The sequence below is a fragment of the Puia sp. genome, from assembly GCF_035546395.1.
Lineage (GTDB): Bacteria > Bacteroidota > Bacteroidia > Chitinophagales > Chitinophagaceae > Puia.
This window is the reverse complement of sequence record NZ_DASZXR010000016.1, coordinates 746,659-941,518: the sequence shown is the minus strand read 5'-3', so window position 1 is coordinate 941,518 and position 194,860 is coordinate 746,659. Positions and strand designations below refer to the sequence as shown.

162 protein-coding genes, 3 tRNA genes and 1 other RNA gene (1 of these 166 cut by a window edge) are annotated in these 194,860 nt (G+C 54.5%); 85 read left to right on the top strand and 81 right to left on the bottom strand.

Translation table 11 applies throughout. From position 1 onward, the window contains the following. The 8 genes from VHE34_RS25075 to VHE34_RS25040 all read right to left on the bottom strand — a co-directional run. Nucleotides 1–1,725, bottom strand: a 1,725-nt coding sequence (locus VHE34_RS25075) for a condensation domain-containing protein (protein WP_325593071.1), incomplete at its 3' end; no start/stop codon positions are given. A gap of 58 nt (nt 1,726–1,783) precedes the next feature. Further along, nucleotides 1,784–3,520, bottom strand: coding sequence for a fatty acyl-AMP ligase (locus tag VHE34_RS25070; RefSeq protein WP_325593069.1), 1,737 nt, complete (start codon nt 3,518–3,520; stop codon nt 1,784–1,786). Between the two features lie 31 nt (nt 3,521–3,551). Beyond that, the gene (locus tag VHE34_RS25065) at nt 3,552–4,532 is read right to left on the bottom strand and encodes a 2,3-diaminopropionate biosynthesis protein SbnB (protein WP_325593067.1); all 981 of its coding nucleotides are present in this window, start codon (nt 4,530–4,532) and stop codon (nt 3,552–3,554) included. An 11-nt stretch (nt 4,533–4,543) separates the two neighbouring features. Next, nucleotides 4,544–5,542: a 2,3-diaminopropionate biosynthesis protein SbnA gene (gene sbnA, locus VHE34_RS25060; RefSeq protein WP_325593065.1), complete on the bottom strand. Its 999-nt coding sequence runs from the start codon at nt 5,540–5,542 to the stop codon at nt 4,544–4,546. 377 nt (nt 5,543–5,919) lie between these two features. After that, a complete protein-coding gene (locus VHE34_RS25055; protein ID WP_325593063.1) occupies nt 5,920–8,358 on the bottom strand; it encodes an ABC transporter permease in 2,439 nt (812 codons plus the stop codon). Between the two features lie 57 nt (nt 8,359–8,415). After that, nucleotides 8,416–8,586, bottom strand: a complete 171-nt coding sequence (locus tag VHE34_RS25050) for a hypothetical protein (RefSeq protein ID WP_325593061.1) — start codon at nt 8,584–8,586, stop codon at nt 8,416–8,418. After that, nucleotides 8,583–8,960: a hypothetical protein gene (locus VHE34_RS25045; protein WP_325593060.1), complete on the bottom strand. Its 378-nt coding sequence runs from the start codon at nt 8,958–8,960 to the stop codon at nt 8,583–8,585. Before VHE34_RS25045 ends, VHE34_RS25050 begins: the two co-directional genes overlap by 4 nt. Before the next feature lie 439 nt (nt 8,961–9,399). Continuing rightward, nucleotides 9,400–10,734, bottom strand: a complete 1,335-nt coding sequence (locus VHE34_RS25040) for an APC family permease (protein ID WP_325593058.1) — start codon at nt 10,732–10,734, stop codon at nt 9,400–9,402. Nucleotides 10,735–10,973: 239 nt separating this feature from the next. On the opposite strand from VHE34_RS25040, the gene VHE34_RS25035 reads away from it, so the two are divergent. After that, entirely contained in the window at nt 10,974–11,918 is a 945-nt protein-coding gene (locus VHE34_RS25035; protein ID WP_325593056.1) for a tyrosine-type recombinase/integrase, read from the top strand. Nucleotides 11,919–11,931: 13 nt separating this feature from the next. Further along, the gene (locus VHE34_RS25030) at nt 11,932–13,143 is read left to right on the top strand and encodes a pyridoxal phosphate-dependent aminotransferase (RefSeq protein ID WP_325593054.1); all 1,212 of its coding nucleotides are present in this window, start codon (nt 11,932–11,934) and stop codon (nt 13,141–13,143) included. Here VHE34_RS25030 and VHE34_RS25025 read toward each other — a convergent pair. Then, the gene (locus tag VHE34_RS25025; RefSeq protein WP_325593052.1) at nt 13,084–14,589 is read right to left on the bottom strand and encodes a pentapeptide repeat-containing protein; all 1,506 of its coding nucleotides are present in this window, start codon (nt 14,587–14,589) and stop codon (nt 13,084–13,086) included. The genes VHE34_RS25030 and VHE34_RS25025 overlap by 60 nt on opposite strands. A 574-nt stretch (nt 14,590–15,163) precedes the next feature. On the opposite strand from VHE34_RS25025, the gene VHE34_RS25020 reads away from it, so the two are divergent. The 5 genes from VHE34_RS25020 (at nt 15,164) to VHE34_RS25005 (ending at nt 18,967) form a co-directional block, all read left to right on the top strand. Beyond that, nucleotides 15,164–15,940, top strand: a complete 777-nt coding sequence (locus VHE34_RS25020) for a DUF6577 family protein (protein WP_325593050.1) — start codon at nt 15,164–15,166, stop codon at nt 15,938–15,940. Continuing rightward, the gene (locus VHE34_RS25015; RefSeq protein ID WP_325593049.1) at nt 15,937–16,995 is read left to right on the top strand and encodes a nucleotidyl transferase AbiEii/AbiGii toxin family protein; all 1,059 of its coding nucleotides are present in this window, start codon (nt 15,937–15,939) and stop codon (nt 16,993–16,995) included. The genes VHE34_RS25020 and VHE34_RS25015 overlap by 4 nt, the downstream gene beginning before the upstream one ends. Before the next feature lie 165 nt (nt 16,996–17,160). Beyond that, nucleotides 17,161–17,361, top strand: a complete 201-nt coding sequence (locus VHE34_RS25010) for a hypothetical protein (protein ID WP_325593047.1) — start codon at nt 17,161–17,163, stop codon at nt 17,359–17,361. Nucleotides 17,362–17,593: 232 nt separating this feature from the next. Next, nucleotides 17,594–17,911, top strand: a complete 318-nt coding sequence (locus VHE34_RS31235) for a DUF6577 family protein (protein WP_414709925.1) — start codon at nt 17,594–17,596, stop codon at nt 17,909–17,911. Between the two features lie 114 nt (nt 17,912–18,025). Next, nucleotides 18,026–18,967, top strand: coding sequence for a hypothetical protein (locus VHE34_RS25005; protein WP_325593046.1), 942 nt, complete (start codon nt 18,026–18,028; stop codon nt 18,965–18,967). Between the two features lie 24 nt (nt 18,968–18,991). Here VHE34_RS25005 and VHE34_RS25000 read toward each other — a convergent pair whose 3' ends face one another. From VHE34_RS25000 to VHE34_RS24985, 4 genes are all read right to left on the bottom strand, one after another. Beyond that, nucleotides 18,992–20,548 carry an ATP-dependent nuclease gene (locus VHE34_RS25000; protein ID WP_325593045.1) on the bottom strand — a complete coding sequence of 519 codons (1,557 nt, stop codon included), beginning with the start codon at nt 20,546–20,548 and terminating at the stop codon, nt 18,992–18,994. Nucleotides 20,549–21,254: 706 nt separating this feature from the next. Beyond that, a complete protein-coding gene (locus VHE34_RS24995; RefSeq protein ID WP_325593043.1) occupies nt 21,255–22,472 on the bottom strand; it encodes a relaxase/mobilization nuclease domain-containing protein in 1,218 nt (405 codons plus the stop codon). Further along, nucleotides 22,406–22,870, bottom strand: a complete 465-nt coding sequence (locus tag VHE34_RS24990; RefSeq protein ID WP_325593085.1) for a plasmid mobilization relaxosome protein MobC — start codon at nt 22,868–22,870, stop codon at nt 22,406–22,408. Before VHE34_RS24990 ends, VHE34_RS24995 begins: the two co-directional genes overlap by 67 nt. A gap of 696 nt (nt 22,871–23,566) precedes the next feature. After that, nucleotides 23,567–23,899 carry a hypothetical protein gene (locus VHE34_RS24985; protein ID WP_325593041.1) on the bottom strand — a complete coding sequence of 111 codons (333 nt, stop codon included), beginning with the start codon at nt 23,897–23,899 and terminating at the stop codon, nt 23,567–23,569. A gap of 422 nt (nt 23,900–24,321) precedes the next feature. On the opposite strand from VHE34_RS24985, the gene VHE34_RS24980 reads away from it, so the two are divergent. The 3 genes from VHE34_RS24980 (at nt 24,322) to VHE34_RS24970 (ending at nt 29,441) form a co-directional block, all read left to right on the top strand. After that, nucleotides 24,322–25,665: an IS110 family transposase gene (locus VHE34_RS24980; protein WP_325593039.1), complete on the top strand. Its 1,344-nt coding sequence runs from the start codon at nt 24,322–24,324 to the stop codon at nt 25,663–25,665. A gap of 302 nt (nt 25,666–25,967) precedes the next feature. Next, nucleotides 25,968–26,810, top strand: a complete 843-nt coding sequence (locus VHE34_RS24975) for a trypsin-like peptidase domain-containing protein (RefSeq protein ID WP_325593038.1) — start codon at nt 25,968–25,970, stop codon at nt 26,808–26,810. 864 nt (nt 26,811–27,674) lie between these two features. Next, on the top strand, nt 27,675–29,441 hold the full coding sequence (locus VHE34_RS24970) for an ATP-dependent nuclease (protein ID WP_325593036.1): 1,767 nt from the start codon (nt 27,675–27,677) through the stop codon (nt 29,439–29,441). Between the two features lie 233 nt (nt 29,442–29,674). On the opposite strand, the gene VHE34_RS24965 is transcribed toward VHE34_RS24970, so the two are convergent. Beyond that, nucleotides 29,675–30,523 (bottom strand): hypothetical protein, encoded by an 849-nt coding sequence (locus VHE34_RS24965; protein ID WP_325593035.1) that lies wholly within the window; start codon nt 30,521–30,523, stop codon nt 29,675–29,677. 565 nt (nt 30,524–31,088) lie between these two features. Between VHE34_RS24965 and VHE34_RS24960 the strand changes: the two genes are divergently transcribed. Both VHE34_RS24960 and VHE34_RS24955 read left to right on the top strand, forming a co-directional pair. After that, complete coding sequence (locus tag VHE34_RS24960) at nt 31,089–31,958, top strand: hypothetical protein (protein ID WP_325593033.1); 870 nt, start codon at nt 31,089–31,091, stop codon at nt 31,956–31,958. 25 nt (nt 31,959–31,983) lie between these two features. Then, nucleotides 31,984–32,142, top strand: coding sequence for a hypothetical protein (locus VHE34_RS24955; RefSeq protein ID WP_325593031.1), 159 nt, complete (start codon nt 31,984–31,986; stop codon nt 32,140–32,142). 71 nt (nt 32,143–32,213) lie between these two features. Here the strand turns inward: VHE34_RS24955 and VHE34_RS24950 are convergent, their stop codons facing one another. The 3 genes from VHE34_RS24950 to VHE34_RS24940 all read right to left on the bottom strand — a co-directional run bounded on the left by VHE34_RS24950 (nt 32,214) and on the right by VHE34_RS24940 (nt 34,959). Continuing rightward, complete coding sequence (locus VHE34_RS24950) at nt 32,214–33,323, bottom strand: site-specific integrase (protein ID WP_325593029.1); 1,110 nt, start codon at nt 33,321–33,323, stop codon at nt 32,214–32,216. Nucleotides 33,324–33,471: 148 nt separating this feature from the next. Next, nucleotides 33,472–33,553: transfer RNA gene (locus VHE34_RS24945), tRNA-Leu, on the bottom strand. A 62-nt stretch (nt 33,554–33,615) separates the two neighbouring features. Next, a complete protein-coding gene (locus VHE34_RS24940) occupies nt 33,616–34,959 on the bottom strand; it encodes a sensor histidine kinase (RefSeq protein ID WP_325593028.1) in 1,344 nt (447 codons plus the stop codon). A gap of 194 nt (nt 34,960–35,153) precedes the next feature. Here VHE34_RS24940 and VHE34_RS24935 point away from each other — a divergent pair, with 194 nt between their 5' ends. From VHE34_RS24935 to VHE34_RS24920, 4 genes are all read left to right on the top strand, one after another. Further along, nucleotides 35,154–36,188: a glycosyltransferase family 2 protein gene (locus VHE34_RS24935; protein WP_325593025.1), complete on the top strand. Its 1,035-nt coding sequence runs from the start codon at nt 35,154–35,156 to the stop codon at nt 36,186–36,188. Nucleotides 36,189–36,220: 32 nt separating this feature from the next. Further along, on the top strand, nt 36,221–36,442 hold the full coding sequence (locus VHE34_RS24930) for a hypothetical protein (protein WP_325593023.1): 222 nt from the start codon (nt 36,221–36,223) through the stop codon (nt 36,440–36,442). 125 nt (nt 36,443–36,567) lie between these two features. Next, nucleotides 36,568–36,640 (top strand) — tRNA-Gly (locus VHE34_RS24925). Nucleotides 36,641–36,753: 113 nt separating this feature from the next. Next, nucleotides 36,754–36,839 (top strand) — tRNA-Leu (locus VHE34_RS24920). Between the two features lie 326 nt (nt 36,840–37,165). On the opposite strand, the gene VHE34_RS24915 is transcribed toward VHE34_RS24920, so the two are convergent. Genes VHE34_RS24915 through VHE34_RS24900 form a run of 4 tightly spaced genes read right to left on the bottom strand, consistent with a single transcriptional unit; the run spans nt 37,166 to nt 39,381 of the window. Then, nucleotides 37,166–37,564: a hypothetical protein gene (locus VHE34_RS24915; protein WP_325593021.1), complete on the bottom strand. Its 399-nt coding sequence runs from the start codon at nt 37,562–37,564 to the stop codon at nt 37,166–37,168. Beyond that, a complete protein-coding gene (locus VHE34_RS24910) occupies nt 37,564–38,316 on the bottom strand; it encodes a class I SAM-dependent methyltransferase (RefSeq protein ID WP_325593020.1) in 753 nt (250 codons plus the stop codon). Before VHE34_RS24910 ends, VHE34_RS24915 begins: the two co-directional genes overlap by 1 nt. Continuing rightward, nucleotides 38,280–39,041: a DUF2071 domain-containing protein gene (locus tag VHE34_RS24905; protein ID WP_325593018.1), complete on the bottom strand. Its 762-nt coding sequence runs from the start codon at nt 39,039–39,041 to the stop codon at nt 38,280–38,282. The genes VHE34_RS24910 and VHE34_RS24905 overlap by 37 nt, the downstream gene beginning before the upstream one ends. Beyond that, on the bottom strand, nt 39,007–39,381 hold the full coding sequence (locus VHE34_RS24900; protein WP_325593017.1) for a DoxX-like family protein: 375 nt from the start codon (nt 39,379–39,381) through the stop codon (nt 39,007–39,009). The genes VHE34_RS24905 and VHE34_RS24900 overlap by 35 nt, the downstream gene beginning before the upstream one ends. Before the next feature lie 56 nt (nt 39,382–39,437). On the opposite strand from VHE34_RS24900, the gene VHE34_RS24895 reads away from it, so the two are divergent. Then, a complete protein-coding gene (locus VHE34_RS24895) occupies nt 39,438–40,391 on the top strand; it encodes an N-acyl homoserine lactonase family protein (protein ID WP_325593016.1) in 954 nt (317 codons plus the stop codon). Nucleotides 40,392–40,511: 120 nt separating this feature from the next. After that, complete coding sequence (locus VHE34_RS24890) at nt 40,512–41,660, top strand: hypothetical protein (RefSeq protein WP_325593014.1); 1,149 nt, start codon at nt 40,512–40,514, stop codon at nt 41,658–41,660. Between the two features lie 100 nt (nt 41,661–41,760). Here the strand turns inward: VHE34_RS24890 and VHE34_RS24885 are convergent, their stop codons facing one another. Further along, nucleotides 41,761–42,456, bottom strand: coding sequence for a LytTR family DNA-binding domain-containing protein (locus VHE34_RS24885; RefSeq protein WP_325593012.1), 696 nt, complete (start codon nt 42,454–42,456; stop codon nt 41,761–41,763). A gap of 256 nt (nt 42,457–42,712) precedes the next feature. Here VHE34_RS24885 and VHE34_RS24880 point away from each other — a divergent pair, with 256 nt between their 5' ends. From VHE34_RS24880 to VHE34_RS24865, 4 genes are all read left to right on the top strand, one after another. Continuing rightward, a complete protein-coding gene (locus VHE34_RS24880; RefSeq protein ID WP_325593010.1) occupies nt 42,713–44,932 on the top strand; it encodes a histidine kinase dimerization/phosphoacceptor domain -containing protein in 2,220 nt (739 codons plus the stop codon). Between the two features lie 4 nt (nt 44,933–44,936). Beyond that, nucleotides 44,937–46,328: a sigma-54 dependent transcriptional regulator gene (locus tag VHE34_RS24875; RefSeq protein ID WP_325593008.1), complete on the top strand. Its 1,392-nt coding sequence runs from the start codon at nt 44,937–44,939 to the stop codon at nt 46,326–46,328. 173 nt (nt 46,329–46,501) lie between these two features. Further along, nucleotides 46,502–47,536 carry an alpha/beta hydrolase gene (locus VHE34_RS24870; RefSeq protein WP_325593006.1) on the top strand — a complete coding sequence of 345 codons (1,035 nt, stop codon included), beginning with the start codon at nt 46,502–46,504 and terminating at the stop codon, nt 47,534–47,536. Between the two features lie 17 nt (nt 47,537–47,553). Continuing rightward, entirely contained in the window at nt 47,554–48,294 is a 741-nt protein-coding gene (locus VHE34_RS24865) for an SDR family oxidoreductase (RefSeq protein ID WP_325593003.1), read from the top strand. On the opposite strand, the gene VHE34_RS24860 is transcribed toward VHE34_RS24865, so the two are convergent. From VHE34_RS24860 to VHE34_RS24850, 3 genes are all read right to left on the bottom strand, one after another. Next, on the bottom strand, nt 48,291–50,483 hold the full coding sequence (locus tag VHE34_RS24860) for a hybrid sensor histidine kinase/response regulator (protein WP_325593001.1): 2,193 nt from the start codon (nt 50,481–50,483) through the stop codon (nt 48,291–48,293). The genes VHE34_RS24865 and VHE34_RS24860 overlap by 4 nt on opposite strands. Nucleotides 50,484–50,501: 18 nt before the next feature. Then, the gene (locus tag VHE34_RS24855; RefSeq protein ID WP_325592999.1) at nt 50,502–50,699 is read right to left on the bottom strand and encodes a hypothetical protein; all 198 of its coding nucleotides are present in this window, start codon (nt 50,697–50,699) and stop codon (nt 50,502–50,504) included. 123 nt (nt 50,700–50,822) lie between these two features. After that, nucleotides 50,823–51,518 (bottom strand): LytTR family DNA-binding domain-containing protein, encoded by a 696-nt coding sequence (locus tag VHE34_RS24850; protein ID WP_325592997.1) that lies wholly within the window; start codon nt 51,516–51,518, stop codon nt 50,823–50,825. Between the two features lie 113 nt (nt 51,519–51,631). Here VHE34_RS24850 and VHE34_RS24845 point away from each other — a divergent pair, with 113 nt between their 5' ends. The 8 genes from VHE34_RS24845 to VHE34_RS24810 all read left to right on the top strand — a co-directional run bounded on the left by VHE34_RS24845 (nt 51,632) and on the right by VHE34_RS24810 (nt 60,651). Beyond that, nucleotides 51,632–51,865 carry a hypothetical protein gene (locus tag VHE34_RS24845; RefSeq protein WP_325592995.1) on the top strand — a complete coding sequence of 78 codons (234 nt, stop codon included), beginning with the start codon at nt 51,632–51,634 and terminating at the stop codon, nt 51,863–51,865. 23 nt (nt 51,866–51,888) lie between these two features. Then, entirely contained in the window at nt 51,889–53,391 is a 1,503-nt protein-coding gene (mqo, locus tag VHE34_RS24840; protein WP_325592993.1) for a malate dehydrogenase (quinone), read from the top strand. After that, entirely contained in the window at nt 53,388–53,756 is a 369-nt protein-coding gene (locus VHE34_RS24835) for a hypothetical protein (protein ID WP_325592991.1), read from the top strand. Before mqo ends, VHE34_RS24835 begins: the two co-directional genes overlap by 4 nt. 98 nt (nt 53,757–53,854) lie before the next feature. Then, nucleotides 53,855–55,411, top strand: a complete 1,557-nt coding sequence (locus VHE34_RS24830) for a TolC family protein (protein ID WP_325593083.1) — start codon at nt 53,855–53,857, stop codon at nt 55,409–55,411. Between the two features lie 10 nt (nt 55,412–55,421). After that, on the top strand, nt 55,422–58,682 hold the full coding sequence (locus VHE34_RS24825) for an efflux RND transporter permease subunit (RefSeq protein ID WP_325592989.1): 3,261 nt from the start codon (nt 55,422–55,424) through the stop codon (nt 58,680–58,682). Further along, nucleotides 58,679–59,839: an efflux RND transporter periplasmic adaptor subunit gene (locus tag VHE34_RS24820; protein WP_325592987.1), complete on the top strand. Its 1,161-nt coding sequence runs from the start codon at nt 58,679–58,681 to the stop codon at nt 59,837–59,839. The genes VHE34_RS24825 and VHE34_RS24820 overlap by 4 nt, the downstream gene beginning before the upstream one ends. A 38-nt stretch (nt 59,840–59,877) precedes the next feature. Continuing rightward, nucleotides 59,878–60,408: a hypothetical protein gene (locus VHE34_RS24815; protein WP_325592985.1), complete on the top strand. Its 531-nt coding sequence runs from the start codon at nt 59,878–59,880 to the stop codon at nt 60,406–60,408. Between the two features lie 45 nt (nt 60,409–60,453). Then, entirely contained in the window at nt 60,454–60,651 is a 198-nt protein-coding gene (locus VHE34_RS24810; protein WP_325592983.1) for a hypothetical protein, read from the top strand. 87 nt (nt 60,652–60,738) lie between these two features. On the opposite strand, the gene VHE34_RS24805 is transcribed toward VHE34_RS24810, so the two are convergent. From VHE34_RS24805 to VHE34_RS24790, 4 genes are all read right to left on the bottom strand, one after another. Beyond that, complete coding sequence (locus tag VHE34_RS24805) at nt 60,739–62,253, bottom strand: c-type cytochrome domain-containing protein (RefSeq protein WP_325592981.1); 1,515 nt, start codon at nt 62,251–62,253, stop codon at nt 60,739–60,741. Further along, nucleotides 62,250–63,080 carry a sugar phosphate isomerase/epimerase gene (locus VHE34_RS24800; protein WP_325592979.1) on the bottom strand — a complete coding sequence of 277 codons (831 nt, stop codon included), beginning with the start codon at nt 63,078–63,080 and terminating at the stop codon, nt 62,250–62,252. The genes VHE34_RS24805 and VHE34_RS24800 overlap by 4 nt, the downstream gene beginning before the upstream one ends. 227 nt (nt 63,081–63,307) lie before the next feature. Then, nucleotides 63,308–64,825 (bottom strand): DUF1501 domain-containing protein, encoded by a 1,518-nt coding sequence (locus tag VHE34_RS24795; RefSeq protein WP_325592977.1) that lies wholly within the window; start codon nt 64,823–64,825, stop codon nt 63,308–63,310. 5 nt (nt 64,826–64,830) lie between these two features. After that, complete coding sequence (locus VHE34_RS24790; RefSeq protein WP_325592973.1) at nt 64,831–67,632, bottom strand: DUF1553 domain-containing protein; 2,802 nt, start codon at nt 67,630–67,632, stop codon at nt 64,831–64,833. 120 nt (nt 67,633–67,752) lie between these two features. Between VHE34_RS24790 and VHE34_RS24785 the strand changes: the two genes are divergently transcribed. Then, a complete protein-coding gene (locus VHE34_RS24785; RefSeq protein ID WP_325592971.1) occupies nt 67,753–68,871 on the top strand; it encodes a hypothetical protein in 1,119 nt (372 codons plus the stop codon). A gap of 24 nt (nt 68,872–68,895) precedes the next feature. On the opposite strand, the gene VHE34_RS24780 is transcribed toward VHE34_RS24785, so the two are convergent. After that, nucleotides 68,896–70,461 (bottom strand): MFS transporter, encoded by a 1,566-nt coding sequence (locus tag VHE34_RS24780; protein ID WP_325592969.1) that lies wholly within the window; start codon nt 70,459–70,461, stop codon nt 68,896–68,898. A 155-nt stretch (nt 70,462–70,616) separates the two neighbouring features. Between VHE34_RS24780 and VHE34_RS24775 the strand changes: the two genes are divergently transcribed. From VHE34_RS24775 to VHE34_RS24760, 4 genes are all read left to right on the top strand, one after another. Further along, complete coding sequence (locus tag VHE34_RS24775; protein WP_325592967.1) at nt 70,617–72,872, top strand: tetratricopeptide repeat-containing sensor histidine kinase; 2,256 nt, start codon at nt 70,617–70,619, stop codon at nt 72,870–72,872. Between the two features lie 166 nt (nt 72,873–73,038). Continuing rightward, complete coding sequence (locus tag VHE34_RS24770) at nt 73,039–75,042, top strand: histidine kinase dimerization/phosphoacceptor domain -containing protein (RefSeq protein WP_325592965.1); 2,004 nt, start codon at nt 73,039–73,041, stop codon at nt 75,040–75,042. Between the two features lie 610 nt (nt 75,043–75,652). Continuing rightward, the gene (locus VHE34_RS24765; RefSeq protein WP_325592963.1) at nt 75,653–76,009 is read left to right on the top strand and encodes a hypothetical protein; all 357 of its coding nucleotides are present in this window, start codon (nt 75,653–75,655) and stop codon (nt 76,007–76,009) included. Between the two features lie 13 nt (nt 76,010–76,022). Beyond that, nucleotides 76,023–77,510 (top strand): sigma-54 dependent transcriptional regulator, encoded by a 1,488-nt coding sequence (locus VHE34_RS24760; RefSeq protein WP_325592961.1) that lies wholly within the window; start codon nt 76,023–76,025, stop codon nt 77,508–77,510. Between the two features lie 28 nt (nt 77,511–77,538). On the opposite strand, the gene VHE34_RS24755 is transcribed toward VHE34_RS24760, so the two are convergent. Then, nucleotides 77,539–77,997: a DUF2267 domain-containing protein gene (locus VHE34_RS24755; protein ID WP_325592959.1), complete on the bottom strand. Its 459-nt coding sequence runs from the start codon at nt 77,995–77,997 to the stop codon at nt 77,539–77,541. Between the two features lie 352 nt (nt 77,998–78,349). After that, nucleotides 78,350–79,639, bottom strand: coding sequence for a GAF domain-containing sensor histidine kinase (locus VHE34_RS24750; RefSeq protein WP_325592956.1), 1,290 nt, complete (start codon nt 79,637–79,639; stop codon nt 78,350–78,352). Nucleotides 79,640–79,742: 103 nt separating this feature from the next. On the opposite strand from VHE34_RS24750, the gene VHE34_RS24745 reads away from it, so the two are divergent. The 3 genes from VHE34_RS24745 to VHE34_RS24735 all read left to right on the top strand — a co-directional run bounded on the left by VHE34_RS24745 (nt 79,743) and on the right by VHE34_RS24735 (nt 81,827). Further along, nucleotides 79,743–80,753 (top strand): CapA family protein, encoded by a 1,011-nt coding sequence (locus VHE34_RS24745; protein WP_325592954.1) that lies wholly within the window; start codon nt 79,743–79,745, stop codon nt 80,751–80,753. Nucleotides 80,754–80,980: 227 nt separating this feature from the next. Continuing rightward, a complete protein-coding gene (locus tag VHE34_RS24740) occupies nt 80,981–81,307 on the top strand; it encodes a hypothetical protein (protein ID WP_325592952.1) in 327 nt (108 codons plus the stop codon). A 58-nt stretch (nt 81,308–81,365) separates the two neighbouring features. Further along, a complete protein-coding gene (locus tag VHE34_RS24735) occupies nt 81,366–81,827 on the top strand; it encodes a PepSY-like domain-containing protein (RefSeq protein ID WP_325592950.1) in 462 nt (153 codons plus the stop codon). Between the two features lie 3 nt (nt 81,828–81,830). Here VHE34_RS24735 and VHE34_RS24730 read toward each other — a convergent pair whose 3' ends face one another. Together VHE34_RS24730 and VHE34_RS24725 are read right to left on the bottom strand one after the other, a co-directional pair. Beyond that, nucleotides 81,831–82,463, bottom strand: a complete 633-nt coding sequence (locus VHE34_RS24730) for a hypothetical protein (protein ID WP_325592948.1) — start codon at nt 82,461–82,463, stop codon at nt 81,831–81,833. An 8-nt stretch (nt 82,464–82,471) separates the two neighbouring features. Beyond that, the gene (locus VHE34_RS24725) at nt 82,472–83,317 is read right to left on the bottom strand and encodes a hypothetical protein (RefSeq protein WP_325592946.1); all 846 of its coding nucleotides are present in this window, start codon (nt 83,315–83,317) and stop codon (nt 82,472–82,474) included. Between the two features lie 98 nt (nt 83,318–83,415). On the opposite strand from VHE34_RS24725, the gene VHE34_RS24720 reads away from it, so the two are divergent. Genes VHE34_RS24720 through VHE34_RS24710 form a run of 3 tightly spaced genes read left to right on the top strand, consistent with a single transcriptional unit; the run spans nt 83,416 to nt 89,311 of the window. Beyond that, nucleotides 83,416–84,702 carry a DUF3667 domain-containing protein gene (locus VHE34_RS24720; RefSeq protein WP_325592941.1) on the top strand — a complete coding sequence of 429 codons (1,287 nt, stop codon included), beginning with the start codon at nt 83,416–83,418 and terminating at the stop codon, nt 84,700–84,702. Then, nucleotides 84,699–85,496, top strand: coding sequence for a nucleoside triphosphate pyrophosphohydrolase (mazG, locus tag VHE34_RS24715; RefSeq protein WP_325592939.1), 798 nt, complete (start codon nt 84,699–84,701; stop codon nt 85,494–85,496). Before VHE34_RS24720 ends, mazG begins: the two co-directional genes overlap by 4 nt. After that, nucleotides 85,493–89,311 (top strand): HAMP domain-containing sensor histidine kinase, encoded by a 3,819-nt coding sequence (locus tag VHE34_RS24710; RefSeq protein ID WP_325592937.1) that lies wholly within the window; start codon nt 85,493–85,495, stop codon nt 89,309–89,311. The genes mazG and VHE34_RS24710 overlap by 4 nt, the downstream gene beginning before the upstream one ends. 35 nt (nt 89,312–89,346) lie before the next feature. Here VHE34_RS24710 and VHE34_RS24705 read toward each other — a convergent pair whose 3' ends face one another. The 3 genes from VHE34_RS24705 to rplU all read right to left on the bottom strand — a co-directional run bounded on the left by VHE34_RS24705 (nt 89,347) and on the right by rplU (nt 91,852). Beyond that, entirely contained in the window at nt 89,347–90,939 is a 1,593-nt protein-coding gene (locus VHE34_RS24705) for a DNA polymerase/3'-5' exonuclease PolX (RefSeq protein WP_325592935.1), read from the bottom strand. Between the two features lie 310 nt (nt 90,940–91,249). Continuing rightward, nucleotides 91,250–91,522 carry a 50S ribosomal protein L27 gene (gene rpmA / locus VHE34_RS24700; protein WP_325592933.1) on the bottom strand — a complete coding sequence of 91 codons (273 nt, stop codon included), beginning with the start codon at nt 91,520–91,522 and terminating at the stop codon, nt 91,250–91,252. A 30-nt stretch (nt 91,523–91,552) separates the two neighbouring features. Further along, nucleotides 91,553–91,852 (bottom strand): 50S ribosomal protein L21, encoded by a 300-nt coding sequence (rplU, locus tag VHE34_RS24695; protein ID WP_325592931.1) that lies wholly within the window; start codon nt 91,850–91,852, stop codon nt 91,553–91,555. Nucleotides 91,853–92,125: 273 nt separating this feature from the next. Here rplU and VHE34_RS24690 point away from each other — a divergent pair, with 273 nt between their 5' ends. The 5 genes from VHE34_RS24690 to VHE34_RS24670 all read left to right on the top strand — a co-directional run bounded on the left by VHE34_RS24690 (nt 92,126) and on the right by VHE34_RS24670 (nt 97,298). Continuing rightward, entirely contained in the window at nt 92,126–93,553 is a 1,428-nt protein-coding gene (locus VHE34_RS24690; RefSeq protein WP_325592929.1) for a GH3 auxin-responsive promoter family protein, read from the top strand. 14 nt (nt 93,554–93,567) lie between these two features. Beyond that, nucleotides 93,568–94,737, top strand: a complete 1,170-nt coding sequence (locus VHE34_RS24685; protein ID WP_325592927.1) for a 1-deoxy-D-xylulose-5-phosphate reductoisomerase — start codon at nt 93,568–93,570, stop codon at nt 94,735–94,737. A 12-nt stretch (nt 94,738–94,749) separates the two neighbouring features. Then, nucleotides 94,750–96,123, top strand: a complete 1,374-nt coding sequence (gene rseP, locus VHE34_RS24680) for an RIP metalloprotease RseP (protein WP_325592925.1) — start codon at nt 94,750–94,752, stop codon at nt 96,121–96,123. Between the two features lie 99 nt (nt 96,124–96,222). Continuing rightward, nucleotides 96,223–96,595: a transfer-messenger RNA gene (gene ssrA / locus VHE34_RS24675) on the top strand. A 64-nt stretch (nt 96,596–96,659) separates the two neighbouring features. Beyond that, entirely contained in the window at nt 96,660–97,298 is a 639-nt protein-coding gene (locus tag VHE34_RS24670; RefSeq protein WP_325592923.1) for a hypothetical protein, read from the top strand. A gap of 184 nt (nt 97,299–97,482) precedes the next feature. Here VHE34_RS24670 and VHE34_RS24665 read toward each other — a convergent pair whose 3' ends face one another. Next, nucleotides 97,483–98,091, bottom strand: coding sequence for a DUF4272 domain-containing protein (locus VHE34_RS24665; protein WP_325593081.1), 609 nt, complete (start codon nt 98,089–98,091; stop codon nt 97,483–97,485). Nucleotides 98,092–98,215: 124 nt separating this feature from the next. Here VHE34_RS24665 and VHE34_RS24660 point away from each other — a divergent pair, with 124 nt between their 5' ends. The 5 genes from VHE34_RS24660 (at nt 98,216) to VHE34_RS24640 (ending at nt 103,166) form a co-directional block, all read left to right on the top strand. Then, nucleotides 98,216–98,635: a hypothetical protein gene (locus tag VHE34_RS24660; RefSeq protein WP_325592921.1), complete on the top strand. Its 420-nt coding sequence runs from the start codon at nt 98,216–98,218 to the stop codon at nt 98,633–98,635. A gap of 739 nt (nt 98,636–99,374) precedes the next feature. After that, the gene (locus VHE34_RS24655; protein WP_325592919.1) at nt 99,375–100,295 is read left to right on the top strand and encodes an NAD(P)H-binding protein; all 921 of its coding nucleotides are present in this window, start codon (nt 99,375–99,377) and stop codon (nt 100,293–100,295) included. A 119-nt stretch (nt 100,296–100,414) separates the two neighbouring features. Continuing rightward, nucleotides 100,415–101,137, top strand: a complete 723-nt coding sequence (locus tag VHE34_RS24650; RefSeq protein ID WP_325592917.1) for an SDR family oxidoreductase — start codon at nt 100,415–100,417, stop codon at nt 101,135–101,137. A gap of 60 nt (nt 101,138–101,197) precedes the next feature. Beyond that, a complete protein-coding gene (locus VHE34_RS24645; protein ID WP_325592915.1) occupies nt 101,198–102,112 on the top strand; it encodes an AraC family transcriptional regulator in 915 nt (304 codons plus the stop codon). Between the two features lie 451 nt (nt 102,113–102,563). Continuing rightward, nucleotides 102,564–103,166, top strand: coding sequence for a hypothetical protein (locus VHE34_RS24640; RefSeq protein WP_325592913.1), 603 nt, complete (start codon nt 102,564–102,566; stop codon nt 103,164–103,166). Between the two features lie 249 nt (nt 103,167–103,415). On the opposite strand, the gene VHE34_RS31230 is transcribed toward VHE34_RS24640, so the two are convergent. From VHE34_RS31230 to VHE34_RS24625, 4 genes are all read right to left on the bottom strand, one after another. Further along, a complete protein-coding gene (locus tag VHE34_RS31230; RefSeq protein ID WP_414709924.1) occupies nt 103,416–103,571 on the bottom strand; it encodes an AAA family ATPase in 156 nt (51 codons plus the stop codon). 459 nt (nt 103,572–104,030) lie between these two features. Next, nucleotides 104,031–104,354 carry a hypothetical protein gene (locus VHE34_RS24635; protein ID WP_325592911.1) on the bottom strand — a complete coding sequence of 108 codons (324 nt, stop codon included), beginning with the start codon at nt 104,352–104,354 and terminating at the stop codon, nt 104,031–104,033. 229 nt (nt 104,355–104,583) lie between these two features. Further along, the gene (locus tag VHE34_RS24630; protein ID WP_325592909.1) at nt 104,584–104,976 is read right to left on the bottom strand and encodes a DoxX family protein; all 393 of its coding nucleotides are present in this window, start codon (nt 104,974–104,976) and stop codon (nt 104,584–104,586) included. Nucleotides 104,977–105,043: 67 nt separating this feature from the next. Further along, nucleotides 105,044–105,844 (bottom strand): helix-turn-helix transcriptional regulator, encoded by an 801-nt coding sequence (locus VHE34_RS24625; protein WP_325592906.1) that lies wholly within the window; start codon nt 105,842–105,844, stop codon nt 105,044–105,046. 520 nt (nt 105,845–106,364) lie between these two features. Here VHE34_RS24625 and VHE34_RS24620 point away from each other — a divergent pair. Next, the gene (locus VHE34_RS24620; RefSeq protein ID WP_325592904.1) at nt 106,365–106,568 is read left to right on the top strand and encodes a hypothetical protein; all 204 of its coding nucleotides are present in this window, start codon (nt 106,365–106,367) and stop codon (nt 106,566–106,568) included. Nucleotides 106,569–106,798: 230 nt separating this feature from the next. Here the strand turns inward: VHE34_RS24620 and VHE34_RS24615 are convergent, their stop codons facing one another. Then, nucleotides 106,799–107,308 (bottom strand): hypothetical protein, encoded by a 510-nt coding sequence (locus VHE34_RS24615; protein WP_325592902.1) that lies wholly within the window; start codon nt 107,306–107,308, stop codon nt 106,799–106,801. Nucleotides 107,309–107,631: 323 nt separating this feature from the next. Continuing rightward, entirely contained in the window at nt 107,632–107,832 is a 201-nt protein-coding gene (locus tag VHE34_RS24610) for a hypothetical protein (RefSeq protein WP_325592900.1), read from the bottom strand. A gap of 82 nt (nt 107,833–107,914) precedes the next feature. On the opposite strand from VHE34_RS24610, the gene VHE34_RS24605 reads away from it, so the two are divergent. Both VHE34_RS24605 and VHE34_RS24600 read left to right on the top strand, forming a co-directional pair. After that, nucleotides 107,915–109,594, top strand: coding sequence for a GMC family oxidoreductase (locus VHE34_RS24605; RefSeq protein ID WP_325592899.1), 1,680 nt, complete (start codon nt 107,915–107,917; stop codon nt 109,592–109,594). A 318-nt stretch (nt 109,595–109,912) separates the two neighbouring features. Then, entirely contained in the window at nt 109,913–110,296 is a 384-nt protein-coding gene (locus VHE34_RS24600; RefSeq protein WP_325592897.1) for a YrdB family protein, read from the top strand. A 108-nt stretch (nt 110,297–110,404) separates the two neighbouring features. Here the strand turns inward: VHE34_RS24600 and VHE34_RS24595 are convergent, their stop codons facing one another. Then, nucleotides 110,405–110,776 carry a hypothetical protein gene (locus VHE34_RS24595; protein WP_325592895.1) on the bottom strand — a complete coding sequence of 124 codons (372 nt, stop codon included), beginning with the start codon at nt 110,774–110,776 and terminating at the stop codon, nt 110,405–110,407. A 131-nt stretch (nt 110,777–110,907) separates the two neighbouring features. On the opposite strand from VHE34_RS24595, the gene VHE34_RS24590 reads away from it, so the two are divergent. After that, complete coding sequence (locus VHE34_RS24590; RefSeq protein ID WP_325592893.1) at nt 110,908–111,273, top strand: SnoaL-like domain-containing protein; 366 nt, start codon at nt 110,908–110,910, stop codon at nt 111,271–111,273. Nucleotides 111,274–111,387: 114 nt separating this feature from the next. Here VHE34_RS24590 and VHE34_RS24585 read toward each other — a convergent pair whose 3' ends face one another. Next, on the bottom strand, nt 111,388–113,226 hold the full coding sequence (locus tag VHE34_RS24585) for a cytochrome c (protein ID WP_325592891.1): 1,839 nt from the start codon (nt 113,224–113,226) through the stop codon (nt 111,388–111,390). 9 nt (nt 113,227–113,235) lie between these two features. Beyond that, nucleotides 113,236–113,823 carry a sigma-70 family RNA polymerase sigma factor gene (locus VHE34_RS24580; protein WP_325592889.1) on the bottom strand — a complete coding sequence of 196 codons (588 nt, stop codon included), beginning with the start codon at nt 113,821–113,823 and terminating at the stop codon, nt 113,236–113,238. Between the two features lie 82 nt (nt 113,824–113,905). Here VHE34_RS24580 and VHE34_RS24575 point away from each other — a divergent pair, with 82 nt between their 5' ends. After that, nucleotides 113,906–114,514: a DUF1684 domain-containing protein gene (locus VHE34_RS24575; RefSeq protein WP_325592887.1), complete on the top strand. Its 609-nt coding sequence runs from the start codon at nt 113,906–113,908 to the stop codon at nt 114,512–114,514. A 59-nt stretch (nt 114,515–114,573) separates the two neighbouring features. On the opposite strand, the gene VHE34_RS24570 is transcribed toward VHE34_RS24575, so the two are convergent. Both VHE34_RS24570 and VHE34_RS24565 read right to left on the bottom strand, forming a co-directional pair. Further along, nucleotides 114,574–116,994: an ABC transporter permease gene (locus VHE34_RS24570; protein WP_325592885.1), complete on the bottom strand. Its 2,421-nt coding sequence runs from the start codon at nt 116,992–116,994 to the stop codon at nt 114,574–114,576. Between the two features lie 31 nt (nt 116,995–117,025). Further along, nucleotides 117,026–120,157: a WD40/YVTN/BNR-like repeat-containing protein gene (locus tag VHE34_RS24565; RefSeq protein WP_325592883.1), complete on the bottom strand. Its 3,132-nt coding sequence runs from the start codon at nt 120,155–120,157 to the stop codon at nt 117,026–117,028. Nucleotides 120,158–120,434: 277 nt separating this feature from the next. Between VHE34_RS24565 and VHE34_RS24560 the strand changes: the two genes are divergently transcribed. From VHE34_RS24560 to VHE34_RS24525, 8 genes are all read left to right on the top strand, one after another. Next, on the top strand, nt 120,435–120,743 hold the full coding sequence (locus tag VHE34_RS24560) for a hypothetical protein (protein WP_325592881.1): 309 nt from the start codon (nt 120,435–120,437) through the stop codon (nt 120,741–120,743). 133 nt (nt 120,744–120,876) lie between these two features. Continuing rightward, nucleotides 120,877–121,428 carry a YSC84-related protein gene (locus VHE34_RS24555; RefSeq protein WP_325592879.1) on the top strand — a complete coding sequence of 184 codons (552 nt, stop codon included), beginning with the start codon at nt 120,877–120,879 and terminating at the stop codon, nt 121,426–121,428. Nucleotides 121,429–121,541: 113 nt separating this feature from the next. Continuing rightward, the gene (locus tag VHE34_RS24550) at nt 121,542–124,013 is read left to right on the top strand and encodes an ABC transporter permease (RefSeq protein ID WP_325592877.1); all 2,472 of its coding nucleotides are present in this window, start codon (nt 121,542–121,544) and stop codon (nt 124,011–124,013) included. A gap of 138 nt (nt 124,014–124,151) precedes the next feature. Then, nucleotides 124,152–126,632: an ABC transporter permease gene (locus tag VHE34_RS24545; RefSeq protein WP_325592875.1), complete on the top strand. Its 2,481-nt coding sequence runs from the start codon at nt 124,152–124,154 to the stop codon at nt 126,630–126,632. A gap of 71 nt (nt 126,633–126,703) precedes the next feature. Continuing rightward, on the top strand, nt 126,704–129,136 hold the full coding sequence (locus tag VHE34_RS24540) for an ABC transporter permease (RefSeq protein ID WP_325592873.1): 2,433 nt from the start codon (nt 126,704–126,706) through the stop codon (nt 129,134–129,136). 36 nt (nt 129,137–129,172) lie between these two features. Then, nucleotides 129,173–130,261, top strand: coding sequence for a Gfo/Idh/MocA family oxidoreductase (locus tag VHE34_RS24535; RefSeq protein WP_325592871.1), 1,089 nt, complete (start codon nt 129,173–129,175; stop codon nt 130,259–130,261). Nucleotides 130,262–130,314: 53 nt separating this feature from the next. Beyond that, nucleotides 130,315–132,714 (top strand): ABC transporter permease, encoded by a 2,400-nt coding sequence (locus tag VHE34_RS24530; RefSeq protein ID WP_325592869.1) that lies wholly within the window; start codon nt 130,315–130,317, stop codon nt 132,712–132,714. A 42-nt stretch (nt 132,715–132,756) separates the two neighbouring features. After that, nucleotides 132,757–133,521, top strand: coding sequence for a GIN domain-containing protein (locus VHE34_RS24525; RefSeq protein WP_325592867.1), 765 nt, complete (start codon nt 132,757–132,759; stop codon nt 133,519–133,521). Between the two features lie 30 nt (nt 133,522–133,551). Here the strand turns inward: VHE34_RS24525 and VHE34_RS24520 are convergent, their stop codons facing one another. Further along, on the bottom strand, nt 133,552–134,955 hold the full coding sequence (locus VHE34_RS24520; RefSeq protein ID WP_325592865.1) for a radical SAM protein: 1,404 nt from the start codon (nt 134,953–134,955) through the stop codon (nt 133,552–133,554). Here VHE34_RS24520 and VHE34_RS31225 point away from each other — a divergent pair. Beyond that, the gene (locus VHE34_RS31225) at nt 134,905–135,150 is read left to right on the top strand and encodes a hypothetical protein (RefSeq protein ID WP_414709923.1); all 246 of its coding nucleotides are present in this window, start codon (nt 134,905–134,907) and stop codon (nt 135,148–135,150) included. The genes VHE34_RS24520 and VHE34_RS31225 overlap by 51 nt on opposite strands. A 52-nt stretch (nt 135,151–135,202) precedes the next feature. On the opposite strand, the gene VHE34_RS24515 is transcribed toward VHE34_RS31225, so the two are convergent. Then, entirely contained in the window at nt 135,203–135,604 is a 402-nt protein-coding gene (locus VHE34_RS24515; protein ID WP_325592863.1) for a VOC family protein, read from the bottom strand. A gap of 123 nt (nt 135,605–135,727) precedes the next feature. Here VHE34_RS24515 and VHE34_RS24510 point away from each other — a divergent pair, with 123 nt between their 5' ends. Further along, nucleotides 135,728–137,020: a hypothetical protein gene (locus tag VHE34_RS24510; protein ID WP_325592861.1), complete on the top strand. Its 1,293-nt coding sequence runs from the start codon at nt 135,728–135,730 to the stop codon at nt 137,018–137,020. On the opposite strand, the gene VHE34_RS24505 is transcribed toward VHE34_RS24510, so the two are convergent. Continuing rightward, nucleotides 136,968–137,654, bottom strand: a complete 687-nt coding sequence (locus tag VHE34_RS24505) for an MmcQ/YjbR family DNA-binding protein (protein WP_325592859.1) — start codon at nt 137,652–137,654, stop codon at nt 136,968–136,970. The two genes, VHE34_RS24510 and VHE34_RS24505, sit on opposite strands and share 53 nt — an antisense overlap. A 165-nt stretch (nt 137,655–137,819) precedes the next feature. On the opposite strand from VHE34_RS24505, the gene VHE34_RS24500 reads away from it, so the two are divergent. Then, nucleotides 137,820–138,299, top strand: a complete 480-nt coding sequence (locus VHE34_RS24500; RefSeq protein WP_325592858.1) for an ankyrin repeat domain-containing protein — start codon at nt 137,820–137,822, stop codon at nt 138,297–138,299. A 124-nt stretch (nt 138,300–138,423) separates the two neighbouring features. Further along, nucleotides 138,424–139,206 (top strand): carboxypeptidase-like regulatory domain-containing protein, encoded by a 783-nt coding sequence (locus VHE34_RS24495; protein ID WP_325592856.1) that lies wholly within the window; start codon nt 138,424–138,426, stop codon nt 139,204–139,206. Here VHE34_RS24495 and VHE34_RS24490 read toward each other — a convergent pair. The 5 genes from VHE34_RS24490 to VHE34_RS24470 form a co-directional block, all read right to left on the bottom strand. After that, a complete protein-coding gene (locus VHE34_RS24490; RefSeq protein ID WP_325592855.1) occupies nt 139,157–140,056 on the bottom strand; it encodes an OmpA family protein in 900 nt (299 codons plus the stop codon). The genes VHE34_RS24495 and VHE34_RS24490 overlap by 50 nt on opposite strands. A 49-nt stretch (nt 140,057–140,105) precedes the next feature. Next, nucleotides 140,106–140,663 carry a dihydrofolate reductase family protein gene (locus VHE34_RS24485; RefSeq protein ID WP_325592853.1) on the bottom strand — a complete coding sequence of 186 codons (558 nt, stop codon included), beginning with the start codon at nt 140,661–140,663 and terminating at the stop codon, nt 140,106–140,108. A 79-nt stretch (nt 140,664–140,742) separates the two neighbouring features. Continuing rightward, nucleotides 140,743–141,534, bottom strand: coding sequence for a helix-turn-helix transcriptional regulator (locus VHE34_RS24480; RefSeq protein ID WP_325592851.1), 792 nt, complete (start codon nt 141,532–141,534; stop codon nt 140,743–140,745). A gap of 23 nt (nt 141,535–141,557) precedes the next feature. Next, complete coding sequence (locus tag VHE34_RS24475) at nt 141,558–142,838, bottom strand: RNA polymerase sigma factor (protein WP_325592849.1); 1,281 nt, start codon at nt 142,836–142,838, stop codon at nt 141,558–141,560. A gap of 15 nt (nt 142,839–142,853) precedes the next feature. Beyond that, the gene (locus tag VHE34_RS24470; RefSeq protein WP_325592847.1) at nt 142,854–143,213 is read right to left on the bottom strand and encodes a YciI family protein; all 360 of its coding nucleotides are present in this window, start codon (nt 143,211–143,213) and stop codon (nt 142,854–142,856) included. Nucleotides 143,214–143,298: 85 nt separating this feature from the next. On the opposite strand from VHE34_RS24470, the gene VHE34_RS24465 reads away from it, so the two are divergent. After that, nucleotides 143,299–144,045 (top strand): START domain-containing protein, encoded by a 747-nt coding sequence (locus VHE34_RS24465; protein ID WP_325592845.1) that lies wholly within the window; start codon nt 143,299–143,301, stop codon nt 144,043–144,045. 68 nt (nt 144,046–144,113) lie between these two features. On the opposite strand, the gene VHE34_RS24460 is transcribed toward VHE34_RS24465, so the two are convergent. Both VHE34_RS24460 and VHE34_RS24455 read right to left on the bottom strand, forming a co-directional pair. Further along, nucleotides 144,114–145,169: a winged helix DNA-binding domain-containing protein gene (locus VHE34_RS24460; RefSeq protein WP_325592843.1), complete on the bottom strand. Its 1,056-nt coding sequence runs from the start codon at nt 145,167–145,169 to the stop codon at nt 144,114–144,116. Then, nucleotides 145,166–145,450, bottom strand: coding sequence for a hypothetical protein (locus VHE34_RS24455; RefSeq protein WP_325592841.1), 285 nt, complete (start codon nt 145,448–145,450; stop codon nt 145,166–145,168). Before VHE34_RS24455 ends, VHE34_RS24460 begins: the two co-directional genes overlap by 4 nt. A 26-nt stretch (nt 145,451–145,476) precedes the next feature. Between VHE34_RS24455 and VHE34_RS24450 the strand changes: the two genes are divergently transcribed. Continuing rightward, a complete protein-coding gene (locus VHE34_RS24450; RefSeq protein WP_325592839.1) occupies nt 145,477–147,423 on the top strand; it encodes a KUP/HAK/KT family potassium transporter in 1,947 nt (648 codons plus the stop codon). A gap of 10 nt (nt 147,424–147,433) precedes the next feature. Here the strand turns inward: VHE34_RS24450 and VHE34_RS24445 are convergent, their stop codons facing one another. The 7 genes from VHE34_RS24445 to VHE34_RS24415 form a co-directional block, all read right to left on the bottom strand. Further along, entirely contained in the window at nt 147,434–148,693 is a 1,260-nt protein-coding gene (locus tag VHE34_RS24445; protein WP_325592837.1) for a hypothetical protein, read from the bottom strand. Between the two features lie 7 nt (nt 148,694–148,700). Next, complete coding sequence (locus VHE34_RS24440) at nt 148,701–150,020, bottom strand: OmpA family protein (RefSeq protein ID WP_325592835.1); 1,320 nt, start codon at nt 150,018–150,020, stop codon at nt 148,701–148,703. 17 nt (nt 150,021–150,037) lie between these two features. Beyond that, nucleotides 150,038–150,628 (bottom strand): hypothetical protein, encoded by a 591-nt coding sequence (locus VHE34_RS24435; protein WP_325592833.1) that lies wholly within the window; start codon nt 150,626–150,628, stop codon nt 150,038–150,040. Continuing rightward, the gene (locus VHE34_RS24430; RefSeq protein ID WP_325592831.1) at nt 150,625–152,022 is read right to left on the bottom strand and encodes an IPT/TIG domain-containing protein; all 1,398 of its coding nucleotides are present in this window, start codon (nt 152,020–152,022) and stop codon (nt 150,625–150,627) included. The genes VHE34_RS24435 and VHE34_RS24430 overlap by 4 nt, the downstream gene beginning before the upstream one ends. Before the next feature lie 70 nt (nt 152,023–152,092). Next, nucleotides 152,093–152,743, bottom strand: a complete 651-nt coding sequence (locus VHE34_RS24425; RefSeq protein WP_325592829.1) for a response regulator transcription factor — start codon at nt 152,741–152,743, stop codon at nt 152,093–152,095. Between the two features lie 44 nt (nt 152,744–152,787). Next, nucleotides 152,788–154,779: a tetratricopeptide repeat protein gene (locus tag VHE34_RS24420; RefSeq protein ID WP_325592827.1), complete on the bottom strand. Its 1,992-nt coding sequence runs from the start codon at nt 154,777–154,779 to the stop codon at nt 152,788–152,790. Between the two features lie 109 nt (nt 154,780–154,888). After that, the gene (locus VHE34_RS24415) at nt 154,889–155,485 is read right to left on the bottom strand and encodes a short chain dehydrogenase (RefSeq protein ID WP_325592825.1); all 597 of its coding nucleotides are present in this window, start codon (nt 155,483–155,485) and stop codon (nt 154,889–154,891) included. Between the two features lie 223 nt (nt 155,486–155,708). On the opposite strand from VHE34_RS24415, the gene VHE34_RS24410 reads away from it, so the two are divergent. After that, the gene (locus VHE34_RS24410; RefSeq protein ID WP_325592823.1) at nt 155,709–156,038 is read left to right on the top strand and encodes a helix-turn-helix domain-containing protein; all 330 of its coding nucleotides are present in this window, start codon (nt 155,709–155,711) and stop codon (nt 156,036–156,038) included. A gap of 112 nt (nt 156,039–156,150) precedes the next feature. On the opposite strand, the gene VHE34_RS24405 is transcribed toward VHE34_RS24410, so the two are convergent. From VHE34_RS24405 to VHE34_RS24390, 4 genes are all read right to left on the bottom strand, one after another. Next, the gene (locus VHE34_RS24405; protein ID WP_325592821.1) at nt 156,151–159,366 is read right to left on the bottom strand and encodes a TonB-dependent receptor; all 3,216 of its coding nucleotides are present in this window, start codon (nt 159,364–159,366) and stop codon (nt 156,151–156,153) included. Between the two features lie 77 nt (nt 159,367–159,443). Beyond that, complete coding sequence (locus tag VHE34_RS24400; protein ID WP_325592819.1) at nt 159,444–159,905, bottom strand: hypothetical protein; 462 nt, start codon at nt 159,903–159,905, stop codon at nt 159,444–159,446. 214 nt (nt 159,906–160,119) lie between these two features. Further along, entirely contained in the window at nt 160,120–161,226 is a 1,107-nt protein-coding gene (locus tag VHE34_RS24395; RefSeq protein ID WP_325592817.1) for a hypothetical protein, read from the bottom strand. Nucleotides 161,227–161,235: 9 nt separating this feature from the next. Further along, complete coding sequence (locus tag VHE34_RS24390; RefSeq protein WP_325592815.1) at nt 161,236–162,342, bottom strand: SPFH domain-containing protein; 1,107 nt, start codon at nt 162,340–162,342, stop codon at nt 161,236–161,238. Between the two features lie 45 nt (nt 162,343–162,387). Between VHE34_RS24390 and VHE34_RS24385 the strand changes: the two genes are divergently transcribed. Continuing rightward, the gene (locus VHE34_RS24385) at nt 162,388–163,635 is read left to right on the top strand and encodes a metallophosphoesterase (RefSeq protein ID WP_325592813.1); all 1,248 of its coding nucleotides are present in this window, start codon (nt 162,388–162,390) and stop codon (nt 163,633–163,635) included. 42 nt (nt 163,636–163,677) lie between these two features. Here the strand turns inward: VHE34_RS24385 and xth are convergent, their stop codons facing one another. The 3 genes from xth to VHE34_RS24370 all read right to left on the bottom strand — a co-directional run bounded on the left by xth (nt 163,678) and on the right by VHE34_RS24370 (nt 166,002). Continuing rightward, entirely contained in the window at nt 163,678–164,448 is a 771-nt protein-coding gene (gene xth, locus VHE34_RS24380) for an exodeoxyribonuclease III (protein WP_325592811.1), read from the bottom strand. A gap of 41 nt (nt 164,449–164,489) precedes the next feature. Then, complete coding sequence (locus VHE34_RS24375) at nt 164,490–164,927, bottom strand: hypothetical protein (protein WP_325592809.1); 438 nt, start codon at nt 164,925–164,927, stop codon at nt 164,490–164,492. Between the two features lie 91 nt (nt 164,928–165,018). After that, nucleotides 165,019–166,002: a zinc-dependent alcohol dehydrogenase family protein gene (locus VHE34_RS24370; protein WP_325592807.1), complete on the bottom strand. Its 984-nt coding sequence runs from the start codon at nt 166,000–166,002 to the stop codon at nt 165,019–165,021. A 187-nt stretch (nt 166,003–166,189) separates the two neighbouring features. Between VHE34_RS24370 and VHE34_RS24365 the strand changes: the two genes are divergently transcribed. The 3 genes from VHE34_RS24365 to VHE34_RS24355 all read left to right on the top strand — a co-directional run bounded on the left by VHE34_RS24365 (nt 166,190) and on the right by VHE34_RS24355 (nt 171,083). After that, complete coding sequence (locus VHE34_RS24365; protein ID WP_325592805.1) at nt 166,190–166,660, top strand: hypothetical protein; 471 nt, start codon at nt 166,190–166,192, stop codon at nt 166,658–166,660. 63 nt (nt 166,661–166,723) lie between these two features. Further along, a complete protein-coding gene (locus tag VHE34_RS24360; RefSeq protein WP_325592803.1) occupies nt 166,724–169,084 on the top strand; it encodes a M28 family peptidase in 2,361 nt (786 codons plus the stop codon). 7 nt (nt 169,085–169,091) lie between these two features. Continuing rightward, entirely contained in the window at nt 169,092–171,083 is a 1,992-nt protein-coding gene (locus tag VHE34_RS24355) for a glycoside hydrolase family 97 protein (RefSeq protein ID WP_325592801.1), read from the top strand. 62 nt (nt 171,084–171,145) lie between these two features. Here the strand turns inward: VHE34_RS24355 and VHE34_RS24350 are convergent, their stop codons facing one another. After that, nucleotides 171,146–172,363 (bottom strand): DUF1343 domain-containing protein, encoded by a 1,218-nt coding sequence (locus tag VHE34_RS24350; protein ID WP_325592799.1) that lies wholly within the window; start codon nt 172,361–172,363, stop codon nt 171,146–171,148. A 125-nt stretch (nt 172,364–172,488) separates the two neighbouring features. Here VHE34_RS24350 and VHE34_RS24345 point away from each other — a divergent pair, with 125 nt between their 5' ends. The 7 genes from VHE34_RS24345 to VHE34_RS24315 all read left to right on the top strand — a co-directional run bounded on the left by VHE34_RS24345 (nt 172,489) and on the right by VHE34_RS24315 (nt 184,280). Next, the gene (locus tag VHE34_RS24345) at nt 172,489–174,036 is read left to right on the top strand and encodes a sodium:solute symporter (RefSeq protein ID WP_325592797.1); all 1,548 of its coding nucleotides are present in this window, start codon (nt 172,489–172,491) and stop codon (nt 174,034–174,036) included. Between the two features lie 22 nt (nt 174,037–174,058). Continuing rightward, entirely contained in the window at nt 174,059–174,871 is an 813-nt protein-coding gene (gene murQ, locus VHE34_RS24340; protein ID WP_325592795.1) for an N-acetylmuramic acid 6-phosphate etherase, read from the top strand. A gap of 34 nt (nt 174,872–174,905) precedes the next feature. Continuing rightward, nucleotides 174,906–176,096, top strand: a complete 1,191-nt coding sequence (locus VHE34_RS24335; RefSeq protein ID WP_325592793.1) for an anhydro-N-acetylmuramic acid kinase — start codon at nt 174,906–174,908, stop codon at nt 176,094–176,096. Between the two features lie 94 nt (nt 176,097–176,190). Then, complete coding sequence (locus VHE34_RS24330; protein ID WP_325592791.1) at nt 176,191–176,937, top strand: DeoR/GlpR family DNA-binding transcription regulator; 747 nt, start codon at nt 176,191–176,193, stop codon at nt 176,935–176,937. Between the two features lie 27 nt (nt 176,938–176,964). Continuing rightward, nucleotides 176,965–180,057, top strand: coding sequence for a SusC/RagA family TonB-linked outer membrane protein (locus tag VHE34_RS24325; RefSeq protein ID WP_325592789.1), 3,093 nt, complete (start codon nt 176,965–176,967; stop codon nt 180,055–180,057). 21 nt (nt 180,058–180,078) lie between these two features. After that, entirely contained in the window at nt 180,079–181,380 is a 1,302-nt protein-coding gene (locus VHE34_RS24320) for a RagB/SusD family protein (RefSeq protein ID WP_325592787.1), read from the top strand. 56 nt (nt 181,381–181,436) lie between these two features. Further along, the gene (locus VHE34_RS24315; RefSeq protein WP_325592785.1) at nt 181,437–184,280 is read left to right on the top strand and encodes an FAD-binding and (Fe-S)-binding domain-containing protein; all 2,844 of its coding nucleotides are present in this window, start codon (nt 181,437–181,439) and stop codon (nt 184,278–184,280) included. Here VHE34_RS24315 and VHE34_RS24310 read toward each other — a convergent pair. The 4 genes from VHE34_RS24310 to sigJ form a co-directional block, all read right to left on the bottom strand. Further along, a complete protein-coding gene (locus VHE34_RS24310; RefSeq protein WP_325592783.1) occupies nt 184,213–185,025 on the bottom strand; it encodes a lytic transglycosylase domain-containing protein in 813 nt (270 codons plus the stop codon). The two genes, VHE34_RS24315 and VHE34_RS24310, sit on opposite strands and share 68 nt — an antisense overlap. A gap of 315 nt (nt 185,026–185,340) precedes the next feature. Beyond that, nucleotides 185,341–185,988 (bottom strand): NAD(P)-dependent oxidoreductase, encoded by a 648-nt coding sequence (locus tag VHE34_RS24305; protein ID WP_325592781.1) that lies wholly within the window; start codon nt 185,986–185,988, stop codon nt 185,341–185,343. A gap of 3 nt (nt 185,989–185,991) precedes the next feature. After that, on the bottom strand, nt 185,992–186,465 hold the full coding sequence (locus VHE34_RS24300) for a DUF2269 family protein (protein ID WP_325592779.1): 474 nt from the start codon (nt 186,463–186,465) through the stop codon (nt 185,992–185,994). Further along, entirely contained in the window at nt 186,462–187,367 is a 906-nt protein-coding gene (gene sigJ, locus VHE34_RS24295; RefSeq protein ID WP_325592777.1) for an RNA polymerase sigma factor SigJ, read from the bottom strand. Before sigJ ends, VHE34_RS24300 begins: the two co-directional genes overlap by 4 nt. A 231-nt stretch (nt 187,368–187,598) precedes the next feature. On the opposite strand from sigJ, the gene pstS reads away from it, so the two are divergent. Together pstS and VHE34_RS24285 are read left to right on the top strand one after the other, a co-directional pair. Next, entirely contained in the window at nt 187,599–188,648 is a 1,050-nt protein-coding gene (gene pstS, locus VHE34_RS24290) for a phosphate ABC transporter substrate-binding protein PstS (RefSeq protein WP_325592776.1), read from the top strand. Between the two features lie 171 nt (nt 188,649–188,819). Then, on the top strand, nt 188,820–189,374 hold the full coding sequence (locus tag VHE34_RS24285) for a GNAT family N-acetyltransferase (RefSeq protein ID WP_325592774.1): 555 nt from the start codon (nt 188,820–188,822) through the stop codon (nt 189,372–189,374). Between the two features lie 7 nt (nt 189,375–189,381). Here the strand turns inward: VHE34_RS24285 and VHE34_RS24280 are convergent, their stop codons facing one another. From VHE34_RS24280 to VHE34_RS24270, 3 genes are all read right to left on the bottom strand, one after another. Then, nucleotides 189,382–189,681, bottom strand: a complete 300-nt coding sequence (locus VHE34_RS24280; RefSeq protein WP_325592772.1) for an antibiotic biosynthesis monooxygenase — start codon at nt 189,679–189,681, stop codon at nt 189,382–189,384. Nucleotides 189,682–189,808: 127 nt separating this feature from the next. Continuing rightward, on the bottom strand, nt 189,809–190,015 hold the full coding sequence (locus VHE34_RS24275; protein WP_325592770.1) for a KTSC domain-containing protein: 207 nt from the start codon (nt 190,013–190,015) through the stop codon (nt 189,809–189,811). A 136-nt stretch (nt 190,016–190,151) separates the two neighbouring features. Further along, on the bottom strand, nt 190,152–192,518 hold the full coding sequence (locus VHE34_RS24270) for an ABC transporter permease (RefSeq protein WP_325592768.1): 2,367 nt from the start codon (nt 192,516–192,518) through the stop codon (nt 190,152–190,154). Nucleotides 192,519–192,753: 235 nt separating this feature from the next. Between VHE34_RS24270 and VHE34_RS24265 the strand changes: the two genes are divergently transcribed. Further along, nucleotides 192,754–194,860, top strand: the 5' portion of a protein-coding gene (locus VHE34_RS24265; protein ID WP_325592766.1) for an ABC transporter permease. The gene runs 284 nt beyond the window's last position; the window shows 2,107 of its 2,391 coding nt (coding positions 1–2,107); its start codon is at nt 192,754–192,756; its stop codon lies off the right edge, out of view.

Here is a 194,860-nt window from a genome sequence, read left to right as displayed (position 1 = left end):
GCCGGCGTCGGAGACGAAGAACCGGAGGCGGTCGATGGGCTGGATGGGGTCGAGCGGCAGATAGATGGCGCCGGTCTTGCCGATGGCCAGCAGGGCGGCGGCCCAAAGTACCGATCGTTCCAGCAGGACGCCGACGATCTGACCAGGTTGGATCGTCCACTGTTGTTTGAGGGTGCGGGCAAGCTGATCCGAATACTGATCGAGTTGTTGATAGGTCCACTGATGGTGTTCGTCGGCGACGGCCAGGGCGTCGGGATATTGGAAGGCGGAGCGGCGGAAGGCGGCGGGGAAGCCGCCGTCGAGAAGATAATCGCGAACGGGCCCTTGGGCGAGGGTTAGCAATTCATTACGCTGTTCAGCCGATAGAAATTCCAGGTCGCTCAACAGAAGTTCCGGAGCAGTACAGGCCAAGTGCAGCAACTGCTTGAAATGCCCGGGCGCCGCCGCTACCAGATCGGCTGCTACCCGGCGAGGGTCATATTGAAAAAGGCAGGCGAAACCCGCTTTCTCTTCGATGATTTCCAAATGGATGTCGAATAACGAGTGTTGTTTGATCAGCTTTATATCGAACTCCGGCAGAAAGTTGCTGCCGAGGACTGGCGAATGTTCGTATCCCCGGCGGAAAGACAGATAAAATTGCAGGGGGATGGGCTCCCCTTCGTTGGCATGCCGATGCTCGTCATTGAGAAGGCTGAAGGGAAAGCGGCCATGACTGATGGATTGTTTTAGGTGCCGGTGAAGGTCCTGCAAATGATGGACGACGCTCATAGAAGGGTCGAGCATCTGGTATAAGGGCAGTGTATTAACACAGTACCCCACGACGGAGCGCATATCTCGGGTCGGCCGGTTGTACCAGGGAATACCGATGAACGTTTCCCAGCGGTTGCAATAACGGGCCAGCAGCAGTTGATACGCTGCCATCATAACGGTGAATGGGGTGGTATTGGTGCTCTTTGCGACGGCGAGGATCTCCCGGTAGTTGTCACCGGTGAGGTGAAACGGGATCGATTGCCGTTGGCTCGTGGAAGGGTTATGACCGGGGCTGAGATCCACCCGCGCAGGAATGGCGGCGAGGCTCTCCCGCCAGAAAGCGAGAGATTGCCGGGCATCGGACGAAAGAAGATATTCGCTTTCCCGATGAATAAAGAGCGGATAGTCGGGTTCAGACGCGATTAAGCAGGCAGGGTCCTGGTTATCCCGGTAATGCCAGGCGGCTACCAATTGGGGAAAGAGCAGGTTTAGGGACCATCCATCGCAAACGATGTGATGAACGGAAGCCAATACAAGCCATTCGTCCTCCCCGGAAAGAAAGAGTCTGACCCGGAAAAGGGGGCCGGTGGCCAGATCGAAGGGTTCGTTGAAATATTGCTGAATGGACCTGTCCAATTGATGCCTGGACAGGGGAGTATTGTTTACCAGCATCCAATCTACGGGTGCCTCAGGTTTGATCTGCCGGACAAATTGGCCATTCACCTGGCTATACGTCGACTGGAGGACGGGATATTGGTAAAGCAGCCGGGTAAACGCAGAACGGAGACGGGCAAGGTCTGTTTGAACAGGGACCCTGAACAGGACGCCTTCGTTGTATCGACTGGAATGAGGATCTTCGGCGCAAAGGAAACACATCGCTTTTTCGCCTGCCGAGATGGAAGTATAGCAATTACCGGCAGGAGTTCCCGGTTCGGATGCGGTGATGCCGATCGGCTTCTCTTTCAGGCTGATCATGACTGGGTTTGTTTTGGCTGGAATGGTCTACGTGGTCGCGGTCAGATGAGGAATTGTCTCAGGACACGGATGAATATTCGTAGAGGGGCTGAAGAAGTCCCTGATGGTATTTTTCCTGGATCTCACTTCGTTTCAGCTTACCGCTGGAGGTGACGGCAATATGCGACGGCTTAACGACGCAGATGCGAATGGAACGGATGCCGAAGGCCTGCGAAACGGATTTTGTAACGGGCTCGAATAGGTCGTTTGGAAAGCGGGTTTTTTGGGAGTTGACGCGGTTCATGGATGTGATTAGGACGAGTTGGGTTCCCTCCTTGTCATATAAGAAGGCGGTGGTCCTTCCTCGTCGAAATGCGGGCTGGGCTTTTTCCGCACACTGTTCGATCTCGTGCGGGTATTGAAACCGGCCGTTCAGCAGGAGCCGATCCTGGAGCCTACCCATGATATACAATTCTCTGTTGTAGAAAAAACCCATATCGCCCGTCCGGAGATACTGTTTTTGGTCGTTGGAATCAGCCGGCGAAGCGTTGAAGCGGTACGAGCTCGCTTCATTGTCGTTGAGGTATTCCCGGGCGACTGAAGGTCCGGAGATCCAGATCTCCCCGATCGTGGAGGGCTGGCAGGGGGCATTGCTTTCCGGATCGACGATGAGGATATTCGTGTCAATAGGCGGTTTGCCGCATCCGACGAGCAACCTTGATCCTTTCGCACGAGGAGGAGTAACGACGATCCGATGTTCAACTAATTGTTCCGCGTCTACCCAGAGGTATTCGACGGGCGAGAGCATCGAGGGGGCAGTGACTTTTAATGTGGCTTCGGCGAGCCCGTAGCAAGGTTTGATCACGTTCTTTTTCAGGTGGGCCGTTCTGAATCGTTGTTCGAACCGGAGGATGGTCTCGGGAATAACCGGCTCGCCGCAATTGGCGAGGTAGCGCAGGTGGCTTAGGTCCAGCGAGTTTTTGTTGCGGCGGCCAGCGTTTGCCAGGCAAAGCTCGAAGGCAAAGTTGGGGGCAATAGAATGGGTTATTTTGAATCGGGAGATATTATACAGCCAGCTTACCGGGTCACTAAGGAAGTTGGTGGCAGACATGAGACAGGAAGTGACGCCGTTGTAGACACTCAGGAGGATGCCGGCGATGAGGCCCATGTCATGAAAGAAGGGCAGCCAGGACATCGTGGAGCTGGTGGAATTGTGTTCGGCTACGGCCGCCATATCACTGAGGTTGTTCAATAGTTTGTCATGCATGACGAGGATGCCCTTGGGTTTGCCGGTGGTGCCCGAGGTGTACTGGATATATGCGCCTTTTTGCGACGAATCAATATGATGTGCCGTGAAGATATCGCTACTGGTGAGCACGTCTTCCCACAAGGCCAATTTCGAATGCAGATTCTGGACCAGGTTGGGATGACTGGTGGTGATGTGTCTGGCGACCTCCCTTGTCGTCATCAGGAGAGAAGGTTTGCAGTCGTTGATGATGTGGTTGAGGCGATGGGGCATGATCTCTTTGTAGGAATACTGCACGGGAACGGCGATGAGGTTGGCGTAGAGTGCGCCGAAGAACGCACTTACGAAGTCAATGGATTCGGGAAACAACAGCAGGATGCGTTGACCTGGCGTTGTGAGCTTTTGAAGATGAACGCCCGCCTTAAATGCATAAAGGTCCAGTTCGGCGTAGGAAAGGCATTCCGTGAGAACGCCTTTTTCGTTAAGGAAGCAGAAGGCATCCTTACGCGGGTCGTTGAGGGCGTTCCAGTGAAGAAAATGAAGGATGGTGCTAAAAGTATCGTTTTTCATGGCCAAGTTGGTGAGAATGAGCGATGACCTGTCAGGCGAGTTCTGGGATGGCCTGAAGTTGTCTCTGCACATGCGTCATTTCAAAGAAATGGCGGCCGACCGCTATGTCGTAAACGGCCATGCCCATTGGGTTGAACATGATGGTCTGGCGGTGGGGGATGGCGGCAAAGCGGTCGTCAAAATCGTTCTGGCCAATCGATAGGACGGTTCCGCGTTGTATCAACCCTTCCCGATGTATTTGTTCGATGTCGGTATTTTCCCGGCAAACTTCGTCCCAGTCATCCACGGCGATGATATCCATGTGTCGCATGGCTGAAATGCAATAATCCCGTAAGGATACATTGAGGTGGAGGGAACCTTTTTTGGGTGGAAGATCTATATATCGTTGGCTTGATACCGTGCAGCTGATGAAGATGTCTGCGTCTGCGTAGGCCTCCTGCCAGCTCTCGGCTATTTCCACTTTTCCGTGGAAATTGTCAAGAAAGGCCGCTTCGTCAATGTCACGGATATCGAAGACGCGAATACTGGCGATGCTGTCGCCCGCAATCGTCTCGATCATCTGGATATGTTTGATGCCGATGGGGCCTGCGCCGGTGAGTCCTATGCGGAGTGAACCGGGTGCGGGATTTATTTTGTGAAGATATTTGCGGAGGATCATGGCTGAAACTCCAGCTGTGCGTATCGCGCTAAGCCGCGTGGCGTTGATGATACAATAAGGAATTCCGGTGCGGGCGTCGTTGAGAATGGTGACGGAACTCGCGCGCGGAAGATCATGGTGAATATTGTCCGGGAAGCTGGCGATCCACTTGATACCGGCGGTATTGAACATTCCGCCGATAAATGCAGGCATGGCGATAATGCGGTTGCGGGGATCTCCAAAACGCAGATAGGGTTTTAAGGGTTGTACGTAGTCCTTGTTGCGGATACATTGACTTGCGCTTTCAATCACATCGGCAATTCCTTGCCAGGCGATGGTTTTGTCCGGGAGTCCTGATTCGTCGAGATACAACATGCCAAGTAGTTTTATTGATGGTAGGTTTTTTTGACCCATTGTTTATTGAACACGGTGTCCATATAGGCGGATCCCTTGTCAGGGCAAAGAAAGACGGCGTTTGCATTTTTTTCAACCTGGTGTGTATTGAAGTAACATTTGGCTGCGGCATACATGGCCCCGGCGGAGGCGCCACCCAGGATGGATTGCTCTTTCAGCAGGTTCCAGCAGCCTTCCACTACCTGAGATTCGGGGAGCGTGATGATCTCATCGATTCGTGCCATCCCGATGAGCGGAGGAACTTTGCTGGCGCCGAGACCGGAGAGAAATCTTTTTTTGGGGGCCGAGCCGAAAATGACCGAGCCTTCCACGTCTACGGCGACGATGCGGATATCCGGGAAGAGTTCTTTTAGCCGCAGGGACAGACCCGCGATCGTGCCTGCGGTGCTGACGCCGATGAAGGCATAGTCGAGTTTATTGAATGCTCCGGCGATCTCCATTGCCATTCCCTCATAATATGCAAGGTAGTTGTCCGGATTTTCGTATTGGTTGGTCCAATACATTTCCGGATCAAGCGTGCAAAGCTCTTTGACCTTCTTCAGGCGGGTGAGGAGATAGCCGCCGGTCTCATCTCGATCGGCCACTTTGATGACCCGGTCGGCGAGCAATTGAAGGACCTGTTCGTAGTCGGCGTTAATATTGGGATCGATGACGACGGTACAGGAAATGCCAAGGTGGCGGCACATCGATGCCAGGGAAATGGCAAAGTTGCCGGAACTGGATTCGATAAGGGAGGTCCTGCAGGTTATAGCCCCTCTTCTTATAGCGTTTGACAGGATGTTGAAGACCGCACGGTCTTTTATACTACCCGAGTAGTTATGATATTCGAGTTTTACAAAAAGATTGACGTCGGAGAAGCGCATTTTCCTCAAAGGTGTTTTGCCTATATATGTCAGTACTTCGTCCAGTTTTTGCGACAGGTGGTTTTCCCTGGACAAGATGACCGGCAGGTCGACAAGTTGTTCTTCCATGTAGATGTTTTGAACGGTAATGGAATAAGATGCAGATCGTTATGGGTCGAGAAAAAGATGGGGAGGAGGAATGGCTTCGCCAAGAAGAATCACAATTTTCTCATGTTGGCAGACACATGCGTCTGCTGATGATCTAAAGTTATTTTGTTTGCAGATAAAAAAATCAAGGCGACGATGTGGGGAGAGGGTGCGCGAGTGGGCGTACGGAAAACCACAAAGAATGGAGATGGGACCGGTTTTGCGCAGGAGACAGAAGGAAGATCGGGTGTGGAGATGGCTCGACCGGGTTGACGAAGGTCTTGATTGAAAGAAATAAATTTATGGATTCCCGTAACAGCTTTGACTTTTTTTGTAATTGCAGGGTGTATTACAATGGGTCAATCTGTCCGCAATTGACGGATGGGATTTTCGAGTGAAGTTTTGAGGGTGTGGAAGGTGATGGTAAGAAGCGTGAAACAGAGGCAGAGGAAGCCTGCCATTGCAAAAATCGGCCAGCCCGGATGGATGCGATAAGCGAACCCGTCGAGCCACTGGCGGGTTGCGATCCGGGCTACGGGGGTGGCAATTATAAATGCGATCAGCACCAGCCAGATATATTCCCTGGACATCTGGACGAAGAGGGATGGAGTGGAGGCGCCCAGCACTTTTCGGATACCCATTTCCTTTGTCCGGCGGCGGGCTGTAAAGGCGGCGAGGCCGACCAGGCCTAAGCCTGATATGACGATGACGAGTACGGAGAGGCTGAGGGCGATGACGCCGGTGCGCTGGTCATCGGCATATAGCTGGTCAAAGGTTTCCTGCAGGGGACGCCAGTTGAACGAATTGCCGGGATACAAATTCGTGTATAGGGTTTCGATAGAAGCCATTTTTTGTTTCAATCCTGAAAAGTCCGTCTTGATAGTGTAATGGCTGTTGTTATGAACGGGAATATAGATAATGGGTTCGATGGGTTCTTTTAGCGATCGGTGGTGATAGTCCCTGGCGATTCCAACGATCGTAAAAGGTTTACCCCAGCGGATGAGTTTACCGACCGCGGTCGAAGGTTCATAACCGAGGGTGCGTGCGGCAGTTTCATTTATGATCAGCCGGTCGCCTTGAAATCCTTTGTCTGCGTCGGCCTGGCTGAAATTGCTGCCAAAAAGCAAGGGTATCTGGTAAGTGGGAAAGAAGTTTTCATCCACTTCGGAGATGGAATAGGCGGTTCGGTCGTCGCCGGTACGGGGAACGGATCCGGTGATGCCGTCCGCAGAAAAATTATGACCGGAGCCGATACCTGGGACACTGCCTGAGCAGGAGAACTGATTGACAAATGGAAGGCGGGCGAGTTCTGTTCTGAAGAGGGTTGATTTTGTTTTGAATGTCGAGTCTTTTAAGACAGGGCCGTCGATGACTATCAGTCTGTCCAAATTCATGCCCAGGTCCTGGTGTTTCATAAAGCGTACTTGTTGGAAAGCCACAAGGGTAAGGGCGATGAAAAGGCAGGAAACGGCCAATTGAAAGATGACGAGCCCTTTGCGAACAAGCGAATGGCCTAGTTTGCCGGGGTTGTTGAGATGGATCGCGGTGATAGGTTTTAGCCGGGAAAGCAGCAATCCTGTATATGCGCCACAGACCAGACTGCCGGCGACGAGCGTAGCGATGGCGACGGTGATCATGCCCTGGTTGGCGATGTAGCTTAATGCGAGGGGTTTTCCGGTAACGTAGTTGAACAGGCCCTGCACGATGCCGGTAAGGATAATGGCGACGCCGATTCCTGAAAGGTTAAGGAGCGTCGATTCGGTGACGGAACGCCAGGCTATCTGGGAGGTGCTGCTGCCTGTGACCTTGTGAATGCCGATCTCTTTTGCGCGGGTGAGGGCGTCGGCGGTGGCGAAATTGATGTAGTTGATCCAGGCAATCACCAGCACGAGTATCCCGAGCAGGAGCACTGTATTTGCCAGGCCGTAGGACGCAAAGCTGGGGTTGTCGTCATTCCATCCGGCGCCGAGATGCATTTCTTTTACCGGCTGGAGAAAGATAGCGCCGCGTTTTTTGGCATATTCGGGATCGTTCTGCTGCCAGAGTCTCGTGGCGGTTGAGGCGACGGTTGTTGGGTCGGCCTGTGGATCCAGCCAAACGAAGGTGTTATAAGAGTCATTGCCCCAGGTGGTAAGGCGAGCCCAGTCAGAGCCTTCCGTATATTTTGGATCATCAAGGATGTGAATGGAGAACAGGTAGCGGAAGCGAATGTCGCTTTGCGCCGGAATATCTGCGGTTACGCCCGTTACTCTTACCGGAAGCTGACCAAATTGGTTGTGCAGTACGATGGTTTTCCCGATGGCATTTACCTCGCCGAACAGCTGCTTTTTAACGGAAGTCGTGATAACGACCGTATTGGTCTGATCGAGGCCGTTTGTGCCTTCGACCATTGGAAAATTGAAGGCGTCGAGGAAGGCGGCGTCTGCAAAGATGCAATCGTCTTCGCGGAAAACGCGTGGAGCGGTATTGGCGGAATCTGGTTGCCAGGAGATAATAGCGCCATCGTTGAAGTTCGGGGCCAGGCGTACTGCCCGGTGTACGCCCGGGATATGTTTTTGCATGAGTGGGGCAAGGGGAGGGAAAACGGCGGCCGTTTTGCCATCTGTGCCGGAGATGCCCACGCGATAGAGGTTTCCAAGGTGGTTGTGAAACCGGTTGAAACCTGTTTCGTAGCTAAAAAATTCGAGTGAGAGGAGGAAGATGGTGATGCCGACGGCGAGACCGGCGACGTTCAATATCGAGAAGAATTGTTTACGTCTGATCGATCGAACGGAGGATTTGAGATAGAACAGCCACATAAGCCGGCAATTTAGATGTAGTAGATAGCAGTATTGGCCAAACAGGATGCCAGTTTGCTATGTATTCAAATATAACGGTTTATAATGATCAACGGAAGGAAATTGTCCGGATACGGACAGTTGCTGTGCGAAAATCCCTGTAGCTGTCCGTTCTCCGGCTTTACGGCCATTTCCAATATAGAAGTAAGCCTTGTCGCCCTTACTGTTTTTCCTTTTCTCAATTTTCATATCCCTGCGTTTTGTAAGGTGAAGAATATTGTGTCAAACGCCATGCCGGTTGAAGCACAAAAGAAGGGTAGCGAGGATTTACCGGAGATGCCTAGGGCATAAGTGGCGGAAAGCGATGGGAACTGAATAGAATCCGAGTCGATAGCTGGAAATTTGTTTTCGATCGGTATGTCGGCTGCGATGATGCGTGTCAGTTCGGTGTTGGCGGTGTGGGACTGCGGCAGGTCAATATGGCGGGGTGGGCTTGGTTTCAACAATCGGCCGTGTGTCAGATCGTGTGTCAAACAGCCGATTTGAGGGCTTTTTTTGGGGAAAAAACGGGGATGTTTTTGTCGTTTTGTGCGAGTTCGAATCGCAGTTTTTTCGTGTGTCATTTCGTGAGTCAAATTTGTGTCAAGAAATAAGTTTGAAAGCGAAAAAAAGCGACACAAATTTGACTCACGGGAATTAAAAAAGCCTTGTAAATCAGTTATTTACAAGGCCTTAAAAGTGCGCGGGATGCGCACAAGACTTGGCCTGGTATTCAATAATTTATTCGCGTCGTTCGCCAATCGTTCGCCGGTTTCCGGCGAGTTGTTGGGTGTTCGGTGAAAGAACTTGTGTGTGGCAAGATAAACAATTGATGCAATTTGAGATGTTCCTTTTTGGCACATGTGTTTAGATTAAAGCCGGCCTTCAGATTGGTCACTCTAATGTTAATCAGGTCGATATGCAGACTTTATATCGGCAAATAAAAGTGCGATTTTGGTCGATTTTAAGTCGGAAAAACGTCAACATGTATAAGCGATTGGGATATCAACCTATCCACAGAATTTATTGGGCACGGCGCTTACGGCTTCTAATTCGCCATGCCAGGTCCGCTGTAAACAGAAGGAAAATTGCCCATAACAGTGTGTATTTCATTTTTGTGGACAATATCAGGGCTAAAATGACAATGAATAATATGGCCAATGGGAAGGACGCTACGACTATCAATCCGGGAATTCCCAATGGAATTTTAAACGGACGATATTCATGAGGGGATTTTTGACGCATGCGTATAAGAGCTATCATTTCAAGTACCAATTTGGCGCCGTACAATAAGACGTCCACGATGACAAGGTCGTTGAACGTCCATAATGATAGACAACTGACAAACAAGGCGCTTATAATTATGGAGACGTAGGGTGTGTGATACTTTGGATGTGGCTCGGAAAATTTTGCCGGCAATATGCCATCTTCTGCAATTGCTTTCGGCACACGAGAGATAGAAAGAAGTATTGAAGAAAATAGGCCGAGCGCACTGGCTATTCCAGCTAAAGAAATCAATATCCCGAGCCACTCTCCGGCTACCATAGACCCTAGCGCGGGGAATCCTTCGTTGCCAAATACAGATGGAGAAATATTCGAATTAATTGCGACCAATGTGGAGAGAAAGTAGATGCTGAAAATGACGCAAAATGCAATGCAGACTGAAAGTAGGTATGTGTTTGCCGGTTTTTCGACTTCGTTTGAGTAGGTCGTTATATCGTCCCATCCCATGAAATTCCAAATCACAATATACGTTGCTAACCCAAGGGAGGATAGATCCGTTCCTTTAAAAGACAATTTGGGGATTATTATAGGTGTAGCGTTATGAAAAAAGGTCGCAACAAATAATAGTAAAAATGGCGTGATCAATAGCGTACCCAGTACAATAGTGGTCTTGGCGACAGGAACAATTCCTCTTATGTTGAGTCCTGCATTTATCCAAACAATCGACAAGTATATAATTATTTTTAAATTCGTAATCGAAGGGATAATAAAGGCTGCATATTCAACCAACAGCTTAGGGTAAATTGCGAGGTCAATAAAGGCGTTCAGCCATGTCCACCATCCCATGTAAAATGCCCAGCGTAGGCCTAGCGACCGTTTAATCCACTGATAGTAGCCGCCTACCAAAGGCATCATTCCGTTTAATTCAAGTACTGACACTGCAATCGGCAAAACCCAGAAAACAGGAATAAGAAGCAGTATTAACAGCGAGCCATGTTTGCCTGCGTTTGATATTAGTGGCTCCAGGCCGAAAGGGCCTCCTGATACTGTAAAGAAAATCAGTGCTGTTAATTGAATAACCCGCAATTTAACGTTAGGGGATCTATGTGTAATCCTCATTTGATTGGCTTCCAATTCGTGGATTTCATCATAAATAGTGGCTGTCAGGCGCCTGCTATTGAACCTATAGATATATCAAATCTTAAAGGTAAGATAAGCAAATGCCGCTATGTGAGCAAACATAACGGGCCTGCGTCCCTATGGGGACATTGTAAAGGCGGCCATGTGAACCGACAATTCTTGGCGACGGTACTTGTCGGAAACCCGACGCCAACTGGTTTTTTTTTCGGTTATTGTGGGGAAAAGTTAAACTTATGATGCTTTCAGCCGCCTGTCTTCAATTTCTCCAGCATTGCCGGTTCGAGAAGGTTCTCAGCTCCAAAACAATTAAAGCGTACTCAAGTGATATGAAGCAATTTTGCTTGTTCGTAGGTCGTAGGATTTCCATAGATAAGGTTGGAAAAACTGAGATACGAGATTATGTTGCGAGTTTGTCAAGCTTTAAGCCAAAGACGATCAAACGAAAAGTCGCAACATTGAAGGCCTTGTTTAATTTTCTTGAGTTTGATGACGCAATCCTCCTGAATCCTTTCCGTAAGATGCGTATAAGAATAAAAGAGCCTAAGCGGCTTCCGTCTGTTATGGACATTCAAGAGATCACCGGTATATTTCGTGCGACCTATGGTCGAAGACATTTGCTAGATAATCCGGCAAGTTACAGATATCGGTCGGCAATCAGGAATATTGCTGTAATCGAGCTTTTGTTTGCTACAGGGGCCCGGGTCTCAGAGATAGCGAATTTGCGGGTTGAAAGCCTTCAGCTTTCCAACGGATTGGTGACAATTCGGGGAAAGGGCGATAAGGAGCGGATAATACAGGTTTGCAGCGCGGAAGCTCTTTCGGCCATTCGCGAATATTTTTCTCTATTTAGAAGCGACATCAACTCGGCTGGCGGATGGTTTTTCATCAACAGGGTTGGCCGAAAATTATCAGACCAGTCTATTCGCAACTTGGTTAAAGCAGTTGCAAGACAGGCCGGGATGACGAGAAAGGTGACACCTCACGTTTTTCGGCACTCCTTTGCGACCTTATTGTTGGAGAAGGAAGTTGATATCAAATATATTCAGGTGATGCTGGGGCATAGCTCGATTGTTACGACGCAGATATACACCCATGTGAATGCGATTAAGCAAAAAAAGATCCTCGAGACTAAGCATCCGCGTAAAGATATCACGCTTTTTCTCGGGAATGCTGGATAACTAAATATTATCCATGAAATTGAATTATGATATTGAATGGCTTTTTAAAAAGGTGTACAACCTTCAATCAAAATCACCGATGCCTAGTCTGGGCTTTCTTTCCGACTGGGATTGCTACTCCGAAAGTGATCAGGAGCTGGTAGAAATAGTTAATTCAACATTTGACGCCGCAAAGGAAAAAACGGAAAAGTATCTATTTCCCTATGAGCAACTTCAGTTAAAAGAACAAATCAGAGGATTTTTGGAAACTTCCTATCACTTGCACTATAAAGATGATGATCTTACGATTAGTCCAAGTTCCACGGTTTCGATTAGCTTAGTGACAAGCGCGCTACACCTACTTGGCTGCAAAAGGCTGCTCGTTATTACCCCGGCTTACTTCTCTCTCCTGACCAACATAAAAAAACTTCCATTTGAAATCGTGTATCACCATCTTTTCAATCGGGAAGGCTTCGATTTGCGACTGGGTCAGTTGGAAACGCTGGTAGTCGAGCAGTACATTGATGCCGTTTTCCTTACCGATCCGGTTTATAGTACCGGGGTCGATTTTATCGAATCGTCGTATGCCCGGTTGGTTGACATCTGCAACAAAAATCATTCCTGGCTTATTGTCGATCATTCTCTCGGTGGCCTAAATTGGAATGGAGGAAATAAGCTGATGCCTGCCGGGAAAATGAAAGTGCTTGCCGGCTGCGAAAAATATTGTTTCATCGACTCTTTGTCGAAGCGACTGCTTATTAATGGAATCAAGTTTTCCACTATTTTTGGCAGTGCCGCTATTATCGACGGTATCGACAGAACATCGGATTCATTATATGGAGCGCTTAACTCCGTGCAAACGGAATTCATGCGGAAGATTTTTACCTCTGAAGGGGAAAATGTGGTTGTGCAGCGCATTAACAGGTCGGTCGCGGATTTAAAATCCAATTTCGAACTTATGAAGTCCGTTGTTGCAGATTCCGACTATCTGCTACCACCCGTCAACTGTGGCTACTTTACCTATCTGTTCCATAAAGACAAACGGATAAGGCATATCGATACGGAAAAATATCTTGATTTTTTATTGGCCCAGCTGCATATCGTCGGTCTGACAAACGATAGGCTGGGCTACTTCGAAGATAACAATCTGGGTCTTAGGGTCAACCTGAGTTTACCTTGCTCCAAGCTAGCCCGTTTGCTCAGAGACGTGAGCAGGCTGCCCTTGCATAGCTTTCACAAGGGATAGCAATCGTTGGGTTGATTTATCTTCATTAAAGGCATCGGGGTCAAGGTTGCTTGCTAATTGAGCTACTTCCAGTATCTTGCGAAGCTCATCCGGATTATTCTCTTCGTGAACTTTGTCGACCATTTTTTGAAGGACGGAGGACGCTAATTCCGTTCGTAGCCCAGAAATTCTATTATTCCTTTTGTTGTTACGGAGATATTTTGTGAAACTGTTGATGAGCAAAATCCCGAGGGGCAAATAGATCAGCACTTCATAGATCGTCGACCCTTTTCTCTTGCCAATAATAAAATAAATATTATTACGCGCCACATCAACACCGGTATATTTTCTCAAAATTTCCTCCAGAATCTCTTCGAATTCCCGTTCATCACTATCTTCTACGACGACTTCTAAATAGATGAGGTCAGATGGATCGATGCCATCCAGCATATTGTCTTCGATCACGGACATTTGAACAAGGCTTTTCAGATGTTGATTTTTACCTATGATAACTAGCTGGTCATCGAGGCTCAGGCCAGATACGTCCACTTCATCGAAGAATTTAATAACTCTATAGTAGTCATAGAGCTTAATGTATCCAGTATTGAAATAGTATTCAAGAACCTTGAACATTTTCTCAATTTGGTACATGCGAACCAATTGATTGGTATCCGCTATCAATCTTAAGGCAGAATATCTTATAATTGGATAGATTGACGACTTGTTACTCTCGATAAAGTTTTTCTGAACGACAATATTAATCGCTTCGTAATATCTCTTCTTTTCCAGAAACAGCTTGAATAGATTTGCCAAAAGCTCAACTTTGTCGATCTCCAACTTCACCAACTTTCCTCTGTATTTCAATTGCAGAAGATCGATGTACTTCTCTTTAAAGAAGTAAGATCCGAGATAGTCTGCGTCAATGGTGACATTTTCGAATCGGCAATTGGAAAAATAGAGATTGATGGCCGTCATGGCTGACAGATCCACATTCTTAAAACTTACCTTGTCAAAAGTCACCTCGTCCATGGTCGTCTTCGCAAACGAGCAGTCGGCAATATATGTGTTAATGAATTTGCATTCCTGTATATTGTTCGATAAAAATTTAATGTCGCTCATTTGAGTATTTTCAAATACAAGGCGAACCAGGGACGTCGATGAGAAAGTAAGTTCTTGAATATTGACGTTAACTAAGTAGGAATTATAGAATTCAGTTGATTTAAAAATACAATCTTTAAATTCAGTGCTTTCTACGTAGCAGTCTATAAAGTCGGCATTTGAGAAATTGTTTTTGAAAAAATAATTGAATAAGAATCTCGCCCCCCTGAAATCGCTTCTATAAAAGGAAATTGGATTTTCGGTTCGGCGTTGATCTACGCGGTCGAATAGAAAATTTTGGAAATTTTCTCGCTCACGCTTTTGATCGCCGTTGTCAAAAAATTTAAGGGTTTGGACAATATCGCTCATGCCAGATAATATTTAGTTATCGATAATTCAGAAAAATAGGTAAATTTTTCCCCGTGAGCAATTTCGAGGATTCGAAGAGAGAAAATTCAGGAAAATATTTGGATTTCTGACCCGTGAAAACACCCAAAGTTCCCTATTGGGTGAGACAAGGGATAAGGGTTTACATGATCGTTCACAGAGATTGGGTGTCATTATCGCGGAACCGGATCGGATTTGGCGAACTTCGAGTCGGGCGGCAATTGCCGTTGTAACAGTCTAAGTCGGATGTTCGAGATCTAATTTTCCCAGGGCCGAGAGGGATAAGTGAATGACTTCGCTTTCAAAGAATTGCCAAATTTGAGCAAATCTGGTAATTCTTTGGTTCTGGGCAGGATTGGTTCCTGGAGCCCTTTTGTTCGTTAATGGCCTGCTTTGGGAAAAATTAATAGCGATTAAGACAAATGTTCATCCAATTGATAACCAAATATTTAGAGCAGATAGTAAAATTGTATAACTAATATAAGCCACTTCTTAATATAAATGGTGTATATTTGATATCTAATGTCGGCCACTTTTAACAAAAAATGGCTTACTTATGACAATCATGTATACAAAAAAGCACACAGAGACTAAGCTGACGAAGCATTTTTCCCGGAGGGAAGCCTTTTCCCGGGAGGAACTGTTTGCCTATTTGCGGAAGCTGGATCCAGAGTTGAAGGAAACCACTTTCACTTGGCGGATTTTTGATCTCAAAAGAAGGCAGCTAATTAAAGAAGTGGGTAAGGGCGTTTATTCCCTGGAACAAAAGCGGCGGTTCAAGCCAGAGGCGGACGAAGTGATGAGAGAGATATGTTCTATTCTGGATAATGTAGGGAACCATCAGGGTTATAACATCTGGTCGACGGCGTGGCTAAACGAATTTATAGAGTTGCAGGCCACTTCATTTCTCTATATCCTGGAGGTCGACAAGGCGTCCGTGGAACGGGTATTTTTTTCATTGAAAGATTCCAGGTTTTTTTCAAACCTTTTTATCAACCCGGACGGAAAGATCATCGAGCATTATATATCCGAATTGCCGCAATCTATTATTGTCGCCCCGATGATTAGCAGGGCGCCCATCATGGAGGTCAATGGAATGGCCTTCCCTACGCTCGAAAAAATATTGGTGGACCTGTTTTGCGATTCGAAATTGTATTTCGCCTATCAGGGCCAACAACTGGTTAAGATATTCGAAGCATCGTTATCTAAATATGAGATCAATTATTCCCGGTTGTTCAATTACGCGAAGCGACGGCACCGGGAGGACACGTTAAAAGCTTTTTTGCATGAACACCAGGATTTGTGTAAGGAAGTCCCATCTATAATAGCATGATCAGTTCAGATTCGTTTCAGAAGACATGGTTCGATACCCACCGGTCAAGGAAAGGGTATGAAAAGATCAATCCGCCATTGGTAGAAAAGATGATACATGCCCTAAGCCTGGTGGAACAACTAGCAGTTCAGGGGTTGGACTTTGTATTTAAAGGTGGGACCTCGCTTGTCTTGTTGATGGATGATGCCGGCAGATTTTCCATTGACATAGACATAATCACTCGCGCCAGCCGCGACGAAATCGAGAATGTATTGACAGCAGTATGCGCTCATTCTCCGTTTCTAAAATTTAAGCTCAGTGAACATCGAAGTTACAAAGAAGGTGTTCCCAAAGCTCACTACGAACTGTATTATATGTCCGCTTTGTCCGGCAACGAGGACCATATCTTGCTGGATATTCTCTTTGAAGAACATTCCTATCCCACGGTGCTGAAAGTGCCGGTCAAAACGTTCTGGTTGGTTACCCATCAGGACGATATTTTTGTCAACGTACCTTCGGCGGCGTCCATTGCCGGTGACAAATTGACGGCATTTGCACCTACCACGACAGGTGTTTTATACGGGAAACGTAAGGAAGTGGAAATTATCAAACAGCTCCATGATATTAATAAATTGTACCATCGGATTGAGTCGGTGGAGGTGTTCAAAAAGGCATTCAACGATACCGTAGAAAAAGAGATCCGTTACAGGGGAAACCGCTATAGCAGAAATGATGTTCTCGATGATGTTGTTAATGCAGCTGTCCTGATAGCACGAAGGGAGCGCAATACTGAAAATCCCCATAAAGGTTACTTTGCGGAGATAAAACTGGGCCTGCTGCAATTTAAAACCTATTTGACCACCGGTGCTTTTAGGATCGAGGAAGCAATTGTTGGCGGCGCCAAGGCCGCTTTACTGGCGGCAAAGCTTAAATCTGGCAACAAGGATGGCCTGCCCAAATTTGAAGCCGGAATGAAGAAAAACGAATTTTTAGTGAGTAAACCGGAGTTTATTGACCTAAACAAACTGCCGGCCGAACCGCTATTTTATTGGTTTCACGCATTAAGTCTTCTGTAGTCTTCACTTGGCTTTCCATATGCGAACAATTGCTTATTTTCGCTCTTCTTCTTTGCTAAGTTCCCACCAAATTAATTGATCACTATCTTGATGGCGCCAAGCCACCCAGAAATTCTGTATCTCATATAAATAATACGAGTGATTATGCGATCAAAAAGTGATTCTATGAACATAGCAGGCAGCCACAGGTTGCAGAAAAAGCTTTTGCTGGCGACGCGCATAATGCTAATGGATATGGAGCCAAGAAAAAAAGAAGCCATTTTGACTTTTTTGAAGGGAATGATGGAATTGGACGAAAAGGAAGAGAAACTGTTCGATGAACGGCTAGCAGAGTTGAGAGGGATATTGGAGCTGGAAGACGAGTGAAAGGGGATTGGCTTGGTCGGTTATCAATAAAGAGTTGGCCGCCAGCGGTCATGCATCGGTCGGTGATGGCATTATTGGTTATTATGCAAATCTGAGGATTTTGAAACTAATATAAGCCACTTTTAATGGAAAATGGCTTAATATCAGAACCTCATGTATGGATACAAAAAAGCACATTGAGACACAGCTAGCCAGGTATTTTTCTCAGCGCGAAGCCTTCTCCTGGGATTAATTGTTTGCCAGTTTGCGGAGACTGGATCCCGGCCTGAAGGAGGGCGCCTTCGCCCGGCGTATATTTGATCTCCGGGAAAGTAACTTATCCAAGACTTGGGGTAAAGGAATCTATACGTTGAAACAGAAGCAGTCGTTCAAACGGAAGACGGATCAAGTTGTGCATGAAATAGGCTCTTTTCTTAACAGCTTAGGGAATCATCATGATTGTAACATCTGGTCGACGGCCCGGCTGAATGAATTCAGAGGGCTGCAAGCCACTTCATTCTTCTATATTCTGGAAGTCGACAGGCGTCCATGGAGCAATACAGCGCAGTAGGAAGGATTTTATGGCTTGCACAAGAGACCGGTGGAGAATGTTTTCTCAAAGGAAAGTAGGTAGGTGTCGCAGGCAAAGATAAAACGGTTTAGTATTTTGCCATACCTTTAGTCTATGAGTACTCGACAAGATAGGGAAATCGTCGATGTGGATGATTTTCAAAAAAAATTCAATGAGACAGATGAGAAATTGGTCGCTCTTCGGCAGGGCTTTTACGCCTTAGCAATGGACTTCGGTTTTCACATCGAAAATACCTTCGGAGACCATAGAATTCAAGAGTTGCGGGACAACGTCATTTATCGATTTTTCAGCTCGATGTTTCACTGTCAACTCCTGATGCGGGAACATCATTTTATTGGCGAAAAGTTGGAGGCGTTATTGAAAAGGGACCCGCAACAGATTTTACGGGATGTTTATCCGGCAAATCCTCATTTTGAATATGCTGAGAAAATGGTTTCGTCAATTGTGGATAGCATCGTTTTTCATCTATCTTCAGTTTACGACTACATGAGCATTTTGATTCATTTCGTCAGCCATAAGGATCGAGACAAAACGCTCATGTGGTCGCAAATCTGCCGGTCGGCAAGAGATCCGAAGAATACACTATATATACGAGGGGTTGCCAAAGCAATTGATACTGTAGATCGTTCATTTGCGATCAAGTTGTACGATCATCGGTCGGAATTGCTGCATCGTTCAGCCGATATTACCCTGCAGGCCTTTCAATTGAAAATGGATACGGGAAAATTTAACATCCGTTTCATTTGCACACCACAGATAAGAAAGACGTTCAAGTCGTTTGGTGAGCCGGACAAGGATTATACGGTCTCCCACTTTTCATTTTGGTTAGTCAATAGAACGGCAGAAACGATAGGAGAACTGCTGGTTGCATTAAAACATGACATCGAACAACATTCGGAATTCCCGCATCACACCTACGCCGACGGCTCAAAGCCTTTCATCATGCTAGTAGACCCCATTACGCATAGACCTCAGTCTCCATCCAAAGAACATTGGGAGAGGTTTCACGAACATTTCCCTGGCTCCGCAGCGTGAGTGGGAAAAGGGTCATTAGCGCCATTACGTGGACCGAAGTTTCGCCACGATATCGGTAATCGTATCAATAATCTCTGCTGCAGACTCCTTTAAACTAGCCTTCCCTTCCTTCGGGTGCTGATTGATCCATTCGATGACATCATTTAACAACTCTTTTTTTTTCTCTTGCTTGTCAGGCGATTTTTTCATCAATCCGATGGCCTCAACTCGGCCCTGGAACAGAGCGGGGTAGTAGCCTTCAAACTGTGGCTTTTTCCAGGTGGTGAAGTGCGCCACATCCCAGGATTTGAAATCCTCAATGAGCGATCGGATTGCCGCAACCCCATCGGCATCTCCATCGGCAATAACCCAGGCTCTTTCTTTGTATATCGGTGCGAGGTGCAGGTGTACGAAGATTTCCTTCATATGACGAAACTTGGATTCGATCGTGCTGGCGCCTTGCGCAGCCACAAATCGGATCAATCCGGCGGCCTGCGGTACAAAAAGGGGCACGATGAAGTCCCGGATCAGTCGTTCCGCGCTGGATTCTTCCAGGATGACGTACCCCTTATAGAACTCGAAGTCAAAAGGCGAGTAGCCCAACTGCTCCAGAATGAAAAGCCGCCCCTCCGGCGAATTGTCAAGCATATTGAGCTTGGCCGTAGGGATATAGGATGTTGAGTCATCAATGATCGGGGCGTTGGCGTAAAAGATACGGGTATCTTTGAGGTCGGCCAATGCCTTAAGAACGATATTGGAATGCGTGCTGATGATAAATTGGTTTTGGGCGGACTTATCGGCGATGAGTTGCAACAACTTTTTCAGCGCCGCTGGATGAAGGTCGTTCTCCGGTTCCTCCATCAGGAACAATTTTCCATTTTCGCCGAGTAGACAGGTGAGCAACCCAACAATATTGACCACCCCGTCTCCCATGGCCTCGATGGGAATCATCGCGCCATTGAGGGAAAACGCCCCGAGAGAAAGACCACCTGTGTTAGTCGGAATAGCGGTGACCAGGAAACCGAGGATATCTTTGCAGTAGCGTTCATAAGCTGTTCTTGTCGTCGGTTGCGCATCTACCCTCTGAACCTTTAACGCTAGATTCTGAAAATTGTCAAATATGGCATTGGCGTTTTGGGTGGAGCTATTGATAGTGTAATTCGTTAATTTTCTTTTGGAAAGGAAGGGGTAGATGAAATTATGGGCGTTTTCTTCGGCAGGAAGGCCATGGAAATCTCGGGAGAGTTCATCCTTGTTCGATAGAAACTGAACAAATTGCTTTTCGGTGACTTGGTTGGCAATTTTGAATTGTACTCGGCATCGATCGCTCCCTTCTTCCATTGGATTTTTGCCAAAAAAGTATTTGATTTTATCTACGGGGGAAATCCCCTCCAGACCGATGTGAATTTGGGCGAACGCCCGACCCAATCGAACGTCCCCGTCGCTAATTGAATTGAGATTCTGTAGTTCGTACAGGGAGCGAATAACTGTAGATTTTCCTGCGTTGTTGCGCCCAGCGATGATGTTAATCCCTTGAGAAAATTCCATCTCGAGTTCGGGATAACTTCTGAGATCACTCAACTTGAGTGTTTTTACATACATAGCTGGGGTTTGCCCCAAGTTACGAAATAGCTGGCTAAGTATATGCGGAATCGATATCCGGCCTCTTTGTGAAAAAGAGTGGGCGGTAGAAAACAGCCCCCGATAATATTGTCACGACAGGCAGGCAATAACTCGGGCGGAGACCGGAAGCGGCTCGACCGGCACGACGTTGCCGGTGATCGACGACACCTTTGCCTTGGCATACAGCCCATAGCCGATCTTAATCAACTTGCCCTTCTTAATAAGCGCCAATAAGACCCGGCCCACCTGATCATATCCTCCCAGGTCATCAAAGTCCCCGCGTAGGAAAAGGGGCGGATGCTTGCGTGTTATCCGCGTCGCAATCTGTCCCTCCAGCGACTTGCTGTATCGCTCCGATTTTGTGGCTGTATTAAGATTCTTCTTTTTTTGCCTTCTTGAGAGCTCGATGGGAGGTCTTGGGAATAGGGACTCTTTTATACTTTCCCGTGGCCTTGTAAAATGCGATGGCTTCGCTGATAATGCGCCTATCCTCCGCTGTCACGACATGCGGTTCGACCACGAAGTCTATTCCTTTAGGCTCCCTAATATATCCCATCTGGCATTGGTTTTAATTAGCTCATTTTCGTTTTCCTATCTAAATATTAATACCACTTATTGGTCTTTTTAACCCGCTTGAATTCGCAAAAAATACAATCGTTAGACCGTACTCTGGCTGACGTTTCCATCAACGCTTATGGCGATAAGCCAAATGCTGATCCTGTCCGAACCGGTCCGGGCCGGCCGGATGGGTGTGAAGGGTTGCGGAAAGGACCTGGGGGACGTTGGCGCTGAAGCGGGCGTCGGAGTGTGGCGTCGCTTTTTGTTGGTGGCCCTGCTTGGCGGGCCTCCGGCGGGGGACGATGGCCGCGTCGAAGGCGGCGGTCGTGTAGTCCGGCCCCAAGTGCTTGCCGGTGACGGCGATGCGGGTTTGGTGATTGACGAAGATCTGGTCATGCGGGTTTCGGCCATTGGCTGGCGGACGGACGATCTCGATGCCGTCGCGTTGTAAGTGAGATACCAGCGAGGGTAGGGTCGGGTGCCCCTGGTCCAGCGTCCAGTCGATGCGGGATTTGACGGAGACCAGCTGCTTTTCCCGTTGGATCCAGCTTTCGGTATACTTCTTATCCAGCCGGCTTTGAGTGGGCCGGCAGGGCAGTTGGGAAGCCATGATCGGCGGACTGACCCGGTTGCCCTGGTCGTCCAGGGCGACATAATAAAGGCCGTTGTACCGATGGGTTTTGCTGCCGGGGGCGCCGGTTTCGGCCGTGACGTTGTACGCGCGAAGGATGGCGTTGTATTCGGGCAGATTGGTGAAGTGATAGTGCTTCATGACGGTGGCAACGACGCGGTTGACGGCCTCGGAGACGGGCTCGGACGAGTTGGGATCGAGCTTTTGGGTCGACTCGGGAATGGGAAGATGCTGGTTTTGCCGACGCTGCCGGGAAGGTATCAACTGGAACTCGGCTTCGATGGCTTTGCAGGTGGGTTGGGACAGATCGACACCCATGCGGTGGGTGTTGACGCGGCTGCCGTCGAGCCGGATCAGCGAGGAGACGATATGAATATGCGGGTGATTGGCGTCGTTATGACGGTAGACCAGGTAGGGTTGATTGTCCATTTTCAGACCCTGCATATAGCGGTCGACGATGGCCGCCAGTTCCTTGTCGGAGAGCATTTCTTTGGGTGAAAAGTTCAGTGTGGCGTGAAACATTTTCACCTGCGATCGGCCGTTCAGCTCGTTCAGGCGCTGGAACCGGCGGAGCTTGTCGTCGTATGTCAGGCGTTCTTTACTCTGCAAAAAATTGCCCGTATGAATACATTGGGCCTTGCCTTGTGCTACTTTTTCTTCGTTGTAGGCAAGGGGTTTGGCCGTGCTTCTGACGGTGTTGATTCGCGCAACCATAGCTCGTATGCTTTTTCGATGGTGGTAGAAATAGTGTCGATTTTCTTGAACAGGTGGGTCTTGTCGGCTTCGTTGAGGAGGATCCATTGCTGGATACCAGGCAGGTGTTTGAGGGTGCGGAGCTGACGGATGGCCTCGTCAAAGTTGTCGCTGATGGTCTTGAGTTCGGCCTTCAGGAGGAGCATACTTTTCTCGAAATCGTCCAGGGATTGGTTGCGATAGTGCCGCACGAGGGGGTTGCCGAGCACGGCCTTTCGCACATATTCGCTGGCCGTTTGGCAGGTGGATTGCCGTTGAAGGGCTTCGAAAGCCTGGCTTTCTTCTTCGTTCATGCGAACCGTTAGCCATTTGATCCGCTTCGTTTTTGTCTTATCCATACCGGTATTCTTTTTACCGATCGTTAAAAATGGCGGGTAAGGTCATCTCGCGGCGGGCAGCGCTTCCAATCCGCGTGGTACCTTCAGACACCTTGCTAAGCTTCGAGGGTAAGGACATTTTTAGGCGGTTCCAGAGGGGCGGGTTGTTAAAGGGTATTTCATGCCTGTTCGCGGCATCGCGGGCGGGTGAGGCTGCCAATCGCCAGGATAGGGCATTTTGGACGGTCAGGGTGTTAGGATCCGGTGGTTTCGAATCCGGGCATTTGGGGTGGAAAGTAAATGATGGGGAATGGGAGGGTGATGGGGCGAGAAAATGGGAGGGAGAGCGCGGGAGGGTTGTTGGATGACACTGACGGGGAAGGCGTCGGTTAGCGCCAGGTCGGACAGGCCATTTCGCCGGTGGTTACGATGTTTTGCAACAGCTCATGGGGTAGGGTGGTCCTGTCGGGCAAAGGCTCTTTGGGCGTTCGGTAACATCTCGGGGAAACCCAAATGTGGCACGTGTCGCCAGCAAAATAAAACTCGGGAGCTCGTCTTTTTCGGCGCAATGCCGATGGTATTGAGGCGGCTGGTCCACTCCATAGGATGGACCCGGCCAAGAAACAGATGTTCCATACTTCACCATTTCACGTTCACACGGTGAAGATAGAACGATACCGCGAAATTGCCAAGGGTTAGCCGTATTCTGTATAGGTGAACGACGTGAGCCGTGCCACATTACCAGATGGCTCCGGACCGGGAACCGCATTTACTCATGAGCAAATCGATGCGGTAAAGCACAATGTTCCGGAGGATCGTTGACCGGGTTTCTTTGAATAATGCGCAAGCGAGATCCAGCACACCACCTTTGCGTTTACCGTGGTCCAGCCGAAAGGTGTTTGTTTGACGGTCGACATACAGCGCGCCGGTTTCCTTGAAGGGCGAGTTGAAGATGGCGAGTCCCTCCTCCTCAACAATTCCGCCACAATACCCTAAAATCTCCATGTATGTCTTGACACAAAGGTTGTTGACCATCTCCGCCTGCTGCTTCATCGTCGGTTTCTTTTTCATAATCGTTTGTTTGAGGTGATTAAAAAATTAAACCGACTGGCCCGGCGGATGGCTGGCCGAATGCAAAGGAGGATCGGAATAAATGCTGCGGGTGTTGGGGATGACTATCTCGATGCTGCTGAAGCGGACCCCGATGACCAGGATTTGTACTGCACCGTTTTATGCCGAAGTATAGATATTGGTGCATCAATGTTTCCCGGGTAATAACTGGAGTTCATCCTCTGGCCAAGTACTGGACTGTCTTGTTCATACCTTTATAGGAGAAGCTCGTTGCAGCGAAACCTACAAGAACATTGGACTTTAAGCCCAAGCCGAAGTATGGTTCTGTTGTCCCTTTCAGTTTCAGATTGGGTGTTCGAACCCGTATAGAAGAGTAACTTTTTAGGACGACGGGCAACGGGTTTCTTTTTAAATTAAAAAATATGAAAAAGGACACCCGTAAAAAAAGCACAGTGGATATGCCGCTGGTGAATCCAAATGCCGCCGGCATCGACATTGGAGACACAATGCACGCAGTGGCAGTCCCTCAGGGCAGGGACTCTACTAATGTCAGGACGTTCGGCGCGATGACGGCGGACCTGGAGCAAATCGTCAAATGGCTAAAGAAATGCAAAATTGACACCGTTGCGATGGAGAGCACCGGGATTTACTGGAAACCACTGTTCGGTCTGCTGGTTAGGTCAAACTTCGAGGTGTACCTGGTTAACTCCAAGCAGGTCCGTAATGTAAGCGGCCGGAAAAATGATGAGGATGATGCGGTTTGGATTCAAAAATTGCATAGCTGCGGCCTTCTGAAAAGCAGCTATCTTCCAGACGACGAACAAGAGGCATTGCGGGCGTTAGTTCGATATCGGAGAACCCTTGTCAATGATTCCAACAGGTGCGTCTTGAGGATGCAAAAAGCCTTGGGAATGATGAATATTAAAATTCACAAAGTGATTCGGGATATTGCCGGCAAAACAGGGCTTGCCATTGTAGAGGCCATTATCAATGGGGAAAGGATTGCGGAAAATTTTCTTCCTTTCGTTGACAATAGGATAAGAGCAGACAGGGATATGATTATAAAATCCCTGCAGGGCAACTGGCGGACTGAGCAGATTTTTCTATTGAAAGAGAATTTTACTTGCTACAAATTTTACAGAGATCGAATTTCGGTCTGCGATGCCGAGATTGAGAATCAGCTACAGAGATATCATCAGGGAAAAATATCTCAGCCGCGGAGTGAGTTGACTGTCGGCACCAGAAAACATGCCAATAAGAATAAGCCAAGGTTCAATACGTCGGACTATTTTAGAAGCATTCTCGGCGTTGACGTTATGGCTATCTATGGTATCAGCGACATCCTTGCTTTGGAGATTCTTTCAGAGACTGGGACCGACATGAGCAAGTGGGAAACGGCCAAACATTTTGTGTCGTGGTTGAACCTTTGTCCTAATAACAAGATCTCCGGTGGGAAGCTTATCAGCAGTACCCTGATGAAGAAGCGACCCAATACCGCAAGTCAGGCTTTTCGGAATGCCGCCAACGCTGTGCAACGAAGCGACAACTGGCTGGGAGACTATTATCGTCGGATGAAGGCTAGAGGTGGGAATAAATATGCCATGGTGGCTACCGCTAATAAGATTGCAACGATTTACTATACAATGGTTAGATACAAGAAGGAATTCAACCCCCTGGATCTAAAAGAATATCAGCAGAAATACAGGCAGGCCAAAATCAGCTACTTGGAGCGAAAATTACTTGATCTAAAGAAGGACGTCGCTTAGCTTGGTTATATAGAAGTTCCTTGGCGAGGCCGGCCAGGAGCCGAAGTTTGCGGGGTAATTTTCAATCCCTCTAGTCGAGGGAGCAGGCGGAAACTGGCCTCTGCGGGGACAAGATGCTGCAAACATTCCTCGCATCTGTCCCCGCAGAGGTGCCAACGGCGAACTATAGGCTGGAAGTCTGCCGCCGTCGATCGCCGGCGGCAGCATATTCTTAGTCTTCTTGCAGATCATTTTAAAAATGGGTGTTTTCACCTTGTTGAAATTCATGTTCCAAATGTATATTAGCCGTCAAACTCACGACTATGAAATTGATATCTGCTCTTCTCTTTTTGGGTTTCTTTTCTCAGGCCCAAGGACAATACATGTTTGATGAGAAATTTATGACAACAGCTGTTTTGGTTGACTATAAAAACGGCGATTTTGGGTCAGCATCCTTCTTAGCCGATAGTCTGCACGTGTTCCTTGTTACTGCTCGTCACGTGATCTATATTGTCGATTCCACTGGAAAACGGACGAACAAATTACATGGAGATACTGCATTTGTAACAACTTATTCTGATAATATTGGCACTGACCGACAACATAAGTTGACAATCGACCTCAAGAATTTAGATCGTTCGGGCCTAATTTTTTCGGATTCGACGCGGGACGTCGCGGTACTTTGGTTAGCAGACAATCATAATGGTGGAATAGACTATAATGACTATGTCAATACAAATGAATCCAGGCATCTTTCGGTAGTTCAAATGAGTCAAATTGCCAGGGCCGCCGATGTAAAATATGGTATGGATATTTTCTTTTTAGGGTACCCAAAATCATTAAGAATTATTACCAACCAGCTTGAATTAAACAAGCCGTTGCTCACAAGAGGTATCATAGCAGGCAAGAATTCTATAAATCAAACTATCATATTGAATGCTCAGGTCCACCACGGAAACAGCGGTGGTCCGGTATGGGGCGCGTTTCCTAACGAATTTAAAGTCATTGGAATTGTGACAGAGTTGATTCCTTTTGAATCGGAAATATTTCAAAATGCTAAACAAGTTCCGAATGTGGGCGTTTTTAATAACTCGGATTTTTCAGTAGTACAGCCAATAGACCACATAATGGCGCTTTTAGATCTAGTAAGAAAAAAAGCACATTGAGTCCTAGTTGGGTCCAACTATGTCAAGCTCAGTATTGCTATGGGCAATTTGTCACGTTGAGCAAATAGAAGTAGATAGAAATGGAGAACTATCGCCTAGATGTGCTCACCCGATGATCGTCAGGGGCAGCTTTTTTTTACCATTAGAATATCCCGTCGAAGCATCTGGGCGAGCCCGGGACGGGAGTGAGGAGGAACGACGAAGCGGACGGGACGGGACCGCCACCGCCGCCACGTGGCCCCCGTGCTGCATCGGGAGGCAGACAACGGAGGCCGGGATGCGGCTACCCGCTGGTCGACCTTAGTGTTTGGCCGTAGCCTGGCGGAGGCCAAATCACATATGGAAGCGGGGGCCACTGGCAGGTGGCGGACGAAATGAGGCAGCGGGTGGACGCGGCAGATGAGGCGGCGAAGCGTACTGCGTTCGCGTGAGCGAGGAGGGCTGAGGAGCGAAGCGTACTACAGACCCGCAGCTTATGCGATCGCAGCGCCTGATCGGAGCGGCCACGGGAGCTGCCCGACCGGAGGCCCCCGAAGCGAAAGAACTGTGCCAGACTGCGAACCCGGAAGCAACATACGCACGCCTCCGGCGACGCAATGAAGTGCGTATGTTGCCTTCCGGGCGAAGGCGATCTGCGAGGAGCCACTGCACCGCAAGCGGATGGCCTTCGGCATGGCACGTGTTCTTGCCGAGGGGGCCGGAGGGAGACATTTTTTTCCTGTTTTGTTGTTGCTGTATTCGTATGGGGCCGACTCGTCCGATACTTTGACCAGTTTGTCCAAATTGGGTGTTTTTACTGTGAGGCGAGCCAGCGGCTTTTGGTAATTTGCACGTTTACATCTGTAAATCTGGAAATCTTGCTTTATGCGAATTATAAAATTTGGGGTCAACAATTTCCGAGCTATTTCAGGCGGCCTGGAAAACAATCAGATCAATTTTGACGGATCTAACACGATCTTCATTTTCGGTCAGAACAATGTTGGAAAATCGACTTTCCTCGCAGCGTATAATTTTTTCTTCAATGACCAGTCGCCCTCTGTAGATGATTTTTACAAACGGGATCAGTCGGATTACTTGGAATTCGAAGTTCAAATGGGCGTCGATGATCTAGACTTGAAGTATATTCAAGAGAAACAAAAGACAAAGCTGGAATCTTTCAAGCGGTTTCTCAATGAACAATCTGAAATAAAAATAAAACGGACCTTTACACTGAAGTCTGACAAAGGCAAGGTTAAGACTTCGGAGCCAATTGACAGAACTTGGAATCCTGGGACAAACAAGTACGATGATAACGCTTTTGGTAGTATCGGGCTTATTCAGGTTTTCCAAGCCCTTATGCCTACGCCGATTCTAATCAAAGCGATGCCTTCCGAGCAAGAAGTTGAGGCAATCGTAAATGAAATCCTGTCCAGCAAGGCGAAGCTTAGGTTAAATGATAAAGAAATGAAAGAGTTAAAGGATGCCCAGGACACGGTAAAAAATTTGCAGGAAAAAATGTATAATCCAATATCGATCAATCAATATCAAGATGAAGTCAACAAGCATTTCAAAATGCTGTTCCCGGATACAAAAATAGAGATCGGCGATTCAGATAAGGTAAAATGGACGGAGGATAAGTTTGGCAAGAAATTTAACGTCGAATTCAGGAAGCAAAATGAGGATGGCTCGCATGACGATAAGACTCCAAGTTCTTATAGTACCATAGGCCACGGTGCAGTTCGAAGCGCTATTTTTTCGCTATTATTAATGAGAGACGTCGCGGAGGAATTAGCGATCCGATCAGACAGAAAGGAATATTTGATCCTTTTTGAGGAACCTGAGCTCTTTCTATATCCCAAAATTTTAAGAAGCCTTCGGGAACTGATCTATTCTGTGAGTGAGAAGAACTATCCCTATCAAGTCCTTTGCGCTTCTCATTCACCGCAAATGATTGACCTGTCGAAGCGGAACTCAACTCTTGTCCGAATGGTGCAAGACGGTACAGGAACTAGACTTTATCAAGTGAAGGATGACGATCTCAAAGAAGCAAAGGAAGCAAAGACGTTTGAAGATTTGAAACAGGCCATGTATGAAGTTCTACGGTTCAATCCTCATATTTGTGAATCCTTCTACGCAGACGAAGTGTTGCTTGTCGAGGGTCCTACAGAGGAAATTATTATTAGGGGAATTTTGCAGAAGGTCAATTCAGGCAAAGATCTATTTATTGTTAATTGCGGATCGGTCACCAATATTCCCTTTTACCAGAAGGTGTATCGAAAATTTTCTATTAAAAGTCATGTCATTTGCGATACGGACAGTCAGCCGACTGATGACACCGATGTATTCGGAAACCCGGTTTTTTCCAGCGGTATTCAGCAAAGCATTTACCAGGAGCACTTGCAGAATTGCAACACGAAGCCCAGGCTTGGTGGCCTTCTGCGAACTCATCACCCAACCTTCGAGCCGGCGCACCAGCAAACGTCAGTTGATGTGGCTTGCCGTTTCCCTGCCTATCCGGCAAATTACGGGAAACCTTTCAACGCGAATAAATACTGGCTGGAAGTCCTGGAACCCAACTTTGATCAAGAGTCAATTCGAACAGTACCAATCATCATTTATCTCATGGATATGATAAATTTTGGTTGGGTATGAGTATTTCTATATACGAAGTTTTGGGTAATCTGCTGCAGAAACAATAGTTGTAAAGCATACAGTTGCTTGCTATGGAGACGATTTCGCGATCTATTCATTGTCTAGCTTGTTGTTGCATTTCTGAAGCGTAGTAGACCGGGGCACTGGGTCCTATTTTGCCTGCGCCAGATTGTTGAATGAAATATATTCACAAGCGAGCAGCCTGTATTTGTCAACCCCTTTTTCATACTGACCTAAAGCTGGAATTTTAGTAGGTCGACGGGCTTACCGCTCAGGGTGAGCGTAGGAGTAATATACATATCTTTGCCGGGCGGAATTTTGCCTATCGCCTCGCTATTATCTTGGGATATTGGGCCGACGCTATGAAATTCGCCTCTTTTTGTTCCATTAAGGTAGAAGACTAAATCGACTTTGTTAATTGTCAATATCGGGCTAAGTAGTTTTTTGGGATCGGTAAGCAAGAACCAAAATTCTAACTGGTCGTATTCTTGCAGGACGTCGGTTAGTTGTCCCAAAGGAAATTGTCCAGGGAGAATAGATAGCGTATTTTGAAAACGGCCGGTATTCGCATCTACCGCTTCGCAGTTGATCCTTGATGCTGAAAAATTCAAGTCAGCTAATTTTTTTGAGCTATCCTTCCAACGGAGATACGGCTGGGGAGCAGGAGGCTGTAGCCAAGTGGGGTAGGGCTGAGATTGCCATTTTCCAGAAAATTCGATGGTCACGACTACTTCAAACGTTTTAATCGTTTTTTTTTCGATGGTCACCTGGGATGAGAGGCTTCCCAGCTTTTCTTTCCCACGCCTTATTTCTTCGTCAGCGGAGTCCATGCGTTTCATTAATGCGCCGAGTGCTTCTTTTTGATCCAAGTTCGGATACAGTTTTTGCGCGAGATCTGAGAACGGGGCAAGGAGTTTTTTTGATTCCTGACTATTGGTTACCAGCTCCGTCATCTGGCGCTTTTGTTGTGCGTCCTTTCGGTCGTCGTCTTTGCCTTTTAATATATCTACTACAACGGTACAGATTGCTCCTAATATCAGGAGGCCATAACCAATATACTTAAAAGTGTTCAGCCAATCCATAGCGAGTAGTGATTTTGCGATTGTCAAAGGCCTCTGTGTTTAGCAAGGCAAAATAGTTATACTGGAAGCGCGAGGAATTAACCATTCCTTTCCGACTTTATTAGAGCAAATATACCTCAGGATTTTAAATTACGGAGGACGTGTCGGCTGATCAGTCGGTTACGAGCTTCATGAACGACACAGCGGACAGAACTATCACTCAGAAAAGGAACCGCGAATTAATTGATAAGGTTCGTCCACCAACAACCGTTAATTTTAGTCCAATAATGGCTATTATAGATAACCATATGATATCCAACATGGAACAGTTCGAAAATTGTATCTTAGACCCGCCCCTGGCGTAGGAGGAAGTTTTGCGCTGAAGGGAACGAAATTAGGTTATAGGGGATTGTTTGCGGAGATTTACCTACCAAGATGCCATTGGGAACCGGAAGAATTTTTATAGAGGCATTGTTGCCTCTATAGTTTTTGTATAAGGAAGACCCTACTTTTGAATAGTGGAGGCTTACCGTTGATTCGGGAATGGTCGCTTTGACGAGTTTTGTTGTACTGAAAGGGTGTGATAATGGACAAGAGTGGGAAATGGCTGGCGGATCAGTTTTGGGCTGGGAAAAGGTGGGTTGTACTGGAGGCGGGGCCAGGGATTGTGGGGATTTACGGTTGCTATTGCGATTACGCGGATGCGGCTGCTGTTTGTAAGAAGACGGCCACGGTTGAGAAGAACCTCCGGATTCGTGTATTGGGATCGTTTTTGAAAGAGCTAAATGGCTGCATTCGTGGACGAGTAGAGGAAGAGGAACGGCAGCAGGTAAGATTTGCTATCAGCAAGTATCCTGTGCGTCTGTTTGCGTCATCAGCAAACTGGGAAGAAGAGTTGCTTCAAGGGAATTATTACCCCATGGTCTGGTTGAAGTCAATGCATCCGCTGCTCGCAGTCAAAAAATATATTGTCGTTCTGGATAGGGTAGGGAAGCTGCCGGGCCGCAGGGAATTGTATAGCACAAGCGAATTTCCGGAGGCAATGCTTGCTTTGGAACAGTTTGTGAGCGGTAGACGGGCTTGGAATGGGGCTTTATTGCTGGTGGGACAGTTGTCGGACGGACCTCTCAATAATCATCCGGGCGAATCCAAGCATTCGAACTCGGTGATTGTTTTTTACCGTACTGAATGCCGAGACGCGCAGCATATGGGCATTGTACAGGTACACGACCCATCAACTCCGATCAAGCGGGATATTCCTGTGTTTGTTCGCTATTTTACCCGGAGGCGGGAACTTGCGTTCTATGACGGCAAACTGAAACGCATCCGTCCAGGCGACGAAATGGATTTTATCGATTTGAGTGTTTTTGACTTTCGGGAAAAAGTGCTAAAAGAGGAGGTTGGATATGAAGCGGGAAGAATTGGCGGTCTTGAAAGCCGTCGCCATTTGCTATAAGCCGTATTTGAAACCCAATGAGGCAATGATCTATTGTAACCTGGGTCATACGCAGTTGGCGAAGAAGCTGGGGGAGTACGGAATCTATAAATCGGTCAGCGGGTACTATAAGCGCGAAGACCTGGATCGCATGATGCACGGATTGAAAGAGGGCGCCCCGTTGAACGGCCAACTCAGTAAATAGAGCCGGCACAATCGAACCGAATGGACGCTAGACGGACCGGGCCATTTCCAACCGCTAAATGCGAACAGCTGCTAGTTGTAGTTCCATTCCGCCGCCGGCAATTTGGCAATAGTTTCCGCCTGATTCTTCGGCCGATGCCGTTTATACGTCTCATTGACATACCTGGTGGTGGTATGGCCGAGCAGTAGGGCAACCGTGGCAGTATCTGTGTTGGCATCCTGGAGCAGGATCGAAAAACTCAACCGGGCGCAGGACCAGGTGATGTACTTGCCGATCCCGGCCCGGGACACCCAATTGCTGACGGCCTTATTGGCTCCATCAGCTGTAGGTAGGGAGAAGATCAGTTTGCCGGCCGAAGCGCAACCACCGCGTACCTTGACCAGCTTTTTCCTTCGATTGTCCAAAATACGACCCGCAATAGGATGCAGCGTCAATTCCACCGGCTTGCCGGTTTTCTTCTGAATGATCTTTGTGATCAGTACATTATTCCTGATCTGCTCAAATCGCAAATTCTTAACATCGCACCACCGCAATCCCGTATAGCAACAAAAGATAAAAGCATCTCTCACCTCATAGTTGCTGATACTGGTCTTGATCAGCCGGACATACTCATCTGCTTCCAAAAACTCCTTCACCTTCTTGCTGGCATTCGTCTTTGACTTGACATCCTCGGCTGGATGAACCCGAAAATACCCATCCTTCGTCGCGCTCCGAATCACCCGCTTGAACGCCCGGAAGTAGTCCGCCGGCGTCTTCCCGGTTAGGCGATCGGTCAGAAAGGTCCGGAACCGCTTGCACAAATTTTCTGTGATCTCCATCGGCACGATACGCGGCCGTTTGACAAAGCACTTGAATTGAACCAAACTGCTCTCCAAATGCCGATTCCCCGGCCGCTTGTTTCCATCCACAAACTCCGCATAATAATCCAGGAAATTGCTCTTAAACCGGTGCGCCGGCACGAACGGTGTCCCAATCGACTGCGCATCGATCACCATCTGCGACTTCTTTGTTTCCAGCAAGGCCAGGGCCTCTTTGTTATGATTCTTTTGGATGATGTCTCTCGGCTTGGTATAAGTGAAAATACCCGCCGCCTTCCTCTCCCCGGAACCCTTGCCCCACTCATAATAGTACCATTTCTTCTCTCCATTCCGTGACACTTTTGCCGTGATCTCGATGCTCATAAAAATGAATTTGTGAACACCAAAACTGTTCGCCATTTGTTCGCCAAAAACAGCGGAAACAAGCGGAAAAAGCCGGCAAAAACTGGCGAACGGGCAAAAAATAAAGCCTGTAAATCATTGACTTACAGGCTTGTCGAGTAATGCTCAGTGCGCGGGATGAGATTCGAACTCACACGCCTCGCGGCGCTACCACCTCAAAGTAGTGCGTCTACCAATTTCGCCACCCACGCATCCGCCTTTTTTGAAGGGACTGCAAAAATAGGGTTTTCAGGTCTAATTCCAAAACCAAGCCCTACTTTTTCAGCACGATCCTGAACGTCGTCCCCTTGCCGACCTCCGACTGCCGAACAAACAACTGCCCCTTATGATACTGCTCGATGATTCGCTTCGACAGACTCAGGCCCAATCCCCAACCCCGCTTCTTCGTCGTAAACCCCGGCTTGAACACCTTCTGCAGATTCCGCGCTGCAATCCCCTTCCCCGTATCCGCCACATCGATGACGATCTCCTTTCCATGATCCGCGATGTTCACCGTGATCGACCCCCTTCCCTCCATCGCATCCAGCGCATTCTTCAATAGATTCTCAATAACCCAGTCAAACAGCGGCCCCGAGATCCTCACCATCAACGGCGCCATCGCACCAGCCATCCCTCCGGCACCCGCCACACCAGCCGTCCCTCCACCAGCCGCAACACCAGCATCCGCCGAACCACCACCTGCGCCCGCCGACAAACGACCACCCGCACCATCCGTCGCGGAACCAACCCCAACACCGCCATCCAAGCCCGTCGCTGACCCCCCGGCAGCAACACCACCCGTCGCAGGCCCGGCCCCCGCCACATGCAACGCAAACTGCACCTTCCCCGTCGCCCGCTTCCGGATATACTCCATCATGTTCCGCACCTGCCTCACAAGGTCCTTTTCCTCCAACACCGGCTTACTCCCGATCTTCCCAAACCGGTCCGACACCAGCTTCAACCGATCCACATCTTTTTGTATCTCCGCCACCGTCCGGCTATCGACGGATGACTCCCGCAACATCTCCACCCACCCCTCCAGCGAAGACACCGGCGTGCCCAGCTGATGCGCCGTCTCCTTGGCCATCCCCGCCCACAACTGGTTCTGCGTCGACCGGTTACGGACCGTAATCGAATAAAGGGTAAAAAAGATGACAATGGCCACAATGAACAATTGCACCAGCGGATAATAACGCACTTCGTCCAGCAAGGCCGTATGTCCGTAATAATAGCGGTTGGCGATATATGGGGTATCGCTCAGCTTCGCCTCGATCACCGGGTTCTCCGCCTGGAACCGCTTTAGCTGCCGGTACAGCCAGCCCTTGTCCTGCGCTGCTCGTACGCTGTCCAGGTTGATAAAGTCGATGATGCTGTCCTGCTCATTGGTCTCGATAATAGGGATCGACTGCTGACCGATCCGGATCAAATTCGGCAGCGTCAGGTCCATCCCCGGGTTGTTGAGCATCGATTTGCTCGCGGCTACCCATAGGTCCACCTTCTGGTGCTCATCGACGGCGATCTTCTTGGCCAGGTACCGGGAATAAAATATCGTCGCCGTCACGATGACGATCCCCGCCACGGCCAACAACGTCCTCCAATTGAATAAACCTCTGATCATACGCCGAATTTATAAAAAGGAACCCGATAATATGAAATGCAACCCGATAATAAAGCCCAGGACAAAAAAGGAACCGATAATAAAGCCCAACCGGGGGAAAAGCACGCCGCAATAAAGACCCAAATAATGCCACAGGCATCTTGTCCGCAAGGATTCCCTTATTTTTGGACCCCGGTCGACCCGGTGGTTCGCCAATGACGCCAAGCATAGCCATAGTTATCCTCAATTTCAACGGACGCAAATACCTCGAACAGTTCCTGCCCTTCGTGACCGCCAATTGCTGTCCCGGCGCCCATGTCATCGTCGCGGACAACGCCTCCACCGATGATTCCATCGACTTCCTAAAGCAATCGTACCCTGCCGTCCGCATCATCGCCATGGACAAAAACCGCGGCTTTGCCGGCGGCTACAACCAAGCCCTCAAACAGGTGGATACCGATTATTATGTCCTTCTCAACTCCGATGTCGAAGTGACAAAGAACTGGCTCGAACCCGTCATCCATCTGATGGAGTCCGACCCGACCATCGGCGCCTGCCAGCCGAAGATCAGGATGTACGCCGACAGGCCCTCCTTCGAATACGCCGGTGCGGCCGGCGGCTGGCTCGATTACCTGGGTTATCCCTTCGCAAAGGGTAGGGTGTTCGACGTCTGCGAGACCGACACCGGACAGTACGACACCCCCGAACCCATCTTCTGGGCCAGCGGCGCGGCAATGTTCATTCGCGGAAAGCTCTATCATGAATTAAAAGGCCTCGAAGACTTCTTCTTCGCCCACCAGGAAGAGATCGATCTCTGCTGGCGCCTGCAGCTGGCCGGTTACAAAGTATACAGCTGTCCGCAATCCATCGTCTATCACGTCGGCGGCGGTACCCTGCCAAAAGGCAATGAACGCAAGGTCTTCCTCAACTTCCGGAATAACCTTATCATGATGGCCAAATGCCTCCCGCCCGAACAATACCTCTGGAAGCTCCCCTTCCGCTTCCTCCTCGATTCCATCTCCGCCTGGAAATCCCTCTTCGCCGGCGAAGCGGTCTATTTCTGGGCCATCCTCGAAGCCCACTTGGCCTTCTTCAAATGGCTGGTAGTCAACCGCAAAAAAAGCATCTTCCCCGCCAACAAACGCGCCCCGCTCCACGGCTGGTACACCGGGAGCGTTGTCTGGCAATATTTTGTAAAAGGCAAGAAAACTTTTGCCCAAATCGTTACCAAACGACGATTTTCTCGCTGAATGCCCTATCTTTGCACCGTAATTAAAGCGTTATGGATCAACAACTAGACCAACCAATCGAGCTGAAAGACCCCAAACTGAAAGACTTTGCCAACAGCTGGGTCGATTCCTCCGTATTCTTGTTCTACCTCCAGGTGTTCTGCGTCATCGCCCTCGTCGTCGGTGGCAGCTACGGTCTCTGGGCCAATCGCTACAAGGGTAAGCCGAACGTCGTCGTTCCCAGCAATACCCTGTACACACCCCAGTACAAATAATTAAGAAAAAGTTTTTGCGGGAACCATTCTTTCCCTATTTTTGCAACCCCAAGTAAGAAACGCGGTACATCAATCACACCCAGTGACTTACAACCGGAAAATGGTTCTTCTGAAATAGTGTTCATGCGGAAGTAGCTCAGTTGGTAGAGCGCAACCTTGCCAAGGTTGAGGTCGCGGGTTCGAGCCTCGTCTTCCGCTCAGCTTATCGCCATCGGCCCAAACCGATGGCTTTTTTTTGACTATCTTTAACCGGTGGGCCGCGAGGCCGCCAGCCTCTCATCTCCGGGCACTCGCAACGCCCATCCACTCCTACCCGGGTGGCGGAACAGGTAGACGCGCAGGACTTAAAATCCTGTTGCCCGCAACGGCAGTACGGGTTCGATTCCCGTCCCGGGTACCCCAGGCTCCTCTGCAAAGGAGCCTGTTTTATTTAAGTCGCAACGCCATCACCCGCATCCCGCTGAAGGCATCAATGATATTCGCAAACGTGACCTTGCTCTCACCGATGATCTGAAATTGAAATTATTTCGAACATAACTCTCCCCCTTATCGTGCCACAGATAGGTGTAGTGCTCATTGTAAGATTGTGTCGAAACTCGAACAAGCTCCCCGATGTCTTCTGTCGTACAGGTCTTGACCTTCATATCCGGTCAAATATCGGGAAAAATTGGAAAGGAACCACAGGGATTAACAAACGGCATGGAATACCCGAATGAAGCAGTCTCACCTCCACCCCGCCAGCAAAAATACCATGCTAAAATAACTCCAACACAAAATGAACACCACGTGCACCGCCGTCTCAAACCCCTTCCCCCGCCAGTTCTCCGGAGAATAGCCAAAGAACTGCACCAGCAGCCTCGCCCCCCAGAAGATCCCAAGCCCGAGACAAATATCTTTCCCCAACGATGTGCCGACCAACAGATGCGCAGATCGCAGACAAAGCAGCCCCACTAAAAAAAGGGCCAGCGCAAGAAAGAAGGAATGCACCTGCATCATTTGCCGGTTGATCAGGCTCATCCGGGCCAACTCTTCCTTCCATCTAAAATACTTCGGAAATATCCCATGCAACAGCGCCAGTCCAAGCAAAACACCGCCGATGATCTGAAGATTCAATTCCAACATTACCGGTGACATTGAAAAATAGAGAGAAATGGGGTGAACTTGATCTCCTGCAGCGGCGAAAAACCCGCCTGCTCAAAGACCCTCTTCCAGACAGCACGGGAAAAGAAATGCGTGAACCCGACCGAGAAAGCGACGAAATTGGGGAAGTCCCGCAGATGTTCGACCATCACTACCTTTCCACCAGGCTTGCAAAGCCGGTGGCATTCCTTTAAAAAGACCACTTTCTCGGCATTCGACCGGATCTCATGGACGGCCGAGAGTAAAAAGACAATATCCGCGGCCCCGTCCTCCATGGGAATCGCATCCACCGCAATCGGTCGCGTTCCTGGATACCCCAGACTCACCTTCCGCGCCCGTTTTATCGCCGGCTCGGTGTGCCTGGCCGGATCATAAAAATCGAACACCCGCAGATCAGCCCCAGGAAACCGCGCCTCGAGAATGTAACTCGTTTCGTCAAACCCGGAATGAATACTGACGATCCGATCGGCCCGCTCACCATCACGGATGACATGCCGCAACCATCGGAAATGATAATAACCGGAAAAGTCATACACATACGCCGATACCAGCAGCGGCATGACCAGCCCGTAGACAAATGCGCCAACGACGATCCAAAAGACAACCGCCGGCCAGGCAATCCACCATCGGCTGGCCATGACCAGGGCCAGTATTCCCAGCCCCAACACATAGTAATGGCGGTTAAAACTCAAAATATTCAGGACGCCCTGGAAATTTCTTCTTTTGGCTTCCATGGTTCGATCTTTCCTTTTTTCCAATAGTAGGGGATATTCCGGATAACAAACGCATTGGCTAGCGTCACATCCATCTTCAGCCCGTCGATAAAACCGAAATGGTGATCCATCACCCGGACCGGCGCCGGCTTCCACTCCTCCCGAACGCCTTCGATGATCAACACCTCCTTTCTCATCCGGTCGTAGGTAAACGTAAAGGGTAGGGGACCCGCAAATCTCCGTGCCTCCTTCCAATCCCTGAAAGGCGACCCATTTGGCAAAGAGATGTTTTCTTCATCCGACCCATCGATCCGCAGCCGGATATCCGAACCCCTCGAGCTGATTTCGACGACCCCACCTTCACCCGCCACCCGGATATCCGTTGTCGAATAGTTATAGTGCGTAAAAAGGTTACCCAAGAATTCCATCCTCTTTCTATCCGTTTCGGATTTGATGATATACAACCCCCTGAGTCGTTTTCCCCGCCGATCGGTAAATCTGACGAACACCCTGTACCCGATCAGAAAGAAGTCATTCCCCAGCACCTTCGGAAACCCCTTGGGTCGCAACGCCTTCGTCTGAACCATCGCCACGGCAATAAACGCCCATTTGTCGTCAAAAACATCCAACTCCAGGCACTCGGGAATGAGAGGTTGGACGTCTTCCTTCGGCGCTGCAAAGGTCAGCACGACCGAGCTCTCAAAAAAGGCCTCAACGGGAAAAGGATGGTTCCTTAGAAAATTCATTGTGGTAGATCAGCAGGATGAATAAAAAGGCGAACAAGGCATTAAGCCGTCCCCACAGAAGCAGGTCCGGCGCGAGAAAGAATTCCAGGGTGTTCATGGCCGCGATGATCACCATTTGAGCTATCGCATTCAATCTTGACCGCCAGCCGCTGAAAACCCAGATGGCCATCACCGTCTCCGCAAGCCCGATCAGCCGGGTAAACAACCCCGCATGGGTGTCGCCGATAATTCGCGCGACAATCTCCTGATGCCGCGGCACAAGATTCAACACCTTGCAAAATAGGCCGTTGGCGAGCCAAACGGTTGCGATAATATAGGTTACTATTCGAGTCTTGACCATAACAGGAGCCGGCAGGGCCTTTCCAATATAGTCAAATTTTTCTATCTTCAGCTGCGATGAAAAAGATACTCTTCGCCTTCACCCTCTCACTAGCCACGCTCACCACCCTGGCCCAGCCCCACTACCGCATTTATGCCGTCCGCTTCGCCTCCATGCTCAAGCGCTTACCTCTCTCATATTGGGTGCAAAAAGCCCCCGAAAAGGACAGCGTCAACATCGACTTCATGGTCTGGCTGATAAAAGGCGACAACGGAAAGACGATCCTCCTCGACGCCGGCTTCCAAAGAGGCCTCGACGACCAAAAGGAATTCGAACCCTTCACCTACACCCGCCCGGACTCGGCCCTGGAAAAGCTGAACATCCACCCCGCCGATATCACCGATATCATCATCAGCCACCCCCACTGGGATCACATCGACGGGCTCAACCTCTTCCCCAATGCCCATGCCTGGATGCAAAAGGAAGATTATGGTTATTACGTTGGTGGTGCCTGGCAGAAAGGCGGTCAGCCCGGTGGCTTCGCCAAACGCGACGTCCGCATGCTCCTCGACTATAATCTCGCCGGCCGCCTCACCCTCGTCGATGGCGACGACAAAGAGATCATCCCCGGCATCACCGTCTATACCGGATCCCGCCATACCTTCAACTCACAATTCGTCGTCGTAAATACCGGCGTCGACCCCGCAGCCGGTTCAACCGCGGCGCAACAAGGCTCGGCCACAACCCAGCAAGTCACACCTAAGTCGAAACAGGCCACACCCACGACAGCGCAGATCACACCCGCCGCCAACAAGGTCCTCCTCGCCTCCGACAACCTCTGGGTCTACTACAGCCTCGACCACATGATGCCTCCCTCCGAAGGCGGCACCTTCGACAACGCAGCCTTCGTCCGCTCCCTCCAACGCATGAAGACGCTCGTCGCCGATCCCAAATACATCGTCCCCGGCCACGACGCCGCCATCTTCACCCGCTTCCCAAAAGTCGCCGAAGGCGTCGTCGAGATCAGGTGATCGGCACATAACAGAAGGCTCCCCCCAACTCATTCCATCAATACAACAGTTCGTTCATCCCGGTATTCCCCCATCGCGGCAAACCCCGCAAATTTGCCCGCACCAAAAACCATTTCGATCATGAAATACCGGCTATTGCTCCTGGTCAGCTTGTTCGTCAGCTGCGCCTCCTGTCAAAAACAGTCCCAGTCGCCCGACGCCTCCAGCGGAGGCGATCCCACGCCAACCCCAACGCCAACCCCCGCTTCGGGACGCGATTCCGTCAAAGCAACCTATACCATCATCGCCGGCCGGATGGGACAATCCGCCGCTGTCGACGGGCAGGGCGGCAACGCAGCATTCATCAACCCCTATAAACTGTGCTTCGATAGCCGCAACAACAAATTGTACGTAGCAGACAACAACCTGATCCGCGTGATTGATCAACAGAACAACGTATCGACCTTGCTTGGGAATGGAGTACTGAACAACTTTGAAGAGATATACGACATCGATTTGGCGCCCGGCGCGGCGGGATCACTCTATTTTACCACCAAGTACTATGCACTGTATAAGATAGATGGTGCAACAAATCAGCTGACCATCCTGACAAAAGGCGAAGGCAACGACGACGGACCGCTCGCAGCCAACAACCATCTTGACGGCGCCTACGGGGTAGCCCCCGGCTCCAACGACGACATCGCGGTCTATAATACGTATTGGAATTCCCTCAAGCGCGTCAGGACCTCCGGAGCCAACGCCGGAACGATGGAAGCCTGGGCAGGTAAACCAACCGAGAAGATATTTGGCGGCGCCTGGCCCTTCGCCGACGGCCAGGGCCTCGATGCTACCTTCAGCTCTCACATCTACGACATCAGCTCCGACGGTCTGGGTAATATCTATATGGCGGACAAAGACAACGCCCGCGTCCGCAAAGTCAGCCCGGCCGGCGCCGTCAGCTCGATAGACCCGACAGCCTCCTGGGACAACAACGTTCTCGCCGCTCGTATAAAAGCCAATGGCGTCGAATGCACCACCGCCAACCAGGATGGCAGCTACCTCTATTTCACCGCACCTGTCGGACCCTACGGCAACAGCGGGCCGCTGATCCGCCTCTGCAAACAAGGAAAAGGCATCGTCTGGCTTTCGCTCTCCGACAACAACCCAAACCGCAACCCCGCAGACGATATGTTCGGCCATGTCTCCGGAATGGCAGTGACCCCGGACGGCAAAACGCTGTACATCGCCGAAGAGTTCAATAAGGTAATTTCCAAGATCACATTACAATAGTCGAACGGCCGGCCCGCCAATTGGCGGGCCGGCCAACAGGCGCCCCGCACAGGTCCGCCAACTCCGGCCAACAGCAGCCCAAGCCCGCCGGCAGGCGCTCCTATATCACCCGGATCCGCTGATTCAATGCCCGGCGGTAAGTGTCCGCCACCGGAACGAACTTGCTGCCGATAAAGATCCCCCCATCCTGCAAACTGTCGATCTTATCCAACGCAACGATGAAGGATCGGTGTACCCGGACAAATCTCCCCCCTGGCAACCGCTGCTCCGCCGCCTTGAACGTGATATGCACCGAATAATTCCTCTCCCGGGTATACAGCTTCACATAGTCTCCTGTCGCCTCCGCAAAAAGGATATCGTCGAACCGGAGCCGCCGCAGCACGGAACAGTCCCGGATAAAAATACAGTCCTCATCGGCCAATACCGCCGCATCCTTCCGCCGCACCATCTGCCCCCGCACCTTATCGATCGCCCGCAGGAATCGCCCCTGCTCCACCGGCTTGAGCAGATAGTCCACCGCATTCAGATCAAAGGCTTCCGCGGCATAATCCTTCTTCACCGTCATAAATATTATTTGGGTTGCTGTCTCCTTTAACATTCTCCCCAGCTCCAGTCCCGACATGTCCGGCGTGCCGATATCCAACAACAACAGATCCACCGAACGATCGCAACAATACTGATACGCTTCCGCCGCCGTCCCGTATTCGGCCTCTATACAAAGACCCTCCGCCAGTCCCGCCAACTGAACCAGCCTGGCCCGGGCGCCGGCATCATGGTCCACGATCACGCAGTTCATAGATTGTAATTTTGATGTTGGAAAGGTCTTTTCCAAAACCTGTGCCATCTGGCTGAAATCCGCATCCGGCAAGGACTCCACCGCCATCCACCGCCGCCACACTGTCGATATCCCGACACCTTACTCCCGTCGATCTGTCGATATATCGACAGTGATGGTTTCGACATGAAAAGAAAGAGGCCCGACAAGGAAAACCAGCGATCCGAACGGTTGGATACCGTAGGAATACCTACCTTGCGCGAGGAATAGTCGAAAAATGAACCGTGTCGTAACTTTCATCATTCTCCTGTTGCTCCTGACCTATGCGTCCACCGCACAATTCGCCCCCTGGCCCGACCCGGTGAACCCCGGTAAAGAACAACAGCTCCTCAGGCAGCTATCGACGGATACCGGCGTCGCTCGCATCCAGGCCCTGACGAATCTCGCCAACATCTATACTTACCGGACCTTCAAAGCCCCCGATGATACGCAACGGGCCAATAAATACCTCCGTCTCGCCGAAGAAGCCTGCAAGCCAGGCTATCCCCAACCGCTCTACAACGCGGTCCAACTCCTGAAGGGTAATATGCTGCTCGAACAAGATCGCTTCGACCTCGCCGCACAGATTCCCGTTCGCGTCGACGACACCACAAAAGCGAAGCTCTGCATCGTCATCGGTAAAGCCTGGATCGATCGGGAAGATGGCAATGACATGGTCAACGGGCGGACCGCCCTGTCCTGGCTGGGAAAAGCCGCCGCCCTGGTCGATTCCGCCCATGATCCGATCCTCTACAACGTTATTGAACAGAATCGCGCTTACATTCTCGTACGAAAAGGCAATTACGCCGAAGCGGAAGCCCGGTACAACAAAGTGCTCGCCGCCTGGCAAAAAATGCACTATCCCCGTCCCCAATCGACTTACCTGCAGCTGGGCGACCTCTATTGGATCGTCGGAGACTATGACAAATCCCTCGCAGCTACCCTAAAAGCCCTCGATTTCAGCCTCGCCACCCACGACTCGACCACCCTGGGTGACATCCATACCTTCCTCGCCAACATCTTCCGCAACACCGGTCAATTGCAAAAGACGGTCGACAATCTCAACGCGGCCATCGGTGTCTATAAGGTCTACGCCGGCCATTTCGGCACCCTTTTCTATTGCATCCACCAGGTCGGCCATGTCTTCGTCGGGAAAAAACAATACCGCGAAGCGCTGGCCTACTTCCTGGACCAGTACCACCGGTATCCGCCGCAAAACGCCGACGACCGCAGGACGGTCACCGCCGATATCGGCGACTGCTACCTCAAGCTAAAGGACTATCCCCGGGCGGAACAGTATTTCCACCAGGAGTTCGATGACAGGCGCAAGGCCGGGAAATTGGCCGAAGGCGCGTGGCATCGCCTCGCCTTCTTTTACGTTGAATCGGGCCAGTTTCGCCGGGCGCTACCCCTCCTCGATTCGGCGGTCGATCGTCTCGACCCCCTCGTTTCACTGCAGACAAGAGGCCATCTGTATTACATGCACTTCCTGGCCGATTCCGCCGTCGGCAACTATCTCTCGGCCATTCACTACCTTCGCGCCAACCGGCAGGTCGATGCCGATCTCACCGATAAGTCCAAACTGGCGGAACTCCAACGGTTGACGGTCCAATACGAAACCGACGGCAAGAACAAACAGATCGATCTCCTCCAAAAAACCAACCAACTCTACCTCGCCAACCAGCACAACGCCGTCCTCGTCCGCAATATCAGCATCGGGGCCATCCTGCTGCTCGGACTCGTGGCCTGGATATTTTATTTCCAATTCCGCAACAAAAAACGGCTCGCGGCCCTCGTTAACGAAAAGAACAAACAGCTCGGCGTCCTGCTGAATGAAAAGGAATGGCTCCTGAAGGAAGTCCATCACCGCGTAAAGAACAACCTGCACACGGTCATCTCACTCCTGGATATCCAGGCGGAATTCCTCCGTGATGATGCCCTCAAAGCCATCGAGAACAGCCAACATCGCATCTACGCCATGTCCCTGATCCATCAAAAGCTATATGCAGGCGATTCACTGACCACGATAAACGTTGCCGCCTATATCGGCGAACTCGTCGGCTACCTCCGCGACAGCTTCGAAGACGGCTCCGATCTCCGCTTCCAGGTGGATGTCGAACCGCTCGATCTCGACATCGCTATCGCCATTCCCCTGGGCCTTATCATTAACGAGGCCGTGTCCAATTCCTGCAAATACGCCTTCCACGGCAAAAAACGAAACCGGTTGATCGGCATCACCCTTTCCCGCCTGGGCGACGGCATCCAGCTGGAATGCCGGGACAATGGCATCGGTCTTTCCGCAGGCGCCTTCGATACCCGCCCCGGATCGCTGGGCCTGACGCTGATAAAAGGTCTCGGTAAGGAGATCAACGCGGAGGTGGAGATCGCAAACGACAACGGGACAAGGATACGCATCCACGTCCCTACATTTGGAAAGGTCGACAATAACTTAAATTGATCCCGTGAAGCCAAGAGTTCTCATAGTGGAAGACGTCTTTATCGAAGCCCATAGCCTCGAACGAACCCTCCTTGCAGAAGGCTATCCCCTTTATCCCGTCGCCGATACAGTCGAAGAGGCCCTCGCCGTCATTGAAAGAGTGCCGGTAGATCTCGTCCTTCTCGACATCCACCTCAAAGGCGATCGCACGGGGATCCATCTGGCCCACATCCTGAACGAAAAGAACATCGCTTTCATCTACCTGTCCGCCAACTCCAACCGCGCGGTGCTCGAAGAAGCAAAATTGACCCGGCCCTATGGTTTTCTGGTGAAACCGTTCCGCAAAAAGGATCTGCTCATTGCCCTCGACATCGCGGCCTACCTGCATCGTTATAAACACCTCCGCCAATCCGAAGCGGCAAGGCCCCGGCCCCAGCAGCCCGGGGACCAAACCCCGCCCCCGCGGCCTCTCACCGCCCCGGCCATCATCGGCAACAGCCCTGCCATCACCACCCTCATGGAACAGACACGCATCGCCGCCGGATCCAACGTTTCGGTCCTCATCCTGGGTGAAACGGGAACCGGCAAAGAACTGGTCGCCCGCGAGATCCACCGCCTCTCCGATCGCCGCAACAAACCCTTTATTATCGTCAATTGTGGCGGCATCCCCCCGACCCTCGTGGAAGCCGAACTCTTCGGCCACGAAAAAGGCGCCTTCACCGGCGCCCAATCCCGCCGCCCGGGCAAGTTCGAGCTTGCCGATGGCGGTACCATCTTCCTCGATGAGATCGGTGAGCTGCCCATCGACATGCAACCAAAATTTCTTCGCGTTCTGCAGGAAGGCGAGGTCGAACCCATCGGCGGCCTCCTGAAACATGTCAACGTCCGTGTCCTTGCCGCCACCAACCGCAACCTCGAAGCCGAGATCGCCAACAATCGTTTTCGCCTCGACCTCTATTACCGCCTCAGCGTATTTCCCATTCTCCTGCCACCACTGCGCAACCGCCGCCAGGACATCCCCCTGTTGGCCATGCATTTTATGAAGCGTTTTGGCCAGGAATCCGGCAAGCTGATGACCGATATCTCGGCCGCCGCCATTCAACAGCTCCAGCAATATGCCTGGCCCGGTAACATCCGGGAACTCGAGAACGTTATCCATCGAAGCCTGCTCAACAACCCGGGCCCCGTCATGGAAAACATCTGCCTCCCCACTTCTTCCCCTGCCGGCCCTGCAGCGGCCGGAAGCAATCCGGAAGACCTCTCCATCGCCGGCAACGAGCGGAATCATATCCTCAAGATCCTCGACCGCTGTAACTGGAAAGTGGCCGGAAAGGACGGCGCAGCCTCCGTCCTCAACATAAAAGTATCCACCCTCACCTCCCGCATGAAGAAACTCGGCATCACCCGCCCGAAATAAAGCCGGCCCAAATTCCCGGATTCGACATCCCCAACGACAGTTTGTGCCGTTTCGTCGAACCAGCCGGCAAAACGCTCCCCCCAACGCTAGCTTTGACCTCACAAGCAAACGATCTCGCAAATACACGCAGATCGTCAAAAAAAGATCAAAGCAAACAATCAAAACAAAAGCACATGAAACCCAATCAACTCCTCACGGCAGGCCTCCTCACCGTCGCCTCGACCGTCTTCGCACAAGCTCCCGATCCCAGTGTCGACGCCCACATCGACCCGATCATCCGCGGCTTCCTCAAAAAGCTCAACGCCGACAGCAAAGGGAAGACTCCCATCTACAAGTTGCCCGGCACCGGCCCCGCCGATGCTTTGACTGGCCTGCAGGACCAGACGCCAGTCGACCTCTCGGGCGTAGACATCTCCACCCGGACGATCACCCAGGACGGCGTCACCGTTCCGCTGCACATCGTCCGCCCCACCGGCGCCACCGGCACCCTGCCCGTCATCGTCTTCTATCATGGCGGCGTATGGATCGTAGGTAATTTCGATAACCACAAACGCCTCGTCCGCGATCTCGCCGTCGGCGCCAACGCCGTCGTCGTATTCCCCGACTATACCCCGATCCCCGAAGCAAAATACCCCACCCAGATCAACCAGGCCTACGCAGCACTGAAATGGACGGCCGCCAATGGATCCACACTGAATGCTGACCCCACCCGCCTCGCCATCGCCGGCAACAGCGTCGGCGGTAACATGGCGGCCGCCATCGCCCTGATGGCGAAGGACAAAGGCGGCCCGGCCATCCGTCTCCAGGTACTCCTCGTTCCCGCCGTCGGCGCCGATTTCAATACGGACTCTTATAAAATATACGGCGAAGACCGCTTCCTCACCCGCGAATTCATGGAGTTCGGCTACGATCTCTATGCTCCCGATCAAGCCACCCGGAAAGATCGCTACTGCGTTCCCATGGCCGCCACCGTCGAACAGGTAAAAGGCCTGCCCCCGACCCTGATCCAAACAGCCGAAAACGATCCGCTCCGCGATGAAGGAGAAGCCTATGGCCGCAAACTCCGCGAAGCCGGCGTCACCTGCACCACCACCCGCTACGTCGGTGTCATTCATGACTTCCCGGTCCTTAATGCCATCAACAAGGTTCCCGCCGTACAGGAATCCATCAGGGAAGTGATCCGGGCTCTCAACGAAGCATTCAAATAGACCCAAAAACAAATACCATGACCCGATTGAACGAAAAGGTCGTCCTCATCACCGGTGCCTCCAAAGGCATCGGTGCTGCTGTTGCCCGGGCCGCCGCGGACGCCGGCGCACAGGTGATCGTCAACTACTCCTCGGACAGCACCGCCGCGGCCGCCGTCGTAAAAGCCATAACGGACAGAGGCGGGGATGCCATCGCCATAAAAGCCGACGTGAGCGATCCCCGCGAGGTAATGCTGCTCTTCGACAGATCGATCGCCCATTTCGGCCGCATCGATATACTGATCAACAATGCCGGCGTCGTGGTCTGCAAACTGATCAAGGACACCACCGACGAGGATTTCGACCGGCTCTTCGACGTCAATGTAAAAGGTACCTTCAACACCCTGCGCGAAGCCGCTACCCGGCTCGCGCCGAACGGGAGCGTGATCAATTTCTCCACCTCGGTCAACCGGATGATCCTGCCCACCTACGCCATCTACGCTGCCTCTAAATCGGCCGTAGAACAGCTCACCCGCATCTTCGCCAAAGAAGTAGGCCCAAGAGGGATCAATGTCAACAGTCTCTCGCCGGGGCCCACCAACACGGAATTTTTCCGCATCGGCAAGACCGATGAGCAGATATCCCGGATCGCCGCCTTTTCAGCATTCAACCGTATCGCGGAACCGGCCGACATCGTCCGCATAGCGCTCTTCCTCGCCAGCGACGACGCCAAATGGATCTCCGCCCAAAACATCGGCGCCAACGGTGCCATGGCCTAAAGCAGCCGCCGGACCTCTTCTATCGCTGTCTCACACACCCGCCGCACCGCCCCCAGGACCCCTGGAAGATCGGCAACGCCCTCGGGATATTCCAATTGATCCAGTAGCGAAAACAATCGATCCCCCAATCCCATGATCGACACTGTCGTCTTCATATTATGCGCCACCTTGCTCAAAGTCACCCGATCTCGGGTATCCAGCGCCGCCTCCAGCTGCCTCAGCTCCTCCGGCACAGTCGCCAGGAATTGCTCTGCCATCTCGATCTCATACTCCCGGTCGCCCCCGCTCAGCTCCTTCAAATACCCGAGATCGATGACCTCGTTCTTCAAGAACTTCCCCATCATCCGGAAAAGCTCCTCCGCATCGATCGGCTTCGACAAATAGTCGTTCATCCCACTCTCCAAACACTTCTCCCGCTCCCCCCGCATCGCATGTGCCGTCATCGCAATAATAGGTATCGAACTCCGCAGATCCTCCCGGATCATCCGGCTCGCGGTATATCCATCCATCACCGGCATCTGGATATCCATCAACACCAGCTGAAACCGCTTCTCTTTCAACCGGTCGATCACCTTCCGGCCGTCATCCACGATCTCGAAAGTCACGCCCGCCCCGCGCAACAGGTGCTCCATCAAGCGCTGATTCATCCGGTTATCATCGGCAACCAACACAGCCATTCCATCCATCCGCGGCTCCGCCGAACCGGAAGGCGCGGCCGCTACCGGCGCCGCCTCCGTAAGCATATAAGGAATAGAAAAGGTAAAGGTCGTTCCCTTTCCCACTTCACTCTCCACCTCTATCTGCCCGTCCTGCAACACGATCAGCTCGTTCACAATGGCCAGCCCCAATCCAGTCCCCCCATATTTCCTCGTCGTCGACCCCTCCGCCTGCGAAAAACGCTCAAAGATGAGGGCCTGCTGCTCCCGGCTGATCCCAATCCCCGTATCCTGCACCACTACGCGTAACCACACCCTCCCCGCCTCGACGGCGCCGCGATCCAACCCGCCGTCCCCAAGCCCCCCGCCACCATGCCCCCCGCCACTCAGCCCACCGTCACCAGGCCCCCGCATACTTACCCGCACCGCAATCCCCCCCTTCTCGGTAAACTTCGCCGAATTACTGATCAGGTTCACCAACACCTGCGTCAGTCTCGTCGCATCCCCGAGCAACATAGTGGGAACCCCATCCTCCACACTCACCGCAAGATCCAACCCCTTCTCCTTCACCCGGTGCCGGAACAAGGTCTCCACCGAATGGAACAACTCCCGCACCGCAAAAGGCCGCGCATCCACCCGCATCATCCCCGCCTCGATCTTCGACAGATCGAGGATATCATTGATGATCGTCAGCAAATTCTCCCCCGAATCCTTGATCGCCGACACAAACTCGCGCGACTCTGCATCCAGGGACTTCTTCGTCAAAAGCCGCGTGAACCCGATAATGGAATTCAACGGCGTCCGGATCTCATGACTCATATTGGCCAGAAAATTCTCCTTGATCTTAACCGCATCCTGTAACTGCCGCTCCGAAGCATCCAACCGCCGGATCAGTTCGTTCTGTTTTCGAATGCGGTCGATAATAAACCAAAATACCCCGCTGCCGGTCAGCACCACAAGCACGATCAACACCATCCCGCTCGTCTTCGCGATCCGCGCATTCTTCTGCACCGAAATGCTGATGGCATCCAACCTCGCCTTCCGCCGCTGATAAAGCCGGCGCATGATACCGTTTATCTCATTGGCCGCCCCCGGGTGCCGGGTGTCCGCGATCAGCCTCGCCGGCGGTTTCTTGCCCACCCGGAAAAAACTGTCCATCATGACATTCTTCCGTTTCATCCGATCTCCCGCCAGCACCGTCAACCGCGCAACATCCCCATGAGTAGCAGCATCCGGATCGATCATCTCAAGGCTGTCGAGATTGGCCTGCGCCTCCGCCGTTTGCGCATCGACGCCGGCCACAAACGCCGAATCGCCCGTCGCCACCGCGGCCCGGACCTTGCTCTCAACCGATAGGATATCCCGCTCCATCTCCCGAAGATCATTCCCGATCTTCATATCCCTTGTCAATAGCCGGTTTCCTTCGATCAACTGATCGATGCTTCGCGACGAGTTGTATTGGATGAATACAAGCAACAGCATCCCCGCGATAAAGGCAGCGAGAATGCTGTAAATAAATCGGTTATTCGTCATAGCGAACCCTAAGTTAGTCTATTTATCAGCCGTTCCCTTCCGGATATACCCCCGGATGAACAGTACCAGCAGCACGATCGCCAGCGCCAGGCACGACCCCAGCACCAGCTTCAGCCACAGGGGAAAACCATCTTCCAACCCCTCGAAAAGCTGGTAGGCGAGCCCGGTTATTACCAGCATACCCAGGAAAAAGATGATGATATACAGGATTTTCATAGGGCAAATTTCCCCAATCCGGCGCAGCCGGAACCCGGCTTGTCGCCCGCATGGCAAAAACCCTCGATAAAAAAGGAAAATCGATCGGTCATAAGATTCGACCATCCTGGGAGTGGTCGAATCTTACAATATATTCATCCGGCTATTCAATTGTTTCCTATACGCATCCGCCACCGGTACCGGCTTCTCGCCGATGATCAGCACGCCGTCCTGTATAGTATCGATCTTATTCAACGCCACCAAAAACGACCGGTGCACCCGCAGGAACCGGCTCGCCGGCAGCCGCTCCTCCACCGCCTTTAAAGTGGTGTGAATGGCATAAAACTTCTGCGGAGTATATAATTTGACATAATCCCCCATCGCCTCGGCAAAAAGGATATCCTCCACCCGCAACCGCCGCACCACCAGGCTGTCCCGGATAAAAATGAATTCCTCGTCCTCCCATTTCACCTCCTCCTCATTGCTCTCGATAATCTGCCGCGCCTTGGCCATCGCCTGCACGAACCGCGCCGGCGTCACCGGCTTGACGATATAGTCCGCTACATTCAGATCGAACGCCTCGCTCGCATACTCTTTCTTCGACGTCGTGAAAACGATCACCGGCCGCTTCCGTCCCAGGTTCTCCACCAGCTGCAATCCCGTCATCCCCGGCATCTCGATGTCCAGCAACAACAGATCCACCGCCTGCTCCTTCAGAAATCCATAGGCCTCTTCAGCCGCGGCGCATTCCCCGGCGACAACGATATCTTTCTGCTGGGAACAAAGCTTCTTTAAAACCGATCGCGCGATCGCATTATCATCGATGATCAGAACATTCATACCGTAAATGTAAAATAAATAGCCCATTCCGGCTAGCGAATTCGCCTGTTCACCGACTCTCAAATGCGCCCGGCTACCCGCCGTCCTACCTTCGATAGATAAAATCAAATGTTATGGAACAAGTACTCAACCTCAGTTTACGCGAATCCCTCCTTCGGGGACTGGCCGCCATCCTCATTCCGATGCTCATTCTCCTCATCGACCACCGGCTCATCGTCTATTTCCTGCCGGTCATCGTCTATCTTTATATCACCGCCATGGTGCACATCTGCCCGATCAAGCACACCTGGCGCCTCAAATTTCTTCACATCCCCGATGACAACGACAATAATTTTTGGGATCGATAAAATATACATTAAAAACCATTGACATGTCCAAACCAACCTCGACAAACGACCGCCCCGGCATCGCCCTCGTCGGTGCGGGAATCATGAGCGCCACCCTCGCCGTAATGCTGAAACAGCTCGACCCCTCACTCGACATCACGATTTATGAAGTCCTCGACAAACCCGCCCAGGAAAGTTCCAACGCCTGGAACAACGCAGGCACCGGTCATGCCGCACTTTGCGAGCTAAACTACACCCCCGAGAACGGCGACGGCAGCATCGATATCCACAAGGCCCTCGAGGTCAATACCGAATTCGATCTCTCCCGCCAGTTTTGGTCCTACCTCGTGAAAAAGGGCGCGATCCCAACACCGCAGTCCTTCATCCGCTCCGTCCCCCACCACAGTTTCGTCCGCGGGACCGACAACGTCGCCTTTCTCAAAAAGCGCTTTGCGGCCCTCTCCGCCCATCCCCTCTATCACGGAATGGAATACACGGACGATAAACAACAATTGATGGAGTGGTTCCCCCTCATCATGGAAGGCCGGGATCCCGATGAGGCGGTTGCAGCTACCCGCATGGTCACCGGCAGCGACGTCGACTACGGCGCCCTCACCCGGCAACTGCTCGATATTTTGCAAACGATGGAGGGTTTCAGCATCCAGTATTCCACGCGCGTACAGGACCTCCATCGTACCGGTGATGTATGGGACCTCAAGCTCCACGACCAACGCACGGGCCATCATCGCCATACCCTCGCCAAATTTGTCTTCCTCGGCGCAGGCGGTGGCTCGCTTCACCTGCTTCAAAAATCGAAGATCCCCGAAGCCCATGGCTATGGCGGCTTCCCCGTCAGCGGCATCTGGCTTCGCTGTGACAACCCGGCTATCGCATCCCGCCATCACGCAAAGGTCTATGGAAAAGCGGCCGTCGGCTCACCACCCATGTCCGTTCCCCATCTCGATACCCGCCATGTCGACGGCCAGACCTCCCTGCTCTTCGGACCTTATGCCGGATTCTCGACAAAATTCCTCAAGCATGGCTCTTATCTCGATCTCTTCGGCTCCATCGATCCCGAAAACATCCTCCCACTCTTCGCGGTCGGCCGAGATAACTTCGCCCTCGAAAAATACCTCGTCGGCCAGGTCTTCGAATCCGACAAGGACCGCTTCGCCACCCTCCGGGAATTCTTCCCGCTCGCAAAGGAAGAGGACTGGCGCGTGGAAGTCGCAGGCCAGCGGGTGCAGATCATAAAAAAGGACGCCACCCACGGCGGCATCCTTCAATTCGGTACCGAGATCGTCGGTGCCGCCGACCATAGCCTCGTCGCCATGCTCGGTGCCAGCCCCGGCGCATCCACCGCCGTATCCATCATGGTCAAGGTCATCCAGCGATGCTTCGCCCCACAGTTCTCGAACGGCTGGGCCGGCAAGTTAACGGCCATGATCCCTTCTTTCGGCACATCCCTTGTCGACAACCCCTCACTGGCGCAGCGTCTCCGCGCATCCACCGCGGAAGTCCTAAACCTCCAAAACGTAGACCTATGATCATCGCTTATCATCTTTATACCGGGCCCGACGGCGACTCCCATGTCACCCGCGGCTATATCCCCGACGCGGCCCTCGTTAAGGCGGAATCCATCCTCTTCAAGGAGACGCCCGCACACAGCTCCTTCGACTGGCACGATGCCCCCAACACTCAATATGTTATTACGCTATCGGGTACGCTCGAGTTCACGACCCGCAACGGTGCGACGTTCATACTCGAACCCGGCATCATCCTCGTCGCCATGGACACCACCGGCACCGGCCACAAATGGCGCCTCATCGACGATCAACCCTGGCGACGCGCCTACATCGTCTTTCCACCCGGCGAGAACCCGCAATTCGTCAAACAAGAAGGCCACCTTTAGGCGGCCTTCAGTTTTTTTTCAAAGTCCAACGACCGCTTTTGCCCAATCGCCGATTCGCACTCAACATCGCCTCCATACGCCGCTAGTTTTACACCAGCATACAAAAACTAGCCGACCATGCGACAACAAATAACAACCATTCTCTTCCTGCTGACCACGCAAATCGCCTGTACGCCCAGCCGCCATCCATCCAGTCGCCAACCACGCAGTCGCAAACCACGCAGCCGCCATCCACGCAGCCGCAAACCAGCCAATCCCCCAACACAACGCTCACGCTCCCTCAAGCCCTCCGCATCACCATCGCCAACTACCCCAAAATAAAGGCCGCCCAAAACATCGTCAACGCCTCCGACCTGGAAGTAAAGGCCGCCAGGCAGGACGGCCTCCCCGATCTCACCGCAGGCGCCGAACTCGCCTACGGAACCCTCGACGGTCTCAACGGCCATGCCTCCGGCGAACCCGGCCTCACAACGCTCACCAACGGACCCGTCACCACCAGTCAAAACTGGAATGCCGCCTTCGGAGCTCTTTATCTGACCAACATCGATTTCAATCTGTATTCCTTCGGCCTCCAACGCGCACATGTAGCCGCCGCGAAAGGCCAATACCATCAGGATAAAAACAACCTCGACCAGCAGATCTTCCAGCAACAGGTCCAGGTCGCCGGCGCCTACCTCGCCCTCCTCGCCGCTCACCAGGTCCGCCTCGCGATGGAAGCCAACCTCGCACGTACCCTCGATCTCCGCGACGTGATCCTCGCCCGCACCCTGAATGGCCTCAACGCCGGCGTCGACAGCTCCATCGCCGACGCCGAAGTGGCAAAAGCCCGCCTTACCCTCATCGACGCAAAGAACTTCGAACAACAACAGGCCAATCGCCTCTCCATCCAAATGGGCATCACGCCGGAAGCCCTCCGCCAGTACGCCGCAACGAACCAACCCGGGGCCGTCCCCCTGGACGCGGAAGCGGTCCAGACAATACGCCTCGACACAACATCCGTCCAAAAGCTCCCCGGCAACCTCCTCGAAACCCCAACAACCGATCTCGCCGATCATCCCGGCCTGCGCTACCTCGCCAGCCAAATAACCACAAGCAACCTGAACGCATCCTATTTCCAAAAGATCGGCCTGCCCCGTCTCTCCCTCTTCGGAGTAGGGCAGGAGAGGGGCTCCGGCTTCGGCCCGAAATACGCCACCAACCTCAACGACTATACCACCAATTTCTTCACCGGCATCCAACCCCAACGCGCAAACTATCTCCTGGGCCTGGCCCTCACCTGGGACATCACCAACCTCGGCCGCAGCCACTCCCGCGCCGCCGCCCAACGCGAACGCTCACAAGCCTTCACACAGGAATATAACCTGGAAAAGAACACCCTCGTAAATCAACTGTCGCTCTCCGACCAGCAGATCCGCAACGCCCTCGACAAATACAAAGAGACCCCCGTCCAGCTCCAGGCCGCCACCGAAGCCTACACCCAGAAGAAGGCCCTATACGAGAATGGTCTCAACAACATCGTCGATGTTTCCCAAACGCTCTATCTCCTCAACCGGGCAGAGATCGACCGCGACATCGCCGTCAACGCCGTCTGGCAGGCCCTGCTCTTCAAGGCTGGCGTCCAGGGCAATCTCACCCCTTTCCTTCAACAATTCTAAACACCCGGCTATGAACCTCATTTCTTCCGCATTACGCAAACCCATCTCGGTCATCGTGCTCGTCTCCGCCCTCGTCCTCTTCGGGATCATGGCCGTCATCCGGATCAATATCGATATCTTCCCCTCCCTCGATATCCCCACCATCTATGTCTCCCAACCCTATGGCGGCCTCTCCCCGCAACAGATGGAAGGTTTCGTCGCCACCAATTATCAAAATATCTATCTCTACATCGGCGGCATCAAATCCATCGAAACCAGCAATATCCAGGGCCTCAGCCTCCTCAAGCTGAGCTTCTACAGCGGGACCAATATGGCCCAGGCCGCCGCCGAGGTCACCTCGCTCACCAACCGCGCCTTCGCCGAGATGCCCCCCGGCACGCCGCCACCCATCATCATCCGCTTCGACGCCTCGACGCTCCCCGTCGGCCAGCTGACCCTCAGCAGCCCCAAGCGCACCAACAACGAATTGCAGGACCTGGCCAGCGTCTGGGTCCGCCCCAACTTCTCCCGCGTCCCCGGCCTCTCATCACCGCCCCCCATCGGCGGTAACGTCCGGTCCATCCTTATAAAGGCCGACCCCGCGCTGATGCGCAGCCATAACATCAGCCCCGAACAGATCACGGCGGCTATCGAGGACAACAACCATATCTCCCCAGCCGGTTCGGTGAACATCGGCAGCAAAACCTATATCACTCCTTCCAATACGGTCCTGCAAAATATCCCCGACTTCGGCAATATCCCGCTCGTCTATAACAACGGCGCGACCATTTATGTAAAGGATGTGGCAACCGTCGAAGACGGCGCGGACATTACCACGGGTTTCGCCTATATCAATGGCAAGCGATCCATCTATATCCCTGTCATCAAGAATGCAAACGCTTCCACCTGGTCGGTGGTCAAAGGCCTGAAGGCCGCGATCCCCCAGATGCAAAGCCTCCTGCCGCCGGACGTAGAACTCAAATATGTCTTCGACCAGTCCGTCTACGTCATCGATGCCGTCAAAAGCCTGATCCTCGAAGGCGCCATCGGCGCGGGCCTCACCTCTCTCATGGTCCTCCTCTTCCTCCGCGACCCCCGCAGCGCCCTCATCGTAGTCCTCAATATCCCTATCTCCATCATCACCAGCACCCTATTGCTCAAACTCTGCGGTCAGACGATCAATATCATGACCCTCGGCGGCCTCGCGCTGGCCATCGGCGTCCTCGTCGATGAGGCGACCGTCACAATAGAAAACATTCACCGCCATCAGGAAATGGGGCTCGGGCCTGATCCAAAAAATAGGCCGTCGCCCCATTTCTCCAAAGATGGGCCTTCGGCCAACCGACCCGTGGTCGGTTCTGTGGGAAAATCCCGCGCCCGCGCCATCGCCGACGCCTGCCACGAAATTGCCCTGCCCAAATTGCTGATCCTCCTCAGCACCCTTGCCGTATTCGCCCCCGCATTCTTCATGACAGGTGTCCCCCAGGGCATGTTCCTCCCCCTGTCCATGGCCGTGGGCTTCGCCATGATCCCCGCCTTCCTCCTCTCGCAGACATTCGTCCCCGTCCTCGCCAACTGGCTCCTCAGGGACAAACCCCATAACCCGCAGCAACCCGTAGTCCCCGCAAAAGAAAAAGGCTTCGACAAATTCAAAGCCGTCTTCACCCGCCTCCTCGAAAAAAGCATCCATCACAGCAAAACCGTCATAACCGCCTACTTCCTCCTCACCATCGGCCTCGTAGCCGCCGTCATCACCCACATCGGCAAAGACATCCTTCCCTCCGCCGGCGACGCCCAATTCCAGCTTCGCCTCCGCGCCCCCGAAGGCAGCCGCCTCGAAACCACCGAAGCCACCCTGCTGAAAGCCCAGCAGGTGCTCTATACCCTCGTCGGCGGAAAGCAGAATGTGGCCATCATCTCCGCCTTCGCCGGTCAACAACCGCCTTCCTTCCCAACCCTCCCCATCATCCTGTTCACCGCAGGCTCAAACGAGATATTGATGCAGGTCAGCATGGCAAAGGGGTTCAAAGGGAACGTCGGCGAACTGGAAGAGCAATACAGGATAGCCCTCCATAAAGCCATGCCCGAAGTCACGATGTCATACGAACCCATCGATCTCACCGACAAGATCATGAGCCAGGGCGCCTCCACCCCCATCGAGATCGCCGTCATGGGTCCCGATCTCAACGCTAATCAGCAATACGCCCAAAAATTGGAAGCCCGGCTAAAAGCCATCCCCTTCCTCCGCGACATCAATATCAAGGAACAGCTGAACAATCCAGCGATCCGCATCGATATCGACCGCGACAAGGTCAGGCAGTTTGGACTAACGATGTCGGACGTCTCCAATTCCCTCACCGAAGCGACCTCCTCCAGCCGCTATGTCAATAAAATGCTTTGGTTAAACGCCGCGAACGCCAACTCCTACGAAGTACAGGTAGAAGTGCCCCAAACATCGATCGGCAGTGTGACCGATCTCGCCGCCATCCCCGTCAAACCCGGCAGCAGCCAGCCTACCCTCGGCGAAGTCGCCAACCTCACCGAAGACCATGTTGTCGGCGAATATGATCGCAAGGGCGCCACCAGATTCTTGCTCATCGGCGCTAACATCTACCGCAAAGACCTCGGCTCCGCCGCTACGGCGGTAACCGCCGCCCTCCGTTCCGTCGGGACCCCGCCCCGCGGGGTCAGCGTCGAACCACGCGGCGAGAGCAACCTCCTCACCCAAACCCTCGACAGTCTCCAGACCGGCCTCATCATCACCATCGTCGTTCTCCTATTGATGCTGGCAGCCAACTATCAATCCTTCCCACTTTCCCTCACCGTCCTCACATCCATCCCTGCCGTACTCGCCGGCGCAATGCTCCTGCTGCTCGCCACCGGCTCGACCCTCAACTTACAATCCTATATGGGCATCATCATGTCGGTCGGCGTCTCCGTCTCCAACGCGATCCTCCTCGTCACCAACGCCGAAGAGATCCGCAAGGCCGGCGCCGATTCGGCAAAAGCCGCGATAGAGGCCGCAGGTCTCCGCCTCAGGCCGATCCTCATGACCAGCATCTCGATGACTGTCGGCATGATCCCCATGGCTACCGGCCTCGGCGACGGCGCCCAAAGCGCCCCCCTCGGCCGCGCCGTCATCGGCGGTCTGCTCTTTTCAACAATCACATCCCTGCTCGTACTCCCGCTGATATTCTACCGCGTCCGTCGCAAAAGCTCCGTCCACTCGGTGTCCCTCGACCCCGATGACGCCCAAAGTCTTCATTTCGAACCAATAAAACCCACAATATGAGACTCAAATTTTTGCAGCTGATAGTCCTCATCCCGCTCGCTGCCCTATTCGCCGCTTGCGGCGAACAAACACCGGCCGCAATCAGCCAAACCGCAACCAGCCAAACCGCTAGCAAGCCGGCCGCTAGCAAGCCGGCCGCAACAAACGCCGCCGAGGCCCCCGACACCACCACCATCCAAACCCTCACCCTCACAAAGGGCCACCTTACCTCCACAATGACCCTGCCGGGACAACTGCTCCCGTTCCAAACGGTAGATCTTTACGCAAAAGTCAACAGCTTCGTAAAAGCCATGTACGTCGACGTCGGCAGCCAGGTGCACAAAGGCCAGCTCCTCGCCACCCTCGAAGCCCCCGAGCTCCAGGCCGCAACGGACGAATCTGCCTCCCTGCTGCAAACGCAGGAAGCCAACTGGCAAGCCTCAAAAGCGACCTATGACCGGCTTTATAAAACTAGCAAGATCCCCGGAACCGTCAGCCCCAACGAACTCGAGCTTGCCCTTGCAAAACGCAACAGCGACAGCGCTGCCCTCGCCGCCGCCCGCTCTCATTATCTCGCCGCCGCCGACATCCAATCCTATCTGCAGGTCCGCGCACCCTTCGACGGGGTCATCAGCGCCCGAAATGTATATCCCGGCGCCTCCGCCGGCCCCGCAGGCAAAGGCTCTTCGATCCCCCTGATGACACTCCAACAGCAACGCCGCCTTCGCCTCGTCGTCGACATCCCCGAAGCAGCCACCGCCTATCTCCATGAGAAAGACACCCTCCGTTTCACCGTCCAGAACCTGCCCGGCCATCTCTTCGTCGCCACAGTCACCCGTATGGCCGGCGCCCTCGACCTCCAGCTTCGCACCGAACAGCTCCAGATGGACGTCGTCAACGACAACGGCCTCCTCCTGCCCGGCATGTTCGCCCAGGTCAACTTCGACCTCACCAACAGCGACCAGCAATTCATTGTCCCCCTTTCGGCAGTAACGGCCAACAGCAAACGCATCTTCGTCATCCGCATCATCGCGGGCAAAACCGAATGGGTCACCGTCCAGAAAGGCCGCGAAGCCGATGGAAAAGTGGAAATATACGGAGACTTAAAACCCGGCGACCAGCTCGTCGCCGCCGCAACCGACGAACTGAAAGGCGGCACCCTCGTCAAAACCAACTAACGCTACCTCACGCCATTCACCCAACAAAATCATCTGACATGCGACACAGCACAAACAACGGCCCACACCTCCTGTTCTTCATCCTGGTGATCCTCCTGTTCGCCGCCTGCAACTCCCAACCACAAAGCAACCCGAAAAGCCAACCCGCCCAACCCATCCAGGCCCGGCTGGATAGCCTGGAAAAAAGGCTTCGCCACGCCTATACGCCCGGCTTCGGCGAGCTCATGCTCAATATCCAGATCCATCACGCCAAACTCTGGTTCGCCGGCAAGCACGGCAACTGGCAACTCGCCGCCTACGACGAAAGCCTCATCCGAAGTGCCATACAAAAGATCCGCACCTTCCATCCCGACAATCCCAACGCCGCCACCACCGCAATGATCGATATCCCCATGGACAGCGTAGATGCTGCCATCACGCACAAAGACCCGGTCGCCTTCCACCGCAGCTTCACCTACCTGACGACTACCTGCAACAATTGCCATGCGGTTACAAAACACCCATTCAATGTCATAACCATTCCCAAAACCGACCCCATCGGCAATCAGGACTACAACCCGGCGCACTAACCGCCGCCGGCGCAGTCCTCAATCCTAAAATCAAAAACCAGCAATATGCAGAACAAACACAAAAACAACAAGCAGGCCTTCTCCAAAAAAGGCATCGCGACCATGCTGCTCGCAACAGCAACCACCACTACGCTCCTCGCCCAAAAGGCGCCCGACTACCTCGAAGATTCTCCGCCAGCCACCGCAAAAACACCACAAACCGGTTCACCATACTATTCACCGTATCCACCTTCCACGGCCTGATCCGCAGCATCTTCACCTGCGCATGCCCCGCGCCCATCGACGCACAGAGCATCAACAACAAACAGCCCCTTCTCATATGCGATAGTATTAATTCCGGCTCTTTGGTCTCACCACCGCCGTATCCGTTACCAACACCGGCAACGAATATCCCCCCGTATCCAGCTCCACCTTCGGCAACACTTTCTTCAACGCCACCCAATCACCCCCCGACACCTTCGTCTGGTATAAATAGATCGTTCGTAGTTTCGTTAGCCCCTTCAAACCCTCCACCCCCGCTACCCTCACACCCGTCCCCACCAGGTTCAACACCCGCAACTCAGCACAGCCCTTTAGAAAAGCCAACCCCGCATCCCCAATCCGCGTCCCCGCCAAATCCAGCGACCGCAATGAATCACACTGTCCGATCACCGCCATCGCCGAATCCCCGAGCCCCGTATGATCCAGCCGCAAGGATATAAGTTGTTTCTTTACCGGCAACAAAAGCCGCATCGCCTCGTCCACCCGGCCAGCCACCCCCGTACCTCCCGACACCCCCGCCGCCATCCCCTCAAAATCCGCCTCCAACCAATGACTCCCCCGCGCCACCGGCATCACCGTCACCCCCTTCGCCCGCAACGCCTCCACCGCCCTCTCATCCGCCGCCTCCACTTCGCCGGCCGGCACATCCCCCGCCGCTACAGCCCCAGAGCCCGCCGCTCCCAAAGGCCCTCCGCCATTGCGCCTCCGCGCCCCCTGCACCGCCAACAACGCCCCGCGAACCGAATCCGGCTGCCCCAACTCCGCCACCCGCCGGGAAAAATCCGCCCCCTGGTCGATCCACCAATGCAATAACAAGATATCTCTCGAAGGCAACTGCTTCTTCTCCTTCGGCGGCATATGATGCTCATCGCCCACCGGCAACAACAACCGCTTCATCATCTCACTCGCTCCCCCACGCCCCGGTAACAAAACAACCCCATCCTTCCCGCCGCGAAGCAACGCCGCCGTATCATCCAACCGCAATCCCCCCTTCTGCCGCGTCGCCCCATGGCATCCATAACAATTATCCCGTAAGATCGGCCGCACGATCTCCGCATACGCCCGCGCCCTCTGCACATCCAAAATTGGGCTATCCACCTCCGCAACGCCGCCCGTAGAAGGGCCCAACGACAAATAGTCACTCCCATGCGTCAGCGATCCCCCCAGATGTCCCGTCACCACCACCAGCAAAAACAATCCGATCGATAAGATAGTCTGCGTCCGGTCGAAGCCATGCACCCGCGACCGCGACCACACATAAAAACAAAAGAAGGTGAGCCCAATGCCCATCCATTGATGCCAACCCACCAGCGTCGCGTCATATTCCCCGCTCGTCGACAGGATCCAACCCGTACAACAGGAAAGCACCCCCGAGAACGCTCCCGCCAGCAACACCACCGGCACGGCCGGCCGCAAAGCGGCATAGGCGGCTCGCGACGCCAGCAACTGCAACAATAAGGCGCCAAGGATAAGGCCGATCGGCAAATGCACCAGCACCGGGTGAAAATGCCCGATAAAAGTTAGGAACGGACTCATGATAAAGGTCAGGAAATGACTCATGATAAAAGTCAGGAACAGGGTCATGCGTACCGGCTTCTGAGAACATGCATCATATAGGCGTTGATCGCCCATTGATCGCCCAATGGCTGCCGCGTATAAGGCAAGGTCGGCATATAGTCTGGCGGTCCGAACTCGGTAAGGATCGTCAACCGGCGACCTTCGCGTTTCTTCCGCGCCACAACCACGTCCCACCATGCAAAATGCGCATCCACCGCCGCCTTCCATTCCGGCGCCCGCGGATCGCTCACCTGCGGCCCTTCCGGGTGGCCGATCCGCGCATGGATATGATCCACCCGCTGCAAAGTAAGGTCCAGCGTCGCGGCCTGGTCCTGCAAAAGAGTCTCGCTGACATTGCACCAGTGGGAAACGTCAAAGGTCACCCGCAGATCTGGATCGCTCTCCAAATAATGCCGCGCCACCGGCGCCGCAAAAAGCATCCGCGACCGGTGCGTCTCATGACAAATCGTTAAGCCCGTCCGCGAAGCCAGGCCCCGGGTAAACTCGAGCAACTTTGTATTCTGCTCAAACGAAAAATAATCCCGCCCCGAATGACAGTTGATATACAACGGCCGCTGCACTGAATTGGTCGCCGCCGCTTCCGTCATCCGCTTGAACAACTCAAAATGCGGCTCAAATTCCGGCTGATGCCCCGCACAAAGAAACCCCACCTCCAGCCCGTGGGTCTTCAGCGCGTCAAACAGTTCCTTCTGCCCCGCTGCCTCCATTGGCCACCAGATCTCGATCCCGTCATATCCCTCCTTCTTCGCCTTCGCGCAATACGCATCCAGCGTCCCCTCCCAACCCCAGTTGGTGGCCATGATCTTTAATTCAAAACCTGCAGTAGTACTCATAAAAGGTCTCTCTTTTGCAAAAGCATCCAGGGAGCCCAGCATCAATGCCGTAGCCGCCGCGGATCCCCGCGATATAAAGGTTCTTCGATTAAGCATCAAGCTAAAAACGTCCCCCGCACCAACTCCACCGCCACACCCCCCTGCCGTCACAAAGCCCGCAAGCCCCGCCGCCACCAAGCCCGCCGCACAAATCTCCACCGCCACAAACCAACCCCGCTACGCAGCCCTCAAGCCAGTATCTCCTCCACCACCTTCCCCGACACATCCGTCAACCGGAACGGCCGCCCCTCGAACACATACGTAAACTTCTCGTGATCAAAACCCAGCTGGTTCAAAATCGTCGCCTGGATATCAAACGGTGTCAGCTTCCCGCTGATCGCCGAATACCCGATCTCATCCGTCTCCCCATACGAAAAGCCCCGCTTCACCCCCGCTCCCGCCATAAATATAGTGAACGCATCCGTATGATGATCCCTCCCCTTGAAAGGATTTTGCTTCCCCTCCCGGTTCTCCATCATCGGCGTCCGCCCAAACTCCCCACCCCAAACCACCAGCGTATCCTCCAGCAGCCCCCGCTGCTTCAGATCCAGGATCAGCGCAGTCACACACCGGTCCACCTGCCTGCATTTATTGATAAACCCGATGTCTATCGCCAGGCTCGCATCCGTCCCATGGCTGTCCCAACCCCAGTCGAACAGTTGAACAAACCGCACGCCCTTCTCCACCAGCTTCCGCGCCAGCAACACATTGTTCGCAAAACAGGCCTTGCCCGGCTGCGTCCCATACAGTTCGTGGATATAGGCCGGTTCGTCAGAAATGTTCATCGTCTCCGGTACCGAGATCTGCATCTTGAACGCCATCTCATACTGAGAAATGCGCGACAAGGTCTCCGGATCGCCGTACTCCTTATATTCAGCCGCATTCACCTCGTTGATCGCATCGATCGATGCCTTCCGCAGATCCCGGCTCATCCCCGCCGGGTCTTTGATGAAAAGCACAGGATCACCCTCGCTCCTGCACTGCACACCCTGGTACACGCTCGGCAGGAACCCGCTGCCCCAGACGCTCTTGCCCGCATCGGGGAACTTCCCCCCGCTGGTCAGCACCACAAACCCCGGAAGGTTCTGGTTCTCCGTGCCCAGCCCATACGTCACCCACGAACCCATGCTCGGCCGCCCCAGCCGCGGCGAACCCGTCTGCACCAGCAACTGCGCCGGGGCGTGATTGAATTGGTCCGTCGACACCGCCTTCAAAAAACAAAGCTCGTCCACGATCGTCGACAAATGCGGTAGATGCTCACTCACCCAGGCCCCGCTCTGCCCATGTTGCGCAAACTTCGCCTGCGGCCCCAGCATTTTGGGCACGCCCCGGATAAAGGCAAACCGCTTCCCCGCCAGCAGCGACTCCGGGCAGTCCTGTCCGTCGAGCCGCGCTAACGCCGGCTTGTAGTCGAAAAGTTCGAGCTGCGATGGCGCCCCCGCCATATGCAGGTAGATCACCCGCCTGGCCTTCGCCGGGAACATCGGCAGCCGCGCCGCCAGCGGATGCGCCGGATCGAATACGATCGGATCCTCACCCGAAGCCGCACCCGAACCACCCTGACATCCCGGCAACAACGAACCAAGCGCCAGCGCGCCAAAACCAAACGCGCACTCCTGCAAAAAATGCCGCCGCGTATACCGCCGCGCCACCGCCATCTCCGCCTCCCGCAACAACCGCTGATTATATAGTTCCTTCTGAGTCATAAAAGTCAATTTTTAGTCACCACCTCATCGAGGTTCAACAACGCACTCGCCACCACCGTCAGGGCGTCTCCCTCCGGCCGCCGGGTAAGCCCCTTCGCGGACCCGGCAGCCTCCGGGCCGGGCTCTCCGCTATAGTCTTCGGCCGGCTCCGCTCCGCTCCGCCGGCCTCCGGGCTGCCGCTGCGATCCCTGACGCGCTTCCAATGCTTTCTCATACAACACCATCAACGGCTTCAACTTAGCCGCATCGATCGGCTTCAGCATTATCGTCTCATACCCCAACGCAATCCCCCTCTCCACGCTGCCGGCCCCACGCATTCGTCCCGCCAAATGCTCCGCCGCCTCCCAATACACCGAATCATTCAACAACACCAACGCCTGCAACGGCGTATTCGTCCGGATACGCCGCGCCGTACACACCTCCCGCGCCGTTCCATCAAAACTCATCATCGAAGGGTAGGGGGCCGTCCGTTTCCAATAGGTATACACAGCCCGCCGGTACTGATTCCGGCCGGAATCCTTTTTCCAATCCTGCCCATTCCACGGCGAAAGCCAGATCCCCTTCGGCTGCCACGGCATCACCGAAGGTCCACCCAGCTCCTCGTCCAACAGCCCACTCACCGCCAACGCCTGGTCCCGCACCTGCTCGGCCGACAACCGCACCCGCGGCGCCCGCGAATAATACCGGTCATCCGGATCCCGCGCCAACGCCTCCGCGGAAACCTTCGAGTCCTGCCGGTACGTCGCCGACAACACCATCTCGCGTAATAAAGATTTCACACTCCACCCATCCTCATGCATCAGCCGCCAGGAAAGCCAATCCAACAGTTCCCGATGCGTCGGTTCCGCTCCTTGCGTCCCCAGGTCCTCCAACGTCTCGACAAGCCCCGTCCCAAACAGCTGCTCCCAAAGCCGGTTGACCATCGTCCGCGCCACCAGCGGGTTCTCCGGGCTCGTCAGCCAGCGCGCGAGTCCCAACCTGTTCTTCGGCGCACCCGCAGGCCAGGGATTCAAGGCATGCGGCGTCGCCGGCTCCACCACCTTCCCCTTCACCAGCCAGTTCCCCTTCTCAAATACATGCGTTTCCCGATGCATATCCATGGGATTGTCCTCCATCACCGGCACCGTCGGTACATCGGCATTGATCAACCGCCAATACAACCGCTCCATCGCCACATCGCCGGCCGGCAGCTTCCGCCCAAAATAAAACCAGTCAAACTGCAATCCGCTCTCCTCCGGCTTCTTCAGTCGGGGATTCTCGTAAGTAATAAAGATATCATGCACGCCCTTCCCCAACGGCAGATCCACCTTCGCGATTGTCCACCCCTTCGTCGTATCGGCCCGCACCCGGCCAATCACCGGCCCATCCACCGCATCCAAATGCATCGTCCACGTCCCGCCGGCCACCAACCCCGCATACCGGTAGATCAATTGATCCCGCCCCTCCAAATCCACCCGCTGCAATCTCGCCGACCCATGATTGCGAAAGATCAGCCATTTCGTGTCCGCCAGCTCGGCATTCACAAACCGGTCCGCCGTCAACGAGTTGATGGCCGGTTCCCAGGTTCGCACAAACCGGCGCACTTCCATCGCCCGCTCTTTGCCCCCCTTGGCCAACACCCATTTCGTCAGCTGCAACACGCCAAGACTGTCCTCGCCTGAAAATTTCCGCAACAAGGGATAGTCCGCATAGGTGTCCTCATCCCGCGTATCATTGAAGAAGGCCATGAACTGGTAGTATTCGTCATGCACAAATGGATCGTATGGATGAGTATGGCACTGCACACACGCGAAGGTCGTCCCCATCAACGCCTGCCACGTCGTATTCACCCGGTCCAGCACCGCCGCCGTGCGGAACTCCTCGTTGTCCGTTCCCCCCTCGTCATTGGTCATCGTATTCCGGTGAAAAGCCGTCGCAATATAGTCGTCGTCCGTAGGATTCGGCAGCAGATCCCCCGCCAGCTGTTCGGTCAAAAAATGGTCGTACCGCATATCCGAATTAAAGGAATGGATCAGCCAGTCCCGATACCGCCAGATACTCCGCCCCTCATCCCGCTCATACCCCTTCGTATCCGCATACCGCGCCAAATCCAGCCAGACCGCCGCCCAACGTTCGCCATAATGCGGCGAGGCCAGCAACGTGTCCACCACCCGCTCATACGCCCCGGCACTCGAATCGGCCATGAACTGCCGCACCAACGCCGCCGACGGCGGCAACCCCGTCAGATCCAGGCTCACCCGCCGCAACAATGTTGCCTTGTCGGCCTCCCGGGACGGCGATAGCCCGAGACCCCGTAATTTGTCGTAGATAAAATAATCGATAGGATTCCGCACCCAGTCCTTACCCTCCGCAGGCCCCAATCCCCAAAAGCTCGCCTTTAGAGCGGGCGCCTCCACCGGCCGCACCGGCAGATACGCCCAATGATCCCCCCACTTGGCACCCTGTTTGATCCATTTCCGCAACGTCTCGATCTCGTCAGCCGTCAACGGCGCCTGCTTATACGGCATCCGGTCCTCGGGATCATGAAGCGTGATCCTCCGCATCATCTCACTATGGTCCGGGTCCCCCGGCACGATCGCCGGTTTCCCCGACTTTGTCTTCCCCAGCGCATCCACCCGGAAAAGAAGACTGAAGTCCGACTGCCGCCGCACCCCGCCATGGCAGGCAATGCATTTTTTGTTAAATATCGGCTTGACCTGCGTATTAAAGTCGACCGTCTCCCCTGCAGGAAACATCCGCCAGGAAAGCACCCCGATCCCCACCAGCACCACCGCTACCCAAACCCACCGTTTTGAATTGACAAGCATAGCCTCAATTTACCCCAATCCCTCTAAAAAGCCAAAAACTCCAGGGTCCAACTACATGAATGGGTAGGCCAACATCCCGCATTTCCCCCGATCTTTAAGCAATCCCTTAATCAATTCACCATGCACACCGGCAAATGGCTGCGGACAGGCCTCAACCTGGCCCTGTCGATACTCCTCATTGTATCCTGCGCAAAGCAGAACCCGTTCAATGGCCCGACTCCAACCGACCCGGCCAATGCAAAGACAACCGGCAATCTCTTCCCCCCACCCCCGCCTCCTCCATTTCCCCCACCCACTATCCGGATATGGCTGGCAGGTCCGACTCTCCCCATCCGGAGTGGCTGGGGCCGCTTTTCGATGGGGTCCTTCGCCCTCTCAGGCCAGGGATATTTCGTGGCCGGCGGCATAATGGATGCGACCCACATCCAGGGAACCTCCACCGACGTCATCTGCTTTAACCCCACCACCGGCGCCTGGTCTCAAAAAGCTGCTTTCCCCGGCTACGCCCGCACCGGTATGGCTTCGTTCGCCGTCAATAATCTCGGTTACATCTGCACGGGAGTTGGGTCCAACTATAGTACGTCCACAACGGAGACCTGGCAATACAGTCCCATACAAAACTATTGGTCAAGGAAAGCAGCCCTTCCCGGCCCGGCCCGCTCCTTCGGCGTCGGTGTCGGACTCAACGGAATGGGCTATGTCGGCCTGGGCACCACCAACGCCGGCGGCGAAGATGGCGGCCTCAACGATTGGTGGCAGTATAACCCTTCCACGGATTCATGGGCCGTAAAAAGAAGCCTGCCCGCCACCAGGGGCCGCTGGGGCGCCATCGCCTTCGCCAATGACCAGCCCGGTGGCAAAGCTTACGTTGGCACCGGTGTCGACTGGCCCTTTTATGGGCCCGGTTATAACGACTGCAATGAATACGATCCCGTCGCCGATACCTGGACCCCGATGCCCTCGTTACCCACCGGAACACCGGGCCGTATGTACGCAGTGGGGATGAGCCTGCCGGACGGCGGGGTCGTCGGCACCGGCTACAACGGCTACAACTATACCGATTTCTGGGAATTCAGCTATTCGACGAAAACCTGGAGTAAGATGGCCGACATCCCCGGCCAGCGCTTCCTCGCGCAGGGATTCGCCATTGGTCGTACGCTGTATGTCGGCGGAGGACTCTATGGCCCCGGCGATACCCCCCCGACGGCAATGAGCGATTTCTATTCGTTGTATTGGTAAAGAAGAAGGAAGTCCGGACAACAGCTACAACTCCTTCCCCCGCACAAACAGCAACCCCATCACCGCCCCCAAAAAGGCCAGCATCGCCGCCAGCCGGAGGACATCCCCATAAACGCCGATAAACTCCTCCCGGTAGATTCGCGTCAGCGCCTCCGCCGCAGGAACCCCGGCAGGCGGTCTGGCATTCCCCAGGTTGGCAGCCTGCGCCATCACCTCCTGCTTCTCACGGGATGATAATCCCAAACCATCCAATTGTCCCCGCAACGCCCCCGCAAAGAACAAAACCGCCAACGCCCCAAAGATCGCATTGGCAAACACCCCCGCGATCCGCGTCATGGCGTTATTGATCCCCGAGGCAACACCCGAATGCTCGTCGCTCACCGCACTCATCACCGTCGTCGTCAGCGGCGCCACCGTAAAGGACATGCCCAGCCCCAACACAAGCACCCCCGGTAGGAAATGCGTCCAGTAATCCACCGGTCCCCGCGTCTTTCCGACAAAAGAAAGCATCAACAGCCCCAATCCCGCCGCCGCCGGCCCAACGGTTAGGAACAACCGCGCTCCATATTTGTCCGCCAGCGACCCAGCCCACCGGGCGAGCGAGATCATCAGTACCGTAAAAGGAAGAAAGGTCAGGCCCGACTGCAACTGGCTATACCCCTGCGCCTGTACAAGGTCGAGTGAAAGAAACAGCATCCCCGCACCCAGTCCCGCATAAAGGAAGAAGGTCAACGCATTGACCCCGCTAAAAGTCCTGTTGGCAAAAAGATCCAGCGGCATCATCGGGTCCTTCCGCCGCGACTCGATCCACACAAACACCCCCAACAACGCCACTCCCAGCGCCAACGCGCCCCAAACCTCCCAGGTCCCGAATCCCGGTGCCGCGGAGCCACCCGGCGCCTCTCCACCGGACCCCGAATCGGCCGTTCGCAAAAACCCAAAGGTCAGCGCCGCCAGTCCCGTCGCGATCGCCAGCACTCCCGGAATATCCAGCTTCCGGCCCGCCCCCGCCTCCTTACTCTCCGGCACCCTCCGCCAAAGTATCAGCAACGTCAATAGCCCGATCGGCACGTTGATATAAAAGATTCCCCGCCACAACCCGGCATCCGCCAGCGCGCCGCCAAGCACCGGCCCGCCCATTGTCACCACCGTCGTAACAGCACTCCAGGTCCCGATCGCCTTGCCCCGCTCCCCGGGGTCGATAGACGAAGAGAGCAACGACAGACTCCCTGGGATCATCAGCGCACCACCCACCCCCTGCACCACCCGGAACCCGATAAGCCAGCCCACATCCGGCGCCAGCCCGCAGGCCACACTGCCCACGATAAATACGAATATACCGACCATGTATACCCGCTTCCGGCCCAGCTTGTCTCCCAGCGACCCACCCACCAGTATCAGCGCAGCCAGCACCAGCAGGTAGGCGTTCAACACCCAGAACAGATCCGCCCCCGAAGCATTCAACCCCTTCTGCAGGGCCGGCAGCACCACATTCAACGCCGTGCTGTCGATAAAAGCCATCGCCGAAGCCAGGATCGTGGCCGTTAAAACCCACCGGCCCGATGTACTTTTCAAAGGAAATGATGTCATAATGCTAAAGTTACCCAATCAGGACCACAACGGCTGCCGGCAAAACAAAACAGAATTTCATATCTTGAGGTTCAGTCGATCCGCCATCCCGCCGCATCATTCCACCCGCTCCCAAAACCGTCGTCGCAGTACAGATCCGCAATTCACGAAAAAATATGCATAAGTCCTGTCTCATCATCGCCGGTCTGCTATCCGCTTTCGCCGCTCATGCCCAGCCCGACCCGGACGGTCCCCAACTTCCAATTCCCTTGCTGCAGTCCAGACTGTCCGTCGCAAAAACCGACACGGCCCGGCTAAACCTGTTAATTCACATTGCCCTGGCGTTCCTCGACAGCGCCGAAAGCCGGCCGGCCCTGGCCGATACAGCCCTCCGCTACCTTAGCAGGGTCGGGTCATCTCCGGTAACTTACGCCAACCGCCGCCTGGACGGCTGGTATCAGCTCACTACCGCCCGTGCCTACCGCGCAGGAGGTCAGAGCAAACACGACAGCGCGATCAGGCATGTCCTCCTTGCATTGGATATCCTGCAACCCTTTCGTCTCGACTGGGCAAAAGCCTGCGTGGAAGCAGCATTCATCTATGTTGATGCGAGAAATAGCCATGAGGATAGCCTGCAAATTGCCTATTATAAAAAAGCCATTCCCATCTTCTCCGCCGAAAGAGAACAAAAATGGCTTGCATATACGCTTCAATACCTGGGAGGCGCCACAAAGGACCCCCGGGAGGCCCTGACCTACCAGCATCAGGCGCTGGACATCTATCGATCCTTGCCCAATCCCGATCTCCGGCCCCTCTATTCCGCCCTCGCCGGCAGCTACTCCGAGATCGGGGATCCCCAAAATGCACTTCAATACAGCCTCAAGGCCGTTCGCCAGGAAGACGGCCGGCCGCACCCCGATCAAACCAGCGTCCTCACCTACAACCAGGCAGCCTATACCTTTGCCAACCAGGGCGATTATAAACAGGCTGCATTTTACTACGGCAGATCCCTGGAGATGGCGATCCGGTTTGCCGACACCTTCGCGATCCTGGTCGACGCATCGGGCCTGGTACGGGCAGACCTCAATATCGGCAGGTATGACTCGGCGCTCGCCGTCCGTCGCCGCATATCCCGTGCCTTCCGACCCCAGACCACCGAAGAACAGATCACCGAAGCGGAGAATTTTGCAGCGATCTTTCAAAAAATGGACAGGCTTGATTCGCTCAAGCCCTATATCGGTACGCTCTCGAAACTGGATTCCCGACTCTCATCGAACGACTATACCCGGCGCAAAACCCTTCCCGCCCTGGCCTCCTACTATAATCGAACCGGCAATTTCCCCCTGGCGAAAGAATATTCCCGCGACCTCATCCGCATCGGCCGCCTGAATAACTCCATCGCTGCGATTTCCACAGGTTATCAGCATCTCTCCACGGCCGATTCAGCCCTCGGCAACTACCGGTTGGCGATGCAGGAATACCAACGATACATCCATCTGCGGGACTCCCTGCGCGACACCGACAACGCCAGGCAGGTCGCCGCACTGAACCTGCAATACGAAACCGAGAAGAAGGACAAGGACATCCAGGCCCTCAAGCACAACCAACAACTCAGCAATCTCGCCCTGCACCAGGCCGGTCTGACCCGCAATTTTATCATCGCCGGCTCGGCCCTCCTCCTCATCCTGCTCCTCGTCACCATCAATCGCTACCGCATCAAACAACGCAGCAACCGGCAGTTAAGCAGCCTGCTCTCGGAAAAAGACGTCCTCCTCACTGAAAAGGAATGGCTCCTCAAAGAGATCCATCACCGGGTAAAGAACAACCTCCAGATCGGCATCAGCCTGCTCAACCTCCAATCCTATCATATCGAGAACGAAAAAGCCCAGTCCGCCATCCGCCAGTCCCGCAACCGGATGTATGCCATGTCGCTCATCCACCAGCGACTCTACCAGGCCGACAATCTGAAGACCATCGATATGCGGCAATACATCGCCCAGCTCATCGAATCCATCGGGGACAGCTACGCGTCCGAAAAAGAGATCGACTTCCGGCTGGCCGTCCAGCCGCTCGAACTCGATGTCGAACATGCGCTGCCCGTCGGCCTCATTCTCAATGAAACGGTCACCAATTCCCTGAAATATGCCTTTCCGAACCGTCGGAAAGGATGCATCTCCGTCATCCTCGACCAAACCGCCGACCGCATAACCCTGTCTATAGCCGACGATGGGGTAGGGGCCCCGGCCGGCTTCGAACTCCACCGCGATCACTCGATGGGCATGCAGCTCATCGATATCCTCGTCCAACAGCTCGACGGCTCCATCCAAATAGACAACTGCGGCGGTCTGGCCATCACCATCGAATTTCCCCGGCCCAATACCACCCTGATTCCCACATCTCCCCATCGCCGCCCGGCACTCCAGGACTCGTAAAATTTACAGGTTTTTATGCCGACATTTCGCAGGCTTCCCGTCAATCGACGATATTTCGCCGACGGCCAGCCGCTCGCAAATCGCTAATCGCTTGGCTCCGCCCCGATTACGAATAGGCACAACTTTGGTTGCCTCCCCAAAAACCCCAGGCTCCTATAAATTGACAATGAAACAAGGTTGGCTCCTCGTGATCACAATATTCCTGTCTTGCCTGGCTCACTCCCAGGACAAGCGGGGAATTGCTGTCGCCGATACCACCGGCCACACCCTCAGTAAAGGCCGCCGCCTTCTCCTGCTGGCAAAAACGACCCGGGAAAAAGGCGACACCGCTGCGGCCAAAAAAGCCGCCTTCGAAGCGCTCGCCTTCTTCTTCAAAGAAAAAGAAAAGACCCCCGGCCTCGCCGACGCCGAATTCGAAACCGCCCGCTACTTTGACTATTCGGACCCTGTTCAAAACCGCCATCGCATCGCCCTCTACCGCGATGCAATTCCCATCTATGAGAAAGCCGGCCTCCGCCTCAAAAAGGCCCGTGCCCTCGAATTGCTCGGTGATTGCCTCCAATACGAGGACGTCTCGGTCAGCGACGCCCTGCCCCCCCTGCTGGAAGCCTTCCATATCTATACGACCGAACACCAGACCGATCTCCGGAATATCTCCGCCCTGCTGGCCACCACCTACTCCCGCGTCGGCGATCACCACAGCGCGCTTCTCTACGGCCTGATGGCCGTCAAACAGGAAGAAGCCTGGCCCAACCCGACCTTGAGCCTCTGCGTCTCCTACAACCGCGTCGGCCTGGTTTACTATAATATGGGAGACTATCTTCGCGCCGATACCGCGCTTACCCGCGCCATAAATCTCGCCCGCCGCTTTCGGGACACCGGCGCCATCAAAGAGTCGATACTCAACAGCATTCTCGTAAAGATCAAACTCCCTCAACCGGACAGCGCCCTCCGCCTCGCACAAGACCTCGCACACAACTACCCATTCGTCGCGCCCTTCGACCGCATCCAGCTGCAACAACGCTTCCTGCGCCTCTACACAGCAACCAACCGCTTTCAACTCGCCAGGCCCATCGCCCGCCGGTTCGTCGCTCTCTCCGATAGCCTCCCGCTGATGGATTACAGCCGGGCTTATATCGATCCCGTCCTCGCCGAATACGCATTGGCGATAAAGGACTATCCCCTCGCCCGCAAATATGCCCGCCGCTACCTCGGCTTCTGCCTGCATAGCCATTGCCCCGCGGCCCTGTACAAAAGCTACTATCAACTATACCTCGCCGACAGCGCTGAAGGCCGCCTGAGGTCGGCGATGACCAACTACCGCCAATACGTCCATCTCCGCGATTCCGCGCAATCCCGGCCGGACACCAACCAGGTCCTCGCGCTGCAGGAAGTCGCGATGACGCCTCCGGCAACGACCCAAACCCCCGCCATAGGCTCCGCCGCACACCCACAGAATAAAACCCCATGGCTAATACCCGCCGCCATCGGCATCCTCCTCATCGGCGCATGGTTCATGGGCTTCCGCTACCGCACACTCCGCCGTAACCGCCAGCTACAGGCAGAAAAAGAATGGCTCGTGAAACAACTCCACCACCGCGTAAAGAACAACCTGCAGATCGTCATGAGCCTGCTCAACACCCAATCCCATTACCTCGACAACGAAAAGGCCCAGGCCGCCATCGGCCAAAGCCGCAACCGCATGTACGCACTCTCCCTGATCCACCAGCGGTTATACCAGCCCGATAACCTGGAACTGATCGATATGACCCGCTACGTACCCGATCTCGTCCGCTATCTCCGCGACAGCTTCCCCGACCAACACCGCATCGCCTTCCATCTGGACATCGACCCCGCACCCCTCGATGTGTCCATCGCCGTTCCCATCGGCCTTATCCTGAATGAAGCGATCTCCAATTCTCTCCAATGGGCCTTTCCCGGCGGCCGCCCCGGCGCCGTCCATATCATACTCCGGCAGCAACAAAGGCCCTTCCTCGAGATCGCCGACGACGGCATCGGTCTTCCCGCCGCCCATGAATCCCAACGCCGGCAATCCATGGGCCTCCAACTCATGACCACCCTCGTCCAGCAACTCGAAGGGGAAATGACCATCACCGGCGACAACGGCACCCGCATCTCCATTCGCCTCCCCCCAACACTCGCCGCATAAGCCACGCCACGCAGTGGCCTTCCACCCCAACCGCTGATTCCGCGACAAACCAACCTGCCCATCGCCCCACAACCCCGGCCTCCGGCCCCAAACCGAAGACCGGCCGCAAACCGAACCCTCCGGCCGCGAACCGAAACCATCAGGTTCAGACGGAAACCTCCAGCCGCAAACCGAGGCCACCGCTAACCGGAACCACCAGCCCCAAACCGAAACCACCGCTAACCAGAACCACCAGCTCCAAACCGAAACCACCAGCCGAAAACCAAAACACCAGCCGAAAACCGAAACACCGGTCCCAAACCGAAACCTTGGCCGACCCAGACCCTCCACCCGCGAACCGAAACCACCAGCCGCAAACCGAAACACCGGTCCCAACCGAAACCACCAGCTCCGAAACCCCGGATATCCGGCGCAAACCAAAGCCAACACTTAAACCCCAATACCCGATCCGCCCCAAAATCCCCCGAAACGAAATATCGCCGCGATCCATCGTCAGCCGACGAAATATCGTCTGTCGATCGATTCGATAATAGCCGCAATAATTTGTAAATCAAAGGCTGAGGGATAGGCACACCGTTGGACAATTCATCTGCACCGACTGCTCAAATCCATGAAGAAGTACTGCCTCCTCCCCTTCAGCCTGCTGTCAATCGCATACCTGCACGCCCGGGACAAACCCAACCTGCACACCCCGCAGTACCTCACCTATTTCTTCACCCTCCCAAACGATACCAGCCGCCTGCACCTCCTGCTCACCATTGCCGGCTCGTCAAACCGTTCCCGGTCTTTCCGAACCACCGGCGCCCGATCGCCCTGCCCGTCCGAACGCCCTTCCCCCGGACAGGCCGTCCGCCTCGCGATAGCAGACGATGGCATCGGCCTGGTCCTGGTTATCACATTTGTAATGGTGCCAAACCGTAACTTTACTGCGGAGCGCGAAGACGTGCCCGCCGGGAACATACACTGAAAAAGAAAAACAAATGCAAAAAACTATCCTGGTAGTAGAAGACGAACTGGTCGTAGCAAATGACATCCGCCTCACGCTCGAACGCGCAGGCTACACCGTCATTGGCATCGCCCGCAGCTTTCACTCGGCAATGGAGACCATCAATAACGTCCAGCCCGGCCTCGTCCTCCTCGACATCTTTCTCAAAGGAGATCTCACCGGGATCGACCTCGCGACCGAACTGAATAAAAAAGACATCCCCTTCGTTTATCTTTCGGCCAACTGCAATTCCAGCGTGCTCGAAATGGCAAAGGTCACCCAGCCTTCGGGTTTCATCGTAAAACCCTTCCGCGAAAAAGATCTCCTCGTCACCCTCGATATCGCCCGCTACCGGCATGACTTCAAACAGCAGATGGCCGGGTCCGCCAACGCCTCGCAACCGGCCCATTCCCGCCGCGCAGCCACCGGTAATTTCGCCTCTTCGGCTCCCGCCCATTCTTCCGCCGCAGGCCCGTCCCCGGCAGGAACCGCGGGATCCTCCCAGTATGTCCCCGAATCCCCGGGCATGGGACTTCCCGGCATCATCGGCCAAAGCCCCGGCATGCTCCGCATCTTTCAACAGGTAAAAGAAGTAGGCCCCCTCGACACCTCGGTCCTCATCCTCGGAGAAAGCGGCACCGGCAAAGAAGGCATCGCCAGCAATATCCATAACCTCTCACCCCGGCGGAGCAAGCCCTTCGTAAAGCTCAACTGCGCCGCCCTCCCGCCCAACCTCGTCGAATCCGAACTCTTCGGCCACGAAAAAGGCGCCTTCACCGGCGCCTTCGAACGCCGCATCGGCAAATTCGAACAGGCCAACGGCGGCACCCTCTTCCTCGACGAGATCGGCGAAATGCCCCCTTCCCTGCAGGTAAAATTGCTGCGGGTCCTGCAGGAACGCGAGATCGAACGCCTCGGCGGCCGCGAAACGATCAAGGTCAACGTCCGCATCATCGCTGCCACCAACGCTAACCTCGAAAAAGGCATCGCCGAAGGGCGCTTCCGCCTCGATCTCTATTACCGTCTAAACGTCTTCCCCATCATCCTGCCCCCCCTCCGCCAGCGCAAAGAGGATATTCCCCTGCTGGTAGCCCATTTCATAAAGATGTATGCCCAGAAGGCCGGCCGCCACACCGAATCCATCGCCGGCGAAGCCCTCGCCCGCCTCATGGACTACGCCTGGCCCGGCAATGTCCGCGAACTCCAGAACGTTATCGAACGCAGCATCCTGCTCAGCAACGATCCCGTCCTCCGCGACGTCTCCTTCATCGGATCGACACCCCGCAGCGAAGCGCCCGCCGAGGACGGCAACCCGGTAAAGACCATCGCCCAGATGGAACGCGATCATATCCTCACCGTCCTCCGCCAATGCAAAGGCCGCGTCTCCGGCCCCGGCGGCGCCGCCGAACTCCTCAACCTCCCCGCCTCCACCCTGAAAAGCAAAATGAAAAAACTCGGCATCGAAAAAAGCTACAAGATATAGCCCCCGACGGAACACTTCCCACGTCGGCTCACATTGGCATTCGCCGCTGGCCGATGGCTTCATCGACAAGCGCCTTTAACGCCTCCGGCAGCGCGGCTTCGATATGCCGGAACTCACCCTCGGTCAGATATACCCGAAGCGATCGGAAAACGGCCTTCACCACCCCCGCAGTCTCCTCATCGTTACCGAGATCGTAACCGGCCAGATCCTTATCATATTGGCGGATCTCCTCGAAAAATTCCGATAAATGCCGGATTCGCTTCGGCGGCTTCGATGTATCCCATTGGTCGACATACAACCCCTTCACGATCATCGGAAGCTGGGCGATGAGCCGGAGCGAGTCATCGACAGGCAGGCGGTTGCGCAGACCGTGCAGCACGCACCGCAGGATTCGATGAGCCATTTCGTTGGACACCTGCAAGTCCCCCGCGAGGATATTGATCAACTCATTACCCTTGGCCGCATATTGATCGAAATGAGTAGCCATGACGTTGTTTTACAATCAATATACACCGTACCACCGCGATCTTCGGTGATAACGATCAGCGCCCGGCCTGATCCCCGTTATTGGAACAGCCGTTCCCCGCACGGTATCTTTGTCTCGGGTTTATTTCGGAAACGATCGGTAGAGAAGGAAGCCAGATATAGCTGTTTAAACGACAGTAAACTGGGGACCGAAAGGCAGAACAAAAAACTGCCCCATCGAACCAGGAAAATTTCGGAATGAGCAAGATGCCGATAGAATAGAGGCTGTAAAAGGCCGTAAGCTACCGATATCGTAGGGCGGATCTTTGGGTCCGCCTTTTTTTGTACCGGTCCTGCAAGCTCCGGCATATCGGTTAGCCAGCCACCGCAACCGCCCCCGTCGGCGGATTCAACTCAAAATATGCGGCGGGACCATTCGGGAATTGCAAGGTAAAGGTCGTGCCCTGTCCCTCGATACTCTCAAAGGAGATGGTTCCCTTCAAAAGATTGACATAATGCTTCACAATATTCAATCCCAATCCCGTACCCTGGATCGAGCCGGCATTGCTGGCCCGGAAAAATTTCTCGAACAACAACCGCTGCTGACCGGCCGGTATCCCGATCCCCTGGTCCCGCACGGAAAGCGTCACCTGCCCGGCCTGAATGCACGCATTCAGAAAGATATCCTTCCCGGAATATTTGATGGCGTTCGAAAGTAGGTTGACCGTCACATTCCGGACAATGGTCGCATCCAGCATCGCCTCTGTGTCCCCCTCGTACGTAAATCTTATCTCCTGCCCCGGCTTCTTTATCCCGGCCAACTGTTCGACAGTCTCCTGAAGCAGCTCCCGAAGGTCGATGGCCTGTTGCTTCATCGACACCTTCCCCTGCTCTAACTTATCGAAGCAGAGAAACCCTTCCAGGATATTGTCCAGGTTCCTGGCCGCCGAACGTATTCGCTGGCAATGCTTGTCGGTCAACACCGTCTCCCCGCTGCGGCTGTAGCTTTCCACCAGCGAGATGCTCGAAAGGATCGTGCTCAACGGCGTACGAAACTCATGGGACGCCATCGAAAGAAAAGCACTCTTTGTTTCATTCAACCGCCGCTCCCGCTGCAAGGAATCATCCAGCTCCTGTGTCCGCTCGGTCACCTTCCGCTCCAGCTGGCTGCGGACCTGTACGTTGTCGATCATCACGGCGGTTATGTCGGCCAACGCCTGCAACAGCGCCACCTCCTCGGCCGAAGGCATCCGGATGACGGACCAGTAGTTGCCGATCGCCCCGATCGGATCGGCAGTCCGGATCGGGACCATGACCAGGCTCTTAACAAACGTCGGCCGGTAGGCATCCGCCGGAATTCGGTCGTCCTTATAGATGTCCTCGATCACGACCGCCTCCTTATGCAACATCGCCCAGCCGCTAACGCAGGCGCTCATGGGAAACTTACTGCCCTTCCACAAGGGCGTTATCGCATCCTCATCGGCATAATAACACTGATCCCCCTCCCGCAGCACAAAACAGGCCCCGTCGGCGCCGGTCAACGCCCGCGCTGTCTTCCGGACGACCCGCATGACCCCGGCAAGATCCTCCGCAAGCGACAACTCGCGGATACTGCTCACCAGGAGGGCCATTCCCTCGACATGAAGTGTATGATTCGATCCCATAAGATGTAATATACGTAAAAAAGATAATATTTCTTGACCAGCCTCTGTTTCTTGCTTGATCCAAATCATTTTCTCATGTATGTCCAGTGGGTAATTTTGGCCTATGAGCGAAGATACCATCCGCATCGGCCTGACCGGCACTGTAATGCTCGGCCGGACAGTCGATTTCACCATTCCCCCAAAGGCTTACGCCTGGCCCTGGGGTGATGTCCTCCCACTGATGCGCCGCCAGGACCTCAATTTCGCCAATCTCGAAACGACCCTGACCACCAGCACCCGTAAACACCAAAAGACCTTTACCTTCAAGGCGCATCCCGACAAAGTGAATTGCCTGTTGGAAGCGAATATCCGGGCAGTGACCCTCGCCAACAACCATATGCTGGACTTTTCGGAAGAAGGCCTCCGCGAAACCATCGCGGTCCTTGACACCGCCGGTATCCGCCACGTCGGCGCCGGCATGAACGACAAGGCGGCACAAGCCCCGCTCATCCTTCCCGTCAACAACATCCGCCTGGGAATACTCAGCCTTACCAACGACGAATCCTCCTGGAAAGCCGGCCCCGGTCATCCCGGGGTCAACTACGTCGACCTGTATGACGGTGCGGCCCAGCAGCTTCTGCTGGACAACATCGTTCGACTTCGGCAACACGTCGACCACGTCCTGGTAAGTATCCGTTGGGGATCCAATATGCAGGAGGAACCCAATCCGCTCTTCATCGAACTTGCACATGAGATCATCGACCACGGGGCATCGATCATCCATGGACACGGCGCCCATATCTTCCAGGGGGTGGAGGTCTATCGGAACAAGCTGATCCTGTACGACACCGGCGACTTCATCGACGACTACGCCGTCGACCAGGTCCTTCGCAACGATCGCTCCTTTTTCTATATCGTCGAAGCCGACCGCACCTCCATCCCCCGGCTCGAGCTGATCCCGGTCCTCATCGCCGACGGCCATGTCGGACTCGCAACGGAGAACGACCGTATCGAGGCCATCCGCCGGATGAAAGACCTCTCATCCGCACTCGGCACCCGCATCGACAGCCACCCTCATATGCCCGATCCGGATGCGTTCCTGCAGTATACAGTCAACCCATCGCCCTGCGGTTAAAAAAGTCCATTCGAAACGATCTTTTCCCTATCTTAGTCCGCAGACTTCGCGCTGCCGGTCCCCCCGGGTGCACCCCTCATTTTAAAATATCGAATGTACATGGCTGCCTCGTGCCACAATGAAGCCGCCCGCGCCTCGCATCGCCTCGAACAACATTCGGAAAGGTGCAACCGCGGTTGCGCCTTTTTAGTCTTTTGTTAAGCTTTGAATTGTTATTTTTGAACCGTATGAGCATCGCCCGCAACAGATATCTTTCTTTGATCATTATCCTGCTGTCTATTAGCGCTGCAGGCTTCGTGCGCGCCCATACCCATCGGGACATTTCTCATGTAAAGACGGCCCATTTCGCCCACAAATACAAGGATGCGGTCATCGCGCACCGCTTCCATCAAAATCACTTCAAACGCCATCGATCCAACCTCGACGGCTGCCTGCCGGTACAACAGGAAACGATGATACCCATCGTGACCGGTTCATACGCCGTCGCACCCGTACTACATCAACACATTCCCACACCCGCAACACCTTCCCTTCGCGGACCGCCCATGGCCTAGGCCCTCATTGCATCACTATTCATAACGGGGCCCGACGGCCCCAAAAAATATTACTACCATGAAGAAATTACTGGCAGCTATCGCCTCCTTTATACTCATCCAGCACGTATCCGCTCAATCGGTATCCATCGACAAGGTTCCAAAACCCGTTCAGTCCGCATTCTATTCGCAGTTTCCGCCCGCTACCCTGAAAAAATGGGAGATCCGCAAAGAAGGCTACATCGCCGTCTTCAAGGTCGACGGACGCAAACACTATGCTTATTATACGGCCGATGGGAAATGGGTGGCCACCGAGACCCGGGTGAAAAGAACCCGCCACCTGCCCGAACAGGTCCGCGCGGCCTGGCTCAACAGCGGCTATGCCCACTGGTATGTTCACAACATCCGGAAACTGGAGACCGCCGAAGGCCACAGCTATGTGATGCACCTCAACAACGGCAACACGTACGACGCCAATAAGGTCGACGCCTACAACCAGGATCATACCCTGGTCCTGGCCCATCAGCCGGTGCTGAACTAGCCCTTAATTAAGGAATCCCCAGTCGACAATGCGTCGCAGGTATTGCTTATCACGGATAACAAAGGTGTACTCTGCACCTTTGTTATCTATATTGAGCAGGTAGATGTAAAAAGTATGCTTGTCATTCGATAAAAAGACCCCGTTCCGGCTCCTCGTCTCCCCATTCTCCCGGAAACTGAACTTCGGATCATAAAGATCGAAATAGGCCGTCGGCGGGACCGCAACCGTATCCTTTCCCACCACCACCGTGATCGACTCGATCGTCGTATGCGGCGGCTGGCCGATGACCCCGCCATAGTAGGGTTTCCCGTCGATCCGTAACAAATGCCCCTCCTGCATCATCAGCTTATGCTTCGAAGGCAGAAAGATGCCCGATTTGATGAATACCGTGATATTGTCGTTGCCGTATTTGACGAAATTGGGCCCGACGTCCAGCACCGGCAAAGAGGGTAGGGGAGCTTTTCCGATACTCTCGTCTACCCCCGCCAGGGCAAAACTGGCGACATCGGCCCGGATATCCTTCTCCGACACCTTTGCAAAATTGTCCCGCTTATTCCGGAAATCAGGGAAATCGAGGTCCTGGGCAACCGCGGAAACCGCGAAAAACACAAGAAGTAAAAGAATGGATCCACGCATGAGTGAGATTATTTATAACCATATACGTATTCGATAGTCCCCAACAGCTCCTTTTGTTTGTTGAAACACTGGTCCTTCGTCTTCAATCCCTTCTCCTCGTCATAAGTGTAATACCATTTCTGGTAAAAGGAATTCCCCTCTTCCGGCACCACCAACATGCTCTTCACCCGCCCATCCTCATATTCGAAGATGGTCAGGGGCAACAGCCGGTTCGCTCTGGGGCTGTACCGAACGATATCCGTCATCAGGTGATTGTCATCGTAATAGTAGTAAATAGTCGGCAGATCCACCCCCAGCCGTTTGCTGCGCTCCTCCACGATATTCCCCTTTTCATCCGAAACGAACCGGACATAGGTGGTATCCATCCCGTTCTTTATCTTCAACATCGACACCGGCTTCCCCGGATGCGCCGGGTCATACCCCCAGACATGCCGCTCCTCCGCCTTTACCTGGTTATCCGTTTCGATGGAGGTATTGACAATGGAAAGGATATGACCCTCGGCGTCATATTCGTACTTCGTTTCACTCTGGTAGGTATCGCTGGTATCCAGGTTCCGCACCATCCGCCCGTTCGCATACTGGGTGATATTCCAGCTGTCCGTCGAGCCCGCCGTCTTCGTATGGGTAACCATCTGCGAATAGTCGTTCGACAACTCCTGCTCCCCTACAAAACCCTCCGTAGGCCGGCCGTCGGCCTCCAGGCTCTTCAATGTTACCGATCGGACTTTATTCTCCTCGAACACCTTCCAGCGGGTATTGTTCTGCCGCGTAACCACCAGGTCCTTGTAAAGGAATTGGGCACCAACGGGGCCACAAAGTACCAGCCCAAACAAGCATCCTATTATAACCTTCATATAACCACAAATTTAAGGACCCTCACGTAACGAAAAAACAACGGTTTTAATACGCAAAACACCGCCCTTTCCCTTATTTTAGGTGAAAATTAACCGCTTTGTCGCACTTACACGAAAGAAAGGAAAAGAATTGCCTCAACTGCCAGACCGAGGTCATCGGCCGCTACTGCCACAAATGCGGCCAGGAGAACCTCGAACCCAAGGAGACCGTCTGGCACCTCGTCCAGCACTTTTTCAACGATATCACCCACTTCGACGGAAAGTTCTTCGATACGGTAAAATACCTGATCAAAAAGCCCGGCTTTCTTTCCCTCGAATACATGCGCGGTCGCCGGATGTCCTACCTCAACCCCATCCGCATGTACGTCTTCACCTCGGCCATCTTCTTCATCATCCTCTATTCCATCACAAAGCCCGAGGACATGGCCAAAGGCCTCCGCCAGGATAAAACCGAAAAAAATGCCCCCTCGACAAAAAAACTCGCCGATCTCATCGCCGATACCGCCCGCTATCACAAAAGCTCGATCGTCTCCGAAGACGAGGACGATCGCCAGGATTACCACGACAAATGGGAACACCGGTTGATCGAAATTGCCGCCATCCAAAAAGCCTTCGGCGACACGACAAAGCAAACCTTTACAAAGCGCGCCCTCGACAGCATCCTCTTCAAAGCCTATTCGGACTCTCTCCAGGTCGACACGGCCGGCGAAGTCAAAGCCGATCTTGCCAAAACCCGGCGATTCCAAAGGGCAGTCCGCAATTATGCGCTCGATCGAACCGACGGTGACGATGGGGACAATTTTAACTTCATGGGCTCGGACATCACCTATCGCACCATCGAACAATACGACTCCGCCGAACATGCCCTGCCCGACAGCCTCCGCGACGGCTGGTTGAAGCACTTCATCACCCGGCGGGGAATCGTCATCCGGCAGGAATGGCACGAAGATAAGGCCCGCTTCGTCGAACACCTGATGGAGAATATCCTTCATTCCTTCCCCAAGATCCTCTGGATCTCCCTGCCCATCTTCGCCCTGATCCTCAATATCCTCTACTTCCGGCATAAGAAGACATTCTTCTATGTCAACCACGGCATCTTCACCATCCACGTCTATTGCGCCACCTTCATCCAGCTGTTCCTCATACTCATGCTCTACCTCATCGGCCGCGCCTCGGCATCCGGTTGGGTGCATCTTATCACCGGTTTGGCTACCTTTGCCATCTGCCTGTGGACGCTTATCTACCTCTATAAGGCCATGAGAGGCTTCTATGGACAGCGGAGGGCGAAGACCTTCCTGAAGTATTTCATAGTGATGGGCCTGATGTTCTGGATCAATATCATCCTGCTGACGGTCTTCCTGTTAATTTCCGTGTTTTCAGTATGAGTACCACCAACACCGCCTTCGAACGCCTGGTAAAAATAATGGACGAACTCCGGGAGCAATGCCCCTGGGATAAGAAGCAAACCATCCAGACCCTCCGCCCACTCACCATCGAGGAAACTTACGAACTCGCCGACGCCATCACCGACAGCGACTGGAAAGGCATCAAAGAAGAACTCGGCGACCTCTTCCTCCACCTCCTCTTCTATTCCCGTATCGGCCGGGAGCAGGGGCAGTTTACCCTGGACGAGGTCCTCAATGGCATTAGCGACAAGCTCATCGCCCGTCACCCCCATATCTACGGCAGCACCGCCGCAGACCCTAACCTCGTCGAAGTCAAGACCGAAGAGGACGTCAAACGCAACTGGGAACAGCTAAAGCTCAAAGAAGGTAAAAAGTCCGTCCTTTCCGGCGTCCCCGTCTCCCTCCCCGCCACCGTCAAAGCAACCCGCCTGCAGGAAAAAGCCGGTAAGGTCGGCTTCGAATGGGACGAGACCGCCCAGGTATGGGAAAAAGTACAGGAAGAAATGGCAGAACTGCAGGAAGCCGTCGCCGAAGGCGACCAAAACAAGATCGAAGAAGAATTCGGCGATCTTTCCTTCTCCCTGATCAATTATGCACGATTTTTGCATATAGACGCCGAGAACGCCCTCGAACGGACCAACAAGAAATTCATCGCCCGGTTCACCCGGATGGAAGAAGAAGCGCGTTCCCGGGGCCGGTCCCTGGCCGATATGACGCTCGCCGAAATGGACGCTATGTGGGATAACATCAAAAAGTCAACCAAACAGGATTGAGATCCTTCTTCATCGACATATTTCGTAGAAACATCTACCTGCTCTTAGCCGCCTTCGTGCTGTTCATCAGCGGCTACTTCCTCAACCTCTACTTCAGCAGTGACGCCTCGGTAGCCGTCCTCCGCAACTCCATCCAGTCCTTCCTCCAGCAACGCCAGCAGGACTTCACCAAGCTCACAAAGGACACCGCCTACCTCCAGCGCCTCGCAGCCAACCGATACTCCCGCCAGGACCTCGAAACTGTCCTCAAAAAAGAATATGGCATCTTCCTCTATACCACCGACACAGCAGGCAAACCCGGCGCCCTCCAGTTCTGGAACGATCAGCGATCCTCCCCCTCACCCGCCATCGTAGGCGGTCCCGACGGCACCGGCTTCGTCCAGCTCAGCAACGGCCAGTACGACTACATCCGAACCACCCTCCCAACCGACACCGGCCGCCCCATGGTGGCCATCGCCCTCATCCCTGTCCGCTGGCAATACTTCATCTCCGTCTCCAACCTCACCCCCGAATTCGTCGACATCTCCTCGGCCGAAGCCCGGGTCCTCATCGTCACCAACCCGACCGAATTCCCCGTCCGCGACGGCAAGGGCAATATCCTTTTTTACCTCCAGAAAAAGCCGGGCTACCACGCCTCCGCCCACAACTGGCCCATCCCCCTCGTCATCCTTCTCGGCACCTTCCTGGTCCTCATCATTATCCACAATATCGCCCACACCATCCGCGAGCGATGGGGCGCCGCCTGGGGCATCGGCTTCCTGGTCGTCGTCATCCTCCTGCTCCGGGCCATGATCTATATCTCTCCCGGCTTGCTCAACCTCCGGCAATTCGACCTTTTCGATCCCAGCATCTATAGCTCCAGCTTTATCCTCCAATCCCTCGGCGACCTGCTCATCAACGCCTTCCTCTTCTGCTGGATCATCCTCTTCGTCCGGCGGGAACTCAGCGACTATACCATCCCCCAGTCCGTACATAAATACATCAACTGGTTCTGGATCACCGTCGGCCTCGCCCTGCTCGTCGTCACCACCTTCGAATTCGCCAATATCGTCCAGTCCCTCGTCCTCGACGCCAAGATCTCCTTCAACGTCACCAACTTCTTCAGCCTTCTCAACAACTATAGCTTCATCGGCTTCCTCGCCCTGGCCGCCCTGGCCCTGGGCTATTTCTTCCTGTCGCAGGCTATCTTCCAGCTCATCGGTTATCTTATCCGGAGTCTCTCGATCGTGCTGTACATCCTCATCGCCACCATGGGACTCATCGTGCTCACGTTCATGCCCAACCCCCTGACCGTGGAGCTCGATATCCTCGTACTCCTCTGGCTCCTCGCCTACACCTGGCTCATGCAGCGCCGCATCTTCTTCGACCTCCGGTTCCGCTTCAACGTCTCCGAGGTCCTGTTCTGGCTCTTCATCTTCTCGACTTCGATTTCCGCCGTCATCCTCTTCGAGAACAGGAAAACCGAGGAAGAGAATCGCCGCCTCATGGCCGATCGTCTCGCCGACCGTGCCGACCCCGCCAACGATAAGCTCTTCAGCATCGTCTTTCAATACGTCGACAATGACTTCCTGTCGCTCAACTTCAACCGGTTCCGCGACCCTATCTCGAACCTGCTGATGAAGGACAGTATGATCAACCGTAATTTCAACCCTTATCAAACGGCCTTCGACACCCATATCTATACCTACGACGGCGAAGAAAAGCCGTTGTACAACGAACCGTCCATCTCCTACGATACGCTCAATACGATCTTTACCGTCCTGGGCAAGGCCACCGAGGTCCCCGACCTGAAATATTATAGCCGCACCTTCGATAAGAACGTCTTTATCTTTCGCAAAACCCTCCGCAACGACACCACCGGGAAGATCGAAGGGTCTATTTTTATCCTGTCCGAACCCAAAAGCTACAACAAGGGGGAACACGCCCTCGTCCCGGAGCTCTTCCGGCAGAAAACGGAAGATCTCCCCGAGTACTACGCTATCTACAAGAAACGCGAGCTCATCTCCGAGAACAGCGACTACCCCTTCTCCACCCATCTCACCGACGAGATGATCCCGGCAACGGACTACGCCCACGTCAAAAGGGAAGGCTATGACGAGCTCTGGCATCGCCTTGCCGACGATGACTATGTCGTCGTCGTCAAACGCGACAACTCCTCCCTCGAGGACGTCACCCTTTTCGCCTATCTCTTCAGCGCCTTCCTCTTCCTGGTCGCCCTCTTCCGGCTGGCCGCCCTGCTCATCTGGAGCCGCCTCCACTGGAGCCAGCTGAAGACCTACTGGCAAATGAACATCCGGTCGCAGATCCATACCACCATCATCTTTATCAGCCTCTTCTCCTTCGTGGTCATCGGGGCGGCGACGATCATCTTTTTTATCAATCGATATAACCGTAATAACCGTGACCGGTTGAGCCGGGCCATGCAGGTGATGGTCAGCGAGGTCCAGGGCAAGCTCGGCGAACAGGGCGAAACATCCCCGGACAAACTCACCTACCAGGGCTCCCGCTCCCAGCTGCAAAAGCTCATCGAAGACATCGCCCAGACCCACGCAGCGGACATCAATGTCTATGACCTCAACGGAAACCTCGAGGTATCCTCCAACCTGCTCATCTACAACAAAGGCATCCTCAGCACGAAAATGCACCCGGTGGCGTATTACAACATGCATGATCTCAATACCATCCAGTTCGACAACGACGAGCACCTCGGCGGCGTGCCCTACCTCAGCGTCTACCGCCCCCTGCGCGACGAGAACGGCCGGGCCTACGCCTACCTGAACCTGCCTTCATTCACCGACCAGGACGAGCTCAAGGAAGAGATCTCCAACTTCCTCGTCACCATCATCAACCTCAACGCATTCATATTCCTCATCGCCGGCACCATCGCCCTCTTTCTTACCAACCGGATCACCATCTCCTTCCTGCTCATCTCCAAAAAAATGCAGGAGATCAATCTCGGGAAGACAAACGAGGCCATCGAATGGGATCGCAATGATGAGATAGGCGGGCTCGTAAAGGAATACAACAAAATGGTGCGAAAGCTCGAGGAAAGCGCCGCCGCCCTGGCCAAGAGCGAACGCGAAGGCGCCTGGCGCGAAATGGCCCGCCAGGTGGCCCATGAGATCAAGAATCCCCTGACGCCCATGAAGCTCAGCATCCAGTACCTCCAGAAAGCCATCGACAACAACTCGGCCAACGTAAAGGAAATGGCGGCAAGCGTGGCCCGCACCCTCGTCGAACAGATCGATCACCTGTCAAAAATCGCCTCTGACTTCGCCCAGTTCGCCAATATCGGCAACCCGAAGAAAGAGGTCTTCGACCTGCATGAAATGCTGTATTCCCTGGTATCCCTTTACGAGACCACGGAGAATCTGTTGTTCAAATGGGTGCCCGTCCACCACAAGATCCACGTTTTCGCGGACAAGACCCAGCTCAACCGGCTGTTCACCAATCTGCTGCAGAATGCCCTCGAAGCTTGCGTAAATAAAAGCCGTCGCGTCATCAGCGTCAGCGAAGAAGTGAAGGAAGATAGTATTATCATCAAGGTCACCGACAACGGCGAAGGCATTCCCCTCGAAATGCAAAGCAAGATTTTCATCCCCAATTTCACCACCAAGTCCAGCGGCACTGGCCTCGGCCTCGCCATGAGCAAGACCATCGTCGAACAGGCCAAGGGTAAGATATGGTTTGAAACTGTCGAGGGGGAAGGAACGACCTTCTTCGTGGAATTACCTATCCTGCGGGCTACGGAAGGTCGTTCCTTCCCCCTCAATCCATCGGCCCCGCTAGGTGCCGCAGGCACCGGTATAGCTTAACCTGACACCGGACTTCAGCCTGCCAAAAAATTCCCTCAAATTCCCTTCCCCTCCCTCGTCTCCAACAACCATTCTTTAAACTCCTCGAGCCCAAAAGAAGAAAGATTCTGCTCCGCCGTCACCCCCGCCTTCTGCGCCGCCAACACCCCATACCGGATCACATCAATGCCGCCGACCGAATGCGCATCCGGATCGATCGAGATCATCGCTCCCTGCTCCAGCGCATACCCGATCCAGCGCCAGTCCATATCCAGCCGCCGCGGGTGCGCATTCAACTCGATCACCACATTGTTCCGGACACAGGCATCGATGATCGCCTTGTGATCTATAGGATAGCCTTCCCGGCTGAGCAATAGCCGCCCCGTCATATGTCCAAGGATAGCGGTATATGGATTCTCGATGGCCCGCAACAACCGGCTCGTAGCCTTCTCCTGGGTCATCCGGAGATTGGAATGCACGGACGCAATGACAAGGTCGAAGGAAGAAAGCACATCGTCGGAATAATCCAATGCCCCGTCATTAAGAATATCGCACTCGATGCTCTTGAATATGGTAAAAGGCGCCAGCTTCCGGTTCAGTTCCTCGATCTGCGCCTGTTGCTCCCGGATCCGGTCCGGTTTAAGCCCGTTCGCATAAAAGGCGCTCTGGCTGTGGTCGCTGATCACCAGGTACTCATACCCCCTCGCGATACAGCCCGCCGCCATCTCTTCCAGCGAATGCGACCCATCGCTCCAGGTACTATGACTATGGATCACTGCACGGATATCCCCAGGCTCGATCACCGGGCCCCAATCCTTCAGGCCCCGCTGCTCCCGCCGCACCGGCGAAACGAATGGCCGTCCCGCCGCCGCAAACAGCTCCTCTTCGCTCCCAAACGAACCCGATAGGGTAAACTCCTCCAAAAACTCTCCACTACAACTCGTCTCGAACAACACCCGCACAAAATCCGCCGGCGAAGCCGCCACAAAACCGATCTCTACCCCGTCGGTCTCACCGACGATCGCAAGCGCCGCCTCCGGCGAAGCCGTCGTCACCCACTCCAGCTTGGTCACCACTTCTAACTGCCGCCGGAAATCCCCCGTCAAAGCAAACCGCTCGGCAGGAAAGGCCGCCTTCAGCGCCGCATCCAGCCGCAGGGCCAGCGGTTCCACCTCGGCAAAAAGATGACTGCCCGCATGCCTAAGCCGGAACTCGATCGCGTCCCGCACATTCTGCTGCGTCTTCTCGCCAAAGCCCTTGAACAGCAGCAGCCGGTTCTCCTGGCAGGCATACAGCAGCTCGCCCACCGATTCGATCTCCATCTCCTTCCAGATAGTCGCGATCTTCTTCGGGCCAAGCCCCTTGATCTGCAGCATCTCGATCACCCCTGCAGGGGTCTTATGAACGATCTCCTTCAAAGCCTTCAACTCCCCGGTCTGCTGTATCTCCAGTATCTTTTTCCCAATGGAATCCCCGATCCCCTTGATCGCCGACACCTTCTCCAAAGGCATCCCCTCCACCGGCGGCAGCTTGTCGAGCGTAAAGGCCGCCACCGAATAGCTCTTCGCCTTAAAGGAATTCTCCCCATGGATATCCATCAACTTGGACAGCAGGCTAAACTGCTCCGCGATAAATTCATTGTCAATCATGCCCCTAAATTAAAAAAGAAGCGCCACAGGCGCTTCGGCCGAAGCCAATATTACATGAAAAGGCCCCGATCTCTCGGGGCCTTACTATTTTCTGCCAAACTAAGGAAGAACTATTTCTTCTTTGCAGCTTTCTTAGCAGCTTTCTTCTTGGGAGCAGCTTTCTTTTTAGGAGCTGCCTTTTTCTTAGCGGCTTTTTTTGCAGTTGCCATTTTTTTAGAATTTAAATTGGTTAGTAAAACAATTTACACCCATAAAAATAGAAACTTCTTTGGAAGTTCCAAAAAAATTTTTGAAAAATCCAAAAAATTTTCTAAGCACCTGCTTCTACTGCGACCGCGTTGACGGAGACAAAGGTCTTATCGCCTTTCCCCTTCCTGAACTCAACCGTACCATCAGAGAGGGCGAACAATGTATAGTCCTTGCCTACTCCCACGTTCTTGCCGGGATGATACTGCGTACCACGCTGACGAACGAGGACATTACCGGCAATCGCGGGCTGCCCGCCATAGATCTTAACTCCTAAGCGCTTGCTGTGCGAGTCGCGACCGTTCTTTACACTACCTTCACCTTTTTTGTGAGCCATATTCTAAAGTTTGAAAAGTATTAACTATAACTATGCGATTTCGCTGATGCGGATCTTCGTATAATGAGTGCGATGCCCATGCTTCTTCCGGAAACCCTTCCTTCTTTTCATCTTGAAGGCGATCACCTTGTCTCCCTGGACATGATCCAGGATCTCAGCCTTGATCACAGCCTTCACATCCTTTCCGGCAGCGAGCTTGTCGCCATCCGTCAAAAGAACTTCAGCAAACTCGACGGTGGAACCGGCATTGCCCGCGATGCGGGGAACGTACAAAGTCTGATCCTTCTGGACCTTGAACTGCTGACCGGCTATTTTCACAACTGCTAACATAATATTGATATTAGGGCTGCAAAGGTAAGGAGAATCAAACAAAAATTGAAAGAAAATCCCTCCAAATCCCAAAAATACTCCAAAAACCCTGCCCATGGGCTGCACCCCCTCAAAACCAAACCCTTATACCCAACACAACCCCCTCTGCGCCCCCGGCGCCGGGCCATTGTCCATTGCTCAAATTCCCGTACGTTTGCCCCCATGAACATGAAGATCAAATCATTCCTTGCCAGGCCCTTTGCTTCATATATATACAAGGGCATACAAAAGGGGATGACAACGGCGATCGCAGATCAGGAGGCAATATTGAATCAGCTGTTGAAGGTCGGGGCCAAAACCGTCTTCGGAACGGAACACAAACTGGGCGATATAAAAACATACGAAGAATACTCCCAGGCGGTTCCCATTCGGGACTACGAACAGTTCTCCGGCTATATCCAGCTGATCAAGGAAGGAAAACATAACGTATTGTGGAAGGGCCAGCCCATCTACCTTGCCAAGACATCCGGCACCACCAGCGGCGTCAAATACATCCCCATCACAAAAGACTCGATAGACAACCATATCAACACGGCCCGCAATGCCCTGCTTTGCTACATGGCCTCGACGGGCAATACGGCCTTCGCCGACGGGAAGATGATCTTCCTGTCCGGCTCACCCGAACTGGAAAGGGTAGGGGGCATCCCCACCGGCCGGCTCAGCGGCATCGTCAACCACCACGTCCCGGGCTATCTCCGCACCAACCAGCTCCCCTCCTACGAGACCAATTGTATCGATGATTGGGAGACCAAGCTGGACAAGATCGTCGAGGAGACCCTCAGCCAGGACATGACCCTCATCAGCGGCATCCCACCCTGGGTCCAGATGTATTTCGACCGGCTCGCCGAGCTGAAAGGCATGCCCATAAAGGATATCTTCCCCAACTTCTCCGTGCTCGTCCATGGCGGCGTCAACTTCGAGCCCTACAAGCATCGCCTCTTCGACGCCATCGGCAAAAAGATCGACACCATCGAGACCTTCCCCGCCTCCGAAGGCTTCTTCGCCTTCCAGGACAGCCGCGAGGAAGAAGGCCTGCTCCTGAATACCAACAGCGGCATCTTCTTCGAATTCATCCCCGCCTCCGAGCTGGGTAGGGAGAATCCCAAACGCCTTTCGCTTAAGGATGTCAAAGTAAACGAGAACTACGCGCTCGTCGTCAATACCAACGCGGGCCTCTGGGGCTACAGCATCGGCGATATGGTTCGTTTTACCTCGGTCGACCCCTGGCGTCTCGTCGTCTCGGGCCGTACAAAGCATTTCATCTCCGCCTTCGGCGAACACGTCATCGGGGAAGAGGTGGAGTATAGTCTGATGAAGGCCGCCGAAGAAGTGGGGCTGCATATCACCGAGTTCACTGTTGCGCCCATGATCCAGCAGGAGAAAGGCAAATCCTATCATGAATGGTTCGTGGAATTCGACGGCAGGCCCGGCGACCTGGCCGCCTTCGCCGACAAGGTCGACCACAACCTCCGCGAGAAGAATATCTATTATGACGATCTGATCACCGGAAATATCCTTCAACCCCTTAAGATCCGCCCGGTAAAAAAACACGGCTTCATCGACTATATGAAGTCGGTAGGCAAGCTGGGCGGCCAGAACAAAGTGCCCCGGCTCAGCAACGACCGTAAGCTCGCAGCCGAACTGGAAAAATACACCGAGTAACAAACCCAAACCTAATGTCAAACACCAGCGTAAAAAAGCGCATCGCTATCTTCGGCTCCACCGGTTCCATCGGGAAACAGGCGCTCGAGGTCATCGATGCCAATCCGTCCGCTTTTAGCGTGGAGGTACTGACGGCCCACAGCAATGACGAACTCCTCATCAAACAGGCCCTGCACTTCAAACCCGATATCGTCGTCATCGGCGACGACAAGAAATACACCCAGGTCAAGTCCGCGCTTTCCGGCCAGCCCATCAAGGTCTTCGCCGGTGAGAAGGCCCTCGAAGAGGTCGCGGCCATGGATATCTATGATATGATGCTTGCCGCCATCGTCGGCTTCGCCGGTCTCCGGCCTACATTGAAGGCCATCGGGAACGGTAAGGCGATCGCCCTGGCGAACAAAGAGACCCTCGTCGTGGCGGGGGATATCGTTATTCAAAAAGCCCTTGAGCATAAAGTCCCCATTATTCCCGTCGACTCCGAGCACAGCGCCATCTTTCAGTGTCTCATCGGCGAGACCCGTAACCGCATCGAGAAAGTGGTTCTCACGGCCTCCGGCGGACCCTTCCTCGGCAAAAAGCCCAACTTCCTGGTCAACGTCAAGCGCGATCACGCCCTTCAGCATCCCAACTGGAGCATGGGCGCCAAGATCACCATCGACTCGGCAACGCTGATGAACAAGGGCCTGGAGCTGATAGAGGCAAAGTGGCTCTTCGGCCTGCAACCCGGCCAGGTACAGGTAGTAATTCATCCTCAGAGCATTATACACAGCATGGTCATGTTCGAGGATGGCAGCATCAAGGCGCAGATGGGGCTGCCCGATATGAAGCTGCCCATCCAATATGCGCTGGGCTTCCCCCGCCGCATGGCCAATAACTTTCCCCGTTATGATTTCCGCAAGCCGAATACCCTCACTTTCGAGGAACCCGATACAAGGACCTTCCGCAACCTGTTGTTGGCCACCGAGGCCCTCAACAAAGGCGGCAATCTCCCCTGTGTGCTGAATGCAGCCAACGAGATCGCCGTATTCGCTTTCCTGCGCAATCGCATCGGTTTCCTCGACATGACCGACCTCGTCGAACGGACCATGCAGGAACTGCCCTTTATCGAGCGGCCCACGCTGGAAGAATATTTTGAAAGCGATGGGGAGGCCCGTAATTTTGCCGCATCTTTAATAAAACTCTAGGACACAAAATATATGGTATTATTAGCAATCGAGTGGGCTTCCGTAGGCGTCAAAGTCCTCCAATTCATCCTCTCCTTTTCCATATTGGTCGTCCTTCACGAGTTGGGCCACTTCCTGCCCGCCCGCTGGTTCAAATGCCGGGTCGAAAAATTCTACCTCTTCTTCAATCCCTGGTTCTCCCTCTTCAAAAAGAAGATCGGCGAGACCGAATACGGCCTCGGCTGGATTCCCTTCGGCGGTTATGTCAAGATATCCGGCATGATCGACGAGAGCATGGACAAAGAGCAGATGCAGCAGCCCGCGCAGCCCTGGGAGTTCCGAAGCAAGCCAGCCTGGCAGCGGCTCATCATCATGCTCGGCGGGGTCACCGTCAACGTCCTGCTCGCCTTCGTGATATTTATAATGATCATGTGGGTCTGGGGCAAGGACTATATCCCGGTATCCAATCTTAAATACGGCCTTTATGCGGATAGTCTCGGCCGCAAGATGGGATTGCAGGATGGCGACAATATCATCGCCGTGGCCGGCAAGCCTCTCGAAAAGCAAGGCTCCGTGGGCTCCGAGATGATCATGAACGAAGCTAAAACAGTCACCATCGTCCGCAATGGCGACACCCTTCAACTCAATGTTCCCCCCGGCGTCATCGGTCAGCTCAACAAGAATCGCCTCGGTGGCCTCGCCTATCTCCGCTATCCCGAAGTAGTGGATTCGGTGATGCCCTGGGCGAAGATCACCGCCGGCGACCTCCGCAAAGGCGACACCCTCATTGAAATGAACGGCCGCCCGATCCACTTTGCGACCGATCAGATAAAGGACACTGCCTTCCATCACATGAAGAGCATCATGTCCAACCACCTCACCGTCGTCCGCAACGGTCACGACACCGTGCAGGTCACCATCCAACGCAATCCCGCCAAGGACAGCACCATGGGCATCGCTTACCAGGCCGCCGATAAGCTCCTCGGCAGCAAACATACCTCTTACACCTTTCTCCAAGCCGTTCCCGCAGGCGTCCACCAGGCTATCGAGACCCTGTCCAATTATATCCGAAACCTGAAGCTCATCTTCACCTCCAAGGAGGTCAAGGCCCAGGACTCCCTCGGCAGCGTCATCAGCATCGCCGGCATCTTCCCTTCGATCTGGGACTGGCAAAGCTTCTGGATGCTCACCGGCATCTTCAGCATCCTGCTGGCGTTCATGAACGTCCTGCCCATCCCGGCCCTCGACGGCGGTCACGCCCTCTTCACCATCGTCGAGATGATCTCCGGCCGCAAGCCCAGCGACAAATTCATCGAATATGCGCAGATGGTCGGCATGATCCTGCTCTTCAGCCTCATGGCCTACGCCCTCGGCCTCGACATCTTCCACGTCTTCGGACACAAGTAACCACCGCCGACCCGCCACCCCTTCCGCGGCTCACAAATTATTCGTATATTTGCAGTCCCCCTCTCCGGTCTAAAGCCGGGGAGGGGTCGCCAAAAAACTGGGGGTGCCTGGTTTTGACAGCATAGATCTTTGAAGGTGTAAGCATGTCGTGCGTTGGATAATTAGCACGTTAATCTGAATATTCAAACTTCAAATGGCAATACTCAGTATGCCATGGCTGCCTAATCAGTGATTAGATAGTCATTTGGGCCGCGCTGGCCGGTTCGCCCGTTACCACGCTGCGCCGCCGACTCAAAACAAACACGGGATGCTGCAACGGTAGGCTGTGCCCGTTGCTTAAGCCCATCCAGCTAAGGAGGTGGTTGGTTCGTCCGTCCCCGGCCACCCCCCGACAACCAATGACGGAATAAACATGTAGAAAGCTTTCGGCGATTATGTTTGGACAGGGGTTCGAGTCCCCTCACCTCCACGAAATGTATAAGCTGCTGTAAATCAGCGGCTTTTCTTTTTTCGTGCAATTATTTATCTTTGTGTAAATGATTTCAGATGAAATCCGAACAAAACTTCAAAATATCGTTCGAGGAGAACTCCACCAAGGGCAAAGCGATGCTTGCACAGCAACCCGCGATCTCCTTTGTAAAAGCTTTGGCTCAAGTCCAACGATTAAAAGCGAATTCGAAAGTCGGGCAGTCATCAAAGAAAAGCAAGTCAATTTCCTAAAAGCCCACGCTCAAAGGACAGATATTTGGATGGACGCATTACCTCCGGGTAGTCTATATCTGACTGAAGGCGGCGAAGCAAAAGTTTACCTTTCGTCCAATGGCGAACTTGTCTACAAGGTAAACGATGCCGGGTACTACGCCACCTGGACGGAATATTTTAATAGTCTGCTACTCCATAATTTGCTGTTCTCTAATTCTTCTTATCAACTTCTTGGATTTACCGAAAGCGATGATAGATTCTGCGCTGTTGTTCAACAGCCTTTTGTTGAAGGCGAGCAGGCTTCGTTGGAGCAAATCGAGGAATTTTTGGCTTTTAACGGATTCATTAAGGCAAGGCGACAAGACTACTACAATAATGAATTCCGCATAGTCCTGGAAGACATGCATGATGAAAATGTGATAGCCAAGGACAGCGTATTGTTTTTTATTGATACTGTATTCTACATTACCTAAAGTATGTGCTTCACTCCTTGTCTCGCGTCATCAATAAAGTTGCTTTTCGTCGAATGGAATAAATACGAGCCCGCGATCCAAACCGCCAATTTACAATTGCGGGGCCTTTTTGTTTATTGCAGAGGGGAAATCGAACCCTATTGTCAGATTAAGTCTTGACTAATTCAATCAATCCATGCCAGACTTATGTCGACATATCCGTATCATCCCGGTCAGCTATTCCCGAAAACTTTGTGAGCCAATTGAGAGTCTTATGCCGTTCGAAACTTACCGCCCTGTTGATATGGGTTTGGTCTTGTTGACCATTAAAATGCAAATCTCGGAAATACCCGGTGGCCAGTTCATTGACCAGATTTTCCTCGAATATCTCGCCAAAGTTTCTATAGCTCAAACGGCTCAGAAAAGCCTCGGTTTCATCGCCAAGCTCAGGGATTACAGCAAAAAAGGCATCGAGTTCCTCGTCGGTTGCCGTCCGAGTCGGATCCGGTAGGTGCTGAATGAGCCCCAATGCCCAGCCTAATGTCAATGCGCCCTCAAGTCCCCATGAAAGCCGGGCTAATTGTCTTTGCTCCGGCTCCCCACCGGCTAAGAACGCTCGTTCTGTCTCAGACACATGCTCCCAAAGCTTTTCCCGCTGAAACCATTGGATCAGATTGGGCCGCGCTTCCAGATTTTGAACGGTGAAGACTAATCCATATAAGATTAACAGACGACAGCCTGCATCGTAAGGTTTGTGAAATTCGACGTTGGAATAATCAAGATAGGGCAGGTAAGTAACATTGACCGGTTTGATTCCTAGCCGTGCCTATTTCTTCTCAAGCCTGTCCTTGCTTTCCTTCAGTTCTGATCCATTCATATGCTTCTTTGGTTAAACTTATTGCGAAAGCTGAATAGCAATGTAACTGGGCGGCCAGTACATGGAAAAATCATGGATTGTAGATGTTCCACGCGACGTCTATGTGCAGGGCCTGTTGGGGGTGTATGAACGAACAGACGCCAGCTTGCTGAAGGATGTTTTCATCTATGCCTACGAACGGTCCGCCGCCCGCTATGCCGAGGTCCGCCAAACCCTAGGTGATCCGGATCCGTTCCGCTTACGGTACCGAGATGCTATACGTCAGGTTATTTCCGAGGTGATCACGCAAAAGCTTTCCCCTCCGGCAGCAAAAGACCATCTGGTTGGCTATGCCCGCCAGCTCCCAGCTCCAGACCAGGACAGCTTCATAAACGTAGTTGAGGCCGAGCTCCTGGCTTTACACGAAGGCAATTTCGCCCGCTACCGGGTAACCCCGTCCCAGTTTGCCGCCTGGCAGGCCGTCTGGAAAGAGAAGGCATAGGACCATACTACTTTTTAACTAGCTTGTTGCCGCAAAATTAATCGTACGACGTCGCCCGATTACCGTCAAAAAATAGATACTAAATGTATTTGTAATAGTCCTATCTTCTCTTTTTGGATTTCCTTTATCAGTGAATTTATTGATGGCTTATTTGCTGAATTCTAAGCAATAAGGAGGTTAGGGGTTCGATTGAAGTCCCCTCACCTCCACCCGCTCTTCAAGCCGCTGATTTTCAGCGGCTTTTTTTGTTGAGACCTTATAAGTAATCGCGTTCGAGCAGATCGTCACCATCATCACACATTTGCGACCCAGGCGTCACTGGCGCAAATGATTCCGGCATGAGCCCCACAACGGTAAACGCCCACTTGGCTTGTTAAATGAACTTATTACTGTTAGTTATTGAATTTCCGATAAGAAAAATATCAGGAGTTCGATTTTTCTTCACCGTCATGGCCTGCTTCTATGGTATCGCCTTAATTTCTCACCTCGACGGCCCGTCATTTTAGGTGTCGCACGCCGGGCAACCATGAAACCATCCATAGCTACTATTGCAGCGCCCCCCTTATTGCGGGCGAATTCTTTAGCATCGTTCCGAGGCAGGAGGACAGGTGTTGGCGGATAGGAGCGGCAGGCCAAACCTGCCCCCCACACCTCCAAATTCGGCTACAACATCCGTAGATTCCACTACGCCCGCTTCCCGAAAGCCGCCGAATTTTACAAGGTCAAAATCGCCAAAAAAATGAAAATTGTTCTCACCGGCTCCCTGGGCCACATCAGCAAGCCCCTCGCCGAAATTCTCGTCCGTCAGGGGCACACCGTCACGGTTATCAGCAGCAAACAAGATAAAGCAAAAGATATCAATGCAATAGGCGCTGTCCCGGCCATCGGGTCCCTCGAAGACCCCAACTTCCTTGCGGCCACCTTCAAAGGCGCCGACGCCGTCTATCTAATGGAGCCCCCGGGCAATTTCTTCGACCCGAACTTCGACGTTCATGAACATGTTGCCGGCCTCGCCCGCAACTTTGTTCAGGCCGTCCAGGACTCCGGCGTCCGGCGCGTCGTACATCTCAGCAGCATCGGCGCCCATACCGACCAATACAATGGCCTGCTAAAATTTCATTATAACGTAGAAAAGATACTCGGCCAATTGGCCGCCGGCGTCGCCATCAGCTTCATGCGGCCTGTCGGCTTTTATTACAATCTCTTGTCATTCATCCCCATCATCCGTTCACAAGGGGCCATCATCACCAATTACGGCGGAGATGACCCCGAACCCTGGGTTTCACCACTGGATATTGCCGCGACCATCGCCTCGACGATCACCCAACCCTTCGCAGGCCGAACGGTCCAGTATATCGCCAGCGATGAGCGCTCTCCAAATGAAGTGGCATCGATCCTCGGCGCCGCCATCGGCAGGCCAGACCTGAAATGGGTAACTATCCCGGACCAACAGGCGCTCGATGGCATGCTCGCCGCGGGTATGAATCCCAGTGCCGCCCGAGGCCTGGTGGAAATGAACGCAGGCCGTCGTGGCGGCCGGCTCTATGAAGATTATTTCAGCCATCGACCCGTCCTGGGAAAGGTGAAAATGACCGAATTTGCCAACGAATTTGCTGCCGCCTATGCAAATGCGAACCCGCAACCGGCATCGGCGCATTAGGCCGACAAGGAAACGACCATAAGCAGAGTAGGAAATGGCCAAAAGCGAAAAGACTATTGACAGAATAGTAATAGACCATATGCCGAAAAGAAAAGACCATAAACAAACAGGAACAAACCATGCGAACAGTATTGATTACCGGGGCAAACAAAGGTATCGGCCTCGAGACGGCCAGACAACTCGCGCACCTGGGAGGATATTTCATCTACCTCGGCAGCCGCGATAAGACCAGGGGCGAAGCCGCGATAAAGCAGCTCAATGCAGAAGGGGTCACCAGTGTCGAATGGGTCCAAATTGATGTCACCGACATCGAATGCATCCGGCACGCCAAAGAAACGATCCAGGCATCGACAGGCGCGCTCGACATCCTCATCAACAACGCCGGCATCGCCGGCGACCAGCCCCAGCACATCGCAACTACCGATATGCGGAATCTGCGAACCGTCTTCGAAACCAATTTCTTCGGCGCCGTGCAAACAACCCAGGCCTTTCTGCCGCTATTGGAACGGTCCGCCGCACCAGTTATCGTTAACGTCTCCAGCGAGCTCGGCTCACTGGCCCGCCATAGCGCCGCCGAACGAAACCCCAATTGGGACAACTTCGACGCCTACAGTTGTTCCAAGACAGCATTGAATGCATTCACCCTGGCGCTGGCAAACCAATTCCGAAGCAGCAAATTCAGGATCAATAGCGTCACGCCGGGATTCACGGCCACGGACCTCAATCAGCACCAGGGGCCCCAGCCGGTCTCGGAGGGCGCAAAACATATCGTACGATCCGCGATCATCGGCCCCGACGGCCCAACCGGGAAATTCCTGAAAGACGGCGTCGTACCCTGGTAACACCGCCGAAGCCGGCGCCAGGCGAGACGTCCACGCAACGCACCCATAAAACATCAACCCATGAACAAGATCCGCCGCATCAAAAGCATTACGGAATTTCACGACCTCCGTCGGTTGCCAAAACCGCAACACCCGCTCATCAGCGTCGTCAACGTCGAAGACGTCCACCATGCACCCGACGAGGATCCAGAGAATTTGGTCTTGGACTACTACAGCATCTCCCTCAAGCGCAATTTCAGCGGCAAATTCCGTTACGGCCAGCAGGAGTATGATTTTGACGAGGGGATCATGTTCTTTATCGCGCCCGGCCAGGTTTTCCGGATCGAGCACGATAGCGCCCGGCCGATCAACCAATCCGGGTGGATGCTGCTTATCCATCCCGATTTTTTATGGAATACCCCGCTGGCCAAATCCATCCGGCAACGCGAATATTTTGACTATTCCGTAAATGAAGCCCTGTTCCTCTCCAGGAAAGAAGAAGTTACCATTACGGGCATCATCCGGACCATCCACCAGGAGTACCAGAACAATATCGACCAGTTCAGCCAGAACATCATCATTTCCCATCTCGATGCCCTGCTCAACTATGCCGAACGGTTCTATCATCGCCAGTTCCTGACCCGGAAAATTGCCAACCATCGGATCCTCGACCGGCTGGAGAAGATCCTCGAAGAATATTTCACTGCCGAAGACCTGATCAGAAAAGGGCTGCCCTCCGTGCAAGAGATCGCCGCGCAATTAAATGTATCCCCCAACTATCTGAGTGGTCTGCTTAAAGTATTGACCGGGCAAAGTACCCAACAGCATATCCACGAAAAGCTCATCGAAAAGGCAAAGGAAAAACTCTCCACTACCGATGCCTCGGTCAGCGAGATCGCCTACAATCTCGGGTTCGAGCACCCGCAATCCTTCAGTAAATTCTTTAAGACAAAGACCAACCAGTCGCCCCTGGAGTTCCGGCAATCATTTAATTGATCCCCCCAGCGCAGATCCGGATGACGCCGATTCCGCATGCAACCCAAACCAATTTTTCTCTTCCTACCCAAGCGCATATTTCAATGCATCAATCCCGAAATCGAATTTGACGGCGTACCGGGACGTGGCATGTTAGAAAAGGGACCATCCATTTTAGCTTTGCAGACTCGGACGGTCAAAAGGCTTTTGGCGGGTGCAAATCCGTGCAGATATTCAGACGGCCTTTAGCCGGACTGGTAATTTATGCCACACGTAATGATATTGAAGACCGGCGTTCTAAACCAATATTCTATTGTAAACTGAAACAGAGGCAAAAATTTGCGTATTTTTCGGCGGGCGACCTGAACACAGACTGAAAAAATCTAGGGCATTATGGCTAAATAAGTGCTAAAATAGATGGGAGGTGTTCAATCCCGGCATTTCGAAGCGGAGTGACAATAATATCCACCGCATGTCGTTTGAAAAGATAACCTGGCATATCCGTATAAAATCCTTACCCATGTCTTTTCACCCGCGGCCAACCGGCATTCTCCTCTTCCTCGCTGTAACTTCCCTTTTTTTGACCGCTGGATGCATAAGAACCAGCATTCCGATTCCGCATCCCCCCGCCACTACTCCTCCTTCCAATACACCTGGCGGAACCTTCTCAGGGACCTTTGCCGATACTGCCTGGACAGCAAATTACTATACCGCATATTTTTATCAAAGCCGGGGTTTGTATAAATTCATCGGCGTTGCCAACAGAGCGAACGGGGACAGCGCCTACGTAGTTATCATGTTTGTTGGCCCTTTTCAACTCAATCAACCCATTGGGACAAACACGAATGCGGATATTTATTACACGAATTGGCTGGGTACATTTGATTGGGATGCCGGCAACAGCTCGGGCAACCAACTCTCCTATGTGAATGTCACCGCATATGATCCTGCCAGCCGCACCATCGCAGGCACGTTCTACGGCTCTCTGGGCGACGCAATGCCCAATAATACCGACCCAAACAAGATCACCATCAAAAATGGCGCTTTCAACCTCACATATACGCTTCAACCATAAGGGCCCGCGAGATGCCAAAAAGTTGGGAGGCGATTTGCATGGTCAGGTGTTCATTCTCCGGAGCCTGTTCCCGGGCAACCAGCTGGGTAGAAGGAGGAATTGGCTTTAATTTATATTGGGCCGCCCGTTTCGGTCAATTCAAGCTCCTTCCCTTCCAGTTTGAGGGAATACTTCAATAGAATTTACCAGTGAGAAAACAGTTGAAAATTATAAGGTTTCCTATAACCCCGGCTGGCGTGGTTTTCTAATTCAGCAGAAACCTCTGGTATCGTCCAATGCTGCCCGCCGGATATCGAGATTTTCCAGGGATATATATTTCTTATCTGGAAATGTGGCTCGAGCGAGAGTTGACTTTCCACTCTGCCGTGGACCGGTAAGGGCAATCGCCTTGAACTGGCTGGCCATTTTCTTTAATGTAGCTTCTGAATCGCGGGTGATCGTGTACGATTGGGAATTAGATTCCCAAAAATACAAACACTATCCTAAACTATTTATAGCCAATTGAATATATAATTCAACTTGTTATTTTTCAGCTATTTAGTTCCCGAATTAGTGATAATAGTCGAGCAAGGTGTTCGATGCGGAGTCCCCTCACCTCAATGAGTTGCAGGGCCAATATTATTGATACCTGAAGGGGAATCGAACCTTCTTAAATGACGGGAGCCTCCTTATTCAGAAAAGGACCACTCCTGTTTCTCTTTGACGCGACCAAATAACAGGCGCATACCGTGCTTACCTTTGTGGTTTGTTCTGCCATTGTTTTATCTGCCGGCGCCTCGAAACCAACCCAAATTGACAAAAGTCTCCTTGCCACCACCGAGCGAAACAGGAATATTTGCGCTATTGACATCCATACTCAAAATGTCAGTTGCATCTGAATGTCACTAAAGACGATCTGTTCATCTGGATCACGATCTTTTTATCGACCATAAATTTTCTAACAAGCAGATCGCCATTCAACACATTGAAGAGGTCCTTACCCATTGACGGAATGCCTACGGTACTCTCGACTTTTCCATTCGAGATCTCTAAATCGAAGGAGAAGTTGACATTCTTTCTATTATCGACCGCCTGCAGCTCTATTTTGCTAAAGGCGAGCTGCTGCTCTTCATTCATGGCCTTTTTTAGCAAGATCCTCATAGCCGGTAAATACTTCGTCCAAAGCGCAATGGACTTCCCTTCATTCATAAATATTCGCGATTTAAATTGTGATTGGGGCCTTTCTAAGCGGTTGAATAAGCAATGATACGCTATATGCAGCTGAAATAGCCTACTTTAACGCATAATTTGAAATAATAGTGTCTGCCTTCCGATTCACCCTCTCTCTTTTTGTCCATAAATCCACCCGGAAAAACAGCATTTCAGCCCAAAAGTACCCGTCTACGAGTTGGCCGGTTTGTGCCAAAAATATTGCTGGCTAGGCAATTACACCTTTCTTGTTGATGATGGCCAGATATACAAGAACACCGATCAATAATACATTGAACTCCACGCCATTTCTACCCGCGCCCACAACAAACCAGCCTGCAGCCGCATGAATCATAATGATGCCAGCCACTAAAATAGGGACGGTGACGATGGCAGTGAGCCGTATGTAGCGATTTAGAATGAGCAGTATTGCACAGGCCACGTGCGAAAGCTTAATAGCCCAGGCCAGCGGCAACCCAATTGGAGCAAACCCCGCTCCATGCAAATACTGGTTACCGAAGTTATTTACGGCGCCTGTAAAAATGCTGAGGAAACCATGCATAAAAAACACGGCAGCCAGGGTAATTCGCAGAACGAGAGTGGGGGTGATAATTCTTTCCATGATGCGGTGCGTTTAACGCAATTTAAGTAGAACCTCATGATCAGAATTGTAAAAAAACGACAGCCACTCAACCGGTGTATAGAAAGGATGAACTTTCTGCGCCTACACTTTTGTTGCGCACAAAATTGTACGGCGTCATCCCGGCAAATTCCTGAAACTCTTTAATGAAATGCGATTGATCCGTATAGCCGAGTTCAAAGGCAATGGAAGTAAGTTCGCTATAGTCGGCTGCAGCGAGCCGGGTAAGCGCCAGCTCGAATCGCGAAATCCGCTCATATCTTTTTAAAGGTATGCCAACCTGCTTTTTAAATCTGCGCTGCAACTGCCGTTCTGATATCCTCAACGAGGAAGCGAGCATCTCCATATCACCAACTCCTCCCTTTTTGTGAATGATGCTTTGAACCGTAGAGTCCAAAGACGCCTTCGCCATTTTCTCGAGCAAGAAACTGTCTAAGACTGCCACACGGACCAGATGCGTTCTGTTTCTCAGGCGCTCAGCAAGATTACACCTGTAAACCATGTTGATGTCGGGCATCTGATTCGTTAGCTCATCGGCACCCATTCCGAAAAATGTGGTAATTGCGTGCGGATAAAAGCTTACTCCGAAATGCGAAAAGGCGCCGTGCATAAAGACCTCAGTCGGCCGCGTACGCACACCTTTCAGGTAACAAAGCGGCATTTCTTCGCCTGTTTCATCATGTATGATCGGCTCAAAACAATCTGTATCTTGAAAGATTAATCGCGGGTGGCGGTCGCCAAAACTTAGGATATTCAACCGCGAAGTGGAGAATTGGCGCCCGTCAAGACTCCAGTAGTAGCGCACCAGGTTTCTGAGTAAGTCAGCAGGAGCATATTGATGGTAGTGCATGGCGACTCATTTAATCATTTTCATTTCATTCCCTTCTGCAAACCGTTCTTCCACTGCATCAAATGTTCCTTTACCGAAACAGCCGATCCGGATGGCAGATTGCAACTCGCACAATTACTTGTCACATAGTTCTTGACATCCTCCGTCTGCCACACGGAGCCGCCCCTCACGCCCGGGCAGGCCACATAGGGTCCGATCAATCCCGGATAAAATCGTACGTATTCGGAGGTTGGTTGTACCACCGGCCTTCAAGCAGTAACTCGATGCGGGTAACGGACCCGGGCTTCTTCTTTTGCAACGCGATCCGGCGGAGGCTGAATTAAAGGATGTTTGGGTACAAAGGTAATGGCTGGACGGAAGATACAACGCGCAATTGGCGAGGTAAAATCACTAAGTTTGTCCCATCCACACGACAAAATTGACTTCCCGTGCCCACCACTAAAAAACAGGCCAAAATTGGCGGCATCCAGGCCGCCCCAGCCCTTTTCGACCTCCACCGCACTATCGACATCGTCTGCGAATGGATCGACGCGTCATCTATTCTCCCATGGGAGAGATCCTTGCCGGCCCGCTTTGGAACGAGGAAGGCCTCCTCACGGCAGAGCTCGACCCGGCACTGCTGGCAAAAAGCAAGCTGGATTTCGACTGTGTTGGACACTACGCCCGCCCTGACGTTTTTGGCCTCACCGTCAACGGACAGCCGGAGACTATTCCCATGCGATGATCCGCCGGCGGGCAGATAATCGATCCGTATTTCGACGCCGTCGCCCAAGTGAAACCACCAGCAAGATTATCGTTCTGGCCGCTTCCTGCAAAAAAGGTCAGGCACGATAGAAAGATAAAGGTCAATGCAATTTGCATTGATCGCCATTTAATGGGGAGCAGGAACTCGGGGAAATGCATACGCCAGTACAAGGAGAATACCGCCCATGGGAGGGTCTTCATGTTTTGTATTCACGATGGAACTGTTAGATTTGACAACATTTTCGCCCAATTTTTTGCCCGGCCTTCCAGTTCCGGGATTTCATAGATGCTATTGATCGTATTACGATAGAAATGCACGGCCATCGGCGCGCCGCCCGTGGTGAATTCGAATTCCAACGAAATGGACTTCAGAAACTCTTCGGGTTTGTTCCGCTTATATTCCTGACTATTGATGGCGCCATATACCTTTTTCACTGTGCATGCCGCGATCTCCCGGAGGTCGATGACCCGGGTATTATATTCTTCAGCGCGTTGTTCCGTGATCAAGAGTTTTCTTTTGGGCCCGTCAAGACCCAGGACCTTGTCTGGTAAGACTTCCTGGCCTGTAAACGAAAGGTCGTGAACGATGCCGGCGTTTTTGAAGAATGAGAAAATGCTGTTCTTTCGCGCCTTTAGCTGATTATTGCGCATGATGACAAGGATTGTAATAATGATGGAAACGGTGAGGACCAAAATGAATACGATCGTCAAGTGTGACATGACGTATAGATTAAGAAAGGGGATGGTCAGTCAATATCGTTGACTGGCATTGGATGATTGCTGTAGAAGGCTTAAACTGCTGGAGAAGTGCGGAAATCTTTGAAAGTAGAAAAGGAGTATAGTTCCCGGCAGAAGGGGAAAAATTCGGTGAATGAGTCGATATAATTCAATTTACTGCCCACATTGCAAACCTAGCAACTAAACCGGCAAATGGCAACTCGCAAGTCTTATTTATAAGTTAAAAGTAGCGGAAAGCGATCTCGCGAATAAGGTTGTCGATAGGACGTCTCGTACAGCTTCACGATAAAGTTGCCTTTCAGATGTCATGACGGTTCCCGGTATACCGCCACCGGGCCTTTTAACTTTCGATCGGTCCTCGGAGTTTGCCTTGGGGGCGGCAATACCGGGTTGGAAGGGTCTGTCTGAATGGTGTCTTTTCGGGCATGCTCCTGGGCGGAGGCGTTACGACCGGTGAAGATCAACAGGACGGTTAGTAGGATAAATGGGGTTAAGGATGCTTTCATACATGTCGGGATAAGGCTTTTCATCCTGTAGTGCAAGTCCTGACCGCTCATGATTCGGCAATCATCCCTATCTTTATTGGGTATGGCAAACAACGAATACGACGCTATCGTCATCGGCTCGGGGATCAGCGGTGGAGTGGCCGCAAAGGAGTTGACGGAGAAAGGGCTAAAAACCATCCTGCTGGAGCGTGGGATGAACATCGAGCACGTCAAAGATTACACGGAAGCAGCTAAGGAGGCCTGGGATTACCCTCATCGGGGCGACCGCACGCAACAGATGATTAAAGACTATCCCGTGCTCGGTCGAAAGTATCCGTTAAATGAAAGGAATCTTTCCTGGTGGGCCAGCGACAAGGACAGTCCATACACCGAAGTCAAACGCTTCGATTGGTTCCGGGGATACCATGTTGGCGGCCGTTCCCTTTTGTGGGGAAGACAGACTTATCGTTGGAGTGATATGTATTTCGAAGAGAACGCAAAACAAGGAATCGCGATCGACTGGCCGGTCCGGTACAAAGATATTGAACCATGGTACGACTACGTAGAGCGTTATGCCGGGATAAGCGGATCGAAGGAAGGACTGCCCGAACTGCCCGACAGCCGGTTCCTGCCGCCGATGGAAATGAATTGTGTAGAGAAGGACCTGGCCGGGCGGATAAAAAAGCAGTTCAATGGGAACCGCAAGATCATCATCGGCCGTTGTGCGCACGCCACCGTGCCTATGGATGGCCGGCAGTGCCAGTTCCGCAACAAGTGCTGGTATGGTTGCCCTTTTGGCGGGTATTTCAGTACGCAATCCGTAACCCTCCCGGCGGCGATGAAGACCGGTAATCTCACCCTTCGGCCCTGGTCGATCGTGACGCAGATATTGTTTGACAAGGATACCAAACGCGCCGCTGGTGTCGAAGTGTTGGACGCCGAAACGATGAAGACCTACAGGTACAAGGCAAAAATCGTCTTCCTCAACGCCTCTACCCTCAACAGCGCCTGGATACTCATGAACTCCGCCACCGATATCTGGCCGGGAGGACTGGGTAGCAGTTCGGGCGAACTGGGACATAACGTCATGGATCATCATCAGGGCCTGGGGGCCAGCGGCAGGGTAGAAGGCTATCTTGATAAATATGTTTACGGCCGGCGGGCCAATGGCATCTATATTCCCCGTTTTCGGAACTTTTTTGGCGATAAGCGGGACTACTTGCGGGGATTCGGCTACCAGGGTGGGGCTACCCGCCGGCGGGGCGAGGCAGGAGCCGGCGATTCCATCGGCGCAGAACTGAAAGAGGCCATGTCCGAACCCGGCCCCTGGACGTTCAGCCTCGATGCCTTTGGTGAGATTCTTCCTTATCACGACAATAAGATCACCCTCGACAAAACGAGAAAAGATAAATGGGGCTTGAATGTACTCGCCATGGATTGTGAGCTGAAGGAAAATGAACGGATGATGCGTAAGGACATGCTCGATGATGCCAAAGAAATGCTGGAAGCACTTGGCGTCAAAGACATTGAAACCATTGATGATAATGATAGCCCCTATCCCGGACGCAGTATCCATGAAATGGGCACCGCCAGGATGGGTGCCGATCCCAGGACATCAGTTTTAAACAAGTGGAATCAGGTTTGGGACGCCCCAAACGTCTTTGTCACCGATGGCTCCTTCATGACATCGTCGGCCTGCCAGAATCCAAGTCTTACTTACATGGCTTTTACCGCTCGCGCAGCCGACTATGCGGTCCAGGAGTTAAAAAAGGGGAATTTATAGAGAAGCGGTCACCTCCGGCTTTACAACACCCTGACGACTCCTATCAGGATATTCAGGGTGGGCATTGCCTGTGTGTAATCGTGCGATGTGCTGCAGCAGGATAGTTGAGTGGCATTTGTATTCGCCGTCCATGGCGGGACGCCAGGCGACCCGAGGTTCGGGTGGAACGGCAGCTTTCACAGTTCCCCAGCCCCCGCCGGCACCTATGTGTATTTCATCGAATTGCAGTTCGCGGACGGCACCAGGCAATCGTACAAGGGAACGATCATTTTGATTCGGTAAACATTATTCTAATTAAATTCACCATAAAACAAGCCGATGAATACCCACCCTGTCAATCTCCTCGTCCGCTTTCTCCTCGAGTTGGCCATGCTGGCCGTGATATCCATTTGGGGCTATCACCGCTTCCCCGGTTGGCAGGGCGTCGCAACGGCCATCGCTCTTCCCCTCGCGGCAGCGATCCTTTGGGGTGTCTTCCGGATTCCGAATGACCCACGTCCAGCGCCGGTCGCCATCCCCGGACCGCTCCGCCTGCTGCTCGAATGGGCACTCTTTGCCGGGGCGGTCTGGGCATTGGAAGACATGGGATATGACACCGGCGCATGGTTACTGGCAGGAATGCTGGTTGCTCATTACCTTGTCAGCTATGACCGTACCGCCGCGATGTTCCGGAATAGACCATACAAGGGGTTTGTTAGGTAATTGCCGGCCACTTATGAAACAGGCGAACGGTCCGAATCGTCGACTGAAAGCAGCGATAGTGCCAAATCAGAAATAAAAGGGAAATACTGGATAAAACCAGGAAGTCCCCTACCTCCCCAACAATCCCCCCGGCACCCGCAACCCCTCTTCCCCCGCCAGCACCTTGCGCATCACCTTCTGCAACGCCTGCGGGATCCGATCGATCTCAACCGGCGCAAGCGGCTGCAACAGTTCAATAAACTCATCGTCCTCATCATAGTAACCAAACTGCAATATCCATTTATCCCCCGTCTGCAACCGAATTGCCATCTCCTGGTCCTCCGCCTCCTTATACAACTTAACAATAGCCCACTGCTGGTCGTCCTCCTCTTCAAAGGAGACGTCGACCGATTTCTGTTTCACCACTGCCGTCACGATCTGTTCCACCAGGGTCCCGGATTGGTCGCGGACGAGTTCTTCGTAAGTCTTTTTCTTTGCCATAACTATCGCAAAGATAACCCGGCCGGTATAAAATGACATAAAATCAGCGGCCAAACGGGCAAAAACCTCCTGACATAAGGCTGTCACTCCCCCTCCTGACCTTTGTCCCATAAACAATCAATCAGAAAATTATGACAACACAAGAGCTCGCCAGCCGCTACCAGCAACTAATGACCGAACGGAAGTTCCTCGAGATCCAGGACACCTTCTACGCCCAGGACGTCATATGCCAGGAAATGGAAAAAGCGACGGCCATGGGGCTGGCCGTGATCACCCAGGGCCTGGAAGCCGTCAAGGCTAAAGGGATCGCCCGCCGGGCAACCATCGAAACGATCCATAGCTACTATTGCAGCGAACCCCTCGTCGCGGGCGAATTCTTCAGCGTCGTTCTGCGGCAGGATATTACGTTCAAAGGCAGGCCCCGCACGACAGTCGAAGAGATCGGCATCTTTCAGGTAAAGGACGGAAAGATCGTCAAAGAACAGTTTTTCTACTAAGCGCCAATCGTGTACCAATCCACCATAAAATCAGCCGCCCCAAGTCACCAAAGACCGACCCTCGCCCAAGGCGCCAAAGAACAAGCTCCAAACCGCTGACAATCAGCGGTTTTTTTATCGCGGCATAATCAACCTGGCCACAATCCTCACAGTATCACTTCCCCCCAACTCGCCGCAATCACAATCGCAATGAAGCGGCTTGAACCTCGCGATCGCCGCCAGTGCCGTATCTATCGCCCGGATCCGCACGGCATTCCGTGAATCCGCGACCCGAATATTCAGTTGGTTGAGGTCGAGATGATTGATGGCAGCAGTAATCTCCTCCTTTGTCATCGGCACCGGCTGTAAGCTGATATTCTGCTGCCGGGCCGTTAGGAACGATCGGATCGCAAACACCGGTTTACCCCGATATTCACCCGTCGCAAAGACATACGCCTGTTCCCCCCACGGTAATGGAATTTGGCCATCTTCGGTGAGAAAGCCGAATTCCATCTTACTGTCTTTCAGAAAACCGCCCTCGGAAAATATCTTCCGCCCGGGCAGGACAAGAAATACATTCACTTCCGACGCAAAGGGCGGCGTCACCCGAACCCGCAATTCACTGGGCACGACGCCCGGCAGGTCTTTCAACAGCACATCGACATTATACCAGCCAAAGCCTTCCACCGTGAATTGATAGTATATCGAGGGGCGCTCCGCCGGTATTACGATTGCAGGCATTGCAGATGGCGCAACCGTGTCGGCTACGATGGAGTCAGGGGCGTCCCCGATGACTTGAACGCTCGTATCGTCGTGGAGAATGATATCCGTGCGCGGGCCATTGGCCTGAATAAGTGTCTCCCGGTTCTTCTCAAGCGCGCCAGCAAGCCGATTATACCGGCGGCAGCTGTCCAGCTCGCGGGTGTAATTCGGTACCCGGTTGCTATCGATCAGCTGGCTCTCATTGGCGATGTAGTCCATCATATTTCGGATGTCCCTGTCACTTAGGTTGGGAAAGGTATTCATCGGGGTCTTGTTGAAGATATTGTAGATATACCGGGCATAGCAATCGCCGGAAGCCAGCACCGGGGTGTTGTTCCGGATAAAGTCGTTGATCCATTTTTGGGGCCGCCGCTGGTAAATATAGCCCAAAGCAGGTCCGATTACAGCAGCCCGGATCGAATGACAGGACCGGCAGTTGGTCTCAAAAAGACGTTTACCATCAGCGATTGCCCGTCGCCGGGAACTATCTTCTATCCCCAGCCGGCCGGAAGAGTCCCCCAACGGCCGCGGATCGGTCCAATTGACCTTCCCTTTTTCATCAACCACCCCCTTGTACAATTGCATGTTGTCCTCCATCCGCAAACTGGGTAAGGCTACGCCGATCGGCCGGACGATCCTCGCCGAACTACCCGCCACAGGCCGGATATCGATCATCCCTCCGCTGCTCAGCGGCTTACCGTTGCTCTGCGTAAGCAGGCCATAGCGCAGCATATCTGCGATCGTATACGCCTCTTTGATCTCGAGCCTCACCGGTTCCGCCCCGCCGGCGTCGATACTGCCGGCTGGAAGGTGAATCTTCGCCCCATGCGCCGTGCACAGCAGGGTATCCCGCCTGGTATCGATAGCATATACTTCACCGTGCGTCGCCGTGAGCACTCCCGGTACAATACCCATCCGGCGATCATGACGGGTAAGGAACACGACGGCAACAAGCCCAACGACGGCGAGTCCCAGCCCGAATCCACCCCAGCGATACCCAATACGGCGGTAAAAACGCCGCTTTGCACCAAGAATGGCGCTGGCGAGACTCGCGCGCTCCAACCCAGCCCGGATATCCTGCTGTAATTGTACGGCCTCACGCAGAAAAGCATCTCCGGCCAGTTGCGCTTCAAAAGCGGCCAAGTCGTCAGGTGATAGCTCGCCATTCAAATATTGTTCAATGCGTTCCATCAAATCAAGTTCGGGTCTCATGTTGGTGGATTAATGGGTTTGCGTTTGATGTTGAAGTTCCTTTAGCCGCGTGCGCGCCGCCTCGAGACATTTGTACTTTTGGTTCTTGGCGCTATTCTCCGAACCAAAGCCCATTTTCGCCGCGATCTCTTTCAGGGAAAGCCGGCTATAATAGAATATCAGCAGCAGTTCCCGGCAGCGGTCCTTGAGTTCGTTGAGTGCCTGTTCCGCAAGCCGGATGCGGGATTCATGCTGAAGGTGGACGTACAGGTCAACCTCTTCGGTTACTGTAAGGCCGCCTTTCGAGGTAATATCCGATGCGCCCTCGGCCTGGGGATCAAACGGCACCTGCTGTCGTCGTTTGCGTAACTGTTCTGTCCAAAGGAAATGGCAGACGCCGTACAAATAGGTGGAAAGCCGGGCAGATAGCCGGAAGTCTTTTTTCACCTTGCCGATCAGGATCATCAACGCCTCCTGGAAGACGTCTTCTGCGTCCTTCGTGCTGCCGCCACGCGACCGGACCAGTTTTCGGATAGCAGGGAAGTTTCGATATAACGCGTTCAGGGCCAGATCATTCTTTCCGGTACGGATCAGCTCGAGGATGGTTTGGTCGTCCATTTTTTGGGGTCATTTATACTATATATGACGGAAGCTAAAAAAAGTCACCTGCCTTGGCCGGAATATTTTTACATTCGGCGCTATGAAACCCTGCACGGTCATCATCCAGCTATTGCTCCTATTCTCATCCACTGCTAAACTCACCCACGCACAGACTCCATACATCGACTCGATGCAGGCCTGGCGAAACAACTACGTCAACACCCACGAGCTGCTGAAGACCCCCGAAGAACGGAGCCTGCTGCGCTTTTACCCGCTCGACGCCGCATACAAAGTGGAATGTACATTTGAAAAGGTGTCCAACAGTCCCTGGTTACCCATGCCGACCTCCGGCACAGTGACAAAAATGGCGCGAAAATACGGAGTTCTCTCCTTTCGGCTGCACGACACGGTAATGCACCTGGTCGTATTTCAAATGCAGCAACTCCTGGCAAAGGAAGGGACCAAAGACTATTTGTTCGTCGGCTTTACCGATGCCACCAGCGCCCTCGATACCTACGGCGCCGGTCGCTACATCGACTGTACGACAGCCGACATTCATGGCGATCGGATGACCCTCGATTTCAACAAAGCCTATAACCCCTACTGCGCATACACCACCGGTTATAACTGCCCGATACCGCCAAGAGAGAACGATCTGCCGGTGGCCATCCTGGCCGGAGAGAAGAATTACGGGAAAAAGGTTCATTAAGATTTCGATTTGAACGCATTCCCCGGTCCGGCGGGCGCTTACTCCTCAGCCCCGGCCCCTCATTCCCCCCGCAAACTTTTCACCGGGTTGATCACCGCCGCCTTGAACGCCTGGTAGCAAACCACACTCATCCCAATAAAAATGGCTGCCGCTCCCGCTATCCCAAACGTCCACCACGGAATGCGGATATGGTACGCAAACACATCCAGCCACCGGCTCATGATCCACCATGCAATGGGCGTCCCCAACGCAAAAGAAAGAAAGATCAACTGCAGGAAATCCATCGACAACAATTGCACGATCCGGGTCACGGAGGCCCCCATCACCTTCCGGATGCCGATCTCTTTTGTACGTTGCTCCGCATTGAAGGCCACCAGCCCAAACAGACCCAGGCAGGAGATAAAAAGCGCGACGATCGTAAAGCTGCTGATGATCCTCGACATAATGATCTCCGGCATATACAGCAACTCCACCTCGTCGGCAAGGAACCGGTATCCAAAACCAACCGGATCCACGAATACCCTCCGTTGCCAGACGACCTTCATCCGGGCAAGCAGCGCCGAAAAATGAGGCGAACTGGCGTTCACGATCAGGTGGTCGAATTGCTTTATGCCGATCTTGTATACCACCATAAACGGCGTCACCGTATCGTGCAGGCTTTGAAAATTGAAGTTTCGCATAACACCGGCGATAGTATACCGCATACCGTCCCAATTGAAGATACGAGCCCCCGGAGCCGTCACAAGATTAAGGCCCAGCGCCCGGACCATGGATTCATTCACGATCACCGATCCCGTATCGTTGAACTGCAAATTGCGCCCGCCGACAAGCGGTATGCCCATCGTCTTTAAAAAATGTTCATCCGACCCCATCGTCTGCACATTGATCGCCGTCGCCGGAGCGGCGCCATTCAGGTAAAGATGGTCGCTCCGGTAGGAGAGCGCGCCGGGATAATTGTCCGCGGGGCAAGCATCCGTCACATCCGGGAACTCCCGCATCGCGATGGCAAAATAATTCGCGCACTTTTGGGCCCCATAGGAATGAAAAGTGAAAACGATCGGCTCGCCTTTATTGAATCCCAGGTCCTTGCTCTTCACAAAATCCATCTGCTGGCGAATGATGATCATACCGCCTATCAGGACGATGGTAAGGATGAACTGGAAGATGACGAGAAGGCGGCGAAGTCCCCCTACGGAGATATGACTGGTAAAATCCCCCTTGATCACTTTGGGGGCCTTGAACGCGGAGAGATAGTAGGCCGGATAACTCCCGGCAAGCAACCCGGTGACGGTACCCAGGACGACAAGCAGGCCCCAGATCATTGGTTCGGCAAAAATGGTTCTGGGAATTTCCGCACCGGTAGCCTGGTTGAGCCACGGAAAGGCCCACCCTAGCAAGGGCAGCGCGAGCAATACAGCCATCAGCGAAAGGGCCACAGACTCCATAAGGAACTGAAGTACGAGACTCGTATCGTCGGCGCCGATGATCTTCCGAACCCCCACCTCCTTGGCCCGCTTGGACGCCCGCGCTGTGGACAGGTTCATATAATTGATGCAGGCGATGAGTTGTATCAGCGCCGCGACCGCGATCAGCATCCCCAGGAAAAAGCCGCTGACCGGTCTGCCCATCTCCGAATCATAGGCCTCTGTCGTATGGATAGCATGGATCGGCTGCAAATGCAGCGCCGTTTTTATGGTGCTATTGCCCTGTCCACCCTGATGTTGCCGGACAACCTCGGGCAACCGGTCTTCCAGGTTTTGGACCGACGCCCGGGACTTCAGCCTTACGAAGGTATACGTAAAGTAATGGTCCAGCCAATTGTCGTCCTTCTGAAAGTTGCTGCCAAATCCATCCGGCGTCGTCGTAAAAAAGATATTGGCATGGATACTGGACTTCCCACGGCTTTCGTCGACCACCCCGGTTACGGTGAACAGAAAGACGCCGTAACTATCATTCACAATGATCTTTTCGCCGATCGGGTCGGCATTCCCAAAAAGCTGGCTCGCGACGGACTGCTGCAATACCACCGCATCGGGCTTCGTAAGGGCGTCGTCCCCATGGCCGGCGGTAAAATGGAAGTCAAACACCCGGAAGAAATTGCGGTCCACCATGACCCCGTCTTTTACATACACATCGGACTTCCCATTCCAACTGAGGACGTGTCCCCTGGCCCCGATCGTCGGAGCGATACGCGTTGCAACAAGCGTGTTCGGAAACATGGCTTGAAGCGCCGGCCCCAGGGGGGTAGGGGTGGTGGCCTGGGGCCGGAATGCCCTGTCTCCCGCCTTCACACTGCTGGTCACCCGGTAGATGCTCGCCGCATCGGTGAAATAACGATCATAACCAAATTGATCGCGGACATACAAAAGGATATAGATGCAACACAGCGTACCGATAGAAAGCCCGGCAATGTTGAGCAGGCTGAAGCCCCGGTTATTGGCGAAGAACCTCAGCGAGGCCTTCAGGTAGCTCTTGAACATAGGATGAGTTTACAGTAACAGCCGTCCGTTTTTATTGGATAGGTTTATAGTCCTTAAATATATTCAATTTCGCCGTCTCCACCAGGCTGCGATAGTCCTTCCATTTTCCATCGAAAAACGCATTGATCTTCTGCATGGCTTCCGCAACCGCGGCTTCCGCATTAACCACCATCGCCTCCTCCTGCGCCCCCGGCGCCACCATCTTGCTCCCAATGGATTGCTGCGCCTCCCGTACCTGCGACAGCACCGTTACATCAAAAGGACTTCTCGCCAGTCCCTGCCGGTCCGAAGACTTCCCGCTGATGAATTCCCGGATCGATTTGATCGAATCCTGCATCCGGGTCGTCATCTTTCGCACAGAATCAACCTCTTTCCCCTCCAGACCGGTCAATTCATTGTGCACCTTGCCGCAAACTTCATCCGCCTCCGTCAGCCGGTCCATCCCCTCCGTCAATTTGTCGACCGATTTCCGCAAGCGATCATACTGCGCCCGTTGCGCCACCCGGATCGACGTCCTATCGCCCAACCTGGGATCGTCCTTCACGGTTACAAGGGTCGAATCGCCAGCCCCGCCATAACTGATCACGATCTTATACACACCAGGCAACACCGGTAAGCCTCCCGGCTCCTGCGCGTCCGGTTTCGGCTTGGGCGACCCCGGTTGCCGGAAGCCCCGTTCCTCCATTCCCCAATACTGCCGGTTGAACCCGCTGTCGACGGCCCATTTCAATCTTCTGATCAACTCATTTTTATCATTGTAGATTCGCACACTGGCGCTATCGCCTTTTTTGCCCGCCGCGGCAAAAAAAGAAATCTCCGCCCCCCGTTTCCTGTTCTCCGCCTCATACAACCCATCGATACTCCACTCATAACCCGTAGCAGCCCTATACTGCGCCTGGTAGGCGTCCCCCGCCGGGAAAACAGTAAGGGTCTTGGTAAGAGCCCCCCCCTTATTGGACGCAAGTTTTCGGAAAGGCCGGATATCATCGAACACCCACAACGATCGCCCAAAGGTCGCGACCACCAGGTCGGCTTCTCGCTCAGGTATCGCCATATCGTAAGTGGAAACAGAAGGATAACCATTCTTCCATTGTTGAAAGGTCCCCCCGTTGTCAAAACTAATCCAAAGGCCGTTTTCCGTCCCGACAAAGATCAAATTAGGCTCAACCGGGTCCTCGATCATACACAGCGCGTAACCCCTTACCTTATTCTCGTCCACCATTCTTTTCCAGCTCTTGCCATAGTCCGTCGTCCGGAAGACGTAGGGTTTGAAATCGCCGCGGCGATAATCATTCGCCACCACAAACGCCTCACCCGCATTGTACCGGGACGCGGTGATCTGAGGCACCCAGCAGCTCACCGGCATGCCCGGGATCTTACCACGGAAATTTTCCCAGGTCTTGCCGCCATCCCGCGTCAATTGCACATTGCCGTCATCCGTTCCCGCCCAAATGGTCCCACGTTCCTTCGGCGAGGGCGAGATGGTAATGATCGTGCAATGCGTTTCCGCCCCGGTAATGTCCAGCGTCAGCCCACCCGTGGTTTGAAAGGCCTTGATCTTTGTCGAATCGTTGGTTGAAAGATCCGGCGAGATCACCTCCCAGCTAACCCCTTTGTTGACACTCTTATATAAGAATTGACTGCCAAGATAAATGGTCTTCTTGTCGAATGGATCCTGCGCCATCGCCGTATTCCAGTTCCATCGCAGCATCAATTTGGGATTCAGCGCCGGCGGTTTGATGAACCAGCTTTCTCCCGTTTGCATGTTCCGGCGATCGATATTCCCCCCCTGGCTTTCACTGTATACCCAGTTGGCATCCTCTGGATCCGGCATGACGTCGAAACCATCCCCACTGCCGATATTATCCCAATAATCATTCCGGATGCCGCCGCCGATCCAGGTATAGGCAGGACCATGCCAGCTTCCGTTATCCTGCATGCCACCCATCACATGGTAAGGCATCTCATTATCGGTGTTGATATGGTAGAACTGGCCGACAGGGATCTTGTCGTCGAAGGTCCAGTTCTTACCCCGGTCATGCGTAATACCGATCCCGCCGTCATTGCCATCGATCATAAAATGCCCGTTCCGCGGATGTATCCACCAGGCATGATGGTCCGGGTGGATACCCGAATAAGGGATCAGCGTCGTGAAGCTCTTTCCGCCATCCTCGCTCACCTCCACCTGGTCGTGAATATTGTAGATGCGGTTCTCATTTTGCGGATCGACCCGGATATCCTGGAAATAAAAAGGCCGGTTCGTCACGATCTTCGGCTCAGCTGTCACAAGCTCCCACTTGGCGCCCCCATCGTCGCTTTTGTATAAGCCATTCTTCGTCGCTTCCACCATCGCATACACCCGGCTGGGCTGGTTGGTCGCAAACGCCAGCCCGATCTTCCCCAGCGCGCCGTCGGGCAAGCCCTCGGCCTTGCCAAGCTTTTTCCAATTCTTACCCCCGTCGATGGTCAGGTACAGCCCGCTCCCGGGACCGCCGCTCTTAAAATCCCAGGGCGTACGGTGATGTTGCCACATACTCGCCAGCAGCCGGTTGGGGTTGGAGGGGTCCATCACCAGGTCCGAGCAGCCGGTTGTATCGTTGGTATAAAGGATCCTGGTCCAGGTCTCCCCGCCATCCGTCGTCCTGAAAACGCCTCTCTCCGGATGGATGCCGTAAGGATTGCCGATGGCGGCAACATAAACGGTATTGGGATTCACCGGGTCGATAAGGATGCGATGAATATTCCTCGTGTTCTCCAGCCCCATTCGCTTCCAGGTCTTACCCGCATCCAAACTTTTGAAGATTCCCTCCCCAATATTCACAGAGTTCCTCGGATTCCCCTCGCCGGTTCCTACCCAAACAATATTGGGGTTGGATTGCTGGATGGCAACGGTGCCGATATTCTGTGTCGGCTGCTCATCAAAAACCGGCGTCCACGAATTGCCGCTGTTCTCCGTTTTCCACACCCCACCCGATGCCGAGCCGAGATAAATGATGTTGGGATTATCCAGCACCACGTCGATGGTCGTTATCCGGCCGCTCATGCCCGCAGGACCGATATTGCGTGGTTTTAGGTTTTTGAATTGTTCAAGGTTCACCTTTTGTGCGGTGGCGACTAAACAGAATAACGAACTGCATAAGCATAGCAGAATGGGTTTTCTCATTGCGCGGGAGGTTTTGATCCTATAAATCTATTGAAATTTATTCGTTCGCCCTTCCTATTTTGCATATGCGAAATATCGATAATGTATTGTAAAAATTGCAGTAGCTTGCACCAAACCTCCACACATGCCTTTGAAAATAACGGCCGAAAATTACGATAAATATAAAATGGTTTTTGCGATCATTTGGAAACATGTATCGGCAACGCTCCACCCCGCGATGGTTGAAAAACAATCACCGATAAAATTTCTAAACGAGCTCGAACAGCAAAACAGAGCGATGGCAACCCGAAGCCTCAAAATGGGCTTGAATGATTCACTGAAAATGGTAACGCTTCTATCAGCTGGTAAGGTACTGGAAATGGACGCCGACTTGAAGCACAACAGCCTTCCCTCAATCGAATCCCTCACCTCCGTATTTACTGTTACCATCCGGAAAGCATTGCAAAAGAAGCGGATCACGACTGAAAACGAATATTACCTGGTGAAGGAACACCTGCTGACTTCGGATGATGAGCTTGCAGAGGGTGATCGGGAGGTATTATATCAATACCTGGAAGCATTTGAATTGGCAAAGTCCTCCAAATGATTTGCAAAGCCTGATTCAAACCGCTGGTCTTCAAACGCTTTCCTGAATTTCGACCGCAACGGTGCTACCCGGTGGCAGATTTTTTGCATTCCATACATCGCATACTCTCCCAATCACTAAAAAATGACTTCGTATGAAAATGAAAAGCATCATCACGCCGGCAATCACCCTATCGATCTGCTCAGCCCTCTTTCTCCCCCGCGTGGCAAAAGCCCAGGACGAATCCCAGGAAAGAATCATCAGCGATAGCAAAGCGGCCAAAGCCTCCTTTCTAAAGTCGGACCCTTCCATGGAAAATCTATTCAAACATGCCTCCGGCTACGCCATATTCCCAAATATTGGCAAGGGCGCGGTTGGAGTAGGCGGCGCCGCCGGCAAAGGCACCGTATATGAAAAAGGAATCCCCATCGGTACAGCCCAGATGGTGCAGGTAACCGTAGGCGCCCAGGCAGGCGGACAAGCCTATCGCGAGATCATCTTCTTCGAGAACAAAGACGCCTTGGACCGCTTCATGCAAAACAAGATCGAATTCAGCGGTCAGGCTTCCGCAATAGCCGTCAAAGCAGGCGCGTCCGCCAACACGAATTATAGAAATGGTGTGGTCGTATTCTCACAGACTAAAGCTGGTCTGATGCTGGAGGCGTCTTTAGGCGGTCAGAAATTTACCTATAAGTCATTAAAATAACCGTTCGTCACAAAACCCTTTCAGTGCCGGGAAAATAATCGGATCTTGATCAAAGTTCATTTTTGACAAGGTCGCATGGGAAACTATTTCCTAATAGTTAAAACGCATTTCCCATGCTCCGCAACTACCTGCTCATCGCCCTCCGGAATTTCCGCCGCCAGAAAGTATTCTCGCTCCTGAACATCTTCGGACTCGCCCTCGGCCTCGCAAGCGCCATCCTGATCTTCCTATATGTCAGCGACGAGTTGCGCTATGACACCCTGCATCCGTTCTACAAGGACACCTACCGCATCGGCTCCGTTTTTACAAACCCCGACGGCCAGCGCTTCGAGAACACCGTCTCCCCGGGCCAATTCATGCGCTACCTCAAAGACAACCGGCCCGAGGTCCTTTACACCTGCCGCATCGATAACGTCGGCTACCCCACCTCCCTCGACTACAAGCCAACCGATAAGATCGTCCTCACCGAAAAGATCGTCTGGGCCGAACCCGGCTTCGACAAGATCCTTTTATTTAAATTAATAACAGGCGACAAACAGACCCTGTTCAAAGACTTCAACACCATCCTGCTAAGCGAGACGGGCGCGAGAAACCTGTTCGGAAATGCAGACCCCATGGGCAAGGTCATCTCCCTGAAACACATTTTTGCCACCCAGGGAAAGGAAATAAACGTTCAGGTAGCCGGCATATACAAAGATTACCCCGCCAATTCCCATTTCAAACCCGATTACATCATCAACATCAACGCCCTCCATAGCATCTACGGCGATCACTATATGGACTACCTCGAAGGCTCCCGCTTCAGCCAATACACCTCCTTCTTCGAGAACTACGTCGTACTCAAACCCGGCGCGAGCATAAAGCCCATCAACGCGGTGTTAAATACCCTCGCCAACCAAATGCTAAAGGCCAGCGCCGGAGTGGCGCCGGACGGCTCGAAGTTCGAAGCGACCTCGATAAAGCTCGCCGACATGCATTTCGACCCGAAGAATCTATGGGAAGACAACTCCAATACCCATGGCGACAGGGTCTACCTGGCCATCTTCGGCATCATCGCCATCATGGTCATGGTCATCGCCTGCATCAACTATACCAACCTCGCCACCGCCCGCTCCGTAAAAAGGGCCAAAGAAGTTGGCCTCCGCAAATCCTTTGGCGGTTCCCGCTTCGAACTCGCCATTCAGTTCTTCCTGGAATCTTTCCTGATGACGCTCTGCGCTCTGATCATGTCGGTTCTCCTCGTATTGCTGTTCCTCCACCCCTTTAACCAGGTTGCGCATAAATCCTTCTCGATAGCCTCACTGGCCGATCCCTATATGCTGACGATCGTCGGGGCGATCGTCTTATTCATGACTGTAGTCGCGGGCTTTTATCCCGCCATCTATCTATCCGCTTTTCAACCGGTAAAGGTCCTCAAGGGCCAACTGGTAAAAGGCAAAGGCGCCGAATTCCTTCGGAAGACGCTCGTCACCATCCAATACAGCGTCTCATTGGGACTGGTCGTCTATACACTCATCGTCATCCAGCAAATGGATCAGTTGAGGACGACCAAGCTGAACGAACACGGTAGCCAGCTGCTGGCGATCCGTTTTGGCGGCATCGCCCAACAAGACCATTTCGAGATCTTCAGACGCACCGTGCTGGAAGACCCGCAGATTCCCCACGTGACCATGGGAAATCACTTGCCGCGATTGGATTATTTTGGATTCATCGGCCGCACATTCAAATTCCCCTCCCTGGACAACAAAGACCTGCAATGGAACCAGCTCAGCGTCGACTACGACTTCCCAAAGACCTTTCAACTGCAATTTTTGGCCGGCCGCGATTTCCAATACGGCAACGGCAACGATAGCACCGCCCTGATCCTCAACGAGGCTGCGGTCCACGCCCTGAACAAGCCCCTCGGCGACGTAATGGGCGCCATCGTCAGGGACACAAGGGACACAAACCGCCTCTTCCGCGTAATAGGCGTCGTAAAGGATTTCCCCTTCCGCTCCATGCACCAGCCCATCGAACCCCTGGTCCTAAGCGCACGACCCGACCCGATCGACAAGATCGCCTACATAAAATTGCCGCCCGGCTCCTTCCAGGAAAAAATAGCCGCCATCGAAAAGAAATGGAAAGCCGCATTCCCCGGCGCAGGATTCGACCATTGGTTCGTCAGCGATGAATTCAACCGCATGTACCAGGTAGAAAGAACCATCTCCTCCCTCGCAAAGGTCTTCGCCGTTCTCGCTATCCTCATCACCGTCCTGGGCGTATTGAGCCTCGCTTCTTACACAGCGGAACAACGCACAAAGGAGATCGGCATCCGCAAAGTGCTCGGGGCCGGCGATAAACAGGTGGTCGCATTATTTGCGGCGATCTTTCTAAAGATCTTCGTCGTAGCCAGCCTCATCGCCATCCCGGTCTCCTGGTACCTGGCCGAGAAATGGCTGCAGGGTTTTGTGTACCGCGTCGCCATCAGCCCCCTCATCTTCGTCTTTAGCCTAACCGGCCTGTTGCTCGTCACAGGGCTGACCATCGGCTACGAGATCTGGCGATCGGTACGGGCAAACCCCGTCACGGCCTTGCGCACGGAGTGAGGCCCGGATCGTGCGTAATCAATACAACAGCTGTCCGCAGCCGGACACCCAACCAAAACCAAACCCAGCCAGGATATTTATTATCAGGTAGTTACGGTTTTGGCACCGGATTTTCAGCCTAATGAAAAACCCCTGCTTATGTTCAGGAATTACCTCAAGCTCACCTGGCGGAATTTGAACCGGAATAAAGTCAGCAGCGTCATCAACATCGGCGGCCTCACCATCGGCCTGGCCTGCGTGATCCTCATCGGCCTCTATGTAAAAGATGAGCTCGGGTACGATCGGTTTTTCCCCGACACGGCCCGCATTTATCGGGTAAATACCCACGAGAAGATAGGCAGCAACGAATTTACGGCCGGCCATACCCCCCCGCCCGCCGCCAAAGCCCTCGCCGATCAGTTCCCCGAGATAGAAAGCTATACCCGCATCTTCCTCCCGGGAGACCAGCTCGTCCGATATACGATCAACAACGAGAACCACTCCATCACGGATAAACACCTGCTGGCTGTCGATTCTAACTTTCTTTCCTTTTTCGGCTATCCCGTGCTGGAAGGCGACAAAAATACCTGCCTCAACAACCCCAACTCGATCGTCCTGACCCAGCGTGCCGCACGGCGTTATTTTGGTGACGCATCACCGCTCGGCAAGAACCTTCAGCTCGACGGGTACAGTACACCGTTTGTCGTCACCGCCCTGCTGAACGATCTGCCGGAACAGTCGTCCCTGCAATTCGAAGCCCTGCTGTCCGTTCAGGCCATGCCGGCGGTAAAGCATTTCAGCTGGAGTTGGGTCTGGCTTCAGATGGGCTCCTATGTCAAACTGAAGCCCGGTCTCGCCGACGCCCCAGCCGTCATCCGGCATATAGAAGCCGGAACACCGGCCATGATCAGGGTACAGGCAGCAAGCGCCTTCAGCCGCATCGGGCAACCGATCGATGAATTCATCCGGAAAGGGAATCGATACGATCTGCAATTGCAACCCCTTTCGGCCGTTCACCTGTATTCTGCAACAATCGGGAACCGCTATTTTCCCCAGGGCGATATCAAATACGTCTATATCTTTTCGGCCATCGGCCTGTTCATCATCCTGCTCGCCTGCGTCAATTTCATGAATCTCGCAACGGCCCAATCAGCCCGGCGTGCGCGTGAAGTAGGCATCCGCAAAGTCCTGGGCTCCGAGCGCAAACAGCTGATGCTCCAATTCCTCGGCGAAGCATTCGTTTATACCCTCATCGCCGCAGTCATCGCCGTCGCCCTTGCCAGCCTTGCGCTTCCCGCATTCAATGATCTCTCGGGCAAATCACTCAACCTCTCCGCCTTCTTCGACCTCTCCGGCATCGCCGGCATCCTCGTACTGATTCTTTTAACAGCAGCGCTCGCGGGCAGTTACCCCGCCATCTACCTCACCTCCTTCAGCCCCGCGACGGTGATGAAGAGCGGACCCGGCGGAAAGGACCCGGCCCACGGCTTCTTCACCCGCAATACCCTCGTCGTCTTCCAGTTCACCGTATCCATGGTGCTCATCAATTGCACCGTCATCGTCTATAAACAAATGCGCTTCGAACAATCCAAAGATCTCGGCTTCGACAAAGGAAACCTGGTGGTGGTGTCCGGCGCGGAAAAGCTCGGCAGCAGGGAAGAATCGTTCCGGCAGGAACTACTTCGCCTTCCAGGGATCACGGGCGCCACCATCAGCACCGGCCTTCCCGCGATGAGCAGTTTCTTCCAGGACACCTATGTACCGCAGGAGGCGGCAAAGACCACATCAGGCGGTGATAGGCGGGAAGATCTGGTGTCTTTTATCGTCGACGACGACTTCATCCCGACCATGAAGATGGATATGGCCGCCGGCCGCAATTTCTCGAAAAGCTATTCGGATTCCCCATCGGTCATTCTGAACATGGCGGCGGCAACCCTCATGGGCTGGAAAGACCCTATCGGCAAACACATCATTTATCCCGGTGGCGACAACACCCGCTTTACGGTCATCGGCGTGATAAAGGATTTTCATTTCGAATCATTGCGCAATCCCATCGGTCCGTTCGCCTTGTTCTACAACACGTCGAAGACCTATTCCCTCAAAGAATCCTACCTGGCCGTCCGGATCAGGCCCGGCGACCCCGCCAAAGCCATCGCCGCCATCCGGGGCGTCTGGAAAGGATTCACACCCGAGAACCCCTTCGAATATTCATTCCTGGATGCGGAATACGACTCGCTGTACAAAGCCGATGCAACCATCGGCAAGGTATTCGGCGCCTTTACGATGCTCTCGCTTGTAGTCGCCTGTCTCGGACTACTGGGCCTGGCCCTATACACGGCAGAACGCCGCACAAAGGAGATCGGTATCCGTAAAGTTCTCGGGGCCTCTGTCCCGCACGTCGTCGCCATGCTGTCAAAAGAATTTCTGAAGCTGGTCGCCCTGGCCGCGCTCATCGCCGTCCCGATCGGCTGGTACGCCATGTACAATTGGTTACAGGATTTCGCCTACCAGACGACCCTCGATTGGTGGATATTCGGCCTCACCGCCGTCGCCACAACCTTCGTCGCCCTGGCAACGGTTAGCTTCCAATCCGTCAAGGCCGGCCTCGCAAACCCCGTACAAAGCCTCCGAAGCGAGTAACCCGATGGACCAAAATAAGGTTCCGGTGTAACCTCCGGCTAAACGATGGCGTCCCACCCCAAACCTATCGTATGCTCAAAAACTTTGGGCGCGTCGCCCTCCGGCAACTGGGAAAACAAAAATTCTACTCCGCTGTCAAAATAGGCGGATTCGCCCTCGGCATCGCCGCCTGTCTCCTCATCGGCCTGTACATCCAAAGCCAATTAAGCTACGATCGGGATTTCCCCGGGGCCGACCGCCTTTACCGCCTGACGGGATACCTGCCGCAGGATGGACGGATTCGCAAGGCAGCCGGCGGCTGGTCGGCCCTCTTCGCCCAGGCGATGAAGACCGAATTTCCCGAAGTGCAACGCACCGCCCGCCTGATGCCCAGCACCCTGTTCGCCGGCGCCGGCAGCAACCAGCTGCGGCCCATCGAAAGCAGCCAGGACAGCTACGAAGAACGGTTCGCCTACGCCGATTCCAGCCTGCCCGACCTGTTCCAGTTCCACATGGTTGCCGGCGACCGGACCACGGCATTGAGCCGACCCCAGACCCTGATCCTCTCGAAAAGCAAGGCCGAGAAGTTCTATCCCGGCCAGGACCCCGTCGGCCGCCAGGTCATCCTCAACGATGATAAGGACCATCCCTGGACCATCGGCGGAGTAATGCAGGACCCACCCGAACATTCCCATCTACAGTTCGACTACTATCTTTCCCTGACCGGTCACCAACTCTGGAAGGGCGAACAGCAGTCCTGGTCAGCCGGAAACTATGTCGTCTATGCGCTGCTGCGACCGGATGCCGATGCAAAAAGACTGGCGGGCAATATCACGCAGATCACCAAAAAGTACTGGATCCCCGAGCTCGAGCGCAATGGGGCGCCGAATGCCGGGCAGATCCTCGACAAGCTGCGCTTTACCCTTCAACCGGTATCCGACATCCACGGGACAGCGGATATAGAAGACTTTGCAACCCATGTGGATCGGAAATATATTTGGCTCTTCGGCGCGATAGGCGTATTCGTATTGCTGTTGGCCAGCATAAATTTTATCAATCTGTCTACCGCCCGCAGCGCCAACCGCGCAAAGGAAGTAGGTCTGCGAAAAGTAGTAGGCTCAAATCGCCAGGGACTCGTTCGTCAATTCCTGCTGGAATCCATAATCACCAGCGGTTTCTCGTTTGTCTTGGCCATCGGCGTCGCCGCCTTGCTGTTGCCGTTTTTCAACCGACTGGCGGGAACCTCCATGCATTTCCCCTGGACCGCTTGGTGGCTCGCTCCCGGCGTCATCGCAGCGTCGGCGGTCATCGGAACCATCGCCGGCCTCTATCCCGCTTTTTACCTGTCGGCATTCCGCCCCGCACAGGTGCTGAAGGGCGATATCAGCCGCGGCGCCCGTCATTCCGGTCTCCGCAGCGCGCTGGTCGTATTCCAGTTTACGACCTCGGTCGTACTCATCATCGCCACCATCGTTGTCTATGGCCAGATGCATTTTATCCTCAACAGCAAGATGGGTTTCGATAAGGACCAGGTCCTGCTGATACAAGGCGCCGGAACCCTCGGCGACCGGCTCGCACCCTTTAAGACCGAACTGCTCAAGCTCTCGGGCGTCCAGGCCGTGACCAATAGTGATTTCCTGCCGATCGCCGGCAGCAAACGCAACGGTAATTCCTTGTACCGCGTAGGCCGGGAAAAGCTGGACCCCGCAACGATGGCGCAGGTTTGGGATGTCGATGCGGACTATTTGAAGGTTATGGGCATCCGGCTCGCTGAAGGCCGGAACTTTTTCCCGGGCCTGGCCTCCGACTCTCAGGCCGTGATTATCAACCAGACCGCTGCCCGCAAGATGGGCTTGACGCATCCCCTCGGACAACGGATCAATGGAGGGGAAGGACCCGGAGTTTCCATTATCGGGGTGATGGAAGACTTTAACTTCGAGTCGGTCAGACAACCCATCGGCCCCCTCGTCCTGAGGCTCGGTAACTGGACAACAACCGTGGCCGTGCGGACAAAAACCGCGGATTGGAAAGGGCTGCTCGCCGGCGTTGAAAACACCTGGCGGCAATTCTCCCCACAACAGCCCCTGCGGTACACGTTCCTCGACGAGTCATTCGAAAACACCTACGCCGACGTCCGGCAGACCGGCAACATCTTCACGGCATTGTCCATTCTGGCGGTTTCCATCGCCTGCCTGGGCCTGCTGGCCTTGTCCACCTTCATGGCCGAACAACGGCGCAAAGAGATGGGTATCCGCAAAGTGCTGGGGGCATCGGTAATGGAGGTGGCAGGACTACTATCCCGTGACTTCCTGAAGCTCGTCAGCCTAGCGATCGGCATCGGCTCCCCCATCGCAGGATGGCTCATGCATTCCTGGCTGCAGGATTATGTCTATAGGATGACGATGGGTGCGGGTGTGTTCATAAGCGCGGCCCTGGGGGTGATGGGCATCGCCCTCCTGACCGTCAGCTGGCAGGCCCTGAGGACAGGCAGGACCAACCCCACCGCAGCGCTGCGCTCGGAGTAGGGGAGGGGTATAGGGAGACTTGCCTATATTCGCGATATGGATATTCCAAAGAAGATCAACTGGGGCATCATCGGCTGTGGCGACGTCACGGAAGTAAAAAGCGGTCCGGCCTTTAAAAAAGTTCCCAATTCCGACCTCGTCGCCGTCATGCGCCGCGACCCGGCCAAAGCCCAGGACTACGCCCGCCGGCACAACGTTCCCCGCTGGTACGACAACGCCACAGACCTCATCAACGATCCGGAGGTAAATGCCATTTACGTAGCCACGCCGCCATCCTCCCATGAACAATATACGCTCGCCGCGATAGACGCCGGTAAACCCGTCTATGTCGAGAAGCCCATGGCCATCGATCATGCCGCCGCCCTGCGCATGGCCCGGGCCGCCGATGAAAAAAAGGTCAAGCTGGTCGTTGCGCACTACCGCCGCGAACAACCCCGGTTCAGAAAGATCAAAGAATTACTCGCCGGAAACGCGATCGGCCAACCCCTGCTGGTCCGCCTCGAATATGCCAAACCACCGATGAGCAAAGAGCAGCTTTCCGACCAAAAGGCCAATTGGCGCATCGTCCCCTCCATCTCCGGCGGCGGCCTGTTCCACGATCTGGGCACCCACCAGCTCGACCTGGTGACCTTCCTCTTCGGCTCCGTTCAAAAAGTCACCGGCGTCGCCGTCCAGCAGGGCCAGGGATACTCCGCCGACGATATGGTCGCCGCAAGCTTGCTGTTCCCCAGCGGCGTGGTATTCACCGGCAGCTGGTGCTTCAACGCACCGCACAACCGCGACTACTGCGAGATCATCGGCACAAAAGGCACCATCGGCTTCTCCGTCTTCAGCACGGACAGCATAACCCTCCACCAGGTCGGCAACACCACAACCATCCACACCGGTAACACCACCAAAACTCTCCACAGCGGCGACACCAGCAAAACCCTGACATTCGATCCCCTCCTGCACGTCCAGCAACCGATGATCGAGGCCGTCGTCCGCTATTTCCGGGGCGAAGGCCCCAACCCCGACACCGGCTGGGAAGGAGCAGAGATCATGCGCCTCATGGAAGCCATCGTCTCACCACCGGACGCCCGCTGTAACACAACCGGACAGACCCCGCCGCCCGCCGCCGTGTAAATTGATGTTATTCAATGCATTGCAGTCTGGCATAAGGTTGGCGCCGGCAATACATGCTCAAAAATTATTGCAAGATCGCCTTCCGCAGCCTCTTCCGGAACCGGTTCTCCTCGATAATCAACATCGGTGGCCTCGCCATCGGTATCACCGTCGCCATCCTCATCGGCCTCTGGATCAGCGACGAACTCTCCTTCGACAAATACCACGACAACTACGACCGCATCGCCCAGGTCTGGGAACAACAAACTTTAAACGGCGCCGTCTCCACCTTTACCTACCAACCCTTCGCCATCGGCAAGCTACTCCGAACCGAATACGCCTCCGATTTCAAATACGTGGTAATGGCCTCCCAATCGCGCCAGAATATCCTCTCGATCGCAACGAACAACTTCGTCCAGAATGGCATTTACATGGAAGAAGACGCGCCGAAAATGCTCACCCTTAAAATGCTCGAAGGCACTCGCGACGGTCTCAACGACCCGCATTCCATCTTACTGTCCGCCTCCGCCGCAAAGGCCATCTTCGGGACAAAACCCGCAACAGGCAGCGTATTGAAGCTGGCCAACAAATATGATGTAAAGGTAACCGGGGTATATGAAGATCTTCCCTATAACACCAGTTTCCACGATATTGCATTCATCGCTCCGTGGAAACTGTACATCACCACGGCCGATTGGATCAGGAAGGCGGAAGCCTATTGGGATAACAACTCCTTCCAAACGTTCGTGCAACTCGCCGGCCAGGCCGATCTCGCCACCGTAAATAAGAAGATCGTCAACTGCAAACAGACCCGCGTCGAGCCGGAAGACAAAAAATACCAGACAAAGGTATTTTTGAACCCTATGCGGGATTGGCACCTCCGCTCGAATTGGGACAGTAACGGGAAAAAAGGCGGCGGGCCCATCGAATACGTCTGGCTCTTTGGGGTGATTGGGATATTCGTGCTGATCCTGGCCTGCATCAACTTCATGAATCTCAGCACCGCCCGGAGCGAACGACGGGCAAGGGAAGTAGGCATTCGCAAAACCATCGGCTCGCTACGCCGCCAGATCATCGCACAGTTCTATAGCGAGTCGCTATTGATCGTGTTTGCGGCATTCATCCTCGCCATCCTCGTCGTTCAACTCTCCCTGCCTTTTTTCAATGAGATCGCGGGTAAGGGAATGACCATCCCTTACGCAAATCCTCTATTTTGGATATTGTGCATCGGCTTCACCCTGGCCTGCGGTCTCCTTGCGGGCAGCTATCCGGCCTTATACCTATCCTCCTTCAACCCGGTCAAAGTACTGAAAGGGACTTTTAAAGCGGGCCATTCGGCTTCCCTGCCACGAAAAGTGCTGGTCGTTATACAGTTCACCATCTCCATCGTGCTGGCCATCGGTACCATCATCGTATATAACCAGGTGCAATACGCCCGCAACCGGCCCATCGGTTACGATCGGCAGGGCCTGATGATGATCTCGATGCGAACCGGCGACTTCTATGGAAAATTCGGCGCCCTCAGCGATGCCCTGAAAAGCACAGGTGCCGTTAAAGAATTTGCCGAATCCCACAGCCCCCTCAATGCCGTCTGGTCCTCCAACGATCAGTTTGCCTGGCCCGGTAGCGACCCCGACGTTCCTAATGAATTCAACACCATCTGGGTCACCCATGACTTCGGAAAAACCGTGGGTTGGCAATTCACGGCCGGGCGGGATTTCTCACGGGACTACCCGACAGATACCACCGCGATCATCGCCAATGAAGCCGCCATAAAATTCATGGGACTGAAGAACCCCGTCGGCGCCACGATAAAATGGGGGCTCGGCAAGGACGCAAAAAATTTTAAACTCATTGGCGTAATAAAGAATATGGTGACGGAATCTCCATTCGCGCCGGTAAGACAAGCCTTCTATTTCCTGGACTACAACAACGTCAACTGGATGATTCTGAAATTGGACCCGAACAAAAGCGCAAAGTCGTCCATTGCAACCATCCAGGCCGTCTTCAAAAAGTTCATTCCATCCGCCCCCTTTGATTACACTTTTGCCGATTCCGAATTCGCCGCAAAATTCGCCACCGAGGAAAAGATCGGCAAACTATCCTCCGTTTTCGCCACCCTCGCCATCTTTATTTCCTGTCTCGGCCTCTTCGGCCTCGCCTCGTTCGTCGCCGAGCAGCGCACAAAGGAAATGGGGGTTCGTAAAGTCCTCGGCGCCTCCGCACTGAACGTCTGGAAACTCCTGACCGGGGACTTCGTCATGCTCGTCGGCATTTCCCTGCTGGTAGCCATTCCCCTCGCCTATTATTGCATGCACCAGTGGCTGCAATCCTATTCATACCGCACCGGCATGCCCTGGTGGATATTCGCCGCCGCCGCGGCAGGCGCCCTGATGCTCACAATCATCACCGTCAGCTTCCAGGCCGCGCGCGCCGCCTTCGCCAATCCGGTAAAAAGTTTACGATCCGAGTAACAAACCACAACCCGAATCCGTATTACCGTAAAAGAGCACAATATGAGGCATTTAAATACCATACTGGCCGCAACCACGCTATTCGTCGCCACCGCCGTCCACGCCCAATCCATCCCCGTCGACCGCTTCCACAAGGTCATCGTAAGCCCCTATATCCAAACTACTTTCGTACAGGGCGACGAAGAAAGCGTTACCATCAATACTATCATTGTCGACAGCAGCAAATTACACGTGGAAGTGAAAAGCGGCACCCTCCGCATCTACCTCGACGGCGCCAAGGAAGTCCCCCATAGCCAGCAGGAATACCGGAAAGATGGCAGTCACCAAAGTTATCCCCTCTATCCCAACCACGCCGTCGTCGCGACGGTCACCTACAAAAAACTCGACGCACTTTCCCTTCGCGGCGACGAAACCTACCTGTGCCAGAGCCCGATATACGCCCGAGACTTCACTCTCCGCGTATACGGTGAGCCAAAAGTGATCTTTACAGAAGTCCACATCACCCAAATGCACACCACCATCTATGGCGACGCAAACCTCGATATCCGGTCCGGCGAAGCGAATGAACAATATTACACGGCCTATGGCGACGGCAGGGTCAATGCCACTGCCGTCAAAGGCCAAACGGCAAAGCTCACCGCATTCGGCGAAGCCGAATTCCGGCTCAACGTTTCCGACTGGATCAGGATCACCTCCTTCGGCGAAGCAAAGCTCCGCTACCTGGGAAGCCCCGAGATCTCAAAAGGAATGCACTTCGGCGGCGTCGACATCGCAAAACTGGACTCCGCCGATCTCGGCAGCCGCTAGCCGGTATTCCGCTGGTCAGCCTCCGAAAAATTAAACAGCAACTTCATCCCCGATCGGTCGCCGCAACTCCCCAGTTGTTACTCCGGCTCCATCAACATATTCCTCCCAATGCACCAGAGAATGCTCATCCATATCCACCGGACCATTTCCCCGCACCCGTTTGTACATATAGAAACTATTCATGAAAAGCGAAAGATAAAAGGCCCCGAGCCGCAATGTCAAAAGTCCCCGCAGGATCCGCCGCACCGAATAAACCACCGAAAACGCTTTATTCCATAAGGTGCGGTGCGCCAGCAGCAACTCCCGTGGACTCATCCGCAAAGGCAGGAAAGCAACATTATACCCGTTATAATACTGCCAGCCCCGCTCCAGCATCCGCCCGTCCCGCAAAAGATCCCGATAAATGGGCGTCCCCCGGAATGGAGTCATCACACTGAGAAAAGGTACATCGATCCCAATCTCCATGATCCTGTCGGCCATCTCCTCGATACTTTCAACCGTATCATGATCGAACCCTGCGATAAATCCCGCCATCACGGCGATCCCCCGTTTATGGATCGCCGCCACCGCCGTCTTATAGTTCTCGATCTTGTTCTGCCGCTTATGTGCGTCTGCCAGGCTCTCCACAGAGAACGACTCGATGCCCAGAAACACTCCTATACATCCTGAATCCTTCATCAGGTCCAGCAGCTTCTCATCCTTCGCAATGTCAAGGCTCGCCTGGGTCAACCACCACTTTTTCAACGGTTTCATCGCCATCAGCAGCTCGTGGATATATTTCCGGTTGATGGTCAGGTTGTCATCCCAGAACCAGACGACCTTCCGCTGCCACCAGTGAGGAAAAGCATCATAGGAAGCATCCCGGATCACATCTTCCACCGGCCGAAGCCGGAAACCGGGATTCAAAGTCGGCACCGTGCAAAATGAACAGGTGAACGGACATCCCCGCGTCGCCTGGATCACCTTCCGGATAAAGAACCGGTCCGACAGGAGATCGTACCGCGGCGTCGGCAGCTGCTTCATATCACAAGGGCGGCCGGCATAGACCCTTTTCAATTGCCCTCCCTCCAGGTCCCGCAATAGCTCCGGCCAGGCTGCCTCTGCCTCCCCCGTAACTATCGAGTCAAAATAGTTCAACGACTCATCGACATTGAACGTTACATGCGGACCACCCGCAACCACCGTTTTCCCCCTTCGCCGGAATTCCCGCGCCAGATCAAAGGCTGCCGGCGCAAAGCCACTGAAAAAGGAGATCGCAACGAGATCGGCGGAAGACGAAAGATCCAACCGGTCCACCTGTTGATGAAATACGCGCACCCGGTGCTCCGGCGGCGTAATGGCAGCCAGGTGGATCCCCGTGATAGGCGGCACGAAATCCTTCTCATGCCCAAAGGCATATCGCTTTACGTAAGCGATAATAATGTCTATTGTCATAACTCAAAGTGCTTTGTAATACAAAGTACAAATAAACACTTTGAAATACAAAGTAAATTGCGAAAAATCTTTGTATTCATTTCCTGTTTGCCATCAATGTTCAATTATCCATACGGGATCACCATCGATAAGGCCGGAACGGTCTTTGTCGCAGACAAGAGCAACTGCAGAATACGCAAGCTGGAATTTAAATGATCATTCGCGTCGTAGCGACCGAATCGGGTTGGCCCTCGCCGCCTCCCCGGTCCTAAGCCGTCGCCGGCGGAATACTATGCAACGCCACCCGGTTCCCTTCCGTATCCACAAAAATGGCCATATGCCCATGCTCCGGCGAGATCAGCGTCTTCGGGACCACGATCTTTCCGCCCGCAGCCGGTATCTTATCCAGCACCAATTGCACGTCCGGGTTGGCATTCAGATAAACGATAGGGCCAGCCGTTTCCGAAGGATTGTAGATACCCTTCGCCAGCGCCAACGCCCCGCCGATACCCGCCATCGGATCTTCGACCGGGAACATCCGCATCCGGATATGCGGCGACTCCAATGGGATCATTTGTATGCCGAGGATCGCCTCATAAAATTGCTGGGCCCGTTCCAGATCGGTAGCCGGGATCTCGAACCAACTGATCGCATTTTTCATAATGGCCATATCAAAAGATTTCCCCCGAAGTTAAGCAAAAGCCCCTGATCCCGACTCCGCTCCGCTGATCCCGTTTTAATTGTCTTTCTCTGCCCGTTTGTCTAGCTTGGTCTCATGATACCCGGACGTTTCATGCCTCTTCTTCTATGCCTGATCCTATGCGTCCGGCAAAGCCCGACAATGGCCCAGGCCGCTGCCGATCTCCAACGCCTCCTCGAAAAGGACGAATCCGCCCGAAGAGCCGGCGATAGTCTCACCCGCCTGCAGGTCGCCCTCCAACTCAGAGTCCTGCTGAACGACGCACCGGACGCCATCCTCGCCACCGCCCATGCCTACTCCATGTTAAGGGACTCCGTAAAAGTCTTCGAAACGCTAACCGAATACGCCCAAACAGGCGCCGCCAAAAAGAACATGGAAGCAGACAAAAAATTCGCCTGGCTGGTCAACAACTCCCGTTTTCAACAGGTCTGCCGCAAAGTAGAAGAGAACGAAAAACCCATTAGCCGCGCCACCACCATCCTCCAATTCCCCGACACCGGCTACCTCGCCGAAGACATCGACTACGACCGGCAAGGAAGATCGTTCTTCTTCACCAGCATCCTCCAACACGCCGTCTTCCGCCTCTCCCAAAAAGGTTCCTGCCAAAAATTTGCCGCCTCATCCAGCGGCTGGCCCATGATGGCTATCAAGATAGATCAGCCGCGAGATCGACTATGGGTGACCGAGGTCGCCATGCCGGGCTTCGACGGCCAGCCCGACACCGCAAAAGGGCAGTCCGCCATCTGCTCTTTCGATCTCCACACCGGAAAGTTAAAAGAAAGGTTCCCCGCCCCCGAAGGTGCGCAATGGGGCGATATGGTGCTGGACCGGCGCGGCGATCCCATCCTTGCCGACGGCCAGTCCGGCGCCATCTTTCGGCTGCAACAAGGCGCCTGGCAACGCCTGGACCACGGCGATTTTATCTCCCCCCAAACCATGGCCCTTAGCGACGACGGCGGGAGCCTCATCGTCCCCGACTATGTTCGCGGCCTGGCGATAATGGATATCGCAAGCGGGAAGGTCGCCTGGATACACAGCAATCCGGCGCAGCCCTGCGCGCTCAACGGCATCGACGGCGTGTACAAAAACGGCCAAAGACTGCTGATGACTCAAAACGGGGTCGAGCCCGAGCGCATAGTGGAATTGCAACTGGATAAAGCGGGTAGGGGAGTGACTGGCTGTACGATGGTTGAAAAGGCAAGTCCCGGACTCGGCGAACCGACCCATGGGGTATGGGTCGGCGACGATTTTTATTTTATCGCCAACTCCGGCTGGAACGTACTCGATCGGCACGGTAAAGAGTTACCCGGCTCCCGGATGACCCCACCGGCGCTCATGCTCTACCGCCCATCACCTTCCCGTACGCCGACAATAACGCTTCCATAACGATATTCTTCGGCACCGTATCCAGGTCCATCGTCGTCGCGCCCTTCTCACCCCACTTGTTAGGCACCGGATAGATCCCTGCATCCATCTCGCAAAACACCGCCTGCTCCTCCGGTGTCAGAAAAACATTCGCCGTATTATTCTTCTCCAGGTAGGTCGCGAACATCCGCCGGCCGGTAACTTTAAAACCGATCCGGTCAAAATGCGATACCTGCTCGGTCCCGGCAAATGAAAGCGCCATTTTTGCAAAAGTTGCACCCGTTATCATCGCCTCCCAAGTTACAAAAAGGTTTACTCTCATCAAGGAAATGCTGCAACTGATGTAGCGGTCAATAAAGTTAATGTAGTAATCCGCGACGCCCCGGCAATAGTGGGAGAGCACGTCCGCATACACGTACGCCGCCTCCTGCGCCGCCGGCGAAGCGGCATAACCATAATCGTTGATGTTGGGTCCATAGGCTAACGCCTTTCCCCAGTAACCCATGGCAAACCCGCTGTCGAACCGCGTACTTTTATCAAAGGAAGCCAGCGCTTCGATGATATGAAACCCGTGATAGAGTTTGATCCCCTGTTGAAAAACAAAGAGCCGTTTCCTTAACTCGCCACCACCACCCACCAAAGTCAATAACCCCAAGGTACCAGGTACCGCAAATGGAGTAACGATCTGGAACGGCGGTTACTGTTCCTCCATGGCCTACCGCTGTCGCGACCCTAAAACCCGCAATGCCGCTACGGGTTTTTTTGCCGGTGAGCTGGTTGAAAGGTCCAACCTCGCGTTGATCATCGAAAAAAGCATAGTATGAGAATGATAAGGTTGATAAGATTGTCACTGATCTTCGCAGCAATCCTCACCGCCAAAACCGGGGTTGCTCAGGAAATGCCGGCCGCGATGACCGCTGCCATAAAAGCCGATGATTCCGCAAACCTCATCACCCTCCTCACAAAAGAGAACGTCAGCGCCTGTTTCCTGGAAGGCTCCTGGATGTACAGCCCGCTCTCTCAGGCCATAAGACATAACTCCATGAAATGTTTCAATTTGCTGATTGCCATGGGCGCCAACGTAAATAAGGCCTGCGACGGCTATGTGCCGCCCCTCATGCACGCTGCAAAATATGGGCGGTTGGAGATGGTAAAGATACTCGTAGCAAAAGGCGCCGACCCCAAATACAAATACAGCGGCGACTATACCCCCGCCGATGGCCAAACCCCGCTGACCTATGCCGAAAAGAACAAGCAGTCCGCTGTCGCAGACTACCTGCGCTCAGTGCCTGATAAATAGCGCTCAGTCTCCAATAAATAATTAATCCTTACTAACCCGAAAAACAAAGCCCGTGGCTAGCCGCCGCGGGTTTTTTGTGCGAATTATCCTAACTTCAATATCTCATTGTTATTAACTACCTCTTATGAAACGAATGACCCCCTGGCTCACCCTCCTGTTTCCCCTTGCGGCATTGTCCCAACAGCAATCGCAACCAGCCCATCAGCTCCGCCTCAGCGGCAAGATCCGAACCCGCAGCGCCAATGAGATCGTCGCGGGAGTCACGATCAGCAACCGAAGCCTCGGCATCCATAACCTCTCCGACCTCGGCGGCAATTATCGCATCAACGCCCGGCCAGGCGACACCCTCGTCCTGTCTTCGGCTGGCTATCATTCCGATTCCATCGTCGTCAGCTCTTCCATGCTCGCCGCAGAGACCACCCTCTACCTCCGCGAGAACGTCGTCACCCTGCCCTCGGTCAAGGTCACCGAGACCGCCTACCAGCATGACTCTGCACAGCGCCGCGAAGAATACGCCTGGCTCCTCAACAGGAATCACCCGGTAAAGCTTTGGAATGAAAAACGCCAGGGAGACGCCCCCGGTTTCAGCTTCAGCCCCATCGGCTATTTTTCAAAGGACGAGGTACGCAAACGGCAGCTGAAAGCTCGTCTCGAAAAACAAGAAAGGGATTATTATATCGACTCCAAATTCCCCCGCGCCCGCATCGCCATCCTCACCGGTCTCAAAGGAGATTCGCTCGACACCTTCATGGTCCGCTATCGCCCTTCATACGCCGTCTGCCGGGCCATGACCGGCGAAGACATGCTGCTATATATCAACGATAAAATGGTGCTTTTCCGGAAACAACCCAAAATTGCTAGTTCCCCGTCGCGGTATCCGCATCGCTCTTCCGCTCCAAAAGCCTGATCAGCGGTTCCAGCTGCGGCTGGATAATTATCCTCGTCCTCCGGTTGGCCGCCCGCCCTTCCGGGGTATCCGCAGGCGCCATCCCCGCATATTCGCTCCGGCCGGCAGCGGTCATCCGCAACGGCGAAACAGAATAGTCGGTTTGCAGCATCCGCACCACGGACGTCGCCCGTTTGACGCTCAAGTCCCAGTCATCGACCAGCACCTCCTGCGGATGCACGACGCTCTCCGTGTGGGCGAGGACCGTGATCTCCACATCGGGTTGGTCATTCAGCACTCGCGCCAGCCGTCCGATCACCGCCTTTGCCTTATCGTCGATTGTATAGCGGTTGCTGTCGCTGTCAAACAGCAATTTTTCGGACAACTCGACCGACACCACCCCCTTGTCCAGTTTGATCGCGACGTCCTCTCCAAAGCCGCCGATCGCCGCCTTCAACTCCACCAGGATAGCGAAATTCGCCGAATCGCGATGCGAGATGGCAGCGCGAAGCTGCTGGATATAGATGTCTTTGGAACCGATATTTTCCAGGCTTCGCTTGATACTCTCCGCTTGCGAGCTGCTGAGGGCCGAAAGCTCCGTCAGCTGCTTCCGCAACAGGGCGTTGTTCTCCTGCGTAGCGGTAAGCAACCCGTTCAGATTGGTCATCTGCGTCTGGATCTCCGTCTTTTGCCGGGTAAGCGTAGCATTGGCGTCCTGCGTGGTCTTCAGGGTGCGCATCGTCTGATTGTAGAGAGAGTCGTTATTCTTAGCCTGGGCCTCCATGGCCCTATAGGTACCGGTAGTGACACAGCTGCCAAAAAGGGTAGGGGCGGCAAAAAGAACAACGAGGTAAGTTGAGACACGTCGCATAAAAGGGTTTATGATTCGGCCCCAAATTAATACATATTCTCGTTTTTTGCTAACTCCCGACCGTATAAACAAGCCGCAATACGCCATGCTCGAGGGGCTCGCACCGCTCCATCCGCAGACCCATCCCCGGCAAACCCTCTTCGAAATATCGCTTGCCGCCGCCCATCACAAAAGGATGCACCAGCAGCCGCACCTCATCCACCAGGCCGGCACGCATCAGCGAATTAGCCAGCCTGCCGCTGCCCTCGATCCTGATCTCGCCATTTCCTTCCTCCTTCAACCGGCTGACGGTCTCCTCCACCTTTTCGCGGATGATCGTCGTGTGGGCCCAGGCCGCCGACCCAAGTCCCGCCGAGACCACATATTTTGGAGAATGGTTCAGCTTTCCGGCAACGCCATCCATCTCCCCATCGGCCAGCGCCGACCAATAAGGCATCAACATCTCATAGGTGACCCGGCCCATCAGCAGCACATCCGACCCCATCACCGAGTCGCGGATCGCCGCCTGCCGGCTTTTACTGTCAAAAGGAAAGAACCACTGGGGCATAAGTGAGGCATCAAAGACGCCGTCCAGCGTCATCCAGGCGGAAGCAACAAGTTTGCGCATAAATTTTTGATTTTATAGGCGCAAATTACCCCGCCCGCCAGGCGATAAATAGAACAAAACCGACAATCTCCACCGCCACTCAACGCGTACCTCCGGGTTCCAAAGCCACCCCCGCCAAAAACGCCGCTGTGCGCTCAATATATTCGGTCGGCGTCAAACCCGTAAACTCCCGGAAAGCCCTGATCAGATGGCTCTGATCCGCATACCCATTGTCATAAGCGACATCACTAAGCCGTAAAAAATTCCCGATACTGAGTTGCCGGAACGCAGCCTGGAACTGGCAAACCCGGCTATACCCCTTCGGCGACAACCCCACGTGTTCGGCAAACAACCGCTGCAGGCTCCGCTCCGTCATCCGCAACTCCTCCTGCAACCATCGCATCGCCAACATCCCGTTCCCACCCGCGATCAGCTGCGCCGCATAACCCGCTATCCTGTTCCCCTCTCGTGCAACGGCGCAAAGCCGTATCAAAAATGCTTCCATCAATCGCACCCGCTCATTCGCCGTGACCGCTCCATCCAATCGCTCCCGCAACCCCATCTCTCTCACAAGCGGCAAATGATCCAAATCTACCCCCAGATCCGTCGCCTCATCCGCGCGTATCCCAAACAAGGGGCCCAGCCCATGCGGCTTCAGGAACCACGCCACCAGCGTCAGATGTCCTTCCGCCTTCACGACCATCGGCGCCACATTCTGACCATACAACAACAGCCGCGTACCCGGGCCTGAAGATTGGTAAACGATCGACGGCATCGCCTTCGCCACCAGCGGAACGTCCCATTCTCCCAGCAGCCGGTCTACCTGTAACACCGTAATGCTGCTCACCACATCCGCCAGCACCGGCGGCGGCAAAAATTCCTGCAAGATCATGGTCAAAGATAGCCAAACACACCCTATATCCTCCTCCGGCATCCCTCCAACTTCTCCCCAATCACCACCTTCTCCGCCTCCGTCCCCGCCAGCTCCAGCGCGCGCTCAAAATGCTCCACCGCCCGGCGATCGTCCACCTCGCTATACAGCTCCCCAAGCAAACTATGATAGAAAAGATTCCCCTCCAACCCAAGCCCCTCCGCCTCCGGAATAGCCTTCTGCTTCCCATAAACCCGCGAGAACGCAAACGCCCGGTTCAACGCCGCGATCGGCGAGTACTCCAGGATCAATAACCGGTTATAGAAAAGCAGGATATTTTCCCATTTCTCCGGGCTGTCCCCGGGATTCGTATGCCACCATGCGATCGCCGCTTCAAAATGGTAGCGCGAAAGCAGACCCCGCCCGCAGGCCTGATCCATAAATACGTTGCCCCGGCTGATCAGCTCCTGGTCCCACCGGGTGCTGTCTTGCTGTTCATACAAGACCAGCCCTCCGGTCTCATTTATTCGCGCATCGAACCGCGATGCCTGGAAACACATCAGCGCAAGCAGTGAATACACATCCGCCCTCGCCATACCCGTATTCTGCGTCAGTAAAAAACAAAGCCGCATCGCCTCCCAGCAAAGATCCTTCCGCAAAACTTTCGACGGGCTCATCGAATAGTAACCTTCGTTAAACAGCAGGTACAGGGTCAGCAAAACCGCATCCAATCGCGCGTCCAGTTCGGCGCTTGCAGGCATCCCCAGCACCACTCCCTCCTCCCGCAGCCGCTCCTTCCCCCGGTAAAGCCGCTTGTTGATATTCGCCTTGGTCGTCAGCAGCGCCTGGGCGATCTCATCGATCGTAAATCCGCAAAGCACCCGCAAGGCCAGTGAAACCTGCGCCTCCACCGGTATCGAAGGATGACAAACGGCAAACAACATCCGAAGCTGACTGTCACTGATCCCGCCCGGAGAAAAATCCCAGTCCGCCGCAGCACCGGCTTCCACGGGGTCGCCGCTGATCCCCGCAACCTTATCGCCCTCCCCTTGCGGATCCCGTCGCAACTCCCCCTGCACCCGCCGGACCACCCGTTCATGCTTCAACCCATTCAGGGCATTATTCTTCGCCACCTTATACAACCAGGCCACGGGATTGTCGGGAACCCCCTTCAACCCCCAGGTCTCTGCCGCAGCCAGGAAAGTTTCAGAGACGATGTCCTCCGCCGCATCCATCTGGTCAATGCCAAATCGCCTGCAGAGGAGGGACACCATCTTGCTGTATTCCTGTCGGTATAGTTGCGGTATCAGTTCGCGGTTATCCATTCAGGTGACTAAAACCTATTCATTGTTGTCCGGCGCTACCAGGGGCCGAACCTCCACCTTCCCACCCTCCGCAAAAAGTATCGGACACCCCTTGGCCATCTCGGCCGCCTCATCGCCCGTCTCGGCCCGGACAATGACATACCCGTTGATGAACTCCTTTACTTCGGTATAGGGCCCATCGGAAACGACTCCCCCATGCCCGACCCATTTCGATCCTTTTACCCCAAGCCGGTTGCCGTTGCTTACCAGCCGGTCCTTCGCGGCAATGCCGCCCATCCAGTTCATCCAGCTCGTCATCCGTTGCTGCATCTCGGCAGGCGACACGGGCGCCTGGGGACCGTTCTCTACCCGGAAGACCAATGCAAACTCTTTCATAATAAATGTATTTTGATTAATAATACTATCTAGACAATCCGGCATTTCCCGTTAGGACAAAAGATAGGATCAAATTTATTTATTTTTGCCACTAAACCTTCCGGCCTCCGGATTGTTCAAGCATCAGATGCCCATCTCGCTGACCTACCACCCACTCCGGCCTCGCCGGCGCTGCCATTCGCGCCTGTTCCCCCGTCTTGTCCTTCCATTTGTCGCACTATTCCTCTTCACCCGCACCGCCTCCGCCCAACCCAATTGGGAACTCCGCACCGAAAAAAAGGACATCAAAGTCTACACCCGAACCTTCCCCGACAGCAAATACAAGGCCATTAAAGTGGAGTTGATCCTGAAGACCACCCTCTCCCGCCTCGTCACCGTTCTACTCGATATAAAGACCGCCCCCGATTGGGTATACGCCACAAAATCAGCCATCCTGCTCAAACAGGTCTCACCCTCCGAACTGATCTATTACTCGGAAGTGCGCCTCCCCTGGCCCATGAGCAACCGCGACTTTATCGCCCACCTCATCACCACCCAGGATCCCCGCACCCGTATCGTCACCATCTTGGGCCCGACCATGAACGATTATGTCCCGGAAAAAAAGGATATCGTCCGCGTAAGACGCTCAGAGGGCAAATGGATACTTACACCCATCGACAGGGATCATATCCGGGTGGAATATACGCTTCGAACGGACCCCGGTGGCGATATCCCCGCCTGGCTGTTTAATTTGTTCGTAACAAAAGGTCCCCTCGAATCCTTCGAACACCTGAAGACCCAGCTCACCAAACCCGAATACAACGACGGCCGCCTGCCCTTCATCGTCGATTAGCCGCAGTCGCAGACCAGGCCACGGGCTTGGTGACCGAAGGCCCGACAAACATCATTTGCGACAAGGGCTTACTTTTCCGATAAGCCCGAAGTCGCAAACGCCTCAAATCGTCGCACTTCCTTCTTCACCCCCTGCTCCGTCGCCTTGTTCCATTTATCCAAAGGCGACGCCTCCACCACCACTTTCCCCTTCTCCACCCGCCGCTTCCACATCCCCGCAACCCGTCCCCGAACCAACACCACCGGCTTCAACCCATGAAAGGTCTGTTTCACATGCTCCGCCGGTACGATCTCTCCGCGATCCTTATACCCCACCGCATATTCATCATACGCCGGCAATAACACCACCTCCTTCATCCCGCCCGGCCCAACATTCCCGCCCCGCCAATACTCCACCTCCCCCACACGCACCCGCTCCAACTCCTTCCCCACTATCTCCAGCCCCCGTCTCGCCTGTCCCAGCGTCATTCCGCCCCACCACGCAAGATCAGCCTCCGTCGCCGGGCCCCGGCTCATAAAATATCTCCGCGTCAACTCCGCCAACGCGGCATCCCCGTCCAGGCACACCTGCACAGGCGCCCGCTCCCGAAGCAACGCATAAGTAAATTGTTTGCCCTTTCGCGGCCCGCTGCAGATCAGCCCATCCAACTCCGCATCCATCAGCAGGAAATTCATCCGGATCTCGCTCGTGTCTATCTTCGCGGCCCGCAACAACGCCGCCAACTCCATCCGCGTCAGTGCGATCCCTCCCTCCATCCCCCGAATCATCACCTTTTTACTGCGCTTAAGAATGGCCGCATCGATCCCCAATTTCCGGTGATAAGGCAGACAAAAATTCTTGACCCGGGAGGCCGTCAGTCGCAACATCCACCCGACGTCCGCGGGCAACACAAAATGCCAGGTAGGCCGCAACACATGCGTTCGAAGCAATCGCCCCTCATTAAATGCCGTATCAATTTCCATTTCAGTTAACCCGCACCGCATTCCAACCGCCCACTTCGCCTGTCCAAAATCCTGCGCTTGCATACACCCCATCCACGCCAGCAAAGACTCCGCATCCGCAAACCGCACATCCGCCATCCCCTGGCTCCGCATCCTCGCCGCTAAAAGGTCCGCCGCCTTCATAAACCAACCGATTTTTCCAGTTCGATAATCGCACCCCGCAAAAATGCCACATACGCCTCCGGCACCTCCAACGCGGCAAACCGCCCGCCCGCCATATCTCCACGCGCGTCACTCCATGAAAAGAACTTCTCCCCGATCCACGCCGCCAAACCCACCGGGCTGCCGTTCAGCCCATAAGCCAGCGTCTGCGGCTTCGTCGTCCGGACCATGTTAAAAGCCCCCTCGGCAATATTTAAAGCAAACCTAACGGAGGATACTGACAACAGTATGTCAGTTGCCAAAACCTATTTTTCCGTTAATTTTAGGTATGCATCCCAGCTTAAAACGGGCCAGCACGGCCGGCTTTCTTATCGCCCTCGGCATTATCTATGGAGATATCGGCACCTCACCGCTCTATACCCTCCAAACTATCTTCAACGAGTGCGGCGTCATCGACAGAGCGCTGGTATTCGGGGCCATCTCCTGTATCTTCTGGACTCTCACCCTGCAGACCACCTTTAAATACGTGCTGATCACCATCAGGGCCGATAACCACGGGGAAGGCGGCGTCTTCTCCCTCTATGCCCTGGTCCACCGCTATGGCAAATGGCTCGTATACCCCGCCATCATCGGCGCCGGCACCCTGCTGGCGGACGGCATCATCACTCCACCCATCACCGTTACCTCCGCCATCGAAGGACTGAACATGGTCCCAAAGCTCGCTGCGCATATCATCCCCGGGAACAACCTGGTACTGGAGATCGTACTGGTGATCCTCCTGCTGCTCTTCATCTTCCAGCGCTTCGGCACAAAGGTCGTCGGCGGCTCCTTCGGCCCCATCATGTTCATCTGGTTCAGCATGCTCGCTTTCGCCGGCATCCGCCAGGTGATCCAATACCCCGGGATCTTTGCTGCGCTTAACCCCATCTACGGCATCCGCCTGCTCACGGAACATCCCCATGGCTTCTGGTTGCTGGGCAGCATCTTCCTTTGCACCACCGGGGCGGAGGCCCTTTACTCCGATCTCGGCCATTGTGGCCGCCCCAACATCTACGTCAGCTGGACCTTCGTCAAAATAGCCCTCGTCCTCAACTACCTCGGCCAGGGCGCCTGGGCTCTCCTCCGCAACAAACCGGGCCTCGAAGGGCTCAACCCCTTCTTTGCCATCGTCCCCGATAAATTCCTCCTCGTCAGCATCATCGTGGCCACCATTGCCTCCATCATCGCCAGCCAGGCCTTGATCAGCGGCTCTTTCACCCTCATCAGCGAAGCCATCAGCCTCGGCTTCTGGCCTCGCGTCGAAGTCAAATATCCAACGGATGTCCGCGGACAAATTTATATCCCATCCATCAATTGGATCTTATTCACCGGCTGCGCCCTCATCGTCATTTATTTCAGGTCCAGCGAGGCCATGACGGCCGCCTATGGATTCTCCATCACCGTGGCCATGCTCATGACCACCATCCTGGTGTACTACTTCCTCCGGTACAAGCAGAAATGGCCCTTCTGGATCGTGGGCGCCATCATCACCGTATTTGCGATGGTAGAGACCTCCTTCTTCATCGCCAACGCCGTCAAACTGCTCAAACGTCTCTTCTTCCTCGTCTTCGAGCTAGGTCTCATCGGCACGATGTATGTCTGGTTCAACGCCCGTAAGATCACCATCCGCCTCCTCAAATTCACCAGCGTCATGCCCCTGCTGCCTGACCTGGAGAAGCTCAGCCACGACACTTCCATTCCAAAATATTCAAAACATCTCGTCTACCTTACCCGCGCCTCGACACACGAAATAGAAACGCGGATCATCGATTCTATCTTCGACAATCCGCCCAAACGAGCCGATATCTACTGGCTCCTTAACTACGAACGCGTCGACGACCCCTATACCCTCGAATACGACGTCGAGTCCCTCGTCCCCGAAAAGGTCATCCGCGTCAATATACATCTTGGCTTCCGCGTCCAGCCCCGCATCGGCATCATGCTCCGAAAAATTGCCGAGGGAATGGTCGCCACCGGTGAGATCCCCTTCTGCGGCCGCACCAAGGACTTCAAATTTGTCATCCTCGAACGATTCCTGTCTTACGACAACGAGTTCTCCACCCGGGATAATTTCATTCTCAACGCCTATTTCAGCCTCCTCCGCCTCGCACGCTCCGACAGCCGCGCCTACGGCATCGACTCCGACCAGGCCGTCATCGAGAAGGTCCCCCTCGTCGTCACGCCCGTCAGCAAGATCACAATGAAACGCATCGAACGGCCCCGCCAGGCGCCGTAGGCGCCGGGCCCTATTGGCAATTCGGCATTGTATTCATCAACTGGTAATATATCCGCCCCTTCTCCGCGTGCGCCCGCGCCAGGTTCGTTCCCGCACCCGGATACTGCCGGTCTATCGCCTGCATTCTCGACAGAGCATCCTGCAGTGTCCGTATCTGATCTTGTAGACAATTGATGTTATTTCCAAGTGAGGCGGCCCGATCCGGATATTTCGCCATCTCTGCCCGCGTTCCGCAGATCCGCTGCTGTGCCTCAAGAATGCTCAACTGGCAATTGTCCTCCGGATCATCGAGGGAAAGCATCGCCCGCTGCGCCGCCGTATCGTTATACATATTCCCGCCCTGTACCCTCCGCATGATCTCCGCATGCTTATCATTCATCGCCTTCTTAAAATTCACCACCGCCATCTTCTCCGCCGCACATTCGCCCGTAGCCCGCCCGGCCTCGGCATCGTTCTTCTGCTGCTCACGCACGATCTCCTCCTGCTGCTTCCGTTGAAACCGGTCTTCCAATACCTGGAACTCACCCGGATTGAAACAGGCATGCACATTATAGATATCGCTTATCCGAACAAAACTGTTCGTAAACTCCAGCTCCATGACCAGGTAAAGCCCCTCCTGGCAAAACAGGTAGCCGACCCCAAAGGCACCGATATATTTCACGGCATGCAGCTGCGCCGGGAATCGCGACCCATACATATACCAGGTGGTTGTCCCTCCATCATACTTGTAGGCCTGCGCCGTGATCCGCCCTCCACAATAGCTGCGATTCACCGCTTTTCGCACCAATGCACCCGCCGACCCGGCGCCCTGCCGCTCCGGCGACTGGTACAGGTAAGTCTGCGTATTACCCGTAGACACCCAATGCTCGACGCCGTTCTTCCCCTTCTGGTTCTTATATTGGTAGATGTTTCCTTTCATGCTCATCACCGTAAAGCTGAAATGCTCCAGTTCGGGCAGGATATCGGCCCCACCGCCGAGCGCAGGCGGCAGGATCCCGGTGAGCCCCTTTTCCACATCGAGATACGTGGTTTGCTCCAATTGTCGCCCCCCAACCTGCATCTTCAGATCGATCTCCTTCGAAAAACAAAACTCCATCCCCCGGGGTACGATGACGATCGGCTGACTCCGGCCGGTAAGCACGGGAGCCCGCATGATCTCCGGAAGCCCCCCCGCCCCGAAATTCAACGTATCGCGATGACGCCGCGGGTCCTGCGCCCGCGACGTCATGCCCGCAAAAGCGAACAAAAACAAAAAAAGTATTTTCCTCATAATCAAATTATAGTTTTACAAATTCCACCCGGCGATTCTTCGCCTTCCCCGCCTCGGTGTCATTGGACGCCACCGGCTGCGTCATGCCCTTGCCATCCGACTGCAGGCGAGACCCGTCAATGCCATGCGACACCATATAGTTCTTCACCGCCGCCGCGCGCCGCTGCGACAGATCCAGGTTATGCGCCGCCGTCCCATCACTATCCGTATGACCCGTAATCTGCACCCGCACCGCGGCATTCGCCTTCAAACCATCCACCAACGCATCGATCACAGGGTAGGAGGCGGCCTTGATCACGTCGCTATTCACGTCAAACAGAATGTCGTTCGTCGTGGCCTTGCCCTCCTCCATCAATTGTTTCACCAACAGGCTCCGCGCATCGGTCTCCGCCGATGCGATCCGGATATTCCCCACCAGCACATCCAGCTGCGGCGCCGGCACCATCGACATACTCGCGACATAGAAATTATTGCGCATCCCCGGCGTCAGCGCCCGCGGGAGATCTATCAACTTTACCTGGTCCGCATACACCCGGATCCTTGTCTTGTTAATGGCCATATCGATGTGCAACACCTTCCCCGCATACGACACGAGAGGAAAATCATTCTTGTTCCCCACCACATCCCGCAGACCATACTCCAGCGTATGTCCGTCATTCTCCGCATACCGGCCGATCCCCACGAAGAACTTATCCTTATACGCGATGTCCTCCTTCAAAAGGTCCGACACCGCGGTCAACCCAAACTGAATGGTCGGCACCACCTGGTCCCCCTGCGCCTGCAAAAACAAGTCGAAACTGACCGTCGAATTCTCCGGCAACGGCTTATTCAACACGGGATTTACAATGGAATTCAGCGCAATATCCAGCCACTTTCCATTCTGTCCCCCCACATTCACCAGCTTCCCACTCCCATTCGTATTCCACTGCGCCGGGAAATCCCCCAGCGCATCCTTGTCAAAGTGCTCGTCCATCAACACCGTCGCGCCCGGAACAAAATCGCCGTATGCCGTCACAACCGCCGGCCCGGCCGAAACATTCGCCGGCTGCTGCCCAGCCGGCGCCATCGCAGCACCAGGCGCCGCCGCCGCGCCCGTACTCGCATCCACCGGCGCCGCAGGCGCCGGATCGTCCTTCTTCCTCTTTTTAAATAACCCCCCAAGCACCCTCCCGGCCCTATTCACCCCCGAATCCACACCCCCACTGATGGTCTGATCCATCCGATCCCCCACCTTCTGCTTGGTCGTCGCCTTCGCACGCTCCCCCAATGTCTGCGCATCCGCAGCAAACACCAAAAACAATCCCAAAAACAAACACATGACTTTCATAAAACGGTTTTTAATGGTTAGTGTGCCGGCGGCGCAACAAAAAGCGCCGTCGAATAATTATTGCCCTCACTCGACTCCTTCGTATTATTATAGAAGTCCGCCAACACGATCACATAGAATTTCCGGCCCTTCGTCACATCATCATATTGGACGTCATAGGTAAGACTCCCATTCCACACAGCGCCGCCATTCACCACCGGCAGCTTTGGCTCGGCCGCAGCAGGCGTCCATGGCCCCAGCACCGAATGGTTAGGATCGTTCGCCATCGTCGGCAATTGCGCCGGCGCCTTGAACTCGCCCCCGCTCTGCATGTGATAATAGGCCTTCATCACCGAGATACTGCTCGTCGGCTGCCCCCCGCGATTGGCCACCTCCAAACCCACGGTTACGTGATAACATCCGCAACCGGCATCCCTGGTCACCCCCGCCAGGCTGATCCGCGAAATATAGATATCCGCCGGCGCCAACCCGGCCGGATGCGGATTCGGCAACGCCGGCTTCCCCGCCTGTGAAGGATCAAGCCGCGGCGTCACCGGGCGCACCGTCTGCGCAAACAGCCCCGTCGCAAGCATCCAGCCCGCTACGGTAAATGCGATCTTAAACATCATTGTAGAGTTATTTTGAGAATGACTTGTTGAGCGCGGTCGGCGAGATACAATGCCCCGCTATTGTCCATCAACATCGGACCCGGCGACCAGATGATGCTGTTGTAACCTCTCATCTGGTCGGAAGGGGTGGTCACCATCCCATCTTGCCCGACGCGGCGGATAAGTGTCATATTACCATTAGGCCCAAGCTCGGTGAAATCCGTGACATAGATAGTACCCGTGCCATCCGCGGTCAGCCCGCCGATAGCAGAGAACTGGGCGTCCTCGCCATAACCATCTACCATCCCGGAAGCATGTGGATTGCCGGCGAGGGGCCGCATTTGCCCACCAGGCAGGATATAGCCAATTACTCCGGAATTCACATAGACCTCACGCGAGGACGAGATCAGGATCCCGGTGGCACCCGTCGATGGCACAGTCGTCACATTGCCTGCCATGTCTATCTTCCGCCGTTTCGAACCTACGTACACATACAAATAGGTTCCGTCAAAGGTTATCGATTGCGGACGCTCGAAGGTGGCGGCGGTACCCCGTCCATCTACGGACCCCGCCTGCCCGCTACCTGCCAGCGTCGTCACCACCCCGTTAGGAGCGATCTTCCGGATTCGGTTATTGTAGGTATCGGCGACATAGACATTCCCGGCATTGTCACAGGCGACACCTCCCGGATAATAGAATTTGGCGGCTGCTCCCTGCCCGTCCGCATAGCCCTGTCCCCCTCCGCCGGCCAGCGTAGTCACTTCCCCAAAGGAATTCACCTTTCGGATACTGTTATTCTCCTGGTCAGCGACAATAAAATTTCCTGCGGGATCCTTGCACATCCCCGTCGGAGAATGGAACCGGGCGACCCCGCCACTGCCATTCGCATCTCCCTTCACACCCGAAGCCCCGGCAAACGTCGTAAACCGCGCCGCCCAGTCATAGATAAAATAGCCACCCGACGACCACTTCCCCTTCACCCCAACCGTGATCGGCCCGCTGCCACACCGGTCCGGAACGACACACTGGATCTGGTTATCGCTCATCGCCGTAACGATCGCCGCCACCCCATTGACCTTTACCTGTACATCGGACTGCACTGACCCAAACTTCGTCCCGCTGATGGTAATAGCCGTCGCCCGCGGCCCCTCCGAAGGGATGACTCCCGTGATCGTCTGCTCGCCCTGGATCAACCCCGGGGGATGTGCCAACACCGGTGGCAACACCAACTTTCGGGTCATGCCCGGAGCAAGCTTGATACTGGTTAAATTGGGTTTGCCCATAGCGGCCGGCTTGACCGTCGGGTTGGCAGCGATCTTCCCCTGTGGGGTCCTGGCTGCATTGGCAGGTATCTGCGCCGTCGAAGCCAACGCTAGCAGAACCGCAAAGGCTGATAGTAGGAATGTCTTTTTCATGGTACCCTAAAGTACCCGATCACCCCGGCGGCTGCAACTACATCATCGTGTAGGCCTCGCCGCAAAACAGTCAAAATAAAAGAGATATGAATTTGCCCCGCAGCCCCTTGGACACCGCTTCCGTAGCGGAATGGACATGCAACTTGTCGTAGATATTCTTAATATGGAACCGCACCGTATCCACACTCACCCCCACCTCCGCCGCAATCATCTTATAGCTGAACCCCCGCGCCAGCAACTGCAAGATCTGCACCTCCCGCTGCGATAACTCAGCCCGCTCCTCCGCAGAAGTCCCCTTCGCTGCCGGCACCATCTGCAACACCTTCCGCGCCACCACCCCCGTCATCGGCGCCCCGCCACTGATCACATTCCGTATCGCCGCCCCCAACTCCTCCGTCGCACATCGCTTCAGGATATACCCCGACGCCCCCGCACAGACAGCGTTAAAGATATTCTCATTATCATCAAACACGGTCAGCATGATCACCGGCAATACCCCATCCACCTTCCGTATCCGCTTCACCGCCGCCACCCCATCCACCGCAGGCATATCGATATCCATCAACACCACATCCGGCTTCAACTCGCGCACATCCGTCTCAACCGTCTCTGCATTGGACATCGCCGCGATCAGCTGGAACGCTTCCTCCTCCCGGATCAGCGTCTCCATACTCTGGCGCAGCGCCTCATTGTCGTCATATATCAGAATGCGTACAGGCATAGTGTCTCAATTTACTGCCCTAACACGAACCGGCCACTACATCATCATGTAGCCATCGGCATCTCCACCACAACCCGTGTCCCCTTTCCAGGTGAACTCTCCACCCGGCATTCCCCATCCAACGCCGCCGACCTCGTCCTCATATTATGCAACCCATTCCCCGACCGCCGGTCACTCACCTCAAATCCAACTCCATCATCCACCACCTCCAACACCACCCGCTCCCCACACCGCCGGAACGACACCTCCAACCGCGTACACCCCGCATACTTTGCGGCATTGTTCACCGCCTCCTTAAATATCAGCAGCAGGTCCTTCCGCTGCTGCATGGAAAAACTATGTCCAAGCAGCTCCTCATCCGCCTCGAACCGGATATCGATATCCTTCGCCTCCAGCGTCTGCGCCAGATACTCCCGCATCCTCACCATCATATTCTCTATCTTGTCATTGTCGCTCTTTATCGCCCAGACGATATCACTCATGCTCTGCTGCATCTGCCGCGACTGATCCGTTATCTTCTCCAACAGCGAAAAAGCCCGCGACTGATCTTTATCCAACGAATTGCGGCTCACCTGCGACAGGATATGTATCGATGTCAGCGTCGACCCCAGCTCATCATGGAGATCCCGCGCAATATGGTTACGCATGTCCAGCAAAGCCGCCTGCTGCTGCAACTTCTTCTTTAGCTGGTACCGGTTGAAAAAACCCACCGCGATAAGCCCTAATACCACCACCCCACCGATCAAAAGGTTCCGGCCCTGTTTCTGCTGCTCCAGCTGCCGTTCCCCCAATTCCCTTTCTGCCTTCGCCAATCGCAGTTCCTGCTCCTGGGCGCGGATCTCCTCGTCCTTCTTCTCCGTTTCATATTTCGTCTGCATCTCGGCGATATTCCGCTTCGTCTCCTCTCCCGCAAGGCTGTCCTTGTAAGAATAGTACTTCTTCAGGTTCTCGTAAGCCCGGAAATAATCTTTCCGGTCCTTGTAAAAAAGAGTCCGATAGAGGAAAAGGTCCCGCAGGTTCATTTTGTCGTTGATCGCCCGCGAAACCCGCTCGCACAGCTCGAAATAACCAACTGCTCCCACAGAATCCTTCAATACTCCCGACAGCGCCGCAGCCGCGATATACCGCCTCGCAAGCATACCCGAGTCCCCCGTCTCCCGACATAAGGCGATGGTCTTCTTTTCGTACTCCAGCGCCTCCGCATTCTTACCCTGCCGGTTCAACAACAAAGACATGCTCGTAAAACTTTGCGCCAGCCGCAGCTTCAAACCGCTGGCTTCGGCATATTTCAAACCCAGCCGCTGGTAATAGACGGCCTGGTCCATGCTGTCCGCTTGTAAATAGATTTGCGAAAGATTGTTGCACGAAAGGGCAAGGACATCCATGTCCCGGCCGCGTTCCCGGATCGCCAGCGCCCGGCGGCCAAAGCGGATCGCATCGGCCCGGTTTCCCAGCTCCAGGCTACTGCTCGATAAATTGCTGAGCGTCTCGGCCATGCCCGTGGAATCCCGCACCCGGTCATAAATACGCATGGCCAACAGATACCAGCCCCTTGCCGAATCCAACGCCCCCTTGCTGGCATAGACATAGCCGAGATCGTTATAGACACCGGCAGTCGCTGCAGACTGCTCCCGTTCGAAATAAAGACTCAGCGCCCGCCGCAGGTTGCTCAACGCCTCCTCTTTCTTATTTGTCCCGATCGCCCATTGTCCAAGCCCGTAGTATCCGCGGGCGATCAGCTCGCTGTCCTTTAGCGTCAGCCCAAGCCGCAGGCCGACCGAGTCGCATCGTTTCATCTCGGCCCATCCCTCCCGCCGGTACTCGATATCGCCCAACGCAAAGAAGGCCGCCGCCTCGCCCCGCAAAAAACGCTTCGCCCGGCTCATCCCGATCGCGCGAAGACAAACCGCTGCAGCCGAATCCAGTTGGGACCGGTTCTTATAAACCTCGGCATCGCCCAATAATTGGAGAATGGACACGGAATCCCTCGTCCGGATAGGCTGGGCGAAGGTGGGTGAGAACAATAGTAAGAACATGCCGCTTAGGAGACACGGCATCCATCGGTATCGAGTCATAGGTAGCCCTTACCCCTGAAGATACGATATCCTGCGCGCACCCACAATACCCGCTTTCGAGCATGGCCGCTTACACCACCTTATACACCTGCCCCGTCTGCGCCCCGAAAGCACTCTTCAGATAGGCCGCTGCCACCCGGTCCATCGTGACCGGGATATGCCCCGGGAAATAAGGGAAATAATGCGGCGAATCCTCTACCAGCCCCGGGCTCACCACGTTGATGCGCACCCCGTTCTCCAGCTCGATCGCCGCTGCCCGGCCAAACGCCTCCAGGGCGCTGTTCACCGCGCTGAGATTCGCCCCCAGCCGTATCGGGTCATCCCCCAACACCCCAGCCGTCAGCGTAAAACTGCCTTGCGGCCGGATATAATGTTGCCCGATCAGCACCAGGTTCACCTGCCCCATCAATTTACTATCCAATCCCTTCCGGAAATCCGCTTCTTTCATCGCTTTTAATGGACCAAAATGGCCATCTCCCGCCGCGCTGATCAGGGTGTCAAACGGTCCCACCTCCTTAAACAATTTTTCTATCGACGCCCCCGAACCGATATCTACCCGGAAGTCGCCGCTTTTACTGCCTACCCGAACCAATTCATGATCCTTACCGATAGTCTCCGCTATCTTTTTGCCGATGGTGCCCGATGCACCGATGAGAATGATCTTCATATCTGGTGTTGTTTAAATACTTCCTTCACGCCTCGCAGCGCATTGCTCACTTTCACGCCGCCCGCATAGAACAGCGCCCATTCTTCGTTTCCATGACCCAAAGTTCAGTCATTACTATACAAAAGTCAAGTAGTTACCAGAAAGTCCAGTAATGACAAAAATGTCGTAATTTCGTCCAGCGCGGCCTTCCCAAACCCACCGCGGCAAAAAAAGTTTCCAGCCCATGGAAAAAAGATATCACACCCCCACCAATTGCCCCATCACCGCCACCATCGACGTCATCGGCGGCAAATGGAAACCGATCATCCTCTACATCCTCCTCGACGGCCCCCTCCGTTTCGGCGAGATTCACCGCATCATCCCCGGCATGGCCCTCAAAGTCCTCTCCCGCCAGCTTAAAGAGCTCGAACAGGATGGCCTCATCACTCGAACTGCCTACCCCGAAGTCCCACCCCGCGTCGAATACGCCCTCTCCCCCAAAGGCGAGACCCTCCGCCCCGTCATGCAGCTTCTCTCCGTCTGGAGCAGCGAGCATCTTCTCGCGCAGGCTTGAGTATCAAGATTACGCATGTTTCCAAATTTGTCAATCTTTGAGGTTTCAATTTGAAACCCCAAAAAAAGCGCCGGGTCCCCGACCCGGCGCCACAAATGCCATAAAAATCAAATCAAAAGATATACCTAACCCCAAACTGTATCTGCCACCTACTCGGCAGATCCGGACTCGAAGTAAACGTCTTCGTCTGCGCCGGATCAAACTGATACATCGCCTGGCCCGACCCATTCGTCCCCACATAAGAGATCGGCTGAAAATACCCCGACGTACTCGCATACTTCCTCACCCCCCAATTACTACTGATCAAATTCCCCAGGTTCACCACATCCATGCTCAACTGGATCCGCTGCCCCCCTTTCTCATCCAGCTTGAAATCCTGCAACACCCGCATATCCACCTGGCTCCACCACGGCGTCTGCCCGCCATTCCGCTCGGTATACTGCCCCCGATGCTTGCTCAGATAGTTGTCCTGCTGGATAAACGCTTCCAACGCCTGCCGCTGCACCGCCGGACTCTGCACCACCCCCTTCACATCCGTATACGGCGTAAAGATCATACTGCCGATCTCGGCCGCCGTCGGGACATACAACAAAGCGTTGATCCCCGCGCCGCTGCTATTGGTCAGGTCGCCGGCGTACGTATACGAGAACCGGTTCCCGCTCGTCCAGTTGCCAAACAACGACACCGATGTCGCCCCCCATTTATAATCCCAACGCTTGATCCCTGCCACCACAAAGCGGTGTGTATTCCCATACAGCGAATGCGCCACTACCGGGATATTGGGATTGCTGACGATCGGGTTGCGGTCAAAAGCATCCCCGCTGATCTCTGCCGAGATACTGTTCGCATCTTTCGCCACCTGGTAGTTATAGGAACCCGTCAGGTAAAGCCCCATCGGCAGGTTCTCCGTCACCTGTACGGTGGCGTTGTAAGAATATCCCTTCCCGTTATTCCCGAATACATAGGTACTTGTATTTCCCTTATCTGTCGCCAGGTAAACGGCCCGGTGATCCCCCGTACCCGAGTTCAGCGTTCCGGTCGGCTTCCCAAGCCCATAATCCTGCACCATCATCGCATGCACATCCTTCGTATAGCCGAGGTCCAGGGTCAGCACCGTGGTCCCACCCAGCTTATAGTCGACACCCGCGCTGGTCCGCCAGATCTGGGGGAAATGGAAGTTGCGCGCCGTCACGTTGAAATACCCGGTGAAAGGATTTTCGATCTGGTTACCCAGCCACACAAAGGGAAACCGCCCCGTGAACAACCCCGATCCGCCCCGCACCTGGATCCGATTTTCCCCATCGACATTCCAGTTGAAGCCCACCCGTGGTGAAAAGAGCGGCGTCGCCTTCGGGAACTTGGAATTATCGATGGCCTCCCCATTTTTCACCGGCGCACCCGATAGCGGGTCGAATATCGTCAGGTTATCCGTATTCGCCACTGTCGGCATACCATAGGAATAGCTTCCGCTGAACGTACCATTCGGGTTCATGATCGGGCTCTCGAAATAGCTCTTGCTGCCATAGAAATACACCGGCTTGTCCACCCGCAACCCATAGGTCAGCTTAAAGGTCGGCGAGATCTTCCAGGCATCCTGCGCATACAACGCCGCCTGGCCAACCGTGAAATACGACCAGGTCCATTTGTCCGCCTTCGCGGCATTCTGTGCATACGTCACGTCCCCCGCCGCCGGATAGCCGCCCGCCATAAAAGAAGCAAGATCGATCTGGCCGAACACATCGAATCCATATCCCGTCAGGTTGAAGCTGTTCTCGAAGCGGAACGACTCGAACGAACCGCCAAAGGTCAAAGTATGCCCCGACAACGCCACTGTCACGTTGTCCGTCAGCTGGAGCGCATTTTGATTTAAAATGTTATGAATGCTGAACGGCTCTTCCCCGGCGATGATATAAGGCACATTGTTCTTGGTAATATTGATCACCGGGAAAGGCGTCGAGTTGGGATTGCGGAAATCGTGGAAAATGGTATTGATCACCCGAAGATTATTCGACACCGTGCTGTTGAAGTTCGTCTTCAGTTCCAATCCGAAGTTCTCGAGATGGTTGTTCATCCGGTACCCGGAATTCTGATATTGCAGCGTGATGGCGTCCGGTCCCCGACGGTTGATCGCACTCGGATGCGCCGGCTTGTCCTGGTAGGCGCTGAGCCCGTTATAGGTAAAAGTAAGGGTGTTCCAATCATTGATCACCCAATCCAGCTTGGCGATCCATTTATAGCTGGTCGTATTCTGGGTATAATCCTGGTAAGGTCCCGTCACATAGCCATAGTTGTTCTTCAACAAGGCGCTCACCGCTTCGAGGTCGGTTTTCAGCACCCGGGATGTCGTGATCTTCCCTTCGTTCGTACCATCATCAGCAACATACGCGCTGTTGGCATCACTGCGTTGCTGCGTCTCGAAATTGACAAAATAGAAAAGTTTATTTTTCCTGAGCGCCCCACCCAACGACGCCCCACCCTGGAAATCGTGCAGCGAAGGCACATTGAAGGAATTCCCCTCCACTTTATGACCCGTCAGCGCCTGGTTCCGGAAGAACCCGTAGATCGTCCCAAAGGTCTTGTTCGTTCCGCTCTTGGTAACGGTATTGATCCCCGCCCCGGTAAAGCCAGCCTGTGTCACATCATAAGGAGCAATATTCACCTGGATCTGGTCGATCGCATCCAGCGATATCGGCTGCGCATTCGCCTGGCCGCCGGGTGTCGGCGCATCCAGTCCAAAGGGGTTGTTAAAGACCGCGCCATCGAGCGAGTAATTGTTGTATTGGCCATTCCTCCCCGCAAACGATACCCCGTTATAAGTAGGAGAGGCCGAAGGCGTAAGCCGGGTATAATCATCCGCGCTTCTCGAGATCGTCGGCAGCCGCTGTATCTGCTGGCTCGTGATGTTCACCGATGCCCCCGTCCGGTTCTCGTTGAAGACCCGGCTCCGGCCGGTCACAGTCACCGCGCTGAGATTGGCCGACGAAAGTTCCAGTTTGAAGTCGACCGTGTTCGTTTGGCCCAGCTCGAGGAAGATATTGCTCTCCGTTTTGGGGTTGAATCCCGTATAGCTCACGGTGATTGTGTAGGGACCGCCGACCCTAAGGTTCGGCATCAGGAAATCACCACCGCTACCCGTTACGAGATGCCGTTTGATCCCGGCGTCGGAAAAGCTGATCTCAACGGTGGCCCCGGCAAGCGGCTTGCCTTGCTGGTCGGTCACCGTTCCACCCACCGTGGAGGTCGTTACCTGGGCGCTTAGCCGGACCGTAATAAAAAGAAGAAAAGAGCAGAGGAAAAGGAGCCTGGATGGAAGGTTCGTGTTTCTCATTAGTGTTGGTTTTGGTGTTAACCTTCAATTAACATCAAAACCGGCTTTTAGATCACGAACCTTCCGGTTTTTTTTTACTATTTCTTAACATTGGAGTACAACTCCCAGCTGTCCCCATTGCTGCGCAGGGTCGTCCGGCTATCGGAATTCTCCACCGTGACATAGTAGCTGCTTTGCTCGTCCTGGCTCATTTCAAACAGGTCCGTGATCCAGTATTCGCTATAGTGATTCTTGAGGTTCATGAGCAGGCTCATGGGCAATTGCGAGCTGACGATGTTCCGGGTCACGGCCATCAATTCCCCGTTATTGGAGTAAAAGGCGGTCATTACCTGTTCGTTCAGCTTGAAGACAACCTTGGTATAGCTGTCCCGGACCTCGGTGCTTACCAATTCGGCGCCAGAGAAATCGTGTGCAAGGCTCGCCTTGATCTCCTTGTTGCCATCCCCCGTCGTAGAGGAAGCAGAGGCAGCAAAAGAAGCAGAAGAAAGAGTGAGTGCGCAAGCCAGTGCAAAAGCGGCTTTAATGATAGACTGTTTCATAAAATTATTTTTTTGATTGGTTGTGAATTTTTGACTTTTACCAGGCGTCCCCGGTATGCCAAAGACATTTCCAGCCTAATGCCAACTTCTTGCGCCAGCTGAAAATCAACCAATTAAGAAAATCCGCCGAGCCGCGACTGTCCGGTATCGATCAAACAACTGTCCGCTTTTGAAACGCTCGCCACCCAAATTTCAAGGTAACCCACAAAAAAACCTATTTCTGAACCATCATAATGATAAAGATGATCAGCACGATCGCCGCGACTACCGCCAGCGCAATCTTCGCCCCACTATACGGCCGCTCGCCAACAACCTCACCGGTACAGGCATTTACGGTAAAATGGTAGACCTTGTTATTGTATTTATACGTACTGATCCAGGCAGGCAGCATAACATATTTCAACCCAACATTACCATAATCGGTATTAATGCTTTCGATCATCTGCTCGTCGCCACCAATGTCCTCGGACACAACACGCCTTATCACCGGCTGCATCCGCCGCTTGGCCTCTTCCAGTCCCTTCTCCGGGTCCACCTGGAACAACTCGCTCCGGAACCCGCTCACATACTGCTCGTTGTAATGCACCAGCGCTTCCAGCTTCCAGGGCTCCAGCCGGTTGGCTACATCCTGCGGTAGGGAATGACTCGCGGAGATAAGGACATCGCTGAATTCATAACCCACTCTCCCGCTTACCGGCGTCCAGGCCGTCTGGCGTACTTCTCGGGTCTGTTCCACGGTATTGCCGTCATCATCCGTCTCGGTATAGGTCTCCGTTATATAATAATAGTCGCCACGCGCCCCCACATAATCGGAGACCGTCTCTGCATCATAACTCCAGTGGGGAATATAGATGCCCTTGAATTGACGCCCATCGCCGCTCACCATTTTGGTCAGGTCCGAAGGCGCCCACCAAAGCCGCTTCAGCCAGGCCCGGAAATCCTCCAGCGCCTTGTTCTGGGGAACGATAAAGGGAAGGATATAATGCGGCCGCACTATCGCCTTGTTCTGCGCCTCGCTCAGCACCAGCGGGCTCGCACAGAACACACAGGTATCGCTGTTTACTTCGGGAGGCAGGGTTGTGGAAGCCCCGCAGTTCTTGCAGGCAACGACTCTCGCCGTCTGTGCCGCCGAACCGCTATTCATCGACGCAACGAATTCGGTATACGCCACCGGTACCACCGGGCTCGAATCCGTATCGGCGATCTCGTTCGAAGCCCCGCAATACTGACAGGTCAGATGATGCGTTCCCGGGGCAAATTGCAGCGTGGCGCCGCAGCTGCTGCACTGCAACGTGTTCACCGTCGCGACGGTTTGTTCCATTCAAAAGAATTAAGGGTTGGGTAAAGGAGGTGGCATATTGCTGAAGATCGAAGCCAGTTCCGGCACCGTGTTGGCGGCTGCCCAGGCAGCCATTCCTTTCTTCCATACCTGGCTTTGCGCATTGATCGTCCCGGCGGCAACAAGCTGACCCAATTGCTCCATCGTATACGGTCCCGCCTGCTTGCCGTCGATCGCCGCATAGAACGGAGTGGCGCCAGGTAAGGGTGGGGGCGCGTCATTCCCTTGCACGGTGTTATTGGCAAAAACATTCGCCATCTGGCCGCCTACGGCCACCCCCAGGCCCGCGCCGACACCCGCGCTTGCCAGTCCGCCCCCGTTCGGATTCTTGGCCGCTTCTTCCATGGCGTTGGCCGCCTGGAACTGCGCATAGGCGCCCAGGTTACCGACGATGCCCATACTGCTGCGTTTGTCCAGCGCTGCTTCCACCTCGGGCGGCAAAGAGATATTCTCGATCAGGAACTTTGTCAGCTCCAGCCCCAGCTCCGTGAATTCGGGTTTTATCTTCTCGGTTATCCTCGCACTCACCTCGTCGTAATTGGCCGCCAGGTCCAGCACCGGGATCTTCACCTCGGCAATGGCATCCATCCCCCTTGATACCGCCAGGTTCCGTAACTGCTCGTTGATAGCCTCCACCGAGAACTCGGGGTTCGTCGCCGCCACTTCCTTCAGAAACACGGCCGGGTCTTTTACCCGGAAAGCAAAGCTGCCGAAAGCGCGCAGCCGGATCGGCCCAAACTCGGCGTCCCGCAGCATTATCGGATTTCTCGTCCCCCATTTCTGGTTGATAAATTGCCGGCTGCTCACAAAGAACACGTCCGCCTTGAAAGGACTGTTAAAGCCGTACTTCCACCCCTTCAGCGTCGTCATTATCGGCATATTCTGCGTAGATAACGTATACATCCCCGGCTGGAACACATCGGCGATCGCCCCCTCATTAAGGAACACCGCCCACTGCGACTCCCGCACCGTGAGTTGGCTGTTCATCTTGATCTCGTTCTGATACCGCGGGAATTTCCAGACAATGGTGTCGCTGGTCGTATCGACCCACTCGATGATGTCGATAAACTCATTCCTGATCTTATCAAAAAGTCCCATATTAAAAGGTTTTAGAGCGGGATGAAAGTACTAAATTTGTTTGATATGCACCGCGCCCCGATCAACATCATCTTCATCGTCCTCTCTATCAACTTTATCCTGGACGCATATGTCTTCAACGGCATCAAAACCCTGACAAAACAGTGGCGCACCCAACGCCAACGCATGGCCAGATGGGGCTATCTCATCATCACCCTTGGCCTCGCCGCCCTTCTCCTGATCAACATCGGCCGCCTGCGTACCGCAAAAGGCATGATCCCCTATTACGAATGGGTGCTAAGTCTCTTCCTCACCCTCCTGATCACAAAAATATTCTTCTCCGTCATCCTCCTCCTCGGTGATACGGGTCGCGGCATTGCAGGCATCGTGAATAAGATCAACCCCAAACACACTGGTCCCGCGATCCCGTCCCGCCGCCGCTTCATCGGCCAGGCCGCCACGATATTCGCCGCCATACCCTTCGGAAGCTTCCTCTATGCCATGCTGGAAGGAAAATATGATTACCGGGTACATCGCGAGACACTCTACTTCGACGATCTACCGCCCGCCTTCGACGGCTTCACCATCACCCAGCTCTCGGACATTCACTCCGGCAGCTTCGACAGCACCCACGGCGTCCAAAAAGGCATCGACCTCGCCAAAGCCCAGAACAGCGATCTCTTCGTCTTTACCGGCGACCTCGTCAACAACGCCGCCTGGGAGATCGAACCCTGGCTCGGCCGGTTCGGCTCCATAAAAGCACCCTATGGCCAATACTCTATCCTCGGCAACCACGACTACGGCGATTATATCGAATGGAACAGCGAACAGGAAAAGGCGGAGAACCTTGAAAAATTGAAAGACCACCACAAAACTCTTGGCTATCGCTTACTGCTGAACGAAAACATATCCATCGAAAAAAACGGCCAGAACATCACCCTCCTCGGCGTGCAGAACTGGGGCCGCGGCTTTAAACAACTCGGCGATCTCGACAAAGCCCTGGAAAATGCCGACCCCAACGGTTTCAAGATCCTCCTCTCGCACGACCCCACCCACTGGGAAGAAAAGGTCCGCTATCACCCCACCCACATCCACCTCACCCTCTCCGGTCACACCCACGGCGCCCAGTTCGGCGTCGAATCCGACAAGCTGCGCTGGAGCCCCGTCCAATACCGCTACCTCGACTGGGCCGGCCCCGCCCAGGACAACGGCCGCCATCTCTACGTCAACCGCGGCTTTGGCTTCCTCGCCTTCTCCGGCCGCCTCGGCATCTGGCCGGAAGTCACGGTGATAACGCTCAAGCGTAAGGCCTGAAACACCGCTCCGGCCACCGATCCGCCAGGCAACCAGAACCGATCAGGCAAGCTCGATCCACACCGGCGCATGATCGCTCGACTTCTCCCACCCGCGCACGTCTTTATTCACCCCCGCCGCAGTCAACCGCTTCGCCACCGTCGGTGACAGCAGGAAGTGATCGATCCTCAATCCCGCATTCCGGCCATACGCATTCCGGAAATAATCCCAAAAAGTATAAATGGTCTCGGTAGGATGCAAATGCCGCACCGCATCCGTCCACCCCTGCGCCACCAGCGTATGAAAAGCCGCCCGCACCTCCGGCCGGAACAACGCATCATCCACCCACTTCTCCGGCTTATACACATCCTTTTCCGTCGGCATCACATTATAGTCGCCCGTCAGCACCACCGGCTTCCCCGACTCCAGCAAGGCCGCCGCATGCAAGGTCAGCCGCTCGAACCACTGAAGCTTATAATCAAATTTTGGCCCCGGCGCCGGATTCCCGTTCGGCAAATACAGGCAACCAATAACGATCCCGTCGATCGTAGCCTCGATATACCGGCTATGCGTATCCTCATCATCTCCCGGCAACCCCCGCCGCACCTCCACCGGCTTCCCACTCCTCGCCAGGATCGCCACCCCGTTCCAACTCTTCTGCCCATGCCAGATCGCATGATATCCCGCCGCACTGATCTCCGCCTCGGGGAATTTCTCCTGCGGCGCCTTCAACTCCTGTAAACAGACCACATCCGGCCGGGTCTCCCCAAGCCAGCGCAAAAGCACCGGCAGCCGCGCCCCGATCCCATTGACATTATACGTTGCTATTTTCATGGTAATGTCTTTGCCGTAAAACTATTGAAAATAGGCGGTTCCTACCCCTTTCGGCTATTGTCCTCCTTTGCGGGGGCCGAAGTCTGCGTCGGCACTCCCAGGATCTTATCGAAGGCCATCCTCATCAGCCAGGCCTTTTCGGTATCGGAAAGGTCCCCATGTGATCGCTCGATGGCCGTCCTCAAAGTCTTTTCCATCCCTGGACAATCTTTCCCATAGAGGTAGAGTATCTTATAGCCTGCCCATTCGTATATCCGGTAGCAGGCCATATGCAGTCCCTCATTGTAGATCGGTGCTCCCAGGGAAATCGCCTCATTGATGATCTTTTCGACCTCATCCTTCTTCCCGCAGTCGGCAGGTACGGTATCCATCTTCGTGGCCCGATCAGCGACCGCCGGACTGGCAGATGCAATCCCCTGAAAAAGAAGGAACATCGCCCCAATAAGCAATAGTGAACGAAAAACGGTGGGTGCTTGCATGGATTTTACTGTTTGACCTGGAATATAACTGCGCCGGGAGAGAATTATTGTTAGCCCTGCCCTAACTGTTCCCATGTCCTCCGCCCGCAACTCACGCCACATCCACCACGATCTTCCCCTTCGCCTTCCCCGCCTCTTGCGCCGCATACGCGGCCTCCACCGTGGCCAACCGGTACCCGGTGGGATCCACCAACGGCCGTAACCTGCCCGCCGCCACCAGCGCTGCGGCCTCCCGCAGGATCTCCCCATGGTGCTCCCGGCCTTCACCCGATATAAGGGGATACAGCGTGAATACCCCCGAGTAGGTCGCCCCACGGAAGGACAAGGGCGCCAGCGAATGCGTTCCCCAGCCCAGGATCGTCACCACCTGCCCGGTATATCTCTTCACCTGTAAAAAGGATGCATTCAGGTTTTCCCCGCCCAATGTATCGAAAACGATATCAAATCCCTTCCCATGCGTATATCGTTGCATATATTCAGCCGGCGACAGCGCCGTATAGTCGATCGCCACCGCACCATAGCCTTCGATCAGGGCCGCCCGCTCCGGCCTCACCGTCGCATAGACGCTCGCACCCTTAGCCACCGCCAGCTGCACGGCAAGATGCCCGACGCCGCCCGCGCCGCCATGCACCAACACCGTCTTCCCCGGCCCCACCCGCGCACGATCGACAAGCCCCTCCCACGCCGTAATGAACGCCAGTGGCATCGCCGCCGCCTCGCGAAACGACAACGCCCGCGGCTTCAACGCCAGCAAGCGCGCATCCGCCACCTGGTACTGCGCGAGCGAGCCGGGAATCCCCGCGATCCCGCCCGTCATCCCGTATACTTCATCGCCAACCGAAAATCCACCCACCCCTTCACCGACAGACTCCACAACACCCGCCATGTCGATCCCCAGGATCGCCGGCAACCTCGGCTCCGCATGCCCCGCCTTCCCGGCCTTGATCTTTACATCCAATGGATTGATCGCGCTGGCTTTTACCGAAACCAATACCTGTCCCGGACCCGCGACCGGCTTTTCCACCTCCTCCAACACAAGAGGAGTGTCATATTCTTTTAAAACGACTGCTTTCATGCCCCAAAGGTCCGGCAAAAACCTGTCCGCGGCTTGTCGCTTTTGACGTTTCTCATGTACTTTTTAAATGGAAGTCTCTATCCCGGACTTCGCCTGCCTTTAATTCGCGAAAGAATCCACCCTCATTTGATCGGATGGACGGGTATCCGCTGTTCTTTTGCAGACACAATCACCATTATTATATTTTATGAAAACCATCCTGTCCACATCCCTTCCCACCGCAAGACCCTCCCTTTTTAGCTTCGAACCCAACCGTAGCCGGACAAAGGTGTCCCTCCATAACCTCGTCGACCAGTTACTCATTGGCCTGCAGCCCCTGGCAATGCGCCGTGATAACGTAGTCGTCAACGGGATCCCCGAAGGCATCTGCTTCATTGCCGAAGAAAACCTGCTCGCCTATGTTCTCTGGAACCTCGTGAGCGCCGTCATCAACACAAAACAGAATGAATGCATTTATGTCCAATCCCTGGTGGATGATGAGCGCACTTTTGTTGGTGTAAAGGACGCCGGAACCTATCTCTACCGTTCCCTCGCATCCGAATTTCGCAAATTGCAGCATGCCGCGGCGCAATTCGGGGCCTCCATCGATTGCCATAATGACCACAACGGCAACGCCAATATCGTCCTTTCCATGTCCAACCGGCGACTGGCTGTCTGACCATCCGCTGGAGCTGCTACCGGAAAAGGTGGTAAATTAGGGAACTGAACCCCTGCTTTACCTATGTACAAACGCCCAGCCATCATTTGCCTGCTCGCGGCCATCCTCATCGCATGGCTCGCTATCCATTTCGACACGACCCCCGCGCGAGCCGATCGCAACCCCGCCGACACCGCCTTCTCAGAACCCCGCGCCATGACCCATATGCGCGAGATCGCAAAGGCGCCGCACCCCATTGGCAGCCCGGCAAATGCCGCCGTCCGCAGCTACATCGCCAATACCTGTGCACAGCTGGGACTCGACACCTCCATCGAGTATGCGACAACGGCAACCCGCGTAAGAAGTGGCGTAGTGGCCTCCAGTGTTTATAATATCGTCGCGCGGCTGAGAGGAACGGCCGGCAGTAAGACCTTGCTCATCGCCGCACACTATGACTCCCAACCCAACGCCCTTGGCGCCGGTGACGACGGCTCCGGCTGCGCCGCCATGCTGGAAACCATCCGCGCTCTCAAGGCCGGTGCGCCGTTGAAGAATGATGTTCTCTTCCTGTTCACCGATGGCGAAGAAGAAGGCCTCCTCGGCGCCGAAGCCTTCGTCCACGATAACCCGCTGCTGAAAGAGGTGGGCATGATGCTGAATTTCGATGCCCGCGGCGGCGCCGGCCGCCCCCTCATCGCCGAGACCAACGACCATAACGGGTGGGTCATCGACGGCTACGCCCGAAGCCAAACGCACCACAATGCCTCCTCACTGAATTATGAGATATACAAATTGCTGCCCAACAGCACAGACTATACTCCCTTCAAGGCCGCCGGTATCGCCGGCCTCAACACCGGCGTCATCGACGGATTCGTACACTATCATAGCATGACGGACCAGCCCGGTAACTTTGATCCCAACTCGCTGCAGGAAGAAGGGGACGATATGCTCGCCGGCGCCCGCTATTTCGGCAACCTCGACCTCCGCGATACAAAGGCGCCCGATGAAACCTATTTTACTATCATCGGCGGCTGGTTCGTCCACTATCCCGCCGCCGCGAACATCTACTTCCTCCTTCTCACCAACCTCCTTCTCATCATCGGCCTCGTCATGGGATTCTCCGCAAAACAGATTCGTTTCCGGGGTCTGCTCGTTGGATTTCTCGCCCTCCCCCTGACCCTGCTGATCCTCTATTTTCTCAGCAGCTGGGCCCTCGGCGCCATCCGTTCCACCACGCCTCTTTACCTGGGATATTATGCCAATACCTATCATCCCTATTATTTTTATTTCGCCCTCGCGGCCCTTGGGGTCACTGTCTTCACGCTCATCTGGCGCTGGCTCCTCGGCAGGTTCAGCATGCCGTCCCTTTTGGCCGGGGCATCGATCATTCTCGTCGCAACGCTCGACGGACTCTATCTCCTCATCCCGACCGCCATTTTCTTTCTCTGCTTTCCTCTGCTGATCCTGCTCACCGGCGGTATCTTCTCCTTCTTTCGCCGCACAGGCTCGGCCTCAAACCCATCCGCCACCTCCAGCCCGGCCGCAACATCCGACACCCGATTCTCACCCTCCACCTCCACCACCCGCCGCCTCTCGACATCGCCCCTCACGGCCCTCGTCCTCGGGATCCCCGCCATTCTCTTCCTGGCGCCGATGTGCTTCCTTTTCTTTGTCGTCTTCGATCTGCAACCGCAGGCAGCCGTCGTCCCTGCCCTCACCGCCCTGCCGCTCACCTGCATCCTGCCGTTACTCTCCATCGTCCTCCGCGAGACCCGCTGGGGGCTACCGGCCGGCGCATTCACCCTCTTCCTCCTTTCGCTCTCCCTCGGGTTGGCCACCAACCGTCACACGCCCGAACAACCCGTCAAATCCAATCTCAATTACATCATTGACGCGGACAGCAGTAAGGCTCGCTGGGTCTCATTGATACCCACAGCCGATCACTGGAACAACCAATTCTTTCCGCAAGGGAAAAAAGTGGCGCCGGAAACGCTTGTCCCCGGGGGCATCTATGGCCTGCCGCAGATATTGACCAACGACGCCCCGCTCGAAACTCCTCCTCCTCCGGTCGTCACGATCCTCAAAGACAGCACCATCGGTAACCAACGCCTTCTTTCCCTCCACTTCCAGGCGCCCGGCGCCAATTCGGTCCAGATCCGCTTCGACGCCGGCATAAAGACCATCCTCGTAGCAGGCCGCGAACCCGTAAGCAACAATAGGCAGGCACAAGAGCCCTACCGCTGGCTCGAATACTTCGGCATTCCCACCGGGGGATTCGATCTCGTCCTGCAGGTAGATCCCAAAATCAAATTGAAGCTCTCCACGATCACCCGTTTCATCGGCCTGCCCCATATTCAATCGTTCACCGGTTACCCACCCGGCACGATCCCCGGCCCGGAAGGATTTAGCAATGCGACCCTTGTGATCAAAAGAATTTATATTTGACCCATATATGCAAATACTCGCCACCATGCGCACGACCCTCCTGCTGATCGCCTGCCTTTCGTCCATTCTCGCCCATTCGAATCCCATCCCCGGCACATTCGACTGCCACTCCCCCGACGGAACCGTCACCCTCCACGTAAAAGTCGGCGTCGACGTCCAATGGTCCGCCGAGCAGGACGGCCAACCCATCCTCCTCCCATCCACCATCGCCCTGCATCTCGCCGGCGGCGAAACCTTAGGACGAGATCCAAAGGTCACCGGCGTTCAGACCCTCCCCATTGACAACTCCTTCAACCCGGTCAATTATAAAGAAGCCACAATAAAAGATCAATGCACCCAGCTCACCCTTACCTGCATAGGCGACTATGCCCTGGTCTTCCGCGTGTATAATGACGCCATCGCCTATCGATTTGTCACCAAACGCAAAGGCGGGCTGATCGTAACCAACGAAGACGCCAACTTCAATTTCGCCGCCGACGACAAAGCCTTTATCCCCATCCAATTTGACTACCGCCGCGGCAAGAATTTCAACTCCTCCTTCGAAGCCCTCTATCACGAGATCACCCTCAGCCGGTTCCCCAAGGATTCCCTTGCCTTCCTGCCGCTGCTCGTCGACATCGGCCAGGGTAAAAAAGTAGTCATCACCGAAGCCGATCTCGACGACTATCCCGGCATGTACCTTCACCTCAATGAGACCCAAAAAGGTTTAAGTGGCGTTTATGCCCCATATCCCCTCGACGCCCAACTCTACAGCATCAACTATATCCCCGGTAACCGCGCCGACTACATCGCAAAGACCACCGGTACCCGCAACTTCCCCTGGCGCGTCATCGCCATAAGCCGCCAGGACAAAGAACTATTGAGCCAGAATATCATTCAAAAGTTAGCCGCCCCCTCGAAGCTGGCGGACCCCTCCTGGATCAAGCCGGGACAGGTGGCCTGGGACTGGTGGAACGACTGGAACATCACCCACGTCGATTTCAAGGCCGGCATCAATACCGCGACGTATAAATATTACATCGATTTCGCCGCCGCCAACCACCTCCAGTACATCATCATGGATGAAGGCTGGTCCAATGATCTCGATCTGTTGCAAATAAAACCCGTCATCGACCTGCAGGAGATCATCGACTATGGAAAGCAAAAAGGCATCGGCGTCATCCTCTGGGCCACCTGGTATGCCATCAACCGCCAGATGGATACCGTTTTTCCCAAATACTCGGCAATGGGTGTCAAAGGTTTTAAGATCGACTTTATCGATCGCGACGACCAGGTCGCCATCGCCTCCACCTATGCCATCGCCGAAAAGGCCGCCAAATACAAACTCCTCGTCGACTATCACGGCACCTCCAAACCCACCGGTCTGCCCCGAACCTGGCCCAATGTCATCGGCTATGAGGGTGTAAAGGGATTGGAGAACTTTAAATGGGCCGACGAAGACCAGCCCCGCTATGTCGTCAGCATTCCCTTCATCCGCATGTTGGCCGGACCTATGGACTATACACCCGGCGCCATGCGCAACGCAACAAAAGCTACTTACCGGCCGATCAATAATAATCCCATGGCAAAGGGCACCCGCTGTCAGCAGCTCGCCGAATACATCGTCTTCGACGCCCCGTTGCAGATGCTCTCCGACAATCCTACCATCTATAAAAGGGAACAGGAGTGTACCGACTTCATCGCAAGCATTCCCACCACCTTCGACGCGACCGTGCCGCTGGACGGAAGGGTAGGGGAGTGGCTCGCCCTGGCTCACCGGAAAGGGAAGGATTGGTTCGTCGCCGCCATGACCGACTGGACGCCGCGCGAGGTCACCCTCGACTTCGGCTTCCTGCCCGAAGGCGCCTACGAAGCCGAGGTCTTCAAGGACGGCGTCAACGCCGACCGCGACGCCACCGATTATAAAAAAGAGATCGTCCGCATAAAACGCGGCGACAAGCTCAACATCCACCTCGCACCCGGCGGCGGATGGGCAGCGCATCTCAAACCCGTCAACTAAGAGTCAGCAATCAGGACTTAATACTAAGCACTCCTGATCCCAACAAAGTCAATTGCGATCTGCTAAGGATACAAAAGAAAGGACCTTACCCGCTCTGCCCAATCCCCCGTATCCGTATACTTCCTTATGGCCGCCAACTCATCCATCGCCCCGGATTCAAAAAGAGCCTCCGCCCCACGCACCCCTAACAACAGATCGAGATGCCCCACACCCCGCGGATTGACATGCGTAGGGTAGGGCGCCCATTCAAACAGACCCGGATGCAGATCCCGGATCACCGCCAACAACAAACAACCCGTCTCCACCGGCCGAAACTCAACCATAGAAAGCACATGCAGCATAACCCCTGGACACCACCGCCCCCCATATTTCCCCCCCCCCGGCTCAAACTCCACCGCCCGGGCAACAACGCCGCAAGCCCGCCCCGCAGAAGCGCCACTCGCAACAACGCCGCAAGCCCGGCGATTAAATTCTTCCACCACCTCCTTAGCCCGCATCCACGGCGCCCCCACCACCCTGAACGGCGTCGCCGTTCCCCGCCCCTCACTCAAATTCGTCGCCTCGAAAAGACAAAGCCCCGGATACAACAAAGCCGACTCAAACGAAGGGATCGCCGGCGACAACGGCACAAACGAGCGCTCCGCAGGAAAGAACGCTCTCCGGTCCCAGCCCGAACAAGCCACCACCTCCAGGTCACAGCCAATGCCCCGCGAAGTATTGAAAAACCCCGCAAGTTCCCCCAACGTACAACTATGCCTCACCGGCAGGGCCCAGCGACCAATGAAGCTCGCACAAGAACCCTCATCCAACATCGGCCCTTCGGCCAGTTCCAACCGCCCGGACAAAGGATTCGGCCGGTCCGCAATAACCAATGGCCGGCCAAACCCCGCGCAAGCCTCCAGCACATGCGTCATCGTCCATAAATAGGTATAAAACCGGCTCCCTATATCCGGGATATCAAAAAGGACAAGATCCACATCCGACAGATCATCCCAACTTGGCGCCAAACGGTCTCCGTAAAGCGAAATCACAGGCAACCCCGTCAAACCATCCACCGTATCCCTCATCAAATGCCCGTCAGGGCCCATCGCCGAAAGGCCATGCTCCGGCGAAAACAATTTCACCAACCGGAATCCTGCCTCCAGCAATGCTAGTCTCGAAGGCCTAAACCCCGAAGTAACAGCCGCCTGGTTGGTGACCAAAGCAATCCTCGACGAACACCAGGCCGGTGGCGAAGCAAGCAACAAATCGACACCCAAAAGCGACTTAGAACAGTCCATTAATAAATGTTTTGCAGGTTTTTGCGTTATTTAATGCCTAAGTTATGCATGATTTATCTATATTTATGCGTGTTTATGCGTTTTTTGTAAGACTGCTGGCGATGCCGGCGACAACTGACTGACTCATGGGAATATCACCGCTCCTGCTTTTCGGCATCGTGCTGCTCTATTTTCTGCTCCTGCTGGCCGTTTCCTGGTACACCGGCAGGAACGCCGGCAATGACTCGTTCTTCATCGGCGACCGCAACAGCAACTGGATGCTGGTAGCCTTTGGGACCCTCGGCACCTCCCTCAGCGGCGTCACCTTCGTCAGCGTCCCCGGAGGCGTCGGCGCTTCTGCCTTCAATTATTTCCAGATAATCCTCGGGCAGTTCCTGGGCTACATCGTCATCGCCTACGTATTGCTGCCCCTCTACTACCGGCTCCAACTCACGTCCATTTACACCTGGCTCCTCACCCGCCTCGGAAACACTTCCTATAAGACGGGCGCCTCCTTCTTTATTCTCTCCAGGACCCTGGGCGGAACGGCCCGCCTCTACCTGGTCATCGCCATTTTGCAGGACGCTATCCTCCAGGACCTCCACATCCCCTTCTGGCTCACCACCGGGGTCATCCTCGCCATGATCCTTCTCTACACCTTCAAAGGAGGCGTGAAGACCATCGTCTGGACCGACACCCTGCAAACCACCTGTATGCTGGCAGGTCTCGTCTTCTGCGTGGCCTATATTCTCAAAGCCCTGCACTGGCAGCCGGCCGGTGCCTGGACAGCCCTGGCCCACCGCGGCATGACCGCCATCTTCGTCACCGACGTCGACAGCAAATCCTTTTTTCTCAAACAGATCCTGGCGGGAGCCGGCATCAGCATAACGATGACCGGCATGGACCAGGAAATGATGCAAAAAAGCATCTCCGTACCCAGGCTGAAAGATTCCCAACGCAATGTCCTCAGCATGGCCACTATCATGCTCGGCGTAACCCTCCTGTTCCTCTTCCTCGGCGGATTGCTCTCCCTCTATGCGGAACAGACCGGGATCACCGCTACCGGTGACAAACTCTTTCCCTATATCGCGATGCACCGCATGCCGCCCCTGCTCTCGGTCATCTTCGTCATCGCCCTCATCTCCGCCCTGTTCCCAAGCGCCGATGGCGCGATCACTTCGCTCACTTCCTCATTTTGCATCGATATCCTCGACATGCAACGCCGCAAGGATCGCACCGCCGCAGAAAGCCAACGGACAAGACAGGTGGTCCATCTGGCCTTCGCCGCCATCTTCCTGTTGTTCGTAATGGTCTACCGGTGGATCGGCAGCGACAGCATGATCACCGTCATATTACGTGTTGCCGGCTATACCTATGGACCGCTTCTCGGCCTTTTTTCCTTTGGGCTACTGACGCGCCGCCGGCCAAACGATCGCTGGGTGCCCGTCATCGCAGTGGCATCCCCCCTGATCTGCCTCGCACTGGATACCTGCCAAAAACAACTCTTCGGCTCCTTCGGCATCGGCCTTGAACTGCTGTTGCTCAACGGAGGCCTCACGTTCCTCGGACTCTGGCTCGCATCTACGCCAGGACAACCGCAAATACAGGCCGCCGGACAACCGCATCCGCAAAGCCCGCAACCGCAAACCCAGGCGCAAATCCAACCGCAAACACAGTCCTTATCCCAACAATAATAAATATAAACCGATTCGGAATATGCTGACAACAGAAATGACCTCTCACTACGACAACCTGGAGAAAATGACTGTCCTCCAACTCCTCCAATCCATCAACAATGAAGACCTGGCCGTACCAAAGGCGGTCTCCCGCTGCCTTCCCCAACTCGAACCCCTCGTGACCGCCATCGTCAAAAGAATGAAGAAAGGCGGCCGCCTCTTTTATATTGGCGCAGGCACCAGCGGCCGGCTGGGAGTCCTCGATGCCTCGGAATGCCCGCCCACCTTCGGCGTCCCCGAAGATTGGGTCATCGGACTCATCGCCGGCGGCGACGGCGCCATCCGCAAAGCCGTGGAATTCGCCGAAGACGACGCAAACCAGGCCATCCTCGATCTCGAAGAATATGTCCTCGGAAAAGAAGACACCATCATCGGCGTCGCCGCATCGGGCACCACCCCTTATGTCATCGGCGGCGTAAAGGCCGCCCGAAACAAAGGCCTGCTCACAGGCTGCATCACCTGCAACGAAGGCACCCCCCTCGCCGCAGCCGTCGAATACCCCGTCGAAGTCGTCGTCGGCCCGGAATTCCTCACCGGCAGCACCCGCATGAAGGCCGGCACCGCCCAAAAGCTGGTGCTCAACATGCTCTCCACCTCGGTCATGGTCCAGTTGGGCCGTGTAAAAGGCAATAAGATGGTGGATATGAAACTCAGCAACAGCAAACTCATCGCCCGCGGCGCCGGCATCGTCATGAAAGAGCTCGATATCGATCCTCAGGCTGCCCAGCAATTGATAAACAAAACGCAAAGCGTTCGCGCCGCCATCGAAGCCGGCCGGGGAAGCCGCCTATAAAGCCAGTATCCATAAATGCACCAAAAAGAAATCTATGAGCCGAACCGCGATCGCCAAGCTAGCCGCCATCTCCACCCAACCCACCCGTCGCATCATCGGTCTGATGTCAGGCACGTCCCTCGACGGCCTCGACATCGCCTGCTGTGACATCACCGGCAGCGGCGCCGCAACCCGGGTCAAGCTGATAAATTTCACAACCATCCCATATCCCGATGATGTAAAAGCCGGGATCCGCAAAGTCTTCGCCCAACGTATCGGCGACATTCAGCGTCTCTGCCTGCTCAACCCATGGCTCGCTAAAATCCACGCCCATTACATTCTCGACGCGTTAAACACCTGGAACCTCACCCCCGCCGATATCCATCTCATCGCGTCCCACGGCCAGACCATCTTCCACGCCCCACGTTCGCTCCATAACATCGAAGACGCTCCCAACGCTACCCTCCAGATCGGTGACGGCGACCATCTCGCCGTCACCACCGGCATCATCACCCTCAGCGACTTCCGCCAAAAGCACATCGCCGCCGGCGGCGAAGGCGCACCCCTGGCGCTCTACGGCGACTATCTCATCTTCTCCAAAAAAGACAAGCCGCGCCTCATGCTCAACATGGGCGGCATCGCCAACTTCACCTTCCTGCCGGGTACCAACAACCCACACGACGTCTACGTGACCGATACGGGACCCGGCAATACGCTCATCGATGCGGCCGCCCGCCACTATTTTCAAAAGGAATACGACAAGGACGCGGAATTCGCAAAACAAGGCACCGTCAGCCCGCCGTTATTAAGAGCCCTGAAGTCGGACGAGTTCTTCAGCGCACCCTTCCCAAAGACCACCGGTCCCGAACTCTTCAGTCTCGACTATGTCGAACGCGCGCAAAAAGCCAGCGACACGACCGGCCTTTCCCCCGTCGACCTCGTCGCCACCCTCACCCGTTTCAGCGCCGAAACCATCACAGACGCTATCCGCTCCGTCTGGCCCAATCCCAACGGAAAGATATATATGAGCGGCGGCGGCGCCCACAACCCCCTCCTCACTGACTGGATAAAAGAAGGACTCAACTCAGTCCCTCTTTTTCACACCGAAGAACTCGGCATCCCCGGCGACGCCAAAGAAGCCGTCCTCTTCGCCATCCTCGCAAACGAAACCGTCGCCGGCGAACCAGTCGACTTCGGTCGCCCAGGCATGCCCGCCATCACCATGGGGAAGATATCATTTCCCTAAAAACGCAAAAAAACGCAGAATTTTTGCGTGTTTAGATTTGTTTGTGCGTTTTTATGCTTAAGTTTGATAAAGCTAAAATCACCTAAACTAACGCATGCTAAAAGAAGAGCGTCAAGCCTACATCCTCCACCAGGTAAACCTCCATAACAAGGTGCTCTCCTCCCACCTTAGCGAACAAATGCAGGTATCCGAAGACACCATCAGAAGAGACCTGCACGAACTCGCCCAGGACGGGAAAGTCACCAAAGTCTATGGCGGCGCCATATCCAACTCCTTCCACGTCGGCATCACGTCCAAAGACGTCTACTCCGTGGAAGAAAAAAAGGCCATCGCCCTGAAAGCCATCCAACTCGTCCAGGACGGAATGTTCGTATTCACCACCGGCGGCACAACCATTATCGAACTGGCGAAACTCTTACCAAAGGAACTCCAGGCGACCTTCATCACCCCAAGCCTGCCTGCGGCACTCGAATATTCCAACCACCCAAACCTCGAAGTCGTCATCGTAGGCGATCGTATTTCAAAGAATTCGAAGCTCTCCATCGGCGGCGAAGCCGTAAAGAAGATCCAGTCCATCCAGGCCGACATCTGCTTCCTCGGCGTCAACGCCATCGATATCGCCAAAGGGCTCACCGATAACGACTTTGGGGTCGTGGAGATCAAACGCACCATGATCGACCATTCCAAAAAAGTGATAGCCTTATCCATATCTGAAAAGATAAATACCTCCGAACAGCTAAAAGTCTGCGCGGTGGATGAGATCGACATGTTGATCACCGAACTCCCACCCGACGCCGAGATCCTCCAGCCCTATGTTAAAAAAGGGATAAAGGTTATGTAATCATTCACGCATCCAAAACATCGACTTATGACGAAAATTCAGCTCTTTCTAAGCTGCCTGCTGCTCCTTTGCCTCGGTTCGCTCTCCGCCGGCGCCCAGACAAAGGTCACCGGTACCGTTACCGACGCCACAGGCAAACCGGCGCAAGCCATCACCGTACAGATCAAAGGCACCACCACCGGCGCCTCCACCAACAACGATGGCGTATACACGATCAACCGAAACATCACCCCCGGCAATCACACTCTCGTATTCTCCGGGGTAGGGTATAAGACCCTCGAAAAACCGGTCGTCATCGGCACCGCCGACACCTACACCTTCGATGTCCAGCTCGAATCCGTAGCCCGCAGCCTCGACGAGGTCATCGTCACCGGCACCAGCGCCGGTACGACCCGCCGCCAACTCGGTAGCTACATCAGCAGCGTAAAGGCCGATGAGCTCTCCAAAGCCTCCACCGGCAACGTCCTCGCTGCCCTGCAAGGCAAAACCGCCGGCGCCCAGATCTCCCAAAACTCCGGCGACCCCGCCGGCGGGATCTCGGTCAAGCTCCGGGGCATCAGCACCATCAATGGCTCCACCGACCCGCTCTATATCATCGACGGGGTCATCGTCGACAACTCCACCACCCGCGTGACAAACACCGACGCAACCTATGCCGGCGGTAACTTCGTCGGCTCCGTCGGCCAAAACCGGCTGGTTGACATCAACCCCGACGACATCGAACGCATCGAAGTGCTCAACGGTGCCGCCGCAGCCGCCATCTACGGCTCCCGCGCCAACGCCGGCGTCGTCCAGATATTCACAAAACGCGGCAGCTCCGGCGCCCCCCAGGTCAACTTCACCACTTCTTTCAACGCAAACACCCTGCGCAAAAAACTAGCGGTCAACGAAGCAAACGTGAAGTTCGGCGGCGATCCCGCTGTCCAGACGCAGACGATCCTTACCCCTTCTATCACCAACACCACTCCGGTCAAGCGCTACAACTACCAGGATTACATCTTCAACACCGCCTACGGCACGGACAACACCATCTCCGTCAGCGGCGGAAAGGATAAGACAAAATACTACACCTCGGCGTCCTATTTATACAACGGCGGCATCGTAAAGAACACCAACTTCGGCCGCTACAGCTTCCGCCTCAACCTCGACCAGGTACTGACAGACTGGGCCAGCTTCAATGTCACGATGAACTACATCTATGACAAGACGAACGAAAAGCCCGACGGCAACAGCTTCTTCTCGCCCACCAACTCCGTCACCATCATCGGCAACTACTACGACATCTGGAAGCGCGATGCGAACGGTAACCTCCTGGCCGTCGGCGAACGCGGTCGCGTCAACCCGGTATCCGTTCTGGAGGATTTCCGGCAACAACAACAAACCAACCGCATCATCAGCGGCGCCGGCATCAAACTGACCCCCATCAAAAACCTCACAGTGGACTACCACATGGGCATCGATAACTACAACCAGGACGGGACCACCTTTATCCCGCCCTATGCCTACAACGTCAGCAGCGCCTTCTTCGGCGGCGGCGCCAGCCTCGACCCGACCCAGAACGGCTATGCCAGCACCGGCACCAACACCAGCTTCCTAATCAACCACGACGTGAACGCCACTTACAACTGGCGCATCACCGACGATCTCTCCTCCGTCACCCAGGTCGGCTATTCGGAGCAATACCAGAAGTCGCACTTCTCCCTGCAGCAGGGCCGCGGCCTTCCGCCCTATGTACAGGTCGTCAGCGGAGCCAGCACGGCCATCCCCGGTTCCGACGCACGCACCGAACTCTCCATCTACGGAGAATTCATCCAGCAGAACTTCAAATACAAGAACCAACTCTTTGTCACCGGCGCCCTCCGCAACGACGGATCTTCCGTCTTTGGACCGGGCCACCGGAATCAAACCTACACCAAACTCAGCGGCAGCTATGTCCTTTCCGGCGCCGACTACTGGGGCAAACTGGGCGTCGATAAATGGTGGGACCTCTTCAAGCTCCGCGCCGCCTATGGGGAATCGGGCAACCTTACAGGCATCCCCCCATACGCTCGCTATAACACCTATATCGCCGCTCCCTTCGTAGGTAGCTCCTCCTTCCAGGGTCAATCTACCTACACCAACCCCAACGTTCAGCCCGAACGGCAAAAAGAACTGGAAGTCGGTACCGATCTCTCCTTCCTGCACAACAAGATTGGCCTGAGCTTCAACTACTATCACAAGACGGTGGATCACCTGCTCATCAATCGCCTGATCGCTCCGACAAACGGCTACACCAGCCTGACCGACAACATCGGCTCGCTGCAGAATAACGGCTATGAGATCGTCCTCAACCTCGAACCGGTAAAGACAAAGGATTTCACCTGGGATATCACGGGGATCTATAACCACAATGAGAACAAGGCACTGAATATCGGCCAGTCGCTGCTGCTGTTCAGCACGACGTCCGGCGCTCCCGTCACTATCATTGGTGGTCAACCGATCGGCATCTTCTACGGCAGCTTCTTCGCCACCAACCCGAACGGCTCGGTCCTTAAAAACGCAGCCGGCATCCCCGTCACGGAAGCCGGTACGCAGAACAGCCCGCTGAGCTATACGCCGCAACGCAACCAGGCCACCGGCCTGCCGACCGGAACCGTCCTCCAGAAAGTCATCGGCAATCCCAATCCGAAATACACCGCCACCGTCACCACGGACTTGACGTACAAACGACTGGGCCTCCACGCTCAACTCGATGCCGTCCACGGGGTCAACGTCTTCAACGCCGACTTCCGGACCCGCCAGGGCGTGGACAATGGAACGGTCGCCCAACAGGAAGATCTTGGTCAGCTTCCCCGCGGCTATATCGCCGGTCTCTATAACATCCAGCAATGGAGGATCGACAACGGCGATTATGTCAAACTCCGGGAAGTCTCCCTCAGCTATGACTTCGGCGCCGTAATCAAAGGCATCAAAAACCTCAGCTTCGCACTCGGCGGCCGCAACCTCATCTCCTGGGATCACTACAAGGGCTACGACCCCGAGATCAACTCCGCCGGTCAAAGCACCCTGCTGAGAGGCATCGATTTTGGCGCCGTGCCAATCCCCCGCACCTTCACCGCCACCATCCGCGCCAAATTTTAAAAACCATCAAACACCGAAAACATGAACAAGCGAATGTTAAAATATATCGGCATCGGGCTGCTGGTCTTCGCCACATCCTGTAAAAAGAACTATACCGACCCCTCGGGCCCCTCTTCGTCCCAGGCCCTCAGCACTCCCAACGCCCTCACAGACGTCGCCGTTGGTCTCCAAAACTGGTATACCGCCGGCCGGGGCGGCCTGGTATACAACACGATCACTGCCGACGGCCTGCTCACCAACCAGCTCTATTGCGTCAACGCGGGTAACACCGACGAGGCCCAGCTGGGCAACGGCGGCGCCGCCGTTCTCAATACAAACGGCATGGTGACCGGCATCTGGAGCGTCTCCAATAAGATCATCTACGACGCCAACCGCGTCCTCGGCCAGGTATCCAAGGTCGTGGCAGATAAGAACTATGCCAGCGGACTCATCGCCTACACTTCCATCTGGAAGGCAATGGCGATCGCCGACATGGCCACCTTCTTCGACCACGTACCCGCCGGCGTCGGAAGCCCTACCAGCGATTCCAGCGTCAGTTTCGAAACTTCCGCCCAGGGTTACCAGGACGCGCTGAAGGTCATCAACGACGCCCTGGCGGCGATCGCTGCAAACCCCGTCAGCCCTACCTTCCTTGCCAATACCCCCAACACGGTCGACCTCACCAACACCCTCTATGCCCTCAAGGCGAGGTATTCCCTGTTCGTTGGTAACTCCGCGGACGCTCTCACCGCGGCGCAAGCCGTGAACCGATCGGCAAAATCCGTCTTCGGCTACAACAGCGTCGTGACCAATCCGATCTTCACCCTCGCGACCTCGACCAACAATATCTTCCAGCCCGTCGACTCGACCATGGGTCTCCCCGTCGGTCTTCAACCCGATGCGGGCGACAAGCGCGAACCGTTCTATATCGCCATCGGCGCCAACCCGCGCTACCGCCTCAACGGTTTCTTCAACACGACAACGGCTCCCATCCCCGTTTATCTGCCAGGCGAGATGATGCTCACCATGGCCGAATCCTACGCCCGCCAGGGCGACCTGGTCAATGGCGCCAACTGGCTGGACAGCGTCGTACTCAAAACGCCCGCAAAAGATCCCTTCGGTGTCGGCGCAGGTCTCAGCACCCCCGTCACCTACGCCGATCAGAACGATCTCCTCAATCAAATCTATAAACATCGGGCGATCGAGCTCTACATGAGCGGCCTTCGCCTCGCCGACGAACGTCGCTTCGGCCGGCCCGTCGCCGAACGCAAACGCACCTGGCTGCCCTATCCGTTCGTCGAACGCAACGGAAACAGCAACACCCCGCCCGATCCGACCTTCTAAACAATCACACGGGCCGGCCGCAAGGCTGGCCCGTTCTTTTTATCTTTGCTCCCAATATGTCGTTGATCTCCGATCTCACCACCCTCCTCCCGGCTCCCCGCCTGAAAACCCGGCCGATCGATTGCCATGCCTGGTCCGTCGACGCAGGCTTCTATACCCTCATCCCCAAAGCAGTCGTATTCCCCGAGAACGAGAATGAAGTACGCGCCCTCTTCCAGTTGGCCAACAAGCACAACACCTCCATTACCTTCCGCACGGCGGGCACCAGCCTCTCCGGCCAGTCCGTCACCGACGGCCTCATGGCCGATCTCAGCCGTCACTGGAAACAAGCCTCGATTCACGACGATGGCCGCTCGATCCGCGTAGAACCCGGACTCACAGGCCAGGCCGTCAACCGGCTGCTTCAACCCCATCGCCGCAAGATCGGCCCCGACCCCGCGTCCATCAACTCCGCCATGATGGGCGGCATCCTCTCCAACAATTCCAGCGGGATGTGCTGCGGCGTCAAACACAATTCCTACCATACCCTTCAAAGCATTCGCTTCATCCTGCCCGATGGCAAGGGCTACGACACCGCCAACCCGGAACACTACACGCTGTTCGAAAAAGAGTCCACATCCCTGGCAACGGGCATCCGGGAATTACGTCAACGCCTGATCGCCAACGCAGGCCTCACTGCCGAGATCCGGCGAAAATACAAGCTCAAGAACACCGTCGGATACAGTCTCAACGCCTTCCTCGATTACGAACATCCACTCGATATCCTCGCCCATCTCCTCATCGGCGCGGAAGGCACCCTGGCCTTTATCGCCTCGGCGACGCTGAATACGATCCCCGACAAACCGTATAAGATCACCGGCCTCCTCTTCTTCGCCACTCCCCGGGCCGCCTGCGACGCCATCCCCGCCCTCACAGCCAGCGGCGCCGAAGCATTGGAGTTTATGGATCGGGCCGCTCTTCGCTCCATCGAACAGTTGCCGGGCGCACCTCCCTTTCTCCAAACCCTGACCGAAGACGTATCGTGTATCCTCTGTGAGTACCAGGCCGAGGATGCACACGCCCTCGACCAGGTCTTCGACAACGCAAAAGCAAGCCTCACCGCTCTCCCTCTCATTCATCCCGCCGAATTCACAAAAGATGCCCATCAACAGGCCATCTACTGGAAACTTCGCAAAGGCATGTATCCTTCCGTGGCCGCCGTAAGGGCAAAAGGCACCTCGGTAATGTTGGAAGACGTCGCCGTCCCGGTGGAAAAATTGGGCGATGCCATCGTCGATCTTCAACATCTCTTCGCCCGCCACGGCTACACCAACGCCCTCGTCTTCGGCCACGCCCGCGAAGGCAACCTGCACTTCCTGGTCTCTCAGTCCATCGCAACCGCCGAAGACATCCGCCTCTTCCGGCAATTCAACGACGATCTCGCCGATCTCATCATTCAAAAATATAGAGGCTCCTTAAAAGCCGAACACGGCACGGGCCGCCAGATCGCCCCCTATGTTCGCGACGAATGGGGCGAGGAAGCGTACGCGATCATGCAGGAGCTCAAAAAGCTCGTGGATCCGCAGGATATCCTCAACCCCGGCGTCATCCTCAACGCGGATAAGGAATGTCATCTGAAGAATTTGAAATCCCTCCCCGTCGTCGAATCGGAAGTGGATAAATGTGTGGAATGCGGCTATTGCGAACACCGCTGCCCCAGCCGGGAATTCACCCTTACCCCCCGCCAGCGGATCGTCCTCCGCCGGTCCCTCGCCCGGCTCAAGGCCGCCGGCGACACTGCCGCCTATAAGAGTATCCTAAAGGATTATCAACACGATGGCCTCGATACCTGCGCCGTAGACGGGTTATGCTCGCTGGAATGCCCCGTGACCATCAACACCGGAGACCTCGTAAAAAGGCTCAGAAAAGAGAACCACTCATCCACCGCCCGCCGCCTCTCCATGATCATCGCCCGTCATTTCGGCACAGTCGAATCCATTGTGCGTACCGGTCTTCGCATGGGCAACGCCATAAACAAGCTATTCGGCGCAAAGTCCATGACCAAAATCACAAAGTTCATGCGCAGGGCACTCCCCGCCTTCCCGCTCTGGCCATCCCAACCCATCGCACCCGCTGACATCCCCGTAGCCAAACCCAATCCACCCGACGCGATATATTTCCCCTGCTGCATGAATAGGTTGATGGGGGCTGACTCAACCGGCGGGGGCGCTGCAGGCGACGCACTTCACAGCGTCGCCCAAAAAGCCGGCATCACCCTGGACACGCCAAAAAGCATCCGCACCCAATGCTGCGGCCAGGCCTTCGGCTCCAAAGGATTCCCCAACGCACAAGCGCTGGCCGCAAACCAGCTCGTCGAATCCCTCTGGACGGAAACCCAACAAGGCAAGCTCCCCGTGGTCCTGGATATCAGCAGTTGCACCCAGTCCCTTCGCAGCCCGGCATCCTCGCTTACCGACGACAACCGCAAGCACATGGATAAAATGACGATCCTCGACGGCCCCGAATTCGCCTTGCAGGAACTCATCCCCCGGCTTCAATTGACCGCCAAAAAGGACAAGATCATCCTCCATCCCGTCTGTTCCGTCTACAAAATGGGTTCGCTGGAAAAATTAAAACAACTCGGCGCGCATTGCGCCACACAAGTGGAGATACCCGCCTCAGCGGGCTGTTGCGGCATGGCCGGCGACCGCGGCTTCTACTATCCCGGCCTGATCGCCACCGCCACAAAGGATGAAAGCCGCGAAGTAAAAGCCCGGAACATTCCCGATTGCTACTCGACATCCCGCCCCTGCGAGCTGGCCCTGTCCGAAGCCACCGGGAGATCCTATCGCTCTATTTTTCACCTAATTGATGACGTGACACCTCGAGCGAGCTCGCAGACTCCCTCATCAGCCGGCTGAACTTTTCGTCGTCCGTCTCCGTCTCCGGCGCCGTCGGCGCCGGTTTGTCTTCATCCTGTTTTTCAAAATACATCGCCGTGGCGATGAATTTCTTCACATGCATCCGCGACTCCGCAGGGAGATATTTCTGCAATATCCAGAAGTTGCGGCTATGCGCCTTATGCATTGCCCGGATCACCGGTACAGGTCCGCCGTTATAAGCAGCCAGCACCAGCAGCCAATCCTTGAATTCATGATGGAGATCGCGCAGATACGCAGCCGCGGCCCGGGTACTCTTCACAAGGTCCTTCCGCTCGTCGGTCTGACGGTTTACCTTCAGGCCCAACTCATGCGCCGTACCCCGCATCAACTGCCAGGTGCCCTTGGCGCCCACCCGTGAAACGGCCGTTGTCTTCAGCTCCGACTCGATCACCGCAAGATATTTCAGCTCCAGCGGAAGATGATAACGCAGCAGGACGGAATCGATCACCGAAAAAGGTTCCTCGCTCCGTTCACGGACATCCGTCAGGCAATCATCATTGTGCCGGATATAGCTATTGACGAATTTCAGCCCCTTCTTATCCGGAGGGGTAAAGGCCATTTTTTGAGAATGGGAAAAACCGGTGCTGTAATGCACGGTCTTTGATGACTCCGGCGAATCGCCACCTCTCGACGAGTCTTTCGACTCCGATCGGGAGTTCCGTTCAGGGTTTGCCGCCGTAGGGGTCGCTACGACCAGGGCAATAGGGTAAAAACATACAGACATTGGCCACTTAAACATCGTTTTAGTTTTTGGGTAAAACAATGCCGGCCCCAGGAATGGATCAGGGAAACATCCGACCACTCGGCCTTAGCCTCGTGTTCAGCGGGTCAACCATAGAATATTGGCAAGATTACTAGTTCTCCGTGGGTACGGTACGATTAGGGTTTTTCATTACGGAGAACTGCAATAGACAACGCAAATATAACCATCAAAACCCGCATATGCCAGCGATTCCTACTAGGAGAAATACGATGTCAAACTGGCGCAACCTTAGTCCACTCACTCCCAGTTTGTTGCAAAAGGTGCTCTGCCAACTATTCAATACGCCACTTCCACAACTCCTTGATAAGTTCCCCGATCCCTGGCATGATGCACGACCAAATGCGCCACATCCGCCCTCGATATACTCAAACAATTGCGCAAAAAACTATTCACCGCAAACCGGTACCGCCCCGTCATCGGCTTATTTGTCAACCTCGGCGGCCTCACGATGGTCCAATCGACGCCACTCTCTTTTACCCGGCTTTCCATCACCCGCAAGTCCGCATACATATGTTTCAGCAGTTTCTGCACCACATTCCTCGCAACCCATCGCACCAACGCCGGTAACACCGGGCTGATCTCGATCGCCGAAGCCGAGATAAAAAAGGCCCGCCGCGCCCCACGCCGCTGCATTGCCCCCAACAGGTGCCACGCTCCCTCCGAATACAGCGTGGTCTCCTCATCGCGGAAAAATCCCGCGGTGATCCCAATCGCCGACATAGCCACCGTCTCGGGTGATAGACACGATTCGTAGGTAGCCGGCTGCAGGATATCCCCCTTTACGACCGTCAGCTGCGGGAGCGTCAGGGGCAATTTCTCCGGGTGCCGCAACACCGCGATCACCCGCCAGCCTTCCGCCAATGCCGCCTCCACCACCTGCCGGCCGATACCGCCGGCGGCGCCAAGCACAAGTATCTCATCCATAGATCAGAATTTAAAAACGCTGAGGATAAAAATGGTCAGGAACAAAAGCAGCTGCAACCCATGGAACAGGTTCATCCGTTGTGTCACCGCAAGGATCGCGGGATTGTTGCGATCGTCATTGGCTTGCAGCAGGCTCTTCAGCCGCCGGTTGCTGCGATTCAGGAGGACGGCCCCGATAAGCGCCACCAGCACAACGAGTACCAGTTTGATCTGGAACCATATCGCCGCACCGACGGCGCCCTTGAAAATGCTGAGCATCGCGACCCCCGAAAGCACCAGCAACGCGCTGCCGATGCCGATCAGTCGCGATAACGCCGCCATGCTGTCCATCATCCCAACGGCCCGCAGCTTGTCCGTGATCAGGTAAGGGCGCATCCGCCGCCTGATGACATAATCCGCAAGAACAGTGCCCGCCAGCATGGTAAAACCGGTGATGTGCAGGACGAGGTCGATGGAAAGGAAAGTCTGGGTGTTCATAATCCTGTCTTTAGGTGTTTTAATTTATCTGGATTTGTCTGTACATAAATATTGCGGATCTGCCGGTCATCCATCTCCAGCGCCACCAGGCTCCTGGGTTCGTTCCCCGAATAGATCAGCAGGGCCGGCATCCCGTTCACCAGCGTCGTGACCTGGCGGAAATCCGGGATAGACTCCTGGAATTTAGGGACGAGATGCAGGAGGATACGGACGATATTGTCGCGGCCTTCGATGGGCTTAGGGAAGGCCGTGATCCGCTGCTGCTGCAACGCGAACACCGCTCCGCCGCCATCGGCGAACAAATGGATATCCTCCTTTAATAGTTGGATCAACCCCTCCATGCTCCCGGCCGAAACGGCCTGCAGGAATTTGTGGAGGATGCGTTCGTGTACCTTCATGTCTACCTGGAACCGGCGGGTGTCCTTACCCAGGTGCTCCTTTGCCCGTTTGAATATCTGCCGGCAATGCGCCGTAGTCTTGTCGAATATTTCCGCCAGCTCGTCATAGTCATAGGAGAAGATCTCCTTCAACAGGAAGATGGCGCGTTCCTGCGGGCTCAATTTCTCCAACAATACCAGCAGCCCGATCGAAAGGGCATGGTAGCTCTCGATCCGCGCCACCGATGGCGATGCGCCCCCGTCCTCAAGCGGCTCCGGCAGCCAGATACCGACATATTTCTCCCGCCTCGCCCGGGCGCTGCTCAGCTGGTTGATGCTGGCGTTCGTCGCCATGCGTACGAGGAAAGCCTTACGGTTGCGTACGGATTCCGCCCCCGCCTCTATCCATTTCAAAAAGACGTCCTGCACGATGTCCTCGGCAGCGTCGATATTCCCCAGCATATTATAGGCGATCGAGAACAAAAGGCCCTTATACTCACGGAATAATTGGGTATTATGATCCATATACTTGATTAAGACAAAATAGCCTTTAAGAATGTGACGGTACTCAAATGATAATATTTAGATAAAGTGCTTTTCGCCCAAATTTTGCCGATTCATCTTTCTTTTGTCCCCCAAAAGAACGCCACGGGCGTTCTGACCGAAGGTCCATCATAAGCCGATCTCCAGGGAAAGCCTGACTTTTTACCAGGGCTTTCCCTGGAGATCAATAACAAGACAAAAACGCCAAAAAAAATGAACATCCCCAAACTATCAATCGTTGCCAGCCTGCTCCTGGCTACCGCCAGCTTCAACGCCGCTAAAGCCCAGGACGACAAACAACTGCTGGGTGCCGGCAGCTCCTTCGACAATCCGCTTTTCACCAAGATGTTCGCCGTGTACAACTCCACCACCGGCGTACAGGTTAACTATCAGTCCATCGGTTCGGGCGCCGGCATCTCCCAGCTCACAGCCAAGACCGTTGACTTCGGCGCCTCCGATGCTCCGATGAACGGCAAACAGGACTCCGCCCTTTCCGCTCCTGCTGTCCACATTCCCGTTACCGCGGGCGCCGTGGTGCTCAGCTACAACCTCCCCGAAGTGAAACAGCAGCTCCAGTTTTCTCCCGCCGTACTGGCCGACATCTTCCTGGGAAACATCACCAAATGGGATGATGCAAAGATCGCCGCCATCAACAAGGGCGTAAAGCTCCCTTCCACGCCGATCCTCATCGCCCATCGTTCGGATGGTAGCGGAACGACCAACATCTTCACCACCTACCTCGCCAAGGTAAGCGCTGATTGGAAATCAAAGGTCGGCGCCGGCTCGGCCGTCAACTGGCCCGTCGGTCTCGGTGGCAAGGGCAACGAAGGCGTTGCCGGTTTGGTCAAGCAGACCCCCGGTTCCATCGGCTATATCGAGCTGGCTTATGCTATCCAGAATGGCATGCCCTATGCAAAGATGCAGAACAAGTCCGGCAAATGGATCAACCCCAGCATCGCCAGCGTTACCGCTGCCGCTAACGTTGCCATCCCCGCCGACACCAAGGTCTCCCTCACCAACACCGACGCCCCCGAAGGGTATCCCATCTCCGGCTTCTCCTGGGTGGTAGTATACAAGGACCAGAACTACGGCGGCCGCTCCAAAGATCGTGCGACCAACCTCGTGAAGCTCCTCTCCTGGATGATCCACGACGGCCAGAAGTTCAGCAATGACCTCAACTACGCGCCGCTGTCCGCTGCCGCCGTCAAGGTCGGCGACGCCCAGCTCAAATCGATCACCTTTGGTGGTAAACCCATTCTCTAAGCAGCTGCCGAACCACTTATAAAAAAGCGGGCGATGGTTTCATCGCCCGCTTTTTGCTTTTTGGTAATAATAATGTTCTCGAAAAGACCCGCGGCCATTTCCGCCCCGGCTTCCCCCGTTCTGCCAGTACTCGATTACAATGATACGACTATCTTTGCCAAAACGCCGACTATGTCCACCACCCCCGCCGCACCGGGCGCCGCCGTCAACGCCACCATCGTCCCCGCCACCGCCGCCGACATCCCTGCCCTCGTCACCCTCGTCAACAGCGCCTATCGCGGGGAAGAAGGCCAACAGGGCTGGACCAGCGAAGGCCACCTCATCGCCGGCTCCCGCACCAACGCCGCCGGCATCGAAGAGCTCCTCAATAGTCCCGGCGCCACCCTCCTCAAATACACCGGCCACGCCGGCGCCCTCCTCGGCTGCGTCTATCTCCAGCAGGAAGCCGGCAAACTCTATCTCGGCCTCCTCAGCGTCCTCCCAGCCCGGCAAGGCGCCGGCATCGGCAAACAGCTTCTCGCCGCGGCCGACGACTTCGCCCGCCGCCATCACTGCACCCGCATTGAGATCACCGTCATCACCGCCCGCCCCGAGCTCGTCGCCTGGTACGAACGCCACGGCTATCGCCGCACCGGAGAGATCCAACCCTTCCACGCCGGCGAAAAGTTCGGCATCCAAAAACAACCCCTCGAACTCGCCGTCCTCGAAAAGCCCGTCCCGGCCTGAGCACGCCCTACTTTACATCCACCGCCAGCAGATCCACTTGTTCGATCGTCGGCTGACCAGCCAACAGTTCAGGGGCCTTCGCCATCAATGCGGCGGCAACCTTACCCGCCAGATGGGCCTGCCTGTCCTTATCTGTCTCGAACGTATCGAAAATGCCAAAGGTGGACGCCCCGATCTGCCATCCAAACCAATGGACCGTTCCGGTCTCCTCCCGCACCAGCGGCAATGCACTCTTTAAAAAGTCGGCCAGTTCTTTCTCTTTTCCAGCCCGGGCTTCCAGCCGGACCAACAGGGCAAATCGTACCATGGATGATTGTTTTTTTTCTTTAAAACAATTCCAACGCAAAAAGTTCGCCTTACGTTGCGTCCTGCCACACCCGCGGGAAGAATAGACAGTAGATCGGGAAGAACAGGCAGTAGATCGGGAAGTATCGTCAATTCTCCGGTCCCACCTTCTCAAACGCGTACTTGCCCTTGATCCTCGTATTCAGGAACGTACCCTTCGACCCCGACTTTTTCATGGATTCATACACCTGCAGGGGCACTTCGATATAGTCATAGATATCCCCTGAAACAAAATGCACCCGCAGCCGCCGCGCCCCGGCATCATAGCGGAAATATCGGACAACGGAAGATGGCATAATTTCGCGGCAGCGGGAAACCGCTGCCATCATTCACTACGCAAAGACCGCACCGGGTTTGACATGGCGGCTCCCCGGTCGGCCGGAGCCTGACCGAAGGCCAATCATAAGCCTCGCCCAAGGCGATCCGGGCCGCTCACTCGCTCCTCAATGATTTCACCGGGTTTGACATGGCGGCCCGGATCGCTTGAAAGCTCACCGTCGCCAGCGCGATCCCCACCGCACCAAAGCCCGCCGCCACAAACACCCAGATCGACAATCCAATATGATAGGGATACCCCGCCAACCACCGGCTCATCACCCACCAGGCCACCGGCGAAGCCACCACCATCGCGATCAGCACCAGCTTCACAAAGTCTCCCGACAACAATCCCGCAATACTCCCGACCGACGCCCCCAGCACCTTCCGCACCCCAATCTCCTTCCGTCGGTTCTCCGCCATATAGGCGGCCAGCCCAAATAACCCGAGACAGGAAATAAAAATGGTCAGCCCCGCAAACACGGCCGTAAGTTTTCCCGAAGCCTGTTCATCCTCGAACTTCTGCGCATATTGCTGATCGATAAAATGATACTCGAATGGATACAAGGGATTATACTGCTTCAGCACCTGCTCCACTCCTGCAAGGTCCTGCGCGGTCGAATGAGCCGGGTTGAGCTTGATATGCATCAGGTTGAACCAGTTGGCCTTAGGTCCCTTGATCATCATCGGCTTCACCTTGTCGAACGGAGACTCGATGATAAAATCCTTTACGACCCCAACTACATGCCAGTCGGTGCCCCACGCACCCTTGTCGACCACTGTGCCGATCGGGGTGGCCAGCCGCATCACTTTCACCGCCGTCTCGTTCAACAACACCGCGTTCGAATCCGTCGGGTAATGTTTTGGATCGATATCCCGTCCCGCCACCAATTGCAGGCCCGCCGTTTGCACGATATTTCCATCACAGAGAAAGAAATTGAAGTCCGTCCGGTCGTTGGGATCCTTTCCCGGCCATTCAGCCGCACCGGTGCTCCAACTCTGTGTCAGCGGCGCGCTGCTCTTGGTGATCGCCGTCGCGATACCCTGGCTCAGGAGCTCGTACTTGATAGCATCATAGTTCTTATTGATATCTCCGGAAAGAAAGCACCATATCATATTTCTCCTGTCATAGCCCACCTCCCGGTCCCGCGCATAATTTACCTGCTTCTTGATAACCAGGGTGCAAATCACCAGGATGATCGCAAAGCTGAACTGCAATACCACCAGCACCTTCCTTGGCCCCATCAGTGCATTCGACTTCTTAAAATTGCCCTTTAACACGGCAACCGGGCGGAAAGCGGACAGGAACAAGGCCGGATAACTCCCGGCGAGTACTCCGGTCATGACGATGAAACCGGCGAAGGCCAGCCAGAAGTACCAATCCCCAAAACCTATCGCCAGCACCTTTCCGGTCAACCCGTTGAAGAAGGGCAAAGAGACTTCGACAAGCGCCAGCGCGATGGCCCCCGCAAGGGCCGCCAACAACACGCTCTCGCCAAGGAACTGGCTGATCAGCGATCCCCGCAGCGCTCCGGAAACCTTGCGGATACCCACCTCCTTGGCGCGCTTCTCGCTCCGCGCCGTACTCATATTCATAAAATTGATGCAGGCGATCAGCAGGATGAATACCGCGATCACGATGAAGATGCGAACGCGTTCGATCCGCCCGCCCGCCGGCTTGCCATTCTCGAAATCAGAATACAGGCGCAACCTGTTTACAGGATACAGGAACGACTCGGCAAAAAAAGGTAGATGGGCATGCTGCCGATAGATATCCCTGGTCTTGGCATTAAAGGCGGCCAGATCGGTATGAGGTTTCAGGAGCACGTAATTGTGCGTCGAATTTTTATCCCATAGACTGTCGCTCTGGCCCGTCATCCGAACATAGTCCCATGGCAGGATGAATTGAAAGTCGAATTGCGTATTGTTCGGCAGGTCCTTCAGTACAGCGCTCACGGCATAATCATACTTGTTGTCGATGCGGATCGTCTTGCCCATCGGGTCCTCGTTCCCGAAAAAAGCCTTTGCCGTTTTCTGGGTGATGACCATCCCGGTGGGGCTGCTCAGCGCGGTGGCCCGATCGCCCTGCAACAAGGGAAAATCGAACATCTCCAGGAAGTCGGGGTCCGCCATCGTTCCAATAATACTAATCTTCTTTTCGCCCCTTGAAAGCAGCAAAGTCTCATCCCAGAACACCCTCGAGGCCCGTTCGACCTCCGGGTAATCCTTTTTCATAGTGGGCCCCACGATCTGCGGCGTGATGTTCTGACTGCTGATCCCCGTATTGTCTTTACCGTTGCGCCACACCTGGTACAGCCGGTCGCTATGATGATAGAATCCATCATAGCTGAGCTCGTTCTGAACCCAAAGCAGGATCAACAAAGCGCTCGCCATGCCGACGGCAAGCCCGCTGATATTGATAAAGGAAAATCCTTTCCCACGATACAGGTTGCGCCAGGCGACGGTGAAGAAGTTTTTGAGCATACGCGTATTTTGACAAAGCCGATCCAGCGAAGTCCATGCCGTAAACCCACAAATCTGATCGCCAGCATCTTGTGCCATCCCGCCCAAACCAGCCCAGTCCGCAAACGATACAAAATCTGTCCGAAACCGAACAGTATGTCCCCAAAACAGGGCAACCAAATACCTGATTGCCAGTCCCCTGCAAACCCGGCACCGGTTATGTGTAATCCCGATAATCACCAAATCAACCGCATCCATGTTCCGTAACAGCTGGATCCTCGCCTGGCGTCATCTCGTCAAGAACCGCCAGTTCACCCTCCTCAATCTCGCCGGTCTCGCCATCGGCCTTGCCAGCGCCATCACCATCTTCTGGTGGGTAGGGCAGGAGAGATGCAAGGATGCCTTCCTCGATCCCCGGTTGTACCAGGTGATGCAGAATATCCCCCTCGACAATGGGGGGACATTCACCACAGAAAGCACTCCCATTCCCCTGGCTCCCGCACTGAAAAGCGAGTTTCCTGAAATTGCCGACGTCGCCATCGTGAAATTCCCCGACCCGGACGGCAATAGTCATGGGATCATCACGGCCGGCCGCAACAGCCTCAAGGCCGTCGAGGCCTATGTCACCCCCAATTTCCTGTCACTCTTTCACTATCGCCTTATCCAGGGTGACGCCCAACAGGCCTTCGCGCCCGGTAATCGCGTCCTGCTCTCCGCCGGTCTCGCCAACAGGCTCTTCCACACTACCGATAACCTCATCGGCAAGCCCATCACCTGGTCCCGGGGGGACGAAGGGAAATACAATGGCTCCTTTACCATCGCCGGTATCTATGCATCCCCACCCGTCACGGCCACCACACAATATGATATCCTGTTCCCCCATGCCATCTATGCCGCTCACCCCGATAACAGCGTGGATTGGCTGAGCAGCAGCCCCGCCACCTATGTCGTCCTCAAACCGGGTGCCGATCCCGGCGAATTCAATAAGAAGATACAGGACTATATCAGGGACAAATACAAAGCCGGCTCGCAGGAACGCGCCTGGGCTGCGGGGCTCTTCGCCCAGCGGGTCAAAGACCGGTATCTGTATAATCGATACGAGAATGGCCGCATCGCCGGCGGCCGCATCGACTATATCCGGCTGTTCTCCCTCATCGCCGTCTTCGTCCTGGTCATCGCCTGCATCAATTTCATGAACCTCAGCACGGCCAATGCCATCCGTCGCCTGAAAGAGGTGGGTATCCAAAAAGTCGTCGGCGCTAATCGGTCGGTGCTCATTGTTCAGTATATGGGTGAGGCCATACTCATGTCCTTCTTAGCCGCAACGCTGGCATTAGGGCTCATCGGCCTCCTCCGCCCGGGCATCGAGGCCATCATCGGTGGGCACCTCGCCTTCCATCCTACGGGCGCTAACATCGCGGCCCTCCTCGGGATAACACTCCTCACCGGTGTGTTGGCCGGCAGCTACCCAGCCCTGTATATCTCGCGGTTCAGCCCGATGTCCGTCCTCAAGGGTAGCAACTCCACTCCCAGGGACACCGCCTGGCTCCGCCAATCCCTCGTCGTCCTCCAATTCGTTATCTCCACCGGCTTCATCGTTGCCGTATTCACCATCTATCGCCAGATGTCGCTCATCCAAAACCGGGACCTCGGGTACAATCGCGAGCATATTATCCAATTCCCCAGTGAAGGCGCCATAGGCGCGTCCCAACAGGCCTTCCTCACCCAGCTTCGCACCATTCCCGGCGTCATCCATGCCGCCGACGTCGAAGGCGATCTCCTCGGCAACCACAGCGGCGGAGGCGGCATCGACTGGCCCGGTAAAGTCCAACGCGTCGAATTCGCCGGTGTCTACGCCGGCTTCGGCTATATGGAGACCATGGGCCTCCGGATGCAGGCAGGCCGTGTCTTCTCGAGAGCCTATCCCACCGACACCACCGCCGTTATCTTCAACGAGGCCGCCATCACAGCGATGCATCTCGAAAACCCGGTCGGTAAGACAGTCACCATGTGGGGCGCCAAACGTCATATCATCGGCGTCGTAAAGGATTTTCACTATGAGTCATTATATAAACACATCGGTCCCTTCTTCATCGCCCTGCGGCCCAACAACCCCAATATCCTTGCCTGCCTCCAGGCAACTTCGGAAAAAAGCACCCTCACGCAAATCCAGGCCCTCTACAAAAAATACAACCCCGGGCTCCCCTTTGAATACTCCTTTATCAGCGAAGACTATAAAACCCTCTACGCCCCGGAGCGCCAACTTTCCCTGCTCTCCCGCTACTTCGCCGGCATCGCCATCGGCATCTCCTGTCTCGGGCTCTTTGGCCTCACCGCCTTCTCCGCCGAACGCCGCAGAAAAG

Bases quoted from the DNA above. Each gene is read 5' to 3' on its own strand.
- VHE34_RS24865 (WP_325593003.1), top strand. From the start codon at position 47,554: ATGACCCGATTGAACGAAAAGGTCGTCCTCATCACCGGTGCCTCCAAA.
- VHE34_RS24335 (WP_325592793.1), top strand. From the start codon at position 174,906: ATGAGCCGAACCGCGATCGCCAAGCTAGCCGCCATCTCCACCCAACCC.
- VHE34_RS24845 (WP_325592995.1), top strand. From the start codon at position 51,632: ATGGAACAAGTACTCAACCTCAGTTTACGCGAATCCCTCCTTCGGGGA.
- VHE34_RS24270 (WP_325592768.1), bottom strand. From the start codon at position 192,518: ATGCTCAAAAACTTCTTCACCGTCGCCTGGCGCAACCTGTATCGTGGG.
- VHE34_RS24800 (WP_325592979.1), bottom strand. From the start codon at position 63,080: ATGAGTACTACTGCAGGTTTTGAATTAAAGATCATGGCCACCAACTGG.
- VHE34_RS24495 (WP_325592856.1), top strand. From the start codon at position 138,424: ATGAAACGAATGACCCCCTGGCTCACCCTCCTGTTTCCCCTTGCGGCA.
- VHE34_RS24835 (WP_325592991.1), top strand. From the start codon at position 53,388: ATGATCATCGCTTATCATCTTTATACCGGGCCCGACGGCGACTCCCAT.
- VHE34_RS24285 (WP_325592774.1), top strand. From the start codon at position 188,820: ATGTCCACCACCCCCGCCGCACCGGGCGCCGCCGTCAACGCCACCATC.
- VHE34_RS24470 (WP_325592847.1), bottom strand. From the start codon at position 143,213: ATGAAAGAGTTTGCATTGGTCTTCCGGGTAGAGAACGGTCCCCAGGCG.
- VHE34_RS24930 (WP_325593023.1), top strand. From the start codon at position 36,221: ATGGATCAACAACTAGACCAACCAATCGAGCTGAAAGACCCCAAACTG.
- VHE34_RS24500 (WP_325592858.1), top strand. From the start codon at position 137,820: ATGAGAATGATAAGGTTGATAAGATTGTCACTGATCTTCGCAGCAATC.
- VHE34_RS24815 (WP_325592985.1), top strand. From the start codon at position 59,878: ATGCGACACAGCACAAACAACGGCCCACACCTCCTGTTCTTCATCCTG.
- VHE34_RS24885 (WP_325593012.1), bottom strand. From the start codon at position 42,456: ATGAACTGCGTGATCGTGGACCATGATGCCGGCGCCCGGGCCAGGCTG.
- VHE34_RS24900 (WP_325593017.1), bottom strand. From the start codon at position 39,381: ATGGTCAAGACTCGAATAGTAACCTATATTATCGCAACCGTTTGGCTC.
- VHE34_RS24425 (WP_325592829.1), bottom strand. From the start codon at position 152,743: ATGCCTGTACGCATTCTGATATATGACGACAATGAGGCGCTGCGCCAG.
- VHE34_RS24955 (WP_325593031.1), top strand. From the start codon at position 31,984: ATGATCTATTGTAACCTGGGTCATACGCAGTTGGCGAAGAAGCTGGGG.
- VHE34_RS24780 (WP_325592969.1), bottom strand. From the start codon at position 70,461: ATGACATCATTTCCTTTGAAAAGTACATCGGGCCGGTGGGTTTTAACG.
- VHE34_RS25025 (WP_325593052.1), bottom strand. From the start codon at position 14,589: ATGAGCGATATTGTCCAAACCCTTAAATTTTTTGACAACGGCGATCAA.
- VHE34_RS24550 (WP_325592877.1), top strand. From the start codon at position 121,542: ATGCTCCGCAACTACCTGCTCATCGCCCTCCGGAATTTCCGCCGCCAG.
- VHE34_RS24625 (WP_325592906.1), bottom strand. From the start codon at position 105,844: ATGCACTACCATCAATATGCTCCTGCTGACTTACTCAGAAACCTGGTG.
- VHE34_RS24705 (WP_325592935.1), bottom strand. From the start codon at position 90,939: ATGATTGACAATGAATTTATCGCGGAGCAGTTTAGCCTGCTGTCCAAG.
- murQ (WP_325592795.1), top strand. From the start codon at position 174,059: ATGCTGACAACAGAAATGACCTCTCACTACGACAACCTGGAGAAAATG.
- VHE34_RS24630 (WP_325592909.1), bottom strand. From the start codon at position 104,976: ATGGAAAGAATTATCACCCCCACTCTCGTTCTGCGAATTACCCTGGCT.
- VHE34_RS24650 (WP_325592917.1), top strand. From the start codon at position 100,415: ATGCGAACAGTATTGATTACCGGGGCAAACAAAGGTATCGGCCTCGAG.
- VHE34_RS24950 (WP_325593029.1), bottom strand. From the start codon at position 33,323: ATGAGCATCGAGATCACGGCAAAAGTGTCACGGAATGGAGAGAAGAAA.
- VHE34_RS24770 (WP_325592965.1), top strand. From the start codon at position 73,039: ATGAAACAAGGTTGGCTCCTCGTGATCACAATATTCCTGTCTTGCCTG.
- VHE34_RS24490 (WP_325592855.1), bottom strand. From the start codon at position 140,056: ATGCGACGTGTCTCAACTTACCTCGTTGTTCTTTTTGCCGCCCCTACC.
- VHE34_RS24775 (WP_325592967.1), top strand. From the start codon at position 70,617: ATGCATAAGTCCTGTCTCATCATCGCCGGTCTGCTATCCGCTTTCGCC.
- VHE34_RS24440 (WP_325592835.1), bottom strand. From the start codon at position 150,020: ATGAAAGTCATGTGTTTGTTTTTGGGATTGTTTTTGGTGTTTGCTGCG.
- rseP (WP_325592925.1), top strand. From the start codon at position 94,750: ATGGTATTATTAGCAATCGAGTGGGCTTCCGTAGGCGTCAAAGTCCTC.
- VHE34_RS24570 (WP_325592885.1), bottom strand. From the start codon at position 116,994: ATGTTCAAGAGCTACCTGAAGGCCTCGCTGAGGTTCTTCGCCAATAAC.
- rplU (WP_325592931.1), bottom strand. From the start codon at position 91,852: ATGTTAGCAGTTGTGAAAATAGCCGGTCAGCAGTTCAAGGTCCAGAAG.
- VHE34_RS24670 (WP_325592923.1), top strand. From the start codon at position 96,660: ATGATTTCAGATGAAATCCGAACAAAACTTCAAAATATCGTTCGAGGA.
- VHE34_RS24460 (WP_325592843.1), bottom strand. From the start codon at position 145,169: ATGAAGGCGGCGGACCTTTTAGCGGCGAGGATGCGGAGCCAGGGGATG.
- VHE34_RS24605 (WP_325592899.1), top strand. From the start codon at position 107,915: ATGGCAAACAACGAATACGACGCTATCGTCATCGGCTCGGGGATCAGC.
- VHE34_RS24915 (WP_325593021.1), bottom strand. From the start codon at position 37,564: ATGTTGGAATTGAATCTTCAGATCATCGGCGGTGTTTTGCTTGGACTG.
- VHE34_RS25015 (WP_325593049.1), top strand. From the start codon at position 15,937: ATGATCAGTTCAGATTCGTTTCAGAAGACATGGTTCGATACCCACCGG.
- VHE34_RS24415 (WP_325592825.1), bottom strand. From the start codon at position 155,485: ATGAAGATCATTCTCATCGGTGCATCGGGCACCATCGGCAAAAAGATA.
- VHE34_RS24790 (WP_325592973.1), bottom strand. From the start codon at position 67,632: ATGCTTGTCAATTCAAAACGGTGGGTTTGGGTAGCGGTGGTGCTGGTG.
- VHE34_RS24275 (WP_325592770.1), bottom strand. From the start codon at position 190,015: ATGCCATCTTCCGTTGTCCGATATTTCCGCTATGATGCCGGGGCGCGG.
- VHE34_RS24370 (WP_325592807.1), bottom strand. From the start codon at position 166,002: ATGAAAGCAGTCGTTTTAAAAGAATATGACACTCCTCTTGTGTTGGAG.
- VHE34_RS24355 (WP_325592801.1), top strand. From the start codon at position 169,092: ATGCAAATACTCGCCACCATGCGCACGACCCTCCTGCTGATCGCCTGC.
- VHE34_RS24980 (WP_325593039.1), top strand. From the start codon at position 24,322: ATGAAAAAGGACACCCGTAAAAAAAGCACAGTGGATATGCCGCTGGTG.
- VHE34_RS24905 (WP_325593018.1), bottom strand. From the start codon at position 39,041: ATGAATTTTCTAAGGAACCATCCTTTTCCCGTTGAGGCCTTTTTTGAG.
- VHE34_RS24805 (WP_325592981.1), bottom strand. From the start codon at position 62,253: ATGACCCTGTTCCTGACTTTTATCATGAGTCATTTCCTGACCTTTATC.
- VHE34_RS24860 (WP_325593001.1), bottom strand. From the start codon at position 50,483: ATGACGAATAACCGATTTATTTACAGCATTCTCGCTGCCTTTATCGCG.
- VHE34_RS24385 (WP_325592813.1), top strand. From the start codon at position 162,388: ATGCACCGCGCCCCGATCAACATCATCTTCATCGTCCTCTCTATCAAC.
- VHE34_RS24850 (WP_325592997.1), bottom strand. From the start codon at position 51,518: ATGAATGTTCTGATCATCGATGATAATGCGATCGCGCGATCGGTTTTA.
- VHE34_RS24565 (WP_325592883.1), bottom strand. From the start codon at position 120,157: ATGAGAAAACCCATTCTGCTATGCTTATGCAGTTCGTTATTCTGTTTA.
- VHE34_RS24610 (WP_325592900.1), bottom strand. From the start codon at position 107,832: ATGAAAGCATCCTTAACCCCATTTATCCTACTAACCGTCCTGTTGATC.
- VHE34_RS24640 (WP_325592913.1), top strand. From the start codon at position 102,564: ATGTCGTTTGAAAAGATAACCTGGCATATCCGTATAAAATCCTTACCC.
- pstS (WP_325592776.1), top strand. From the start codon at position 187,599: ATGAACATCCCCAAACTATCAATCGTTGCCAGCCTGCTCCTGGCTACC.
- VHE34_RS24305 (WP_325592781.1), bottom strand. From the start codon at position 185,988: ATGGATGAGATACTTGTGCTTGGCGCCGCCGGCGGTATCGGCCGGCAG.
- VHE34_RS24525 (WP_325592867.1), top strand. From the start codon at position 132,757: ATGAGGCATTTAAATACCATACTGGCCGCAACCACGCTATTCGTCGCC.
- VHE34_RS24300 (WP_325592779.1), bottom strand. From the start codon at position 186,465: ATGAACACCCAGACTTTCCTTTCCATCGACCTCGTCCTGCACATCACC.
- VHE34_RS24870 (WP_325593006.1), top strand. From the start codon at position 46,502: ATGAAACCCAATCAACTCCTCACGGCAGGCCTCCTCACCGTCGCCTCG.
- VHE34_RS25065 (WP_325593067.1), bottom strand. From the start codon at position 4,532: ATGTTGTATCTCGACGAATCAGGACTCCCGGACAAAACCATCGCCTGG.
- VHE34_RS24755 (WP_325592959.1), bottom strand. From the start codon at position 77,997: ATGGCTACTCATTTCGATCAATATGCGGCCAAGGGTAATGAGTTGATC.
- VHE34_RS25030 (WP_325593054.1), top strand. From the start codon at position 11,932: ATGAAATTGAATTATGATATTGAATGGCTTTTTAAAAAGGTGTACAAC.
- VHE34_RS24690 (WP_325592929.1), top strand. From the start codon at position 92,126: ATGACAACGGCGATCGCAGATCAGGAGGCAATATTGAATCAGCTGTTG.
- rpmA (WP_325592933.1), bottom strand. From the start codon at position 91,522: ATGGCTCACAAAAAAGGTGAAGGTAGTGTAAAGAACGGTCGCGACTCG.
- VHE34_RS31230 (WP_414709924.1), bottom strand. From the start codon at position 103,571: ATGGCCAGCCAGTTCAAGGCGATTGCCCTTACCGGTCCACGGCAGAGT.
- VHE34_RS24660 (WP_325592921.1), top strand. From the start codon at position 98,216: ATGGAAAAATCATGGATTGTAGATGTTCCACGCGACGTCTATGTGCAG.
- VHE34_RS24620 (WP_325592904.1), top strand. From the start codon at position 106,365: ATGGATCGACGCGTCATCTATTCTCCCATGGGAGAGATCCTTGCCGGC.
- VHE34_RS24895 (WP_325593016.1), top strand. From the start codon at position 39,438: ATGAAAAAGATACTCTTCGCCTTCACCCTCTCACTAGCCACGCTCACC.
- VHE34_RS24635 (WP_325592911.1), bottom strand. From the start codon at position 104,354: ATGAATGAAGGGAAGTCCATTGCGCTTTGGACGAAGTATTTACCGGCT.
- VHE34_RS24750 (WP_325592956.1), bottom strand. From the start codon at position 79,639: ATGGGATCGAATCATACACTTCATGTCGAGGGAATGGCCCTCCTGGTG.
- VHE34_RS24405 (WP_325592821.1), bottom strand. From the start codon at position 159,366: ATGAGAAACACGAACCTTCCATCCAGGCTCCTTTTCCTCTGCTCTTTT.
- VHE34_RS25000 (WP_325593045.1), bottom strand. From the start codon at position 20,548: ATGTATGTAAAAACACTCAAGTTGAGTGATCTCAGAAGTTATCCCGAA.
- VHE34_RS24515 (WP_325592863.1), bottom strand. From the start codon at position 135,604: ATGGCCATTATGAAAAATGCGATCAGTTGGTTCGAGATCCCGGCTACC.
- VHE34_RS24435 (WP_325592833.1), bottom strand. From the start codon at position 150,628: ATGATGTTTAAGATCGCATTTACCGTAGCGGGCTGGATGCTTGCGACG.
- VHE34_RS25035 (WP_325593056.1), top strand. From the start codon at position 10,974: ATGATGCTTTCAGCCGCCTGTCTTCAATTTCTCCAGCATTGCCGGTTC.
- VHE34_RS24985 (WP_325593041.1), bottom strand. From the start codon at position 23,899: ATGAAAAAGAAACCGACGATGAAGCAGCAGGCGGAGATGGTCAACAAC.
- VHE34_RS24555 (WP_325592879.1), top strand. From the start codon at position 120,877: ATGAAAATGAAAAGCATCATCACGCCGGCAATCACCCTATCGATCTGC.
- VHE34_RS25010 (WP_325593047.1), top strand. From the start codon at position 17,161: ATGAACATAGCAGGCAGCCACAGGTTGCAGAAAAAGCTTTTGCTGGCG.
- xth (WP_325592811.1), bottom strand. From the start codon at position 164,448: ATGAAAATAGCAACGTATAATGTCAATGGGATCGGGGCGCGGCTGCCG.
- VHE34_RS24785 (WP_325592971.1), top strand. From the start codon at position 67,753: ATGCACACCGGCAAATGGCTGCGGACAGGCCTCAACCTGGCCCTGTCG.
- sigJ (WP_325592777.1), bottom strand. From the start codon at position 187,367: ATGGATCATAATACCCAATTATTCCGTGAGTATAAGGGCCTTTTGTTC.
- VHE34_RS24725 (WP_325592946.1), bottom strand. From the start codon at position 83,317: ATGAAGGTTATAATAGGATGCTTGTTTGGGCTGGTACTTTGTGGCCCC.
- VHE34_RS24395 (WP_325592817.1), bottom strand. From the start codon at position 161,226: ATGGAACAAACCGTCGCGACGGTGAACACGTTGCAGTGCAGCAGCTGC.
- mazG (WP_325592939.1), top strand. From the start codon at position 84,699: ATGAGTACCACCAACACCGCCTTCGAACGCCTGGTAAAAATAATGGAC.
- VHE34_RS24360 (WP_325592803.1), top strand. From the start codon at position 166,724: ATGTACAAACGCCCAGCCATCATTTGCCTGCTCGCGGCCATCCTCATC.
- VHE34_RS24350 (WP_325592799.1), bottom strand. From the start codon at position 172,363: ATGGACTGTTCTAAGTCGCTTTTGGGTGTCGATTTGTTGCTTGCTTCG.
- VHE34_RS24590 (WP_325592893.1), top strand. From the start codon at position 110,908: ATGACAACACAAGAGCTCGCCAGCCGCTACCAGCAACTAATGACCGAA.
- VHE34_RS24325 (WP_325592789.1), top strand. From the start codon at position 176,965: ATGACGAAAATTCAGCTCTTTCTAAGCTGCCTGCTGCTCCTTTGCCTC.
- VHE34_RS24890 (WP_325593014.1), top strand. From the start codon at position 40,512: ATGAAATACCGGCTATTGCTCCTGGTCAGCTTGTTCGTCAGCTGCGCC.
- VHE34_RS24645 (WP_325592915.1), top strand. From the start codon at position 101,198: ATGAACAAGATCCGCCGCATCAAAAGCATTACGGAATTTCACGACCTC.
- VHE34_RS24535 (WP_325592871.1), top strand. From the start codon at position 129,173: ATGGATATTCCAAAGAAGATCAACTGGGGCATCATCGGCTGTGGCGAC.
- sbnA (WP_325593065.1), bottom strand. From the start codon at position 5,542: ATGGAAGAACAACTTGTCGACCTGCCGGTCATCTTGTCCAGGGAAAAC.
- VHE34_RS24735 (WP_325592950.1), top strand. From the start codon at position 81,366: ATGAAGAAATTACTGGCAGCTATCGCCTCCTTTATACTCATCCAGCAC.
- VHE34_RS24315 (WP_325592785.1), top strand. From the start codon at position 181,437: ATGTCGTTGATCTCCGATCTCACCACCCTCCTCCCGGCTCCCCGCCTG.
- VHE34_RS24345 (WP_325592797.1), top strand. From the start codon at position 172,489: ATGGGAATATCACCGCTCCTGCTTTTCGGCATCGTGCTGCTCTATTTT.
- VHE34_RS24520 (WP_325592865.1), bottom strand. From the start codon at position 134,955: ATGACAATAGACATTATTATCGCTTACGTAAAGCGATATGCCTTTGGG.
- VHE34_RS24615 (WP_325592902.1), bottom strand. From the start codon at position 107,308: ATGTCACACTTGACGATCGTATTCATTTTGGTCCTCACCGTTTCCATC.
- VHE34_RS24485 (WP_325592853.1), bottom strand. From the start codon at position 140,663: ATGCGCAAACTTGTTGCTTCCGCCTGGATGACGCTGGACGGCGTCTTT.
- VHE34_RS24475 (WP_325592849.1), bottom strand. From the start codon at position 142,838: ATGGATAACCGCGAACTGATACCGCAACTATACCGACAGGAATACAGC.
- VHE34_RS24880 (WP_325593010.1), top strand. From the start codon at position 42,713: ATGAACCGTGTCGTAACTTTCATCATTCTCCTGTTGCTCCTGACCTAT.
- VHE34_RS24530 (WP_325592869.1), top strand. From the start codon at position 130,315: ATGCTCAAAAATTATTGCAAGATCGCCTTCCGCAGCCTCTTCCGGAAC.
- VHE34_RS24910 (WP_325593020.1), bottom strand. From the start codon at position 38,316: ATGGAAGCCAAAAGAAGAAATTTCCAGGGCGTCCTGAATATTTTGAGT.
- VHE34_RS24795 (WP_325592977.1), bottom strand. From the start codon at position 64,825: ATGACTCAGAAGGAACTATATAATCAGCGGTTGTTGCGGGAGGCGGAG.
- VHE34_RS24450 (WP_325592839.1), top strand. From the start codon at position 145,477: ATGCATCCCAGCTTAAAACGGGCCAGCACGGCCGGCTTTCTTATCGCC.
- VHE34_RS24740 (WP_325592952.1), top strand. From the start codon at position 80,981: ATGAGCATCGCCCGCAACAGATATCTTTCTTTGATCATTATCCTGCTG.
- VHE34_RS25020 (WP_325593050.1), top strand. From the start codon at position 15,164: ATGACAATCATGTATACAAAAAAGCACACAGAGACTAAGCTGACGAAG.
- VHE34_RS24995 (WP_325593043.1), bottom strand. From the start codon at position 22,472: ATGGTTGCGCGAATCAACACCGTCAGAAGCACGGCCAAACCCCTTGCC.
- VHE34_RS25045 (WP_325593060.1), bottom strand. From the start codon at position 8,960: ATGACACACGAAAAAACTGCGATTCGAACTCGCACAAAACGACAAAAA.
- VHE34_RS24765 (WP_325592963.1), top strand. From the start codon at position 75,653: ATGAAGAAGTACTGCCTCCTCCCCTTCAGCCTGCTGTCAATCGCATAC.
- VHE34_RS24935 (WP_325593025.1), top strand. From the start codon at position 35,154: ATGACGCCAAGCATAGCCATAGTTATCCTCAATTTCAACGGACGCAAA.
- VHE34_RS24540 (WP_325592873.1), top strand. From the start codon at position 126,704: ATGCTCAAAAACTTTGGGCGCGTCGCCCTCCGGCAACTGGGAAAACAA.
- VHE34_RS24810 (WP_325592983.1), top strand. From the start codon at position 60,454: ATGCAGAACAAACACAAAAACAACAAGCAGGCCTTCTCCAAAAAAGGC.
- VHE34_RS24960 (WP_325593033.1), top strand. From the start codon at position 31,089: ATGGACAAGAGTGGGAAATGGCTGGCGGATCAGTTTTGGGCTGGGAAA.
- VHE34_RS24445 (WP_325592837.1), bottom strand. From the start codon at position 148,693: ATGAGGAAAATACTTTTTTTGTTTTTGTTCGCTTTTGCGGGCATGACG.
- VHE34_RS24430 (WP_325592831.1), bottom strand. From the start codon at position 152,022: ATGAAAAAGACATTCCTACTATCAGCCTTTGCGGTTCTGCTAGCGTTG.
- VHE34_RS24855 (WP_325592999.1), bottom strand. From the start codon at position 50,699: ATGAAAATCCTGTATATCATCATCTTTTTCCTGGGTATGCTGGTAATA.
- VHE34_RS24580 (WP_325592889.1), bottom strand. From the start codon at position 113,823: ATGGACGACCAAACCATCCTCGAGCTGATCCGTACCGGAAAGAATGAT.
- VHE34_RS24390 (WP_325592815.1), bottom strand. From the start codon at position 162,342: ATGGGACTTTTTGATAAGATCAGGAATGAGTTTATCGACATCATCGAG.
- VHE34_RS24745 (WP_325592954.1), top strand. From the start codon at position 79,743: ATGAGCGAAGATACCATCCGCATCGGCCTGACCGGCACTGTAATGCTC.
- VHE34_RS24545 (WP_325592875.1), top strand. From the start codon at position 124,152: ATGTTCAGGAATTACCTCAAGCTCACCTGGCGGAATTTGAACCGGAAT.
- VHE34_RS24685 (WP_325592927.1), top strand. From the start codon at position 93,568: ATGTCAAACACCAGCGTAAAAAAGCGCATCGCTATCTTCGGCTCCACC.
- VHE34_RS24595 (WP_325592895.1), bottom strand. From the start codon at position 110,776: ATGGCAAAGAAAAAGACTTACGAAGAACTCGTCCGCGACCAATCCGGG.
- VHE34_RS24760 (WP_325592961.1), top strand. From the start codon at position 76,023: ATGCAAAAAACTATCCTGGTAGTAGAAGACGAACTGGTCGTAGCAAAT.
- VHE34_RS24820 (WP_325592987.1), top strand. From the start codon at position 58,679: ATGAGACTCAAATTTTTGCAGCTGATAGTCCTCATCCCGCTCGCTGCC.
- mqo (WP_325592993.1), top strand. From the start codon at position 51,889: ATGTCCAAACCAACCTCGACAAACGACCGCCCCGGCATCGCCCTCGTC.
- VHE34_RS24510 (WP_325592861.1), top strand. From the start codon at position 135,728: ATGCCTCTTCTTCTATGCCTGATCCTATGCGTCCGGCAAAGCCCGACA.
- VHE34_RS24280 (WP_325592772.1), bottom strand. From the start codon at position 189,681: ATGGTACGATTTGCCCTGTTGGTCCGGCTGGAAGCCCGGGCTGGAAAA.
- VHE34_RS25005 (WP_325593046.1), top strand. From the start codon at position 18,026: ATGAGTACTCGACAAGATAGGGAAATCGTCGATGTGGATGATTTTCAA.
- VHE34_RS24655 (WP_325592919.1), top strand. From the start codon at position 99,375: ATGAAAATTGTTCTCACCGGCTCCCTGGGCCACATCAGCAAGCCCCTC.
- VHE34_RS24730 (WP_325592948.1), bottom strand. From the start codon at position 82,463: ATGCGTGGATCCATTCTTTTACTTCTTGTGTTTTTCGCGGTTTCCGCG.
- VHE34_RS24420 (WP_325592827.1), bottom strand. From the start codon at position 154,779: ATGTTCTTACTATTGTTCTCACCCACCTTCGCCCAGCCTATCCGGACG.
- VHE34_RS25050 (WP_325593061.1), bottom strand. From the start codon at position 8,586: ATGAAAATTGAGAAAAGGAAAAACAGTAAGGGCGACAAGGCTTACTTC.
- VHE34_RS24560 (WP_325592881.1), top strand. From the start codon at position 120,435: ATGGCAACCCGAAGCCTCAAAATGGGCTTGAATGATTCACTGAAAATG.
- VHE34_RS24480 (WP_325592851.1), bottom strand. From the start codon at position 141,534: ATGATCTTGCAGGAATTTTTGCCGCCGCCGGTGCTGGCGGATGTGGTG.
- VHE34_RS24825 (WP_325592989.1), top strand. From the start codon at position 55,422: ATGAACCTCATTTCTTCCGCATTACGCAAACCCATCTCGGTCATCGTG.
- VHE34_RS24600 (WP_325592897.1), top strand. From the start codon at position 109,913: ATGAATACCCACCCTGTCAATCTCCTCGTCCGCTTTCTCCTCGAGTTG.
- VHE34_RS31225 (WP_414709923.1), top strand. From the start codon at position 134,905: ATGCCCAAAGGCATATCGCTTTACGTAAGCGATAATAATGTCTATTGT.
- VHE34_RS24970 (WP_325593036.1), top strand. From the start codon at position 27,675: ATGCGAATTATAAAATTTGGGGTCAACAATTTCCGAGCTATTTCAGGC.
- VHE34_RS24575 (WP_325592887.1), top strand. From the start codon at position 113,906: ATGAAACCCTGCACGGTCATCATCCAGCTATTGCTCCTATTCTCATCC.
- VHE34_RS24975 (WP_325593038.1), top strand. From the start codon at position 25,968: ATGAAATTGATATCTGCTCTTCTCTTTTTGGGTTTCTTTTCTCAGGCC.
- VHE34_RS25055 (WP_325593063.1), bottom strand. From the start codon at position 8,358: ATGTGGCTGTTCTATCTCAAATCCTCCGTTCGATCGATCAGACGTAAA.
- VHE34_RS24330 (WP_325592791.1), top strand. From the start codon at position 176,191: ATGCTAAAAGAAGAGCGTCAAGCCTACATCCTCCACCAGGTAAACCTC.
- VHE34_RS24365 (WP_325592805.1), top strand. From the start codon at position 166,190: ATGAAAACCATCCTGTCCACATCCCTTCCCACCGCAAGACCCTCCCTT.
- VHE34_RS24375 (WP_325592809.1), bottom strand. From the start codon at position 164,927: ATGCAAGCACCCACCGTTTTTCGTTCACTATTGCTTATTGGGGCGATG.
- VHE34_RS24410 (WP_325592823.1), top strand. From the start codon at position 155,709: ATGGAAAAAAGATATCACACCCCCACCAATTGCCCCATCACCGCCACC.
- VHE34_RS24585 (WP_325592891.1), bottom strand. From the start codon at position 113,226: ATGAGACCCGAACTTGATTTGATGGAACGCATTGAACAATATTTGAAT.
- VHE34_RS24965 (WP_325593035.1), bottom strand. From the start codon at position 30,523: ATGGATTGGCTGAACACTTTTAAGTATATTGGTTATGGCCTCCTGATA.
- VHE34_RS25070 (WP_325593069.1), bottom strand. From the start codon at position 3,520: ATGAAAAACGATACTTTTAGCACCATCCTTCATTTTCTTCACTGGAAC.
- VHE34_RS24400 (WP_325592819.1), bottom strand. From the start codon at position 159,905: ATGAAACAGTCTATCATTAAAGCCGCTTTTGCACTGGCTTGCGCACTC.
- VHE34_RS24310 (WP_325592783.1), bottom strand. From the start codon at position 185,025: ATGTCTGTATGTTTTTACCCTATTGCCCTGGTCGTAGCGACCCCTACG.
- VHE34_RS24940 (WP_325593028.1), bottom strand. From the start codon at position 34,959: ATGATCAGAGGTTTATTCAATTGGAGGACGTTGTTGGCCGTGGCGGGG.
- VHE34_RS24320 (WP_325592787.1), top strand. From the start codon at position 180,079: ATGAACAAGCGAATGTTAAAATATATCGGCATCGGGCTGCTGGTCTTC.